The sequence below is a fragment of the Erythrobacter westpacificensis genome (genome assembly GCF_039542285.1).
Taxonomy (GTDB): Bacteria; Pseudomonadota; Alphaproteobacteria; order Sphingomonadales; family Sphingomonadaceae; genus Alteraurantiacibacter; species Alteraurantiacibacter westpacificensis.
Genome location: NZ_BAABHV010000022.1, coordinates 56673 through 239949 on the forward strand (window position 1 = coordinate 56673; position 183277 = coordinate 239949).

Genomic DNA, 183277 nt, shown 5'->3' on the forward strand with positions numbered 1-183277 from the left:
CTTCTCGCATAGCGTCGTTGACGAAGGCCGACATGAACAGCATCGAACGCGCGCCTGTCATCTTCCAAGACGAGATTCATAAGCAATTCGATGTTCGCGCGATAGTTGTTGACGATCAGGTCTTTGCAACCGCCATCGAGTCACAGGTGCACCGGGACACCAGCGTAGATTGGCGCAAGGGTGTTCGAACTGACCTCGTGCATCGCTCAATCGAATTGCCAAATGACATAGAGAGAGCATGCATCACCGTAACCAGGGCCCTTGGCCTTCGGTATTCGGCAATCGATCTCATTGAGGATACGGAAGGTCAGCATTGGTTCCTTGAAGCTAATCCCAACGGACAGTGGGCATGGATCGAACAGCGAACGGGCGCGCCAATCAGTTCTGCCATTGTTGAAGGACTATCCGCATGAGGCCGTTGCGGTGGCTGGACATGATCTTTCCTTACATCGAACCTCTCACGGTTGAAGAAATAGATGTGAAGGATGCATGTCTCGACCTAGATGTCGGAGCCATCAAAGAGGCGAAATTCGCAAATGAAGCGGATCGGGCACTCGATGAAGCCCAAAGAGTAGCCGCTGCCGAAACAGAGAGAGTTCGAACCGCAGAAAGTAAGGCGACAACATATCTGGCAGTTCTCGCTGCTCTGGTTCCGCTTGTCATTACTCTTCAGGCCGCCACTTGGGAGGACAAGTCTGGACCTGCTCCCGAAGGGTTAAAACTCGGGATCATGTTCATCGCCACAGTCTACTTGGCTGCGGCGGGATATCATGCCTTTAGGACGCTGCAGGTGTCAGGATTTCAACGCGTTGCCGAAAGCGAGGTAGCCGCTGCTTGGCGGACACCAAGACCCTTGCAGAAGTTGGCACGAAGCACTTTGCTAGCGTCACGCAGATCGAGAGACGCGGTGAACGCCAAAGTGACGAGGATCAAGGTCACACACCAGCATCTCGTAAGAGCCTTTGGGGCCTTCGTGCTGCTTTTGTCGCTTGACCCAATATTTTACGCATTGGATTTCGTTTGGGGCGAGATCGGGTCGCCAGTTCCCATGGAAGTTGAGCAAACAAATGAATTGCCAGAAAGTCGACTCCAAGTTCCAGAGGTCTCGACAACGCCTGGGACAAGTGTGCTAGAACCCGAACCGACATCTATCGCGACAACCCCCGAAGAGCTTTCTCATCGATCTGATAATTCCAGCCCGGAAGAAAAAGGCTCTCTGGCAAGAAACCAGCCATAGCCTCTGCACGTTTAGCCAGCTAGCTAGAGCGACCGTCCGAACCAGATCACCCGCCCGACGATATGAACCTCGGCGCGTTCCATGTCGTTCCATGTCGGATAGGCCGGATTGTCGCTGGCAATCGTGATCTGTCGGCCGCCCGGCTTGATGGCGATCCGCTTGACCACAAGCGCATCATCGGCGCGCAGGACATAGATGCCGTCGCGAAGCCGCGACGCATGATCCGAGGCGTCGACCAGAACTTCGTCGCCATCGCTCAAGGTCGGTTCCATGGAATCGCCGGCTACACGAACGATCGACAGACTGGCGCTCTTGGCTGAGGTCAGGCCCCGTAGCCAACGCTCATCGAAGCCAAAGCGCGTCTGTGCATTCTCGCTGGAGGCGATCGCCCCGAACCCTGCGGAAGCTTCCACATCGAGAACCGGGATCTCGATGAGGCCATCGACTTCGGTATTTGCCGGGCCACCCAGGACCTGCTCATCGACGCCGAGGAAGCTCGCCAGAATGCGGCGATCTTCGGAATCGAGCGTGCGGGGCGAGCCGCGCTTGATGAACTGCTGAATGTAGCTGGGGTTGCGGCCGAGCATCCGCGAAATCGCGGCATAGCCGTAATTCCCCTTGCGGAGCAGCCGGTCGAGCTCCTCGCGGACATGTTCCATTTCTTTCGCGTCCTTCGTCCGGGATCGTAGGATTCTTCCTAGACCTGAGGATGCATTCCTACTAAGAACATAACAAGAACACAAGTGATTCTTGGAAAGCGATGCGAGTTGTCGATGACCCTACTGGAACGGATCGAAATCTATCTGACAGATAATGACATCTCCGCGACCACCTTTGGCCGCGCGGCTGTGGGCGACCCCCGCTTCGTGCTCGATCTCAGGGCAGGGCGGATGCCGCGCAAGCGGACGATCCGGCGGCTGGAAGACTACCTCTCGGAACATGAAGCGGGAAGGAGACCAGACAGCGATGACCGCGTTACTGTTTCAGGTTGCCGCGATCCCCAAGCTGCGAGAAGCGCTCGGCAACCTGGCGCCACAATTGCACGCCGCCATGCTCGCCCGAACTCTCCAAATCAGCAATGCGCTCTGCGATAAATTCCTTGCCCCTGTCGCCGTGATGTTTCTCGACCCACAGCGCCATTCCCCAGAGTTCCTCGTCCCTGGTCAGGGCCACAGCAGGCCGCCGAACGCGGTGAGCATTCCGAAGATAACGAGGCTGCCGACAAAGATTGCCTTTAGCCGGAAGGGCCAACCGACCTTGTTTGTCTCAGCAGACTCGGATGTGCCCCTATCACGCATCAGCACCACGGCTCCCTGCGACCCGTCCATGTGCGCGCCAGCCCTTCGGACACGAGTTGGTCGCCCAGTGAGCGTCCGCCGCGCATAATGACGCGCAGCTTGCGTCCATACTGGTCCTCGTCGCGATTCCCGATTGCCGCGAGCGAGAACTTGCCCTGGTTGAGCAGGACGACGAGCCGATCACGCGCCCGGATCCCAAGCTCATACTCGGCATCGCATTCCGGCTGGGATATCTCGGGCGTGTCGATATCGGCTATGCGGATCTTCACGCCTTCAAGCCAAATCGTGTCGCCATCGACGACGCAGGTGCGGCGAACGAGGCCACAGACCGCGAAGGTGTGGCGCGGAGCTTCCTGTGCGCTAGCCGCGAATGATGACCAGTTAATGCCGACGATGCCGATGGCCGTTCCAAGCAGCATGCCGCCTGCAGCGAGCATGGACACGGTCCACACCCGTTTTCGCTTCTGGCGCCGAATTTCCTCACGAAAATCGAACACCTTCGCACCGTCCGACGTCCCGGGTTGCGCCCTGTCAGAGAAGTTCTCGCTCACCTGCGGCGCCGATAGAATAATCGCCACGTCATGCGGTCCTTCTGCCATCGCTGTGACTTCACGCCAAGCGGATAGCCTCGCAATAACACTGATTTTCGGCTATAAATGCGGTCGGTCCTCTCCAATTGGCGAGAGAAGAGGTGAGATTGTGGCCCGAGTGAAAGGAGACAAGCAATGACCAATCCTGACAACTCCCCACCCCCATCCAAGGACGACTGGCAGGGTTTTCGCGAGCTCGATCGAGCCATCGCTGAAAACCGTCTTACAGAATACACCTTCAAGAAGGCGTGGGCTGACCGGTGGGAGCGATATGCATTGATCGCTACGCTCGCCAAAGGTCAGCATGTCGAGCCCGCCTGGCCGCGCGGCAGTTGGGTTCGCACCGCCGTTGCCCTCGCCGGGCGGTGTCACGCCGGGACCATAAGCGGGTGGCGGCATGGCAGGCGTTGCGGGTGGGGCTTCGCGCGAGCGCTCGAGTTCGGTCCTGAGCGCCGCATTCTCCGCCGAGATCGCATCGATCGCGACCTGCCCGTCGCTCATCATCCGCGCATTCTCGGCGCGCAGGGCTTCCAATTCCTGCTCGATTTCGGGGCGCGGGAGCTGGGTCTCCTGCAAATCCTTGATTGCGCGGCCTTGCGCGTCGAGGCGGTTGCCATAGGTGGCGACGAACTCGCGTTGCGAGAGGTTGCGATTGACGAGCCCGCCGGTGTCGATGCTGGCAACGCTCTCGCTGTCACCCGACGCACTGTCGTCATCGTCGAGGATGAACCATGCCCCGGCCAGCAGCGCCACGCCTCCGATCCCCGCAAGCAACAGTTTCTGGCGCTGTGCGATATTTGCATTGAGGTTGCGCCGTGTGTCCTTGCGTCCTGCATCCTTGCGTTCGGAAGGTTGTGCGTCGCTCTCGTGCTTTGTGTCCTTGGTCTCGGCCATTATTCGAGCCCTCCCGCAGCAAAGACAAGAAAGGCGCTGGTCGCTTCGCCGGGAGCGAGCATCTCGCGGCCATAGGCAAAGGCAAGCGCACCGGCAGGGGCTTCGCGTTCGCTAGCAAGGTCGAGCGGTTCGCCGCCAAGATTGCGGATGAGGAAGCGCTGGCCGGTAAGCTCGGCGCCGTCATATTGCGCGACCTGCTGAACTTCGATGGAACCGGTGCGGCGCGGACGCGACAGTTCTGCACGCGCGGCAAAGCCGGGCAGGACAGCATCGCTCGCCATGGCCTCGATCAGGCGGATGGCATTGTCGGACGGACTTGCGCCTGCCTGCCATTCTTCGGCTCCGCTGCGTGCAAGCGCGGGATTGGTGATGAAGAGCTGGGTTGCTTCATTGCCGCCAAGGCGGCAGGCGAACTTGTAGACATGGCCCGCCTGGCTGGTGGCGAAGAAACTGATCCGGTCCGAAGCATATTGCGGCGGGACCGACACATAGATGTCGCCGCGCACCGGCTCGTGGGTCACCTGGAAATCATTGTAGGGGAAGCCGCTGGCGATCTTCGAGACATTGGCAAAGCCGTCCTCGATAAGCGCGATGCGGGTGAGCTCGCCGCGCGCCAGTTCGCATTCGATCGTCGAGCCATCGCTCGCCTCGATGAACTGGTCGGCAAGCGCCGGTGTCGGCACGAGGGCAAGGCCGAGCGCGGTAAGGCCGGCGAGTTTCAAGGCGACATCGCGGCGCTGCTGTGCGCCCACGCTGAAGAATGCGAGGCCGGTTGCGGCAAGCATAGCGGAGGCGGGATTGCTGAGGAGGTTCATTGGTCCTGGTCCTCTGGAGTTGAATTCTGTTCGAAGCCGGTGAGCGCGAGGCTCAAGCCCCGCCGCGACCAGCGGAATGTGAAGCTGCGCTCCTGGCTCGCGATCACCTGCGCACCGACGAAGGTCTTGAGCGTGCCGCTGACCGTCGAGGTCAGCGCCTTGGTGTCGACCTCCATCGCGCGAATGACGAAGGCCTGGCTGATGTCCGAGCCGCGCTGTTCTTCGACGATGGCGACGAGCTCGGCCTTGAGACGGCCGTGGGCTGCGGGGTCGGCCAATTTCAGGATCTGCTCCATCCAGTAGTCGAGGCTTTCGGGCGCACGGTTGAGGAGCATCAGCGCGGTGTCGCGGGTGACAAGCTCGAGATAATGCGTGTCCACTCCGCCGCTCGAGACGGTGAGCGTCTCGGAGGTGATCGGGACCAGCACGATAGCCTCGTTACGGGTCACAGCGGCACCGATACCGATCAGGCTGGTGACGCCAAGCACGCCCGCAAGCGCGGCGAAGCGGTTGCGCTGTGCCAGGTGGCGTTGGGCCTGTTCGTGCGCGAATTCGGATTGCATGAGTGGTCCTCCCCTCAGCCTGCGAGCAGGCGGCAGTGGGAGGGCGGCGTGGCTTTGAGGCCAAGGAATGACCCCGGCAGGTACCAGTAGGCAGCATGCACCAGCTTCGCGCCCTTGTTGCCTGACTTCGCCTTCCGCAGGCCGAACCAGGCAATGACCGAAAGGCCTGTGCCGATGATGATGTGCTGCGTAAGGATGCCCCAGGCAAACGGGATCAGCATCCCCGCAAACTCGTCCACGGTCCAGAAGCCGATAAGCTCCGGATCGTCGAGCCGCCGTGGAACAATATACCTGTCGGCCATGCCGCCCTCCCTGTCGTGAACCGCGAGGAACGCGTCAGATGACCGCGGTCACGACAGAGGTGACGATCGGCACGCCGGTGCCGACACCGATCCCGACGCCCACGGGAACGGCAACCTGGCCGAGCGCAAAACGTCCCGAGGCAAGCGCAATCAGGCCGCCGGCAAGCGAGAGCACGGTGATGATCTTGCCGCCCGAGCCTTCGAGGAAATCGGTAAACATGGTCAGCGCCGGATCGAAGGTGGTGTCGGCGCCGGCATAGGCGGCGCCCGCGATGGCGAGCGCCAGTGCGGCGGGCACCATGTAGTCGCGCATCCGCGGCGTGGAACGGGTCAGGGTCTTGGTGGTCATGAAGGAAACTCCGGTTGGTTGATCGATAACAGCGAGCATGTCGTTCGCTGTATGTTCTTTCCTTCAACCGGAGCGGCGTTGTAGGAAATGGCGTGGCGTGCAATTGCGATGCCTGACCAAGCAAAAAGCGACAATTCGCGCGGATGGGACGGGATTTTGCGCTCATGGGACGCGATTTCGCGCGCGACTGGCCGGTTTCTGCGCCCAGGCTGCCGGATATTGCGATTTGGCGACCGGATTTCGCGCGAATCGTCGGTGGAAAGCGATTCGGTGCTTCCTCTATGTTCCTTTTATGTTCTTTTCATTTTCCTACACATCTCCTTCGCCCTATTTCTCGATTCGACACGAGGAAGAGTGCGGAAAGGAATGACCAGTGGCTGACGAAGCGGAGTACGCAGAGGAGCGGATAAGAGCCGGACTGGCGCACTTGCTGATCGCAGCTGTGGAAGCAAGCGGGCGCGCCAGGTGCGAAATAGCTACCGACGCGAATATCCATAAGGATGCCTTGCGAAGGATACTGCAGGCTGAGCGATCGGCGACGCTGGGCGAGGCCTTGCGTATCCTTGAGGCAAGCCGCGCGGCTCCGCGTGCACATCTTCTGCTGTTTCTTGTCTGCGGGGATGGTCAGGCAATCGATTGGCTGCAATCCGACCTCGCTAAATTTTTTGAAGAATTCAGCACGGAGTTTCCACGGGCATTATGCAGATCATTGGGGGAGAGTGTTGGCAATGTGAATCCGCGCTGGGCTAAGGGAACGGCCAACCGGGTTGCAAGGATGCTTGCCGATCACATCACTGAGCTTGAACGCAAGGATCAGTTTCTGCGAACCTTCTTCATCGGTGAAGGGGGGCAAGAACATGTATAACCTTAACAATACCGCGCACTGCGAGTCTGACCGCCCGACCCGTCTCATTAGGATTAGGGAGGTGCAACATCGTGTGGGATTAGGACGCTCGACGATCTACCGCTGGATGGCCGAAGGGAGGTTTCCCAAGCCTGTACAACTTGGCGGCCGATCGGTTGGTTGGACCGATGCTCAGATCGAGGCTTGGATCCAGGACAAGCGAAATGCCGGTACCGGCTGAATTCTCGCAACGCACATTGAACTGTGTTCTTCAGACGTTAAAACGCCTCAATGCAATTTGTTGATAAGCAACAAAGGCGCGCAGCGCGCACACCTTTGGTAGTTCTGGTAGTTCTGAATATCATGCTCTTGACAGCCGTAGCTACACTTCTTCTTGCGCAAGCGACGCCAACTGCCGAACCACGCGTCGTCACTCCGCGTGGCGAGCTTGGTGCAGATGAACGTGCCACCATTGAGTTGTTTCGCAATGCGCGCGAGTCGGTCGTCTTTATTTCAACTCGCCAGCACGTCACCAATTTCTGGACGCGCAATGTTTACAGCGTGCCGCGTGGATCGGGTTCCGGTCTGGTATGGGACGCAGCGGGTCACATAGTTACGAATTTCCATGTTATCGAGGGGGCATCGGAAGCGCAGATTCAGCTCGCCGATGGCCGTCAGTTCTCTGCCAGTCTCGTCGGTGCAAGTCCACAACATGACCTTGCAGTCCTGAAAATAGGTGGAGCAGGTTTCGTTGCTCCGGCACGGGTTCCTATCGGCTCCAGCGGGGATCTCCAGGTCGGGCAGAATGTCTTTGCGATCGGCAATCCATTCGGCCTCGACTGGACGTTGACCAAAGGGATTGTTTCGGCTCTCGACCGGTCGTTGCCCAATGAGGACGGGCCTGACATTCGCCATCTCGTACAGACCGATGCCGCCATCAATCCGGGCAACTCGGGAGGCCCGCTGCTCGATTCTGCCGGAAGGCTGATTGGGATCAACACCGCAATCTATAGTCCGTCTGGTGCATCGGCCGGAATCGGGTTCGCGGTGCCCGTCGATACTGTAATGCGCGTTGTGCCGCAGCTTATTGCGGACGGGCGTTACACCCGCCCAACCTTGGGGGTCGAGAGTGATGACGAGATCAATGACAGGCTCAAAAGCGTTTCGGGGATCGAGGGAGTATTTGTGCTGCGTGTCGATCCAGGTTCGGTCGCCGACCGTGCTGGGCTGAGTGCTGCACAACGCACCAGGCGAGGTGTTGTGCCGGGCGACATTATTACCGCATTGAACAGTCGTCCTGTTTCCCGCGTCGGCGACCTACTGGCGCGGCTCGATGATTTTCGCGTGGGACAGACCGTCGAACTGACATTGTTGCGTCGTGGTGAAGAGCGCACGGTCACGCTCGAACTCGAGTCCGGCGTCTAGCAGAGATGCTGGGACCGGCCTCCCACAGGAGGCCGGTCCTCTGCCCTGTCAGCGGGCCTTGATGGGGATTGCCTTGCGCTTCTCTGTCGCTTCGGCGGTACGCGGGACGGTGACAGTCAGCACGCCATTCTTGAACGTGGCTTCGACCTTGTCCTCGTCGATCTGCGACGGCAGGCCGATGCGACGCTCGAAGCGGCCATAACTGCGTTCGGAATAGCCGCGTTCCTCGTCGCTGGTTTCGGACTTCTTTTCACCCCGGATCACCAGCTGGTGATCGTCCAGGCTGATTTCGATGTCCTTTTCGTCCATGCCTGGCAGTTCGGCCGTGACCCGGATTTCCTTGTCGTTCTCCGACAATTCGACACGCGGCCAGCCAAGGCTGCGTCCGATGGACGGCAGCGAGGGCATGGAAAACCCGCGAAACATGTCGTCGAACAAGCGATTGATATCCCGGTGAAGCGACATCACTGGATGATCGACCCGCTCCTCCTGCCGGGGAGCGATATCCTGGCCCTGGCTCTTCCAGGGAATGAGATCACGAATAGCCATCTCGACAGTCCTCCTATTTTCCGACTGGTTGAGGCAAAGCCTCTCCAAGCGGGGCGGGCGCGATCACGCCCACCCCGCCGAGGATTTGCCCGATGAATGAGGCTTAAGCCGCTTTGTCTTCGGTCAGCTGGGGAGTGTCATCGTTGACATGCTCGTGGCTTCCGATGGCGATCTTGCGCGGCTTGAGCGACTCAGGAACGCTCCGCTGGAGCGAAATCGTCAACATGCCGTTTTCGTAGTTCGCATCGCGGACCTCGACATAGTCGGCCAGCTGGAACCGGCGCTCGAACGCGCGCGCAGCGATACCGCGATGCACGTATTCGACACCTTCCTCGTCCTTCTCGGTCTTCTGACCGGAGATGACGAGCTGGCTCTGCTGGGCAGTAATGTCGATTTCGTCCGGACGGAAGCCGGCTACCGCAATATTGATCCGGTAGCTGTCCTCGCCGGTGCGGACGATGTCGAAGGGTGGGTAGCTGTCCTGCGTCTCGGCACGGAAGCTGTTCTCAAGCGCATCGAAGAGCCGATCGAAACCGACCGTCGAGCGGCGATAGGGGGTCAAATCAAATGCAGTTCTCATTTCCAAATCCTCCTTGTTGAGCAATCTGGGCATGAGAGGCGCCGGGAACCAAGAGCCGACGCCCTCTGTCCAACCGGACCCGTTATGGCATCTGACGTGATGGCGTGGACGGCCCCTGCATCAGCTTAGTTGTGCCATGATGCGGCCGTTGTAGGTCCACGTCTAGGAGTCGGCAGATGAAGCAGGAGATTGTTACCGTCGGATTGGATCTGGCGAAGAGTGTTTTCCAAGTGCACGCGATCGGGGGCGACGGAACCGTGCTAGTCCGGCGCAAGCTCCGGCGAGCAGAGGTAATCGGTTTCTTCACTGATCTTCCAAGTTGCCTTGTGGGTATGGAGGCATGCGCATCGGCGCATCATTGGGCTCGCGAGCTGATAAAGCTGGGGCACGACGTTCGACTGATGCCACCCGCCTATGTGAAGCCCTATGTTAAGCGCGGGAAGACCGACGCAGCAGACGCAGAAGCGATCTGCGAGGCGGTGACGCGTCCGACGATGCGGTTCGTCGCGGTAAAGACCGCTGAACAGCAGGCGGTGTTGATGCTTCACAAGAGCCGCGACCTGATGGTGCGCCAGCGGACCATGCTCATCAACGCATTGCGAGGGCACCTGGCTGAGTACGGTATCGTGACCGGCGTAGGTGCCGGCGGTGTGACCGCGATGCTCAAAGCGTTGCATGAGCGGCAGGGAGAGCTGCCTGTTCATGCTCGGTCAGCGCTACACAGCCTGGCTGCCCAACTTAGGGCGCTAGCCAACGAGGTCGACCGGTTAGAGGCGCAGATACTCGCGTGGCACCGCACCGATGAGACGAGCCGGCGGCTCGCCACGATCCCGGGGATCGGTCCGATCACCGCGTCGGCCATATCAGCGGCGGTGCCAGATGCGTCTCTGTTCCGATCAGGGCGTCAGTTCGCGGCATGGCTTGGGCTCACGCCTCGAGCGAACAGCTCCGGCGGCAAGGAACGGCTGGGCGGGATCACCAAGCAGGGCGATGGCTACTTAAGGCGGCTGCTCGTGGTCGGCGCGACGGCAGTGATGCGGATGACGCGCAAGAATGCAGATCGGCAACCGTGGATGGCCCAGCTCCTCGAACGCAAACCTGCGAAGATCGCGACAGTCGCGCTCGCTAACAAAACAGCACGCATTGCTTGGGCGGTGATGTCGCGCAAAGAAGTCTACGTGGCGCCCGCCGCGTGACTGTCGTCCGCACCGCCGGATAACGCCCGGCGGCAGGATGGCGTAGGAGTAGCTGAGTAGTGATGACGAACCGGTCAGACCGGGGGCCAGCAAAACCCAGGGGGTCACAGCGCTTCGAGCGCGATGACGTGATTAGGGAGCCGGCCTGCGGACTTCATCAGGGCCAGCAGCCATAAGGTGCTGCGCGAACAGGCCGAACACATGGATGCACCCGACCGATACTCATCTCTACTAAAAAAGCTCTTGCGCCGCAGGGGTCGTCCACACATGGACCTACAACGGCCGCATCATGGCACAACTAAGCTGATGCAGGGGCCGTCCACGCCATCACGTCATAGGCTCGAAAAACATGCGTGAGAAGCAGCATCCTCGACCGGCAGCTTGCAACCGATCAGGAACTTGAGACGGATGGGCATTCTGACCAATTGCTGGGGTTGGCAGACGCCAAATTTAACATGGGACCTGACGAGTATTTTTCATACTCGTTTCATACAAAGCGCCACGATCTCACGTAAGTTATTGAAATCGTGGTGGGCGCGGCAAGGATTGAACTTGCGACCCCACCCGTGTGAAGGGTGTGCTCTACCACTGAGCTACGCGCCCGCCGATTCACGGCAGGGGCGGGCCTTTGCCATTTTCACGGCGCCAAGACAAGGACTGTTTGTGCGGCCGCGCAATCCAGTGTCAGTCGAGGCCCAGCCGGGCCAGCAGCGATAGCCACGATGACGGCCTTGCAGGAGCAGCAATGCCGCGTGCCGCACCGGGAACGGCAACGCATTCGAGACAGCGGGCCTGCACGCCCTCGACGGCCATGAACCGGTCGAGACCGTCCACCACCTGTCCCAGACGTGCAGCTTCGCGGCGCGCGAAGATCGAGGCGACGTCGCGTGTGCCTGCTTCGTGGGCATCGCTGCCGCCCATCAGCAGCTGTGCCAGCAGCGTGTCGTAGCTGGGGGCGTCCTTGCCAAGGTAGCGCACCTCGTAGGAGCCTTCTTCCAGGTTCGCGCGGCCTGCCGCCCAGGCAATGGCGGTGTCGAGATCGCCGAACTGGTCCACCAGGCCCAGTTGCCGCGCCGTGCCGCCGTCCCATACGCGGCCCTGGCCCAGCTCATCGGCTCGCTGCGGGGTGATATTGCGCGCTTCGGCTACCAGCGAGAGGAAGCGGTTGTAGAAATTCTCGGTCGAGGCTTGCAGCACCGCGTCTGCTTCCGGGGTGAAACCGCTCAGGATGTTGGGCTGGCCGGAGAGGCCCGTCGTGCGCACGCCATCGGTGGTAACGCCGTATTCGGCCAGCAAGTCCTCGAAACTGGGCACCACCAGGAACACGCCGATGGAGCCGGTGAGCGTCTCTGGCTCTGCAAAGATGCGTTCTGCAGGCGTTGCGATCCAGTAGCCACCGCTGGCAGCGTAATTGCCCATGGATACCGCCACGGGTGTGCCCGCTGCACGGTGGCGCATGATGGCGCGACGGATGGTTTCGGAGCCGGTGACGGTCCCGCCGGGCGAATTCACACGAACCACCAGCGCATCGAGATCGTCGTCCAGGGCATCGTCCAGCAGGCCAGCGATACGTTCTGCGCCGGCGGAACCGGGGCCGGCCTTGCCGTCGCTGATCTCGCCATCCACGGTGACGACGGCAATGCGGCCATCGCTGCCGAATTCCAGATTGCGCTGCACCTCGGCCAGCCAGGGGTCGTACTGCGTGTTGGCGAAAGTGCCGGGTTCGTCGGACCAGTCATTCTCGCCTACTTCATTGGCGATACGCTCTCCCCATTCGACGCGCGTGCCGAGCCGGTCGACCAGACCTGCGGCGAGGGATGCCTGCGCGATATCGTTGTTCGAGGCGGCGAGCCATGCGGCAACGTCCTGCGTCACAAGGTCGATATCGGCTTGCGGGCGTGCGGTGGAGACATTGGCGCGCCATTCCTGCCACAGCGTTGCGAGCAATTGCGACAGGTTCTCCCGCGCCTCGGGCGACATGCCGGACTGCGTATAGGGTTCCACCGCGCTCTTGTAGGTGCCCACACGATAGACGTTCGCCGTTACGTTGAAGCGTTCCAGCGCCTGCCCAAAATAGGGGCTTTCGCCGCCCGGCCCCATGATCGCCACGCCGCCCATCGGATCGAGCCAGATCTCGTCGGCGTGGGCGGCCAGCAGCATGGCATCGTCGCCATATGCATAGGCATAGGCATAGATCGGCTTGTCCGCAGCGCTGAAGCGATCGAGGGCCCCGGCAATTTCGCTCATGTGTACGGCCCCTCCACCGAGGAAACCGGTGAGGTCGAGCGCGAGGACTTCGATCCGCTCGTCACCAGCCGCTTCGTCGATGGCGCGGACGAGATCGCGCGCGGCATATTCGCGCACGGGCAGTGTTTGCGAAAGCAGCGCCTGGAAAGGATCGACAGGCGCCACCTCTTCCACGACTGAACCGTTGATATCCAGCAGCAGGGCCCCATCGCGCACCATGCCGGGATTGGGGCGCATGCTGAGAATGGCGAACAGCGACGCGAAGAACAGCAGCAGGAACAACAGCGCCAACGCGTCCTTGATGCCGACCAGCAGCCGCCAGACCTTGCGTGCAAATGCCATGTAATCGCGATCCCTTCAGCGAGTGATTGCATACATCTAGGGGCCATGGGGCGCGAGGGCCAGCGATAAGAGCTTGAGCGGTCGATGCCGCTCGACTAAGGGCCATGCTTTAATGACATCGCCGCAAAACGCCTCCTCCGGCAGCCGCTTTCCCAAGGGCGGAAGAGCCTTCCCGCATCGCGACCTGATCGGCATTTCGTCGCTGGAGCGGCACGAAATCCTCTACCTGCTGGCAGAGGCCGAGCAGTACGTCGCATTCAACCGGCAGGCTGCCAAGCATTCGGAGCAGCTGGCCGGCCTGACGATCATCAACGCCTTCTTCGAAAATTCCACGCGAACGCTGCTGTCCTTCGAGATCGCGGGCAAGCGGTTGGGGGCGGACGTCGTGAACATGTATGCCGCGCAGTCCAGCGTGAAGAAGGGCGAGACGCTGATCGATACTGCGGTGACGCTCAATGCCATGCGCGCCGATGCCATCGTGATCCGCCATGGCAGCAGCGGAGCCGTGGGTCTGATCGCCAACAGTGTCGATTGTCCGGTGCTCAACGCGGGCGACGGGCAGCACGAGCATCCGACCCAGGCGTTGCTGGATGCCCTGGCATTGCGGCACAAGCTGCGCGAACGCGGACACGATGCGGAAGATTTCACCGGCATGACGGTGACGATCTGCGGCGATATCCTGCACAGCCGGGTCGCCCGGTCGAACATCCTGTGCCTGCAGGCGCTGGGCGCCACCGTGCGCCTGTGCGCACCGCCCGCGCTGATGCCTGCAGGGATCGAGCGGATGGGCGCCGTGCCGTTCCACGATTTCGACGCCGCACTGGATGGCAGCGACGTGGTGATGATGTTGCGTTTGCAGAACGAGCGGATGGACGGGCAGTTCATTCCCAGCCCGCGCGAATACCGCCACCTCTACGGCCTCACACCCGAACGGCTGGCGCTGGCAAGGGACGATGCCATCGTGATGCACCCCGGCCCGATGAACCGCGGCGTGGAAATTGACAGCACGGTTGCCGACCTGAAGGATCGATCAATCATCACCAGCCAGGTGGAAATGGGCGTTGCCATCCGCATGGCCTGCCTCGACGTGCTGACACGCAAGGCGCGCGGTGTGCCCGGTTGGGGTGAGGGGGAATGGGTATGAAGCAGATGCGGCCCCTTTCCATTACCGGCGGCACCATCGTCACGCCCGGCGGCCTGCGAGATGCGGCGCTGCGCTGTGCAGACGGCGCAATTGTCGAAGGCGATGCGCAGGACGGCGACGATCTGATTGACGCCAAGGGCAAGCTCGTGGTGCCGGGCGTCGTCGATCTCGGCGTGTTCGCGATCGACAAGCCGGCCTTTCACTTCGGCGGCATCACCCGCGCGGCGCTGATGCCAGACCAGTCCCCGCCGCTGGATCACCCGGCGCGGGTTCGCTTCATGGCGCAAAGCGGAAAGCCGGACCTGTGGGTGCATCCACTCGCCGCGGCGACGCAAGGATTGGATGGCGCGCAACTCGCCGAGATCGCGCTGATGCGGGAGGCCGGGGCCAGGGCGATTGCAACGGGGCGCAAGTGGATTGCCGATAGCGGCGCGATGCTGCGCTTGCTGCAATATGCGGCGATGCTGGACATGGTCGTCGTCACTCACGCCGAAGACGGCGGGATTGCCGGAAAGGCTGCAGCCACGGCGGGAGAGATGGCCACGCGGCTCGGCCTGCCAAGCGCGCCGAAACAGGCGGAAACGCTGGCGCTGGCGCGGGACATGGCGCTGGCGGAAATGAGCGGCGCGCGCGTCCACGCGCGGCAGGTAACCACCCGCGCAGGTTGTGAACTGGTGCGACAGGCAAAGGCGCGCGGCGTGAACATCACCGCCGGCGTTACGCCCGCGCATTTCATGCTCAGCGACATTGCCATGGGCGATTACCGCACCTTCACCCGGCTTTCCCCGCCCTTGCGCGAGGAGGACGACCGCCATGCCGTGATCGAGGCCATCGGCGATGGCACGATCGATGTGATCGCCAGCGGCCACGATCCGCGCGGACCGGAGGACAAGAACCTACCCTTCGCCGATGCGGCACCCGGGATGGCAGGGGCGGAAACTTTGCTGGCGATGACGCTGACGCTGGTGCGCGACGGCGTGATAGACATGGTTCGCGCTTTCGACCTGCTGGCGCGCAATCCGGCCCGGTTGCTGGGCGTTCCTGCCGGTTCGCTGGAAGTCGGGCTCGAGGCGGACATCGCGCTGCTCGATCCCGAAGCGCCGTGGGTGGTGGATTCGCGGGAGATGGCGGCAGCGGCTGGCAACACACCGTTCGACCGCCAGCCGGTGCAGGGCAGGGTGACGGCTCTCTGGAAAGGCGGAGTGGCAATCGATGTTTGATTTTTCGGGCAAGCGCGTTCTGGTGACGGGCGCGGCTTCGGGCATCGGAGAGGCAGCAGCGAGGGCGCTGGCCGAAGCTGGGGCAGCACACCTGGTGCTGGTCGATCTCGACGAAAGCCGACTGGCCGCGATGGACCTGCCATGCGAGACGTCCCGCCATGCAGGTGACGTTGCAGATGAGGCGCTGTGGAACGCGATCGAAGAGGAGTGCGGCGCGCTGGACGCGGCCTTCCTGAACGCGGGGATTGCCGGAAGCCCGGCGCCTTTCGCCAAGATGTCGCTGGGGGATTGGCGCGCGGTGATGTCGGTCAACCTCGATGGCCTTTTCCTGTCGCTGCGCACGGCCATGAGGCTGGCGAATGACGGGGCTACGATGGTAGTCACCGCTTCTGTCGCAGGGGTGAAGGCGGAGCCCACGACCGGGCCATACGGTGCATCCAAAGCGGGCGCGATTCACATGGCGAAGATTGCCGCCAAGGAAGGCTTTGCGCGCGGTATCCGTGTCAATGCCATTGCACCGGGCGGCGTCGATACGGCGATCTGGGACGGCGTGCCCTTTTTCGATGACCTCGTTGCCAAGCACCAGGGCGACCGTGCGGGCGCCCTTGCCGAGATGGCGCGGGGCATGACGCCCATGGGCCGTTTTGCAACTGCAGAGGAAATAGCCGGACAGGTCATGTTCCTGCTTTCCGAAGCTTCTGGCACCATTACGGGCAGCACGCTCGTAACCGACGGCGGCTATTCGCTCTAGGCAATGAAAAGCCCCTCGTTCGCGACATGCGAAGAGGGGCGAATCAAATCAGCTAGGATTTCCGCTATCAGCGGCGTGCCAGCATCACGCCGCCACGGTCCACTGCGCCGGGCAGCGGGCTGTTGGCGGCCCAGGTGATGCAACCTTCCCCGGACGAGGAACTGTTCACGCTGGAGCACATCGAGCGGCTTGACGCGACGTTGAAGCCACCTGCCGACACGCGCCAGTAGCGCTTGCCGCGCACCACGGCCTCGGTGATGACCATCTCGTGATCGGCCAGCTCCGGATGGCGGCTGACGTAGATGCCCCAGGCGCGGCGCGCACCCTGCTCGCTGGAGAAGCTGCCGAGCTGCACGAGGTGCGTCGGATCCGCGACCGGACCGGCCGAAGCCACGCTGGCGCGAGCCGTTGCGGGCGCGGGTGCAGGAGCCGTTTCGGACGAGCGTGCCACGGCCTGACGAGAGGCCGGACGCGGTGCCGGGTTGGACGATGCTTCGCGCACCGGAGCAGCCGCGCGCTGACGGGCAGGCACTTCCTGCACCAGCGGGGCGCGGGTGAATGACATCGAGTCCGTCGTCACCGGAGCCAGCGCAGCGACCTCGGGAGAGGGCGCGGCGAACGATTCGGCGAAATTGACCGGCGGCTGCGTTTCAGTCTTGTTTGTGTCGAGACCAATTTCCGGCTCGCGGCTAGCGGCCGCAATGGCAGAAAGCGCGACAGGCGCGGAAGCATCGAGCGCGGCCAGTTCGCCGCCAGTTGCGGGAGCCTCCACGCTGCTCTGCGCAGCAAGCTGTTCCATGCTATCATTGAGATTGAGCGCGAGGTGAACCGGCTGGCCCATGTCGCGAACGCCTGCGGGCACGCCGAGCAGTCCCGCCACGCGATGCTGGTAAGCCTCGCTATGGGTCATCTGCGCCCATTCCTGCATCCGAGCGCCGACCTGGTCGGCAGGCACGTCCTGCTCCACCATCAGGCGGGCGTCGCGCCAGCGACCGGCCACGGCATAGGCATAGGCGAGATTCTGGCGCACCTTGACCGTGTTCTGGCCCTGGCGAATGGCATTGGAAAGGATGTGGATACCGCGTTCCGGCTCTCCGGCAAGCGCGAAGGCGAGGCCGAGATCGGGCGCTGCGATTTCGCCTTCCCAGTCACGCAGCAGAGCGCTTGCTTCGGTGAAGCGGCCTTCGCCGGTGAGGGCGAGGGCAAGGCTGAGAGCGGCGCGCGGGCTGTTGTCGCCCAGCGCCATGGCATCCTGGAAACTCGTGGAAGCGGAGGCGAAGCGGCCTTCCTGCAGGTAGGCATTGCCCAGGGTCAGGCGATACTGCGCATTGTGCGGCTCTGCCGTCACTGCCAGTTCGGCGTGCTGGATGGCTTCGCTGGTGCGGCCATGCTGCATGGCGTGCTGCGCATCGGAAGCGGCAACTTCGGCGCGCGGCGTGCTGTTGGCCGTGCAGCCGGTCAGAAGGACAGCGGCCATGGCAGTGCTGACGCCAAGGCCGATCATCGGATTGCGGTTGTCTTTACCGTTCATCGGATAGGTCCCCCTCAGGACTTGCTCTTGTTGCCCGCGACGTGCGCGGCGATGGAATCGAGTTCGGGAATGTCGGACAGGAAACGGTCCAGCGCCTCGGTCACCAGTTCCTGCGCGCTGCAATCCTGCATGGTGCTGGCAAGGCGCAGCTTGAGATGCCGTTCGACATCCAGGCGCAGCGTGAAAGCCGCGCGGCGGCCCTGCTCTGTAGCCTTCTGCCGGCGCTTGCCAGGCTTGGCGACGGGCGATCCGGCGCTATCGTTGGCGATACGCAGGGGAACGACAGAATCGTCTCCGCCCATGTCGTTCCAGCCAAGCGCCGACTGGCTTTCGGCCAGGTCGTCGAAATCGTCTCCCAGCGTCGCCGTGCGATCGTTTTGCGTGAGTTGGGTCCGCATGGCGGGCTTTGCCGTACCCTTGCGGGCAAGGAGCATGGGGCCAAGCGAGGCGAACGAATTGCTCTCTGTCATGGCGCGCCCCATTACTGTGCTACGCGGCGGCCGAAGCCTCCGCCCTGCGCGCGGGCTGCGCCGTTCGCCTGTGCGGCCTTGCTGCCGGGGGCGGCAAAGACGGTGCGGCGGAAGTTCTTTTCCAGCCGATCGGCGATGTAGTGCCACAGCGCCGTCACTTCCTGCGCGCTGCGACCTTCGGGATCGACTTCCATCACCGTGCGGCCGTCGATCATCGAGGCCGCGAAATCGGTGCGGTGGTGAATGGTGATCGGGGCAACCGTGCCATGCTGCGACAGCGCGACGGCGGCTTCCGAAGTGATCTTTGCCTTGGGCGTCGCCGCGTTGACCACGAAGATCAGCGGCTTGCCGGCGCGTTCACACAGGTCCACCGTGGCGCCGACAGCGCGCAGGTCGTGCGGGCTAGGACGGGTTGGCACGACCATCAGTTCCGCCACCGATATCACCGACTGGATAGCCATGGTGATGGCAGGCGGCGTGTCGATCACGGCCAGCTTGAAACCCTGCTGGCGCAGGATCGCAAGGTCGTTCGCCAATCGTGCGACGGTGGTCTGGGCGAAGGCGGGATACTCCGCCTCACGCTCGTTCCACCAGTCGGCAAGCGACCCCTGCGGATCGATGTCGATAAGCACTACCGGGCCAGCGCCAGCGCGCTGCGCCTGGACAGCGAGGTGTCCGGATAGGGTGGTCTTGCCAGAGCCGCCCTTCTGCGATGCCAATGCCAAAACGCGCAACGCGATTCCCCCTTGGAACAAACGACCCGACCAAGTCTCAATGCGGGCCTTCGCCTAAGGGCTTCGCAGACTACCCTTTATTTTGAGTTAATTTGCCTGAGCGGGCAGCGCGCTTTTTTCGGTTCGACTGCGGCCGTGCCGAGTGGCAACCCGCTTTGTCGGCGATCGGATAACCGCGGACAATAAACGCTTTGCTAACGCCTTGTTTACTATGGCACCGTGCGCACCGCCTGGACTGGGGGACAGATTTATCATGGCTGACCGCAACGTTTCTGTTTTCGCCAAAGTCGCCAGTACGCTGGCCTTGTTCGCACTCGCCGCGCCCTTGGGGGCAACGGTGCGCGACGGCGTGGATGCATGGTCGCGCGGGGATTATGCCGCCGCAGTTGCCGAATGGCAGGGCCCTGCCGAGGCAGGCGATCCCGACGCGATGTTCAACATGGGCCAGGCTTACCGCCTGGGCCGCGGTGTGCCGACCGACATGGCGCGCGCGGAGGAGCTCTATCGCAGCGCGGCGCGCGCCGGTCACGTGCAGGCGGCAGATACATACGGCCTGATGCTGTTCCAGGACGGCCGCCGGGAAGAGGCGCTACCCTATGTGCAGGCAGCAGCAATGCGCGGCGATCCGCGAGCGCAGTACTTGATTGGGATTGCGCATTTCAACGGCGACCTCGTGGAACGCGACTGGGAGCGCGCCTATGCGCTGCTGACGCTCGCCAATGGTGCAGGGCTACCGCAGGCCGGCCCGGCGATCGAGGAAATGGATGGTTTCATCCCCCTGGAGCAGCGGCAAAGCGCTGCGGGCCTCGCCCGGCAGATCGAACTGGAGGCAGAGCAGGTGCGGTCAGCGCAGCTTGCAGCAGCCGACCTTTCAGGGCCGACGACGGCCACCGAGACAGTTGCACCGACCCCGCGGCCTTCGGTCGCGCAGTCCCCCTCCATTGCCGCGGCACGCAATGCGGTGGAGCAGGCGCGCGAGGCGACCGGCATGGAAGATCCGGCAGTGGCAGGGGCCAGCTTTGCCCGGCCCGAAACGCCGCCGGCGCCGGCGCCGGTGCCTCCGCCTCCCGCTCCGCGTCCTGCGGCGGCTAACGGCCCCTGGCGGGTGCAACTTGGCGCTTTCGGCGTGCCCGGAAATGGCGAACGTCTGTGGAGCAGGGTGTCGAGCCGCCCCGAGATCGCCGGGCGCGAACGCCTGTTCCTTTCGCGCGGCCGCGTAACGGTGGTGCAGGCGGGCGGCTACGCCTCGCAGGCCGATGCGCAATCGGCCTGTACTGCGCTGAAGCGTGGCGGATTCGATTGTCTGGTGACGCGGGACTGAAGGCCGGATCGCGGCGCTTCCCAAATCCCCTTGCTGCCTGCATAACGCCGCCGGGACGCACACAGGGGAAGCGGCATGGACGAGAACACGGCAACGCCCGATGGCGAGGCGCAGGCGATTGCTCCTGCCACTAGAGGCGAACGCATCGCCAGCCTGGACTTCATTCGCGGCGTGGCAGTGCTGGGCATCCTCGCTGCCAACATCGTTGCCTTCGGCCAGCCGTGGAGCGCCTATGCCTGGCCCGACGCTTTCCTGAGCGGGCACGATGCGACGGCGGATTGGCTCTGGGTGGCCCAGTTCGTCCTGATCGACGGCAAGATGCGCGGGCTGTTCACCCTCCTGTTCGGCGCGGGAATGGCGTTGTTCATGGAAAAGGCATGGGAACGCGGCGCGTCGCAGGCGCTGCTGGTGCGTCGACTGGTTTTTCTGCTGCTGTTCGGCCTCGTCCATTATTTCTTGATCTGGCGCGGCGATATCCTCGTACTCTATTCGGTGGCCGGTTTTGCCGCGATGCTGTTCCTGCGATGGTCGGGGCGGAGGCTCCTGACGCTCGGCCTGCTCGGCTATCTGGTCGGTGCTCTCGTATACGCTCTTGCCATCGGATCGGCCTATGTCATCGCCGATACCGCGTTCGGACAGGCCGAGGGTATGGAAGAGGCGCGTGGATCGATCGCGGAAGGCAAGCAGACCGCGATTGCCGACGACCAAGCCGAGATCCCCATCATGACGGAAGGCAGTTATGCCGATTTCGTGGGCCATAACTTCGCTGAACACGCGGGCGATCCGCTGAATGCGATCTTCTTGATGATTTTCGAAACAGTGCCCCTGATGCTGATCGGAATGGCATTTTACCGCCTCGGCTGGTTCGGGACATGCGGCAATCGTCGCAGCCGCATGGCGTGGGGCTGGGGCCTGTTTCTCACAGGTGCGGGCCTCAGCCTGTGGATGGCGCTTTGGGTGAAAGCGGAGGGCTTCACCTACTGGGCAACGCTCTCGGCGATGATGGCGTTCTCCATGCTGCCGCGCCTGCCGATGATCCTGGGGCTGGCCCTGCTGCTGGCGCTGTACGGAAATTCGGCCAGCGGCTGGCTTGCCGAGAGGCTTTCGGCGGCGGGCCGGGCTGCTTTCACCAATTACATCGGCACGTCCATCCTGATGATGCTCATTTTCCATTCATGGGCAGGGGGATTGTGGGGCGAACTTACACGGCCCGAACTGTACCTCGTGGTCTTGCTGGGCTGGGCGGTCATGCTGACCTGGTCCCGGATCTGGCTGGCGAAGTATCGCTACGGCCCGCTCGAATGGCTGTGGCGATGCCTCACCTATGGGCGGGCCTTTACCATCCGGCGATGACCGTGCGAGATTCTTGAGAATTATTCTCAAATAGCTTGCTAATGCAATTTATTCGCATTAATTTGGTCTCAGTTCAGTAGCCGAGAAGCAAGAGATTCGCGCACCACATGTATACCTGCATCTGCAACGCTATCCGGGAAGATGAACTGCGCAAGGCTGCGCGGCAGCACCGCGGCGGAGCGGAATCGGTTTACGCCAAGCTGGGCAAGCGTCCCAACTGTGGTCACTGCCTCGAAGAAGCGGAATATGTGATCGCCGAAGAGCGAGAGGCGCTTCCCTGTCCGCTCGCCGCTGCCTGAACATTCCTGATTTGCATTCGCAATAGCGCGGTTTTCCGCCGTTTTTTGGCAATCGCCCGGTCGGTTTCGCTTGCAAACGGTTGGCGATCCTGACCAACTGCGCGCACGAAAACTACACGCAGGAGACAGGCCATGAAGGGCGACGCCAAGGTCATTGAATATCTCAACAAGGCCCTCACCAACGAACTGACGGCGATCAACCAGTACTGGCTGCACTACCGCGTGCTGAACGACTGGGGCGTCTACAAGCTGGCTGAATACGAGCGCCACGAATCGATCGACGAGATGAAGCACGCCGACTGGCTGGCCGACCGCATCCTGTTCCTCGACGGGCTTCCCAATTTTCAGGCCCTGCACAAGTTGAAGGTTGGCGAGACCGTGGAGGAGATCCTCAAGGCCGACCTCGCGCTTGAGAACGAGGCGATCCCGCTGCTGAAGGAAGCGGCCGAGTATTGCCAGGAAGTGAAGGATTTCACCTCCGGCCAACTGTTCGAGAACATCCTTGCCAGCGAGGAGGAGCACGTCGACTTCCTCGAAACCCAGTTCGACATGATCGAGCGGATGGGTATCCAGAACTACGTGCAGCTCAATTCCAAGGCCGCCGGTGAAGGCGAGAACGACGCGGGCGCCGCCTGATATCCGGTCAGCCCACACGCCAGTAGGAGGAGCCGCCCACGTGGCGCTTCTCCAGCCGGGCGACCAGCTTTTCTCCGTCGCGAATGCTAGCCTTGCCATCGGCAAGGTTGATGTCCGCGACGACAAGTGCCGTCGCGATGTCGGGAACATCGAAGCTTTGCCGCGCCCCGTCGGAACCGGCCTGAAAATCAAGCTGCAAGCGCTGCATTGTTGTAAATCTCCTAACGGGCACTCAAGAGGCCCATTTATTACAACAACATAACAGCGTGACGGGGGTGTGGCAGATTGCTCGGGCTGCCCTGAAATTCGCTCACCCTGTCGCAGGGCGTGCAGCAGACGGGTTTATTCCATTTCCTTTTCGCGCTTGCGCGCCAGAATTTCACGGCTTCGTTGGCGCCGCTCGCGCGCCGTAGCGCGGGCGAGGTTCGTCTCACGGAAGAAAAGCAGCAATGCGGCGGAAAGCTGAACCATGGTGGCCACCCACAGGACCGCCACCAGCGTGCCGATGCGCGGTTCGATGAATGCGCTGATGAACAGTACGGCCACCACGACGCAGATCGTCAAAGCCGCCGATGTCGACAGGTTCACGGCCATTTGCGCGTAGCTCTGTCGCTGGATAAGTCCTGGCAGCTCCTCCACCTCGCGACCGGCTTCGCCCATCTCGTCCTGCCGCTCGATGAATTCGATCCTGTCGAAAAGCCAACTGAGCCGCTGGTTCATCACGTTCAGCATCGCGCCAATCGCGGCCAGCAGGAAGACGGGCGCAAGGCTGAGCTGCACGATCTCCTGCACGCGCACCGTGCTCGACGTGCGCTCGATCAGTTCGCCGGTGATGGAAAGTGTCTCGAACATTGTCGTCTCGGGCTCGGGCGCTAATCGCGGCCCTGACCACCGCTGAACTTGCCCCCGCCGCCGCGGTTGGAATCGTAAGGGTTCTTCGGCGATTTGAGCGTCAGCCGCACCGGCACTGCGCCGAAGCCCAGCTTGCGGCGTATGTCGTTGAGCAGGTAGCGCTCGTAGCTAGCGGGCAGGTCATCCAGGCGGGAGCCGAAGATGACGAACCGCGGCGGGCGTGTGCCCACCTGCGTGATATAGCGCAGCTTGATCCGGCGTCCGCCGGGTGCGGGCGGCGGATTGGCGGCCAGCGCGTCGTCGAACCAGCGATTGAGCGCCGAGGTCGGCACGCGGCGGCTCCACGCATCGCGCAGTTCGAAGGCCGCGCCCAGCATCGTGTCGAGCCCCTTGCCGGTCATTGCGGACACTGCGAACAGCGGCACGCCCTTCAGCTGTGACAAGCCTTCTTCCAGTGCGCTGCGAATGCCGTTGAACAGGGCGCTGGGATCTTCGGCGATATCCCACTTGTTGATCGCCACCATCAGCGCGCGGCCTTCGTCGATCACCTGGCTGGCGATCTTCAGGTCCTGCACTTCCAGGCCGCGCGTCGCATCGAGAAGCAGCACCACGACTTCGGCATAGTCGACCGCGCGCAGGCCATCCTGCACCGAGAGACGCTCCAGCTTGTCGACCACCTTGGCGCGCTTGCGCATCCCGGCGGTGTCGATCAGCTTGATGACGCGGTCCTCGCCGGTCTTTGGATCGGTCCATTCCCAGTCGATCGCGATGGAATCGCGTGTGATGCCCGCTTCCGGCCCGGTCAGCAGCCGGTCCTCGTCCAGCAGGCGGTTCACCAGCGTGGACTTGCCCGCATTGGGGCGCCCCACGATAGCGAGGCTGAGCGGGGCGGACGGATCGACCTCCTCCAGTTCCTCGCCCGCTTCGGCAGCGGCCCTGGCCTTGTCGGCGGCGATGGCCGCTTCGGCCTCGTCCTCCAGTTGCATCTGCTCGGCCTTGTCGCCGATCAGCGGGATCAGTGCACTGTAAAGGTCGGCGACGCCCTCGCCATGTTCCGCGCTCACCGGCACGGGTTCGCCAAGGCCCAGCGAGTAGGCCTCCAGAATGCCGCTTTCGCCTGCATTGCCTTCGGACTTATTGGCGATCAGCACGACAGGCACTTCCTGCTGCCGCAGCCAGCGGCCGATTTCTTCGTCGAGCGGAGTAAGCCCGGCGCGCGCGTCGATCACGAACAGCGCGGCATCAGCGCCTTTCAGCGAGACCTGCGTCTGCGCCAGCATCCGGCCGGGAAGGGACTTGTCGTCCTCGTCCTCCCACCCGGCGGTGTCGACAGCTTCGAACTCCAGCCCCGAAAGGCCAGCGAGGCCCATGCGCCGATCACGCGTAACGCCGGGCTGGTCGTCGACCAGCGCCAGACGCTTGCCGACCAGCCTGTTGAACAGGGTCGACTTGCCGACATTGGGGCGGCCGATGATGACCACCTGGGGGAGCCTGCGCTTTCTCATGGGCCGCAGGTGGCGCTAGGAGAGCAGAATAGCAAGGGTTATGACCTTGCCACCCGCTTACCAGCTGCCGGTGTTTTCCATGCTCGCCCACGGTTCCTGCGGTTCGAGATGGCCGTCCTGCAGCAATTCCACGCTGATGCCATCGGGAGAGCGGACGAAGGCCATGTGCCCGTCGCGGGGCGGGCGATTGATCGTCACGCCGGCATCCATCAACTTCTGGCACGTCTCGTAGATATTATCGACGCGGTAGGCGACGTGGCCGAAATTGCGACCGCCGTCATACTGTTCCGGCTCACTACCGTCTTCGGGCGGCCAGTTGTAGGTCAGCTCCAGTTCGGCCGTGCCTTCCTGCCCCGGTGCGGCCATGAAGATAAGGGTGAAGCGACCCTGCGGCACGTCCTTGCGGCGCACTTCCTCCAGGCCGAGCAGGTTGAAAAACTTTATCGTTTCGTCCGCATCGGTGACGCGGATCATCGTGTGAAGGTAGTGAACCATGGGCGGGACTCCGTTTGTCGCTGTTCAGTCGTGGCTCTTCGCAGGGGCAAGAGCGAACTCGCGCCGTGATATAGCGATGACACCGGCTCTTCCCAAGCCGCTCTCGCATTGTTTCTCGCAGCAAACGAAGAGAAGGCCCGCACCGTTGCCGGTACGAGCCTTCCCGTTCCTCGCTTTACGCGATTTGAGTGTTAGATGCTGGCCGACACGGTGAAGACCACCGCATCGTCGGTGAAGACGCCGCCCGGATCGACCAGGGCATCGCCTTCGACGCCGATGTAGGCGACGCCGAGCTCCAGCGGGGTGCCAGGCACTGCGACGGACGCGCCCAGCGACCAGTCGATGGCTTCGGCATCGGTCGTGAAGGTCAGGAAGCCGTCGGTATAACCAACGTGACCCGAGAGGCTGACGGGCGTACCCGGGATACCCACGCCGGCATCGGCATAGATGTAGAAGTTGTCGGTGCCGCCAAGCGAATCCTGGTCGGGCGCATAGGCAATGCCGACGGTCACGTCAGCCGGGCCCAGGCCCGCGCCGACCGAGCCGTAGAACTCGATGTAGTCGAAGTCGCCGGCACCGGCATCGGGATAGATGTACATGATCACACCGACATCGGTGGTGATGTTGCCGAATTCGCCGGCCCAGCCGCCATAGATGTCAAGCTCGGTGCTGCCGTAGCCGACAGTCTGCTCATCAAGCGACGAGGCCCAGGTGCCGACATAGAAGCCAGCGGGCAGGCCGACATCGACACCGCCCTGAATGGCGAATTCGCCACCCGACAGGTCGACACCGCGGAAGCGGTATTCGCTGACCATCGCGACATTGGCCGATACCTCGACGCCAATATCTCCATCCTGCGCCATGGCAGGAGCTGCAAAGGCAGCGGAAAGTGCAAAAACAGAAGCAGCCGTAAGACTGCGGACGGACGTAAGCATGGGCAATTTCCTCAATTGCTTGTGGTGAACTAATGCTTCGTCCCACCTGCGCCGTTCGCGTGTTGGCATCTATTAGTGCGCCAATTCGCCGCGAAAGCACTGCTATCTTGCATAGCCATTGTGCATTGCACAAGGAAAATTGCACAGCGTGTCATTTGCGCTTCTCGACTGTGTGATTTTGGCATCACATTCAGCGCCGCGACAGCTTCGGCATAGGATGTGCACGATGCATACCTACCGATTGCGTGACTGTGCGTTATCACTATGTGAGCAAGACAAGTTGAGCATGTTTCAATTCTTTCGATCCAGGAAAGCGGAGCCCCGGCTGCCGCAAATCGAGGCCAGCGTGCCCGAGGGGCAGCGCGTGTATGCCGTGGGCGACATTCATGGTCGCAGCGACCTGCTGATTGCGCTGATCGAAGCCATCGAGATCGACAACCGCGAGAGCGGGGTTGCGGAAACCACCGTCGTCCTGCTTGGCGACCTCGTCGATCGCGGCCCGGACAGCATGAACGTGCTGGCGCTGGCCAGGGAATGGCAGAAGTTCCGCACTGTCCGCATCCTTGCCGGCAATCACGAGGAAATGTTCCTGCGCAGCTTCGACAGCGTCGACATGATGCGCCATTTCCTGCGCCATGGCGGAAAGGAAACCCTGCTCAGCTACGGTCTCGACAAGCGCGAATATTCACGTTCCGATCTTGAGGAATTGCAGGAGTCGATGATCAGTCTGGTGCCCCAGGCGGATATCGATTTCATCGCCGGCTTCGAGAACGTGGTGACGATCGGCGATTACGTCTTCGTCCACGCCGGGGTCGAGCCGGGGCGCCCGCTGGATGAACAGGATGTTTCCAAACTGCGCTGGATTCGCGAGCCTTTTCTCAGCCACCGGGAACCGCACGATGCGGTGGTTGTCCACGGCCATACGATCACGCAGGCTCCCGAGGATCAGGGCAACCGTATCGGCATCGATACCGGCGCCTATTGCCACGGGCGGCTGACGGCCCTGGTGCTGGAGGGCAGCGATCGCCGATACATCAATGCTGTCGATGATGGGGAAGGCAACATCTCCATCACGAAGGAATTGCAGACCCAATAAAATTGCCGGGGAGCCTGTAAGCCGGGTTCTGTCCCGCGACCGGTATCGTTTCCGACAAGCGTGCGCGGCGGCAGCCATTCATCTTACGCGGCGGATTGCTCCGACCGCTCCAGCGACCAACCCGGATCTCATGGGAGCGAAACGCTCCTGCCTCCGGAGAGGCGCGAGACCCCTATGCGGTCTTGCTCCGGGTGGGGTTTGCCATGACGGGAACCGTTACCGGTCCCCCGGTGCGCCCTTACCGCACCCTTTCACCCTTGCCTGTGCTGCAAGGCAGCCATCGGCGGTTTGCTCTCTGTGGCACTTTCCCTGCGGTTGCCCGCGGCGGGCGTTACCCGCCACCCTTGTTTCGTGGAGCCCGGACTTTCCTCGAGACCCGAAGGCCACGCGGCTGCCCGGCTCCCCGGCGATCAGCGATATAGGCGTGCGTAACGCGGTAGGGAAGTCCGTGATTCAGCGGGTGTGGCCGCGATCGCGATCCAGCAGGAGCTGGAACAGGATCGCGCGCACCTCGCCGTCGATCACACCGTCGATCCGTTCCGGCCGCCAGCGGCGCTGGAAGGCTTCCGCCGCCTTGCGCCCGTCGGTGATGTCGTAACCAAATCGCTCCAGCGCGAGGTAGAACGCGGCGTCGTTATCGAACACGGGGTCGGGCGACAGCTTGTCCGGGCGCGGCAGGCACAGTCCGTATTCGGCCAGCCTTTCCCAGGGGAACAGTTCGCCTGGATCCAGCTTGCGTAGCGGCGAGACGTCGGAATGGCCCACCACGTTGGCCCGCGGAATGTCGTAGGCCTTCACGATCCGGTGCAGCAGCGGCACCAGCGCCTCGATCTGCGCATCGGCAAAGCCGCGATAGCCCAACGCGTGGCCGGGGTGGTCCAGTTCGATCCCGATGCTGGCGGAGTTCACGTCCTTGTGGCCGCGCCAGTAGGAAACCCCGGCGTGCCAGGCGCGCTTGTCTTCCGGAACGAGGCGGATGACCTCGCCTTCCTCGGTGATGCAGTAGTGCGCCGAGACCTCGGCCTCCGGGTCGCACATCTTTTCCAGCGCGGCCTCGACCGGCTTCATGTCGGTGTAGTGCAGCACGACCATCGAGATCGGCAGCTGTCGCTCGTTGAAATTGGGCGAGGGCTGTTCCCGGTGGACAAGCGGGTCGGTCAACCGATCATGTCCTCCGGGTCGGGCAGCATGGCGCCCAGCACCAGCGCTTCCTTGCCATGGTGATACTGCACCGCGCCGCCGTCACGCTCGACGATCAGGCGGATGAGATGGGCAGGAGCGGTGCGGCCCGAAAGCTCGTCCGCCGCGAGCGAACCGTCCAGTGCCTTGCCGATGTTCTCGTCGAAAGCGACGCGCGGGCCGCTGGCGCGGATGGCGATCTCGGTCTGGCCGCCACTGCGTTCCGCACCCACGGCCAGCGTTCCGCCCCGAACCAGCGAATCGAGGCCCATGGCGGCAAGGTTCAGCAGCACCTTGATCGCGGGCTTGGACAGTGTCTGCTCGCTCACCGCCCAGTCGAGTGTCAGTCGCTCGTCCGCCGAGGTCAGCGAGGTGAGCAGTTCGTGCGGTTCCTCAACCGGCACCTGCTCTCCGAAACCTCCTGCCGCGCCGTAGGCCAGGCGGAAGAACTTGAGCTTGTTGGCGGAGATGCGCGCGCTCTGTTCCAGCAGGTCGAGGCAGCGCTGGCGCATCGCCGGGTCCTTCTCGTCCGCGAGCAGTTCCAGCCCGTTGTTCAGCGCGCCGACGGGGCTGAGCATATCGTGACATAGGCGGGAGCAGAGCAGGGAAGCGAGATCGAGGGAGGAGGTCATTTGATCAGTTCGTGGCCTTGGTCTGGCGTTAATGTGGAACACCTGGAACACAGTCCTAGGGCAAAATTTCTACGCTGCCACCCGCACTTGTCAAAAAGTGCGACAATGCGGCTGAGTGGGCGAGGCATGGGCGCGTATCTAGGCGCGCAGAGCCGGGTAGGGAAGCTCCGTAAAACCGTCTGGCGCATCGCGCCACCAGCCAATCGCATCTTCGCACACGATGGCCCACACCTTGCCGTCATGCGCGGCCTCGGCGCGGTCGGTAGACGAGGGATATGGCGGTCCTGCGGGGTGCGAGTGGTAGTAGCCCAGCACCTGGGGACCGGCTGATCGCGCTGCGCGATGCGCATCGACCAGCGCCTGCGGATCGATCTCGAAATGCGTTCGCGGGGAGGGATGCACGTTGCGGGCGGGCAGTGCATTAGTGATGCCTGCATCATCGCCCAGCAGGATGCCGCAGCATTCATTTGGATAGGCGCGCTTTGCCTCTCCGCGAAGCAATGCGATTACCGCTCTTGTCACCACGAGTTCCATTGCCCATTGCCCTAGCATGTCCAAGCCGCGAACAGACACGGAAACACTCACCGGGACTATCCACAGCGCCACCCGGCTGGACAAGGCGCTGGCGGAAGTGGCCGATCTGTCGCGAGAACGGATCAAGTCCCTGATTGCAGAGGGAAAGGTGGAGGTGGACGGCAAGCCCGTCACCAGCGCCAGCACCAAAGTTCAAGCGGGCTCGAGCTTTTCTATCCACTTGCCGCCCCCAAGTAATCCACAGGCTGTTCCACAGGATATCCCCATCGAGGTGGTGTACGAGGACGAGCACCTGATCGTGGTCGACAAGCCTGCCGGGATGGTCGTCCATCCCGCAGCGGGCAATCCCGACGGTACGCTGGTAAACGCTTTGCTCCACCACTGCCGGGGCCAGCTTTCCGGCATCGGCGGCGTAGTGCGGCCCGGCATCGTTCACCGGATCGACAAGGATACCTCCGGCCTGCTGGTGGTCGCCAAAAGCGACGCGGCCCACGAGGGGCTGGCGAAGCAGTTTGCCGATCACTCGCTGGAACGGGCCTACCTCGCCGTGTGCGGCGGGCATCCCAACCCGTCTTCCGGCACGCTGAACGCGCGACTCGGGCGCAGCGACCGGGATCGCAAGAAAATGGCCGTTCTGCCCGACGATTCGAAGCGCGGGAAACACGCTGTCACCCACTATCGTACGCTGGAGCGCCTGGATCATTGTTCGCTTATCGAATGCCGCCTCGAAACCGGGCGAACCCACCAGGTCAGGGTTCACCTTGCGTCAATCGGTCATGCGTTAATAGGAGATCCTGTGTACGGACGCACTCCAGCCGCTTTACGGCCTGTTATCAAGGCCCTGGGTTTCGAGCGCCAGGCTCTTCACGCCGCGCGACTCGGTTTCATCCATCCCGTCACCGTTAACGCCCTGTCGTTTTCCAGCGAATTACCGGCCGATATGCGGGAACTGATCGACCAAACAGGTCATTCCAATCGATGAAATGCACCCTATATCGGCCCGTGGTGCGCTATAAGAGAGTTGCACCCAATGTGACCGCTAAGACCGGGTGCCCAGAAGGGGCCCGATACGAGTGGTCGACAAAGAAGAAAGGTTTGGGACATAGTGAGTAACAATCGACCCACGGTGCCGGCACTCGGCGGTGAGCAGGGACTCAACCGCTACCTGTCGGAAATCAAGAAATTCCCCGTGCTGACGCCCGAGCAGGAATACATGCTCGCCAAGCGTTATGAAGAGCACGAAGACCCCGATGCAGCAGCCCAGCTCGTGCAGAGCCACCTGCGGCTCGTGGCGAAGATTGCCATGGGTTATCGCGGCTATGGCCTGCCCGTTTCGGATCTCATTTCCGAAGGCAACGTCGGCCTGATGCAGGGCGTGAAGAAGTTCGAGCCTGATCGCGGTTTCCGCCTGGCGACCTATGCCATGTGGTGGATCAAGGCCAGCATCCAGGAATTCATCCTGCGTAGCTGGAGCCTCGTGAAGATGGGCACCACGGCCGCGCAGAAGAAGCTGTTTTTCAACCTTCGCCGCATGAAAAAGCAGCTGGAGGCTTATGAAGACTCCGACCTGTCGCCGGAAGACGTCACCAAGATCGCTACCGATCTGGGCGTGCCGGAGCAGGAAGTGGTCAACATGAACCGCCGGATGATGATGGGCGGCGACGGCTCGCTCAACACGCCGATGCGCAATGGCGAGGAAGGCAGCGGCGAATGGATGGACTGGCTGACGGACGACCGTCCGCTGCAGGACACCATCGTGGCCGATGCTGAGGAAGCCGACGTGCGCCGCGAAATGCTGGTGGAAGCGATGGGCGCGCTCAACGAGCGTGAGCAGCACATCCTGACCGAGCGCCGCCTGACCGAGAACCCGCAGACGCTGGAAGAGCTGTCTCAGGTCTACGACGTCAGCCGCGAACGCATTCGCCAGATCGAAGTGCGCGCGTTCGAGAAGCTGCAGAAGGCCATGCAGCGCATCGCCAGCGAACGGCTGATGCCGCAAGCCGCGTAAACATACCGTCGTAACCAGTGCGACACCGAAAGGGGCCGGGCCATGCAGCCTGGCCCTTTTTCTTTGTTCCGAGTTCTGGCAAGCCGCAGGTCTGGAAGGGATATTGGAAATGAGCAAAATGCTGCGGTTCGTGCTTGTCTTTCTCGCATCGTGTTGCGGCGTCGTAGCGACGGCGGCGATGGCGCAGGGCGAGATCGCGAATGCGCCCGATCCCTTCGTTCATTCGCGCGCAGGCGTGGAATTCCCGCTCGCGCTGGATGGCTTCACACGGCAACGCGTCTATCAGTTCGACGATCGCGGCGAAGATATCAGCATTGGTTACCGGGAAAGCGGTTTTCCTACTCCAATAACCGTTACGATCTACGTCTATCCGCGCTCCGGCAGTTGTTCCGATAGCTTCGCGTCCACGGTCGAGCCGATCATGGAATACAAGGGTGCAAAAGACCTTGGCGCGGATATCGATACACAATGGAGCAAGGCGTTCGCCGGGCAGGAGCAGTACTTCGCACGGTTCCTCGTTCCGGCCGGTTCCTATGGTCATGACCATCCTGATCTCACTTCGGTAGCGTGGGTCGCCTGTCCGCGAAATACCAGCTGGGTCGTGAAATTGCGTGCGAGTTACGAGAACGAGGCTGCCGAGCCGATCCTGCGACCCCTTGTCGATCAGATCGACTGGTCGATGTTGCTCGGACGGCAATGATCCGCCGCGCCCTGCTCTGGACTGCAAAGTTCGTCCTGTGGTTCGTTATCATCAGCGTCGCGCTGGTGATCCTGCTGCGCTTCGTGCCCGTCACCTACACCGCGACCATGCTGATGGACGAACGCAGCGTGACGCGCGACTGGGAGCCGCTTTCGCGCATCGACCGCAACATGGTGAGCGCGGTGATCGCGGCGGAGGACGGCAAGTTCTGCACTCACAACGGCTTCGATACAGAAGCCATCGAGCAGGCATTGGAGGAACGCGCGCGGGGCGAACGCCAGCGGGGTGCCTCCACGATCAGCCAGCAGACCGCCAAGAACGTGTTCCTGTGGCAGGGGGGCGGCTGGTTCCGCAAAGGGCTGGAGGCGTACTTCACAGTGCTGATCGAGAACCTGTGGGACAAGCGGCGGATCATGGAGGTCTATCTCAACGTCGCGGAAACGGGGCTTGGCACCTACGGCGTGGAAAGCGGGGCGCAGCGGTATTTCGGCCATTCCGCCGCGCGTCTGTCGCCGGACGAAGCCAGTCGCATCGCTGCGGTCCTTCCCAGTCCGAAAACGCGCGAGGCGGTGAATCCGCGCGGCTTTACAGCGCGCTACGGGAATACCATCGAAGCACGAATTGGCGTGGTAAGGCGTGACGGCCTCGATTCCTGCGTCTACGAGTAGGCCGATGGGGTCAGGACATTCTCACGCGCATTCGCATTCGCACGGGCACGATCACGGCCATGGGCATGGCCACGGGCACTCCCATGCGCCCGCCGACTTCGGACGCGCCTTTGCCGTGGGCATCGTGCTCAACACCGCTTTCGTCGTTGTCGAGGCAACCTTCGGCTTCCTCTCCGGCTCGATGGCGCTGGTGGCCGATGCCGGGCACAACCTGTCGGACGTGCTGGGGCTGCTGATCGCCTGGGGCGCCAGCGTGGCGGCGAAGAAGCCGCCTTCGGATAGGTTCACCTATGGCCTGAAAAGCTCCACGATCCTCGCCGCTTTCGCCAATGCCATGCTGCTGCTGGTGGCCATAGGCGCGATCCTGATCGAGACCATCGACCGGTTGATCGATCCCGTCGAGCCGGAAGGCTGGACGATGATCTGGGTGGCGGGCGTGGGCATCGTCATCAACACGGCAACCGCGCTGATGTTCATGCGTGGGCGAAAGCACGACCTGAACATCCGCGGCGCTTTCCTGCACATGGCCGCCGATGCATTGGTATCGGTAGGCGTGGTGATCGCGGGCGTTGCGATCCTGATGACAGGTTACGTGGTGATCGACCCCATCGTCAGCCTCGTGATCGTGGCGGTGATCGCCTGGGGCACCTGGGGCTTGCTGAAAGACAGCGTGAAGATGGGCCTGCTCGCCGTGCCCGACACAATCGACGACTGCAAGGTGCGCGCCTACCTGCGTGGCCTTCCGGGGGTGGAGGCGGTGCACGACGTGCACATCTGGCCGATGAGCACCACCGAGACGGCGCTGACCGCGCACCTCGTCATGCCGGGCGGTCATCCCGGCGATGCTTTCCTGCGCGATGCCTCGCACGCACTGGAGCATCACCACGCCATTGGCCACGTCACGTTGCAGGTCGAAACCACGTTCGAGGATTGCAAGGAAGATTGCGGGTGAGCGGTGGCACGGTGCGCGAAGGCGGCTGCGCCTGCGGCAAGACCCGCTATCGCATCGCGGGCGAGCCGATCATGGTGCACCACTGCCTGTGTCGCCAGTGCCAGCAGCAGACCGGCTCCACCGGCGTCGTGAACGGCTTCTGGGAAAGCGACCGCGTCGAGCTGCTATCGGGCAATCTGGCGGAGTTTTCCGTGCCCGGCGGCAGCGGGGAGCCGCACACCATTGTCCGCTGCAAGGACTGCGGCAGTGCCGTGTTCAGCCATTACGGACGGCTGGGGCGGCTGATGACAGGCGTTCGTGCAGGGTCTCTGGACGAGCCGGGCAGCATCACGCCCGATGTGACCATCTTCACGGCGGAGGCGATGCCGTGGGTGCGCTTCGATACCGACAATCCGCAGTTCGAAGGATACTACGACCCGCGAGAGGTGCTGCCGGAGGAAAGCCTCGACCGGCTTCGCGCGCTGGGAAAGCGGCGCAGGGCCGACGAAGGCTGAAACAAAAAGGGCGGCCCTCAAGGCCGCCCTTCGTGGCAGGTCAACCGCCCTGCTGCTGTTCGCCCTCGGTGGGCTCCTGCGTCGGCACTTCGCCGGTGGGATCGCTTTCGACCAGCTGGGCCACCTGTTCGTAAACGGCGGCGTTCTGGTTCATCTGATCGGCCACGGGCGGGTTCTGTTCGCCTACCTGGCGGAAGAACATCGAGGCATCACGCAGCATCTTGGCGGCGAGTTCGTTGTTGGTCGGCATAGTTTAACTCCTTGTGGGGGTTGCCCCTGCGCCGTGCAGGGGAGGTCAGGCGCGCCGGGTCGTCAGGCACGCGGAAGGGCGGCCCGAAAGGACCGCCCGTGATTTTCCGGAAAAGTGGTAGAACCGGGTGGGAGGCTGGTTGCGGCAGGCGATTACGCTGCCGCTTCCTTCTTGCCCTTGCCGTTGTCGTTGGCGAGCACGCGGACGGGTTCCTTGCGGCCCTCCACCACGTCGGCATCCACCACGACTTCGGTCACGTTGTCCATGCTCGGAAGGTCGAACATGGTATCGAGCAGCAGGCCCTCGACGATGGAACGCAGGCCACGCGCGCCGGTCTTGCGCTTAATCGCCTTCTTGGCGATGGCTTCCAGCGCCTCGTCGGTGAAGGTGAGTTCCACGTCTTCCAGCTCGAACAGCTTGGCGTACTGCTTCACGAGCGCGTTCTTCGGTTCCTTCAGGATCGTCACCAGCGCATCGGTATCGAGATCGTGCAGCGTGGCGATCACCGGCAGACGACCGACGAATTCGGGGATCAGGCCGAACTTCAGCAGGTCTTCCGGTTCGCACTTCTCCAGCATTTCGCCGATCTTGGCCTTGCTGGGGTCTTCCACGTTCGCACCGAAGCCGATGGAACGCTTCTGCAGGCGATCACCGATGATCTTTTCCAGGCCGGCGAAGGCACCGCCCACGATGAACAGGATGTTGGTGGTGTCCACCTGCAGGAATTCCTGCTGCGGATGCTTGCGCCCGCCCTGCGGCGGCACCGAGGCGGTGGTGCCTTCCATCAGCTTCAGCAGCGCCTGCTGGACGCCTTCGCCCGACACGTCGCGGGTGATGGAGGGGTTTTCCGCCTTGCGCGTGATCTTGTCGATCTCGTCGATGTAGACGATGCCCTGCTGCGCCTTCTCGACATTGTAGTCGGAGCTTTGCAGCAGCTTGAGGATGATGTTCTCCACGTCCTCGCCCACGTAGCCCGCTTCGGTCAGCGTGGTGGCGTCAGCCATGGTGAAGGGCACGTCGAACGTGCGCGCCAGCGTCTGCGCCAGCAGGGTCTTGCCGCTGCCGGTGGGGCCGACGAGCAGGATGTTGGACTTTGCCAGTTCGACGTCGTTGCCCTTGCCGGAGTGCTTGAGGCGCTTGTAGTGGTTGTGCACGGCGACCGAGAGCACGCGCTTGGCGCGATCCTGCCCGATCACGTAATCGTTCAGCGTTTCGCAGATATCGATGGGGGCAGGTACGCCGCCATCCTTGCGTCCGCCAAGGCCGCTCTTGGCCTCTTCACGAATGATGTCGTTGCACAGCTCCACGCATTCGTCGCAAATGAAGACCGTGGGGCCTGCGATAAGCTTGCGAACCTCGTGCTGGCTCTTGCCGCAGAAGCTGCAGTAGAGGGTGCTTTTGCTGTCGGTTCCGCTCAATTTCGTCATTACTTTCGTCCTGTGCGCCCGAACTGTGGCCTTTTTACAGGCGTGAGCGCGGGATTCGGCCTGCCAATCTAGGGCAGGCACGATGAATATCAAACAAATGAAACCCTATCATCCCCGGCTTGCGCCAGCCTGAAGCTTCAGGGTTGCCAAAATGCTACAACTCCCATGCGGGCTATCAACGCGCATGAGAGCCGCCCACCTATTCGCTGTCCGGCGTGGGAGCGCCGCCGCTACCGTCGCGGTCGTGCTCGCCATCGTCCTTCGGGCGATGGGCGAAAACGGCATCCACGATGCCGAACTTCTTGGCTTCCTCGGCTTCGAGGAAAGTGTCGCGATCCATCGCCTTCTCGATATCGGAAAGGCTCTGGCCCGTGTACTGCACGTAGAGATCGTTCATCCGCTGGCGGATGCGCAGGATCTCGCGTGCCTGGATCTCAATGTCGCTCGCCATGCCGCGCGCGCCGCCGCTCGGCTGGTGCACCATGACGCGGGCGTTGGGCAGGGCCACGCGCATGCCGGGCTCACCCGCGGCCAGCAGGAACGAGCCCATCGAAGCCGCCTGGCCCACCACCACGGTGCGCACCTTCGGCTTGATGTACTGCATGGTATCGTGGATCGCCATGCCGGCCGTCACCACGCCGCCGGGCGAGTTGATGTACATGGAGATATCCTGCGAATTCTCGGATTCGAGGAACAGCAACTGGGCCACGATCAGCGAGGCCATGTTGTCTTCCACCTGGCCGGTGACGAACACGATGCGCTCGCGCAGCAGGCGGCTGAAGATGTCGAAGCTGCGTTCGCCGCGGCTGGTCGATTCGACGACGACGGGCACCAGGGCGCCGGTGACGGGATCGGTGGTGAAACGGTCTTTGTTGTCGCCGAACAGGTCGAACATGCGTGGTCCTCTTATCTCGAGTTCTGTCTCGTGTTTCAGGGCCTATGTCGCCTCTAGACCCCGCGTGTTCAAGGGGCATGGCGCAGCAACCTTCAGATTCCGTTGATCGATCCCCGATCGCCGCTGATCTATCGACCGGGCCTGCACCGATTTGCGCCCGAACGGTGACTTTCGGGATTGGCCTGTCCTTTGCTCCGCCAGGCGAGGCGGGGTATTGCAGAGCGATGGAATGCAGCGCAAAAGGTTGCGCATGAAAACAACGCTTGGGCTGCTCGCCGCCACCGCACTCCTCTCCGCCACAGCCTCCGCGCAAGATATTGCCCCCCGTGCCGAGGCCACGACAGGCGCTCTGCGCGAGCCGGTGGTGGTCGACCCGTGGACCGGCCGCTCGGAAGGCGACATTCGCCATCTCGACCAGCGCCTCAATTCCATCATCGTCGCCGATTTCTCGGCGCTCGAAGCGCCGCAGGTGCCCGATACGCTGCTGGAAGGCCGCACGGTCCTGTTGAAGGACAATATCGAGGCGCGCGAATGGCCGACGACGGCAGGCTCGCTGGCGCTGGCAGACAACGCAACGGGCCGTGACGCGCCGCTGGTGGCCAACTTGCGCCGCAACGGCGGCGTCGTTCTGGGCAAGACCAACCTTTCCGAATGGGCCAATTTCCGTAGCACGAATTCCACCAGCGGGTGGAGCGGCGTGGGCGGTCAGACGCGCAATCCCCATGCCACCGATCGCAACGCCTGCGGCTCGTCCAGCGGCAGCGGCGCCGCGGTGGCGGCGGGCTTTGCCTGGGCGGCCATCGGCACGGAGACGGACGGTTCCATCACCTGCCCCGCCAGCGTGAATGGCGTGGTCGGCTTCAAACCCACTGTCGGCATGGTCAGCCGCGCCCGCGTGGTGCCGCTCAGTGAAAGCCAGGACACCGCCGGCCCGATGACGCGCAGCGTGCCCGATGCGGCCCTGCTGCTGACGGCTATCGCGGGCAGCGATCCGCTCGACCCTGCAACCGCGCAGGCAGACCAGTACTACGGCGATTTCACGGTCGGGCTGGCCGATGCATCCCTCGACGGCGTGCGCGTGGGCGTGGTGCGCAATCGCTACGGCGGGTTCGAACCGCTGCGCCTGGTCTGGGAGCAAGCGCTGGAAGACCTGCGCGCGGCCGGGGCCGAACTGGTGGACGTGGAATTCACGCCCAACGGCGAAATGGGGGAGGCCGAATACACGGTGCTGCTGCATGAATTCCAGCGCGATATCGACGCCTACCTGAAGGACAGCCCGGCGGACATTCCGGTGCGCGCCCTCGAAGACCTGATCGCGTTCAACGAAGCCAATGCCGAGCGCGAAATGCGCTGGTTCGGGCAGGAGATTTTCGAAGCCGCGCTCGAAACAACCGACACCGAGGCCTATGAAGAGGCACTCGCCACGTCGCGGCGGCTGGCGCGCGAGGAAGGCATCGACGCGATGCTGGCCGCAAACGACGTCGCCTTGCTGGTGGTGCCGACGCGCGGACCTGCGTGGAACGTGGACCTGATCCTTGGCGACCAGTTCAACGGTGGCATCGGCATCGGCAGCCTCGCCGCCGTGGCGGGCTATCCGCATCTCACCGTGCCGATGGGCCACATCGAGGGCTTGCCCGTCGGCCTGTCCTTCATCGGTCGCCAGTGGGACGATCACGCCATCCTGAAAGCGGGCGCAGCTTACGAACGTGCACGCACGGCAGAGATCCCCGAACCGCGTTTCGCGCCCTGGGAACCGTGGTCTCCCACGCCCGGACAATAGCCCTTCTCGATTGACCGTCCCGCTTTACCTCGAGGGCATTTCGGTCTAGCTCGCCGGACAAAATCAATCTGGGAGGGTTTTCGCGTGTCTATCCGTTGTCCACGGGCCGCCTTGCAGGCGCTGGCCGTGGCGCTTCTGTTTCCGTCGGCCCCGGCCTTGGCCGACGATGCAGAAACCGCCGCCGCGCCGCCGCAACAGGCAGCGCGCGAGGGGCGCGGCGCGACAGCGCGTGAAGTCTATTTTCCCGCCGATTTCGAACGCTTCGCCCCGCGCAGCGCCGCTGACCTGGTGGAAGAGATCCCCGGCTTCGATATCGACGATAGTGGCGACGGCAGCCGAGGCTTCGGACAGGCGCAGGGCAACCTGCTGATCAACGGCGAACGGATATCCAGCAAATCCACCAGCACCTCCGAGGCCCTGGCCCGCATTCCTGTCGGCAACGTGGTGCGCATCGAGGTGGTCGACGGCGCGACGCTGGACATTCCGGGGCTGTCGGGCCGGGTGGCGAACATCATCGTCCAGCAGGGTGGCCTGACCGGACAGTTCGAGTGGCGACCGGAGGTCTACTCCGGCATCGCCAATCCCAACCTGTTCGACGGCGAGGTCTCGATTTCGGGCAGCACGGGCCCGATCGACTTCACCGTGGCGCTGGAAAACAGCCCCTTCTATCGCGGTTCGCAGGGCCCGGCGATCTTCACCGACGCGCTGGGCGTGGTGGACGAACGCAACAATGCCTCGTGGGGGGATTCCAATCGCCCGACTCTCAGCGGCAGTCTCCAGTTCGCCGTCTCACCGGAAGTGACCGCGAACCTCAATCTGAGCGGCGGCCACGGAATTTTCCGCAGCGAGGAAACCGAGCGCAGGGTGGAGGGCAATCCACTGGCCCCCTTCCTCGAACGGTTTCGCGCCACCAACGATGAATGGTTCTACGAAATCGGGGCGGACATCGAGTTTCCTTTCGGGCCCGGACGCCTGAAGCTGATCGCGCTGGAGGCATTCGAGGACGGCGATTTTCTCACTCGCTCCCTGCTGGACATCGGCACTTTGCCGACCAGTGGCACCCAGTACACCAGGGACAGGCAGACGGGCGAACGCATTGGCCGCGCAGAGTACACCTGGGGCATGTGGGGCGCGGACTGGCAGCTTTCCGGCGAGGCGGCCTTCAACCGGCTGGACCAGGTGGGGCGGCTGTTCGCTTACGATCCGGTGGCCCGGCAATATGCCGAGCTGGATTTTCCGCAAGGCGTCGGCGGCGTGCGCGAGGATCGCTACGAAGGCCTGCTGAGCGTCGGCTTCCCGATCACCGGCAACCTGTCCGTGCAGCTGGTGGGCGGGGGCGAATACTCGGAGATATCGCAAACCGGCAGCAACGCCCTGTCGCGCACGTTCCAGCGGCCCAAGGGCTCGCTGGCGCTGGCCTGGGCACCTGCCGAGGGTCTGGACGTCAACCTGGAGATCGCGCGCCGTGTGGGGCAGCTGGACTTCGGCGATTTCCTGGCCAGCGTGAACCTGACCGAAGACCAGCAGAACGCGGGCAACAATTCCCTGCGCCCGCAGCAGAACTGGGACTTCGCGGTGGAAGTGGCGAAGAACTTCGGCGCGTGGGGCTCGGCCACGCTGACCGTGTTCGACGAGCGGATCGAGGACCTGGTGCTGATCGTTCCGGTGGCAGGCGGCGGAGAGGCGCGCGGCAATATCGCCGATGCCCGCCGCACGGGCGCCAGCCTGACGGGCCGGCTTGAACTGGAGCCGCTGGGTTGGCGTGGTGCGCAACTGGACATCCAGATGGATATCGAGGACTCACGGCTGGAAGACCCGGTGGAAGGCTTCAGCCGCCGCTTCGACGGCAATAACCCATTCGAGATCCTGCTCGATTTCCGCCATGACATTCCCGAAACCGACTATGCCTGGGGCTTCAGTTTCCGCGATACCGAGCGGGCCTTGTTCTACCGTGTGGAGGAAGTCTTCTTCGATCACGCGCCCAGTACTTTCGGGGCGGTATTCATCGAGCACAAGGACGTGCTCGGCGCGACGGTGCGTTTTCGCGTCGGCAACGTTTTCGACGCGAACACGACACTGATCCGGACAGTCTATGACGGGCCGCGTGGCGAAGCACCGGTGCTGTTCACGGAAGATCGCCGCCGGGATATCGGGCAGACGTTTCGCCTGAGCATAGCAGGCAACTTCTAGAAGGAAGGCGATCCTCCCCGTACCGCGGGCACGGGGAGGGAATCAGGCCAGATCTCAGCTGTCCTTCTTGGCGGCAGCCTTCTTGGCCGGAGCCTTCTTTGCAGCGGGCTTCTTGGCCGGTGCCTTCTTGGCAGGAGCCTTCTTCGCTGCAGGCTTGGCGTCGGCATCGTCCGCCTTCTTGGCCGCGGCCTTCTTTGCCGGTGCCTTTTTCGCCGGGGCTTTCTTGGCGGCGGGCTTGTCGTCGGCGTCCTTCTTGCCGTCCGACTTCTTGGCCGCAGCCTTCTTGGCCGGGGCCTTCTTCTTGGCGGCGGGCTTCTTCGCCTTTTCGGCTTCGGCCTCTTCCTCTGCCTCGATCGCGGCTTCCAGTTCCTCGCGCGTCACTTCGCGTTCGGTCACTTCGGCCTTGTCGAACAGAAAGTCGACGACCTTGTCTTCATACAGCGGGGCGCGGAGCTGGGCCTGGGCCATCGGCTCGCTGCGCACGTATTCCATGAACCGCTCGCGGTCTTCCGGGCGATACTGCTGGGCGGCCTGCTGGATCAGCATCTGCATTTCCTGCTGGCTGATTTCCACGCCGTTGGCCTGGCCGATTTCCGACAGTAGCAGGCCCAGGCGCACGCGGCGCTCGGCAATACGCTTGTAATCGTCCTTTTCGGCTTCGATTTCCTTCAGAGCGGCTTCGGGATCTTCTTCCTTGGCAGCTTCGGCCTGCAACTGGTTCCAGATCTGTTCGAACTCGGCTTCCACCATGGTCGGCGGCACGTCGAAATCGTGGTCTGCAGCCAGCTTGTCGAGCAGCTGGCGCTTCATCTGCGTGCGGGTGAGACCGGCGCTTTCCTGCTCGATCTGGCCCTTGATGAGTTCCTTCAGCTTGTCGAGGCTTTCGAGGCCGAGGCCCTTGGCGAACTCGTCGTCGATCTTGCTCTCGGTCTCGACCTTCACCTGCTTCACAGTGACGGCGAACTGCGCGTCCTTGCCCGCCAGGTGCTCTGCCGGATAGTCTTCCGGGAAAGTGACGGTGATGGTCTTCTCGTCACCGGTCTTCACACCGGTCAGCTGTTCCTCGAAACCGGGGATGAACTGGCCCGAGCCGATCACCAGCGGAGCGTCTTCCGCCTTGCCGCCTTCGAATTCCTCGCCGTCGATGCTGCCGACGAAATCGATGATCAGCTGGTCGCCGTCAGCGGCCTTCTTGGTCTTGGCGGCGTCCTTGTAGCTCTTCTGGCCCGATGCGATGCGCTCCAGCGCCTCGTTCATCTGCTCGTCGGAAACCGGCACGGTCAGCTTTTCCAGCTTCAGGCCATCGACGGAGGGTGCCTCGATCTCGGGCAGCACTTCCACTTCGACGGTCAGCTCGGCATCCTTGCCCTGCTCGTAACCGTCGGCCATTTCCACCTTGGGCTGAAGCGCGGGACGCAGCTTCTTGTCCTTGATCAGGCCGTCTACCGATTCGCGCACCGTGGTGTTCAGCACGTCGGCGTGCAGGGCATCGCCGTGCATCTTGCGCACGAGGTTGGCCGGCACCTTGCCCGGGCGGAAACCCGGCATGCGCACCTGCGGGGCGACCTTCTTCACCTCGGCATCGATCTTGGCATCGATATCCTTGGCCGTGATGGTGAGGGTGTAGGCGCGCTTGAGGCCTTCGTTGGTGGTTTCGACAATCTGCATGATCAGCCTTTACTCAATACTCTCCAAAGGTCCGGGTAGGGCCATGTGAACCAGCCTTGTGGAACTGGTGCGGGCGAAGGGACTCGAACCCCCACATCTTGCGATACTGGTACCTAAAACCAGCGCGTCTACCAATTCCGCCACGCCCGCGGCCCGACGAACCTTGCAGGCGGGGAGCCTGCGAAACGAAGCGGTGCCCATAGGGCCGCCGGGCGAAAAGGGCAAGGATCACGATAGGCGGAATGTGCAGGAGGAACGCGGAACCGCCTTCGCCCGTTGACAGATCACCCGGAACAGGAGGCTCGCGCCATGACGTCCAAGACCAACAAGACTTCCGATCCGTCCGGACCGGCGAACACTATCGTCCCGGAAAACCGCCCCTTGCGTGCCGGTGAACTGGCCGGCGACAAAGGTGCCGACCAGCGCTCGGGCGACGAGGTAAATCCGAAGCGTCCGGATGAGATCGAGATCGAACGCGGAGACACCGATGAGCCCGGCAAGGGCGGCGACTTCGACGATCCGGACCGCGGCGGCGATATCGACCGTCCCGGCGAATCGCCCGACGAGATGCCGCCCGACATCATCAAGCTGCCGCCCGATTGATTTTTGCGCCGATGCGGCTAGTGGCATTGGCCCATGAGCGAAGAAAACACTCCCGCCGCCTCCGGCGACACCCCGCCCGATCACCTGTCGATAGACCCGCGCAGCGAGCATTTCGACGCCGACAAGCTGCAGCGCGGCGTCGGCATCAAGTTCAAGGACCGGGTACGCACCGATATCGAGGAATACTGCATTTCCGAAGGCTGGGTGCGCGTGCAGGCGGGCAAGACGGTGGACCGCAAGGGCCGCCCGCTGACGATCAAGCTGAAAGGCCCGGTCGAGGCATGGTACGAAGACCTGGGCGATAATCCGCCGGTGGCGAAGGCAGGCTAAACCCGGAGATCAATCTCGGCAATTACGAAAAAGGCCCCCGCGTCCGGCTGGACGCGGGGGCCTTTTTCGTCCTGGCCTCGATCAAACGACCGGGCTGGTGGGATCGTCCGCCGCCTCTTCCGGGTGCGTCGTCGTCAGGCGCAGGACGGTGTAGCCGAGCACGGCCGAGATCAGGGAACCCGTGAGGATGCCGATCTTGGCCTCGTCGCGCAGCAGGCGGGCGGCTTCGTTCGTGCCTTCGAAGGCGAGTTCGCCGATGAACAGGCTCATGGTGAAGCCGATGCCGCACAGGATCGACACGCCCCAAACTTCCGCCCAGGAACAGGCCGGCGGCATCTTCACGATGCCCAGCTTCACAGAGGCCCAGACCGTGGTGAAAATGCCCAGCTGCTTGCCGATCACCAGGCCTGCGCCCACGGCCAGCGGCAGCGGATCGAGCAGCGCTTCCAGCCCGAGGCCCGAAAGGCTGACGCCGGCATTGGCGAAACCGAAGATGGGCACCACCAGGTAGGCACTCCACGGCACCAGCGTGTGCTCGACATCGTCGAGCATCGAATAACCGTCCTTCGTCTGCATCGGGATGGTGAAGGCGGCCAGCACGCCCGCGATGGTGGCGTGGACGCCGGAATTGAGTACGCAATACCACAGGGCGATCGTGGCGATCACGAACAGCGAGACGTGGCGCACCTTGTAGCGGTTCATCGCCAGCATGACGATGAAGACGCCCAGCGAGATGAGCAGCCACATGATCTTCGGCTCGGAATAGAAGATGGCGATGATGGCCACCGCGCCGATATCGTCGACGATGGCGACGGTCAGCAGGAACAGGCGCAGCGACTTGGGCACGCGGGTGCCCAGCAGGCCGATCACGCCCATGGCAAAGGCGATGTCGGTCGCCGCAGGGATCGCCATGCCCGCGCGGTATTCCGGCGCGCCGCCCGTTACTGCCAGGAACACGCCGATGGGCACGGCCATGCCCGCAGCCGCGGCAAGGATCGGCAGGGTGCGCTGTTTCGGATCGGCAAGGTTGCCGCTGATCAGCTCGCGCTTCACTTCCAGCCCGACGACGAAGAAGAAGATCACCATCAAACCGTCGTTGATCCAAAGGTGCAGGGTGTTCAGGTAGAACGCGTCCTTGGACCACAGGTAGCCGTTGAACAGTTCGAAATAGGGGCCCGCAATGCCCGAATTGGCCACCACCATCGCGACGACGGCGACGGCGATCAGGAGTATCCCTTCGAATGCGTCGGCCTTGAACAGGGCCTTGAAGTTGCGGACTGCGGAGCGGACGATACTGGGTTCTGCCATGCTGAAGGCCCTTCACCAAAATCGGCGGCAGATGCAAGCCCGCAAAACGGCCATGCGATTTTGAACGCCGGATTAACGCGCCGATGTTGCCTTTTGCGTCACGAAGTTTATCCCCACGTGCAATTACTTAGGGGCAAGGGTAAACCATGGGTGATACTGCGGCGACCGCGCTATATTGGCTGGCGCTGGTCGAGCACGAACTACTGCTGTTTGCAGGCGTTTTTTTCCTGATTGGCGCGATCGACGAATTCGCCATGGACATCGCCTGGTTCTGGCTGCGCCTGACGGGCCGGGCCGACACACCCGTGCTCAACCGCCGCGAAGTGCGCTACCGCCAGCTTTCGGGCCGGGCCGCGGTTCTGATACCGGCGTGGCAGGAGGCCGGCGTGATCGGCGACACGCTGACCCACGCGCTTTCCGTATGGCCGCAGGAAGACCTCAGGATCTACGTCGGCGTCTATCGCAACGATCCCGCCACGCTGGAAGCCGCCGCGCTTGGTGCGCGTGACGACGGGAGAGTGCGGATTGTCGTGCACGATAGAGAAGGCCCGTCCACCAAGGCCGATTGCCTGAACAGGCTGTATCACGCATTGCAGCAGGACGAATTGCGCGAAGGGCGCGAGGCGCGCATGGTGATCCTGCACGATGCGGAGGACATGGTCGATGCCGCGGCGCTGTCCTTGCTCGACCGTGCAATCGGCACCGCGCAATTCGTCCAGCTTCCCGTCCTGCCGATGCCGCAGCGCAGTGCGCGCTGGGTGGGTAGCCACTATTGCGAGGAATTTGCCGAGGCGCATGGCAAGGCCATGGTGGTCCGCAACGCACTGGGTGCCAGCCTGCCCGCCGCCGGCGTGGGCTGCGCGTTCGGGCGCCGCATGCTGGCGCAGATCGCTTTCAGGGCAGGCCGCGATGCCCCTTTCGACGAGGATTCGCTGACCGAGGATTACGAGCTGGGCGTGAAAGTGGCCGCGTTGGGCGGGCGCTCGCGCTTCCTGCGGGTGCGCGGAGAGGACGGACAGCTCATCGCCACGCGCGCCTACTTCCCCGGTCAGCTCGGTCCCGCCGTGCGGCAGAAGGCGCGCTGGATGCACGGCATCGCCCTTCAGGGATGGGACCGGCTGGGCTGGACCGGCGGTCCCGGCGAATGGTGGATGCGCCTGCGCGATCGGCGCGGACCGCTCTCCGCATTGGTGCTGCTGACAGGTTACACTTGATGGTGCTGGCGCTGGTTCTGGCTGGCCTCGATGCCGCCGGATTTGCTCCGCCCTGGAAGCCGAGCAGACTGGTGCTGGTGCTGCTGGGCCTCAACCTCGCCAGCTTTGCCTGGCGCGCTGTCATGCGGTTCAGCTTCACCTGCGCCGAATTCGGGTGGCGAGAAGGTCTGCGCGCGGTGCTGCGCATCCCGGTGGCGAATGTCATCTCGATCATGGCCGGATACCGGGCGCTGTTCGCCTACTCCAAGACGCTGCGCGGCGCGGTGCCCGAGTGGGACAAGACCGCGCATGACACGCACCCCGCGCGGGCGGTGGCGCTGGAAGGTGCCCGGTGAGCGCTGGAGGTACGGCAAGACGCGGTTGGCCGCTGCTCTCGCTCGGCATGGTGCTGGGCAGCTGGGTGATCGTGCGCGTTGCCTTGTGGGAAGCGCCTTTTCCCGCCGTCCTGCCGCCAAGCGAGCCTGCGCCCGCAACCGCCGATGCCGCGGATCTACCGGCTGTATCGCAATCGCAGCCGATACCTGAAAGCCCGGCGATGCCACAGTGGCTGGACGAGGGCACGACGCCCTACGCGCCGCCCAAAAAGCCGTTGCCGGAAATTATCGAGCGGCCCGATTTCGCGCCGCCAGAGATGCCTGGCGCCGCGCGCGCCCCGCAGCGTTCTGCCGTGAGCAAGGCAGGCCTGCGCGGTGTCGATCGCATCATCGCCCATTCGATGCTGCTGGCTGCCGGATATTCCGCCGGTCGGCAGGATGGCGAAAAGCAGCCTTACCAAAGCGGGGTCGGCCCCGTCGCGCCGGGCGTCATCTATGCGCCCGAAGCCGCGCAGGACTTCGCCCATGGCTCTTCCCGCCGACGCTGGTCGATGGACCTTTGGGCGCTGTGGCGCGAGGATACAACTACGCCGATTACGTCCGGCAGGCCCAGCTATGGCCGCAGCCAGGCGGGCGCCGTGATGCGTTACCGGCTCGATCCCGCCAGCCGTCACGCCCCGCAATTGCACCTGCGGGCCACGCGGGCGCTGGATGGCGAGCGGGAAACCGACGTCGCGCTGGGCGCTTCGGCGAGACTGCTGCCTTCCGTGCCCGTTCGCCTCGCCGCCGAAGCCCGGGTGAGCGAGACCGACGCCGGCACCGAGCTGCGCGGTGCCGCCTACGCCGTAACCGAATTGCCGCCGGTCAGCCTGCCTGCCGGCCTGACGGGCGAGGCCTATGTCCAGGGCGGCTACGTCACCGGCGAATTCGCCACACCGTTTGTCGATGGTCAGGCGCGCATCACGCGTGAACTGGCGTCAGCCGGGGATTTCCGACTGACGGCTGGCGGCGGCATGTGGGGCGGAGCGCAGGAAGATGCGGAGCGGCTGGACGTAGGGCCCAGCGCGGGGCTCAGCTTCCGCATCGGTGCGGCGCGCGGGCGGGTTTCTGCCGACTATCGCTTCCGCGTAGCGGGCGATGCGGAGCCATCTAGTGGCCCTGCGCTCACACTCACGGCAGGTTTTTAGTCGCGTCGCACCATTCACCTTCAATCAACCGTGCCTTTGCATTAGGCGCAAGGTCATGGATGTCTATCTCCCCATTGCCAACCTTGCTGTCGACGGTCTCGTTATCGTCGCGCTCGGCGTGGCGACGGGCATCCTTTCGGGCGTGTTCGGGGTGGGCGGCGGCTTCCTCACCACACCGCTGCTGATTTTCTACGGCATCCCGCCGACAGTGGCCGCCGCCTCTGCCGCGACGCAGGTAACGGGCGCCAGCGTGTCCGGAGTCTTCGCGCACAGCCGCAAGGACGGTGTGGACTACCAGATGGGCGGCGTCACCGTTGCGGGCGGCATGGTGGGCGCGCTTCTGGGCGCGCTGATCTTCAACCTGCTGCGCTCGGCCGGTCAGATCGATGTCGTCATCAACGTGCTTTACGTGCTGATGCTTGGCACGATCGGGGGACTGATGGCGCGCGAGAGCCTCGAATCGCTGCGCAGCACGAAGGATGGCAGCACGAGCAAGCGCGCCGCCAAGCGCCGCCATCACCCGATGATCGCCAGTCTCCCCTACCGATGGCGCTTCTACAAGTCGGGCCTCTACATCTCGCCGCTGGGGCCGCTGATCCTGGGCGTGGTGGTGGGCATACTGACCATGTTGATGGGCGTGGGCGGCGGCTTCTTCATGGTGCCCGCCATGCTTTACATTCTGGGCATGAGCGCGAAGGTCGTGGTTGGTACCAGCCTGTTCAACATCCTGTTCATCACCATGCTGGTGACGATGGTGCACGCTTTCACCACCCGCGCGGTGGACATCGTGCTGGCGGGCCTGCTGCTGATCGGTTCGGTGACAGGTGCCCAGCTTGGCACCAAGATCGCCAACTTCGCCAAGCCGGAGCACCTGCGCCTGGTGCTGGCGATGATCGTGCTCGGCATTGCCCTTCGCATGGCGTTCGGCCTCGGTGTGCGGCCGGACGAGGTCTATACGGTGGTGCCGCTATGACCCGCCTCATCGCCTTTCTGCTGTCCCTCGTGCTGGCCACGCCCGCCTTCGCGCAAAGCGAGGATCCCATACTCGTGCCCGATATCTCGCAGCACGAGATCGTCCTCCAGCAAGGCTTCACCGGCGCGACGCTGCTGCTCTACGGCGCCGTGCTCGACCCGGCAGACAGCGATGCGCAGTACGATGTGGTGGTCGTGCTCAAGGGCCCGAGCGAGCCGATCCTGCTGCGCGAGAAGGAGCGGATTTTCGGTATCTGGGTCAATTCGCAGGAGTCCGCCTACCGCTCCGTGCCCTCGTTTTATGCCATGGCCAGTTCCCGCCCGGTGCTGGACATCGTGGATGAACGCACGGCGGCGATCTACGAACTGGGGCTCGACTACCTCCAGCTTTCGCCGTCAGGCTCCATCGACCCGGCGGAGCAGCAACGCTTTTCCGAAGGACTGGTAGACCTGCGCCAGAGGCAGGGCCTCTATGCGCAATACGACGAGGGCGTGGAGATATCGCAGGGCGTTCTCTACCGCGCCGACATTCCGATCCCTTCCAACGTGGTTGCGGGCCGCTATGTCGCGGAAACCTTTGCCATTTACGACGGCCGGGTGATTTCTTCCGCGACCTCCGAAGTGCAGGTGTTCAAGGAAGGCTTCGAACTGGGGGTGGAGGAAGCAGCGAACGACTATTCGTTCTTTTACGGGCTATTCGCCGTGGGCCTCTCGGTCTTCATGGGCTGGGCCGCAGGGCGACTGTTTGCGCTGGTCTGACCGCGCGCCTTTCCGCCACAAGCGCCTGTGATTTAGGCGATCTTAACTCCGATCGAGCTATCGCCTGCGGGTATTCACCACGGGCGAGAGCTATATCCATGACTGAAATGCCGGGTCACATGTCGAGTTTCAATTCGGTGCCTGCCGCAAATGGCGGTGCACGGACGGGCGCGGAGCCGGCTCCGGCTCCGGCCCCTTCTCCAGCCCCTGCGGCTCCCCGGTCCGAAGCCCCCGTCGCCGACGAATCCTCCCTGGAAAGCGCGCGCCAGCCCATCGGCGTCGTGCTGGACGTTGCCGGTTCGGGTTCGCAGATCGCGCTCGACCTGGAGCGCCTGAACGAGTGCATGGACCACGACGACCCCTCGGTCGCGCTGGCCGGGCAAGTCGGCAGCCAGATCAAGATCCGCACCCGCGACGGGTGGCTGCTCGCTTCCGTGCGCGACCAGAAGCAGGATCGTCGCAGTGGCGGCAATTCGGTGATCGCCAATATCGATTTCATGGGTGAGGGGCTGGAAGAGCGCCTGACCGGCAAGATCCACAGCTTCCGCCGCGGTGTGACCCGCTATCCTGTCCCCGGCGCGCTGGTATTCCCGGCAACGACCGAAGACCTTCGCCAGATCTATTCCAGCGACGGGCGCAGCGCGATCCAGATCGGCACTGTCTATCCCACCTCCGACATTCGCGCCGGCATGTACATCGATGCCATGCTGGGCAAGCACTTCGCGCTTCTGGGCTCCACCGGTACGGGTAAGTCCACCAGTGCCGCGCTTATCCTTCACCGCATCTGCGAGGCGGCACCGCAGGGCCACGTGCTGATGATCGACCCGCACGGCGAATATTCCGCCGCGTTCAAGAATTACGGGATGATCTTCGACGTCTCCAACCTGCAGATGCCGTACTGGCTGATGAATTTCGAGGAGCACTGCGAAGTGCTGCTGAAATCGAGCGGCAACGACCTGCAGAACGACAAGGACATTCTCGCCAAGTGTCTGCTGGCCGCGCGCAGCAAGAACCGCCTGGCGCAGTCGATGGGCAAGATCACGGTGGATTCGCCCATCCCGTACCTGCTTTCCGATCTCACCAGCCTGATCCAGGACGAGATGGGCAAGCTGGACAAGGCGACCAACACCGCCCCCTACATGCGCATCAAGACCAAGATCGAGGAACTGAAAGCCGACCCGCGCTACCAGTTCATGTTCTCCGGCATGCTGGTGGGCGACACCATGGGCGAGTTCATCTCCAAGATCTTCCGCATGCCCGGCGACGGCAAGCCGATCTCCATCGTGGACGTGTCGGGTGTGCCTTCCGACATCACCAGCACCGTGGTGGCCGTGCTCAGCCGCCTGGTGTTCGACTTCGCCATCTGGGGGCGCAACGAGAAGACTGCGCCCATTCTGCTCGTATGCGAGGAAGCACACCGCTACGTGCCGAGCGAGAAGAACGCCGACGGCAACTCGGTGGGCCGCGTCCTTTCGCGTATCGCCAAGGAAGGCCGTAAGTACGGCATTTCGCTGGGCCTCATCACGCAGCGACCGTCCGACCTTGCCGAAGGCGTGCTGTCGCAGTGCGGCACGATCATCTCGATGCGTCTCAACAACGATCGTGACCAGGCGTTTGTGAAGGCCGCCATGCCTGAAGGTGCCCGCGGCTTCCTCGATTCCATCCCGGCGCTGCGCAACCGCGAATGCATCATCTGCGGCGAGGGCGTGTCGATCCCGATCCGCGTGTCGTTCGACAACCTCGAGGAAAGCAAGCGTCCGGCTTCCGAAGACCCGAGCTTCGTGGACCTGTGGAACCATGGCGGCGGCGAAGAAGACGCGGTCTATCGCACCGTCCAGCGCTGGCGCGCGCAGGGGACCTGATTTGTTTTTCGCTCCGGCCTCCGCCGGATCGTATTCAATTTGTTCGTTGGTCCCTCAAGCGCCGGGCGGACGCCGTCCGGCGTCCTTGGCTTCCTCGCATTGGCTCGGGCGCGCATTCGCGCTTGCGGTCGCTTGCGCGACCGTGTCCTGCGCAACTCTTCAGATTTTGACCTCGTCCGGTCCGCGACCAGCGGATCGCAAGGCCGAACGGCCGCCCGCAGCGGGCGCGTAGCGCCTTTAGCGAGGACGATCCGACGGAGGTCGGATCGAAAGCAAACCCTATAAATCCGGCGTCATCCGGCCGGCGGGCAGTCCGTCCGCATGGCTGCCTTCTTCCGCTTCCTTCGGACCTATCGGCAATTCACGGCGCCAGTCCCAGTAGTGATAGAACCACCAGCCCATCGCGAGGCCGCTGGCGGCGGATACGGGGTAGGACAACCATAGGGCATCCGCGCCCAGCCAGTCGTAGGTCGCGTAGTAGAACCCCAGCCGCACGGGGAACAGCGCGATGCCGACCACCGCCAGCGGCACCCACACCGCGCCTGCGGCGCGCATCGTCGCAGTGTAGATCTGCGTGACGCCGAAGATTACGAAGTTCCAGCTCGCGAGCAACTGGATGTGCCGGGCAATGTCGACAGCGGGGCTGTCCGGCCCCAGGAACAGTACCAGCACCGGCCTGTCGAAGAGGAGCAGCAGCACGGTGAAAGAGCCGGTGAAGACGAGGTTCATCACCAGGCCAGCCCTGGTGACGGCGTGCAGGTCATCCCACTTTCGTGCGCCGATGTACTGCGCTGCCATCGCGCTCACCGCGCCGCCGATGGCCATGGCGGGCATCTGGATATAGGTGAACAGCTGCATGGTCGCGCCGTAGGCCGCGGTCGTCATCAGCCCTTCGCGGTTGACGAGGCCGACCAGCACGATCCCCGCCGCCGCCATCACCGCCATCTGCGCACCCATCGGCAGACCCTTGGTGACGATGTACCGCAATTCCTCGCGCGCGGGCTTCAGGTAGTGCAGTTCCGCCCCGCGCAGCCGCAGCGGCAGGTCCTTGCGATAGACGTAGATCACCATGCCGATGAAGGAGAGCATCGAGGCAGCGATGGTCGCCGTGGCGGACCCGGCGATGCCCATCGCGGGCAGCGGGCCGAGCCCTGCAATGAACACAGGGTTCAGCACCGCGTCGATCAGCACGGTCACGCCCATGAAGATGAGCGGGGTGCGCGCATCGCCGGTGCCGCGCAGGCCCATCGACAGGATGATCGAGACCATGCCGAACGGCATCGAGAGGAAGATCAGCCGCAGGTAGATGAGCGCCAGCGGATAGGCTCCCTCCGGCGTCGCCAGCAGGCGCAACAGGCCCGGCGCAAGCAAAAAGCCCAGGCCCGCGATCACCACCATCAGGAGGGCGCAGAAGCCTACTGCGCTGCCGAAAGTGCGCCGTGCCCCGTCCAAGTTGCGCGCGCCCCAGCGCTGCCCGATCATCACCGTGCCCGCCATGCCGAAGCCGAAGGAGAGGCTGGCAACGAGGAACATCACGATATTGGCATTGGCCGTGGCGGCGAGCGCCTCTTCCCCAATCAGCCGCCCGACCCAGATAGAGTTGATGGTGCCCGACAGCGATTGCAGCACGTTCGTCAGCAGCGCAGGCACGGCGAAAACCAGCAGGGTGCGCGGGATCGGTCCCTGTGTCAGGTCTCCGCGCATCGCGGCGGGCGGTTTTGCCGAATCGGCCTCGCTCATGTCCCGCGGGTATCGCCGAACAGGTGGATGTGCAGCCGATCGCTCATGCGAAAGCCATGCTCGAGGCAGAGCGGCACAAGCCATTCCTCGCGCTGGCGCAGGGTCCGGCTGTCGGTGCCCTCGGGCATCAGGAAGACGCGGCGTGTAGGGATCATGTGCGTTTTCACGAGGGCGAGAACCTCGTCCACATCACCCGGCTGCGCGATCACGAACTTGAAGAACGCGCGCTCGTCCGTCGCCCAGCGGTCCAGCATCTCGGGCTTCAGCGCCAGCTCCGCCGGATTGCCGCTGTGCGAAAGCTTGGGGCTGACATTGTACTGGTCGACGCGGAAATCGAGCCGCGCTGGCGGATCGACGGTGCCGTTGGTCTCGATCTCCACCTGCATGTCGGGCAGGTGCTCCAGCATCGCCGCCAGCTTGCCCGCCTGCATCGTCGGCTCCCCGCCGGTAATGACGAGGCGCTTCTGCCCCAGCGCGGCGATACGGGCGGCGACGTCGGCCTCGTCAAGCTCGACCTGGTTGGCCTTGCGGTCGTAATGCTCGCCGGAGCGGTGCGGACGCTCGTCACCCTCGAAGTGCCAGGTGTAGGCGGTGTCACACCACACGCAGGCGAGGTTGCAGCGCGAGAGGCGCAGGAACGCGACGGGCGTGCCCGCGCTCGGTCCTTCGCCTTGCACGGAGGCAAAGATCTCGGGCTCTCCCGGAGCCTGCGTGGCGAGAACGAGCGCCAAGTTACCCCAGCCGTTCCAGCGCCGCTTCCAACCTTGCGATCTCATCGAGATGGAAGGTGTGGTCGGCCTTGGCCTTCTCTACTGCTTCGGGCTTGGCGCGTTCGACGAAGTTGGCGTTGCCGAGTCGCCCTTCCAGCGATTTCGCTTCCTTCTGCGAGGCGGCCAGCGCTTTTTCGAGGCGGGCGCGCTCCGCGTCGACATCGATTACGCCTTCCAGCGGCACGATGAACACGTCGCTGCCCGAACTCACCTGCATTGCCGCGCCTGCGGGCGCTTCGCCTACGGTGATCGGGGTGAGGCGGGCAAGGCGTTCGATAGCGGCGCTGCTACGGTCGATCACGCCCTGCGCCAGCGGCGAGGGGTTCTCGATGAAGGCAGGCAGCTTCTCGCCGGGCGAAATGCCCAGTTCGTTGCGTGCACCGCGCGTGGCGGTGGTGAGGGCGATGACCCAGTCGATCGCGTCGGTCGCGTCCTTGCTCACTGCGGCGCGCGGCTCCGGCCACTTGGCGTGGATCAGGTCGTATTTCCGGTCGCCTTGCGCGTGCCAGAGTTCCTCCGTCACGAACGGCATGAAGGGATGCAGCATGACGAGGATCTGGTCGAGCGCCCATCCGGCGACGGCCTTCGTCTCCTGCTGGATCGGGCCGTCTTCGTCGGACTGGAGGACGGGCTTGATAAGCTCCAGATACCAGTCGCAGAACCTGTCCCAGGTGAAGTGGTAGACGGTGTTCGCGGCGGCATCGAAGCGCAGTTCGGCCATCGCCTTGTCCAGCGCTTCCACGGTCTGCTGCACTTCGCCGATGATCCACTGGTTCGCGGCGAGGCGGGCGGGCGGCGCCTTGATCGTGTCCGACGCACCGATGCCGTAGCCTTGGCAGAAGCGCGTGGCGTTCCACAGCTTCGTGGCGAAGTTGCGATACCCCTCCACGCGCTTTTCATCCATCTTGATGTCGCGGCCCTGGCTTTCCATCGCCGCCATGAAAAAGCGCAGCGCATCGGCGCCGTACTGGTCGATCAGGCCGAGCGGATCGACCACGTTGCCCTTGGACTTCGACATCTTGGAGCCGTCGGCCGCGCGCACGAGGCCGTGGAGGTACAGCTTCTCCCACGGGCGCTCGCCCATGTTGTAGTAGCCCATCATCATCATGCGGGCGTCCCAGAAGAACAGGATGTCGAAGCCGCTGATGAGCAGGCTGTTGGGGTAGTGCTTTTCCACCCGCGCCTCGGCATCGGGCCAGCCGAGCGTGGCAAAGGGCCAGAGCGCGGAGGAGAACCACGTGTCGAGCACGTCCTCGTCGCGGGTGAGCGCGACGCCTTCACCGGCCTTGGCCTGCGCTTCTTCCTCGGTTTCGGCGACGAACACGTTGCCGTCAGCATCGTACCAGGCCGGAATCCTGTGCCCCCACCAAAGCTGGCGAGACACGCACCACGGCTGGATGTTCTCCATCCAGTTGAAGAAGGTCTTTTCCCACGTGGCGGGCACGATCTCGATCTCGCCCGACTTCACCGCATCGATGGGCTTGGCCGCCAGCTTTTCCGCATCGACATACCACTGGTCGGTCAGCCACGGCTCGATCACCACGCCGCCGCGGTCACCGAAAGGCGTCGCGATGGTGCGCGGTTCGGCGTCGAGTTCGACCTCTTCGCCCTTCTTGGTCTTGCTCTTGTGCGTGACGAGGTGGCCGCTGTCCTTCAGCATCTCCACCACGCGCTTGCGAGCCTCGAAACGCTCGAGGCCGAGCAGTTCCTCGGGGATCAGCCCGTCGGCGGTCTGGCACACGTTCGCATCGGCATCGAGCATGTTGAGCATGTCGGCAGGAGCAATCCCGGCGCGCTTGCCCACCTCGAAGTCGTTGAAGTCGTGCCCCGGCGTGATCTTCACCGCGCCGCTGCCCAGTTCGGGATCGGCGTGCTCGTCCGCCACGATGGGAATCTCGCGGCCCGTGATCGGCAGCTTCACCTTGGCCCCGCGCGCCACGAGGTCCTTGTAACGCTCGTCCTCGGGGTGAACCGCCACGGCCATGTCGGCCAGCATCGTTTCGGGGCGGGTGGTGGAAACGCGAATGTCGCCGCTGCCGTCGGCCAGCGGGTAGATGAAGGTCCAGAAGGAACCCTGCACGTCGCGCGTCTCCACCTCCAGGTCGGAGATCGCGGTGCGCAGCTTCAGGTCCCAGTTCACCAGCCGCTTGTCGCGGTAGATCAGGCCGTCGTTGTAGAGGTCGACGAACACTTTCAGCACCGCCTTGGTGAAGTGGTCGTCCATCGTGAACTGCTCGCGGCTCCAGTCCATCGAACAGCCCAGGCGGCGCAGCTGGCGGGTAATGGTGCCGCCGCTCTCTTCCTTCCACTCCCAGACCTTGTCGACGAATTCCTCGCGGCTGTAATTGGTGCGCTTGTCCTGCCGCTCTTCCAGCTGGCGCTCCACCACCATCTGCGTGGCGATACCCGCGTGGTCGGTGCCCACCACCCACAGCGCGTCCTTGCCGCGCAGGCGTTCGTAACGGATCACGATATCCTGCAGCGTGTTGTCGAGCGCGTGACCGATGTGCAGGCTGCCCGTCACGTTGGGCGGCGGGTTGACGATGGTGAAGGGCTCCGCATCCGGGCGATCCGGGCGGAACGCGCCGGTCTCTTCCCAGTGGGAATACCATTTCGCCTCGATGGCGGCGGGATCGAAAGTCTTGCTCAGTTCACTCGTCATGGCAAAGGCCACTGCCACCTGATTCCCCCAAGGGCAACACGCTAAAACCTTGCTGACAGCCTGAATAATGCCCATAGCTGCCCGCAATGCGCGAATGGGCCGAATACTCTATCGAGGAAGCTGGGGGGCGGGCGACCGTCACCATCACCGGGCCCATGGTGGTTTCCGGTGTCGGCGAGATCGATCCGCAGCTGCGCGACATCACCGATTCGATCCAGACCATCGATATTTCCGGCGTCTCCCGCATCGACACGGTCGGCGCGTGGATCATCTTCCGCTTTGCCCAGCGCACCGGGGCCGACGTGGTGGGTGCCAGCGAACAGGCGGAAGTACTGCTGGATGCGGTGGAGGAGTGCGAGAGCGAGGCCGCCATCGCCCCGCCGCGCCGGCGCAATGCGAAACAGATTACAGAGCACGTCGGCATCGCCGTGATCGACTTCTTCAAGGGCATGCTGGCTTCGATCGCCTTCCTGGGCTCGGTCATCGCGGCGTTCTTCAGCCTGGTGATCCACCCGCGCCGTTTCCGGCTCAAAGCGCTGGTGCGGCAGATGGAACTTGTAGGCGTCACCAGCCTGCCGATCATCGGCCTGATGAGCTTCCTCATCGGTATCGTCATCGCGCAGCAGGGCGCGGTGCAATTGCAGCAGTTCGGCGCGGAAACGCTGACGGTGAACCTCGTCGGGCGCATTACCCTGCGCGAACTGGGCGTGCTGATGACGGCGATCATGGTGGCGGGCCGCAGCGGTTCTGCCTTTGCCGCCCAGATCGGCACGATGAAGCTGACCGAGGAAATCGACGCGATGCGCACCATCGGCGTCTCGCCGATGGAAGCGCTGGTCATCCCGCGCATCCTTGCCGCCGTGCTGATGATGCCGCTGCTGGGCTTCTTCGCCTCGGTCGTCGCCATCATCGGCGGCGCGGTGATCGGCGATGTGATGCTGGGCATTCCCTTCCTCACCTTCCTTGCGCGTGTGCAGGAAGTGGTGCCGCTCACCGATTTCTGGGTGGGCATGGTGAAAGCGCCGGTGTTCGGCCTAATCGTGGCCATGGCGGGCTGTTATCAGGGCATGCAGGTAAAGGGTAACGCCGAGGAAGTGGGCCTGCGCACCACCGCCGCCGTGGTGCAGGCCATCTTCATGGTGATCGTGCTCGATGCCTTCTTCGCCGTCTTCTTCGAGAGGATCGGCTGGATATGAGCGAGCACATCGACAACGAGACCGCCCACGAAGCCGCGCCGGGCGGGGAAGACTATCCCATCCGCATCCGCGGGCTGACCAACGCCTTTGGCGATTTCGTGGTGCACGAGGACCTCGACCTCGACGTGCGCCGCGGTGAAATCCTTGGCGTGGTGGGCGGATCGGGCACCGGCAAGAGCGTGCTGATGCGCTCCATCATCGGCTTGCAGTTCCCGCAAGCTGGCGAGATCGAGGTGTTCGGCCACAACATCACCGAGGCAGAGCCGGACGAGGATATCGGCGTGCGCAACCGTTGGGGCGTCCTGTTCCAGGGCGGGGCGCTGTTCTCCACCCTGACGGTGGCGGAAAACGTGCAGGTGCCGCTGAAACAGTTCTACCCCGAGCTGACGCAGAAGCTGCTGAACGAGATCTCGCGTTACAAGACCGTCCTGACCGGGCTGCCGGCCGATGCCGCCAGCAAGTTCCCGTCGGAGCTTTCGGGCGGCATGAGAAAGCGCGCCGGCCTTGCCCGCGCGCTCGCCCTCGATCCCGAACTGTTGTTCCTCGACGAACCGACGGCCGGCCTCGATCCCATCGGCGGCGCCAAGTTCGACGAGTTGTTGCGCGAACTGACCGACACGCTGGGCCTCACCGTGTTCCTGATCACCCACGACCTCGATACGCTCTACGCCATTTGCGACCGCGTGGCCGTGCTGGCCGACAAGAAGGTGATCGCGGTGGGGACCATCGAGGAACTGCTCGAAAACGAACACCCGTGGATACAGGAATACTTCAACGGCCCGCGCGCACGGGCGGCCACAGCAACCCACGAGCGGGGGAAAGCGTTGGACAAGCAAGGCAGCGAGAAGGCATAGACGAAACGGATGGAAACACGGGCAAACCATATCTGGGTCGGCGCTGTCACGCTGCTGCTGCTGGCAGCGGCTGCGGTGTTCTTCGTCTGGCTAGCGCGGCTGGGCGAGCGTAACAACAAGGAATACGACATTTTCTACGAGCAGTCCGTCGGCGGGGTGGCCGAGGGTTCTGTCGTGACCTACTCGGGCGTTCCAGTGGGGCAGGTGGCCGACATCTCCATCTGGGAGCGTGACCCGGAATTCGTGAAGGTGCGCATCAGGGTGAACGGCGACACGCCCATCCTCGTCGGCACCACCGCCAGTATTTCGGCCAGCTTCACCGGCGTTTCGAATATCAGCCTGTCGGGTGGTCGTTCCAACCAGCCGCCGATCACGTGCGACACCACCGATTGCCCCGAAGGCGTGCCGGTCATCCCCCCGGCGCAGGGCGCCGTGGGTGAGATCCTCGCCAGCGCCCCGCTGCTGCTGGAACGCCTCGCCACGCTTACCGATCGCCTGACGCGCGTGCTGGACGACGAGAACCAGGATTCGATTTCGGGCATTCTCGCCAACACCAATACCATCAGCCGCGAACTGGCCAATTCCTCGCCGGAAGTGCAGCGCACCCTGCAGGAACTTCAGGCCACGCTGGCGCAATCGACCGAAACCCTGGCCGCGTTCGAGGACACGCTGGAAACCACCGACCAGCTGCTGGAAGGCGAAGGCCCGGCGCTGGCCTCCGACTTGCGCGCGACGCTGGCATCGGCCCGGCAGGCGGCCAACTCGCTGGAGGGCTCGCTTGCCAACGTAGAGCCGCTGACGCGGCAGCTGAACGAAGACACGCTGCCCGCGGCGACCGCAACGCTGCGCGACCTGCGGCAGACCAGCGAGAACCTTCGCAACATGACGGAGCGGCTCGAGAATGAAGGCGCCGGTTCGTTGCTGGGCTCGCAGCCATTGCCCGATTACGAGCCTTGAGGGCGGAAACGATGACCATGATGAAGAGCAAATTCCTCGCCGCCGCAGCGTCGCTCGCCGCGCTTTCGGGCTGCATCAGCCTCGGCGGGGGCGATCCGCCCGACCAGTTGCTGACGCTGACTCCGTCCGCCTCCATCCCCGCCGGCGCGGCGGCCGAGGGAGAGGCCTCGGCGGCCCTTGCCGTGCAGGTACCGAGCGTCACGCAGCGCCTGAATGTCACGCGCGTGCCCGTCACCACCAGCGACAGCTCGCTCGCCTACCTGCAGGACGCTTTCTGGGTCGAGAAACCCGCGCAACTGTTCCGCAACGTGCTGGCCGAGACGATCCGCGCCAAGGGCAACCGCCTTGTCGTGGGCGGCGGGGAACTGGAATATGTCGCGCGCACACAGCTTTCGGGCCAACTGGTCGACATGGGCTACGATGCCGGCAGCGGCAGCGCGATCGTGCGCTACGACGCCATGCTGGAAATGCCCGACGGCACGATCCGCACGCGCCGTTTCGAGCACAGCGAGCCCGCGCTTCCCGAAGCGAACGATGTCGGCTCGGCGCTGAACCGCGCGGCCAATGTCGTCGCGGACGAGGTTGCGGAGTGGGTGGGCTGAGCTAGCCCCGCGCCGCTTTTGCGAACTCCGCCGCGCGGCGGAACGCCTCCAGCTTGGCCTTGCGCGCTACCTCGGCCTCGTGATCCTGGCCCCATAGCTCGGCCTGCCAGTCTTCTTCCAGATTGGTGGCGGCAAACAAGGCGTCCACGTCGGCCTCGTCTTCCAGCACTGCGAGAGCGGCCGTCAGCGAGGCGCCCAGCGATGCCAGGGTCACCAGCGCCGCGAGAGTGAAATCATCTTCTCTGTGCAGACGCGCGCGCAAGGCAGCCAGCGCATCGTCGGATTGCTTGCGATGGATGATCCCGCTCGCGCGCTCCAGCCGGATGCCGTGCGCAGCCTCGCAGGCGGCAACGATGGGCTCCCATACCTCCTGCTGGCGGCGATAGAGCGGCTCGTCGGGGTCGGCGCGGTAGCACAGGGTGTCGGTTTCGGCGTAGGCGAGAAGCTTGGCGACGTGCGCGGCGCGGTCCTCGCGCACCATGTCGATGGCGAAATCGGCCATGTCGCGGAAGATGAAGGACTTCGGGTCCACCTTCTCTCCCTGGTCGGCGAATTCCTTTGCCAGCGCGTCGGCAAGTCCACGCGTGGGCAGCACTTGCGGCTTGCCGGCCTGCGTGCGGATGGGGCGCCCGTCCAGCGTCACCTGCCAGCCGCCGTCATGTTCCTCGACGGCCACCTCTTTCCAGAACCGTTTCATCGCTTGTCGTTCGTGCTCCACATGCGGGACAGCAGGGTGGGGGTGACGAATGTCTCGAACATGCCCAGCACCAGCAGCAGGTAGCCCGCCCAGTCGGGCAGGGGCAGAGCCTCGTTGAATACGGCGATTGCGGCCAGGATCATCACCACGCCCGCGATCCGCATGGCGTTGATGAGCATGAAACGGCCCTTCGCGCGGGCTTCTGCGTCCTCGCGGCTATCCATCGATCAGTTTCTCCAGTTCGGCCATCGTATCGGCCACGGCAACGGCCCCTGCGGCGAGCAGTTCGTCCGGTTCGTGATAGCCCCACGACACGCCGATGGGGCGCACGTTGGCGGCCACAGCCATCTCGATATCGAACACGGTATCGCCGATCATGCAAGTCACGTACGGCTCGGCCATCGCATCCTCCATGGCGGCATGCAGCATGGCGGGGTGGGGCTTGGAAGGATGGCGGTCCGCCGTGTGGGTCGTGGCGAAGAATCGCGTCAGGCCATGCACGGCCAGCGTGCTGGCAAGACCGCGGTCGGACTTTCCGGTAGCCACCCCGAGCGTCCAACCCCGCCCGTGCAGGCGCTGCAGCATGTCGGCCATGCCCTCGAACAGGGGCTCGCGCAGGGTGCCGTTTTCCCGCGCGCTGCGGAAGGCGGTCTTGTAGGCCTGCACAATGGCGTAGTGCTGGTCGTCCGACAGGTCCGGCGACAGGCGGCGGATCGCCTGCGGCAGGCTGAGGCCCACGATCCGACGAACCTGTGAGTGGTGCGGAGCGGGCGCGCCGACTTCGGCGAAGGCGGCGTTCATTGCATTGACCACACCTGCCTGTCCGTCGCTCAGGGTGCCGTCGCAGTCGAAGACGGCTAGGCGTACACTCACTTCCTGCCCCGCTTCTTGCCGCCCGGCTCGGCGCGACGCTTGCGCTCTCCGCGTCGGGCCTTGCGATATTGCTTGGCATGCTGCTTGGCGGCCTGCTTCTCTTCCGCCTTGGTCCGCTTGGGTTTCGGCGTGGCGACCGGTTTCGCATCGCTGAGGGCAGGGTCGAAGCCGAGTTGTTCCATCGACTGTGCGAAATGCTCTGGCAGGTCTGCGCTCACGTCCAGCTTCTGCCCGCCGGGCGCCTCGATAATCAGCCGCCGCGCGTGAAGGTGCATCTTGCGGCTGATGCTGCCTGTCAGGAAGGCATCCTGCCCGCCGTACTTGCCGTCGCCCACAATGGGGTGGCCCATCGCCGCCATGTGGACGCGCAACTGGTGGGTGCGTCCCGTCAGCGGTTGCAGCTCCACCCAGGCCGCCGCATTCCCGGCCCGCTCCACCACGCGGTAGAGCGTCTTGGCGGGCTGGCCGTTCTCGGTGTCGACATGCATCTTTTCGCCGCCGGTGCCCGGCTGCTTGGCCAGTGGTGCCTCGATCTCGCCTTCGTAAATATCGGGCACGCCGACCACCAGCGCCCAGTAGATCTTCTTCGCGCTGCGGCCCGAAAATCGTTTGGAAAAGAACGCGGCGCTGCCCGGTGTGCGAGCGACCAGCAGAATGCCGCTGGTGTCCTTGTCCAGCCGGTGGACAAGGCGCGGGCGTGGCTCGTCATCGCCGGCATAGGCATCCAGCAGCGCGTCAACGTGGCGGGTCGTCTTGGTGCCGCCTTGCGTGGCGAGGCCCGGCGGCTTGTTCAGCACAAGCGCGGATTTCGTGCGGGTGATGAGGATGTCATCGGCCAGCGATTCCTCTTCCGGCGTCAGTTCGCGGCGCGTCCTTTGCGTGCGCGCCTTGTCCTCGCCGCCCGGCGGCACGCGCAGCACTTGGCCGGCAGTCAGGCGATCATCCACCTTCACGCGCTTGCCGTCCACCCGCAGCTGGCCGGTGCGTGCCCAGCGGCTGACCGTGCCGAAGCCGACCTGCGGCAGGTGACGCTTGAACCAGCGGTCCAGCCGCACGCCATCGTCGTCCTCGCCAACGGTGAACTGGCGGACTTCATTTGCCGCGTTGCTCATGAGAACAACCGCGTCACGGTGATGCCGAAGAAGAAGCCCGATACGCCAAGGCCGATCGAGAGCATGAGGTAGATCGCCGCAAGGCCCAGTTGGCCGCGCTGCATCATGTAGGCCATCTCAAGGCTGAAGGCACTGAAGGTGGTGAACCCGCCCAGCAGGCCCACGCCCAGCAGCAGGCGGAGCTGGTCCGCGCCTTCGGGACTGCCACGCACCAGCCATCCGGCCAGAAGACCCATCAGCAGGCTGCCGATGGTGTTCACGGCCAAGGTGGCGAAGGGAAAGGCGCTGACGGCGGGCGCTCCGAGCCAGCCGGTCATGAACCGGCCCATCTGGTAGCGGGCAAGCGCGCCAATTCCCCCTCCCAGCGCAACGGAGAGGGAGGCATAGAGTTGCGGTGTTGCATTGGACATGGCCGTTCCCTTAGCGTTGCAGGCGGCCATGCGGAACCCAAAACGCTCTGCGCCTTGCATTTCGCCCGCGATTCGCTTATCTGCGCCCTCGTGAAGCCGACCCCGTGAGGGATTCGGCGCAATTTTCGTTTTGTTTATCCGGTGCATCCCGCGCCTGACTGCAGCGGGCTCTCGCCGTTTCTGAAATTAGAAGGTGGCTTAGATTTATGCAGATCATCGTTCGCGATAACAATGTCGAGCAGGCTCTCCGTGCGCTCAAGAAGAAGCTGCAGCGTGAGGGTGTGTATCGCGAAATGAAGCTGCGCCGCCACTACGAAAAGCCCAGCGAAAAGCGCGCTCGCGAAAAGGCTGCTGCCGTGCGCCGCGCCCGCAAGCTGGAGCGCAAGCGCGCCGAGCGTGACGGCGGCCGGTAATTCAGGTCGGCAATAGCGCCGGATTTCGGGCTCTCGAAGCTTGAAAGCACATCGCAGCTAAGCCAAAGGGGCGTGGAAAGTTATTCCGCGCCCTTTTCGTTTGGCGCGCCAATATTCACGGGATCAGATTACCATGGCCGAAGTCACCCGCGTTCCGCTGCAGCCGATTGCCAAGGGCTCGCTCACCAAGCTGTGGATCGGCGTCATCATTGCCGTACTGGTGGCCGTGGGCATCGCCTGGGCCGCCACGCCCCAGGGCCTCTCGGTGGATACCGTCCGCGCGGGCGAGGGCCCCAGCCCGACCGAAGAGGACGTGGTGTTCGTCAACTACACCGGCAAGCTGGCCGACGGCACGGTGTTCGACCAGTCGCAGTCCATGCCGCTGCCGATCCCCGGCATCTTCCCCGATGGCACGCCGCTGCCGCTGGGCGACATGATCCCCGGTTTCCGCGATGCCCTGCTGCAGACGCAGAGGGGCGGGCAGTACGAGATCTTCATTCCGTCCGACCAGGCCTATGGCGCGGACGTGCCCGAGGGTGGTCCGATCCCGCCGAACAGCGATCTCTATTTCGACATCGAAGTAATCGACTTCATGAGCCGCGAGGAGTTCCAGGCGCGCGTCCAGTCCTTCCAGCAGCAGATGATGCAGCAGCAGATGGAAGCGCAGGGCGCAGGGGACGGAACGGAAGGCGCCCCGGCGCAATAGGCAGATGGCCGGGGAGGGAGGCATCGCGAAGAGCGCTCTCGCCCATGACGGCGATCTCGTGGAAGACTATCCCGCGCGGCCGTGGCTGCTCGCAGGGCTGGGCGGTGTCGCCGGCCTGATCGTCCACCTTTTGCTGGATGTCGATGGCGAAGAGGCTTGGCGCTACGCCCTGGCGTCTTTCACCTTTTTCGGATTTGCAGCGTCCAGCTTCGTTCTCGGTTCGCGCAGGTGGATAGAGGTCACGGTGTTCGCGCTGGGCCTTGGCGCGGTGATGGGTGGTCTTGCCTACCTCGCTGTCGATGCTGGTGACCGCGTGGCAGGCGAGGAATTCGCCTTTGCCGCGGGCGTGTTCTTCTCTCTGCTGGCCGTTCCGCTGTTCCAGGCCGATTTTCATCGCAGGCGCTGGGCTACCCCATACGAGGAAACACACTTCCACGTCTGGACCGATGCCCTGACCGCCGGCGGAGCGCTGCTGTTCGTCGCGCTGTCCTGGCTCCTGTTATGGTTGCTGCACGCGTTGTTCAGTCTTATCGGCATCGAGATTATCGAGGGCATGATCGAGACCACCGGCTTCGTCGGGCTGTTCATGGGGGCGACCTATGGCGCGGCGATGGGGGTTCTGCGCAACCAGCTCGGGATCATCGGCACGCTGCAAGGCGTGGCGATGCTGGTCTTCTCGTTGCTGGCGGTGCCGTTCGCCCTTGCCATCCTGATCTTCCTTTTCGCACTGCTCGCCTCTGGCGGTAGCGCGCTGTGGGAGGCAACCGACGATGCCACCCCGGTGCTGCTGTCCTGCGCCCTGGGATGCTTCGTGCTCGCCAACGCCGTGGTGCGCGACAGCGACGAAGCGCGCAGCAGCAACGTGGCCATGCAGGTGGCGGCGATCTGGCTGTCCGCTGCGATCTTCCCGCTCACGGTGTTCGCGGCGATCTCCATGGGCATCCGCATCGACCAGTATGGATTTTCACCCGAGCGGCTGTGGGCGCTGGTCGCCACGGGTATCGCCACCGCCTATGGCCTTGCCTACTGGGCGGGCCTGGCGCGTGGACGTCTGGCGGGGTGGAGCCACTACCTGCGCCGCGCCAACCTGCACCTGGCCGTGGCGTCTTGCGTGATCGCGTTGCTGCTGGCCCTGCCGCTGGTGGATTTCGGCGGCATTTCGGCTCGCCAGCAGGTTGCAAGGCTGGATGCGGGTGAGGTGTCGGCGGAAGAATTCGATTACGCTGCCCTGCGCTGGGATTTTGGCGATGCGGGGCGGGAGGTTCTGCGGCGTTTGGCGCGACGTGAGGGCCAAGTCGGCGAGAAGGCGCAAGCCGCACTGGATGAGCAGACGCCCGCCGATCGTTACCGCGAGCTCGGCTCCGAAGAACATCGCCGCGCAAACATGCAGGTAGAGGCCCGCGATGCTTATTGGGAAGGGCGCATACGAGAGCATTTTGCTCGCCTCGGCTGGCATTGCGACGAGCCGTGTTTTGCCATCGATCTGGGCTTTGATCAGGACGGGGAGCGAAGGATCAAGCTGATCCAGGGCGCGCAGGTAACGGACTGGTTCCTCGAACGCGAGAATGACACGGAGCCATTCGAGCCAGATATCGTCCTTCCGCGGCGAACCGCAGGTCCGCTGCGGGAGGACTCGACTGTCGAAGTGCGCGAATGGCAAGGTCGGCAGATCTACGTCGACGGACAGCCGATGGGCGACCCGTTTCCTGCTGAGGAATAACTTCCTAATCGCTTGAAGCGCGCCCGCGGCACGGCTAACGGAAGCGCCATGTCAGTCACCCGAGAAGAAGTCGCCAAGATTGCCAGTCTGGCGCGCATCAGCATGGACGAGGCCGCCCTCGACCACATGGTGCCCGAACTCAACAATATCCTCGCCTTCGTGGAACAGCTGGGCGAGGTTGACACCAGCAATGTCGAGCCGATGGCCGCGGTCATTCCGCAAGACCAGCGCCTGCGCGACGACGTGATCGACGCCGATCCGTTGACGGGCGGTGGCCGCCGCGAAGACGTGCTGGCCAATGCGCCCGTGGCAGAACACGGCTTCTACGGCGTTCCGAAGGTGATCGAATAGTGACCGATTTCACGCAAATGGGCCTCAAGGCCATCCGCGACGGCGTGGCCGCCGGCGATTTCACCGCGCGCGAAGTGGCAGAGGTGCACAACGACGCCGTGGCCGCTGCTGCCGAACTGAACGCCTTCATCGTCAACACGCCCGACCATGCACTGGCCGCTGCCGACAAGGTGGATGCGGACCGCGCGGCGGGCAAGGAACTTGGCCCGATGGCCGGTGTGCCCATCGGCATGAAGGACCTGTTCGCCACCAAGGGCGTGCAGTCGGCCGCTGCCAGTCACATCCTCGAAGGGTTCAAGCCGCCATACGAATCCACGGTTTCGCAGAAGCTGTGGGATGCGGGCGCGGGGATGCTGGGCAAGCTGAACATGGACCAGTTCGCCATGGGTTCCTCCAACGAGACAAGCTATTTCGGCAATGTCGCCAGCCCGTGGAAAAGGCAGGGCAGCAATGCCACGCTGACGCCGGGCGGCTCTTCGGGCGGTTCGTCCGCCGCTGTTGCCGCACGCCTTTGCCCGGCAGCGACCGGCACCGACACGGGGGGCTCGATCCGCCAGCCTGCCGCGATCACCGGCATCACCGGTATCAAGCCGACCTATGGCCGTTGCAGCCGGTGGGGCATCGTGGCCTTTGCCAGCTCGCTCGACCAGGCGGGGCCGATGGCGCGATCGGTGGAAGACTGTGCGATCATGCTGGGCGCGATGGCCGGTTTCGATCCCAAGGATTCGACCAGCATCGACGCGCCCGTTCCCGACTGGGCCGGGCTGCTGGACGCCGATCTTGCGGGCAAGACCGTGGGCATCCCGCGCGAATACCGCGTGGACGGGATGGATGCCGAGATCGAGGCGAGCTGGGAAGAGGGCAAGCAGTGGCTGCGCGATGCGGGTGCCAAGGTGGTCGACGTGTCGCTGCCGCACACCAAGTACGCACTGCCCGCCTACTATATCATTGCCCCTGCGGAGGCATCGTCCAACCTCGCCCGCTACGACGGCGTGCGCTATGGCCTGCGCGACCTGCCCGAGGGCGCGGGTTTGCAGGACATGTATGCTGCCACCCGCTCCGCCGGATTCGGCGACGAGGTGAAGCGCCGCATCCTGATCGGCACCTATGTGCTCAGCGCAGGCTTCTACGATGCCTATTACACGCAGGCGCAGAAGGTGCGCACGTTGGTGCAGAAGGACTTCATGGATGCCTTCGAGCAGTGCGACGTGATCCTGGCACCCACCACGCCGACCGCGGCCTTCGCGCTGGGCGAGAAGACCGACGATCCGCTGTCGATGTATCTGAACGACGTTTTCTCGGTGCCTGCATCGCTGGCCGGTCTTCCTGCCATGAGCGTGCCTGCAACGCTCAATTCCGACGGCCTGCCGCTGGGCCTCCAGCTCGTCGGCAAGCCGATGGACGAGCAGGGCGTGCTGAACGCCGGCCTCGCCATCGAACAGCGCGCCGGGTTTACCGCCCAGCCGGAGAAATGGTGGTGAGCTTCTTCGAAGTCCTCGTCATCGTGCTGCTGGTGGGCGGGCTGATCCTGCCGATCTGGTGGCTGGTGGGCACCGTGCACTTCGCCAACCGCAAGCAGCGCCAGCAGCTGCAATCGGCGCAGCGGTGCATGGCCTTTACCGCGGTGATGGACCGGCTGATGAACGAAATGCGCGCAGACCGGAAGCGCGCGCCCATCGTGGTCGCCTGCATCCGCGAACTGCAGACCTTTCCCGAATACCGCGACATCTCGGTGACGATGATCAACGACATCAACGTGAGCGGCAGCACGCCCTACGACCAGATGTTGAAGAACGAACTGAAGAAGACCGAGGCATTCCTTCTCGAGGCGAACTCATGAGCAATTACCGTGTCCAGGGCGCAACCGGCGAGTGGGAGGTCGTGATCGGCCTCGAAGTCCATGCGCAGGTTACCAGCAAGGCCAAGCTTTTCTCCGGCGCTTCAACGGCGTTCGGCGCGGAGCCGAACACGCAGGTCAGCCTTATCGATGCCGCCATGCCCGGTATGTTGCCCGTGCCCAACCGCGAGTGCATCCGCCAGGCGGTGCGTACCGGCATGGCGATCGAGGCGCAGATCAACGCGTGGAGCCGGTTCGACCGCAAGAACTACTTCTACGCCGACTTGCCGCAGGGCTACCAGATCAGTCAGCTCTACCACCCGCTGGTGGGCGAGGGACAGCTGGTGATCGAGGCGGACGAGAAAGCCGGTATCCCCGAGGACAAGGTCATCCGCATCGAACGTATCCATGTGGAGCAGGACGCGGGCAAGCTGATGCACGACCAGCACCCCACCATGTCCTACGTCGATCTCAACCGCACCGGAGTGGCACTGATGGAAATCGTCAGCCGCCCAGACATGACGTCGCCCGCCGAAGCCGGGGCCTATATCCGCAAACTGCGTTCGATCCTGCGCTATGTCGGATCGTGCGACGGCAACATGGAGGAAGGCTCCATGCGCGCCGACGTGAACGTGTCGGTGCGCAAGGTCGGCGATACCGAATTGGGCACCCGGACGGAAACGAAGAACGTCAATTCCGTACGGTTCGTCATGCAGGCGATCGAGCACGAAGTGCAGCGCCAGATCGACGTGCTGGAGGACGGCGGCCAGATCGTGCAGGAAACCCGCCTGTTCGATCCGAACACCGGCACCACCCGCTCGATGCGTTCGAAAGAGGACGCGCACGACTATCGTTACTTCCCTGATCCCGACCTCCTGCCGCTGGTGCTGGAGCAGGACTTCCTCGACGAATGCCGAGCCTCGCTGCCGGAACTGCCGGATGCCAAGCGTGCGCGCTACGAAAACGAACTGGGCCTGACGCCTTACAACGCACGCGAACTGACGGCCGAGGTGGAGACCTTCGCCCGGTTCGAGACGCTGCTGGCCGTCGCCGCCAAGGCTATCGGCAAGCCCGAGGCCAAGGTCGCAACGCAGGTGGCCAACTGGTCCCTTTCCGTGGCGCCCGGCGTGGTGAAATCGCTGGGTGACGAGGCGGACATGGCCAACGCTACTGCCGAACGCCAGGCTGCGATCCTCGCCATGCAGGACGAGGGCGAAATTTCCGGCGGACAGGCCAAGGAAATCTACGAGATCGTCCTCAAGGAAGGCCGTGAGCCTGGCGAGATCGCCGATACCGAGGGCCTGAAGCAGGTCAGCGACACCGGCGCGATCGAGGCAGCGATCGACGAGATCATCGCGAACAACGCCGACAAGGTCGAGGAGTATCGCGGCGGCAAGGACAAGTTGTTCGGCTTCTTCGTCGGCCAGACGATGAAGGCGATGCAGGGCAAGGCCAATCCGGCGGTGGTGAATCAGATACTGAAGGACAAGCTGGGCTAGGGCAGGCCGCATGGCTGCCCGCCCGATCATCGTCCTCGTCCATCCGGAAATCCCGCACAACACCGGGGCTGTCGGGCGCACCTGCGTGGCGCTGGACATGGAGCTGGTGCTGATCCGGCCCTACGGCTTCACCCTCAGCGACCGGCATCTCAAGCGTTCCGGGCTCGATTACTGGCAGCACGTGCGGCTCAGCGAATATGCCGACTGGGGCGCGTTTCTGGAGGAGCGCAGACCGCGCGCAGGGCAGATGTTCCTGTTCGAGGACGATGCGCCGCGCAGCTTTTACGAACCCGACTACGCGGACGATGCCATCCTCGTCTTCGGCAGCGAGACGAAGGGCCTCCCCTCGGCGATTCGCGACCGGCACCGGACGTGCGAGGTCAGCCTGCCGATGCGGTCCGACCACATCCGCTCGCTCAACCTCGCCAATACGGTGACGGCCGCGGCCTATCAGGCGCTGCGCGGGAAGTTCTGACGCGCCTCAGCCCTGCCGTTGGGCGGTGAAGGGCATGGTGCCCATGATGCCTGCCTTGATGGAGCCGGTCACGGCATCGCCATCAACGGTGGCTTCGCAATCCAGCGTCATCGGCATGGGCATGCCCATCTTCATCTTCCAGTTGAGCGTATTGCCGCTGATCGTACCGTCCTGCACGTCCATCGTGCCCATGCCGCCCGAAAGCTGGCCGGTGAAGGTCTCTCCATCGGGGCCGGGCACCACGGTGAAAGTGCCGGTCTGCTCGCCCATCGGGGACTGCGCGACGAAATCGTAGGTTCCACCCACTTCGGACATTGATAATTCTCCTCTGGGCAGACCTAAAGGCTGTCCGCCTCGACATAAGTCACATCGATATCGAGGTTTTCCAGCTGCGGTTCAACCGTTTCCCTGTCGCCGACCACCACGATGGTGATGTTTTCCGGCTGCAGGTAATCGCGCGCGGCGGCGTTGATGTCTTCCGCGTCGATTGCGCTGTAGAGCTGCGGCAGCAGCGTCTGGTAGCGGTCGTCGCGTCCGGCGTTCTGGTTCGAAAGCAGTGCGCCAAGCACCTGGCCGTTGGTTTCGAAACGGTTCGGCAGGTTGCGCACGTTGCCATCGGTAACGCGCTGCAGTTCGACCGCGTCGACAGGGCGGCTGGCGGGGAAGGCTTCGAGCTGGTCGAGGATGACCTCGATCGAATCCGCCGTCCGGTCTGCCTGCACCTGCGTGGCGATGCGGAAGGTGCGCGGTCCCTGGGCGTTCGGCAGGCTCGATCCGATGCCGTAGGTCCAGCCTTTGGTTTCGCGCAGGTCGTTGTTCAGGCGCGAGAGGAAACCGCTGCCAATCACCTCGTTGGCAAGGTCCAGCGCCTCCATGCCGGGCTGCCAGCCTGCGATGCGCGCCGGGCGACCGAGGACGAGGTAGCTGGAAGGCGAGTTGGGTCGATTGACCACGACGACGCGCGGCGCATTGGCGAGCGGGAGTGTTTGATCGACGTCCTTTGCGGGAACGGGCGTTGCCGGATCCTGCCAGTCGCCCAGGGTCGCTTCCAGCGCGGCGACCAGTTCATCGATGGTAACGTCGCCGACGGCCGTGATCGTGGCCGTGGCGGGGCGTATCCACTCGGCGTGCTCCGCGACCATATCTTCGCGGGTCAGCGCGCCGATCACTTCCGCATCGCCCGCGGTGGAGGCGTAGGCGTAGGGGTGCGTTTCGCCATAGACCAGCGCATAGAAGGCGCGGTTCGCCAGGCCTGCGGGCGAGGAAAGCTCCTGCGCGACGCCAGCCGTGCGCTGGCTCTTGACCCGCTCCATTGCATCGGGCGCGAAGGCCGGGTTGCGGACCACGTCAGCCAGCAGTTCCAGCGAAGGCTGGAGGTTGGGGCTGAGCGCCGAAAGGAAGGCCGCAGTCGTTTCCGACCCGGCATCGAAGCTGAGCGATGCGCCCAGCGTTTCCTGCTTCACCGCGATATCCAGCGCGCTGCGCGTGGTGGTGCCTTCGGAGAGCAGGTCGACCATCGTGGCGTGGGTGCCGTACTGCCCGGCAGGGTCGACCACGGAGCCTGCATCGAAGGTGAGGGCCAGGGAGACTTTTGGGACCGACGCCCGGCGTGCCAGCACCACCTCGATACCGTTCGAAAGCGTTGCGCGCTCCACCTGCGGGAAGGTGAGTTCGCCAACGGGTTCTGGCGTGGGCAAGGGGATTTCCGGGCCGGTGCGCGTCACTTCGATGTCGACGCCGGTGTCCGGCTCGGGCGCGGGGGTCAGGTGTTCGTCTCCCCAGCCGCCCATGGCGCCGCCGTCCAGCGTGCGCTCTCCCGGCACCACGGCGAGGTTGTAGGCCGGGCGCGAGAGCCAGCGTTCCATGGCGGCGCGCACATCTTCGGGCAAGAGCTGCGCCATGCGCTCAAGTTCCGTGCGGTAGAAATCGGCGTTGCCGGTGTAGAGCAGGCCTTCTGCGAGGATAGAGCCCTTGCCGCCGAAGCCGCCGATCCGCTCCAGCGAACCCACGAGGCTGGAGGCGATCTGAGTGGTCGCACGGTCAAGCTCGTCCTGCGTCGGCCCCTCAGCAATCAAGCGGGCGATTTCAGTTTCGAGCAGCGCCTGGGCTTCGTCCTGCGACTTGTCGGGGCGCACCTGGACGTATGTCTGCGCATAGCCGATCTGTTCGTATGCCTGGTAGGCGGCGGAAACGCTGGTCGCCAGTTCGGCACCGCGCACCATCGCATTGTCGAGGCGGGAGGAGGCGAGACCGCCGAGGATGTACATGCCCACCTGCAACGGCACGGCATCGGGATGCTGCATGTCCGGCCCCGTCCACGCGCGCACCAGCAGCACCTGCGGCACCTGGTCGGTCATGGTGTCGGAGCGCGGCTCTGCCAGCGTGACCGGCCCTGCGTCGAACTGCTCGACCTCCGGCCCGCGCGGAATCGCGCCGAACCAGCGTTCCACCATCGGGCGCGCGGTTTCCGCGTCGATATCTCCGGTGAGGGAGAGGACCACGTTGTTCGGCCCGTAATTGTCGGTGAACCATTCGCGCACGTCCAGCAGGCTGGCGGCGGAAAGGTCTGCCATCGAACCGATGACTGAGTGGCGATAGGGATGGCCTACCGGCAGCAGCCCTTCGGACAACTGATAGTTGATGAGACCATAGGGTTGGTTGTCGCCCTGCCGCTTCTCGTTCTGCACAACGGCCCGCTGGTTATCGAGCCGCTCCTGCGTGACAGCGCCCAGCAGGTATCCCATGCGGTCCGCTTCCATCATCAGCGCAAGGTCCAGCGCGCCGGTGGGGACCGTCTCGACATAATTGGTGCGGTCGTAGCTGGTGGACCCGTTCGTGCCGGTGGAGCCTGCGGCTTCCAGCGGAATGTCGAAGTTGTCCACGTTCTCGCTGCCGGTGAACATGATGTGCTCGAACAGGTGCGCAAAACCGGTGCGGCCGCGCGGCTCGTGCTTCGATCCCACGCGGTAGTAGACCGTCACGCCCACCAGCGGCGACTTGCGATCGGTGTGGACGATGGTGGTGAGGCCATTGTCGAGCGTGAACGTCTCGTAGGGGATGTCCACCGCAGCGATGATGTCGTCGAGCGAGGCTATCTGCGGCTCGGCCTCGAGCGTCTGCGCCGCTGCCGTCTCGGCAGGCGTGGCGGCGGTGGTGGAGCAGCCTGCCAGCACGAGGGCGGCGGCAAGGGGGGCTAGCGTGCGAAGCGCGAGGGACCTTTTCATGTGAAACGGGATAGCACGGCGCGCCTCGAACGAAAGGCGTTTCATCGCAAAGCTATGCAGTTCGTCGATACCTGTCGGCGGTCTGCCAATCCGGGGAGGGCGCTGGCGTGTTGTCCTCGATCAATGACGCGGGATGCCGATGGGCTAGCTCTATTGAAACTTAACAACCATGGTCGCATCTCAAAGAGACCTATGATCCAGAGCGCAGAAAGAAAATTGCGGCCACGCAACACTTGTGTTGTATAAAAGCAACACTATCTTGTGAGGGAACCTGAAATGAGGGGCAAGGAATGAACCTGGAAAAATTTACCGACCGCGCCAAGGGTTTCCTGCAGAGCGCGCAAACCGTCGCCATTCGTAACAGCCACCAGCGCATCAGCCCGGAGCATATCCTGAAGGCCTTGCTGGAGGACGAAGAAGGCATGGCATCCGGCCTGATCCAGCGCGCCGGTGGCGATCCTTTGAAAGCCGTGCAGCAGGTCGATGCCCTGCTGGCCAAGATTCCCGCAGTCAGCGGCGGCGGGGCGCAGCAGACACCGGGGCTGGATAACGACGCAGTGCGCGTTCTCGACCAGGCCGAGCAGGTCGCCGAGAAGGCGGGCGACAGTTACGTGACCGTGGAGCGCCTGTTGCTGGCGCTCACGCTGGCGCGGCAGACCAAGGCGAGCCAGGCGCTGGCCGATGCGGGGCTGACCGCAGAGGCGCTCAACAGCGCGATCAACGAACTGCGCAAGGGCAAGACGGCGGACACCGCCAATGCCGAGGCCGCCTATGACGCGATGAAGAAATACGCGCAGGACCTGACGCAGAAGGCGCGCGAGGGGAAGCTGGACCCGGTGATCGGCCGCGACGAGGAAATTCGCCGCACCGTGCAGATCCTCGCCCGACGGACGAAGAACAACCCCGTCCTGATCGGCGAGCCCGGCACCGGCAAGACCGCGATTGCGGAAGGCCTCGCGCTCCGCATCGCCAATGGCGACGTGCCCGACAGCCTGAAGGACCGGCAATTGATGGCGCTCGACATGGGCAGCCTGATCGCCGGCGCGAAATATCGCGGCGAGTTCGAGGAACGGCTGAAGGCCGTGCTCGACGAGGTGAAGGGCGCAGAAGGCGAGATCATCCTGTTCATCGACGAGATGCACACCCTGATCGGTGCCGGTGCCAGCGAAGGCAGCATGGACGCCAGCAACCTGTTGAAGCCGGCGCTCGCTCGCGGCGAACTGCACTGCATCGGCGCGACGACGCTGGATGAATACCAGAAGTACGTGGAGAAGGACGCGGCCTTGCAGCGCCGTTTCCAGCCCGTGTTCGTGGACGAGCCGAGCGTGGAGGACACCATCTCCATCCTGCGCGGCATCAAGGAAAAGTACGAATTGCACCACGGCGTGCGCATCACCGATGCCGCGATCGTGGCTGCTGCCCAGCTTTCCGAGCGCTACATTTCCGACCGTTTCCTGCCGGACAAGGCCATCGACCTGATGGACGAGGCCGCCAGCCGCATCCGCATGGAAGTGGAATCGAAGCCCGAGGAAATCGAGGCGCTCGACCGGCGCATCATCCAGCTGAAGATCGAGGAATCGGCGCTGGCCAAGGAAAGCGACGATGCATCGAAGGATCGCCTCGCCAACTTGCGCGAGGAACTGGCGAATCTCGAACAGCAATCCAGCGAACTTACGACCCGCTGGCAGAACGAGCGCGACAAGATCCATGCGGAGGCGCGGATCAAGGAAGAGCTGGATCAGGCGAAGATCGAACTGGAACAGGCCCAGCGTGCAGGCGACCTCGCGAAGGCGGGTGAGCTTTCCTACGGGCGCATCCCACAGCTCGAAAAGCAACTCGCCGAAGCCGAAGGGCAGACCGAGAACGCGCTGCTGAAGGAAGAAGTGACCGAGGATGACATCGCCTCCGTCGTCAGCCGCTGGACGGGCGTTGCCATCGAGAAGATGCTCGAGGGCGAACGCGAGAAGCTGCTCAAGATGGAGGAGGTTCTCGGCAAGCGGGTGATCGGCCAGGAAAAGGCCGTGGAGGCCGTGTCCAAGGCCGTGCGCCGTGCGCGTGCGGGGCTACAGGATCCGGGCCGTCCGCTCGGCAGCTTCCTGTTCCTCGGCCCCACCGGCGTCGGCAAGACCGAACTGACCAAGGCGCTGGCGGCCTTCCTTTTCGACGACGACCAGGCAATGGTGCGCATCGACATGAGCGAGTTCATGGAGAAGCACGCGGTCGCCCGTCTGATCGGCGCGCCTCCGGGTTATGTCGGTTACGACGAGGGCGGCGTGCTGACCGAAGCCGTGCGGCGCAGGCCTTATCAGGTCGTGCTGTTCGACGAGGTCGAGAAGGCGCACCAGGACGTGTTCAACGTGCTGCTGCAGGTGCTCGACGACGGTCGCCTGACGGACGGTCAGGGCCGGGTCGTGGACTTCTCGAACACGCTCATCATCCTCACCAGCAACCTTGGCAGCCAGTTCCTCTCGAACCTCGGCGAGGACCAGAAGGTGGAGGATGTCGAGGACCAGGTGATGGATGTGGTGCGCGGACATTTCCGGCCCGAGTTCCTCAACCGGCTCGACGAGATCGTCCTGTTCCACCGCCTCGGCATGGAGCACATGGCGCCGATCGTGGAAATCCAGGTGGCGCGGGTGCAGAAGCTGCTGAAGGATCGCAAGATCGTGCTCGACCTGACCGACGGCGCGCGAGCCTGGCTGGGCCGGGTCGGCTACGACCCCGTCTATGGCGCAAGGCCGCTGAAGCGCGCGGTGCAGCGCTACGTGCAGGACCCGCTGGCGGAAATGCTGCTGGAGGGCAAGGTGCCCGATGGCAGCACCGTCCACATCGACGAGGGCGACGGTCAGCTGGAAATGAGGGTCGGCTAGGAGTGAGGCTCGGCTGCGTTCAGGCGTAGCCGAGCAGGCTCCTGAGGCCCGGAGCTGCAAATTCCACCAGCGCCTTTTGCGAATCGGTGAGTTCCTTCGGGATCTCGATACCCGTGCCGGGGGACAGGTTCTCCCGCGCCGTGCCGCTCTGCTTGCGGTCCGATCCGATCTTCACCCGCTCGCGCCAGTCGTCGGGAATGCTGGCGAGGCCCGCCGCCTCGAAAACAGTTTCGAAGTAGGCATCCGATTCCGCGGAGCCGAGCGTTCTCACCGCCTCCAGCAGGTCTTCGTAGCGCAAGGTGGTGCAATCGCTGCCCTGCCAGGCGACGGCGTTGTAGGTGAACAGCTCGCGCATGCCCATGGCCTTGCCGTGAATGCCGAAGATCATCAGGTTGATGAGGGAATCGACGGTCAGCTCGCCGTTCTTTACCAGCACCGAGTTGTCGCCGAATTCGTCCGACAGGAAGAAGCGGGCGCGGGCCAGCACCCAGCTATGCGGATCGCGCACGAGGATGATCTTGCGCGCCGGGCCTGCCTCGACGGCGGAAGCATCGGAAAACAGCAGGTGGCCCCAGCTCAGCATTTTCGCCTCGGCGCGGAAGGCGTGCTTGTACTGCTGCAGGTTGCCCCACTGGATGAACTGTTCCTTGAAGTGATCCTCCACCGGCACGAACATGCGCATGATGTTCTTCAGCAGGTGGCTGCCCGACTTGGGCACCGAATTCAGGAACAGCGGGCGAGGCAGCCGCTGATGGCTGAACTTCGCGTTTTCCTCGTCCAGCGTGTCGGGCTTCAGGCGGATATGGACCATGCGGGTTTTCCTGCGGGGAGAGTGGATTTCCAGATAGCCGATAAACGAAGGGCGGCGGGTTTGTCACCCGCCGCCCCTGTTTGGCTCAAGATCGTGAAAGCGATCAGTAGCGAACGTTGATGTTCACGAACGCACGACGACCGAACAGGTCGTACTGCGAGTAGAGAACACCGTCGCCCAGCTGGTTGATGCCGTCGCCACCCACGTTGGACGTGCGGGGCGGACGGGTGTCGAAGATGTTCGACATACCGGCCGTCAGCGTGAAGCGATCGCTGAACTCGTAGGTGAGCGATGCGCTGTGGTAGAACGTCGCCGGCACATCCAGGTCGAAGCAGATTTCGTCCGGGTAGGTGGTGAACGTTCCGCACAGTGCGGTGTCCTGGTCGGCCTGCGTCTGATCGGCTTCCTCGATACCCAGTTCGGATTCGGTGAAGTCCGCAACGTCGCTGGCGGAGCCGACAACGTCGAGGCCGTAGAACAGCGACCACGGACCGGCGTCGAGCTGGGCGTAGAAATCGCCAACCCACTTCGGCTCGCCGAGTTCGCCGTTCACGCTTTCCGGGAAACCGTCGAACACCGAGATCTCGTCCGTGGTCTGCCACGTCATCTGGCCCTGGACCGTCAGCGTGATGTCGCCGGCGAAGTCGTGAATGACCCGCGCGGTGACGTCGACGCCAGCGTTCTTCTGGCTGTTGATGTTGATGAAGCTGTCACGAACGAAAGCGATGTTGTTGGAATCGCCGGCATTCCAGAACGGATCGCTCGGATCGAGGTCGTCGATACGGGCGAACTGGCCGCAGAGCGGATCGTTCGGGAAGTCATCGGAAGCGTAGCAGCTTGCGATCACGTTGCCTGCGCCGAAGCGGGCGATTTCGCCGGTCACTTCGATGTCGAAGTAGTCGACGGCCAGGCTCATCCGGGTGTTCGGCAGGAAGCCGAAGTCCGGGGTGAGGACGACCGACGCGGTCCATGCGGTGGACTCTTCGGGATCGAGCACGCCAAGGCCGCCACCGGTGATGGTGGAGCCGTTGATGCCGGCACCGCTGTGGTTTTCCGGAACGCCGTCGGCAGCACAGTTGTCCGCGAAGGACTGGCTGATTTCGTTACGCTCCAGCTTCAGGCCCCACTGGATACACGGGTCCAGCGAACGCTGCGGCAGCGAGCCGACCTGGTCGAACAGGAACTGTTCGAACAGGGCAGGCGCACGGAAGGAGGTGCCGTAGGTTGCGCGGAAACGCAGCCAGTCGGTCACTTCCCAGTCTGCACCCAGCTTGTAGGTCCAGTTGCCGTTGTCCTCGGCGCTCACGCCGTCGGAACGCGTGGCCTTCACGTTGGTGATACGTGCGGCAGCGGTGACGTTGAACGACTGGATCAGCGGCAAGTCAGCCAGCAGCGGGATGTTGACTTCGCCGAAGCCTTCCAGCGTGTCGCTGCGACCAGCCGTCACACCGGCGGGACCGCCGAGCCAGACGTTGCCGGCTTGCGAGATCGGGCCGGGAACGTCCTCGATCTCGTCGCGGCGGAACTGGCCACCAAGGGCGACGCCGATCGGGCTGTCGCCCCACAGGCTGAACAGGTCGCCGCTGACGACGCCTTCCACGTACCACTGGGTGTATTCGGTTTCGCCGACTTCGGTATCGCCGAGGAAGTTCAGTTCTTCCTCGGTGAAGTCGCCGAACATCACGCGCGGCGTGTACCAGTCCACGTCGACGCAGTTCTTGCCGCCGACGGGCGTGACCGTGCCAACGCACGAGCTGGTGCGGAAGTCCTGGGTCGCCATGGAGTCGGCCAGGATACGCTCGTTGGTGTAGGTTGCGTCGGACAGCGAGTACTGGCCGTACAGGTCGTACGACCAGTTCGACGAGATGTCGCCGCGGAAACCGAGCACGCCGCGGTAGTAGTCGACTTCCTGCGAGCTATCGTACCAGTCGATGAAGGCCGTCGGGCTGAACAGCGCCGGGCCGCCGAAACCGTTCGCGAACGGATCGCCAACGCCGGGAGGTAGGCCGAACAGGCCATCGTCGGTTTCGCCGAAGCCGAACTGGTAGACCTGGCCCGAGGAGTCGAACTCGGTCTTGCGCTTGTTGTAGAGCAGTTCGGTGTAGGCTTCGATGCCCTGCGTCAGTTCGTAGGCCGCATCGACATAGAGGGTGTAACGATCGGTCGTCGGGATGATCGTGTCTTCGTTCATCAGCGGGTGGTAGTTGTTGTAGACCGCGCGCGAAGCGGGGTCGTAGCCAACGTTGTACCAGCCTTCGGGAACGTCGATTTCGCCGAACGCGCCGCTGCGGCCGATTTCCGGCAGGTACTGGCCCAGGTTGTCGCCGGGGTAGCTGTATTGCAGCAGCTGTGCAGGACCGTCGCCGTCGCTGCCCGGGATGTTCGATTCGCCATCCGCGGTCAGGTAGGAGCTGTAGTCATAGGTCCAGATGTGGCCCCAGGTGACGTTGCTTTCTGCACCGTTGCAGCTGAAATCGCCGGTGCGCGGGTCGATCAGGTCGGCGCGTGTGCTGTAGCTGAGGTCGGTGAAGACGTTCGCTTCCGAGCACTGCAGGTAGCTGCGATCGCCACGCGCCAGCTCGTTCTGGCGGTAGTAGTTCGCCGAAACCATCACGTGGCCGCGGTCGAAGGTCTTGCCCCAGGTGGCTGCTGCCGACCAGGTTTCACCGCCCGAGGTGAAGGGGACCGAGCCGAACAGGTCGAGCTCGATGCCGTCGGTGTCGGTCTTGGTGATCAGGTTGACCACGCCGGCCACGGCGTCCGAACCGTAGATGGAGGAGGCGCCGTCCTTCAGGATGTCGACGCGTTCCACGATCGACTGCGGAAGTACGTTGAGGTCGAATGCGGAAACGGCACCGCGCGTACCGGCGGGACCGGCACGGCGACCGTTGAGCAGCACCAGCGTGCGGTTGGCACCCAGGCCACGCAGCGAGATGGTCTGCACGCCCTGGCCACCATCGACGAGGAACTGGCTGGAGAGAGCCGCGGTCACCTGCGACGAACCGGCCGCGATCGGCGAGCCCTGGATCATCGAGCCGGTGTCCATCAGGCCCTGGCGAACGGCGATTTCCGGATCGACGAGGGTGATGGGCGAGGCGGACGAGAATTCGTCGCGGCGGATGCGCGAACCGGTAACGAAGATGGCACCCTGCGTAACGGAGTCGCCGGTGGCGCCAACAGGTTCTTCATCTTCGCCGGGCGTTTCGGCGCGGATTTCCTCGGAGGTTTCGTCGCCCTCGTCCTGTGCCAGCGCCGGATTGGCGATCAGCGCAACGGAGAGTGCGATCGGGGCGCTAGCGCCCTTCAGAGCAGTTCGAAGCTTCACAGATATTTCCCCACTATACGACCGGTCCCCCGGCCAGGTGATACGGAGTAGTCCCTCCCGGTCGTGATAGAGACCCCGTACGACCGGAACGGCAGGTCTTGCCTGCTATTGACCTGCTTGAAGGTAGGAGAGGTTGCAATTGTAATTGCCGGTGTTCCACAGAATGTTTCACCCGTGTTGCAGTTGCACAACAATGATGTTGCACCACGGCAGTGACTCCGCTTGACCCTCGGTGGCGGGCGGGTAGGACGTTTGGGTAACATTCGGTCCGCGAAGCTGGATTTGAGAGAGGTAGAATTATGAAGATCGACAATTCTGTTGCGGCAGTGGTGACAGGCGGCGCCTCCGGGCTTGGGGAGGCCACCGCGCGGGCGCTGGCCGCCAAAGGCGCGAAAGTCGCGCTGTTCGATCTCAACGACGAGCGCGGGGAAGCCGTGGCAAGCGAGATCGGCGGGATTTTCTGCCGTGTCGACGTATCGGACGAGTCGTCCATCGAGGCAGGATTCGCCAAGGCCCGCGAGGCGCACGGGCAGGAGCGGGTACTGGTCAACTGCGCCGGCATCGGCACCATCGGCAAGCTGACCCGGCGGGACCGCGAGACGGGCGAGATCAGCCACCTCGATTTCGGCCTTTTCGAAAAGACCATCAAGGTGAACCTGATGGGCACCTTCGCCTGCATGGCCAAGGCCGCAGCGGGCATGATGACGCTGGATCCCGTCAACGAACACGGCGAACGCGGGGTGATGATCTCCACCGCGTCGGTCGCCGCCGAGGATGGCCAGATCGGCCAGGTCGCCTACGCCGCGTCCAAGGCGGGTGTGAAGGGCATGACGCTCCCGGTGGCGCGCGACCTGATGAACGAGGGTATCCGCGTGAACACGATTCTGCCGGGCATCTTCATGACGCCCATGATGGCAGGGCTGCCGGAAAAGGCGCAGGAATCGCTGGCGGCATCGGTGCCGTTCCCCAAGCGCCTGGGCCGCCCCGAGGAATATGCCGACCTCGCGTGCTTCATGGTGCAGTCCGAATACATGAACGCGGAATGCGTGCGCCTCGACGGCGCCATCCGCATGCCGCCCAAGTAGGACGCCGCGCGATGAGCGACTGGCACATCGGGGTTATCGGCGGTTCGGGCCTGTACGAGCCCGGCGCGCTGGAAGACGCGCAGGAAATTCCCATCGAGAGCCCATTCGGGGAGCCGTCCGGCCCGGTAACGACCGGCACGATCAGCGGGGTGAAGTTTACCTTCATCGCCCGGCACGGGGCAGGGCATATGCTCTCGCCCGGCCATGTGAACTACCGCGCCAACATCGACGTGCTGAAACGGGCAGGGGTGACTGACGTTGTGGCGATCTCCGCTATCGGCAGCCTCAAGGAAGAGCTGGAACCGGGGCATTTCGTGGCCGTGGACCAGCTGATCGACAGGACTGCCGGGCGCGAGCGCAGCTTCTTCGGCGAAGGCATCGTGGCGCATGTGCCGCTGGCCGATCCTGTCTGTGCGCGCCTTTCCGGCCTTGCCGAAACCGCAGCCAGGAAAGCGGGAGCGACCATCCACAAGGGCGGCACTTATGTCGCCATCGAGGGACCGCAGTTCTCCACGCGGGCCGAAAGCCATCTCTATCGCCAGTGGGGAGCCGACGTGATCGGGATGACCGCCATGCCCGAAGCACGCCTTGCCCGGGAGGCGGAGCTTCCCTACGCGCTTGTCGGCATGGTCACCGATTACGATTGCTGGCGCGATCCGGAAGGCGACGTGGATGTGACGGACATCCTGAAGGTGATGGGTGCAAACGCCGACAAGGCGCGCGCCATGCTTGCACAATTGGCGGCTGCACTGCCGAAAAAGCGCAAGGCGAGCCCGATCGATACGATCCTGGACACATCCATCATCACGCCGCGCGACAAGTGGAGCACTGCGGCGACCCTGCGGCTGGACGCCGTTGCGCGCCGATTGGTAAACCTGTTTCCGGATGCGAAAGAGTAATGCTCGAAACTTGCAAAGCCGCGCAAAGTTTCGCAAGGTAGTTGCTTATGCAACCGACAACATCCTTATCGCACTTCCTGCCCTACCAGCTCTCGCTTGCATCCAATGCGGTCAGCGGGCGTATCGCCGTGGAATACCGGCAGCGCTGGGGCCTCTCCATCCCCGAATGGCGCGTCATGGCGGTACTGGGTGATGTCGGGGCGCTGACCCAGCGCGATCTCACCCGTCGCACGCTGATGGACAAGGTTGCCGTCAACCGGGCGTGCAAGGGCCTGGAAGAGCGGGCGCTGGCGCAGCGCACCCCCAACGAGTCCGACGGTCGATCCCACCTGCTCGACCTGACCGACGAGGGGCGGGCGATGCATTCGGAAATCATGCCGCTGGCCCGCGAGATGGAAAAACGCCTGTTCACGGGCTTCTCGGCCGAAGAACTGGACCTTTTCCGCACTCTCCTGGACCGGGCCCGCAAGCAGGCAGAAGACCTCGACGCAGAAGAGCTTGATGGCGGTTTCGGGGTAGGCTGAACAACTCGCCCGCTTTCGCCGCCAAAGCGCGCAAGCACGAAAATGGCCCCGCCGGTTCGATCCGGCGGGGCCTTTTCTTTTTGGCTATGCCATGTTTCCGAGATCAGTCGGAGAAGGCGTCCGAGATGGAACAGGCGGCCGGACCAAGGATCACGATGAACAGCACCGGCAGGATGAACAGGATCAGCGGCACGGTCATGATGGCCGGCAGGCGCGCGGCCTTTTCCTCGGCGCGCATCATGCGCTCGTTGCGGAATTCGGCAGACAGCACCCGCAGGGCGGAAGCCAGCGGCGTACCGTAACGTTCGGTCTGCACCATCGTGGTCACAACGCCGCGCACGGCTTCCAGGTTCACACGGTAGGCAAGGTTTTCGAACGCCTGGCGGCGCTCGGTCAGGAAAGACAGCTCGATCGCGGTCAGGGCGAATTCCTCGCCCAGTTCCGGATAGGCGCGGCCCAGTTCCTTGGCCACGCGGTTGAACGCTGCGTCCACCGTCAGGCCGGCCTCGGCGCAGATCACCAGCAGATCCAGTGCGTCCGGCAGGCCTTTCTGGATTGCGAGCGTGCGCTTGGAGGACACGTTGGCAAGGTAGATTTCCGGCCCCTTGTAGCCGACGATCACGAGACCGGCGAAGCCCATGAAGCGCTTCAAGCTGCTCCAGTCGGGGAACATGTCGGTCCAGTAGAAGATCACCACGCCGATCAGGCCGAGCACCACAGGCAGGACCATGCGAGCAAAGATGATCAGGATCGCCAGTTCCTTGTTGCGGTAACCCGCCTGCGCCAGCTTCTGCTGGATCATCTTGACCTGGCTTTCCTGCAGCACCTTCATGCCCTGCAGGGTGTCCTTCATCTTGTCGGTCGTGTCGGACCGGCGCGTCAGGCTCTGGCGCTTCTTGGTGCTCTGCGTGAGCATCCCGGTCTTCAGTTCGGCGCGGCGGTCGTTCAGCGTCTTCACGCGCTTGGCCATCGGATCCTTCACGGTCACCGCGGCATAGATGGCGAACATCATGGCAGCAGCGGCGATACCGGCCAGGATCGTGCCGACGAGGATGACGTCGACGCCGAGCAGCGAGGGGCCGGATGCGGGAGCGAGTGTCAACATTGGTTCTTATCCCTCCCGATCAGATTTCGAAGCTGACCATCTTGGCCATGATGAAGGCACCGATGCTCATCCACACCAGGCCGCCGAGGCCGGTTACGATCAGGCGATCGTCGGTGAAGAAGCCGCCGATGTAGTTGGGGTTGATCCAGTAGATCATGCCGAACACGATGAAGGGCAGGGCACCCACGATGTAGGCGGAAGCTTTCGATTCAGAGCTCATCGCCTTGATCTTCAGCTTCATCTGCGCGCGCTTGCGCAGCACGTCACCCAGGTTCGACAGGGTCTCTGCCAGGTTGCCGCCGGTCTCGCGCTGGATGGCCAGCGTGATGACGAAGAACTGGAATTCGGCAGTGCCCAGCTTATCGGCGGTCTCCTGGAGCGATTCCTCCATGGTCCGACCGATCTTGATGCGTTCCACCACCGCGCGGAATTCGCTGCCCACGGGGCCGGGAACTTCGCTGGCGACCACGCCGAGGGTCTCCGTTACCGGCAGGCCGGAGCGCAGACCGCGAACGAGCAGGTCGATGCCGTCGGGGAACTTGGCGTTGAACTGGTTGGTCCGACGCTTGATGAAATGCCCCACCGCCATGTGCGGCAGGCCGGCACCGGCGAGAAGGCCGATCCCCAGCGAGAGCATGGCCGCGTCGGTCTTCAGGTACAGGAGGGCCGTCAGGACTACCGCGATGCCGAGCGACGCATAAAAATACTGCGCCAGCGACCATCCCATGCCGGTACGATCAAGCCTGAGTTGCAGGGCCGCCAGCCGGGAATCGGCCCCGGCACGCGTGAACTGCTTTGGCTTGCGCGCGGCGATAGCCTTCTTGAGCTGGCTTTCCACCTTGTCGGTGGTGCTTTCGGAGTGCCGGTAACGCACCGCCTGAAGGCGACGCTGGCTCTCCTTGGCAGGAGACGAGCCGGTCATCAGGACGTAGCCCATGACCATCAGGGCCAGGAGCCCACCGGCTATAGGCAGAAGCTGGACGATGCTCATGAAACCCTCTTTCAAATCCGTGTCGTTCTGGTTCGGGCGGCGGGTGGCCTTGCCGGCAACCCGCCGATCTCACTGGCCTATTCGGCAGGCTCTGCCGGGGCCTTGTCCTTCTTGGGCGTGGAGCCAAGCAGCGACTTCAGGTCGAACTTGCCGAGCATCGATCCCTTCTGTCCCGCTTCCTCGATGCTTGCGCCGTCGTCTTCGGCGACGCCCACAATCATCTTGGCAATTTCGCGGATCGGAGCGACGGTCTTGGAACCCTTGTTCGCTTCGATGAAGGTCTGGCCCAGCTTGGCGGCATTGGCCGCCGCCTTCTGGTCGAACGGGATCTGGAAATTGATCTTGCGCTCGATCGAGGCTTCGAAGTCCGCCTTGCTGATTTCCGCGGAACCGGACTGCATCCGGTTGCACACGATCAGCGGGTGACAGGCAGGAGCGTTCTGCTTCAGCCATGAAAGGATGCGGATCGTATCGCGCGCCGATGCCAGAGTGAGCTCGGTGACAAGCGTCACGACGTTCACGTCCGTCAGCAGGTGCGGGAAATTAATCAGCATGTTGCGCGGCAGGTCCACCACCGTCATGTCGAAAGCCTGGCGGAACTCCTCCTGCAGTTGCAGGAAAGCGGTGCCGTCGGTCATCAGCGGCGAATTGATCGGCGCTTCTGCAGACATGATGGCGAGGTTGTCGTTGGCACGGATCATGGCGCGTTCGATGAACAGGCCGTCGATGCGGCTGGGGTTCTCGATCGCGTCGGTCAGGCCGCGGCCCGGCTCCAGGTCCAGCGCCAGTGCGCCGGTGCCGAAGTGCACGTCGAGGTCCAGCAGCGCCGTCGAACGGTGATGTTCGCTGGCGAACAGCCAGGCGAGGGAGGTGGCGAGGGTGGATGCACCCACGCCGCCGCGCGTGCCGACGACCGCCGTTGCCACGTGTTCCTGGTCGCTGTCGCCGTCCGCGTTGCGCGGCGAGGCGAAAACGGCCTGGGCCTGGGTCAGGGCATCGCGCAGCTGGCCGGCGGAAAGCGGCTTCAGCAGGTAATCGTGGATGCCGCTGGCGAGCAGGTCGCGGTAGAGGCGAACGTCGTTCACCTGGCCCACCGCAATCACCACCGTGCCCGGTTCGCAAACCTCGGCCAGGGCGTTGATGTCGTTCAGCGGGTCTCCGCTTTCGGACAGGTCGACCATCAGGATGGCCGGGCTGGCGGCGATGGAGAGCGACTGGATGGCGTTACGCAGGCCACCCTTGTTGCACTTCTCGGGCTGCCAGCCCATTTCGATGACCACCGGACGCAGGACGTCGAGCGCGCTCTCGTCGCAGATGAAGGCGGAAAAGGGCTCGCGGTTACCCATCGAACCGGTTTTGAATGGCGAGTTCATGGATTATTCCCCCGATGACGAGACTTGCGGAAGACCAGCCGCGCCGGTCGGCTGCTGGTCGCGGAAGGTTTCGATGGCCCGGTTGGAACTCATCACAACGGTTTCGCCGGTGCCCTCGGCTCCTTCGAGCAGGTGCTCGGGGTTGGCGACCATCGCGGCGATGTTGCTGTTGACCGCACAGCCAAAGCCGGCCGACGTGTGGTTGCCGCGGTCGAAGCCGTAGCTACCCGACCAGTCCGGGCAGCCCGGAACGGAAGCGGTTGAGCGGGTCACGACGACGCGGACACTGCCGGGATCGACATAGCCCTGCGTCACAGGTGCGCCGTCCGCCACGAGGATGCCGTAACGACCGGCGATTGCGGCGACGTCTTCCATGACGGCGGGGTTGGTGACGGCGGTGTCGATGGCAACGCGGTCGCCATAGCCGAGGTCGAGCATGTCGAACCAGTCGTTCAGGCGGCTTTCTTCCATCGCGTCCAGACCGGCAGGGCTGGTGCGAAGGTCGAGCACGTAGTTGCTGCGTTCGACAACCGGCTGGTGCACCGAGTTGAGCGAATAGTTGTTGCCCTGGATGCCGCCTTCACAGGCTGCAAGTCCGAAGGCGAGCGAGATCGCCAGTGCCGAACTGGCTGCACGTTTGAAGCTGATGGTCATGACGATCACTCTCCGTTTGCAATGCTGAAGCCGGGCGTGGCGCGCGCGGCAGTGCGGGTGGCGGCACCTTCGGGGCTTCCGCCGCCGGCAAGCGCTGCTGCGTTCTGGTCGGTCACGCTGACTTCGGGACCGGCAGGCGCCGGGTTGGCGGCGCTTGGCATCGGCCGCTGGCCACCCGTCTCGCCGTCGGATTCCTGTCCGAACAGGAATTGCGAAGCAGCGTTAGGCAGGGCGAACCCGTCGGTCGGAAGGCTGATCTCGCGGTCATCGACCGGCTCCACCAGGTAGGGCGTGATCACGATCACCAGTTCGGTTTCGCCGCGGCGGAAGTCCGTCGAGCGGAACAGGTTGCCAAGGATGGGAATGTCACCCACGCCCGGCGCCTGATCGATGGTGTTCTGCGCGTTGTTGGACAGCAGGCCCGCGATCATGATGCTCTCGCCCGAACCCAGCTCCACCGAGGTTTCCGCACGGCGGATGGTGAGGGCGGGGATCTGGAAGCCGTTCAGCGTGACGGCACCCTGGCTCGAAAGCTCGGAGACTTCCGGGCGCACGCGCAGGGCGATGCGACCATTGGCAAGCACCGTGGGCGTATAGGCCAGGCTGACGCCGAAGCGCTTGTATTCCACCGTGGTGGTGCCAAGGCCCTGCGACAGCGGGATGGGGAACTCGCCACCCGCAAGGAACTCTGCCGTTTCGCCGGAGAGCGCGGTAAGGTTGGGCTGCGAAAGCGTGGTAACGAGGCCGCGCTGTTCACCAAGGTCCAGCGCACCGGCAATATCCAGGCCGAGGAACTCACCGATACCGCCCAGGGTCGTGCCGGGCGAGTTGGGAATGATGTTCGAGCCTTCGATCACCGTTCCGTCCGGCAGGGTGACAGTCGTTTCCGTGCCCATGCCGAGCGCACCCGAACCGGGGTTGAACGTACCCACGGCGGGACGGCCGCGGTTCAGGCCGAACAGGAAGCCGCCGGTGCCATCGATCGTGGTCAGGTTGGCGCCGATGTTGCGGGTCAGCGAACGGCTGACTTCGGCAAAGCGGACGCGCAGGTTGACCTGCAGCGGCGTGGCCATTTTCAGGCGCGAGATGACGTTGGCACCGTCGCCCACGAAGGCACTTACCAGGCGCTCTGCCTCGGCCGCGTCTTCCGGGGCGGCAACGGTACCGGTCAGCAGCACGGTGTTGGTGCCCATGGTGGCGATGCGGATATCCGCTTCGGGCATGGCCAGGCTCAGCATCTGGTCGACACTATCCAGGTTCGATCCGACGCGGATGTTGGCGGACCAGATGATGTCGCCGGCAGAATTGCTGGCGTAGATCGTGGTCTCGCCGCCCGACAGGCCGAAGACGTACAGCTGGCGCTGCGACTTCACCTGCACATCGGCCACGGCGTCGTTCGACACGAAGATGTCGGCCATGTTGCCGGGAACCGTGATCAGTTGGCCGCGTCCGATGGACAGGACGATATCCTGTGCCGGGCTGACGGCGGTCTGCGCGGTGGCGGTGCCTGCCGGCACTGCGGCCAGCGGTGCAAGGGCGCATGCGGCGCTCAGCACGGTCTTGAAAAGGCGGCTCTTCATCGTCTTGCCTTTCGGTGCGTTTCCAGTGGAAATCGTGAATTTGTTGCGGATCATTTTCATGGCGATCACCGCAGGGTCGACATGCCGACCGGGGCCACGCGGGCGCCTTCGCCCATTGCGCTGGCCTGACGGTCGAGCAGGGCACCCGCGCCGCGATCGACGGGAGTGACGGTGGTGGCCTTGCCGCGGGTCACGCGGACCGAAGGACCGGACGGCGTGGCGTTGGCCGAGATACCCGGCGCAACCTCGACGGGAGCCTGGGCAACGGCGGGTGCGCCGCGACGGTTGTCTCCGCCCTGTGCAGGCACGGTGCTGCGCTGGAAGCGGGAGACGTCGCCGCCGGTCTGGTAGGTCGTCGGCCCTTCGCTGGGGCGCGACATGGCGGCGCGCAGGATACGCTCTTCCTCTTCCGGCGTCGCGTCATCGGGCACGGCGATGTCACCCGATGCCAGCGCACGTTCCAGTTCGGCCTGGTTGTCGGCGATGGAGCGCAGCGAGAGGCTGAGCGTGCCGATCGTCTGGGCGACGGCAATCTTCTCGGCAAGGCGCGGCGTCACCTCCAGCGTCACCGTGCGGAAGGCGCGGACAATCGTGCGGCCGTCTTCGGTGGTGGTCGATTCGGTCGACTGGTCGGTGGCCAGCACGCGCAGGTTGGTGAGGATCGTCTCCGAAGCCTGCAGCGCATCGCCGCCGTCACCCGTCACGCGCTGCGTCAGCACCATGTCCACGCGGTCTCCCGGGAACACGAAGCCTGCAACGCCGGTGCGGGCAGAGACAGGCACGGTCACGGCGCGCATGCCCGGACCAAGCGCCGCGGCCAGGAAGCCACGGTCGCCCGGCGCGACGAGCGAGCCCTGGGTCACGGGTTCACCCGCGGTGATGGGGTGGCGGACCACGGTGCCGAGCAGCGCATTCATGTCGGCTTCGCCGTCGATGAAGTAGGCGTCCTGCACCAGTTCCTGCGGCCACAGCTGGTATGCCACGGCATCGGCAGTCACGATCGTGCCCACTGGCAGGCCGCGCTTGGCAACCAGCACTTTCGGGCCGGTCGGTTCAACCTCGGCAGCAGCCTCGGCTTCGGGTGCCGCAGCACCGGCGAACATGCTGCGGGCGAGCAGCGCCGTACCGATCGCAACGATCAGCGCCCCTACCAGCAGAATAACTTTCTTCTTGTCCATGGTGCGTCAAGCCCCCTCAGATGGTCCTTGCATTAAGGTTTCCGCCGAATACGGCAGGAGTGGTTAAAATCAGGTTCACTGGGCCACGGCAGCGGCGGCCGCGGCATTCATTGTCAGGTTGCTGATGGTCCAGAGACCGGCGGCGGAAATGGCCACGCCATAGGGCACGGCCCAGCGCGTCTTTTCTTTCTTGCGCCGGATCATCACGTTGCGGATGCCGACGACCAGGGTCAGCACGCCGCCCAGCAGCGCCATGATGATCACGAGCTTCAGCAGCACCAGCGGCGTCATCCAGAGCGCCAGCGCAGTCAGCAGCTTCACATCGCCGCCGCCCATCTGGCGCATGGCGAACAGGATGCTGCCGACAGCGAAAACGAGAAGGCCGAGTCCGATCTGGATGGCCACGTCCGGCCACAGCGAGAGGCCGCTGGCATACCAGTAGACAGGCGCACCGATTGCGATTGCGCCATTCAGCCAGTTCGCGATGCGGCGGCTCTTGATGTCGGTGAAAGCGGCCCACACCAGCGCGATTGCCAAGGCAGCGAGCAGTGCGTACGTGATCGGATCGTCTAGCATCGAGGCCCCCATTAGTCCTTCGAGCCTTGTGCTAGCGTGCATGGCTTACCAAAAAGTAACCAAAGGCAGGAGGACGGAATTAGCCAAGCAGACACCCTCGTTCCCGCGACTTTCGATCGCAGGGCCATTCCGGCGGACGCGCATGAGACGATGTGGATGGCCGAGGACGGCCACGAAATCCGCTTCATCGACTGGAGCGAGCCGCCTGCGGGCGTGACGGTGCGCGGTTCCATCCTGTTCATGGCCGGGCGCGGCGATGCCTACGAGAAGTATCTGGAAACGTTCGAACACTGGCGCTGCAAGGGCTGGCGCGTCAGCGCCGCGGACTGGCGCGGGCAGGGGGGATCGGGCCGCCTGGGCAACGATGATGCGACCGGACACATAGACGATTTCGCACTGTGGATCGCAGACCTGGCGCAGCTGTGGAAGCACTGGTCCGAAAGCCGCGAGGGTCCGCTGGTGCTCGCGGGCCATTCCATGGGCGGCCACCTGACACTGCGCGCGGTGCAGGAAAAGGCGCTGAACCCTCGCCCCGATGCAATGGTGCTTTCCGCTCCCATGCTGGACGTGTTTCCCGAATTCGTCCCCTTGCCGGTCAAGCGCTGGCTCTCCAGCGCGATGTCCAGCATCGGCGATGCCAAGCGTCCGGCATGGAAGATCAGCGAGAAACCGGGAAGCTCCATCGCCAACCGCCAGAAGCTGCTGACCCATGACGCGCAACGCTACGAGGACGAACGCTGGTGGCGCGAGCAGCGGCCCGAACTGCGCCTGGGCCCGGGTAGCTGGGCGTGGGTGCGCGCTTCGGCTTTCAGCTCGACTGCGATGTTCCGCCCTGGCGCGCTGGAATCGGTCTCCATCCCCGTCTTCATTGTCGCCACCGATGCGGACCGGCTGGTGAGCCCGGCGGCAATTCGCGCCGCCATTGCCCGTCTGCCCGATGCCGAGGCGCTTATCTTCGGGGAGGAGGCCCGCCACGAGATCCTGCGCGAGGAAGACGCGGTGCGCCTGAAAGCACTCGCCGCCATCGACGATTTCCTTGATCGCCGTGTAGCAAGCTGAGCCGTCGCATGACCGAAACCTTCGATATCGCCGTGATCGGCGCAGGCATGGCAGGCGCCAGCATCGCTGCCGAGCTTGCTCCTCACGCCAGCGTGGTGCTGTGCGAGGCCGAGGACCAGCCCGGCTACCACACCACGGGTCGCTCCGCTGCCTTTCGGGAGGAATGTTATGGCGGACCGGACGTGGTGCCGTTGACCCTCGCCTCGGGCGATTACCTGAAGGATGGCGGTTTCCTGAGACTGCGCGGGGGCCTTTATCTCGCGCGGGATGGGGAGGATGCGAAAGTCGAAGCATTCCGCAAGCGGTTTGCCGATTCGGGTGTAACGCTTCACCCTCTCGACCGCGTAGAACTCGAAAGTCGTCTGCCGGGCGTACGCGAGGAATGGACGCGAGCGCTGAGCCAGCCGAATTGTGCCGATATCGACGTTGCTGGCCTTCACCAGCACTACCTGACGCGCGCGAAGGCAGCAGGGGCGCAGCTTCGTGCGCGTCACCGGCTGCGAGGCGCGCAGCGCGACGGCGAGCAATGGCGGCTCGATTTCGGCGCGGCGGGAGAGCTTCGCGCGGGCGTGGTGGTGAATGCGGCAGGTGCCTGGGCCGATCATGTCGCTGGCCTGCTGGGCGCGCGCGCCCTCGGCATCCAGCCATTTCGCCGAACCGTGGTGCAATTGCGCGTCGATCCGGCACCCCAGCCGGACCTTCCGCTGACGCTGGATATTGCAGGGGATTTCTACTTTCGTCCGGACAACGGTCGCCTGTGGCTCAGCCCGCACGACGAGACGCCAAGCGAAGCGTGCGATGCTGCGCCTGAGGAATACGACGTGGCTCTTGCCATCGACCGGTTCCAGCAAGTCGTCGACTGGGAAATCGAGACGGTGGAACGCAAGTGGGCGGGACTGCGCAGCTTCTCTCCCGACCGGCTCCCGGTCTATGGCTACGATCCCGAAATCGACGGCGTGTTCTGGTTCGCGGGACAAGGCGGTTACGGCATCCAGACCGCGCCTGCCGCGGCCCGCCTCGGCGCGCAATTGCTGCTGCGACACCCGCGTGACGCGATGACCCACGAGCTTGATGAACAACTCTATTCGCCCGCGCGTCTGCGCGCGTAGAGCAGCTCGGAAAGCGGCCTAGCCAAGCCGTTCATCTTTGTTATGGTGGCCCGCGACCAACCAACGGGAGACCAGACGAATGGCACACCATTTCCAGATCTATAAGGACAAGGCCGGCGAGTTCCGCGTGCGGTTCAAGTACAACGACGAGATCATGTTCTCGACCGAAGGCTACGCCTCGAAAGCGAGTGCGAAGAACGCCATCGAATCGATCCAGAAGAACGGCCCGGGCGCGGAAATCGTCGACGAAAGCTGATTATCAGCGGGCGCTGTCGGCCGCATCGCTGGCGATGCGGTCGACGCGTTCGTTTTCCGGGTGGCCGTTGTGGCCTTTCACCCATTCCCACGTGATCCTGTGCGGCGCGGCCGCCTCGATCAGGTCATGCCACAGGTCGGCATTGCGCACCGGCTTCTTGCTGGCATTCACCCAGCCGCGCTTCTTCCACCCGTCGATCCACTTCGTCATGCCGTCAATCAGGTAACGACTGTCGGTATGCAGCGTTACCTCGCAGGGTTCTATCAGGGCATTGAGCGCGCGGATCGCCGCCGTCATTTCCATGCGGTTGTTGGTGGTTTCGGGATCGGAGCCGGATAGCTCCTTTTCGTGCCGTCCCATGCGCAGCAGGGCGCCCCAGCCGCCGGGGCCGGGATTACCCTTGCAGGCCCCGTCCGTGAAGATCTCGACGTGCTTCATGCCGCAAAGACCTCGGTTCCATTCGTGCGATAGAATTCCAGGCGGCGAACGAAGTCCATCGGGTCCTTCTTCGTCACCAGGGCATCGGCGGGTGTGTCTATCCAGTCCTGTGCACGGCTGGAGATGAAGCGGAGCGCCGCACCTTGCGCCAGCAAGGGCAGGGCCTCGCGCTCCTCAGGCGACAAGGCGCGCACGCTTTCGTAGCCTTCCACCAGCGCCTGCCCCACCTCGGCGCGGTAGCCATGGCCGTCGCCGCTGAAACTCCAGGCGGCGTGGGTGACGGCAAGGTCGTAGGCCATGGCATCGTTGCAGGCGAAGTAGAAGTCGATCAGCGCGCTGACTGTGTCGCCCAGCATCAGGACGTTGTCCGGAAACAGGTCCGAATGGATAACCGACTGGGGCAGGCCCTGCGGCCAGCCATCGGCGATCTTTTCCGCGACGGGGATGACATCCGGCAAGGCGGCATCGATCTTCGCCAGCGCGTCTTGTCCGCAGTCCGCCAGCACCCGCGCCGAAGCGTGGGGATCGAGATCGTTCGCGCGCGTGCCCGGAAAATCCTGTGCCGTCTCATGCATTTCCGCCAGCACCCGGCCCACGCTGCGCGCTTGTGCGGGCGTGGGATGATCGACGGATACGCCGGGCAGGAATTCGATCAGCGCCACCGCCTTTCCATGCAGCATACGGGACGATGCGCCGGACCTGTCGTGGATGGTGCGCGGCACCGGGCACCCGTTCGCCGCCAGGTGATCGAGCAGTCCGAGGAAGAACGGCAATTCCGCGATATCGATGCGGCGCTCGTACATCGTGAGGATGAAGCGCTTGCCGTTGGTCTCGCTGCCGGTGGTTTCCACCAGCCAGTTGGAATTGGAAACCCCTTCGGCAATACCCTTCGCGGACACGAGTTCGCCCACGTCGTATTCGGCGACGAGATCGGCCAGGACTTCTGCGGAAAGCTGCGTGTAAACGGCCATGTCAGCCGAGCCTATTCGGTGAGCTGGCGGGGCAGCTTGAAGACCATTTTCTCTTCCGCCGTCGTTATCTTTTCCTCGCTCACGGTGCGCCATTCGCCCAGCTTCGCCACCACTTCGCGCACCAGCACCTCGGGCGCGCTGGCCCCGGCGGTAATGCCGATGGTCTCCACGCCCTCGAGCCAGGCGGGATCGATCTCGGTCGCGCGCTGGATCAGGTGAGATGTCGTGCCGAGGCGCTCGGCCACTTCGACAAGGCGCAGGGAATTCGAGGAGTTGGGCGCGCCGATCACCAGCACGAGGTCGCAAGCGGGCGCCATGGCCTTGACCGCTTCCTGCCGGTTCGACGTGGCATAGCAGATATCCTCCGCCTTGGGCGCGACGATGTGGGGATAGCGCTCCTGCAGGGCGTTCACGATTTCGGCAGTGTCATCCACCGAAAGCGTGGTCTGCGTGAGGAAAGAGAGCTTGTCCTCTGCCGTGAAGGGCAGCTTCGCCACGTCCTCCACCGTTTCCACCAGCGTCATCTGCCCGGCCGGGACTTGGCCCATGGTGCCGATCACCTCCGGATGGCCCTCGTGGCCGATAAAGATGATGTGCTTGCCCTTTTCGATCAGGCGCTCGGCCTGCCGGTGGACTTTCGACACCAGCGGACACGTGGCGTCGACATAGATCATTTCGCGTCGCTGCGCCTCTGCCGGAACCGACTTGGGCACGCCGTGGGCGCTGAACACCACCGGCATGTCGTCCGGAACCTCGTCGAGTTCCTCGACGAAGATGGCGCCTTTATCCTTGAGGCCGTCCACCACGTAGCGGTTGTGCACGATTTCGTGCCGGACATAGACCGGGGCACCGAATTTATCGATCGCGCGCTCGACGATCTCGATAGCGCGATCGACACCGGCGCAGAAGCCGCGCGGCGCTGCGATCAGCACCTTCAGCGGCGATTTGTCGCCCGTGGGGCGATTTTCCTGAAAGGGGGCGTTCATGACCACGTCTCTAGCTGTTGTCGCCTACCCGCGAAAGGGCTAGGGCCTCGCGAACTGAAATTACTGCCTGCATTGAACAAGGAATGGGAATGAACGCTCGGATCGCAATACTTGCCGCTGTTGCCGGCCTCACGGTGCTGGGCGGTTGCCGGAGTGAAGGCGATATTGTGGTGGAGCAGGGCGTGGGCATCACCGCGCTGCGCTCGGTCTGCCCGGCAGTGGGCGTTCCCGACTATACCGGCGATGTGACCCTGTTCTCGCCCGCCGATGCCCGCACCGCCGACGCCATCGACGTGAGTGCCGCGATCACCAATGTCCGCTCCACCTGCGACGATACGGGCGAGCAGGTCTATTCCAGTGCCACGTTCGACGTGATCGCGACCCGCCGCGACACCACCGCGCCGCGCACCGTTTCGCTTCCCTACTATTCCACCGTCATGCGCGGCGGGACTTCGGTGGTGGCCAAGCGCATCGGCACGGTCGAGTTGAACTTTGCCGCAGGCGAAGCACGGGCGCAGGGCAGCGGCACTGCGGGCGCCGTGGTCAACCGCGCCGAGGCGACGCTGCCTGCCGATATCCGCGAACGCATCACGCGCCGTCGCCGCGCCGGAGACCAGTCCGCCGCCATCGATCCGCTGACCGAGCCCGATGTGCGCGCCGCCGTCGCCCGCGCCACCTTCGAACTGCTGGTGGGCTTCCAGCTGACCGAAGAACAGCTAGCCTACAACGCAACGCGTTAATCCGGCACTTTGCGCGGCCAGCCAAACAGGCTAACGGCTCGCCCATGTCCGAGAACAAGACCCTTTACGCCGCCTATGCGGAGAAGATCGATGCCGTGCTTTCCGCGCTGGAAGCGGAAGGCTCGCTGCCGCCTGAAACCAATCGCGCCAACGTGAGCGTGGAGACGCCGCGCGATCCCTCGCACGGCGACCTTGCCACCAATGCCGCAATGGTGCTGGCGAAGCAGGCAAAGACGAATCCGCGCGCGCTGGCAGAGAAGATCGTCGAGCACTTGGCGCGCGACCCCTCCATCACCAGCGCCGAGATCGCGGGCCCCGGTTTCATCAACCTGCGCCTGTCGCCTTCCGTCTGGCTGGACGAGGTCTCCGCTATCGCCGCAGCCGGCGACGATTACGGCAAGTCCTCCATTGGCGCAGGCACGCGGGTGAACATCGAATATGTCTCCGCCAACCCGACCGGCCCGATGCACATGGGCCATTGCCGCGGCGCGGTGGTGGGCGATGCGCTGGCCAGCCTGCTGGAGGCCGCCGGGCACGAGGTCATCCGCGAATACTACGTCAACGATGCAGGCGGCCAGGTCGATACGCTCGCCCGCAGCGCGCACCTGCGGTACCGCGAGGCACTGGGCGAGGATATCGGCGACATTCCCGAGGGGATGTATCCCGGCGAATACCTGATCCCGGTGGGCGAGGCGGCGGCCTCCGAATTCGGTCAGCGCTTCGTCAACGAGCCCGAGCACGAGTGGCTGCCGATCTTCCGCGCCTACGCGGTGGAGCGGATGATGGACGTGATCAAGTCCGACCTCGCCCTGCTGGGCATCGAGCATGACATCTTCTCGTCCGAGGCCGCCCTGCAGGCCGCGCAGAAGCCCGAAGCTGCCGAAGCGTGGATGCGCGAACACGATCTCGTCTACGATGGCGTGCTGGAAAAGCCCAAGGGCAAGACGATTGACGACTGGGAGCCTGTCGAGCTGCCGCTATTCCGCTCGACGAAGTTCGGCGACGACCAGGATCGCCCGATCCGCAAGAGCGACGGCAAGTGGACCTATTTCGGCGCCGACCTCGCCTACCACATGCAGAAGGCCGAGAAGGCTGATGCCCTGATCGACATCTGGGGCGCGGACCATGCCGGCACGGTGAAGCGTATCAAGGCTGCCGTTGCCGCGCTTTCGGAAGGGCAGGGCAAACCCATCCCCTTCGACGTGAAGCTGGTGCAGATGGTGCAACTGCTGCGCGGCGGAGAGCCGGTGAAGATGTCCAAGCGTTCGGGCAACTTCGTCACCATCGCCGACATGGTCGAGGAAGTCGGCAAGGACGTGGTGCGTTTCACCATGCTGACCCGCAAGCCCGAAGCCCAGATGGACTTCGACTTTGCCAAGGTGGTGGAAGCCAGCAAGGACAACCCGGTCTTCTACGTGCAGTATGCCCATGCCCGCATCTGCTCGATCCTGCGCAAGGCAAAGGAAGAGGGGATCGCGCCATCGGGTGCCGACCTCTCGGTGCTGGGGGAGGACGAGCTGGTGCTGATCCGGCAAGCCGCGCAGTTTCCGCGCGAAGTGGAAGCGGCGGCTCGTGCGCGCGAGCCGCACCGCATCGCCTTCTATCTCTATGATCTTGCAGCGGCTTTCCATGCTTTCTGGAACCTCGGCAACGACGATGCGAGAAAGCGCATCATCGTGGCACAGGAACCGGGCCTTTCGGCTGCAAGGCTTTTCCTCAGCCAGCAAATCGGGCAAGTCATCCGCAATGGTCTGGGCATTCTGGGTGTCGAGGCAGTTGAGGAGCTTTAGGCAATGAGTCTTCCGGCAGGGGGAAGGGGCACGAGGGGTATCGAGGATGCCCAGTTCGAAGATGCCTACGAGGCTGAGGAACAGCTGCCGCTGCAGGACGACGACGATGCCCTGCCCTGGCTGGAAGACGACGGTGACTACGAGGACGAAGGTGGCTTCGACGCACGCCTGATCTGGTTTGCACTGATCGGGCTGCTGGTTATCGCCGCGATCCTGTTCGGCGCCTGGTGGCTGCTGCGCGATCGGCCGGACGCCGAACTGATTGCCGATGGCACCACCATCGAAGCACCCGACGGTCCTTACAAGGAACGCCCCGAAGATCCCGGTGGCCGCGAGGTCGCTGGCACCGGCGATACCGCCTACGAAGTGGCGGAAGGGCAATCGACGCGTGGCATGCTGGCCGAAGACACTCCCGCGCCCGAACCCGACGCCGATGATGCGCAAGACGATGAGCAGGCTGAAGAGGTCGCGCCTCCCGGCGCCGCCTACGTGCAGATCGGTGCCTTCACCAGCCGCGCCGACGCAAGCGAGGCCTGGGTCAGCGCGCGTGGCCGCTATTCCGTGCTTTCGGGCATGCGCAACCGCATTGTCGAAGCGGAAGTGAACGGCGCGACCGTCTATCGCCTGCAAGCCATCGCGCCCAGTCGCGAAGCTGGCGATGCCACCTGCCGCGCCATCCGCAATGCGGGCGGCGACTGTTATATTCGCTGATCTGCTTCTTCCGAGCCTGTTTTCCCCGGCTGCTGTCCGGCAAATGCTTGCACCCTGGTAACGATTTGGGCCTAATTGCAGCCCTATGACGCCTGCGATTTTCAGTCTGTCCGGCCCCAAGCTGACCGAGGAGGAGCGCGCCTTCTTCGCTGAAGCGCAGCCAGCTGGATACATCCTGTTCGGTCGGAACGTGGAAAACCGCGAGCAGTTGCGGGCGCTGACCGATAGCCTGCGCGCGCTGCATGGGCGGGAAGACCTGCTGATCTCGATCGACCAGGAGGGCGGGCGCGTGTCGCGCATGAAGCCGCCCGAGTGGGACGCCTATCCTGCGCCCGGCGTCTTCGCGCAGCTTTACGATATCGCGCCCGCCAGCGCGATCCAGGCGATCCGCGCCAATGCGCAATTGCTGGCGCTGGACCTTGCCGAAGTCGGCATCACGGTGGACTATCACCCGGTGCTCGATATCCCGGCAGAGGGCGCGCACGACGTGATCGGGGACCGGGCGCTAGGCCGTGATCCGATGCAGGTGGCGGCGCTGGGCCGTGCCACGCTTGATGGGCTGAAGCGCGGCGGCGTGATCGGCTGCATCAAGCACATGCCCGGCCACGGCCGCGCCACTGTCGACAGCCACAAGGATCTGCCGGTCGTCGAGGCGAGCGAGGAGGAACTGGCGACGGATATCGCGCCGTTCGCCAAGCTGTCCGACGCGCCCATCGCCATGACTGCGCATATCCGGTTCACCGCGTGGGACGCCGCCAACCCGGCAACGCAGAGCGAATTCGTGATTTCGGAGATCATCCGCAAGCGCATAGGCTTCGATGGCCTGTTGCTGTCCGACGATATCGACATGCAGGCGCTCGAGGGTACCATTCCCGAACGTTCCGCCCGCGCGGTAGCAGCAGGTTGTGACCTCGTTCTCAATTGCTGGGGCAAGATGGACGACATGGTCGGCTCTGCCGAAGTGCTGCCCGCCATGTCCGATACCACGCGCGCGCGGCTGGACCGGGCGATGACGGGCGCGGGCCAGATCGCCGACGAAACCCCGCGCGAGGAACTGCTTGCGGCGCGCGATGCCTTTCTCGCGCTGGCGGGAGAGCGGGCATGACCGCGATGGACGAAGGCAACCTGATCGAGGCCGCCGACGCCGTAGATGGCGCAGCCGATGAATGGCAGGGCATTGCCGCACCCGGCAGGTCCGATTCCAGCGCGCTCTATATCGAACTCGAGAACTGGGAGGGGCCGCTGGACCTCCTGCTGGACCTTGCCCGGCGGCAGAAGGTCGATCTGAAATCGATCTCCATCCTCGCGCTGGTGGACCAGTATATCGATTATATCGAGCGGGCCGAGGCGCTGAAGCTGGAGATTGCCGCCGATTACCTGGTGATGGCGGCCTGGCTGGCTTACCTCAAGTCCGCGCTGCTGCTGCCCAAGGAAGAGCAGGAAGACCCGTCGCCCGAAGAGCTGGCGCTGAAGCTGCAACTGCGCATCGCCCGGCTGGGTGCCATGCGCGAGGCAGGCGCGCGGCTGATGGCGCGCGACCGGCTGGGGCGTGACGTGTTCGCGCGCGGTGCGCCCGAGGGGCTGAAGACGCTGCGCAACAACGTGTGGCAGTGCAACTGGTACCAGCTCGTGCATGCCTACGGGCAGGTAAAGCTGCGCACGGAGCCGGTCGTGCACATGGTGGCCAACCGTCCGGTCATGACTCTCGATTCCGCGCTGGACCGGGTCTCCGCCATGCTCGGCGTCTCGCTCGACTGGATGGAACTGCGCTCTTTCCTTCCCGCCAATGCAGAGCCGCGGCTGAAGAAGTCCGCGCTGGCCAGCAGCTTCCTCGCGGCGCTGGAACTGGCGAAGCAGGGCAAGGCGGAAATCAGGCAGGAGGAGATATTCGGGCCGCTGCACCTGCGCCGGGTGAAGGCCGATGCCTGATACGCTCGACAACCCGGACGACCTTGTCCGCGCTGTCGAGGCGTGCCTTTTCGCTGCGGAAGAGCCGCTGACACGGGAGCAGATCTCCGCCCACCTTGGCGATGCCGAGGTGAAGGACGCGCTTGCCGCCTTGCAGGAGCAATATGCGAAGCGCGGCATCAACCTGGTGGAGCGGGGCAAGCGCTGGGCTTTCCAGACCGCGCCCGACCTTGCCCACATCCTGCGGCGCGAGAAGGACCAGCTACGTCGCCTAAGCCGCGCTGCCACCGAAGTGCTGGCGATCATCGCCTATCACGAGCCCGTCAGCCGCGCCGAGATCGAGGCCATTCGCGGGGTGCAGACCAGTGGCGGCACGCTGGACGTGCTGATGGAAGCGGGCTGGGTGCGCGTGGCCGGACGCCGCGAAGTGCCGGGCCGACCGGTGATCTACGCCACGACAGCCGAATTCCTCGCCCATTTCGGGCTGGAAAGTCGCAAGGACCTGCCCGGTCTCGTCGAGCTTAAGGCATCGGGCCTGCTGGACCCGGTGGACGACGCCTACGAGGATCTGATGGAGCAAAGGTCCGCCGAAAACGCCGAGCCCGAGCTTGAGCCCGAGGAGGCGCAACCAGACGAGGCGGAAGCCCTCGCCGACGAATTCGATGCGGAGATGCTGGAAAAACCCGACGAAAGCGCCTAGACTCCGTTCCTGATGAATTTGGAGAATATTCGTGGGTAGCATTGGACCATTCCAGATCCTGATCATTGCGCTGGTGATCCTGGTCCTGTTCGGCCGTGGCCGCATCAGCGAGATGATGGGCGATTTCGGCAAGGGCGTGAAGAGCTTCCGCAAGGGCCTGAACGACGACGATTCGAGCGCGTCGGACGACAAGAAATCCTCGGCGCAGATCGAAGGCCCCTCGCACGAGGCAAAGCCTGCTGGCGAGACAGCCGAAACCGCATCGGCTTCAACCGGCGACAAGACCGCCTCCTAACCTCCTGCCAAGCGAGCGCCGCTGAGCCATGTTCGATATCGGCGCAACCGAACTGTTGCTGATCATTGTGGTGGCGATCCTCGTGATCGGTCCCAAGGACATGCCGCTCGCCATGCGCACGGCGGGCCGCTGGATCGGCAAGTTTCGCAAGCTTTCCGGCCATTTCCGCACCGGGCTCGACGCCATGGTGCGCGAGGCCGAGCTGGAGGACATGGAGAAGAAGTGGAAAGCGCAGAACGAGAAGATCATGCGCGAGCACCCGGAGGGCGTGCCGGGCCAGATGGAGCCGACAGGCGCCTATCCTCCTGAAAAAGCTGCCGAGTTGAAGCGCCTGGCGCAGGAGAAGTCCGCCGCCAACGAAAAGTCCGGCGAAACGGTTTCTGGCGCAGAAGCCAAGGCGGCGACGGCCAAGCCCGGGACAACGGCCGCCAGCGATGAAAAGTCCGCACAGTCGGCTGCCACGCCATCGAAGGACGAGGGCTGATGGCGTTCAAGATTTCCGACCTCGACGATACCCAGGCCCCCCTCATGGAGCACCTGATCGAGCTGCGCGGGCGACTGGTGAAGGCGGTCCTCGCACTCGGAATCGCCTTTGCCGTGTGCCTCTATTTCGCCGATGACATCTTCGGCATCCTCGTGCGCCCGTTGACCGAGAGTTTCGGCGAGGGCAACGGGCGGCTGGTCTACACCCAGCTTTACGGAGCTTTCTTCGTCGAGATCAAAGTGGCGCTGTTCGCCGCGTTCTTCGTCAGTTTTCCGATTATCGCCAACCAGTTGTGGGCCTTCGTTGCACCGGGTCTCTATGCGCGCGAGAAGCGGGCCTTCTTGCCGTTCCTGATCGCGACGCCGGTGCTGTTCACCATGGGCGCCTGCCTTGCCTATTTCGTGGTGATGCCGCTGGCCTTCCCGTGGTTCCTGGGGTTTCAGGGCAACGTTGGCGGGATCGATGCCGAAGCGCTGCCCGAAATGGGCCAGTACCTCGACCTGGTCATGCGCTTCATCCTCGCATTCGGGATAAGCTTCCTGCTTCCCGTCCTGCTGATGCTGCTCAATCGCGCTGGCCTCGTCTCGCGCGACCAGCTGGTTTCGGCGCGCAAGTACGTGATCGTGCTGGTGGTGGCGCTGGCGGCCATCGTCACCCCGCCGGACGTGATTTCGCAACTGGTGTTGGCCGTGCCCCTGCTGATGCTTTTCGAAGGATCGCTGATCCTGATGAAGATCACCGAACGCCGCGATGCGGAACGCAAGAAGGAAGAAGCGGCAGAAGCGGTGGCCGAGGCTGGCGACGACAAGACCGACTGACGCGTGTCTCGCATCTGCGAAGCTTATCGATAGCACAAACAAGAACGGGGCCGCAGGGCCCCGTTATCGTATCAGGTATCGTGCGCCAGCTTAGGGGCTGGTGGGCAGCTGTTCATCATCGTCGCTGAGGGCAACCACCACGCCAGCCACGATTAGGCCCGCCGCGGCCAGGGCCAGGAAGATGCCACCGTTGCCGTCTTCGCCAAGTTCCTCGGCGTTCTGGATTTCGGCGGCGGCGCGTTGCGCCATGTCGCTTTGTGCAAGAACAGGCGTGGCGACCAGGGCCACACCGGCGGCGATGGTGGTGAAAAGCTTTTTGCTCATGGTCTCTGGTACCCCCAAAATTTCGAATCTCGGCCTTCTAATGCCGATAAAGTGAAGCAATTGCAAAGGGAGAGGTGACGAGGCAGCCAATTAGGCGCACACCTGTTGTCCCGGCGACACGCTACTCCAATTCGTGATCGTAGACCCGCTGGCCCGCAATCCATGTTTCCAGCACCTCGATATCGCGTATCTGGTCGGCATTGGCCATCAGCGGATCGGCGCTGAGCATCACGAAATCGGCTCGCTCCCCTTCGGCCAGACGGCCGAAGCGGCCCTCGGCAAAGCCCGCGTAGGCAGCGCCTGCAGTGTAGGCGGCAAGGGCCTGTTCCCGGCTGATCGTTTCCTCTGGGCGCCAGCCGCCGAAAGGCTCTCCCTCCGCGTTCGTTCGGCTGATCGCCACGGCAAGCCCTGCGAGAGGATCGACCGGCTCCACCGGCGCATCGGTGCCGAATGCCAGGTGTCCGCCCGCCTCGAGGATCGAGCGCCAGGCATAAGCGCCGCCGAGCCGGTCTTCGCCCAGCCGCGCCTCGGCCATCATCATGTCGCTGGTCTGGTGGACGGGCTGCATCGAAGCGATGATGCCGTGCTGGCCGAAGCGTACGAGGTCCGCCGGATCGACGATCTGCGCGTGTTCGATGCGCCAGCGGCGGTCTCCGGAATAATCCTCCGAAAGCTCCTCTATGGCATAGAGCGCCTCGCGGTTGGCGGCATCGCCGATGGCGTGCACGGCGACCTGGAAACGGTCCAGCGCCGCGCGGCTCATCAGGTTGCGCAGCTGCGTACCGGAAAGCAGGGGCAGGCCGCGGTTGCCGTGGTCGTCCTCGTAATCGGCGTTCAGCAATGCCCCGCGAGAGCCGAGCGCGCCGTCGAGGTAGAGCTTCACGCCGTTGAGGCGGAGGCGATCGTCGTAGAGCCACTGCGTGGGGGCAGGTCCGCCGATCAGCAGCATGGTATCCACGCTGTCGGCATAGGACATGACGCGAACCCGCAAACGCCCGGCATCGCCGGCGCGGCGGATGGTCATCCAGTCCTCCACGCTCGTGCCCATGTCGGCAACAGCGGTGATGCCGTTGCGCAGCAGCAGGTTCTGCGCGTTGTGCAAGGCCAGGTCGCGGTCCTCGGGCAGAGGCGGGGGCACGACATCGTCGATCAGCGGCATGGCCGCGTCCACCAGTACGCCGGACGGATTGCGGCTGCCGGGCAGGCGTTCGATACGGCCGCCTTCCGGATCGGTTGTGGAGGCGGTTACTCCGCCTGCTTCCAGCGCGCGCGTGTTGGCCCAGCCTGCGTGCCCGTCGACGCGTTGCAGCCAGACCGGACGGTCGGAGACGACTTCGTCGAGTTCGGCGGCGGTGGGGAAGCGGCCGAGACCCCAGCGCTCCTGGTTCCAGCCACGCCCGATGATCCACGGACGATCCGGGTAAGCGGCGGCATAGGCGGCGATGCGGGAAAGCGCCTCGTCAAGCGAATTGGTTTCCGACAGGTCCAGCACCAGCGTGCCGAGGCCCAGTTCCATCAGGTGCAGGTGCCCGTCGACGAAACCGGGCACTACCGTGCGTCCCTCACCATCGATCCGATAGTCGATTTCGCGGGTGGGACGGTCTCCGAAGTCGAGCAGTTCGGAAATGCGTCCGTCCTCGTCCACCACCATGCCTGCGAAACGGTCTATCGTCCCGTCGCGCATCACGGACACGCCTTCGATGTTGTCGATGTGGGTATCGGCGAGAGAGGGGGTCGCCATCAGCAGGCCGGCCGCGAGCGCGGCGTGACGCAGGTTCATCGCGAAACCTCCGGAAGGTGGCGGATCAGTGCGCTGGTATCCTGCCGCGCGCCGCCCTGCGCCTGCACCTGCGCGTAGAACTGATCGACCAGCGCGGTGACGGGCAGCGAAATGCCAACCTCCTTGCCCTCGGCCATGGCTATGGCCAGGTCCTTGCGCATCCAGTCTATCGCGAAGCCGAAATCGAATTCGCCCTTCACCATGGTTGGCCAGCGGTTCTCCATCTGCCAGCTTTGCGCCGCGCCGCCGCTGATCGCTTCCAGCACCTTGTCGGTATCGACGCCGGTGGCCTGCGCCAGCCGCACGCCTTCCGAAAGGCCCGCCAGCACGCCAGCGATGCACACCTGGTTTACCGCCTTGCACGCCTGGCCAGCGCCTGCATCGCCTACGTGGACGATACGCGCCGCATAGGCTTCCATCACCGGAGTTGCCGCGGCCATGGCATCGTCGGAGCCGCCGCACATGATCGCCAGCTTGCCGTTCTGTGCGCCCGCCTGTCCGCCGGATACCGGCGCATCGACGAACATCACCCCGTGCGCGCTTGCTGCCTCGGCCAGTTCGCGGGCCAGAGCGGGGGAAACGGTGGTATGATCGACCAGTGTGGCCCCGCGCTTCATCGCTTCCAGCGCGCCCGCCTCGCCCAGCAACACGCTGCGCACGTCGTCGTCATTCCCAAGACAGGCGAGCACCACGTCGCAGTCCGCAACGGCTTCCACCGGGGTGGCGGCGGTAGAGACATCGACCCCGCGCTGCGCCAGGTTCTCCCGCCATTTCGCGGACTTGGCAGCCGTGCGATTGTATCCGATGACCTTGTGCCCGGCGCTGGCGAGATGACCGGCCATAGGCCCGCCCATGACGCCAAGGCCGAGGAATGCGACTTTGCGTGGTTCAATATCCATGGCGCGCAGCGATGCCCAATCTCTTGGGCCAAGGCAATCTTTGTCAGCGAAATGCGAGCGGCCTATTTCCCTATGCGCCCCCTTGGGCTAGGCGCACGGGCCATGACGGGATCAGAACAAAGCCTAGCCCCAAGCCTGACGCTGGATGACGTGCGCGCCGCTGCCAAGCGCATCAAGGGCGCCGTGGTGCGCACCGCCACCATGCACTCGCAGACGCTTTCCAAAATCCTTGGCGCGGATATCTGGCTGAAGTTCGAAAACCACCAGTTCACCGCCGCCTACAAGGAGCGCGGCGCGCTCAACGCCCTGCTGCTGCTGAGCGACGAACAGCGCCGGCGCGGCGTGATCGCGGCATCGGCGGGCAACCATTCCCAGGGCTTGTCCTACCACGGCACCCGGCTCGGCGTGCCGGTCACCATCGTGATGCCGCGCACCACGCCCACCGTGAAGGTGATGCAGACCGAGAGCGTCGGCGGCAACGTGGTGCTGGAGGGCGAGACCTTCGACGAGGCTTATGCCCATGCGCGCAAGCTGGAGCAGGAACTGGGCCTCACCTTCGTCCACCCGTTCGACGATCCCAATGTCGCCGCTGGGCAGGGCACCGTGGCGCTGGAAATGTTCGAGGATGCACCCGAGATCGAGACCATCGTGGTTCCCATCGGCGGCGGTGGCCTCATCAGCGGCATGGGCACGGTGGCAAAGGCGCAGGATCATCCGGTCGAGGTAATCGGGGCCGAAGCCCGGCTTTATCCCAGCAGCTACAACGCCTGGGCGGGCGCGGACCTGCCTTCGGGCGGCGATACGCTGGCAGAAGGCATCGCCGTGAAGGAACCGGGCAAGTTTACCCAGAAGGTGATCGAGAAGGTTGTCGACGACATCCTGCTGGTGGAAGAGCGCCACTTGGAGGAAGCCGTCTCCCTGCTCTTGCAGATCGAGAAGACCGTGGTGGAAGGCGCCGGCGCTGCCGGGCTGGCCGCCGTGCTGGCGCACCGAGAGCGGTTTGCGGGCAAGAAGATCGGCCTGGTGCTGTGCGGCGGGAATATCGACACGCGCCTGCTGGCCAACGTGCTGCTGCGCGACCTTGCCCGCTCCGGCCGCCTCGCGCGGCTACAGATCACCCTGCAGGATCGCCCCGGCGCGCTGTTCAAGGTGATGCGCGAATTCGACCGGCATAACGTCAACATCCTTGAAATCTATCACCAGCGCATTTTCACCAACTTGCCCGCGAAAGGTTTGGTGACGGACATCGAATGCGAGGCGCGCGACCGCGAGCAGCTCGATGCGCTGGTCGCATCTCTGGTGGAAAAGGGCTACTCGGTCAGCCAGGTCGAGCTGAATTAACCATCGCGCGGCCGCACAATGTGACCCGCAATGGGGCGTTCGCAGTGCGCAAAAAGCTATTTGTGGAAATTAATCCTGCGAATGGCAGTTTATATGGTTAACATGGTTCAACACGCGATTCCCGCCAGTCATAAAGGTGGAAACCGCGTGGCTTGAACCGCGTTGCAACTGAAAGTCAGAAAGAGGATCGCTAGCCCAAGTGTCGGCACCCGTTCGCTTCCCCCGCTTTTTCGTGACCAGCCCTGCGCCGTGTCCGTACCTGCCGGGGCGGACGGAGCGGAAGGTGTTTACCGAGTTGAAGGGGCCGCACGCGGAACAACTGAACGACGCGCTGGGCCGTATCGGTTTCCGTCGTAGCCAGACCGTGGCCTATCGCCCCAGTTGCGAGGGCTGCAAGGCCTGCATTTCCGTTCGCGTCGCGGCGAAGGAATTCAAACCTTCAAACTCGCAGAAGCGCACGGTGAAGGCCAACAGCGACCTCGTCGTAACCGAATGCCGCCCGTGGGCAACCGAAGAACAATTCGCCCTGCTGCAACGCTATCTGGAACATCGCCATCCCGGCGGCGGCATGGCCGCGATGGACGAGGTGGACTACGCCGACATGGTGGAGCACACCAGCGTATCCAGCTTTGTCATTGAATACAGGGAACCTTCTGCCGACGGCTCCGTTGGCCGATTGGTCGCAGCTTGCCTGACTGACAGGCAGGCCGATGGGTTGTCGATGATCTACAGCTTCTACGACCCCGAACTGGAGCATCGTAGCGGGCTTGGGAACTACGTCATTCTCGAACACATCAGGCGGGCGGCGGAAGCTGACCTGCCTTACGTGTATCTCGGCTACTGGGTCGAAGGGTCGGAGCGGATGCAGTACAAGGTGCGCTTCCGTCCGCTCGAAGCCCTTGGCCCCGATGGCTGGCGTCGCATGTCCGAAGACGAACAGCGCGGCCTTATCGAAAGCGTGGCCAAGGGCTCTTGCGGACGCGCTCCTGCGACCGATGGCGGATCGAAAGACAACACGCCGGGCCTGCAGGAGGAATACAAGCTCACTTGAGCTGGCCTGCATGATTTCCCGTAATTTCAGACAGACAGGTACGGCGCTGGCCGCGACGCTTGCCTTGCTCGCCGGCCCTTTCGCGCAGCCGGTCGCCGCGCAGCAGCGCCAGGATACGCCCAGCCTGGAAGACCTTATCCCGGATTCCGCTGTCGAGAACCCCGAGGAATGGGCTTCGCAAGGCGTGCCTGCGGCTGACGAGGCCGATGCCGAGGAGCAGGTTCCACTAGCGGCCGATGCACCGCTGGCCGAAATGCCCATGATCACGGTGCCGTGGCCCGAAGAGATCGCCCTGCCGCAACTCGCGCCGCTGGAGACCGAAGAGGACATCGAATTCGTCCAGTTCGAAGACGAGATTCCCCGGGTGCGCACCGGCAGCGAGGAGCGCATTTCCGAAGAGCTGGTGCTGGTGTTCCCCAACGACCGATCGCTCTTCCCCCAGCGGGACGAGTTTCTGGAGCGGTTCGAATCTCTCTCCACGGTCGAGGAATACGATGACGAGGGCAATATCGCCCGTCTCGCCGTGCAGGCGCGCGAAGACGAGGCGCTGCTGGCCGAGCTTCTGCGCGTTTACGGCTATTTCGATGCGCAATTGATACGCTCGGTCGGCGATATCGAGCAGACGGTGGAGACCGATCTCGATCCGCCCGCCGTGCGCTTCGATATCATACCGGGCAACCGCTACACCGTGGGCGCAATCGACCTGGGTAACCTGCAAGCTGCCGGGGACCAGTACGAGTCGCTGCGCCGCGCGTATGATATCCAGGTGGGCGATCCCATCTCGCTCGACGAGATAGAGGCCGAGCAATTCGACCTCGACCGGGCGCTGGGCGAAAGCGGCTTTCCGTTCGCCACCATCGACGCGCCGTCCCTGCTGGTGGATCACGACCGTGACGAGGGCGATATCACCATGCCGGTGGAGCCGGGTGGCCGCTATCGTCTTGGCGAAGTCATCAGTTCCGATCCCGAATTCCTTTCCAGCCGCCATCTCACCCGCATTGCCCGGTGGGACGAAGGCGACATCTACCGCCGCAGCGACGAGCTGGATCTGCGCCGGGCAATGCTGGCCACTGGCCTTCTGGGATCTGTCGAACTGACGCCGATCGTGGTGCAGGAACCGACCGAGACCGAGCCCGGCGTGGTCGATATCCAGGCGGATCTGACAAAGGCCCCGCTGCGCACGCTGGCTGGCAGCATCGGCTACGGCACGGAGGAAGGCATCCGGCTGGAGGGCAGCTGGGAGCACCGCAACCTGTTCCCGCCCGAAGGGATGCTGCGAGTGCGCGGCATTGCGGGCACGCAGGAGCAATTGCTGGGAGTGACCTTCCAGAAGAACAACTTCTACGGTCGAGACCGGATTTTCGCGGTCGATGCCTTTGCGACCACCATCGATACCGACGCCTACGATGCCGAGACCGTGTCCCTTGTGGCGCGCTACGAACGGCTCAGCACGCTGCTTTTCCAGAAACCGTTTTCCTGGGGCACGGGTTTCGAGCTTGTCTACACGAACGAGGCGGAAGCGAAGGTAAAGGGGCAGAAATCTTCCAGTATCGAATATCTCATCGGAGCCTTGCCCTCGTTCGTCCAGTTCGACACGTCCGACAGCCTGCTCGATCCGACCGAAGGCTTCCGCATTCGCGCCAGTGTGTCCCCCGAAATCTCGCGCGTGTTCGAAAGCAATTCGACCTATCTGAAAACGCAATTCGACCTCGCCACCTATCAGGAGGTTTCCGATGGCGTGGTGCTGGCTGCGCGGGCGCGCCTCGGCTCGATCATCGGTGCCGATCTTGCTGCGATCGCACCCTCTCGCAGGCTCTACGCCGGCGGCGGGGGATCGGTGCGGGGCTATGGCTACCAGTCGATCGGCCCGACCAATGCGCTGGGCACTCCCAACGGCGGGCGCTCGCTCGTGGAAGCTTCGGTAGAAGCGCGGATCGACACCGGCTTCATGGACGGGGCAGTCTCCGTCGTTCCCTTCGTGGATGCCGGAACGGTATCGCGCAGCACGACGCCGACCTTCGACGATATCCGCTTCGGAGCGGGCGTTGGCGTGCGGTATGAGACCGGTTTCGGGCCCTTGCGGGTCGATGTCGCGGTGCCGTTGAACAAGCGCGAAGAGGATAGCTGGGTCGCCGTTTACGTTGGGCTGGGTCAGGCGTTCTGATGGCTGACGACGTGATCATGGACGAGGGGCCGGAAGAGGACGGCAAGGTGCAGGGCGAGGGCGGCAAGCGCCGTATCCCGATCCGCATCCTGAAAGGCATCGGCTGGGTGCTGGCCGCGCTGGTGGGCCTGGTGCTGCTGGCCGTGGCTTTCCTGCACACGCCGCCCGGACGCCAGTTCATCGTCGACCAGATCAGCAAGGTGGCCCCTGCCTCGGGCCTGAAAGTCGAGGTGGGCGAGATCGATGGTTCAATCCTGTGGAGCAGCACCTTCAAGGATGTGAAGTTCTACGATGCCAACGACACGCTGTTCCTGGAGGTGCCGACCATCGACCTCAACTGGCGGCCCCATCGCTGGTTCACCAGCGGTCTGGACGTGCGCCACCTCGTGCTGAACGACGGGACGCTTTACGCCGCGCCGGAGCTCAATCCCGGCGATCCCGACGCGCCGGTCCTCCCCGATTTCGACATTCGCGTCGATCGCTTCGTGATCGACGACCTGACCGTTGCCGAAGGGCTGCTGGGCGAGCAGCGTACCATCGACTTTGCGGCGGAGGCGGATATCCGCGACGGGCTCGTCTACCTTGATGCAGATGGCGCATTCGGCGGCGGTGACGAATTTGCCGCGCTGGTCCATGCCGAGCCCGACGGCGACCGTTTCGACCTCGACCTGAACTGGCAGGCACCTGCAGGCGGCTTTCTTGCCGCTATGGTGGGGGCGGAGGAAGACCTCGCGATCACGCTGGAAGGTGATGGTACCTGGACGTCATGGCAGGGCGACCTTCTGGCCACGCAGGGCGGCGGCGAACTGCTCGACTTCGATATCTACAACGAAAGTGGCCAGTATCGTTTAGTGGGACAGGCGCGGCCGGGTGCCTACGTCGAGGGCCTTCCCGCCCGTGCGCTGGGCGACCTTGTTACTCTCTCTGCGTCGGGCACGCTGGTGGACTCGGTGCTGGAAGGCGATTTCGTGATGCGCGCGCGCGGCGTGAACGCCGATGGCGACGGCGCGATTGACCTTGCCGACAATGCCTTCCGTGATTTCGACATCGGCGTACAACTGCTGGACGCGACCTTGTTCTCGCCCGACGTGGCGCTGAACGGGCTGGACCTGCAGGGCACGCTCAACGGCCCGTTCCGCGAGCTGGCCATGCCGCACACGCTGACGGTGGACGAGATCGATGCAGGCGGGATCGTCGTCTCCAACGTTGCGCAGCAAGGCACGCTGACCTTCGACGGCACCCGCGTGACGGTGCCGGCCGATGCTGCCATCGGGCGCATCGTCAGCGGCAACGAACTGTTCGATCCGCGCCTCGTCGACGGCAGCCTCGACGGCACCATCGTCTATGCCGGGAACGAGATCCTGTCGGACGACCTCGCCGTGCAATTCCGCGGCCTTCGCGCACGGCTCGGCCTCAACAGCAATCTCGATACCGGCCTCACGCGCGTGAATGGCCCCGTCAATATTGCCGACCTCGCATTCGAAGGCGTGGGTACGGTGGATGCAGGCGCGCAGATCCGTTTCCGCATCGGTGGCGATGCCCCCTGGATGCTGCGCGCAGAGCTTCAGGGCCGTGTCGACCAGGTGACGAACGAGACGATCACCACGATTGCCGGCGAGGACATCAGGTTCGACGGCGGCATCGCCCTGGGCGGCGAAATGCCGCTGTCTTTCAATGCCATGTCCATCAACGCCACCAAGCTTACCGCCACGCTCGACGGGCGGGTGGATGACGCGGGCACCAGCGTTGTCGGCAGTGGGCGGCACACCGAATATGGCCCGTTCACCGTGGAGGCAACGCTGGCGGAGGATGGCCCATACGTCGAGCTGGTGCTGGCAGACCCGCTTCCCGCCGCAGGTCTTGCCGATGTGCGCGTGAGCATTGCCCCCTCCGACGATGGTTTCGCCATCGAGACCGAGGGCATGTCCACGCTGGGCGAATTCAGCGGTGAGCTCGGCTTTATCTCCCGTGAGGATGGCACTTCGGCCATTCGCATCGACCGGCTCGACGTGGCCGAGACACGCGTCAGCGGCACGCTCGACCTCGTCGATGGCGGCGTGGCCGGGACGCTGGACGTCGGCCGCGGCGGACTGGACGGTACGATCGACCTTGCCGTGCGCGATGGCGGGCAGGGCTTCGATATAGACCTGGTGGCGGACGGCGCACGCTTTGGCGGGGTAACGCCGATCATGATCGCGGGCGGCACCGTGGAAGCCAGCGGCCTGATCGCCGAAGGCAACACCACGATCACCGGCAACGCGAACCTGCAGGGTCTTTCCTACGGCAACATCTTCATCGGTCGCCTTGCCGCGCAGGCAGAAGTGGTGAACGGCACCGGCAGTTTCGATGCCGCACTCACCGGATCGCGCGGCAGCCGGTTCGAGCTGCTGGTGAACGGCCAGGTCTCGTCCGAGAGGATCGCCGTTGCCGTGGACGGCTCCTACGGCGGACGCGACATTTCCATGCCACGCCGAGCCGTGTTGCTGGCGCAGGAAGGCGGCGGCTGGGAACTGCAACGCTCGCAGCTTTCCTATGGCGACGGCTTCATCATCGCCAGCGGCACTTTCGGCGGCGAGGCCGCGCCGCAGGGCCGCGTCGCACTCAGCGACATGCCGCTGGGCCTTGTCGGCGCGCTTTCGGGTGATCTCGGGCTCGGCGGCGAGATTTCCGGCGTGATCGAACTTTCGGCAGCACCAAGCGGCCTGCCGGTAGGCGAGGCACGGCTGATGGTGGACGACCTGACGCGCTCCAGCCTGCTGCTCACTTCCGAACCCATGGATATCGCGCTGGTGGCCCGGCTTTCGGAAACCGACCTGCAGGCCCGCGCGGTGATGGAAGACAATGGCAGCGCCGATGGCCGACTGCAGGCCCGCATTTCCAACCTTGCGCAAAGCGGCGGCCTGGTGGAACGGCTCTACAATGGCGACCTCAACGGGCAGTTCCGTTTCAACGGTTCTGCGGCAACGCTGTGGCGCCTTGCAGCGATAGACCTGCTGGACATGACCGGCGACATTTCCGTGGCCGCCAACGTACGCGGCACCCTGGGCAACCCGCAGGTTCGCGGTTCGATGTCGGGCGACGACCTGCGCATCCGCAGCGGGCTCACCGGCACCGACATAACCGGCGTGGAGGCGCGCGGCACTTTCACCGGATCCCGCCTGGCAATCACCCGCTTTGCCGGCAACGCGCCGAACGGCGGGCGCGTGTCGGGCAGTGGGTTCGTCGACCTGTCCGATATCTCGGCAGAGCGCGGCCCGCAGATCGACCTGCGCATAGCCGCGCGCAATGCCGAGATCCTCGACCTTGAGAACATGGGCGCGACCGTAACCGGCCCGATGCGCATCGTTTCCAACGGCGTGGGCGGCACGATTGCCGGGCAGCTCGAAGCGAGAAGCGCGCGCTGGTCGCTCGGCAGTTCCGAAGTCCTTGCCGAACTGCCGAACGTCGCGATACGCGAGGTCAACCGCCCTGCCGATATCGCGCCCGCCGCCACCGCGACGCAGCCGTGGCGCTTCCTGATCGACGTGCGCGCGCCCGGCGGCATCCGGGTCGAAGGCATGGGGCTGGACAGCGAATGGCGCACCGAGAACCTGTTGCTGCGCGGCACGACCGACGATCCGCGCGTGGGTGGCTCCGTCTCCATCGTGCCGCGGCAGGGCTTCTATTCCTTCGCGGGCACCCGTTTCGAGATTACGCGCGGCGAGATCGACTTCGACCAGAGCGTGCCCATCGATCCGCGCATCGACCTGACGGCGGCGACCGACGTAAACGGCATCAGCGTCGAGGTCGACGTGACCGGCAATGCCAGCCAGCCGCAGATCACCTTCTCCTCCACCCCGGCCCTGCCGGAAGAGGAGCTGCTGGCGCGGCTGTTGTTCGGTGGCTCGATCACCGATCTTTCCGCCACCGATGCGCTGCAACTGGGCGCGGCCGTCGCATCCTTGCGCGGCGGCGGGGGTGTTGGCCCGATCAACCAGTTGCGCAATGCCGTGGGCCTCGATCGCCTGCGCATCATCGGGGCGGACCCGGCGCTGGATCGCGGCACGGCCGTGGCGCTGGGCAAGAACTTCGGCCGCCGCTTCTATGTCGAGATCATCACCGATGGCGCGGGCTACAACGCCAGCGAGCTGGAGTTCCGGGTGACGAGCTGGCTGAACCTGCTGGCCACGGTCAGCACCATCGGACGCCACCAGGCCGCAGCGGAATACCGGCGGGACTACTGAGGCAGCAGTCCGGTGGACGTGGCGCACGAAAAAGGGGGCGGCCTGTAACGGGCCGCCCCCTTTTCTATCGTAAGGCTCGAAAGTATCAGCCGGGTTCGTCGGTAGACTTCAGCACGCCGTCGATCGGGAAGACAGAACCGTTGGCGCCGCTCATCACAGCGCCGGCAACGCGGGCCTCGGTCCCGTCTGACGAGGCCACGAGCAGTGTGCCGCCATCCTCGCTGAACGTCAGGGTGTTGGAGCCCATGGTCTGCATCTCCACCGATCCGCCGCCGCTCTCGATTGCGCCCACGATATCGTCGCGGGTGAGGAAGCCGGGGACGATGTGTTCGCGCAGGATGGCAACGCGGGCGGCCTGCGCTTCCTCGCCGTCCAGCGGAATGTCGAGTGCATCGAAAGCGTCGTCGGTCGGCGCAAAGATCGTGTAGGGCGCATTGCCGTCGAACACGTTCTGGAGGCCGGTGTCGCCGAGAATCTCTGCCGTCGTCGATAATTGCTCATGCTCCTCGACCAGCGCCGCCAGGGTTTCACTGCCGACTTCGCCGCTGGCTTCCGCGTCTTCGGCACTGTCGGAGCCGCAGGCCGTCAGGGCGAGCATGCCGCCCGCCGCGAGGGCGGTGAGGATTGTTCTCTTCGTCATTCGCGGGGTTCCTCTCAGATCAGCAGTTCGATGGCCGCGGCGACAAGCCGGGTTTCGGGGTCGATCTCGTAGACGTAGCCATCGTTGTAGCGGTACATCGCGCCGGGCCGGTCGTAGTAGCGGTCCCGGTAGCTGTAAGGCACGTTGTAGACATCGTACCCGCGCGGCATGGGCTGGCCGACGGTGAACTGGTCGCCCGTCAGCAGCGCCGCGATGGAGGTGATGGCGGCGGTCTCCGGGTCCATCCGATAGACCACGTTATCGGCATAGCGATAGCGATCATAGCCGCCGAGACCGTAGTAGTTTTCGTAGTAGGTCGGCATGCGCGAATAGCGATAGTCGTCCGGCCACGGGTTGCCGATGGACAGCGCGTCGCCCAGCAAGGGAATGTAGCCCGAGATACCGCCGCCGCTGCCGAGCCGAAGCAGGAAGCCGTCGTCGTAATAGTAGTTGCCCCGCCTGTCGCCGAAGAGGCCGCCGAGGCCCCACCAGTCGGGCGAATAGCGGCTGTAGCGATAGCGGTCCTGCTGGCGGGCAAGGCCCGGCGGGCGACAACCGTTGTATTTCTTCGCAAGGCCCGGGGGACATCCTTCGGCGATGCGGGAAGACACGCGGCGGAAATCGAAATCCGGCCCGTCGTCGTAGCGGACACCGATGTTGGCGTTGCCGCGATTGCCACTGTTGCCGTTCCCGCGAGCGACCGGCGGTCCTCCTCCGTTGCCATTGCCACGCGCGACGGGCGGTCCACCGCCGTTGCCATTACCGCGTGCGACAGGCGGACCACCGCCATTGCCGTTTCCACGCGCCACCGGCGGTCCGCCGCCGTTGCCGTTGCCATTCCCGCGCGCCTGTGGGGGAGGGCCGCCACCACGCTCACCGCGCGCTTCCATCTGGCCACCGCCACGGTTGCCGCGGTTGGCGTTTCCGTTTCCGCCTCCGGGATTGGACGGGCCTGCCTGCGCAGGCGGTCCGCCCCGATTGCCGTTGTTTCCGTTGCCACCGCCGTTACCGTTGCCATTCCCTTGGGCAAGGGCAGGGGCAGCAGCCAGGGCGATAGCCGAGATCGATGCGAACAATAGTTTCATCTCTAAGGCTCCTCTTGAAACGGGGAAACGGCGGGCCCTGGCAGGTGGTTCCGCCCGCTAGTGCATTCCGCGCCGGTATAGCGCCGCCTCGGCCGCACGGCGGCGGGCAAGCCCGCGCATCACCCGGCCCCCGGCATAGCACCAGCGCGCGAACTCTTCTGCCGCGCTCTCGAAGTCGCCCGCACTGTGCTTGCGCGTGAGAGTGGCGTTGGAAATGGCACCGGTGTTGTAGTGGAAGCTGACCAGCGCATCGAACTGAAGCTGGCTGGTGGGGGCATCGCCCAGCGCGGCGGAGACCTGCCGGGCGTAGCGTTCGAGGTCGGCTTCCAGCCGCGCGTCGCAGGCATCTTGCGTCCACACGGTGCCTTTCTCGATCCCCGGCCCGGTAGCACCCCAGCCGATGGTCCACGGCGCGCCGCCCGTGCCGGGGTCGGGGTAGGCTTCCACCCGGCCATCGCTCCGCACCTTTGCGCAGCCCTCGAACCGCTTGATCAGCGCCACGCCTTCCCGCCCGATGGCCGTGGGCGCGGGAGAACCTGGAACACCTGGAACACAGTCCTGGGGCAAAAGATCGGCGGCCTCGTCGATCTGCGCGACCTCGCTGCGCGAGAGCGGACGGCCCAGGATGCGTCGAACGGTATCGAAAAGCGGTTTTCGCGTCATGGCGTTGGTTTCCTGCAGTTGATCGGGCGGCGGCGCTAGGCCCGGCGGGCGGCTGTAGGAAAGGGCTGTAAAGAGTTCTTGACTGACAAGAATTCTTTACAGTAAAGAGCTCTTTACAGGCAGACGGGATGATTCGGTGAAGAACCGCGTGAAGGAACACCGCGAAGGGCAGGGCTGGAGCCAGGGCGAACTCGCCCGGCGGCTGGGCGTTTCGCGGCAGACGATCAACGCGGTGGAGACCGACAAGTACGATCCCAGCCTGCCGCTGGCGCTGCGCATGGCGAAGCTGTTCGCCGTGAGCGTGCCGGAGATATTCATCGACGACTGGGAACCGGAGGCGGAGTAAATGGACATGGCAATCGAAGACAAATCCAAGAGCAAGACGGGCAAGATGATCCTCGCGCTCGGCCTCGGCGGCGTGGCCGGCTTCTTCGCGGCCATGGGCTTCATGCAACTGGTGAAGACCGGCGCACTGGGCGAATTCACCACCTCGCAGGAGATCGCCGGGCTGGTGGGTATCATCTACATCCTCACCGCGCTGGCCGTGAGCGTTGGGCTCGTTAGCCCCTCCGTCGGCGCGCGGTTCCTGAACGTCGAGGATGCCGATGAACTGCGCGAACAGTACCGTATGCTGACTTGGAGCGCGGTCGGCATGATCGCCCTGGGCGTGGCGCTGCTGCTGGCGGCGATCGGGGTGCCCGGCGGCCCGCTCGCCCCCGGCGTGGTGCTGGTCGCCGTCGTGGCACTGGTGGGCCTCGCCTGGTTCGCCGGATCGCGGCAGCGCCGCCACGTGGACGAACTGATGGCCAGCGTCTCGACCGAGGCGACTTCGGCTGCGTTCTATCTCGCCTTCCTGATCGGCGGCGGCTGGTCGCTGCTGGCGCACCTCGAATACGTCACCGGCCCGGCACCGCTCGACTGGCTGACCCTGTTCGCGGGGCTGCTGATGGTGTCGTGCTTCATCGTCGCGGGCAAGCGCGGGTTGCTGGTGCAGCGGTAAGCTCTCGCTCACACGGGAAAGAAAGAGGGCCGCCCGGTTTCCCGAGCGGCCCTTTTGTTTGGCTTTGAGCCGGTAGCTCTTACGAGCTGTAGTACATGTCGAACTCAACCGGCGACGGCGTGGTTTCGAAGCGCAGCACGTCTTCCCACTTGAGGTCGCAGTAGGCGTCGATCTGGTCCTTGGTGAACACATCGCCCTTCAGCAGGAACTCGTGATCGTCGCGCAGGGCCAGCAGAGCTTCGCGCAGCGAACCGCAGACGGTCGGCACGTCGGCCAGTTCGGCCGGCGGCAGGTCGTAGAGGTTCTTGTCCATGGCGTCGCCCGGGTGGATCTTGTTCTCGATCCCGTCGAGGCCCGCCATCAGCAGGGCCGAGAAGGCGAGGTAGGGGTTCGCCAGCGGATCGGGGAAGCGGAATTCCACGCGCTTGGCCTTTTCGCCCGAGCCGTAGGGAATACGGCACGATGCGGAACGGTTGCGGGCGGAGTAGGCCAGCAGCACGGGAGCCTCGAAGCCCGGTACCAGACGCTTGTAGCTGTTGGTGGTCGGGTTGGTGAAGGCGTTCAGCGCCTTGGCGTGCTTGATGACGCCGCCGATGTAGTAGAGGCAGTTTTCCGACAGGCCGGCATATTCGTTGCCTGCGAACGTCGGCTTGCCGTCCTTCCAGATCGACATGTGGGTGTGCATGCCGGAGCCGTTATCGTCCTTGATCGGCTTGGGCATGAAGGTTGCCGTCTTGCCGTAGGCATGGGCGACCTGGTGCACCACGTACTTGTAGATCTGCACGCGGTCGGCGGTTTCCACCAGCGTGCCGAAAGTGATGCCGAGCTCGTGCTGGGCCGAGGCCACTTCGTGGTGATGCTTGTCCATGGGCAGGCCCATTTCCATCATCGTGGAGACCATTTCGGCGCGGATATCCATGGCGGAATCGACCGGCGCGACGGGGAAGTAGCCGCCCTTGGCGCGCGGGCGGTGGCCCATGTTGCCCATTTCCATCTCGACACCCGAGTTGGTCGGCAGTTCGACATCGTCGATCTGGAAGCCCGAGCCGGCATAGCCGTCTTCGAAGCGTACGTCGTCGAACATGAAGAATTCGGGTTCCGGACCGACGTAGACGGTATCGCCGATGCCGGTGCTCTTCAGGTAGGCTTCGGCGCGCTTGGCGGTGGAACGCGGATCACGGCTGTAGAGTTCGCCGTTCGACGGTTCCACGATGTCGCAGTTGATGACCATCATCGGCGTCGCGCTGAACGGGTCGATATAGACCGAGTCCAGGTCCGGACGCAGGATCATGTCGCTCTCGTTGATCGTCTTCCAGCCCTCGATCGAGGAGCCGTCGAACATCATGCCTTCTTCGAGCATGTCCTCGTCGACAACGCTGGCGCACATCGAGAGGTGCTGCCACTTGCCCTTGGGATCGGTGAAGCGGACATCGACCCATTCGATCTCCTCATCCTTGATTCGCTTGGTGATATCCTTAGCACTGGCCATGATAATCCTTCCTTGGAATTGAACGTAGTGTTGTCTGTTCTGGCGGGTTTCGCCGGTGGAGATCGTGCTGCCCGTTAAAGAGCAGCGTCGTCCTGTTCTCCGGTACGGATACGGATTGCCGTCGCGATGTCGGAGACGAAGATCTTGCCGTCGCCGATGCGGCCCGTCCTGGCGGCATTGGCGATGGCTTCGGTCACCTGATCCGCAAGCGAATCCGGCACGATGATCTCGAGCTTAACCTTGGGCAGGAAATCCACGACGTATTCGGCACCGCGATACAGCTCTGTATGGCCTTTCTGGCGCCCGAAGCCCTTCGCCTCCGTCACGGTGATGCCGGACACGCCCACTTCGTGCAGCGCGTCCTTCACTTCGTCGAGCTTGAAGGGTTTGATGATGGCTTCGATTTTCTTCACTGAATTCCCTGTCGTTACCCGAACCTGGCCGGGCCTTTCTCCCTTGGGCGATACCCGGTCGAATGATGTTCAAGAATCATGCCAGACACCAATGGCCTGTTGCTAGACAATCGCGGGCACGAGCGAAAGGGCGGATTCGCAACATTACGGCGAATTCGCGGGCGCCCCCGGCAATCAAATTGCGTGGCTGACGCCGCCGCTTTTGACCTTTTTGCAGGCAGTGCTGCCCGAATTTTGGGCACGCTATCCGGCAGGGTATCGTGCGCGTGCGGATCAGGCCCGCAGTCCGGCCAGCGGATCGCAGCCCGCCATCAGGTTGAGCGACTGCACCGCGGCCCCGCTGGCGCCCTTGCCAAGGTTGTCGAGCACGGCGATCAGGCGGGCGGTGTGTCCCTCCTTGTCGGCGAAGACATAGAGGTCGAGACCGTCCCAGGGTTCGGCGTTCTTGTGCAGCAGCAACTCGCTCACGTCCTCTTCCGGCTGATGCACGGTGACGAGGGGCGCGTTCTCGTAATAGCGGGCCAGTTCCTCGCGCAGTTCCTCCGGCCTGGCAGAGTTGCGCATGGCCTCGATCGGCAGGGGCACTTCCACCACCATCCCGCGGAAGCCGGCAATGACGGAGGGCGCGAAGACCGGCGCGTGCTTGAGACCGGCCTTGCTCTTCATTTCGTCCAGATGCTTGTGATCCAGTCCCAGGCCGTAAGCGCGAAAGGCGATGTCGCTGCCTTCACCCTCGAACCGCTGGATCAGGCCCTTGCCGCCGCCGGAATAGCCCGACACGGCATTGACGCTGTAGGGCCAGTCGTTCGGCAGGAGCTTGGCGCGCACCAGGGGAGCGACCAGGGCCAGGAAGCCGGTAGGATAGCAGCCGGGATTGGACACCCTGTCCGCGCCCGAGACCACGTTGGGGCCGACCAGTTCGGGGAAACCGTAGATCCAGCCCTTCGCCGTGCGGTGGGCGGTGCTGGCGTCGATTACGCGGGTGCCGGAATCCTTGTCGATCAAGGCCACGGCTTCGCGTGCTGCGTCATCTGGCAGGCACAGGATGGCGAAATCGGCGAAATTCAGGGCGGAGCGGCGGCAGTCCTCGTCCTTGCGTTCGGCGTCGTTGAGGCGAACCAGCTCGAATTCCTCGCGGCCCTCCAGCCGGTCGGCGATTTCCAGGCCGGTGGTGCCCGCGCCGCCATCGATGAAGACGGTGTGCGCCATGCTTCAGCCTCCCGGTGTTTCCAGCCGGTCGAGCCGGATGTAGCCGACCGGTCCATGCAGCGAGAGGCAGCCCCAGGCCCACTCGCGGGTTACGTCGAGCACTTCGAAGCTGTCGCCTTCCAGCAGGACGCACAGCTCGTGCGAGGTGTCGTCCGGATCGGCATAGAGCGGCGCGCCGCCCGGCAGCACGCTGCGCGGCTGGGGCACCGCGTAGTGCGGCACGAAGTGCTTTCCGGCGAGGCCGATGTGCGCCAGATCGCCGCGCAGGGGGACCTGCCGCGGCTCCGGCTTTTCAACCGGACCCGTAAGAGCAAACGGACCCTGCGGTGCGTGGCCTGTCATCGTGTTGTCGTCCTGGCTCAAGCGCCGCTCACCTGTTTCCAATAACGCGGGGCCTGGGTGCCCCGGTGCAGACTGCCGCGCTTAGCCGCGCGGGACCGCTGCTGCAACCTTGCGCCCTAACCATATCGACCGCGCAGCGCGTGGAAGGCCGCTCGCAGGCCCAGTGCAGCACCGCCCTTCGACCGTCCCGGCTTTGCAGAGGGACGCCAGGCAAAGGTATCGAAGTGCGCCCAGTCGATGCCTTCGCCCACGAACTTGTCGAGGAACAGCCCAGCGACGCTCGCCCCGGCAAAGCCATTCGTATGGGTGTTGTTGGTGTCGGCGATGTCGCTTTTCAGCCACTCGGCGTAGGCGGCTGGCAGCGGCAGGCGCCAAGGCTCGTCGTCGTGCGCCTTCCCGGCGGAGATAAGCTGCTCGGCCGTCTGGTCGCGCCGGGTCATCAGCGCAGGCAGGTCCGGCCCCAGCGCCACGCGCGCGGCGCCTGTCAGGGTGGCGAAATCGAGGATGAATTCCGGCTCCCGCTCGCTGGCGAGGGTGAGGGCGTCGCCAAGGATCAGGCGTCCCTCGGCATCGGTGTTGCCGATTTCCACTGTCAGGCCCTTGCGGCTTTGCAGCACGTCGCCGGGGCGGAAGGAATTGCCCGCAATGGCGTTCTCCACGGCGGGCACGACGGTGTGCAGGCGAACCTTCAGGCCGGCCTTCATGATGAGTTCCGACAGGGCGAGCGCGTGCGCCGCGCCGCCCATGTCCTTCTTCATCAGCAGCATCCCGCGCGAAGGCTTGATGTCGAGACCGCCCGAATCGAAGCACACGCCCTTGCCGACGATGGCGATCTTCGGATGGCTTTCGTCGCCCCATTCCAGCTCGATCAGGCGCGGGGCGTGCTTGCGTTCGGCGGCCCGGCCTACGGCGTGGACCATGGGAAAGCCCTTCTCAAGCGCATCACCGCGCGTCACGGTGATGCTGGCGTCCTGTTCCTTCGCTATCCGCTCCGCCTCTGCCTCCAGCGCGGCGGGGCCCATGTCTTCGGCGGGCGTATTCACCAGGTCGCGTACGAGGCTGGTCGCGTGCGCCTCTGCCGTTACCAGGTCGATCTTCGCCACGTCCTTCGTCAGCAGCACTCGCGGCCCTTCGGCATCCTTGTCGTCAAGGTAGCGGGTGAAGCGGTACTGCGCCGTCATCCAGCCGAACATGGCAGCGCCGGCGGAGAAATCGTCCGCCAGGCGGTAGGTGCCTTCGGGCAGCTTCTCCGCCAGTTTCGCTAGGCACCAGCTGGAAAGGTCTGAAGGGTCGGACACGCCGCCCACGGCGAACCAGCCTTCTCCATCCGGAACGATTCCCACCTGGTAACCGGCGCCTGTGAATTTCTGCCCGGAAAGCGCCGCGCGTTGCGGACCGCTCAAGCCCTTGGCAAAGCTTTCGAATGTGTCCTTGTTGACGAGATGGATCGTAGTGGCATCCTGCTCGCGATCCGGCTGGATGAGGTCTGGTGCAATAGTCATGGAATTCCGCTTGCCGTTTTCGTCGCCGTTTGGGAAGGCTTGGCGTAGATGGACTCTACGATGATCCGACGATTCACCTTGCTTGCGGTTCCGACTGCGCTGATCGCCTGCAATCCGGGCGAGCAGGCCGCAGACCCGCAACCGACTACCGCGCCCGAAACACCGCAGCCTCCTGCCACGCCGGAGGGGACGCCCGCTCCGCTGGGCGGCGCGCGCACCGTGTCGGAGCGGACCGACACCTACCTGTTCGAATACAGCTATCCGCAGGCCGCGGGCGATACAGAGGGGCTGGCAGGCTGGCTCGATTCGCGGCTGGAGCAGGAGCGGCAGGAACTCGCCGGCCGTGCTGCGCAGGGGCGGGAGGAAGCGCGCGACAACGGCTTTCCCTTCAACACCTATTCCAGCGAGACCGCGTGGGAAGTGGTGGCGGACCTGCCCGGCTGGCTCAGCCTGTCTGCCGACCAGTCCTTCTATTACGGCGGGGCGCATCCGAACTACAGTTTCGATACGATCGTGTGGGACAAGGAAGAGGGCAGGTCGGTGGAGCCGATCGCCTTCTTCACTTCCGCCGCCGCGCTGGACGAGGTGCTGGGACCGCAGCTGTGCGAAGCCCTGAATGCAGAGCGCGAGAAGCGGCGCGGCGAACCGGTGGACGCAGATTCCGACGACAGTTTCGATGCCTGCGTGAAACCCGACGAGGGCAATCTGCTGCTCGGCTCCACCAACGGGCAGGGGTTCAACCGCATCGGCATCCAGATCGCGCCCTACCTGGCGGGCCCCTATGCGGAAGGCAGCTACGAGTTCACTTTCCCGGTAACGGCAGAATTGCTGGAGGTCGTGCGGGAGGAATATCGCGGCGCCTTCACCGCCCCCTAAAGCCGGTCTCGCAATTCGCGGGCAAAGTGCCTAGATGGAGCGCATGACCGAATACCAGCACGTAACCGCCGACACGTCCGTCTACCGCGACGGCACCATCAAGCTGCACGGCCCGGAAGGGTTCGAGGGTATGCGCAAGGCAGGCCGCCTGGCCGCCGAAATCCTCGACGAGCTGACCACCCGCGTCGAGCCGGGTGTGACCACGGGCGAACTGGACAAGGTGGTGCGCGAGATGACGCTGGATGGCGGCGCGGTGCCCGCGACCATGGGCTATCGCGGCTTCACCCATTCGTGCTGCACCTCCATCAATCACGTGGTCTGCCACGGCATTCCGGGCGACAAGCGGCTGAAGGAAGGCGACATCGTCAACATCGACGTCACCCCGCTGCTGGACGGCTGGCACGGCGATTCCAGTCGCATGTATTTCGCCGGAGAACCCTCCATCAAGGCAAAGAAGCTGGTGGAAGTGACGCACGAGTGCCTGATGATCGGCATTGCCGAAGTGCGCCCCGGCGCGCGGCTGGGCGATATCGGTGCGGCGATCCAGGAATATGCGGAGCGTCACCGTTACGGCGTGGTGCGTGAATTCTGCGGCCACGGCCTTGGCCGCCTGTTCCACGACGCGCCCGAAGTTGTGCACGCAGGAAGGCGCGGCACGGGTCCGGAGCTGAAGGCGGGCATGTTCATGACCATCGAGCCGATGATCAACCTTGGCCGTCCGCACGTGAAGATGCTGAACGACGGGTGGACCGCGGTAACGCGCGACAAGAGCCTGTCGGCCCAGTTCGAACATTCCATCGGCATCACCGAGGACGGCTGCGAGATCTTCACCAAGAGCCCCAAGGGTCTGGACAAGCCGCCTTACTGATCCGGCCTATTGATTTGGCGCAACGACCTTTTTCCCTGTAGGGCTATGTTCGCCCGATAGATGAATGGAAGAGGCCGCATGAAATCGTCGATCGCATCAGTAATCCTCCTCGCCGCGCTGGCTGCATGTCAGACCGTGGAGCCGGAGCCTGTCGCCGCTGCCGATCCGGAAGACCGCGCGCTGGCCCAGGCCGCCTGCGGTTCGTGCCATTCGGTTGAGCCTTATGGCCTCTCGCCCAACCCCGATGCGCCGGAATGGCCAGCAATCGCCAATCGCCGCGGGCTGACGCGCGAGACGCTGACGACCTGGCTGGTCAGTGCACACAACTATCCCAGCGAAATGGATTTCTACCTCGAGGACGACGAGGTGGAGCAACTGGTCGACTACATGCTGACCCTGCGCCGCGAGGACTATCACCCGCCCTACTAGGCCGCATCGGCACAGGCGCCGGCGTCGAGCGTTCATGCCAGACGTAGCCGGAAACCTGCCCAGATGTTCGAATTCGATTCCTTCCACGTGCTTTTCGCCGCCGCCGGTGCGGCGATCATCGCCAGTTACTGGCTGCCGCGCTTTTTCTCTGGCCGGGAGCCTGCCGCGGCACCTGTCCTGATCGCGCTGGGGCTGGTTGCTTTCGCCTGGCTGCCGGGAATGCCCGAGGCTGTCGATCCGCTGGAAAATCCCCGTATCTGGGAAGTCACCGCAGAACTCGCCGTGATCATCGGACTGTTCGGCGTGGGCCTCAGGATCGACACGCTGTTCGGGCATGGCCTTTGGAAGCCAACGCTGCGGCTGCTGCTGATCGGTATGCCCGTCACCATCATCGCGCTGTCGCTGTTCGGCTGGTGGGCTGCCGGGATGACGCTGGCAGGCAGCCTGCTGCTGGGGGCCGTTCTTTCCCCAACGGACCCTGTGCTGGCAGGTGACGTGCAGGTAGGCCCGCCGCTGGAGGGCGGGGAACACCCGGTGCGCTATGCGCTCACCACCGAGGCAGGACTGAACGACGGGCTGGCCTTTCCCTTTGTACACCTGGGCGTGCTCGTGGCGACGGCAGGCGCACTGAGCACGGGCCTCGCCACCGAGTGGGTGCTGCGCGACCTGTTGTACCGCGTGGTGGTCGGCGGTGTCGCAGGGGCAGGGGCGGGCTGGCTGCTGGGCCAGATCATGTTCGACTGGCCGCGCGGCAACACGCTGTCGAAAACGCAGTCGGGCGTGGTCGCCTTTGCCGGTGTGATCTTCACCTACGGCATCACCGAATTGCTGGAAGGCTATGGCTTCATCGCCGCGTTCGTTGCCGGACTGGCGCTGCGGCGCGAGGAGTCCCAGGACCATTTCCACGAACGGCTGCACAGTTTCTCCGAAGCGCTGGAGCACACCCTTACCGCCGTGCTGCTGGTGGCGCTTGGTGCGGCAATTCCCGGCCTGCTGCCCTACCTCGATTGGCCTCATGCCATGATCGGCCTCGCGCTCATCTTCCTGATCCGGCCGATTGCGGGGTGGTTTTCGCTTGTCGGGGCAGGGTTGAAGACACGGGAGCGGGCGACCGTGGCCTTCTTCGGCATACGCGGCATCGGCTCGATCTATTACCTCGCCTATGCCTCGCACCATGTCGAACTGGTGGACGAGGGCGCGCTGTGGGCAACGGTGGCGTTCACCATCGTCGTCTCTGCCATCGTTCATGGCTTGAGCGCAGGGGTGGCTGTCAGCCGGGCGACGGGCGAGGAAGAGGCGCCGCGCTAGCCTTCGCGCGCCGCGCGGATCGCTGCACCGCCCGCGAACGGCGCGATGGCGACGAGCAACAGGCTGATCGCGGCGGTGAGCGCAATGCCGCCGTCACCGCCTGTCGATAACGAACCCGCGCCGAAGATCAGCAGCGGCACGGCAAGGGGGATGACCAGCAGGCCGGACAATGCCGCGCCTCCGCCGCGCAGGCCCACCGTGACAGCGGCGATGATGATGCCGATGGCGGCAAGGCCCGGTGTCCCTGCCAGCAGGCCCAGCTCGACCGTGCGCAGCGTCTCACCGTCGATCCCCAGCAGCGCGCTGGCGGGAAGGGCAGCCAGCATCAGGAACGGGCCGAAGCTGATCCAGTGCGCCAGCAACCGCACGGCGACCACGACTTCCTCGGCAATGCCGCGCAGCGCCCACTGGTCGAAGAAACCGTTTTCGAGGTCTGGTGCCAGCAGCCGGTCCAGCGGCAGGATCGCGGCGAGCAGCGCGGCAACCCAGATCACGCCGCCGCCGGTCGCGGCCAGTACGTTGGGGTTCGGTCCCACGGCAAACGGATAGAGCATGGCGACCGCGAGGAAGAACAGCAGAGGCAGCAGCGTATTGCCCTTGCGCGCGCCCGGCAGAAGCTGCGCCAGGTCGCGCATCAGCAAGGTGCCGAAGCCCCTCACGCCGCCAGCCCCCGCGCATAGTCGGGCAAGTCGAGAACGGCCATTCCGGGCACGGCGATCGGCTGGTGGCTGGCGACAAGCGCAAGGCCGCCGCCTGCGATGTGTTCTGCAATCAGCGCCTCCACCAATGCAACGGCATCGCGGTCCAGTCCGTTCAGTGGCTCGTCCAGCAGCCAGACCTGCGCGTTCTGCCCCAGCAGGCGGGCGAGGGCGGCGCGCTTTCGCTGGCCGGTGGAAAGGTAGCGCACCGGCACGTCCAGCAGGTCGGCAAGGCCGAGGCGGATCAGCACGCTGTCCGCTATCGCGCCGTCCAGCCCGGCCCAGAACGCGAGCGCGCGGCCCAGCGGCAGGTGTTCGTCCAGCGCCATCGTCTGGTCCAGCAGGCCCGTGCTGCCCTGCCGCTCGACTTCGCCCGCGTAAGGTCGCAGCAGTCCGGCGAGGATGCGGATGAGGCTGGACTTGCCCGTGCCGTTCGATCCGGTCACATGCAGCGCCTGTCCGCCGACGATATCCAGCGACAGGCCGCGGAACAGCAGGCGCTCTCCGCGCCGGCAGGCCAGGTCACTCGCAGCTAGTCGGCACGGTTCCATTGCCTCGTGCGTTAGTGCACAGGACCATCAATACGCAAGCAAGGGAGTGACACATGGCCGTAGAGAAACTGGGCAGGAGCGAAGCGGAAAGCGCGCTTGCAGAGCTGGACGGCTGGGAATTCGACCGCGACGGCGATGCCATGCGCAAGGTCTTCAAGTTCTCCGATTTCAGCGAGGCGTGGGGTTTCATGAACCGCGTCGCCCTGATCGCGGAAAAGAGCGACCACCATCCCGAATGGTTCAACGTCTACAACAAGGTGGACATTACCCTCACCACGCACGATGCGGGCGGACTGTCCCAGCGCGACGTGAAAATGGCCAAGGCGATCGAGGCGCTCTAGCGGTTCAGTCCAGCGCCGCGCGCCCCTCGCTGCGTTCGTGCGCTTCGGCGAGGGTGCGAGCACGCTGGCGCAGCTTGCCGGGGAACCACTTGGCAACGCGCGCCATCTTGCGCGCTGTCTTGCCCACCAGGCGGTGCACCTTGTTGCCGTGGACGGCTTTCCACGCTTCTTCCGCCACCTCTTCGACGGGCGTGAATTCAAGTCCTGCTTTTACCACGGCATCGCGGATGGGCGTGTTGCGACTGCGGTTGGGGGGCATTTTCAGCAGCGGCGTATCGATGAAGCTGGGCATCAGCGAGCGGACCCTGATCCCGGCGGTGGACCACTCTGCATCCAGGCTCTCGGTCATGCTCTTCACGCCGGCCTTGGTCGCGCCGTAGACGCTCTGGTTGGCCATGCCGTATATCGCGGCTGCGCTGGCGGTGTTGAGCAGGCAGGCGTGGGGCGCGGCGGCTTTCAGATACTCGTATCCGGCCTTCGCCCCGTAGAAAACGGCGCGCAGGTTTACATCCAGCAGCAGGTCCAGTTCCTCGTGCGTCACCTCCGACAAGGGGCCGCCGGAGGGTAGCCCTGCGTTGTTGGCGATCACGTTGATCGCGCCGCCGCTGTGCTCGGCAAAATCCGATAAAGCCACGTCCCACCCGGCGCGGTTCGTCACGTCGAAGGTGTAGGTGTAGCACTGCCCTTCCGGCAGCAGGGCCTTCGTTTCCTCCAGCCCCGCAGTGTTGCGGTCCGCGATGCCGACCAACCAGCCCCTGTCCGCGAAATGCTGCGCGATGGCGCGGCCGATACCCGATCCGCCGCCGGTGATGAAAATGCTTTTCTGCCCCATGTCTCTCAGTGCCTCTCAGTCGCCAGAGAGACCCTTAACATGTTCGCGCCCGTTGCGAATGTCCGCAGTGGACGCACCCAGCGTTTCGCCCACAGGTTCGGCCCGCCCGCCAATGCATTCGGCAAGGAAATTCTCGGCAATGGCGTTGAAGGCAATGTTGTTTTCCGGGCGGTGGAAGCCGTGCCCCTCGTCGGGGAAAAGCACGTAGGTCACGGGCACGCCGTCGCGCTCCATCGCCTCCACGATCTGGTCGCTTTCCGCCTGCTTCACGCGCGGATCGTTCGCGCCCTGGCCGATCAGCAGGGGCTTGGTAATGTCCTTCGCCTTGTAGAGCGGGCTGATCGACTGGAGGAACTTCTTGCCTTCCTCCGTCGTGGGATCGCCCATGCGTTCGTGGAACTGCTTCACCAGCGGCTCCCAGTAGGGCGGGATGGTTTCCAGCAGCGTTTTCAGGTTCGAGGGGCCGACGATATCGACGCCGCAGGCAAAGGTTTCCGGCGTGAAGGTGAGGCCCACCAGCGTGGCGTAGCCGCCGTAGGAGCCGCCCATGATGGCGACCTTGTCCTTCTCGGCAATGCCCTGATCCACGGCCCAGTCGACGGCATCGAGCAGATCGTCGTGCATCTTGCCCGACCATTCGCGGTTGCCCGCGTTGATGAAATCCTTGCCGAAGCCGGTCGAGCCGCGGAAGTTCACGCTCAGCACTGCATAACCGCGGTTGGCGAGCCACTGGTGCGTGCGGTTGTAGCCAAAGGCATCGCGCGCCCACGGTCCGCCGTGGACCACCAGAACCATCGGCACCGGCGCATCGGGCACGCCGTCGCCATCGGGATCGCTCTGCGGGGGGAGGGTGAGGTAGCTGGGCAGCACCAGCCCGTCGCGCGAGGTGATCTCGCGGGCGTGCATCGGCTGCAGCGGGGCGCCCTCCAGCTCGGGATAGGTGGTGTAGAACTTCGTCAGCGTCATCGCGTCGCGATCGAACAGGTAGCTGGCGACGGGCGCGTTCAGCGGATCGTTCGCCACCAGCCAGCGGCGATCGTCATCGGTGCGCGACTGCACGCCGAAATCGCCGTCCAGTTGCTCGCACAGCCAGTCCAGTGCCTTGCCTATCTCGGGGTCGATGGCGTGGTGTTCGGTGCGCAGGTAAGTGACGGTGTAGGCCTGCACTTCGCCCGTCTGCTTGTGGCGCAAGGTGCCGCCGATATCGGCCTTGTCGTGCTCTGCCACCAGCACGCGCTCTCCGGTCTCGGTGTTCTCGGCGAACAAGGCGGCGGTGTTACGACCGCGGCTGTCCAGCCAGTAGAGCGTCTTGCCGTCGGTGGTGTAGCCCGCCATGCCGGTGGTGAGGGAATCGTCCAGCCCGGTGCGTTCACGCGGGGTTTCTTCCACCTTGCCGTCCACGACCTCGTGCATGTCGGTGCCGCCCTCGGCGTTCTGCCGCACGGCCCAGCGCAGGGTAAGGCTGTCGTCCGCCTCGAAACCCGCCCACTCGTTGTTCTCGAACACCAGCTCCAGCTCGCCAGTATTGAGGTCGAGCAGGTGGACATCGTGGAAGCGCGCATCGCGGTTGTTCAGGCCGACGAGGATCTTGTCCTTGATGGTGTCCGAACCGCCGACGATCTGCACCCGCGTCTCCTCGAACGGAGTGAGGCACTTCTCCTTCGCCTCGCCTTCCACCGGCACGCTGTAGAGCAGGTAGTTCTCGTCGCCTTCCTTGTCGCGGATGTAGAGCAGGCTGCGGCTGTCGGGCGCCCAGAAATACTGCGGGATCGGACGATCCTTGGCGCTCGTCATGCGGCGCGCACTGTCGGGATCGTCGGCCGGAGCCATGAACACGTTCATCACGCCTTCCCACGGCGCCATCCAGCTGACCCACTTGCCGTCCGGGCTGATCTTCCCTTGCGCGCGGGTGGGATTGCCGAACAGGTGATCGCGCGGGATCAGCGGGGTGTCGGATACGCGGGTGGCGGCGGTCTGGTCGGTCATGGGGTCTCCCTTGGTGTGGCTTGGGAGGTAGGAACCGTCAGGCGTGTTGCCAAGCTAAAGCGCCGGATTGTCGTAGCAGTGCCAGGTGAAGATCGCGGTGGCGCCGCGATGCGGCCGCCATGGCTCGGCGAGGGCGCGGGTGGCTTTCTCGTCTGGGCGTTCCTCCAGGCCCAGGATCTTGCCGATACCGGCCATCACCGCCAGGTCCCCGGCGGGCCAGATGTCGGGGCGACCCTCCGCGAAAAGCAGGTAAATTTCCGCCGACCAGCGGCCAATGCCCTTTACCTTGGTGAGTTCGGCGATCGCTTCCTCGTCGTCTGCGGGCAGGTTCTCCAGATCGACTTCGCCTGCCGCAACCAGTTCGCAAAGGCTGCGGGCATATCCCTGCTTCTGCCGGGAAAGGCCGCAGGCGCGCAGCGTGTTGAAATCGCGTTCGAGCAGGCAGGTGGGGGTGAAATCCGAGCCAAGTTCGGCTTCCAGCTTGTTCCACATGCTGCTGGCGGCGGCGACCGAGACCTGCTGCCCCACGATGGTGCGCAGCATTGTCTTGTAGCCGGTCTCGCGGATGCGCGGTTCGGGGTAGCCCGCGATCTCCAGCGCACGGGCGATGGCGGGTTCGCGGGCGGCCACTTCATCGAGGCTGCTGCGTATCTGGTCAGCGGTAAGGCCCATGCTTGTCCTTCTTGCAAAGAGAGGCGCGCTTGCCTAGCAGCCGCGGCAAAGCAAACGCGAGGATTACGAGTATGCCCACTCTCAACGTCACCAATCGTTCCGGCGAGGAAACCACCGTCGAGGTCGGCAGCGGCCTGACCGTGATGGAAGCGATCCGCGACAACGGCTTCGACGAATTGCTGGCGCTGTGCGGTGGCTGCTGCTCCTGCGCGACCTGCCATGTGCATGTCGATCCGGCCTTCAAGGACAAGCTGCCCGCCATGAGCGAGGACGAGGACGACCTGCTCGATTCCAGCGACCACCGCACCGAAAATTCGCGCCTGTCGTGCCAGATTCCCTTCACCGACGACCTTGATGGCCTGAAAGTTACCATCGCCGACGAAGATTGAGCCTATTGTTTTTCGATCACGCCTCCGCGTGATCGTCCTCGGTGCTGTTCGCTGCGTCCTGCGGACTGCGCGGCACCTGCGGGCTGCGCGTTCGCGCGCTGTCGGTCGCTGGTCGCGACCGATACAAGGGCGAATGAGACTTTTTACTACCCGACCCCTTCTCGCGTTGCGCTGAGCGCATCTGCGTCCTAACTCCGTCGTCATGACGAACCTGCCTGTCCAGACGAAGACGCTCGACCTTATCGGCAACACCCCGCTTGTCCTGCTGGATGGCCCCAGCAAGGCGGCCGGCTGCGAGATCTGGGGCAAGTGCGAATTTGCCAACCCCGGTGCCTCGGTCAAGGACCGGGCGGCGCTGTGGATCATTCGCGATGCGGAGAAGCGCGGCGAACTGAAGCCGGGCGGCACAGTCGTGGAAGGCACGGCGGGCAATACCGGCATCGGCATTGCGCTGGTCGCCAATGCGCTGGGCTACAAGTCCGTCATCGTGATGCCGGACAACCAGTCCAAGGAAAAGATGGACACGCTGCGGGCGCTGGGTGCCCAGCTCGTCACGGTGCCGCCCACCAAGTTCGCCGATCCCAACCACTTCGTCCACACCAGCCGCCGCATCGCGGAAGAGACCGAGAACGCGGTCTGGGCCAACCAGTTCGACAACATCGCCAACCGCCGCGCCCACATCGAAGGCACCGCGCCCGAAATCTGGGAACAGATGGAAGGCCGCGTCGATGGCTTCACCTGCGCCGTCGGCACCGGGGGCACGCTGGCAGGCGTGGGCATGGGGCTGAAGGAAAAGGACGAGAAGGTCCGCATAGCGCTCACCGATCCGCACGGCGCGGCGCTCTACAACTACTACAAGAACGGCGAGCTTTCGTCCGAAGGCTCCTCCGTGGCCGAGGGCATCGGGCAGGGGCGCATCACCGCCAACCTGGAGGGCGCGCCGGTAGATACGCAGTTCCGCATTTCCGACGAGGAAGGCATGGAATGGGTCGCCCGCCTGCTGCGCGAGGAAGGGCTGTGCCTCGGCCTCTCCAGCGGCATCAATGTGGCAGGCGCGGTGGCGCTGGGCCGGCAGTTGCTGGCGGACGGCATCGAGAACCCGCGCGTCGCCACGATCCTGTGCGATACGGGCTTCCGCTATCTCTCCACGCTCTACAATGCTGAATGGCTGCGCGCGAAAGACCTCCCCGTGTTCGACTGGTTAGGTTCAGCTTCGGAGGAGTAGGAACCGGCGCATGGCACTCGACCCCAGAGACCTCCTAAGGCCACTGAAGCCGCAAAGCGAGCCTGCTCCACTGGGCGGAACGCGTGCGGAGCGTATCCAGCGCGTGCAGATCGGGCTGATCGGTATCGGAGCCATGGTCCTGCTGCTGGGGCTGGCGGATATCGTCACCGAGCGGGCGCAGCAAACGCAGGCCGATGCCGTGCCGGAAGCCGCGCCGACGACCGAGCCGACGCAAGCACCCAAACCGCGCGATCCGCTGGCCGATGCGGGCGTGGTACCTGAACTTTCCGGCGATCCGACACCTTCGCCGTCGTCTTCCGCCACGCAGGCGACGCAGGACGTGCCCTTGCCGAATACCGATGTCCCGCTGGAATAGGCTGCTTGTCGCCGCAATGCTGGGCGCTGCTCTCGCCTTCCCGGTGCGGGCGGAGGATGGACAGCGCCCGCCGCTGGCCCTGATGGGCACCGTGCCGATCTACTGGGGCGAAGCGGCCGGGCTGGACGAGATGCTGAACGGCCATGCGCCGCGCCACTGGGTGCGCGCCGTGCTGGAAGAAGGCTTTACGCTTGCCCCGCTGGATTACCTTTCCGCCGAAGCGCTGGCGGGGCACCGTTCGCTGCTGATGGCGCAGCCGCGCGGCCTCTCGGCGGAGGAGAACGTGGCGCTGGACGCCTGGGTGCGCGAGGGCGGTACCCTGCTGCTGTTTGCCGATCCGATGATGACCGGCGAATCGCGTTTCCACCTGGGAGACAGGCGCCGCCCGCAGGACGTGGCGCTGCTGTCTCCGATTCTTGCGCATTGGGGTCTGGCGCTGGAGTTCGACCCCGCGCAGCCCACAGGGCCGCAGATGGTCGACCACTTCGGCGATTCGCTGCCCGTGAACCAGCGGGGAAGGCTGAGCCACGTGGGCGATGCCGACTATTGCAACATACCCGGCGAGGCGTTGCTGGCGCATTGCGTGATCGGGCAGGGGCAGGCGATGATCGTTGCCGACGCCGCCATGCTCGATATCGCAGGCCCGTACACCGATGCCGAGGCGGCGCTCCGCTGGCTGCTTGGCCATGTTTTCGAAAATTTTGGGGACAGCGCGGGAAATGTCCCCCTGGGTGAGCTGCCAGCCAGCGAAAATGGCACAAATCCGCCAGAAATTGGCCGGTTAGATCATCACCGGCACCACCAAGGGAGCGGGAATTCGGACTAGGAAAAACAATCGGTTACGGCGTTCTCCCACAATTTCCCGCAATTTCCCCTTCCATCCCGCGCCTTCGCGCGTTATTCCTCGAATCCATCGGACACATAGCCCGTGCTGCGCTTCGGGATGGAGCGACCGGGCCGCGTTGATGCGCGGCCAGGAACGGAGGGGGTTTGTCCGGTGAAGGGCACTTTATCGAGGGACAGGCCAAGTGGCGCAGCGGCCGGCAGGATACAGGGGGCAAGGCTTTTCGCTTCGCGGCGAGAAGGATCGCTTCGTGCTGCCCCCGCTTTTCCGCAAGGTCTTTGCCGAACTGGGTGACGAGGGCGTGCTGTGCGTCGCCAAGCACCACAAGTATCCCTGCCTGAACGCCTTCGGCCCCAGCCGCACCGACAACTTCGAGGACATTCTCGACCAGGAGCTGGAGAACGCGGTCCGCCGGAACCAGGATTTCGACCGCGACCTGCGCGCCACGCAGATGTGGACCTTCACCGAAGTCCCCTTCGACAAGAGCGGTCGTTTCATCCTGCCCCAGCGATTCTGCAAGGTGGGCGGCATCGGCGACAACATCTGCTTCCTTGGCGGCGGCCAGTTCATCACGATGTGGGATCTGGATCGACTTGGGCAGGAGCCCGGCTGGGAAGACCAGTACGAACTGTGCCTTGCCGAAGCCGAGGATGCCCGTGCTAAGGCGGAGGGTCGCAAGAAGTGACCGCGCCGGCTCCCCACATTCCCGTCCTGCTCGATGAAGTGATCGAGGCGCTGGACCCGCGGCCCGGAGACGTCATCATCGACGCGACATTCGGTGCCGGTGGCTACACCCGCGCCATCCTGGATCGCGGGGCGACGGTGCACGCGTTCGACCGCGATCCCGACGCCATCGAAGCTGGCAGCAGGTGGGAAGAAACTCGCGAGGAGCCACCGCGCCTCGTGCTGCACCAGCGCCGCTTTTCCGAGATGGTCGATGCGATGGCCGAAGTCGGCATCGAGCGCGTCGATGGCATCGCGATGGATATCGGCGTCTCCTCCATGCAGCTCGACCAGGCCGAGCGCGGCTTCGCATTTTCCAGCAACGGCCCGCTCGACATGACGATGAGCCAGACGCGCCCGAACGCCGCCGACTTCGTGAACGAGGCGGACGAGAAGGACATTGCCGACGTGCTCTACCAGTACGGTGAAGAGCGCCAGTCGCGCCGCGTGGCCCGCGCCATCGTCGCCGCCCGTCCGCTCACCACCACCGGCGAACTGGCCACGGTTGTGCGCAAGGCGCTGGGCCATCGCCCCGGCGACAAGAAGGACCCGGCCACCCGCACGTTCCAGGCCATCCGCATCCACGTGAACGGGGAACTGGACGAACTGGAGCAGGGCCTTGCCGCTGCCGAGCAATTGCTGGGCGAGGGCGGGCGGCTGGCCGTCGTCAGCTTCCACAGCCTCGAAGACCGGATCGTGAAGAAGTTCCTGCGTGACGCTGCGAATGCGAACCCCCGCGGCTCACGCTACCTGCCCGAAGCGCACACCCCCGAACCCGCGCGCTTCGGGCAATTGTCGAAGGCGATCCGCCCCTCGCAGGCAGAGATCGACCGCAACCCGCGCGCGCGGTCTTCCACGTTGCGCGCCGCAATCCGTACCCAGGCACCTGCCCGAAAGGACGTCGCATGACTCCCCACCGCCGCATCCGCCGTATTGGCTGGCTCGCCGCGCTCGGCACCTGCATCGCGCTCTATGCGCTGCTGCATGTGAAGGTGAACGCCGTTCACGCCGAAGTGGTGCGTGCCGAACGCCAGATCGTTCGCCTCGAAGAACAGAACATGCTGCTGGAAACCGAATTCCTCACCCGCTCCAGCCAGGTGCAACTGGCCGCCTGGAACCGGGTGGACTTCGGCTTCGAAGCGCCCAAGGCGGAGCAGTTCATCGAAAGCCCCATGCAGCTGGCCAGCTTCGGTAGCCCGCGCACCGCCGATGCGCCCGCGCCCATCCGGCTGGCGGGCATGACCACTGGCGAAGACATCGCCGAGTTTCCCAAGCTGGTCTCTCCCCTCACCGGAAAGCCGGTGGACGAGCGCGTGCTGGCAGGTGGCGAGCCGGGCGAGGGGCACCTCGCCGTGGCTCTCGCACCCGGACCGCTTCGCGTGCCGCTGTCGGCACCGGCACAGGCCGCGGGCTTCACCCGCGTTGCCATCGCGGGGAATGCCGCCCGGTGACCGCCTACGCCGCCCCGCACACGATCATCACAGGCCAGGCGGGGCGCGTCGATCATCGTCGCCGCGCCTTGCTGGTTGCACGCCTGCGCCTGATGCTGATCGCGCTGGTCTTCGTGCTGGTGGCGGCTGCCGCGCTGGTGCGCATTACCTGGATCGGTACGGTGGAGCCTGCGCCTACCCACCGTTCCATGGCCGATGCCCTGCTGCCCCCACGCGGCGAGATTACCGATCGCAACGGCGTTCCGCTGGCCCGCGCCTTCCCGGCCTATGCGCTCTGGTTCAATCCCGCGGCGATGGCAGAGGGCGGCGACGGCGGTCCGCCGCTCGTGAAGTCGCCCGTTGAAGTGGCGCGCGAACTCAAGGCGATCTTCCCCGATCTCGACCTGCACGAAGTGACCGAACAGCTGCGTTCGGGCCGCGCGGGATACCTGCGCCGCCGGGTACTTCCCGAAGATGCCAACCGGGTGATCGCCATCGGCGAACTGGCGCTGGAATTGCCTCGCGAGACGGATCGTCACTACCCGCAAGGCTCGCTTGCCGCACACGTCCTGGGTTACGTCGCTGCCGATGGCCATGGCCGCGTGGGCATGGAATCGGTGCTGGACGAGCAATTGCTGGACCCCGTGCGCCGGGCAGAGCCGATAGCCCTCTCCATCGACACCCGCGTGCAGGGCGCGCTGGAGGACGAACTGCGCAGCGGAATGCTGGCGGTGGACGCCGTGGGCGCGGCGGGCATCGTGCTCGATGTGGACACGGGCGAGGTGCTGGCGCTGGCCTCCTTGCCGGAATTCGATCCCAACGACGTGAAGTCGTCCGACGTGAAGGTGACGCAGGAGCAGTACGACCGCGGCATTACCGCGCCTGCCTTCAATCGTGTGACCAACCAGGTCTACGAGCTGGGCAGCACGTTCAAGCCGCTGACCGTGGCGGCTGCCATCGACAGCGGCTCGATCACGGACCTGTCCCGCCGTTACGGCGCGACGCCCTACGAGGTGCAGCGCCGCATGATCCGCGACTCGCACCCACTGGGGGCGACGCTGAACACGCCGGAAATGCTGATCCATTCTTCCAACATCGTCACCGGCCATATCGTCGACGAAATGGGCGCGGCCACGCTGCGGCAGTACATGGTGGACCTGGGTTTCAACGAGCGGCCCTATATCGAATTGCCCGCACGCGGCTTCCCGATCTGGCAGTCGGGCGAGTGGTCGCGCATCCGCGGCGTCACGGTGGGTTACGGCCACGGTATCGCGGTGACGCCGCTGCACCTTGCCTCGGCCTATGCCGCGATGGTGAACGGCGGCATCTGGCGTCCGGCCACGCTGCACAAGGTCGAGCCGGGCCAGGCACCGCGCGGGCGCCGCGTGTTCAAGGCCAGCACCAGCGCGCGCATGAACCAGCTCCTGCGCATGATCGCCGTCTACGGCACGGGCCGCAACGCCGATGCGCCGGGCTTCCGCGTCGGCGGCAAGACAGGCAGCGCGGAAAAGCCGGGTGCGGGCGGCTATCGCGCCACCTCGCTGGTTTCCACTTTCGCCGCCGCCTTCCCGATGGACAACCCGCGTTACGTGGTGATCGCCATGCTGGACGAGCCCAAGGGCACCGTCGCAAGCTCCTACCAGCGCACGGCGGCATGGAACGCGGCGCCTATCGTGGGCCGACTGGTGCCGCGCATCGGCCCGCAACTGGGCGTGTTGCCCGATGCCGACCGCGATATCGATCTTACCGACCTTCGCCCGCTTGTAGGGGATGTTGACTGATGCGCCTTTCCGAGATCGCCAGCCAGCTTGGCACAGACGCGGGCGAGGCGGGTGAGACCAACGTCACCGGCTTCGCCATAGACCACCGCAAGGTTGCCCCCGGCAACGTATTCGGCGCGTTCCGGGGCACTGCCGTCAATGGCGAGGACTTCATTCCCGCTGCCGTGGCCAGCGGCGCCGTGGCTGTCGTCGCGCGGCCCGAAGCCAAGGTGGAGGCCGCGCTGCACCTAGCGGCTGAGGAGCCGCGCCAGGCCTTCGCCCGCGCGGCCTCGGCCTTCTTCCGCCCGACGCCTTCCACGGTGGTGGCGGTGACGGGGACGAACGGCAAGACGAGCTGCGTCGAAATGACCCGCCAGATCTGGCGCATGTGCGGAGAGCGCGCGGCCAGCATCGGCACGCTGGGCGTCACCACGCCAGACGAGAGCGTCTCCACCGGCCTCACCACGCCCGATATCGTCACCTTCCTTTCGAACATGACGGGCCTTGCGCGCGAAGGCGTGACGCACGTTGCCTACGAAGCGTCGAGCCACGGCCTCTCGCAGTATCGCAACGAAGGACTGCCGGTGCACGCCGGGGCCTTTACCAATCTCAGCCGCGACCACCTCGATTACCACAAGGACATGGAGGATTACTTCGCGGCCAAGATGCGCCTCTTCACCGAAGTCGTCGACGATGGCGGCACTGCCGTTATCTGGGCGGACGACGAATGGTCGAAGCGGGTTATGGAAGTGGCGAAGCAGCGCGGGCTGCGAGTCTTTACGGTTGGTGAAAATGGTAAAGATATCAATCTTATCGCCCGCACGCCCAGCCCGCTGGGGCAGGAGCTGAAATTCGTTCACGCGGGCCGCGCCCATGCGATCCGGTTGCCGCTGATCGGCGCTTACCAGGTGGCGAACGCGCTGGTTTCCGCCGGTCTTGCCCTGGCGACCGGGACCGATGCCTCGCAGGTGTTCGATGCCGTCTCCCGCCTGCAACCCGTTCGCGGGCGGCTGGAGCGCGCGGTAATTTCTTCGCGCGGTGCGCCCGTTTATGTGGATTACGCCCATACCCCGGATGCCCTTGCCGCCGCGATTGCTGCATTGCGCCCGCACGTGAACGGTCGTCTCATCACAGTATTCGGCGCGGGCGGGGACCGCGACACCGGCAAGCGCGCGCCGATGGGCGAGGCGGCTGCGGCAGGCAGCGAGCTGGTGATTGTCACCGACGACAATCCGCGCGGCGAGGATGCCGCCAGTATTCGCGAACAGGTGATGCAGGGTGCAGGTTCGGCGGCGCGCAACATCGGCGGGCGGCGCGATGCAATCGCCGCGGCCATCGCGGAGGCCGGCAAGGACGACATCGTGCTGGTGGCCGGCAAGGGACACGAACAGGGACAGATCGTGGGATCGGGAGAAAACATGCGGGTACTGCCTTTCGACGACGTGACGGTTGCACGCGAATGCGCCGCCGAACTGACCAAGGGCAGCGGACAGTGAGCGCCGTACTCGCCCCCCTGCGCTGGCCGCGCGCCAAGGCGGATACCGCTCGTCTTGCGCTGTGGACGGCAGACGAGATCGCCGCCGCGACTGGCGGGACCGCTTATGGTGAATTTCAGGTTAGCGGCGTGGAAATGGACAGCCGTGACGTGCGCGGCGGAGACCTGTTCGTCGCGCTGAAAGGCGAAGCGATGGACGGCCACCGCTTCCTCGACGCAGCCTTCGCGAACGGTGCCGCTGCCGCCCTGGTCGACCGCGAAGTCGACTACCCCCACGTCCGCGTTGCCGATACCACCATTGCGTTGGAAGCACTGGCCGAGGCCGCGCGTAATCGCGCAGCCGCGAAGATCGTCGGCGTGACTGGCTCTGTCGGCAAGACCGGTGTGAAGGAAGCGATCTTTACCGCGCTGGAACGCACCAGCCGCGGCGCTGCCCACCGCAGCGTGCGCAGCTACAACAACCACGTCGGCGTGCCGCTCAGCCTGTCGCGGATGCCGCCGCGAAGCCGCTTCGGCGTGTTCGAAATGGGCATGAACCACGCGGGCGAAATTTCCGGGCTGACCGCACAGGTTCGCCCGCACGTTGCCGTCATTACGACCATCGCGCCCGCGCATATCGAGAACCTGGGCTCGATGGAGGGGATCGCCGCTGCCAAGGCGGAAATATTCGAAGGGCTGCATAAGGGTGGCACGGCGGTGATCCCCGCCGACGTGGAACAGTTCGAACAGCTTCGCGATGCGGCGAAGGCGAAGGGCGTGAAGATCATCGCTTTCGGGCGCGGCGAGAACGCCGACCTGCGTCTGCTCGATGCCGTTCCCGATGGTTCGGGCGGTTCGCTGGTGACGGCGGCGATGGGCGACATGCGCCTGTGCTTCACCGTGGCGGAGCCGGGCGAACACTGGATCGACAACGCACTGTGCGTGATGGCGGCGGTCCATGCTGCAGGCGGCGATTTAGGCTCGGCGGGCCTTGCGCTGGCGGAGATGGGCGGCCTTAAAGGACGCGGCGCACGCGTGCGGGCCAAGGTGCCGGGCGGCCACGCTCTGCTGATCGACGAGAGTTACAACGCCAATCCCGCTTCGATGCGGGCCACTTTGGCGCAGCTGGGGCAGACGCCCGCCACGCGCCGTATCGCCGTGCTTGGCAGCATGAAGGCACTCGGCGACTTCGCCCCCGCTTTCCACGCCCAACTGCTCGAACCGATACTTGCCGCCAATATCGATCATGCGGTGCTGGTGGGCGACGAGATGCGCGCGCTGGCGCGTGAAATGGGGAAAGACGCTGCTACTGCGCTTGGCAAGGGCGTAACCTTTGCCCATTGCGATAACGCGGGTGAGGCGATTGCTGCCTTGCAGGAATTCGGACTGGCCGGCGGGGACGCCGTGCTGGTCAAGGGCTCCAACTCGGTAGGGCTGGCCCGCGTCGTGGACCATTTCACAGCCAGGGAAGGCTGACGCGCGCACCCATGTTCTATCTACTTGCCGAGATGCTGGATTTCGAGGGGATCTTCAACCTCGTCCGCTATCAGACCTTCCGCGCAGGCGCCGCCATGATGACGGCCCTGTTCATCGGCCTGATCATCGGCCCGAAGTTCATCAACATGCTGCGCGTGCGCCAGGGCAAGGGCCAGCCGATCCGTGCGGACGGCCCCGAATCGCACCAGAAGAAGGTCGGCACCCCCACCATGGGCGGGCTGATGATCCTCACGGCGCTCTCCATCTCGATGATCTTGTGGATGGACCTGTCGAATCCGTTCCTGTGGGCCTGCCTGGCGGTGACTCTGGGCTTCGGCGTGATCGGCTTTCTCGACGATTACGACAAGGTTTCAAAGAGCAGCCACAAGGGCGTTCCCGGCAAGGTTCGCCTGCTGGGCGAATTCGTGGTTGCGGGCATCGCGACGTACATCATCGTGCAGGAAGTCGGCTCCACTGCGCTTTACCTGCCGTTCCTGTCGGACACGGGTCTTGAACTGGGCTGGTTCTTCTACCCCTTTGCCGCCACGGTGATCGTGGGCGCGGGCAATGCGGTGAACCTGACGGACGGGCTGGACGGGCTTGCCACCATGCCGGTGGTGATCGCGGCGGGCGCCTTCGCGCTGATCTGCTACCTCGTGGGGCGCGCCGACTTCTCCACCTATCTCGGCATTCCGCACGTGCTTTCGGCGGGCGAGCTGGCGATCATGTGCACCGCCATCATGGGCGCGGGGCTAGCCTTCCTGTGGTACAATGCTCCGCCTGCCGCCGTGTTCATGGGCGACACCGGATCGCTGGCGCTTGGCGGCGCGCTTGGCGCGATCGCCGTTGCCAGCCACCACGAGATCGTGCTCGCCATCATCGGCGGGCTCTTCGTGCTCGAGGCGGTCAGCGTCATCGTTCAGGTCTTCTGGTTCAAGCGTACTGGCCGGCGGGTTTTCCGCATGGCCCCCATCCACCACCATTTCGAACAGCTCGGCTGGAGCGAGAGCAAGGTGGTGATCCGCTTCTGGATCATCGCCATCGTGCTCGCTGTCATCGGGCTCGCCACGTTGAAGCTCAGGTGATCACGGCCAAGGTCTTCTCCGGCAAGAACTACTGCGTGCTCGGGCTCGCGAGGTCCGGAATGGCCACGGTGGAAACGCTGCTGGCCAGCGGCGCCCGCGTGACTGCGTGGGACCGGCGCGAGGAGCCGCGCGAGGCTCTGGCCGGCCGCTGCGAGATCGGCGATCCGCTGGAGATCGACCTGACCGGCTTCGACGGCATCGTGGTTTCGCCGGGCGTGCCGCTGAATACGCATCCGATTGCGGAGCGTGCCCGTGCGGCGGGCGTGCCGATCATCGGCGATATCGAATTGTTCGCACTCGCCCGCGCGGAACTGCCCGCGCACAGCGTCGTCGGCATCACCGGCACCAACGGCAAGTCCACCACCACCGCTCTCGTGCATCACATGCTGGCGGAGGCGGGCGTGCCGACGCGTATGGGCGGCAATATCGGCCTGCCGGTGCTCAGCCGCGATCCCCTGCCGGAGGGCGGGGTCTACGTGTTCGAACTGTCGAGCTACCAGATCGACCTGACACGTTCGCTGGCTTGCGAGGCGGCGGCGCTGATCAACATCACGCCCGACCACCTCGACCGCTACGACGATTTCGCAGCCTATGCCTTTGCCAAGGGGCGGCTGTTCACCATGCAGGGCGCAGGGCAATTCGCCGTGTTCGGCTGTGCTGATGCGCCCACCAGTGCCATCCAGCAGGCCGAGGCCGCGCGCCGTCCCGATGGCCGCGCCGTCTGTGTCGACGCCTGGGCCTGGGAGCCCTTGCAGAAGGACTGGCCAAGCCTGCAGGGGCCGCACAACCTGCAGAACGCCGCCATCGCTGCCGCGCTGACCCAGCAGCTCGGCCTGACGCGCGAGCAGGTGCTGGTGGGCCTTGCCAGCTTTGCCGGACTGCCGCACCGGATGGAGCGGATGGGCAGCGCGAACGGCGTGCTGTTCGTTAACGATTCCAAGGCGACCAATCCCGCGTCCACCGCGCCAGCCCTCGCAGCTTATCCGCCAGTGGAAGGCAAGCCGCGCCTGCACTGGATCTGCGGCGGACTTGCCAAGGAAGACAACCTCGACGATTGCGCCCCGCATTTCGGCAATGTCGCTGCCGCCTACACCATCGGAGAGGCCGGCCCGATGTTTGCCGACCTGCTTGAACCGCACATGCACGTCGAGCGGTGCGAGCTGCTGGCCGAGGCGGTTTCCCGCAGCATCGCCGCCGCGAAGGAGGGTGACGTGATCCTGTTCAGCCCGGCCTGCGCCAGTTTCGACCAGTTTCGCGATTACGAGGCGCGCGGCGATACCTTCCGCGAACTTGCCGCCAATATCGGCTGCGATGCAACGCCTGCCGAATGCGGATTTGATTCGAGGTCTGCGGCATGAGCACGCGGCCCATCTATATCCCCCGCAGCGGCGGCCAGGGCGAGAGGCGCACACCGCGCCTGCCCAGGGATCGCAAGCGCGAGCTGCGCATCTGGTGGCGCGAGATCGACCGCTGGCTGCTGGCTTTCGTACTGCTCCTGATGGCGATCGGCACGCTGGCGGTGGCCGCGGCATCTCCCGCCAGCGCGCACCGCCTCTCCACATCGGAAGTCGACCTGCCGGACCTGTATTTCTTCTGGGCGCACGTCCGCTGGCAGGTGCTGGGCCTCGCGGTCCTCGTCACGACGTCCCTTTTGCCGCGCGAACTGCTTCGCCGGGGAACGATTTTGATGGCCGGAGCCATGCTGTTCCTGCTCTTGCTCGTGCCGTTCATCGGTTACGAGGTGAACGGCGCGAAGCGCTGGATCCGCTTCGGTATCGGCGTGCAGCCCAGCGAATTCCTCAAGCCTGCATTCGCCATGACGTTCGCGTGGATCCTTTCCTGGAAGCTGCGCGACGCGAAGCTGCCTGTCATCGGCATAACCGGGGCGCTGGTCGGCGTGGTGGTGATATTGCTGATGGCGCAGCCGAACCTGGGCGCGGCGATCCTGTTCACCGGCGCGTGGCTCGTCATGGTCATGCTGGCAGGGCTGCCGCTGCAACGTATCGGGATGCTGATGGGCGCAGGCATTGCCGCGCTGCTGCTGGCCTACCTCACCTATGACAACGCGCGCCACCGCATCGATTCCTTCTTCGGCGGGCCCACCGCCTATGACCATGTCGATCTTGCCAACCGCACGCTGACCGGCGGCGGATGGACGGGCAGCGGGTTCTGGCTGGGCGAGAACAAGATGCGCCTGCCCGAAGCGCACACCGACTACATCTTCTCCGTGATCGGGGAGGAAATGGGGCTGATCGTGTGCGCCATTGTCTTGCTGCTCTACCTCGCCATCATCCTGCGCGTGCTGATCCGCCTGGTGGACGAGGATCGGCTGTTCATCATCCTGGCCGCCAGCGGCCTGATCGCGCTGTTCGGCGGGCAGGCCTTCATCAACATTCTCGTCAACCTGCAGCTTTTCCCCAGCAAGGGCATGACCCTGCCCTTGGTGAGTTACGGCGGATCGTCGACAATAGCCCAGTGTTTCACCATGGGGCTGTTGCTGGCGGTGACGCGGCGCAATCCCTTCCTCGTGCGGGAACCTTTCGACATGCGTGACGCATTGGAGAAGGAGGACGACAGATGACCACTTCTTCACGCCATTTCGTGCTGGCCGCAGGCGGCACTGGCGGCCACCTGACACCCGCGTTTGCGCTTGCGCATGAGCTGGAGCGGCGCGGCCACCATGTCGCCCTGATCACGGACGAGCGGGGCAAGGCCATTCCCGGCAAGCCCGATTTCCTGACGGCGCACGTGCTGCCCGCCGGCCGCTTCGGCAAGAACCCGCTGCGCTGGCCCGCCGCGATCAAGGCGGTGCTGGAAGGCCGCGCCATGTCGCAGCGGCTGTACGAGACGTTCCAGCCCACCGCCGTCATCGGCTTCGGCGGCTATCCGGCGCTGCCCGCGCTGCTGGGCGCGCAAGGGGCGAACATTCCGACGGTGATCCACGAACAAAATGCCGTGCTGGGCCGGGTGAACCGACTGCTTGCCGGCCGCGTCGATGCCATCGCGCTGGCCTATCCCGACGTGGACCGCCTCAAGGCCAAGTACGAGGGCAAGACGCACCTTGTCGGGAACCCGGTGCGTCCCAAAGTCCTGTCCTTGCGCGACGAGGAATATCCGGCCTTCACCGAGGACGGCCTTTTTCGCGTGCTGGTGACAGGTGGCAGCCAGGGCGCGCGTGTGCTCTCCGAGGTCGTGCCGGACGGGCTTTCGATGTTGCCGCCTGCGCTTCGCAATCGCCTGCAGGTAACGCAGCAGTGCCGCCCGGAAGATATCGAGGCGGTGCGCGAACGCTATGCCACCCACGAAATCCCTGCGGAACTCGGTACCTATTTCGAGGATATGTCCGCCCGCCTTGCCGACGCGCACCTGTTCATCGGCCGCGCGGGGGCTTCCACGATTGCAGAGCTGACCGCCGTCGGCCGCCCGGCCATCCTGGTGCCGCTGCCCATCGCGACGGACGACCATCAGGCCGCGAATACCCGCGAGATGGTGAAGGCGGGCGGAGCGCGTTCGATCCGGCAGGCGGGCTTCACCGCAAAGGAACTGGCCAAGCAGATCAACGCCATGGCGCACCGTCCCGAAACGCTGGCCAATGCCGCCCATGCCGCGTGGAACTGCGGCAGGCCCGATGCCGCCAGCGACCTTGCCGACCTTGTCGAAAGTTTCGGCGGGGCGGACATGATGGACGTCATCCGCGTGGGTGAGAACAACGCGCGCGGCGCCTCGCAGGAAGCCGTCGCCCCGAACGGTGCAGCACGGGACGCGGCCAAATGAAGGGCGTCGGCACCGATATCGGCACGATCCACTTCGTCGGCATCGGCGGGATCGGCATGTCCGGCATTGCCGAGGTGATGGCGAACCTCGGCTACACCGTGCAGGGTTCCGACATCGCCGAGAGCGCGCGGGTGCAGGCATTGCGCGAAGGCGGCATCAAGGTCGCCATCGGCCACGATGCCGCAAACATCGGCGATGCTGCCGTGGTGGTCACCTCTACCGCGGTAAAGCGCACGAACCCCGAAGTTGTCGCCGCGCTGGAAAAGCGCATTCCCGTGGTGCGCCGCGCGGAAATGCTGGCGGAGCTCATGCGGCTGAAGAAGACCGTGGCTGTCGCCGGAACGCACGGCAAGACGACCACCACCAGCATGGTCGCCACTTTGCTGGATGCGGGCGGGGTCGATCCCACGGTGATCAATGGCGGTATCATCGAAAGCTACGGCTCCAACGCGCGGCTGGGCGACAGCGAGTGGATGGTGGTGGAAGCCGACGAGAGCGACGGCAGCTTCCTGCGCCTCGACGGGACGATCGCGGTCGTCACCAATATCGATCCGGAGCACCTCGACCATTACGGCAGCTTCGACGCGGTGAAGGATGCCTTCGTACAGTTCATCGAGAACGTGCCTTTCTACGGCGCGGCGGTGCTGTGCCTGGATCATGACGAGGTGCGCAACGTGATCGCCAAGGTGCGTGACCGGCGTGTGATCACTTACGGCTTTTCGCCCCATGCGGACGTGCGGGCGGAGAATGTGCAGCCGGTGGGCGGGTCCACCCGTTTCGATGCCGTGCAGACGGACCGCGACGGTAACGAGACGCGGATCGATGGGATCGAATTGCCGATGCCGGGCCGTCACAACGTCCAGAACGCCTGCGCGGCGATTGCCGTTGCGCTGGAAATGGGCTGCTCGGCTGATGCCATCCGCGAAGGCTTTTCCCGCTTCGGCGGCGTGCGGCGGCGGTTCAGCCATGTCGGGACGATTGCGCCCGATGTGCGGGTCATCGACGACTATGCTCACCATCCCGTTGAAATTCGCGCCGTATTGTCCGCTGCGCGCGACGCGGCGAGCGGGCGGGTGGTCGCGGTGATGCAGCCGCATCGCTATACCCGGCTGCGCGACTTGCTGGAGGATTTCCAGGGCGCGTTCGGCGATGCCGACCTCGTCTATGCCGCGCCCGTCTATGCCGCCGGGGAAGACCCGATCGCCGGAGTGGACGAGCACACGCTGGTCGAAGGGCTGAAGGCGCGCGGCCATCGTCACGCAACGGCGGTGGAGGGCTACGATGACCTGACGCGCCGACTGGCAGCCGATCTGCAAGAAGGCGACCTGCTTGTGTGCCTCGGCGCTGGCGACATCACCAAGTGGGCCGCCGCGCTGGAAGGCGACGTAACACGAATTCGCGCCGCGGAGGGCGCATGACGAACATGATTCAACCCGGCGAACAGATGCGCTGTGCCGAAGCCCCCGGCGCCGACGACGCGCCCGGCCCGAACGGCGTGGTGCCCACCCGCGTGAAAGGCGAGCTGAAGCGCAGTGCGCCGCTGGCCAAGCTGGTGTGGTTCAAGAGCGGCGGCACGGCGGACTGGCTGTTCGAACCTGCCGACCTCGACGACCTGGTGAATTTCCTTGGCCAGCTGGAGCCGGCGACGCCGGTGATGGCGCTCGGCCTCGGCTCCAATCTCATCATCCGCGACGGCGGTGTGCCGGGCGTGGTGGTGCGGCTGGGCAAGCCGTTTGCCAGCGTCGAGGTAAAGCGCGACTGCGTGGTGGAATGCGGCGGCGGTGCTCCCGGTATCCTCGTCGCATCCTCGGCGCGCGATGCCGGTATTGCGGGCCTCGAATTCCTGCGCGGTATTCCCGGCACGGTGGGCGGCTTCGTGCGCATGAACGGCGGGGCCTACGGGCGTGAGGTGGCCGATATCCTCGTCGATTGCGACGTGGTGCTGCCGGGCGGCGAACTCGTCACCCTGCCTGTTGCAGACCTTGAATATTCCTACCGCCACTCGCGCCTTCCTGACGGGGCCATCGTGGTTGCCGCGCGGTTCAGGGGCGAGCCGGGTGATCCCGAAAAGATCGGCGCAGAGATGGACCGGATCGCCGAGGAGCGCGAGAATTCGCAGCCGCTGCGCACCAAGACGGGCGGCTCCACCTTCAAGAACCCTGTGGGCACCAGCGCCTGGAAACTTGTGGACGAGGCGGGTTGCCGCGGCCTCACCATGGGCGGCGCGCAGGTGAGCGAGAAGCACACCAACTTCCTGATCAACACCGGCGATGCCACCAGCACCGATATCGAGGGGCTGGGCGAGGAAGTGCGCCGCCGCGTGGCGGAGAAGACCGGCGTAACGCTGGAATGGGAAATCAAGCGGGTGGGGCGGCCCTGAGAACATGACCAAGCTACCCTCAGACCTCCACATCCTCGTCCTGATGGGCGGCTGGGCCAACGAGCGCGAGGTTTCGCTCTCGTCCGGCAAGGGCGTGGCCGATGCGCTGGAAGGCAAGGGCTACCGTGTCACCCGGCTGGACATGGATCGAGACGTTGCCGCGAGGATTGCCGAGGCCGCGCCGGACGTGGTGTTCAACGCGTTGCACGGCGCGCCGGGAGAGGACGGCACGGTGCAGGGCATGCTGGACCTGATGGGCATTCCCTATACCCATGCTGGCCTCGCAACGTCCGTCATCGCCATCGACAAGGAACTGACCAAGCACGCGCTGGTGCCGCACGGCATTCCCATGCCGGGCGGCCGCGTGGTTCGTTCGGAAGAGCTCTACGAAGGCGACCCGATCGCGCGGCCCTATGTACTGAAACCCGTCAACGAAGGTTCGTCCGTCGGCGTTGCCATCGTCACCGATGATAGCGATTGCGGCAATCCCATCAGCCGCGATGCCAAGGGGCCGTGGCAGGATTTCGCCACCCTCCTGGCAGAGCCGTTCATTCGTGGCCGCGAACTCACCACCGCCGTGATCGATACGCCCGCCGGCACCCGCGCGCTGGGCGTTACCGAGCTGATCGTGGCGAGTGGGTTCTACGATTACGAGAACAAGTACACCGAGGGGCGGACGGAGCACATCTTCCCGGCCGACCTGCCGCCGGAAATAGAGCGGCTCTGCCTCGAATACGCGATGCAGGCCCATCTCCGCCTCGGCTGCGAGGGCGTGTCCCGCTCCGATTTCCGCTGGGACGACGAGCGCGGCGAGGAAGGGTTGTTCCTGCTGGAAACCAACACCCAACCGGGCATGACGCCGCTGAGCCTGGTGCCCGAGCAGGCGAAATACTGCGGCATCGAATACCCCGACCTGTGCGAGATGATCGTGGAGGACGCGCTGCGCCGATCAGGAAAACTGGGCCATGGCGCGGACTAATTCTCGCAACACCAAGGGCGTGCGCCGCCAGGCCCGCGCGCAAGGCACCAGCCGCAAGGTGAGTTCTGCCCGGCGCAAGGGACAGTCGATCCTCGGGCGGATGCTGGGAATGCTGCCTTTCACAGAGGAGCAGTTGCAGAAGACGTTCACGGTGCTGATCCTTGGCGTGGCCCTGCTGGGTCTTGGTTGGCTGGCGCAAGTGTCTGGTGCGACGACTGTGGCTGCGGATCGTTTCGCACAGGTCGCCAGCAACGCCGGTTTCAAGCTGCGTTCCGTCAATGTGCAGGGAACCCGGCGGATGAACGAAATGCTGGTGCACGAACGTGCCTTCGGCCAACGCGACCTTGCCATGACGCGGGTCGATATGGACGGCCTGCGCGAGGACCTGCTGCAATTGCCGTGGGTGGAAGATGCGCGCGTCTCGCGCCAGCTTCCCGATGTGCTGAAAGTGGATATCGTAGAACGCCAGCCACACGCGGTGCTGCGCAAGGCGGACCGGCTGATGCTGATCGATCCGACGGGCGTCGAGCTGGAGCCGATTTCGCGCAGCGATGCGGCGGAATACCTGCTTATCGAGGGGCCGGCAGCGCAAAGCCAGGTCGAGGCGCTGGACGCGCTGCTTGATGCAGCACCGGCGCTCAAGGGCAAGGTGACGGGAGCCGAATGGGTGGGTAACCGCCGCTGGAACCTCACCTTCGATACCGGCCAGCGGCTGGCTCTGCCACAAGGCGAGGATCGTTCCGCCGCAGCCCTGATCAGCTTTGCCCAGGCCGACGGCGTGCACCGTCTGATCGGCGGCGAAGTCGCGAGTTTCGACATGCGCAACCCGCCGCGCATGTACATGCATGTGCCGGGCCGTTCGGAGGCGCAGGAATTGTCCATGCAGGCGCAGCAGCAGGCCGAGGAACGGGGGGAGGAAACCTGATGTCGTCCAGCCAGCGAATTGCCCGCGTCTTCGGCGCGGTGAATGTGGGGTCCTTCAGCGTCTCGGCCATGATCGCCGCGCTGACGGAAGACGGAGAGATGCAGGTGCTGGGCAGCGGCCACCGCGCCAGCCAGGGCATCAAGCGCGGCTACGTGGTGGATATGGCCGCCGCGACCTACGCCGTGCGCGATGCGCTGGAGAGGGCCGAAAAGCTCGCTGGGACGAGCGTCGATTCGGTGTGGATCGGATGCTCCGGCGCGGGCCTTGCCAGCGAAATCCGCCCGATAGAGATCGGCATCGGCGGCAGGCGCGTCGAGGAAGAGGATATCGAGGCGCTGCTGGTCGCCGCGCGCGAGGCCTTGCAACCCGATGGCCGGACCGTGCTGCACGCGCAGCCCGCCTGCTATTTCCTCGACGGGGCGCATGGCGTCTCCAATCCCAAGGGCCTTCATGCTGAACGGCTGGGCGTGGACGTGCACGTGATGCTGGCCGATGGGGCGCCGGTGCGCAACGTGACAGAAGCGGTGCAGAACGCGCACCTCGACGTGGAAGGCGTGGTCGCATCGCCGCTGGCGACGGGATACGCCTGCCTCACCGCCGAAGAGCGCGACCTTGGTGTGGCCATGGTGGAACTGGGCGGCGAAGTTACCAATGTCTCGGTCTACGCGGGCGGGATGCTGGTGGGCCTGACTGCCATTCCGCGCGGTTCCAACGACATTACAGATGCCATCGCTTCCGCTTTCTCGATCCGCCGCTTCCAGGCGGAGCGGCTGAAGTGCGTCAGCGGCTCGGCCATCGCCAGCCCGACGGACCACCGCGAGATGATCGCCGTGGCCACCCCCACCGAAGACGGCTCGCGACCTGTCGCGCGCGGGGGCGATTCAGCGGGGCAGGTGCCGAGGTCGGACCTGATCGGCGTCATCACTGGCGAGCTCGACATGCTGATGAGCGATGTTGGCAAGGCGCTCGATTCCATGGGCTTCACCGGCAGCGCGCCGGGTTCCAGTGCGCGGCAGGTGGTCATCACCGGTGGCGGCGCGGAACTGGCGGGCCTTGCCGACTACGCCCAGGGTGTGCTGGGCGTGCCGGTGCGGATCGGCAGGCCGGTGGCCTTGAAAGGACTGCCCGAAGCGCATAGTGCGCCCGGCTTCGCGACGCTGGTGGGGCTGGTGCTCTACGCTGCCGAGGACCCGGTGGACATCCGCGCCATCGGATCACGGTTTACCACGACAGGCAGCTATGGCCCGCTCACCACGCTGATGCGCGCCTGGAGCGCAATGCGAGAGTATTTCTGAACGACGTTTCAAACTGTGGATAGTGCTGGCGACAGCATCCTTTAGAATTAACCTTTATGGCAAGGATACGGATGGCAGAAATCCGAGACCTGCCCAGGAGACGAAATAATGAGCATCAATATTGGCCCGCCTTCAGTTGACGAACTGCGCCCCCGTATCACGGTGATCGGCGTTGGCGGTGCAGGTGGCAATGCCATCGCCAACATGATCGAGGCCGAGATCGAAGGTGTGGACTTCATCGTCTCCAACACCGATGCGCAGGCGCTCAACAGCTCTTCGGCCGAGCACCGCATCCAGCTCGGCCCGGAAATCACGCAGGGTCTGGGTGCCGGTTCGCGTCCCGAAGTCGGCCGCGCGGCGGCAGAGGAAACGGTCGAGGAAATCGAGCGCGCGCTGGAAGGCGTGAACATGGTGTTCATCGCCGCCGGCATGGGCGGCGGCACCGGCACCGGTGCGGCCCCCGTCATCGCCCAAATCGCGCGCGACAAGGGTATCCTGACGGTCGGCGTCGTCACCAAGCCGTTCCTGTTCGAAGGCACGCGCCGGATGCGGGCCGCCGAAAGCGGGATCGAGGAACTGCAGAAGCACGTCGACACGCTGATCGTCATTCCCAACCAGAACCTGTTCCTGGTGGCCAAGGCCGAAACGACCTTCAAGGAAGCTTTCCAGCTTGCCGACGAGGTGCTGCAGCAGGGCGTTCGCTCCATCACCGACCTGATGGTGATGCCGGGCCTCATCAACCTCGACTTTGCCGACGTGCGCTCCGTCATGGGCGAAATGGGCAAGGCCATGATGGGCACGGGCGAGGGCGAAGGCGAAAACCGCGCGCTGGAAGCCGCCGAACATGCCATCGCCAACCCGCTGCTGGACGGCGTTTCCATGCAGGGCGCCAAGGGCGTGATCATCTCGATCATCGGCGGCGAGGACATGAAGCTGCTGGAAGTGGACGAGGCTGCGAACCACATTCGCGAACTGGTGGACCCGGAAGCGAACATCATCTGGGGTTCGGCCTTCAATCCCGAACTCGACGGCAAGATCCGCGTTTCCGTTGTGGCCACGGGTATCGAGCAGACCGGCGAAGTGCGGCGCGATACGGCGCGCCCGCTGGATCTGTCTTCCGCTCGCGGTCCGCGCAAGCCCGGCCTGGCGATCCCGGCCGACAATGCCGCCGAGGAAACGGGTAACGATTTCTCGGAAGATAGCGGCGATGACGACACGCTTGATCTTGCGATGATCGAAGAAACCGAAAATGACGGCGGTGACGCGTCTTCCGCGGTTTCCGGAGCTTACGGTTCGGACGAAAGCGAGGGCGAGGGCGAAGGTCTGCCCAAGCCTGCAGAAGACACCGGCTATGGCATCGCCGAGGAAGAGGGTTTCGGCAAGACCCATGACGAACCCGCGGCTACCGCTGAGGACGAGGATGCACTCGACCTGACCGACGAAACCGACGACAGCGACACCGGGCAGGACGAACTGCTGCTCGATGCCAGCCGTCTTGCGGAAGCGGACGATCCGGTAGCCTCGCAAGACGGCGGTCGGCGCGCCCGGATGCTTGTTGGTTCAGCGGAGACCGACAAGAGCGATGCGGACGCGCCCTCGCCGTCCCCGGCATCTTCGGGCAGGGATGCAGCTCCGGCGGCCGGTGGCAGCACGCTGTTCGAACGCATGGCGAATCTCTCGCGCCAGGCGCCCGATTCCGAGGACGATGAGGACGACGATGACGACGATCGCGGCGGTGCGATGCGCATTCCGCGCTTCCTCGGACGGCAGAACAACCAGTAAGCCGCGCTCGAAATCGGTCGAACCGTTCTCGCACCATTAAGCGAGGGCTGTATAATGGGCGGCGAATGAAACGCGTGCCTTTCCGAAATCCCGTCCTTTGTGCAGCCAGCGTCGCTGCTGCTGCTGTCACCGGTATCGCCTCGGCGCCACCGGTGCAGGCGCAGGCCATCGTCCAGGCCCTGCCCGATCCTGCGGCGGAGGACCTGAACGACGCGCTGCGGCGGCTTTCGCGCAATCCGGAAAGCGTGCCCGCGCTGGTGGCGGCGGGACGCGCCTCGTTGCAACTGGATGACGTCGACGCGGCGCTGGGGTTCTTCGCGCGGGCGCAGGCTGTCGCGCCGGAGGACGGGCGCGTGCTCGTCGGCCTTGCGCTAGTTGCCGTGCGACGCGGCGAAGCGGTGACGGCGCTGCAATTGTTCCGCAATGCCGAAGCTGCCGGAGAGCCGATGTCTCCGCATGCAGCGGAGCGCGGCCTGGCCTACGATCTCGTCGGCAGAAACGATCGCGCGCAGCGGCTATATCGCCTTGCGCTGTCTCAGGAAGAGAACGGGGAGGTCCTGCGGCGACTGGCTCTCAGCTACGCCGTTGCGGGCAACGCAGAAGCGTCGGAGGCGACGCTGTTGCCGTTGCTGCAGCGGCAGGACCGCGCAGCTTACCGCGCCCGCGCCTTTGCCCTTGCGATCAGGGGCCGGGACGAGGAGGCTATCGCGATTGCCGAAACCATGCTGCCGCCGCGTATTTCGCAGCGGCTCGCGCCCTACCTTCGTTACATGCCGCGGCTGACTCGCGCGCAGCAGGCGGCCGCCGCGAATCTCGGTCGTTTTCCCGCAGAGAACGAAGTCGGCCGCGATAGCGCCGAGATCGCCGCTTACGCCCAGCAGGGCGATGACGCCGCTCCGGTTACGCAATCTCGCAGGCGCCCCAGCGATCGCCTGGCCCCTAGCGGAGAACCGCTTGGCCCGTCGACGCAAAGCCCCGCAGCGCAAGCCCCCGCAGCGCAAGCCCCCGCAGCGCAAAGCACGGCCCCGGCAGCATCTCCTGCTTCCGGGGAACTTCCCGCGCTGGCCGACAATGCGCCGCCTGCCGCCTCCAATCCTGTTGCCACCGCTGCCGAACCGCAAGTGGTCGCTACACTGGAGCAGGAACCGGAGTCCGCTACCGCAAGCGAAGCGCAACCCTCTTTCTCGCTGACTGAAACTGCAAGCCCCCGCTCCGCACTCGCCGAACAAGTGGCCCGGCAGTCGCAGCCAGAACCTCCAGCGGAGGCGGTCGACCTGGCAGAAGCCTTTGCAGATTTCACTCTCGAAGACGCCCCTCTCCCATCGCGGGCGGGCGCCGTCGATATCACCACGATCGAGCCTCCGCGCGAACGTCCGGCGCCTGCCGAACCGCCACCGCCCGCACATCCGGCGCGGCACTGGGTGCAGGTTGCTACCGGGCAGGATACCTCCGCCTTCCGCTTCGACTGGCGGCGCATCGTGCGCAATTCCGGCGGCCTGCTGGACGATGCCGAACCCTTCACCGCGTCGTGGGGGCAGACGAACCGCCTGCTCACCGGGCCATACCCCAGTGCGCGCGCGGCGCAGGAGATGGTGAGCGCGCTCGCCGCCGAAGGGGTCGACAGCTTCCGTTTCAGTAGTGAAGAAGGCGAGGAAATTCAGTCGATTGACTGATTGATCGCGGGACTTGTGCCCAAGTTGTCCAGAGCCTTGTTCACATCTTGCCAACAGGCGAGATGGGTTTTGCCCGATGATTTTCGGACCCCGGATTGCGCCGAGGTTGGTTGCCGCTGCATTAAGCAACTCATGACGTTTCGGCAGGCCCCATCGCAATGACGACCACCCGCGAAATGATAGAGGAGACTCACGACGCCGCCCCGGTAGAGATGCTCGCCGCGCTGTTCGAGGCGCACGGGTGGACCACCGAGCAGGTCAGCGATGAAGAGGTGACGGGGGAAGTCCCCGGAGCCTGGACCAGCTACCAGGTGCGCGGCATCTGGCGGACGGAAGACAAGGTTCTGCAAATCATCTGCCTGCCCGAGATCCGGGTGCCCGATGGCAAGAAGCGCGAGGCATACGAACTCCTTTCGCGCATCAACGAGCAGCTCTGGCTCGGCCATTTCGACCTGTGGTCGCAAGGCGGGATGATCATCTACCGTCACGGCCTGATGCTGGGCATCGACGGGATGCTCAGCATCGACATGGCGCAGATGGCGGTGGAATCCGCGATTTCGGAGTGCGACCGCTTCTACCCCGCCTTCCAATTCGTGCTGTGGGGGGACAAGAGCCCGCGCGATGCGCTGGACGCAGCTTTGGTGGATGCCGCCGGGGAAGCTTGATTTCGCAGGCAGGCATGCCAAGTGATTGCACCATGACTTACGAATCGATTTTGATGGTAGGCTGCGGCAACATGGCCGGGGCAATGCTCGAAGGCTGGTTGAAGGGCGGGGTTCCCGCGAAGACCTTCACCGTGATGGACCCGATGCGCGAGGAACTGCCCGGCGGCATTCCGGTACAGCGCGAATTGCCGGAGGAGGGCCAGTTCGATGCCATCCTCCTCGGCGTCAAACCGCAGATGCTCGCCGATGTCGCGCCGCAACTGCAAAAGCTCGTCGGGCCGCAAACCACGATCCTTTCCATCCTCGCCGGTGTCCAGCTCGATACGCTGGCCAAGAACTTCCCGGATGCAGGCTCCGTCGTGCGGGTCATGCCCAATCTCGCGGTGTCCCTTGGCAAGGCTCCCGTCGCGCTGGCCGAACATGGTCTCGACGACGCAGGCCGCGACACGCTGCACCGGTTCATGGCGCACCTCGGCACGCCAAGCTGGGTTGGCGAGGACAAGTTCGATCTCGTCACGGCGCTGGCCGGTAGCGGACCGGGCTTCGTCTATCGCTTCATCGACGCGCTGAAGGTCGCCGCTGTGCGCCTCGGGCTGGACGAGAAGCAGGCGACGGACCTTTCCATCGCCATGACCGAAGGCGCCTCCGCCCTCGCATCGCAGTCCGAGCACGATCCGGGCAAGCTGGCCGACATGGTCGCCAGCCCCGGCGGCGTGACACGCAAGGGGCTGGATGTGCTGGACGAGGACCAGGCGATGATCCAGCTCATGACCAAGTGCCTGCGCGCAGCCCGCGACCGCAGCGTGGAAATGTCGCGCGAAGCCCGCGATTGAGCCACTTTCACGGTTAACGGGAGGTGACCGGATCGGCGTCCGGTTTTCCTTGAAAATCGCTCGCATTATGCCGATATTATGCTCAATCCGGTCCGCTTTGTGAGGCCGGGCCAAAGGAGTTTTGGAAAACATGGCAAATTGGAACGACAACCGTACGACCCGCCAGGGTTTCGGTGCGTCGCCGAGCCAGACGGGTGATGTCGCTGGCCGTACGACCTTCGACGCAGGCCTGCGCAAGCACATGCTCTCGATCTACAACTACATGGCATCGGGCGTGCTGCTGACCGGCATCGTCGCCCTGCTGACCGCGCAGAGCGGCCTCGCGGTGCAGTTCGCGCAGGGGCCGCTGATGTGGCTGGTTGCGCTGTCGCCGCTGGCGATCGTCTTTGCGATGAGCTTCGGCCGTGACAAGTTCTCCACCGGCACGCTTCAGGCGATGTTCTGGGGCTTCGCGGTGCTGATGGGTCTGTCGCTGTCGACGATCTTCCTTGTCTACACCGGTGCCTCGATCGCGCTGACGTTCTTTGCAACGGCAGGTGCCTTCGCTGGTCTCAGCCTGTTCGGCTACACCACGCAGAAGGATATTTCGGGCTGGGGATCTTTCCTCATCATGGGCGTGATCGGCCTGATCATCGCTTCGCTGCTGAACGCGTTCCTGATCGGCTCGCCCGGTCTTGAATTGGCGATCTCGGCGCTCGGCGTGCTGATTTTCGCTGGCCTCACCGCCTACGATACGCAGCGCCTCAAGCATGAATACATCGCCATTTCGCAGCTCAAGATGACCAACCCTTCTGCCGCTGCGGCCTATCCGCTGGGCAAAATGGTGATCCTGGGCGCGCTGAGCCTGTATCTCGACTTCATCAACATGTTCCTCTTCCTGCTGCGCTTCATGGGTGCCGCACGCGAATAGGACTGCAAGTTTCAAGCCTGTTGCGGCAGGCTGAATCGGAAACGGGATGCCCGGAGTGCAATAGTGCGCTCCGGGCATTTTCTTTGCCTTCCTGCCTCGCTAAAGTGGTCCGCAATTAACCATGCCTGCGGTGGAACAACCGTGGCGCGAGAGGGATTTAGCCTAATATCATGACAAGAGCCCCATTGACGATCCGCGCGATTGCAGCTGCAACCGGCATTGCGCTCCTGGCCGCTTGCGCAACACCTCCGCCGCCTCCGCCGCCGCCCCCTCCGCCCCCTCCGCCGCCGCCGGTCGTGGAAGCCATTCCCTATCGCCCCGTGCCCCCGCCCCAGGCGGCTTACCGGATGGAAATTCCGGAGAAGGATGCGTTCGGCACGCGCCAGACGATCAACACCGGGCTGGAGACGAACGAGGCCATCTGGCACTTCCGTTCCGGCTGGAACGTGGCCGCGCTAAATTGCATGAGAGACGCCCATGCCCCGATCCTCGAGGCTTATGGTCAAATGCTGCGGGCAGAAGATACCGCGCTGGATTCGGCGAATGCCGCGCTGGAAACACGGTTTCAGGACATTGCGCGAGACACTCTTGCCAACCAGGGTGAATCGACGGCGCGCAGCAACGTCCGGCGCGCGGCGATCCGGCTGCGGGAAACGCATTCCACCAGCCTCTACAACTATTTCGCGTCCCCGCCTGCACGGTCGCATTTCTGTACTACGGCGCTGGCCGTGGCGAACGATTACCTGGCCAGTCGGCCTGCCGACTTTGCAACGTTCGCGATCAGTGGCCTGCAGCGCTATGAAATGGCGTTCGAGCAGTTCTATTCGGCTTACGAGGCCTACGAGATGGCATCGAATGAGTGGGACCAGCGCTACGGCCAGCGCTACGGTGCCTCGCAGCCGGGATGGGTGGCACTGTATGGAACCCCCTCGCAGCAGCGCGCCGCCGGCGTGGCCGTGCAGGGCTACGTTCCGGAAGACACTGTGGCCGTGCCCGATAGCGAGACAGGCGCCCTTATCCCGGTGATCAATGTCGACGATACGGCAGCCAGTACGCCTGTCGTGCAGCCGATACCGAGCGACGCCGACCAGTAACGTGGTCAGGGGGAAGAAATTCCCCCTTCCATGGCCGCCTGCGAGCCGCTAAATGCGCTTCCGCTTCAGCACGGGGGAAGCCCGGCTGGCGAGGCGAGACTGGAACGGGGCCGTAGCTCAGTTGGGAGAGCGCGTCGTTCGCAATGACGAGGTCAGCGGTTCGATCCCGCTCGGCTCCACCAGTACCCTCTGCTGAGCGATGACCGTTTAGCGGGTGGTGAAATCGCCCAAAAGCGCATAAAGGCGCGCCATGCATTTTCTCGACCAGGCCAAGATCTATCTCAAATCCGGCGCGGGCGGCCCCGGTGCCGTCAGCTTCCGGCGCGAGAAGTATATCGAGTTCGGCGGCCCCGACGGCGGCAACGGCGGCAAGGGCGGGGACGTCGTGCTCGAAGCCGTGCCGGGCCTCAACACCCTTATCGATTTCCGTTACAACCAGCACTTCAAGGCGAAGCGCGGTGGCCACGGCATGGGCAAGGACCGGACGGGCGCGGGCGCGGAAGACCTCGTGATCGAGGTTCCGGTCGGCACCCAAGTGCTGAGCGAGGACAAGGAAGAGGTGCTCGCCGACTTCACTGAGGAAGGCCAGCGCGTCGTGCTGCTGGAAGGCGGCATGGGCGGTCGCGGCAATGCCAGTTACAAGACCAGCACCAATCGCGCCCCGCGCCAGCACCAGCCCGGTATCCCGGGACAGGAAATGTGGGTTTGGCTGCGGCTGAAACTGCTGGCGGACGTGGGCCTTGTCGGCCTGCCCAATGCGGGCAAGAGCACTTTCATCAACGCGGTGTCCAATGCACGGGCCAAGGTGGGCGACTATGCTTTCACCACGCTGATCCCGAAGCTGGGCGTGGTCCGCCACAAGGGCCGCGAATTCGTGTTGGCCGACATTCCCGGCCTGATCGAGGGCGCGGCCGAGGGCGCTGGAATCGGTGACAGGTTCCTCGGCCATATCGAGCGGTGCCGGGTGCTGATCCACCTGATCGACATCAGTCATGAAGACCCGGCCACGGCCATGCGCATCGTCGAGAACGAGCTGGAAGCCTATGGCGCGGGCCTTGATGACAAGCCGCGGATCGTCGCGCTGAACAAGATCGACCTGGCCGATGCCGAACTGGCCAAGGGCTTTGCCGCAGAACTGATCGAAGCGGGCGCGGACGAGGTTTTCCCGGTCTCAGGCGCAACTGGCGACGGCATCAACGAGCTGCTCGATGCGGTGCTGGGCTACCTTCCCTCTCGTACCTCTACCGAACAGCCAGGAACCGTCGAAGCGGAAGGCGAACAGCCAGAGGAAGAGAAACCCTGGTCGCCCATCTAGGGACCAATTTCGAAACTTTGCTGGAAATAAGGCAGGCCAGCCCCTATTTCCCCGCGCATGCCTATCGAAACACTCGACGACTTTCGCGATCCTGAAAAATGCCGCCGACTTGTGATCAAGATCGGCAGCGCCCTGCTGGTGGACGGCGCCGGGCAAGTGCGCGTGGAATGGCTGCGCACCGTCGTCAATGAAATCGTGACCGCGCAGGAGCGTGGTCAGGAAGTGGTGGTGGTCAGTTCCGGCGCGATTGCCATCGGTGCCAAGCAGCTGGGCTTCACCCACGGCGGCAGGCGCACGCTGGCCGAAGCACAGGCTTCCGCTTCCGTGGGCCAGATTTCGCTCGCGTCCACATGGTCCAGCCTGCTGACCGAACGGCGCATGGTCGCCGCGCAGCTGCTGCTGACGCTGGATGATTTCGAGCATCGTCGCCGCTATCTCAACATCTCCGCCACGCTGCGCCGCCTGCTGAAATCGGGCGTGGTGCCGGTCGTGAACGAGAACGACACGATCTCCACCGGCGAAATCCGCTTTGGCGACAACGATCGCCTCGCCGCCCGCGTGGCGCAGGCCTGCGACGCCGACGGCGTGATCCTGCTGACAGACGTTGATGGCCTTTATGATCGCCACCCCGACGATCCCGAAGCCAACCGGCTGGAGGAAGTGCGCGGCGTGACCGACGAGATTCATGCCATGGCCGATGGCGGCTCCGGTTCCGGCCTGGGATCGGGCGGCATGACAGCAAAGCTGCTGGCCGCCGAAATCGCGGAGCGCGCCGGCATTGCGCTCGCCATCATGGACGGGCAGCACGAAATGCCGATGGGCCGCGCGCTGGCCGGGCAGACGGGCACCCTGTTCCTGCCCAAGCGCGAGGACACCGGCCGCCGTGCGTGGATCGGCGGACGGATGCGTTTCAACGGCGCGCTCACCGTGGACGATGGTTGCGTCGAAGCACTCAGCAATGGCAAGAGCGTTCTTGCCGCAGGTATCCTGAAAGTCGAAGGCGAGTTCGAACGCGGCGACATCCTGCCTGTCTATGACGAGAACCGCCGCATGATTGCGAAGGGCGTGGTGGAATACGACTGGTCCGATGTCGTGGCGATCCGCGGCCATTCCAGCGAGGAGCACGAGGATATCCTCGGCCATACGCCGCGCTCGGCTGTGATCCACCGGGATCACCTCGTCCTGTTGTGACCATCGCGATCACCGGCGGCACGGGCTTTGTCGGCCAGGCCGTTCTGGATGAGGCAACCGGGCGAGGCGTTCCCATAAAGGCACTCACGCGCCGCGACCAAGCGGAACGGGCAGGTGTAACCTGGATCAAGGGCGATTTGTCGAACGCCGATGCGCTGGCGAGCATCGTCCGCGATGTCGACGCCGTCATCCATATCGCAGGTGTCGTGAATGCGCCCGACGCCGCCGGTTTTGTCGAAGGCAACGTGACCGGCACCGGCAATGTCGTGGCCGCGATGCAGGCGCAGGGCGTGCGCCGCTTGGTTCACGTTTCCTCCCTTGCCGCGCGGGAGCCTGGCCTTTCGCTGTATGGCAAGTCGAAGCACGGGGCCGAACAAGTGGTGGAGGGCAGCGGCCTCGACTGGACGATAGTGCGTCCTCCCGCCGTCTACGGTCCGAGGGACACCGAAATCCTCGATGTCTTCAGGGCCGCGAAGTGGGGCGTGGTGCCGATGCCGCCGCAGGGGCGTGCGTCCATGATACACGTCAGCGACCTTGCCCGCCTGCTGCTGATCCTCGCTGCCAACACCGCTGATGGTCAGCCGCGCGTGATGGAACCCGACGACGGAAGACAGGGTGGCTGGAGCCATACCGAAATGGCGAAGGCAATCGGTGTGGCGATGGGCAGGCGCGTATGGGCACCGAATGTCCCACGCTCCGTGCTGATGGGCGCTGCGAAGGTGGACCGGTTGTTGCGAGGGGCAAAGGCCAAGCTTACGCCCGACCGGGCCCGCTACATGGCCCATCCCGACTGGACCAGCAGCGCGGACAAGGCCGTGCCCGCCAATTTGTGGACACCGCAGGTCGATACTCGGCAGGGACTTGCCGAAACGGCGCGCTGGTATCGCCAGAACGGCTGGATATGAAATTGTCTGTAAGGTCCGACCGGGCACTTGCGAATATTTACATGCCGGTTACTCTCACGCGGTAGTACAAGTCGGGATTGTGCCCGTTTCGGGGAAATGTGGGGGAAATCATATGGCAAGAAGGGTGAAACCCGTGTCACGCCGTTCTTTCGTGGCATTGGTGAGCGGCGGCGTCGCCGCCACCATGATCAGTTCGCCTGCAGCGGCGCAGCGCACAGGCCGGACGGACAGCGATCCCAGCGACGATGTGAATTACGGCAGTACCGGCTATACGGACAGCGATCCGAACGATCAGGCTGGCCATGGCCGCACCGGATTGACCGACGGCGATTCCGGATCGAGTGCTGATCCGGCCCAGTACGGGCGCGGCAGCAACAAGAGCGGCCTGACCGATTCCGATCCCAGCGATTCCGTGGGCAACGGGCGGGGCAGCGGTGTGACCGATTCCGATCCGAGCGACTCTGTCGGGAACGGCCGCGGAAGCCGCAGCGGGGTCACCGATTCCGATGTCGGCGCCAACCGCGATCCCGTGGGCAACGGGCGCGGCCGGGCGAATACCGGCATCACGGATTCCGACACCGGTGCGAACGCGGATGCCATCGGTAGCGGTCGAGGCCGCGAGAGCGGTTTCACCGATTCCGACCCGAACGATCCCGTAGGCAACGGGCGCGGATATTAGGCAGGCAGGACCGGATCTGACGGGAGTTCATGACCACGGGGCCGGTTATTCCTGGCCCCGTTGTCGTATCGACAGGCGATGAAAAACGAATTGACCAGCCGCTCTTCCAGCGAAGCCCTGCGGATGCTGACGGCACCGCTCTCGCCGGAGCAGTTCTTCCGCGACCACTACGAAAAGCGCTATTTCCATAGCCAGCGGGTCAAGCCGGAGATCTGCGACTTGCTGAGCATCGACCGCATCGACGAGATCATCGCCGACAGCGAATTGCCCGCAAAAGCCATCAACATGGCGAAATCGGGCAGGGGTATACCGCATTCCGAATTCACCTTTGCCAATGGCGCGGTCGATCGGGGCGCAGTGCTGGACGGTTTCCGCGACGGGGCGACGATCATCCTGCCGCAGCTCCATTTCGCCGACGGAAAGCTCTACGACTTCTGCCTGTCGCTCCAGCGCGTGTTCGGTGCGCGCACGCAGACCAATATCTACATGACGCCGCCGGGCGAACACGGCTTCGGCATCCACTATGACGATCACGACGTCTTCGTCCTGCAGGTCGCGGGCGCGAAGGACTGGGAGATCTACGGCGACCGGGAAACGCTGCCCTACCGTGGCGAAGGCTTCCGCAGCGGCCACGACGATCCGGGCGAACTGAAGGATCGGTTCGTGCTGGAAACCGGGCAATGCCTATACGTGCCGCGCGGCACTGCGCACCGGGCGCTGACCCACGGCGACAGACCCAGCCTGCACATCACCGTGGGCATCCTGGTACAGACCTGGGCCGATTTCATGCTGGAAGCGGTGGCAGAGGCGAGCCTGCGCATACCGGAGATGCGAAGCTCCCTGCCGCGCGATCTCTACTTCGACGAAGGCAACCGTGCGGACCACGCTGCGACATTCAAACGGCTGGCGCAGGCGATTGCCGATACCGCCAGCTTCGATGCGACACTTTCGGCTTTCTCCGGCAACTTCGTCCGTTCGCAGGGTGGGCGGGTGCGGGGCGGGTTGAACGCGCTGTGCGAACCCATCGGCGCGGACGACAGGTTTACCGTGCGCGAACACATCCTCTATTCGTTCGAGGAATCAGGCGATGATGGCGGCGAGGGCAGGCAGATCGTTCTGCCGGGGGCCAGCCTTCCGCTATCGGACGCACTGGCGACGCAATTGCAGGAACGGATTGCGGCCGGGTCGGTCGCGAAGTCCGATTTCACCGTCGAAGACAGCGAGGAACTGGACGATGTGATCGGTTCGCTCGTCGCCTACGGCCTGCTGCGCCGCGCCTAAAGGAAGGGCTCGTAACCTGGCGGGAGGTCGCCGTCGTCGCTCTTGGGCACCTTCGTCGAGTGAATACCGCACTCGGTCTTGTCCCAGCCGCGCCAGCGACCGGCACGCGGGTCCTCGCCCGGAGCGACGGTGCTGGTACAGGGCGAGCAGCCGACCGACAGATAGCCCAGCGCCTCCAGCGGGTGGCGCGGCAGGTCGTGCTCCTCGAAATAGGCGTCGAGATCTTCCTTCGTCCATTCGCCGAGAGGGTTCACTTTCATGCGCCCGTCTTCCACTTCGAACAGCGGCAGGTTCTGGCGTGTCTGCGACTGGAAGGCCTTGCGCCCTGAAATCCACGCATCGAGGCTGGCCTTGGCACGCGCCATCGGCTCAACCTTGCGGATCTCGCAGCAGCCGTCGGGATCGTAGGACCAACGCATGCCGGTCTCGTCCTTTTCCAGCAGCTTGGCCGGATCGGGCTTCACGACGCTGGCGTTGGTGAAGCCGAGCAGGTCAATCACCTGCTCGCGGTAGGCCAGTGTCTCGTCGAACATCTTGAGCGTGTCGACGAAGATGATCGGCACGTCCTTGTTCGCTTGCGCGACCAGGTGCAGCAGGACAATGGCCTCCGTGCCGAAGCTGGAGACTACACCCACGCGGCCGAGCGTATCCTCTGCCAGCAGCGTGCGCAGCATTTCCGGCGTCGGCACGTCTGCGAAGCGGGCATTCAACGCATCGGCATCCGCCTGCGTGAAGGCAGGCGCGGTGTCGATCCGGTCAATCTGGCGGGCGGGTTCACCCATGCCGCAGGCTCCAGATCGGCACGGCTTCGTCTGCCGCGGCCTGGTATACGTGATCGTATCGGGCGAGTGCGGCCTTGGCGTCTTCCTCGTCAAGCCACTGATCCGGCGCGAAAGCATCGAAACCGCAGCGGCGCAGGTAGCGCAGCTGGTCCACCAGCACGTCACCCACGGCGCGCAGTTCGCCGGTATAGCCGTGTTCGCGAAGCAGGCGCGCGGCGGAACAGCCGCGGCCATCCGTGTGGCTGGGGAAGTTCACTTCCACCAGGCGTAGGCGAGAGAGGTGCGGCAAGAGGTCGCGCGCGTCGTCGCCCGGCTCGATGCGTACGGCATCGGCATCGGACTGATCGAGGAACGAATCCACCGTCACGGCAGCGATATCGGCCTGCTCGTCCTCGCGGAAACGCAGTTGCACGTCGTCGCGGCCCGTTCCGAGGTCTACATCAGCCATAAAGCGCCTCCTTGAATGCATCCATGCCGAGGCGGCGATAGGTATCGAGGAAGCGTTCCCCGTCCTGCCGCTTCTCGAGGTAGAGATCGGCCACGGTTTCCACGGCGTCGACAATGCCCGCCTCGTTGAAGCCGGGGCCGGTGATCTTGGCGAGAGAGACGTCCTCCGCCTCGCTACCGCCAAGCAGCAACTGGTAATTCTCGGTGCCCTTCCGGTCGACGCCGAGGATGCCGATGTGGCCTGCGTGGTGGTGTCCGCAAGCGTTGATGCAGCCCGAGATCTTCAGCTTCAGCTCGCCCAGCAGTTCGCCCTTGCCGTTCTGCGCGAAGCGTTCGGAAATCTTCTGCGAGACGGGGATGGAGCGAGCGTTGGCCAGGCTGCAATAGTCGAGGCCGGGGCAGGCGATGATGTCGCCCACCTGGTCGAGATTGGCGGTGCCGAGGCCCGCCTCGTCCAGCTTCTGCCAGAGTTCGTGCAGGCGCCCGATCTCGACATGCGGCAGGATGATGTTCTGTGCGTGCGTCACGCGGCACTCGTCGAAGCTGTATTCCTTCGCCAGCTCCGCCATCAGGTGCATCTGCTCTGCCGTGGCATCGCCGGGAATGCCGCCCACTGGCTTCAGGCTGATCGCGGCGGAGACATAGCCCGGCACCTTGTGGGGCGAACAGTTGCGATCGATCCAGAGGGCGAAATCGGGGTCCGAACGGTCCGCCTTTTCCGGCAGGCCAACGGCGAATTCGGGCGGCTGGAAGAAGCTGCGGATGCGTTCGAGTTCTGCGAACGGCGGTTCGATGCCCTGTTCCAGCAGGTGGACGAATTCATCTTCCACCTGGCGGGCATATTCCTCGGCGCCCATTTCGTGGACGAGGATCTTGATGCGCGCCTTGTACTTGTTGTCGCGGCGACCGTGGCGGTTGTAGACGCGCAGGCACGCCTCCGAATAGGTCACCATCTGCTCCAGCGGCACGAAGTCGCGGATGCATGGCGCGATCATCGGCGTGCGGCCCATGCCGCCACCGACGTAGAACGCAGCGCCCAGCGTACCCTTGTCATTCTTGACGATATTGATGCCGATATCGTGCAGGCGCATGGCCGCACGGTCCTTTTCGGACGCGATCACGCAGATCTTGAACTTGCGGGGAAGGGCAGCGAATTCGGGGTGGAAGCTGGACCACTGGCGCAGCAGTTCGGCGTAGGGGCGCGGGTCCACCACCTCGTCTGCGGCAGCACCGGCGTACTGGTCGGAACTGATGTTGCGGATGCAATTGCCGCTCGTCTGGATGGCGTGCATTTCCACCTTGGCGAGATCGGCCAGGATATCGGCCGCGTCTTCCAGCTTGATCCAGTTGTACTGGATGTTCTGCCGGGTGGTGAAGTGGCCATAGCCGCGGTCATACTTGTCCGCGATGTCGGCCAGCGCATGCATCTGCCGGCTGTTCAGCGTGCCATAGGGCACGGCGACGCGCAGCATGTAGGCGTGCAATTGCAGGTAGAGACCGTTCTGCAGCCGCAGCGGCTTGAACTGGTCTTCGGTCAGCTTGCCTTCGAGGCGGCGACGGGCCTGATCGCGGAATTCTTCCACTCGGGCATCGACCATCGCCTGGTCGTACTTGTCATACTGGTACATGTCAGATCACCCAGTCCCAGCCCACGCGCTCTACCGCTGGCACGGCGAGATCGGGGCGAACGGTCGGGCCGAGTGCGCGCACCCGGTCCTTGATATGCGCCGGGCGCGGACCGTCTTCGGTCTGCTCGGCATCGATGGCGTAGGCGGCGTTCACGCGGCGCGCGGCGCTTTCAGTGGCGATGATGCTCTCGGCATTCTCGCCCGCGTCGACGGCCTCGGTAATGTGGATCGACCATCCCTGGCCATCCCACCACACGACAGCGCCGGTTTTCAGGTCGTTTCCTGTCAGGATTTTCACGATGCAGCTTCCTCTGCGAATTGAACAAGCGCGGCATCGGCGCGCGCGGTGACATGGCCGATCACGATGAGGGCAGGACTCTGCACGGCTTCTCGCGTCACGAGGTCGGGCAATCCTGCCAGCGGCCCACGCAGCACGCGCATGTCGGCACGGCAGGCCTTTTCGATCACGGCGACGGGCATGTCGGGCGCGAGGCCGTCCTCCATCAGCTTCTCGGCAATCTGCGGCGCGGTTTTTACGCCCATGTAAATCACCAGCGTGCGGCCCTTGCCGGCAAGTCCGGCCCAGTCCTGCTCGGAAAGCCCCTTGCACTGGCCGGCGACGAAACTGACGATGCTCGCATCCTCTCGGTGGGTGAGGGCGATGCCGCTGGCCGCTGCCGCGCCGTTCGCGGCGGAAATGCCGGGCACGACCTCGACGACAACGCCCGCCGCCTGTGCGGCTTCCATTTCCTCTCCGCCGCGCCCGAACACGAAGGGATCGCCGCCTTTCAGGCGCACCACATCGCGTCCGGCCAGCGCCTCGCGCACCAGCAGCGCGTTGATCTCTTCCTGCGGGAGTGTGTGTTTCGATCGCTGCTTGGCGACGGAAACCAGCCGCGCGTCGGCGTGGGCCATGGCAAGGATGGCGCGGTCCACCAGCCCGTCGTGGACGATCAGCGAGGCATTCTCGATCAGGCGCGCGGCGCGCAGCGTCAGAAGTTCCGGGTCGCCCGGGCCTGCGCCGACGAGAAAGATTTTCCCTTTTTCCATGCGGGCCTAACTGCGCCCGCTGCTGCCAGACTGCCAGTGAGAAAGGTTTGGCAGGGCTGTAGGTCAGCTTTAGGGAAGGGAGAACAACAGCAGGTTCAAGCCTGCCAGGACCGGCCAGAACCACACGATGTTGCGGGTAGCGAGAATGGCCGAGAGCAGGCCCGTAACCAGCGCGACATGAGCAATAAGTACACCGAGCCAGGCGGCGGAGAAACCTTCTGCCAGAAGCGAGGGAACCTGCGTAAGCGCGATGGCCACGGCCCCGATCAAGAGGACTGCGCGCATGGACCATGCGGCCGAGAAAACCGCGAGGAACATGCCGACAACGAGGCAGCGCAGGGTGGAACGCAAGGCAATCGCCGCCGCATTCCCGCTCAGCAGAGCGTCGCCCAGCAGTGGCACGTGCTTCCATCCATCGGTGGATGAGTAATACGCGGCAAGCGCGAGAACGGTAATGCCGATCCCGATGGCGACGGACCGCAGCGTGTTGCGTTGCGGGACGAGCAGGGCGGCGCGCGTGTGCAAAAATCCGGCCAGGGCGATGAAAGGCGTATAGATGGCGACCTGCGCCAGGGTCAGCGAGATCGGATCGTCACCGGCAAGCGGCCCGCCCGCGCCGACCGTCATGGCGATGCCAAAGGCCAGGGCTGCCGCGACGATGAACAGGATAGCGGGGCGCACGCGATTTTCCCCGGCAAGGGGCGCGGCAGAGGGTATCAGGCGAGGGTATAAGAGCACGGCCAGCCAAGCCAGCACTGCAACGGCCCCGAAGGCGGTAATGATACCCAGTGTCTGTGTCATGGCCCTTTGTTCTGGCGTGGGCATTACCACGGTGTGTCAGGGGCTTGAAACAGCCTCGTCGGCTCAGGTCAGCTTTTCGTGGAATTGTTTTCGAGGCGCTGGCCGATCGCTGCCACGAGCTGATTGAATTCCTCGTTGCCGCGCAAGTTAAGATCGCGCTGGGGAAACGGAATTTCCACGTCGTTTTCATGGAAAAGCTGCCAGATTCGCTGGTAAACGTCCGAACGGATGTTCGCTAGGCCGCCTTCGGGATCGGTGATCCAGAAGCGCACTTCGAAATCCACCGAACTGTTGCCGAAAGCCATGATGTTCACCCGTGGCTTCGGTGTCTTGAGGATACGAGGTGTTTCCTCGACAGCCTTGTAGAGCAGCTCCATCACCAGGTCGATGTCGCTGCTGTAGGATACCCCCACAGCGGCTTTCACCCGCACTTCACGCGAACTGTAGGACCAGTTGACCACCTGGTTGATCATCAGGTTCTCGTTCGGGATCAGGTATTCAGTCTGGTCCCGCGTTACGACGGAGATCGCCCGAATACCGATCTTGCGGATCTGGCCGAACCCCTCGTTCCCCGCGGTGTCCGCGACCGAGATCACGTCCCCGGGCTTGATCGACTTGTCCATCAGCAGGATGATGCCGGCGATCAGGTTACCGAAGGTTTTCTGCAGGCCGAAACCGATAGCCAGGCCGAAAGCGCCGGAGAACACGGCGAGCGCGGTAAGGTCGATACCGAGCATGTCGATGCCGATCAGGAACGCCACGGCCCAGACCAGGATGGTGGAAATCTTCTCCGCCAGCAGGCGCTGCGACCCGTCCAGGCGGGTGATGCGCTTCAGGGCAAAGCGGATCAGCCGCGTGACGCCCCAGGCGAGCAGGATTACCAGCAGGATCACCAGAACCGCCAACAGCGCGTCCAGCATGGAAAAGCGGATCGATCCGATTTGCAGGGCCGCGGAGTCGAGACCGTCGAGAATGCCGCCGACGGTTTCGCTGCGCTCGCTCACCGCGTCGCGCACTTCTTCCGTCGTCCCGATCGCGGTGACGGCTTCCGGCGTGGGTTCGGGCGTCGGCACCGCCTCGGGAATGGCCAGCAGGGGTTCGCCCGTGTCCGGGTCCAACATCGGCTCGCCGGTTTCGGGGTCAAGGACCGGCACTGCTTCACCGGGATTGGGAATGCCCATCAGCGGTTCTCCGGTCTCGGGATCGAGCAGCGGTTCGCCCGTTTCCGGATCGCGCAGGGGCACGGCTTCGCCCGAGCGTGACGATATCGCATTTTCAACGGCCGTGGCCGAATCCGGCAGGGTTGCAGGTCCGGTCATTTCGCTCCCATCGCATCAAGGCCGCCAGCAAGATCGGCAATCAGGTCTTCTGCGTCTTCTAGCCCGATGGAGAGGCGCACGCCAAGTCCGCTGCCGGTATCGATCCCCGGAGGCCAAGGGCGCAGCGTATGAACGGGCGCGGGATCGAAGGGTATGGCAAGGCTCTCGAAACCGCCCCAGCTGAAGCCGATGCCGAACAGATCCAGCGCATCGATCAGCCGTGCGCGGGCATCAACATCGAGGCCATCGGAAAGAACGAAGCTAAAAAGGCCGCAGCCGCCGGAAAAATCGCGCTGCCACAGATCATGCCCCGGTGCGCCCGGCAGCATCGGACACAGGACGGCCGACACTTCGGGGCGTTCGTCCAGCCACCGCGCCACGTCCAGCGCGGTCTGTGTCGATCGTTCGAGCCGGACCTGCATAGAACGCAGGCCGCGCAGCGCGAGGGAGGCATCGTCGGGAGAGACGACCTGCCCCATGAACTGGGCCTGGCGCCGGATGCGATTGATCACTGGCTTCGCCGCACTGGCGCTGCCCATCATCACGTCCGAATGGCCGCCCACGTGCTTGGTAAGGCTCATCACCGATACATCGCAGCCGTGTGTCAGGGCCGGGAAGCCCAGCGGCGTCGCCCATGTGTTGTCGATGATGGAGAGAATGCCGCGCTCGCGGGCGAGGCTCGCGAGCGCCGGAATATCGCAGACTTCCAGGGTCAGGCTGCCGGGACTCTCCAGCATTACCGCCTTGGTTGCATCGGTGATGGCATTGGCAAGGCCATCGGGAGCGAGGGGGTCGAAGGGCCTCGCCGTTATGCCGAATTGCCTGAGCATGGAGAGCGCGATGTTGCGCGTCGGCTCGTAGGCATTGTCGGTTACCAGCAGTTCGTCGCCGGGACGCAGAACGGCCAGCAAGGTGCAGGCAATGGCCGCAACCCCGCTGGGAAACAGCTCTGTGCCGTCCGCGCCCGGCTCAAGCGACGTGAGCGCGTCTGCCAGCGCCCATTGGGTCGGTCCGCCGCGCCGGCCGTAATAGAAATGACCGTCCTCGTTCGGGCGGCCCCCGGCAAGATCGGCGATGTCTTCGTAGAGATGCGTGCTGGCCCGCCAGACCGGCGGATTGACCACGGCGCCCTTGCCGCCGGGAACGCTGGTCCACTCGCGCTTGCGCCCGGCTTCGACAACGCGGGTGGCGGGTTTGGTGGGCTTGTCTGTCATGCCGCGGGGCCGGTTTCCTTGGGCGTGGCGGGGTCTGCGCCCCACTCGCTCCAGCTTCCATCGTACAGTGCGCCGTGCTCGTGCCCGATCAGGTAATGCGCAAGCAGCACCACCGAGGCCGTTACGCCGCCGCCGCAACTGGCGACCAGGGGCTTGTCCGGATCGAGCCCGGCCTTGTGGAAGCCCTCGGCGAGTTGTTCGGGCGGCAGGAAAGTCCCGTCTTCGGCCAGCAGGTCTGCGAAGAAGAGATTGCGCGCGCCGGGGATGTGGCCGCCGGGCAGGTTGTGCACGCTGTCGGGCACTTCGCCGGTAAAGCGCCCCGCGTCGCGGGCATCGACCACCTGTTCGCCGCCGGCGTCGCAATTGCCGAGCATGTCCGCCTTGGTGCGGATTTCCCCTTCGCCGCCTGACGAGGTGAAGCCGCTTTTCTCGATTGGCACGGTTCCTGTCTCTGTCGGTCGCCCTTCCGCAATCCACTTCGGCAAGCCACCATCCAGTATCGCCGTCTTCACACCGTAGAGGCGGAACAGGAACCACGCCCGCGCCGATGTGCGCATCGCGCTGTTGTCGTAAAGGACGATCGTATCCGCCCCTTGCACGCCCAGTTCCCGCATCCGCGCATCGAATTGCGATCGGGTGGGGTAGGCCGAAGGCACCTCGCTTTCCGGATTTACCAGCGTCTTCAGGTCCAGAAAGCGCGCGCCGGGAATATGCGCATCGGCATATTCCGCCTGCGCATCGCGCCCGGCTCCCGGCAGATGGGACGAGGCGTCGAGCACCACGAGATCGTCATCCCCGAGCCGCTGCGCCAGCCAATGGGTGGTTTGAAGCGTGTCCATGAAATGGGGCGTAACCGTTGCTATCGGCTTCGTAAATGCCGCAGGCGCTTGCGCCGCGCGCCAAGCCGCGCCATCAGGTGCGCCCATGAGCGATACCGACAAGCCAGCAGAACCCAGATACCTGGGGCAGACAAGCGCCTTGCCCGCCTCCCCAGAGGAAGCGGTTCTCGATTACGTGCCAAATCCGCGCAAGGGACAGCTTTACCTGGTGCGGTTCGCCGCGCCGGAATTCACCTCGTTATGCCCGGTCACCAGCGCGCCCGATTTCGCGCACCTGGTGATCGACTATGCCCCCGGCGATACGATTGTGGAGAGCAAGAGCCTGAAGCTGTTCCTGGGCTCTTTCCGCAACCACAACGGCTTCCATGAGGACGTAACCGTGGGTATCGGGCAGCGCCTGTTCGAGGAAATGCAGCCGCGCTGGTTGCGTATCGGCGGTTACTGGTATCCGCGCGGGGGCATCCCCATCGACGTGTTCTGGCAAAGCGGGGCCCCTCCGGAAGGGCTGTGGCTGCCCGACCAGGGTGTCGCCTCCTATCGCGGACGTGGCTAGCACCTCGTTCGCCAAACTTGATCAAAGTGCGCGACGAGCCCGAAGGGGCCGCGCCACTATCTGAAGGATTATTCCAATGCGTATCGTGATGATCGGAACCGGCTATGTGGGCCTTGTCTCCGGCGCCTGTTTTGCGGATTTCGGTCACGAGGTCGTCTGCGTCGACAAGGACCAGTCCAAGATCGACGCGCTTCTGGCGGGCGAGATCCCGATTTTCGAGCCCGGGCTGGACGAACTGGTGGCGAAGAACGTGGAAGCCGGGCGGCTGGCGTTCACGCTGGACCTGGCCGAGGCGCTGCCGGGGACGGACGCGGTGTTCATCGCCGTGGGCACGCCCAGCCGCCGCGGCGATGGCCATGCGGACCTGTCCTATGTCTATGCCGCGGCAGAGGAGATGGCGCCGCTGCTGCCCGAAGGGGTTGTGGTGGTCGACAAGTCGACTGTGCCTGTGGGCACGGGTGACGAGGTGGAGCGCATCATCCGCGAGACCGCGCCCGACTTGGAGTTCTCTGTCGCCTCCAACCCCGAGTTCCTGCGCGAGGGCGCGGCGATCGACGACTTCAAGCGGCCTGACCGCGTGGTGATCGGCGTGAACGACGAACACGCCGAGAGGGTGCTGGCAGAGATCTACCGCCCGCTCACCCGCAACGAGAGCCCGCTGGTGGTTATGAGCCGGCGCGGCGCGGAGCTGACGAAGTATGCCGCCAACGCCTTCCTCGCCACCAAGATCGGCTTCATCAACGAGATCGCCGACCTGTGCGAGAAGGTGGGCGCGGACGTGCGCGATGTTGCCAAGGGCATTGGCCTCGACAGCCGCATCGGCAATCGCTTCCTGATGCCGGGGCCGGGCTACGGCGGTTCGTGCTTCCCCAAGGATACGCTGGCGCTGCTCAAGACCGGGCAGGATTACGAGAGCCCGCTGCGGATCATCGAAAGTGTGGTTGCGAGCAACGACCAACGCAAGCGTTCGATGGGGCGCAAGGTCATCAACGCGCTGGGCGGCGGCGATCAGCACGGCAAGACCGTCGCGGTCCTGGGCCTCACATTCAAGGCGAACACCGACGACATGCGCGACAGCCCCGCGATCAGCGTGGTGCAGGCGCTGCAGGATGGGGGGATCCATGTGAAGGCCTACGATCCCGAAGGCATGGAACAGGCGAAGAAGGTGATCGACAAGGTCACCTACTGCGAGGGTCCCTACGAGGCGATGGAGGGCGCCGATGCCGCCGTGATCGTGACCGAGTGGGACGCCTTCCGCGCACTGGACCTCGACCGTATGAAGGACCTGCTGAAGACGCCCCTGCTGGTGGACCTCAGGAACCTCTACAGCCGCACCGACGTCGAACGCCACGGGTTCGAATATGTCGCCGTGGGACGGTGAGCCGAATCGGTCGCTGCACACGCTGTCGGTAAGCGATTGAAGCAATTTGCCAGGAGGGCAGGGCGCTGGAATCCAGGTCATCCAACCGCATCAGATCCGCGCCCTGCCATGTCTGCAGGAGGGCAAGCACTCGTAAACTGGTAAGCAAAGCACGTTCTGTGTGATTTTCTGCCTAGTTGGCAGGTAAATTGGTTGACAGCCGCTGGCGAGGGTCGCTATCGGCCCGCTCCTACCTTGCGGTGACAGCGACAGGCGCATCACCGCTCCGGTGCCCAGATGGCGGAATTGGTAGACGCACCGTCTTCAGGTGGCGGCGCTCGCAAGGGCGTGGAGGTTCGAGTCCTCTTCTGGGCACCATTTGTTCTTCTCACGTTCTCCCAAATAATCTATAAAACCCGCAGAAATCCTAGGGATTTGGCCCTTGGATCGTTCCGGATCGTCCCGCCTGTTCTCGGGGGTTCCAGACACTTTTGTGGGCCTTTTGAGGCCGTTTCGCAAAGGCCCAGATGAAAAGGCCCCCACATGCCGCTGACAGATACTCGCCTCCGCGCACTCAAGCCCAAGGATAAGCCGTACAAGGTAACCGATGAGCGCGGCCTATATGTTGAGGTCACGCCGACCGGCAGCAAGCTTTGGCGATTTCGATACCGGATCGGCGGTGCGCAAAAGAAGCTCTGCATCGGCAGCTATCCTGAAATCAGCCTCAAGCAAGCGCGAGACGCGGCCTACGAGGCACGACGAGCAGTTGCTTCAGGGGGTGACCCGGCCTTTGAAAAGCGGAAGCGGAAAATCCGTGCAGAGTTCCTTTCTGCACAGACGTTCGAGGCAGTCGCACGTGAGTATATTGAACAGATGATGGTCCAGAATGGCCGCGCCGATGGCACGATCGTCAAGGCCAATTATTTCCTCGACAAGCTTGCGCCTGCCATCGGGAACCGACCCATCAACGAGATCCAGCCGTTCGAAGTCCTGGCTCCTCTCAAACGACTGGAAGCCATCGGTAAGCACGAGACTGCGAAGAAATGCCGGTCGTTCGCAGGCCGCGTGTTTCGCTACGGTGTCGCTACCACCCGCTGCAAATCCGATCCGACCAGTATGCTGAAGGGTGCTCTCGTAACGCCGAGAGCCACGCATTATGCAGCAATCCTCGAGCCCAATGAGCTAGGCGGGCTACTGCGCGCAATCGACGACTTCACTGGTTACATGGTGACGAAGTTAGCTTTGCAGATAGCGCCGCATGTGTTCGTACGCCCCGGCGAACTCCGGCATGCCGAATGGCACGAGATCGACCTCGTCGATGGGGTCTGGAAGATCCCTGCCGGTAAAATGAAAGCGCGCCGAGCGCATGCCGTCCCGCTTTCCAAGCAGGTTAGAGGCTATCTCTCTGATCTGGGCGAGATGCTCGGCCGCGAAGGATATGTTTTCCCATCTGCGCGCAGCTCCAAGCGTCCCATGAGTGAAAACACGCTCAATGCCGCATTCCGTCGCATGGGATACTCGAAGGAAGAGGTCACCGCGCACGGACTCCGGGCGACAGCATCAACATTCCTGAACGAGTCGGGACTTTGGAATCCGGATGCAATCGAGCGTGCCCTGGCACATGGCGACAGCAATGTTGTGCGTGGCATCTACCATCGCGGCAAACATTGGGACGAGCGTGTGCGGATGGCTCAATGGTGGAGCGACTACCTCGATGAGCTCCGGACAGGAGGAAAGGTCATCCAGGGCAAGTTTGCGAAGGGTTGATCGAGAGAACGAATTTCTTCTCACCCAATGCAGGATTGGAGGCTTAGGATCAGCCCCGCCAGGGACACAGACGCCAACAAGGCGAACTCAATTCTGATGCCCCAGATTCGAAGCCAATTCCGCATTGTGCCGAGCCTCAGTTCGTAGAGCTTTGGCAGCCAAGCTGATCGAAGCGCTCAGCAACAGTATTCCAAGTTGCTATGCCTGCCTCGTCCCCTTCGTTGGATAGCCGCTGGATTTGCTGCGCGATATACGCGGTTCCCTCTTCGCCATGGTTCTTTTCGACCCAGAGCGCGACGGCCCACAATTCCTGGTCGCGGTTCAACACCATGGTTCGCGTCTCCCGGTCCAGGTCCGCGCCAGCCCTTCGCTGACCAGCTGATCGCCGAGCGAGCGGCCGCCGCGCGTTACGACCCGCAGTTTACGGCCGTACTGATCCTCATCTCTGCTACCGATGGTTCTGAGTTCAAAGGGTCCGCCATTGAGCAGTTCGACAAGGCGATGCGTCGCGCGCATGCCGAGTTGGTATTCATAGTCGCAACGTGGCTCGCTGATCTCGGGAGTGTCGATGTCGGCAATGCGGATCTTCACGCCATCGAGCCAGAAAGTATCTCCATCCACGACGCATGTGCGCCGGATGGATCCGCAGATGTCGAATTGTGGGGTGCTCGCTTGCTGGAATAATGCCTGAGGCTGCTGATCGTCGTTAGCAAGGCTGGCAACATGGACTGGCCAGTTGAGTGCCAGCATCCCTCCAGCAAATACGATCGCGAATGCTCCCAAACCCAACGCGATCTCCTTTCTCAGCTTCCGGCGCTTCTGTGCCTTCAACGCCTTGCGAAAGTCGAACGGTTCACCGGGCGTCTCATTCACTAGCGTTGTCCGTCTTCATTCCGGCACATGATCTCAGACAATAGCCAGAAATCAGGCAGTTTCGTCAATTGTACGTACCAATTGCTTGCCAACGTCCCAACACAGACCGGACATATTGCGGCGTTTCACCATTCTTCGGAATGCCGCGTGATCGGGAGACGGCACCTGGGCCCGCATTATAAGCAGCCAAGGCCAGGTGGACAGCGTCGAACCGGTCCAACATATCGCGAAGATACCGGGCGCCACCGTCGATCGATGCAAGAGGGTCATGACGGTTACGGACGCCCAGTTCTCGCGCCGTGGCCGGCATAAGCTGAGCCAGCCCGGCAGCACCGGCTGGACTCACAGCCATCGGATTGAAGCGGGATTCAGCCCAGATGAGAGCCCGAAGCAGGTTGGTCGGAAGCCCGTACCGGCGCTCGGCCTCGGCTATTGCCGCCATATACAGACCCTCCCGGTAGGACACGTTTGCTGGCCCGGCTTGGTAGATTGCAGGAAGATATTGCCTTGCCGGCTGCTGGTCCGTCTTCGGTGGAACGATCGCGTGCTCGAACAAGGTGAAATCCTGGGCGCGGACTTGCTGAGAGGAGGTCGCGATCATTCCCAAACAGGCGACCGCTATCGCGGTCTGACGATTGAGGCAGGTCATCTCGAGTGGTGCTCCATTGATTCGAATCGTAATGGAACATAAATAGAACATAAGCCTGTAGGAAAGCTGCGAATGCCTGCCTTCGGGAGAGGAGAGGAACGCTGATGAGGGGGCCACTTTGCATGCTGAGGAGCTCGCATGTCCCTGTCTGTCCAAACTCATCCCAACCGGTCGCTTGTCGAGACTGCCCGTCGCATTTGCGAATCGCGAGGGGGCAAATGGTCCGGCACAAAGGGCATGGCTTGTTGCCCCGCGCATGATGACCGCACGCCGTCCCTCGGTGTGACGCTCGGCCAAAAGGCCACCTTGTCCGAAAGCCATGAAGTTACCTGCCTCGTCATCGAAGGCGAGGAAAGCGAGGTGCGCGAAGCCAGCCTTGCCGAGAACTTCCAGCGTCTCGCGATGAATCCGGCTGACGAGGCGCAGGCCTTCGCTTCCATCATCGAGGCAGGGGCTACCACCGAAGACGTGGCGCGCCGCTTCGGCCTCACCGTCCGTTTCGTCGAAGGACGTCTGCGCCTGGCAAGTCTCGCGCCCTGCGTCTTCGAAGCGCTCGCCGAAGGCACGATCACGCTCGACATGGCCAAGGCCTACGGCGCGATCTCAGATGTCGAGCGCCAGGCGCATGTCTATGCCGAACTGCAGGACGCCTGGTACCAGATCACGCCCGACACGATCCGCCGCATGGTGCTCGATGCCACGGTGCGCGGCTCCGATCCGCGAGCTGTTCTGGTCGGACGCGATGCCTATCTCGCCGCAGGCGGCCGGATCGAGCGCGAACTGTTCGACGATGATGCCAGCGAGAGCTGGATCGATGTCGCGCTGCTCGAAGACCTCGCGCACAAGGCCATGGAAGAAGCCGCAGAAAAGGCCGCCCTCGAATATGGCCTTGCCTGGGTTCGGCCGACGCTTGGCACCTATGTCAGCCATGACCTTGTCGACGGCCTCAATCGCTTGCCCTGCGAGCCTGCGCCGATGACCGAACAGGAAGCGCGGGAGCTCGGCGAACTTGAGGCCGACTACGACCGAGTGGCCGCCGTGCTCGAAGACGAAGACAGCGACGAGGACGAGGTTGCCAAGGCCGAACAGGAACTCGTGGTGATCGACCGCGCCATGCGCGCGCTCAATGACCGGCCGCCGGTACTCGCCGACGAACTGAAATGCGAGGCTGGTGACCGAGCGGGCCGGACCGGTGATCCGGAGCACCACGGGAAGTGGATCGCTCTGGCTGGCAACGCCGGTCGAGGCATCGACCCCGACGATGACCGTTGCCGGTGCGTAGCTGTTGGGCGGAAGGTAATCGCGGCTCGCTTCGAGCAGTAGCGCAGGCGCAGTCTCGGCCGCGCGCGGTTTGCCATCCTTGCCCGGCTCAGCGCTGAAACTCATCAGGCTGAGCTGTCCGCCCTGCGCTTCCGGCGCTTCTTGCGGTGGCTGGACAGCCCCACCCGTTCCCACGCCGGGACCATAGGCCGGTGGTGGTGGCAGCGGCGGCGCGGTTGCAGGCACCTTCGCGGCTTCGCGGAGCTGTGAACGCAGATTGGCATTCTCGGTCGAGATCGCGTCGATCGCCGCCTGGCCGTCGGAGCGCATCTGCGCGTTCTCGCTGCGCAGCGCTTCGAGCTCCTGTTCGATCTCGGGTCGCGGTAGCTGCGATTGCTGCAGATCCTTGATCGCGCGTCCCTGTGCATCGAGCCGGTTGCCGTAGCTCGCGACGAACTCGCGCTGTGAGAGGTTGCGATTGACGAGGCCGCCGGTGTCGATCGTCGCCGCACCATTGGCATCACTGCCGCCCTCGTCGCCATCGCCGCCGAAGATGAACATCCCGCCGCCGATGAGCGCGATGGCCCCGATCCCGGCGAGCAGCATCTTCTGGCGCTGCGCGATCTGCGAATTGAGGTTGCGTCGTCCGCTTTCTCGAGCTTCCGGTGAGCCCGGCAGAGGCCTTTTTTCGGCGTCCTTCTGTGTTGCCTCGGCCATCAGTCGAGCCCTCCCTTGGCAAAGACAAGGAAGGCACTGGTCGCTTCACCGGGAGCGAGTGCATCGCGGCCGTAGGCGAAGGCGAGCGTGCCTGCGGGACCTTCGCGCTCGGAGCCAAGCGCAAGACTTTCCTGGCCGAGGTTGCGCACGAGGAAGCGCTGTCCGGTCAGTTCATCGCCCTGGTATTCGGCGACCAGCTGGACCTCGATCCCGCCGGTACGGCGCGGCGCGGACAGTTCGGCGCGGGCGGTGAACCCGGGCAGGACGGCATCGCTCGCCATCGCCTCGATCAGGCGGATCGCGGCGTCCTCAGGCCCGGTCTCGGTCTCCCACTCGGTAGCCGCGGCTTTAGCGAGCGCGGGATTGGTGATGAAAAGCTGGGTCGCTTCCTCGCCGCCAAGACGGCAGGCGAACTTGTAGACGTAGCCCGCCTTGCTGGTCGCAAAGAAGCTGACCCGGGCAGCGGCAAATTGCGGGGGCACGGAGATATAGATGTCTCCGCGCACCGGCTCGTGCGTCACCTGGAAGTCGTTGTAGGGAAAGCCGTTCGCGATCTTCGAGACATTGGCAAAGCCATCATCGATGAGCGCGATCCGGGTGAGTTCGCCGCGAGCGAGATCGCAGTCGATGGTCGCGTTGTCGGCCGCTTCGATGAACTGGTCGGCATGCGCCGGGACCGGGGCGAGCGCGAAGGCGAGTGCGGCGAGGCCGGTCAGCTTGAGCCCGGGGTCGGGGCGCCTTGTCGCGCCGATCGCGAAACAGGCAAGGCCGGTTCCGGCAAGCGCAGCAGCGAGGGGAGATGGGATAAGGCTCATTGGCCGGGTTCCTCCTTGTCGGTGGGAAGTTGCTCGAAGCCGGCGAGCGCGAGGCTGAGGCCACGCTTCGACCAGCGGAAACGGAAGGAGCGGCGCTGGCTCGCGATCACCTGCGTGCCGACGAAGGTCTTGAGCGTGCCGGTTACGGTCGAGGTCAGGGCCTTGGGATCGACATGCATTTCCGCGATCACGAAGGCCTGGCTGATGTCCGAGCCGCGCTGTTCCTCGACGATTCTGACGAGCTCGGCCTTGAGGCGGCCGTGCGCGGCGGGATCGGCGAGCATCAGGATGTTCGCCATCCAGTAGTCGAGGCTTTCGGGGGCCCGGTTGAGGAGCATCAGTGCCGTGTCGCGGGTGACGAGTTCGAGATAGGGCGCGTCGATCCCGCCGCTCGAGACGGTGATCCGCTCGGCGGTAATCGGCACCAGCACAACCTGCTCGTCGCGGGTCACCGCGGCGCCGAGGCTGATCAGCGTGGTCAGGCCCAGGACACCTGCCAGCACGGCAAAGCGGTTGCGTTGCCGCAGATAGGTCTGCGCCTGTTCGTGCGCGAATTCTGCTCGCATGGGTCGCCTCCCTCAGCCCGCCAACAGGCGGCAGTGGGAGGGCGGCGTGGCTTTCAGCCCGAGAAAGCTCCCGGGCAGGCACCAGTACGCAGCATGCACCAGTGCCGAACCGGCGCCGCGTGCCTTTGCCTTCCGCAAGGCAAGCCAGGCCCCGGCGGCCAGGCCGATACCGATGAAGATATGCTGCGAGAGAATGCCCCAGGCGAAGGGAAGGAGAATCCCTGCAAACTCGTCGATGGTCCAGAAGCCGATGAGCTCCGGGTCGTCGAGCCGCCGTGGAACGAGGTACCTGTCGGCCATGCTGCCCTCCTGTCGTGACCGGATCCGCTGATCAGATGACCGCGGTCACGACCGAGGTGACGATCGGCACGCCGGTGCCGACACCGATCCCGACGCCGACCGGGACTGCGACCTGGCCGAGCGAAAAGCGCCCGGAGGCGAGACCGATCAGACCGCCCGCGAGGCTGAGTACGGTGATGATCTTGCCGCCCGAGCCTTCGAGAAAGTCGGTGAACTTGGTCAGCGCGGGGTCGAAGGTGGTGTCGGCACCGGCAAAGGCGGCACCTGCGCAGGCCAGCGCCACGCAGGCGGGAAGAATGTAGTCGCGGCCACGAGCCCGGTTGGGCGTGCGCTGCTGGACCGAAAGGGCAGTCTTGGTGGTCATGGATGAAAACTCCGAGGGATTGAACATCAGCAGCGATGCGTTCGCTGTATGTTCTTTCCTCTCCCCGGAGCCGGGCTGTAGGAAATCGGGAACTGGAAATTGGGGCCGTCGACCAAGCAAAAAGCGACATCGGAAGGTGCGATGGACGGGATTCGCGCGGGCTGATCGCGCAGCAGCGCTGACTGTGCCAGCTTCTGAGCGAAGAGAGCCGCGATACGCGCGAACGCGGCCGAAATTCGCGCGAATCATGGAAGGAAGCCGATTCGCTCTTTCCTCTATGTTCTCTTATTGTTCTTTTCGTTTTCCTACAGTCTTCCTTTGAGGTTAGCCGGGGAGTCGATAACTTCTAGAGATAAGGATTCGTCGATGACCAACATGGCTCTCTTTGCCGAACAACAGGTTCGCGCCGACCTCGCCCGGCTGCTTTTGGCGGCCGTCGAAGCCAGCGGTCGTGCCCGCTGCGACATCGCGCGCGATGCGCAGATCCATAAGGATGCCCTGCGCCGCGTCCTTGCCGGCGAACGCTCGGCCAGCCTCGGTGAAGCCTTGCGTATTCTTGCCGCGAGCGGCGTCGCGCCGCACGCACACCTGCTTTTGTTCCTCGTCAGCAGCGGCGATCACGCGATCGAATGGCTGCAATCGGACCTCGCGCAATTCTTCGAGGACTTTTCCGGCGAACTGCCTTCGGCGCTCGAGCGTGTCCTCGGCAACCAGGTTCACGCTGTGAAGCCGCGCTGGGCCAAGGGCACGGCACATCGTGTCGCCCGCCTGCTCTCCGACCATATCGATGAGCTCGAACGCAAGGACGCCTTGCTTGGCGACATCTTTACCGGGTCCGAGGGAGACCATCGTGGGTGAGGAGGTAGACAAAGGAGCGACCGAGACCCGCCGGGTGACGCGGCTCATTCGCCTGCCGGAAGTGCAACACCGTGTCGGCCTAGGCCGTTCGACGATCTATCGCTGGATGAGCGAGGGTAAGTTTCCGAAACCGGTGCAGCTGGGGGGGTACTCGGTCGCTTGGGCCGAAGACGAGGTCGAAGAGTGGATATCAGGCAGGCTCGGTGAGCCTCAACAGGCCTGAATTCAATCGAAGGTAAGCTCTTGCCTCGCCTTGATGAGGCAGCGACCGTTGTAGGAGACGAAGGAGTCATAGAACGGGTAATCCTTCACACCCTCGGTCTCCTGTTGCTCAACCCCTTCCCAAAATTCATCTTCGTCGTCTACGCCTACATCGTCGATGTGCGATTCCACCTCTGTGTTGATGCTACCGACCCTGCGGATCGAGTTTGGAAGGTGCACAACCGAGTCGAGATAGAGCCTTATGCTTTCGACCGTTTCGACGCCTTCCGGAAGTTCGACGTATCCGTCGTAGGAGGCATCCAAGGTTCCGACCGTTCGTAAGCTGGCGGGCAATTTCACGACAGGATGATCGGAGACATCGATTTCGCCGATCTCTGTAACTCCATCCGAAATCTCGATCCCGGCGTTGCATTCCAGATGAAGTCTGCCGATCTTCCTGAGCCCGGTCGGATAGGCAGCGATGGTCGGCCACTGCATGTAATACTCCTGAACGAATTCAGCTTCGCAAATTGATTGCGGGTCAATCCCTCGTTGTAACATCGGGTGACTGGCGAGACACGGTTGGACTTGTACTATAGCTTCTCGCGTAGAGCTTCGTGAGGCGTTTTGCCGTTGAAGGCGCCATGCGTTCTGTGGAAGTTGTAGAAGCGCTCCCATTCGTCGAGGCGTTCTTCGAGATCGACATCACCCTTGTAGGTGAGCAGCTGATAAAACTCCTGACTGTCTGAGCGATGCGATCTTTCGACCTTGCCATTCAGCTGAGGCGAGCTTGGTTTGATGTAGGCGTGGCGGATCCCGAGGTCCTCGACATGCCAATGGAACTTCGCCTGGAACTCATGCCCATAGCACATTGGGAAGCTGCCTCTTGAAGGCAGCGCTCGCCTTGATGGAGACAAGGGCGCGTAGCGCCC

At 64.2% G+C, this 183277-nt stretch carries 188 protein-coding genes, 4 tRNA genes, 1 other RNA gene and 1 pseudogene (1 of these 194 running past the window's edge); 107 read left to right on the forward strand and 87 right to left on the reverse strand.

Features of this window, described 5'->3' with window-relative positions:
- Positions 1 to 413 carry the 3' portion of an MvdC/MvdD family ATP grasp protein gene (locus tag ABFX23_RS15395; protein WP_428831673.1) on the forward strand. The gene continues 346 nt to the left of window position 1, outside the view, so the window shows 413 of its 759 coding nt (coding positions 347–759); its start codon lies beyond the left edge, outside the window; the stop codon is at positions 411 to 413.
- 20 nt (positions 414 to 433) lie between these two features.
- A complete protein-coding gene (locus tag ABFX23_RS15400; protein ID WP_346033875.1) occupies positions 434 to 1237 on the forward strand; it encodes a hypothetical protein in 804 nt (267 codons plus the stop codon).
- A gap of 23 nt (positions 1238 to 1260) precedes the next feature.
- Here the strand turns inward: ABFX23_RS15400 and ABFX23_RS15405 are convergent, their stop codons facing one another.
- The 8 genes from ABFX23_RS15405 to ABFX23_RS15440 all read right to left on the reverse strand — a co-directional run bounded on the left by ABFX23_RS15405 (position 1261) and on the right by ABFX23_RS15440 (position 6048).
- Positions 1261 to 1896 carry a S24 family peptidase gene (locus ABFX23_RS15405; protein WP_346033876.1) on the reverse strand — a complete coding sequence of 212 codons (636 nt, stop codon included), beginning with the start codon at positions 1894 to 1896 and terminating at the stop codon, positions 1261 to 1263.
- A gap of 316 nt (positions 1897 to 2212) precedes the next feature.
- Complete coding sequence (locus tag ABFX23_RS15410; RefSeq protein ID WP_428831674.1) at positions 2213 to 2410, reverse strand: DUF6961 family protein; 198 nt, start codon at positions 2408 to 2410, stop codon at positions 2213 to 2215.
- Positions 2411 to 2534: 124 nt separating this feature from the next.
- Complete coding sequence (locus ABFX23_RS15415; protein WP_346033878.1) at positions 2535 to 3134, reverse strand: thermonuclease family protein; 600 nt, start codon at positions 3132 to 3134, stop codon at positions 2535 to 2537.
- Positions 3135 to 3185: 51 nt separating this feature from the next.
- Positions 3186 to 4019: a hypothetical protein gene (locus ABFX23_RS15420; RefSeq protein WP_346034044.1), complete on the reverse strand. Its 834-nt coding sequence runs from the start codon at positions 4017 to 4019 to the stop codon at positions 3186 to 3188.
- Complete coding sequence (locus tag ABFX23_RS15425) at positions 4019 to 4834, reverse strand: type-F conjugative transfer system secretin TraK (protein WP_346033879.1); 816 nt, start codon at positions 4832 to 4834, stop codon at positions 4019 to 4021. Before ABFX23_RS15425 ends, ABFX23_RS15420 begins: the two co-directional genes overlap by 1 nt.
- The gene (locus ABFX23_RS15430; RefSeq protein ID WP_346033880.1) at positions 4831 to 5397 is read right to left on the reverse strand and encodes a type IV conjugative transfer system protein TraE; all 567 of its coding nucleotides are present in this window, start codon (positions 5395 to 5397) and stop codon (positions 4831 to 4833) included. Before ABFX23_RS15430 ends, ABFX23_RS15425 begins: the two co-directional genes overlap by 4 nt.
- 14 nt (positions 5398 to 5411) lie before the next feature.
- Entirely contained in the window at positions 5412 to 5699 is a 288-nt protein-coding gene (traL, locus tag ABFX23_RS15435) for a type IV conjugative transfer system protein TraL (protein ID WP_119585960.1), read from the reverse strand.
- A 34-nt stretch (positions 5700 to 5733) separates the two neighbouring features.
- Positions 5734 to 6048, reverse strand: coding sequence for a hypothetical protein (locus ABFX23_RS15440; protein WP_159797553.1), 315 nt, complete (start codon positions 6046 to 6048; stop codon positions 5734 to 5736).
- Between the two features lie 373 nt (positions 6049 to 6421).
- Here ABFX23_RS15440 and ABFX23_RS15445 point away from each other — a divergent pair, with 373 nt between their 5' ends.
- From ABFX23_RS15445 to ABFX23_RS15455, 3 genes are read left to right on the forward strand one after another with little or no spacing between them, the layout of a single operon-like run.
- On the forward strand, positions 6422 to 6913 hold the full coding sequence (locus tag ABFX23_RS15445) for a hypothetical protein (protein ID WP_346033881.1): 492 nt from the start codon (positions 6422 to 6424) through the stop codon (positions 6911 to 6913).
- A complete protein-coding gene (locus ABFX23_RS15450; protein WP_082385242.1) occupies positions 6906 to 7133 on the forward strand; it encodes a helix-turn-helix transcriptional regulator in 228 nt (75 codons plus the stop codon). The genes ABFX23_RS15445 and ABFX23_RS15450 overlap by 8 nt, the downstream gene beginning before the upstream one ends.
- Before the next feature lie 50 nt (positions 7134 to 7183).
- A complete protein-coding gene (locus ABFX23_RS15455) occupies positions 7184 to 8317 on the forward strand; it encodes a S1C family serine protease (protein ID WP_082385243.1) in 1134 nt (377 codons plus the stop codon).
- Positions 8318 to 8365: 48 nt separating this feature from the next.
- Here the strand turns inward: ABFX23_RS15455 and ABFX23_RS15460 are convergent, their stop codons facing one another.
- Both ABFX23_RS15460 and ABFX23_RS15465 read right to left on the reverse strand, forming a co-directional pair.
- The gene (locus ABFX23_RS15460; protein WP_346033882.1) at positions 8366 to 8866 is read right to left on the reverse strand and encodes an Hsp20/alpha crystallin family protein; all 501 of its coding nucleotides are present in this window, start codon (positions 8864 to 8866) and stop codon (positions 8366 to 8368) included.
- Positions 8867 to 8969: 103 nt separating this feature from the next.
- Positions 8970 to 9479, reverse strand: coding sequence for an Hsp20 family protein (locus tag ABFX23_RS15465; RefSeq protein ID WP_346033883.1), 510 nt, complete (start codon positions 9477 to 9479; stop codon positions 8970 to 8972).
- A gap of 143 nt (positions 9480 to 9622) precedes the next feature.
- Here ABFX23_RS15465 and ABFX23_RS15470 point away from each other — a divergent pair, with 143 nt between their 5' ends.
- Positions 9623 to 10642: an IS110 family RNA-guided transposase gene (locus ABFX23_RS15470; protein WP_225081822.1), complete on the forward strand. Its 1020-nt coding sequence runs from the start codon at positions 9623 to 9625 to the stop codon at positions 10640 to 10642.
- Between the two features lie 528 nt (positions 10643 to 11170).
- Here ABFX23_RS15470 and ABFX23_RS15475 read toward each other — a convergent pair.
- Together ABFX23_RS15475 and sppA are read right to left on the reverse strand one after the other, a co-directional pair.
- A tRNA-Val gene (locus ABFX23_RS15475) sits at positions 11171 to 11245 on the reverse strand.
- Positions 11246 to 11326: 81 nt separating this feature from the next.
- The gene (gene sppA / locus ABFX23_RS15480) at positions 11327 to 13231 is read right to left on the reverse strand and encodes a signal peptide peptidase SppA (protein ID WP_346033884.1); all 1905 of its coding nucleotides are present in this window, start codon (positions 13229 to 13231) and stop codon (positions 11327 to 11329) included.
- 112 nt (positions 13232 to 13343) lie between these two features.
- On the opposite strand from sppA, the gene ABFX23_RS15485 reads away from it, so the two are divergent.
- From ABFX23_RS15485 to ABFX23_RS15495, 3 genes are read left to right on the forward strand one after another with little or no spacing between them, the layout of a single operon-like run.
- Entirely contained in the window at positions 13344 to 14375 is a 1032-nt protein-coding gene (locus ABFX23_RS15485; protein ID WP_346033885.1) for an aspartate carbamoyltransferase catalytic subunit, read from the forward strand.
- Positions 14372 to 15595 carry a dihydroorotase gene (locus ABFX23_RS15490; protein WP_346033886.1) on the forward strand — a complete coding sequence of 408 codons (1224 nt, stop codon included), beginning with the start codon at positions 14372 to 14374 and terminating at the stop codon, positions 15593 to 15595. The genes ABFX23_RS15485 and ABFX23_RS15490 overlap by 4 nt, the downstream gene beginning before the upstream one ends.
- Positions 15588 to 16346, forward strand: coding sequence for an SDR family NAD(P)-dependent oxidoreductase (locus tag ABFX23_RS15495; RefSeq protein WP_346033887.1), 759 nt, complete (start codon positions 15588 to 15590; stop codon positions 16344 to 16346). The genes ABFX23_RS15490 and ABFX23_RS15495 overlap by 8 nt, the downstream gene beginning before the upstream one ends.
- Positions 16347 to 16413: 67 nt before the next feature.
- On the opposite strand, the gene ABFX23_RS15500 is transcribed toward ABFX23_RS15495, so the two are convergent.
- The 3 genes from ABFX23_RS15500 to ABFX23_RS15510 are packed head-to-tail and all read right to left on the reverse strand — an operon-like array spanning position 16414 to position 19081.
- Complete coding sequence (locus ABFX23_RS15500) at positions 16414 to 17877, reverse strand: tetratricopeptide repeat protein (protein WP_346033888.1); 1464 nt, start codon at positions 17875 to 17877, stop codon at positions 16414 to 16416.
- Positions 17878 to 17891: 14 nt separating this feature from the next.
- Entirely contained in the window at positions 17892 to 18347 is a 456-nt protein-coding gene (locus ABFX23_RS15505) for a hypothetical protein (protein ID WP_346033889.1), read from the reverse strand.
- Positions 18348 to 18358: 11 nt separating this feature from the next.
- On the reverse strand, positions 18359 to 19081 hold the full coding sequence (locus ABFX23_RS15510; protein WP_346033890.1) for an AAA family ATPase: 723 nt from the start codon (positions 19079 to 19081) through the stop codon (positions 18359 to 18361).
- A 253-nt stretch (positions 19082 to 19334) separates the two neighbouring features.
- On the opposite strand from ABFX23_RS15510, the gene ABFX23_RS15515 reads away from it, so the two are divergent.
- The 4 genes from ABFX23_RS15515 (at position 19335) to bfr (ending at position 22690) form a co-directional block, all read left to right on the forward strand.
- On the forward strand, positions 19335 to 20402 hold the full coding sequence (locus ABFX23_RS15515) for an SPOR domain-containing protein (protein WP_346033891.1): 1068 nt from the start codon (positions 19335 to 19337) through the stop codon (positions 20400 to 20402).
- A 75-nt stretch (positions 20403 to 20477) separates the two neighbouring features.
- Positions 20478 to 21755, forward strand: coding sequence for a DUF418 domain-containing protein (locus tag ABFX23_RS15520; RefSeq protein ID WP_346033892.1), 1278 nt, complete (start codon positions 20478 to 20480; stop codon positions 21753 to 21755).
- Between the two features lie 107 nt (positions 21756 to 21862).
- The gene (locus ABFX23_RS15525) at positions 21863 to 22054 is read left to right on the forward strand and encodes a (2Fe-2S)-binding protein (RefSeq protein WP_346033893.1); all 192 of its coding nucleotides are present in this window, start codon (positions 21863 to 21865) and stop codon (positions 22052 to 22054) included.
- Positions 22055 to 22186: 132 nt separating this feature from the next.
- A complete protein-coding gene (gene bfr / locus ABFX23_RS15530) occupies positions 22187 to 22690 on the forward strand; it encodes a bacterioferritin (RefSeq protein ID WP_346033894.1) in 504 nt (167 codons plus the stop codon).
- A gap of 7 nt (positions 22691 to 22697) precedes the next feature.
- Here bfr and ABFX23_RS15535 read toward each other — a convergent pair whose 3' ends face one another.
- The 5 genes from ABFX23_RS15535 to ABFX23_RS15555 all read right to left on the reverse strand — a co-directional run bounded on the left by ABFX23_RS15535 (position 22698) and on the right by ABFX23_RS15555 (position 26477).
- Entirely contained in the window at positions 22698 to 22898 is a 201-nt protein-coding gene (locus tag ABFX23_RS15535) for a hypothetical protein (RefSeq protein WP_346033895.1), read from the reverse strand.
- Between the two features lie 134 nt (positions 22899 to 23032).
- Positions 23033 to 23542, reverse strand: coding sequence for a DUF2721 domain-containing protein (locus ABFX23_RS15540; RefSeq protein WP_346033896.1), 510 nt, complete (start codon positions 23540 to 23542; stop codon positions 23033 to 23035).
- 20 nt (positions 23543 to 23562) lie between these two features.
- The gene (gene der / locus ABFX23_RS15545; protein WP_346033897.1) at positions 23563 to 25047 is read right to left on the reverse strand and encodes a ribosome biogenesis GTPase Der; all 1485 of its coding nucleotides are present in this window, start codon (positions 25045 to 25047) and stop codon (positions 23563 to 23565) included.
- A gap of 57 nt (positions 25048 to 25104) precedes the next feature.
- Positions 25105 to 25542 (reverse strand): VOC family protein, encoded by a 438-nt coding sequence (locus tag ABFX23_RS15550; RefSeq protein ID WP_346033898.1) that lies wholly within the window; start codon positions 25540 to 25542, stop codon positions 25105 to 25107.
- Positions 25543 to 25733: 191 nt separating this feature from the next.
- Entirely contained in the window at positions 25734 to 26477 is a 744-nt protein-coding gene (locus ABFX23_RS15555) for a TorF family putative porin (RefSeq protein WP_346033899.1), read from the reverse strand.
- Between the two features lie 286 nt (positions 26478 to 26763).
- Between ABFX23_RS15555 and ABFX23_RS15560 the strand changes: the two genes are divergently transcribed.
- Positions 26764 to 27573, forward strand: coding sequence for a metallophosphoesterase family protein (locus tag ABFX23_RS15560; protein WP_346034037.1), 810 nt, complete (start codon positions 26764 to 26766; stop codon positions 27571 to 27573).
- Between the two features lies 1 nt (position 27574).
- On the opposite strand, the gene rnpB is transcribed toward ABFX23_RS15560, so the two are convergent.
- The 4 genes from rnpB to ABFX23_RS15580 form a co-directional block, all read right to left on the reverse strand.
- Positions 27575 to 27980: RNase P RNA component class A (gene rnpB / locus ABFX23_RS15565), an RNA gene on the reverse strand.
- Positions 27981 to 28026: 46 nt separating this feature from the next.
- Positions 28027 to 28734: an N-acetylmuramoyl-L-alanine amidase gene (locus tag ABFX23_RS15570; RefSeq protein ID WP_346033900.1), complete on the reverse strand. Its 708-nt coding sequence runs from the start codon at positions 28732 to 28734 to the stop codon at positions 28027 to 28029.
- Positions 28731 to 29384: a histidine phosphotransferase family protein gene (locus ABFX23_RS15575; RefSeq protein WP_346033901.1), complete on the reverse strand. Its 654-nt coding sequence runs from the start codon at positions 29382 to 29384 to the stop codon at positions 28731 to 28733. The genes ABFX23_RS15570 and ABFX23_RS15575 overlap by 4 nt, the downstream gene beginning before the upstream one ends.
- A 138-nt stretch (positions 29385 to 29522) precedes the next feature.
- Positions 29523 to 29918: a M67 family metallopeptidase gene (locus ABFX23_RS15580; protein WP_346033902.1), complete on the reverse strand. Its 396-nt coding sequence runs from the start codon at positions 29916 to 29918 to the stop codon at positions 29523 to 29525.
- A gap of 16 nt (positions 29919 to 29934) precedes the next feature.
- Here ABFX23_RS15580 and ABFX23_RS15585 point away from each other — a divergent pair, with 16 nt between their 5' ends.
- The 6 genes from ABFX23_RS15585 (at position 29935) to ABFX23_RS15610 (ending at position 34740) form a co-directional block, all read left to right on the forward strand.
- The gene (locus ABFX23_RS15585) at positions 29935 to 30900 is read left to right on the forward strand and encodes an RluA family pseudouridine synthase (RefSeq protein WP_346033903.1); all 966 of its coding nucleotides are present in this window, start codon (positions 29935 to 29937) and stop codon (positions 30898 to 30900) included.
- Between the two features lie 123 nt (positions 30901 to 31023).
- Positions 31024 to 31926, forward strand: coding sequence for an RNA polymerase sigma factor RpoH (gene rpoH / locus ABFX23_RS15590; RefSeq protein ID WP_205689452.1), 903 nt, complete (start codon positions 31024 to 31026; stop codon positions 31924 to 31926).
- Between the two features lie 109 nt (positions 31927 to 32035).
- On the forward strand, positions 32036 to 32626 hold the full coding sequence (locus ABFX23_RS15595; RefSeq protein WP_346033904.1) for a hypothetical protein: 591 nt from the start codon (positions 32036 to 32038) through the stop codon (positions 32624 to 32626).
- The gene (gene mtgA, locus ABFX23_RS15600; protein ID WP_346033905.1) at positions 32623 to 33294 is read left to right on the forward strand and encodes a monofunctional biosynthetic peptidoglycan transglycosylase; all 672 of its coding nucleotides are present in this window, start codon (positions 32623 to 32625) and stop codon (positions 33292 to 33294) included. Before ABFX23_RS15595 ends, mtgA begins: the two co-directional genes overlap by 4 nt.
- A gap of 4 nt (positions 33295 to 33298) precedes the next feature.
- Complete coding sequence (locus ABFX23_RS15605; protein WP_346033906.1) at positions 33299 to 34246, forward strand: cation diffusion facilitator family transporter; 948 nt, start codon at positions 33299 to 33301, stop codon at positions 34244 to 34246.
- Positions 34243 to 34740 carry a GFA family protein gene (locus tag ABFX23_RS15610; protein WP_346033907.1) on the forward strand — a complete coding sequence of 166 codons (498 nt, stop codon included), beginning with the start codon at positions 34243 to 34245 and terminating at the stop codon, positions 34738 to 34740. The genes ABFX23_RS15605 and ABFX23_RS15610 overlap by 4 nt, the downstream gene beginning before the upstream one ends.
- Before the next feature lie 40 nt (positions 34741 to 34780).
- On the opposite strand, the gene ABFX23_RS15615 is transcribed toward ABFX23_RS15610, so the two are convergent.
- From ABFX23_RS15615 to ABFX23_RS15625, 3 genes are all read right to left on the reverse strand, one after another.
- Positions 34781 to 34990 (reverse strand): hypothetical protein, encoded by a 210-nt coding sequence (locus ABFX23_RS15615; protein ID WP_346033908.1) that lies wholly within the window; start codon positions 34988 to 34990, stop codon positions 34781 to 34783.
- A 152-nt stretch (positions 34991 to 35142) separates the two neighbouring features.
- Positions 35143 to 36417, reverse strand: coding sequence for an ATP-dependent Clp protease ATP-binding subunit ClpX (clpX, locus tag ABFX23_RS15620; protein ID WP_120076921.1), 1275 nt, complete (start codon positions 36415 to 36417; stop codon positions 35143 to 35145).
- Between the two features lie 199 nt (positions 36418 to 36616).
- Positions 36617 to 37312: an ATP-dependent Clp protease proteolytic subunit gene (locus ABFX23_RS15625; RefSeq protein ID WP_346033909.1), complete on the reverse strand. Its 696-nt coding sequence runs from the start codon at positions 37310 to 37312 to the stop codon at positions 36617 to 36619.
- A 250-nt stretch (positions 37313 to 37562) separates the two neighbouring features.
- Here ABFX23_RS15625 and ABFX23_RS15630 point away from each other — a divergent pair, with 250 nt between their 5' ends.
- Positions 37563 to 39092 carry an amidase gene (locus ABFX23_RS15630; RefSeq protein ID WP_346033910.1) on the forward strand — a complete coding sequence of 510 codons (1530 nt, stop codon included), beginning with the start codon at positions 37563 to 37565 and terminating at the stop codon, positions 39090 to 39092.
- A gap of 156 nt (positions 39093 to 39248) precedes the next feature.
- A complete protein-coding gene (locus ABFX23_RS15635; protein WP_346033911.1) occupies positions 39249 to 41282 on the forward strand; it encodes a TonB-dependent receptor plug domain-containing protein in 2034 nt (677 codons plus the stop codon).
- A gap of 54 nt (positions 41283 to 41336) precedes the next feature.
- On the opposite strand, the gene tig is transcribed toward ABFX23_RS15635, so the two are convergent.
- Positions 41337 to 42950, reverse strand: coding sequence for a trigger factor (gene tig, locus ABFX23_RS15640; protein WP_346033912.1), 1614 nt, complete (start codon positions 42948 to 42950; stop codon positions 41337 to 41339).
- A 65-nt stretch (positions 42951 to 43015) separates the two neighbouring features.
- Positions 43016 to 43100: transfer RNA gene (locus ABFX23_RS15645), tRNA-Leu, on the reverse strand.
- A gap of 159 nt (positions 43101 to 43259) precedes the next feature.
- On the opposite strand from ABFX23_RS15645, the gene ABFX23_RS15650 reads away from it, so the two are divergent.
- Both ABFX23_RS15650 and ABFX23_RS15655 read left to right on the forward strand, forming a co-directional pair.
- A complete protein-coding gene (locus ABFX23_RS15650) occupies positions 43260 to 43553 on the forward strand; it encodes a hypothetical protein (protein WP_346033913.1) in 294 nt (97 codons plus the stop codon).
- A gap of 33 nt (positions 43554 to 43586) precedes the next feature.
- Complete coding sequence (locus ABFX23_RS15655; protein WP_346033914.1) at positions 43587 to 43883, forward strand: DUF3297 family protein; 297 nt, start codon at positions 43587 to 43589, stop codon at positions 43881 to 43883.
- 81 nt (positions 43884 to 43964) lie between these two features.
- On the opposite strand, the gene nhaA is transcribed toward ABFX23_RS15655, so the two are convergent.
- Positions 43965 to 45191, reverse strand: a complete 1227-nt coding sequence (nhaA, locus tag ABFX23_RS15660) for a Na+/H+ antiporter NhaA (RefSeq protein WP_346033915.1) — start codon at positions 45189 to 45191, stop codon at positions 43965 to 43967.
- A gap of 146 nt (positions 45192 to 45337) precedes the next feature.
- On the opposite strand from nhaA, the gene ABFX23_RS15665 reads away from it, so the two are divergent.
- The 6 genes from ABFX23_RS15665 (at position 45338) to ABFX23_RS15690 (ending at position 51499) form a co-directional block, all read left to right on the forward strand.
- Complete coding sequence (locus tag ABFX23_RS15665; protein WP_346033916.1) at positions 45338 to 46405, forward strand: glycosyl transferase family protein; 1068 nt, start codon at positions 45338 to 45340, stop codon at positions 46403 to 46405.
- Positions 46405 to 46740 carry a glycosyltransferase family protein gene (locus ABFX23_RS15670; protein WP_346033917.1) on the forward strand — a complete coding sequence of 112 codons (336 nt, stop codon included), beginning with the start codon at positions 46405 to 46407 and terminating at the stop codon, positions 46738 to 46740. Before ABFX23_RS15665 ends, ABFX23_RS15670 begins: the two co-directional genes overlap by 1 nt.
- Positions 46737 to 47906 carry a hypothetical protein gene (locus ABFX23_RS15675; protein WP_346033918.1) on the forward strand — a complete coding sequence of 390 codons (1170 nt, stop codon included), beginning with the start codon at positions 46737 to 46739 and terminating at the stop codon, positions 47904 to 47906. Before ABFX23_RS15670 ends, ABFX23_RS15675 begins: the two co-directional genes overlap by 4 nt.
- 55 nt (positions 47907 to 47961) lie before the next feature.
- Positions 47962 to 48879, forward strand: a complete 918-nt coding sequence (locus tag ABFX23_RS15680; protein ID WP_346033919.1) for a sulfite exporter TauE/SafE family protein — start codon at positions 47962 to 47964, stop codon at positions 48877 to 48879.
- Positions 48876 to 49637 carry a TIGR02186 family protein gene (locus ABFX23_RS15685; protein WP_346033920.1) on the forward strand — a complete coding sequence of 254 codons (762 nt, stop codon included), beginning with the start codon at positions 48876 to 48878 and terminating at the stop codon, positions 49635 to 49637. The genes ABFX23_RS15680 and ABFX23_RS15685 overlap by 4 nt, the downstream gene beginning before the upstream one ends.
- Positions 49638 to 49735: 98 nt before the next feature.
- Entirely contained in the window at positions 49736 to 51499 is a 1764-nt protein-coding gene (locus tag ABFX23_RS15690) for an ATP-binding protein (protein ID WP_346033921.1), read from the forward strand.
- Positions 51500 to 51778: 279 nt separating this feature from the next.
- Here the strand turns inward: ABFX23_RS15690 and ABFX23_RS15695 are convergent, their stop codons facing one another.
- The 3 genes from ABFX23_RS15695 to ABFX23_RS15705 are packed head-to-tail and all read right to left on the reverse strand — an operon-like array spanning position 51779 to position 56671.
- On the reverse strand, positions 51779 to 53239 hold the full coding sequence (locus tag ABFX23_RS15695; protein WP_346033922.1) for an MATE family efflux transporter: 1461 nt from the start codon (positions 53237 to 53239) through the stop codon (positions 51779 to 51781).
- Complete coding sequence (locus tag ABFX23_RS15700; RefSeq protein ID WP_346034038.1) at positions 53236 to 53970, reverse strand: 7-carboxy-7-deazaguanine synthase QueE; 735 nt, start codon at positions 53968 to 53970, stop codon at positions 53236 to 53238. The genes ABFX23_RS15695 and ABFX23_RS15700 overlap by 4 nt, the downstream gene beginning before the upstream one ends.
- 1 nt (position 53971) lies before the next feature.
- Positions 53972 to 56671 carry a valine--tRNA ligase gene (locus ABFX23_RS15705; protein WP_346033923.1) on the reverse strand — a complete coding sequence of 900 codons (2700 nt, stop codon included), beginning with the start codon at positions 56669 to 56671 and terminating at the stop codon, positions 53972 to 53974.
- 86 nt (positions 56672 to 56757) lie between these two features.
- Here ABFX23_RS15705 and ABFX23_RS15710 point away from each other — a divergent pair, with 86 nt between their 5' ends.
- Genes ABFX23_RS15710 through ABFX23_RS15725 form a run of 4 tightly spaced genes read left to right on the forward strand, consistent with a single transcriptional unit; the run spans position 56758 to position 60280 of the window.
- Positions 56758 to 57867, forward strand: a complete 1110-nt coding sequence (locus ABFX23_RS15710) for an ABC transporter permease (RefSeq protein ID WP_346033924.1) — start codon at positions 56758 to 56760, stop codon at positions 57865 to 57867.
- Positions 57864 to 58721, forward strand: a complete 858-nt coding sequence (locus ABFX23_RS15715; protein WP_346033925.1) for an ABC transporter ATP-binding protein — start codon at positions 57864 to 57866, stop codon at positions 58719 to 58721. Before ABFX23_RS15710 ends, ABFX23_RS15715 begins: the two co-directional genes overlap by 4 nt.
- A 9-nt stretch (positions 58722 to 58730) precedes the next feature.
- Positions 58731 to 59678, forward strand: coding sequence for an MlaD family protein (locus ABFX23_RS15720; protein WP_346033926.1), 948 nt, complete (start codon positions 58731 to 58733; stop codon positions 59676 to 59678).
- Positions 59679 to 59695: 17 nt separating this feature from the next.
- A complete protein-coding gene (locus ABFX23_RS15725; protein ID WP_346033927.1) occupies positions 59696 to 60280 on the forward strand; it encodes an ABC-type transport auxiliary lipoprotein family protein in 585 nt (194 codons plus the stop codon).
- Position 60281: 1 nt separating this feature from the next.
- Here ABFX23_RS15725 and ABFX23_RS15730 read toward each other — a convergent pair whose 3' ends face one another.
- From ABFX23_RS15730 to crcB, 5 genes are read right to left on the reverse strand one after another with little or no spacing between them, the layout of a single operon-like run.
- Positions 60282 to 60977 (reverse strand): ATP12 family chaperone protein, encoded by a 696-nt coding sequence (locus ABFX23_RS15730; protein WP_346033928.1) that lies wholly within the window; start codon positions 60975 to 60977, stop codon positions 60282 to 60284.
- Positions 60974 to 61201: a hypothetical protein gene (locus tag ABFX23_RS15735; protein ID WP_346033929.1), complete on the reverse strand. Its 228-nt coding sequence runs from the start codon at positions 61199 to 61201 to the stop codon at positions 60974 to 60976. The genes ABFX23_RS15730 and ABFX23_RS15735 overlap by 4 nt, the downstream gene beginning before the upstream one ends.
- Entirely contained in the window at positions 61194 to 61850 is a 657-nt protein-coding gene (locus ABFX23_RS15740) for an HAD-IA family hydrolase (protein ID WP_346033930.1), read from the reverse strand. Before ABFX23_RS15740 ends, ABFX23_RS15735 begins: the two co-directional genes overlap by 8 nt.
- Positions 61847 to 62962 carry an RluA family pseudouridine synthase gene (locus tag ABFX23_RS15745; protein WP_346033931.1) on the reverse strand — a complete coding sequence of 372 codons (1116 nt, stop codon included), beginning with the start codon at positions 62960 to 62962 and terminating at the stop codon, positions 61847 to 61849. The genes ABFX23_RS15740 and ABFX23_RS15745 overlap by 4 nt, the downstream gene beginning before the upstream one ends.
- Entirely contained in the window at positions 62959 to 63372 is a 414-nt protein-coding gene (gene crcB, locus ABFX23_RS15750; RefSeq protein WP_346033932.1) for a fluoride efflux transporter CrcB, read from the reverse strand. Before crcB ends, ABFX23_RS15745 begins: the two co-directional genes overlap by 4 nt.
- 206 nt (positions 63373 to 63578) lie before the next feature.
- On the opposite strand from crcB, the gene rpsU reads away from it, so the two are divergent.
- The 8 genes from rpsU to ABFX23_RS15790 all read left to right on the forward strand — a co-directional run bounded on the left by rpsU (position 63579) and on the right by ABFX23_RS15790 (position 70373).
- Positions 63579 to 63785: a 30S ribosomal protein S21 gene (gene rpsU, locus ABFX23_RS15755; RefSeq protein ID WP_346033933.1), complete on the forward strand. Its 207-nt coding sequence runs from the start codon at positions 63579 to 63581 to the stop codon at positions 63783 to 63785.
- 133 nt (positions 63786 to 63918) lie between these two features.
- Entirely contained in the window at positions 63919 to 64491 is a 573-nt protein-coding gene (locus tag ABFX23_RS15760; RefSeq protein WP_346033934.1) for an FKBP-type peptidyl-prolyl cis-trans isomerase, read from the forward strand.
- A gap of 4 nt (positions 64492 to 64495) precedes the next feature.
- Entirely contained in the window at positions 64496 to 66211 is a 1716-nt protein-coding gene (locus tag ABFX23_RS15765; protein WP_346033935.1) for a DUF4153 domain-containing protein, read from the forward strand.
- 48 nt (positions 66212 to 66259) lie between these two features.
- Positions 66260 to 66562 (forward strand): Asp-tRNA(Asn)/Glu-tRNA(Gln) amidotransferase subunit GatC, encoded by a 303-nt coding sequence (gatC, locus tag ABFX23_RS15770; protein WP_346033936.1) that lies wholly within the window; start codon positions 66260 to 66262, stop codon positions 66560 to 66562.
- A 17-nt stretch (positions 66563 to 66579) separates the two neighbouring features.
- The gene (gene gatA, locus ABFX23_RS15775) at positions 66580 to 68043 is read left to right on the forward strand and encodes an Asp-tRNA(Asn)/Glu-tRNA(Gln) amidotransferase subunit GatA (protein ID WP_428831678.1); all 1464 of its coding nucleotides are present in this window, start codon (positions 66580 to 66582) and stop codon (positions 68041 to 68043) included.
- Positions 68040 to 68402, forward strand: a complete 363-nt coding sequence (locus tag ABFX23_RS15780) for a hypothetical protein (RefSeq protein WP_162925175.1) — start codon at positions 68040 to 68042, stop codon at positions 68400 to 68402. The genes gatA and ABFX23_RS15780 overlap by 4 nt, the downstream gene beginning before the upstream one ends.
- Positions 68399 to 69898 (forward strand): Asp-tRNA(Asn)/Glu-tRNA(Gln) amidotransferase subunit GatB, encoded by a 1500-nt coding sequence (gene gatB / locus ABFX23_RS15785; protein WP_346033938.1) that lies wholly within the window; start codon positions 68399 to 68401, stop codon positions 69896 to 69898. The genes ABFX23_RS15780 and gatB overlap by 4 nt, the downstream gene beginning before the upstream one ends.
- A gap of 10 nt (positions 69899 to 69908) precedes the next feature.
- Entirely contained in the window at positions 69909 to 70373 is a 465-nt protein-coding gene (locus ABFX23_RS15790) for a tRNA (cytidine(34)-2'-O)-methyltransferase (RefSeq protein WP_346033939.1), read from the forward strand.
- Positions 70374 to 70379: 6 nt separating this feature from the next.
- On the opposite strand, the gene ABFX23_RS15795 is transcribed toward ABFX23_RS15790, so the two are convergent.
- The gene (locus ABFX23_RS15795) at positions 70380 to 70688 is read right to left on the reverse strand and encodes a hypothetical protein (protein ID WP_346033940.1); all 309 of its coding nucleotides are present in this window, start codon (positions 70686 to 70688) and stop codon (positions 70380 to 70382) included.
- Positions 70689 to 70711: 23 nt separating this feature from the next.
- The gene (locus ABFX23_RS15800) at positions 70712 to 73597 is read right to left on the reverse strand and encodes a M16 family metallopeptidase (RefSeq protein ID WP_346033941.1); all 2886 of its coding nucleotides are present in this window, start codon (positions 73595 to 73597) and stop codon (positions 70712 to 70714) included.
- 290 nt (positions 73598 to 73887) lie between these two features.
- Between ABFX23_RS15800 and clpB the strand changes: the two genes are divergently transcribed.
- Entirely contained in the window at positions 73888 to 76467 is a 2580-nt protein-coding gene (gene clpB, locus ABFX23_RS15805) for an ATP-dependent chaperone ClpB (protein ID WP_346033942.1), read from the forward strand.
- A 19-nt stretch (positions 76468 to 76486) separates the two neighbouring features.
- Here the strand turns inward: clpB and ABFX23_RS15810 are convergent, their stop codons facing one another.
- The gene (locus tag ABFX23_RS15810; protein WP_346033943.1) at positions 76487 to 77278 is read right to left on the reverse strand and encodes a hypothetical protein; all 792 of its coding nucleotides are present in this window, start codon (positions 77276 to 77278) and stop codon (positions 76487 to 76489) included.
- A gap of 103 nt (positions 77279 to 77381) precedes the next feature.
- Positions 77382 to 80603 carry a TonB-dependent receptor domain-containing protein gene (locus ABFX23_RS15815; protein ID WP_346033944.1) on the reverse strand — a complete coding sequence of 1074 codons (3222 nt, stop codon included), beginning with the start codon at positions 80601 to 80603 and terminating at the stop codon, positions 77382 to 77384.
- A 299-nt stretch (positions 80604 to 80902) separates the two neighbouring features.
- Here ABFX23_RS15815 and ABFX23_RS15820 point away from each other — a divergent pair, with 299 nt between their 5' ends.
- The 3 genes from ABFX23_RS15820 to ABFX23_RS15830 are packed head-to-tail and all read left to right on the forward strand — an operon-like array spanning position 80903 to position 83111.
- Positions 80903 to 81688, forward strand: coding sequence for an SDR family NAD(P)-dependent oxidoreductase (locus ABFX23_RS15820; RefSeq protein WP_346033945.1), 786 nt, complete (start codon positions 80903 to 80905; stop codon positions 81686 to 81688).
- Between the two features lie 11 nt (positions 81689 to 81699).
- Positions 81700 to 82587, forward strand: coding sequence for an S-methyl-5'-thioadenosine phosphorylase (gene mtnP, locus ABFX23_RS15825; RefSeq protein WP_346033946.1), 888 nt, complete (start codon positions 81700 to 81702; stop codon positions 82585 to 82587).
- Between the two features lie 47 nt (positions 82588 to 82634).
- Positions 82635 to 83111 carry a MarR family winged helix-turn-helix transcriptional regulator gene (locus tag ABFX23_RS15830; RefSeq protein ID WP_346033947.1) on the forward strand — a complete coding sequence of 159 codons (477 nt, stop codon included), beginning with the start codon at positions 82635 to 82637 and terminating at the stop codon, positions 83109 to 83111.
- A 103-nt stretch (positions 83112 to 83214) separates the two neighbouring features.
- Here ABFX23_RS15830 and ABFX23_RS15835 read toward each other — a convergent pair whose 3' ends face one another.
- The 7 genes from ABFX23_RS15835 to ABFX23_RS15865 all read right to left on the reverse strand — a co-directional run bounded on the left by ABFX23_RS15835 (position 83215) and on the right by ABFX23_RS15865 (position 90568).
- On the reverse strand, positions 83215 to 84216 hold the full coding sequence (locus ABFX23_RS15835; RefSeq protein WP_346033948.1) for a type II secretion system F family protein: 1002 nt from the start codon (positions 84214 to 84216) through the stop codon (positions 83215 to 83217).
- Between the two features lie 19 nt (positions 84217 to 84235).
- A complete protein-coding gene (locus ABFX23_RS15840; protein WP_346033949.1) occupies positions 84236 to 85207 on the reverse strand; it encodes a type II secretion system F family protein in 972 nt (323 codons plus the stop codon).
- 77 nt (positions 85208 to 85284) lie between these two features.
- Positions 85285 to 86580 carry a pilus assembly protein CpaE gene (locus ABFX23_RS15845; RefSeq protein ID WP_346033950.1) on the reverse strand — a complete coding sequence of 432 codons (1296 nt, stop codon included), beginning with the start codon at positions 86578 to 86580 and terminating at the stop codon, positions 85285 to 85287.
- 3 nt (positions 86581 to 86583) lie between these two features.
- On the reverse strand, positions 86584 to 87234 hold the full coding sequence (locus ABFX23_RS15850; RefSeq protein WP_346033951.1) for a CpaD family pilus assembly protein: 651 nt from the start codon (positions 87232 to 87234) through the stop codon (positions 86584 to 86586).
- A gap of 5 nt (positions 87235 to 87239) precedes the next feature.
- On the reverse strand, positions 87240 to 88868 hold the full coding sequence (locus tag ABFX23_RS15855; protein WP_346033952.1) for a type II and III secretion system protein family protein: 1629 nt from the start codon (positions 88866 to 88868) through the stop codon (positions 87240 to 87242).
- 11 nt (positions 88869 to 88879) lie between these two features.
- Positions 88880 to 89992 carry a Flp pilus assembly protein CpaB gene (gene cpaB / locus ABFX23_RS15860; RefSeq protein WP_346033953.1) on the reverse strand — a complete coding sequence of 371 codons (1113 nt, stop codon included), beginning with the start codon at positions 89990 to 89992 and terminating at the stop codon, positions 88880 to 88882.
- A gap of 75 nt (positions 89993 to 90067) precedes the next feature.
- Positions 90068 to 90568, reverse strand: a complete 501-nt coding sequence (locus tag ABFX23_RS15865) for an A24 family peptidase (protein ID WP_346033954.1) — start codon at positions 90566 to 90568, stop codon at positions 90068 to 90070.
- A 156-nt stretch (positions 90569 to 90724) separates the two neighbouring features.
- Here ABFX23_RS15865 and ABFX23_RS15870 point away from each other — a divergent pair, with 156 nt between their 5' ends.
- From ABFX23_RS15870 to ABFX23_RS15880, 3 genes are all read left to right on the forward strand, one after another.
- Positions 90725 to 91627 carry an alpha/beta fold hydrolase gene (locus ABFX23_RS15870; protein WP_346033955.1) on the forward strand — a complete coding sequence of 301 codons (903 nt, stop codon included), beginning with the start codon at positions 90725 to 90727 and terminating at the stop codon, positions 91625 to 91627.
- Between the two features lie 8 nt (positions 91628 to 91635).
- Positions 91636 to 92736: an NAD(P)/FAD-dependent oxidoreductase gene (locus ABFX23_RS15875; protein WP_346033956.1), complete on the forward strand. Its 1101-nt coding sequence runs from the start codon at positions 91636 to 91638 to the stop codon at positions 92734 to 92736.
- 79 nt (positions 92737 to 92815) lie between these two features.
- Entirely contained in the window at positions 92816 to 92992 is a 177-nt protein-coding gene (locus ABFX23_RS15880; protein WP_120076878.1) for a YegP family protein, read from the forward strand.
- A gap of 3 nt (positions 92993 to 92995) precedes the next feature.
- Here ABFX23_RS15880 and rnhA read toward each other — a convergent pair whose 3' ends face one another.
- The 3 genes from rnhA to ispH are packed head-to-tail and all read right to left on the reverse strand — an operon-like array spanning position 92996 to position 95387.
- A complete protein-coding gene (gene rnhA, locus ABFX23_RS15885; RefSeq protein WP_346033957.1) occupies positions 92996 to 93430 on the reverse strand; it encodes a ribonuclease HI in 435 nt (144 codons plus the stop codon).
- Positions 93427 to 94401, reverse strand: a complete 975-nt coding sequence (gene thrB, locus ABFX23_RS15890; protein WP_346033958.1) for a homoserine kinase — start codon at positions 94399 to 94401, stop codon at positions 93427 to 93429. Before thrB ends, rnhA begins: the two co-directional genes overlap by 4 nt.
- Positions 94402 to 94412: 11 nt before the next feature.
- Positions 94413 to 95387 (reverse strand): 4-hydroxy-3-methylbut-2-enyl diphosphate reductase, encoded by a 975-nt coding sequence (ispH, locus tag ABFX23_RS15895; RefSeq protein WP_346033959.1) that lies wholly within the window; start codon positions 95385 to 95387, stop codon positions 94413 to 94415.
- 89 nt (positions 95388 to 95476) lie between these two features.
- Between ispH and ABFX23_RS15900 the strand changes: the two genes are divergently transcribed.
- The 9 genes from ABFX23_RS15900 to tatC all read left to right on the forward strand — a co-directional run bounded on the left by ABFX23_RS15900 (position 95477) and on the right by tatC (position 102833).
- Positions 95477 to 96127, forward strand: a complete 651-nt coding sequence (locus ABFX23_RS15900) for a hypothetical protein (RefSeq protein WP_346033960.1) — start codon at positions 95477 to 95479, stop codon at positions 96125 to 96127.
- Between the two features lie 44 nt (positions 96128 to 96171).
- Positions 96172 to 97917, forward strand: coding sequence for an arginine--tRNA ligase (gene argS / locus ABFX23_RS15905; RefSeq protein ID WP_346033961.1), 1746 nt, complete (start codon positions 96172 to 96174; stop codon positions 97915 to 97917).
- Between the two features lie 3 nt (positions 97918 to 97920).
- Positions 97921 to 98628 carry an SPOR domain-containing protein gene (locus ABFX23_RS15910; protein WP_346033962.1) on the forward strand — a complete coding sequence of 236 codons (708 nt, stop codon included), beginning with the start codon at positions 97921 to 97923 and terminating at the stop codon, positions 98626 to 98628.
- 85 nt (positions 98629 to 98713) lie between these two features.
- The gene (gene nagZ / locus ABFX23_RS15915; protein WP_346033963.1) at positions 98714 to 99733 is read left to right on the forward strand and encodes a beta-N-acetylhexosaminidase; all 1020 of its coding nucleotides are present in this window, start codon (positions 98714 to 98716) and stop codon (positions 99731 to 99733) included.
- Between the two features lie 5 nt (positions 99734 to 99738).
- Entirely contained in the window at positions 99739 to 100557 is an 819-nt protein-coding gene (locus ABFX23_RS15920) for a segregation and condensation protein A (RefSeq protein ID WP_346034039.1), read from the forward strand.
- Positions 100550 to 101236 (forward strand): SMC-Scp complex subunit ScpB, encoded by a 687-nt coding sequence (gene scpB / locus ABFX23_RS15925; RefSeq protein ID WP_346033964.1) that lies wholly within the window; start codon positions 100550 to 100552, stop codon positions 101234 to 101236. The genes ABFX23_RS15920 and scpB overlap by 8 nt, the downstream gene beginning before the upstream one ends.
- A 31-nt stretch (positions 101237 to 101267) precedes the next feature.
- A complete protein-coding gene (gene tatA / locus ABFX23_RS15930; RefSeq protein ID WP_346033965.1) occupies positions 101268 to 101531 on the forward strand; it encodes a twin-arginine translocase TatA/TatE family subunit in 264 nt (87 codons plus the stop codon).
- Positions 101532 to 101559: 28 nt separating this feature from the next.
- Positions 101560 to 102015, forward strand: a complete 456-nt coding sequence (tatB, locus tag ABFX23_RS15935; protein WP_346033966.1) for a Sec-independent protein translocase protein TatB — start codon at positions 101560 to 101562, stop codon at positions 102013 to 102015.
- A complete protein-coding gene (gene tatC, locus ABFX23_RS15940; RefSeq protein ID WP_346033967.1) occupies positions 102015 to 102833 on the forward strand; it encodes a twin-arginine translocase subunit TatC in 819 nt (272 codons plus the stop codon). Before tatB ends, tatC begins: the two co-directional genes overlap by 1 nt.
- 90 nt (positions 102834 to 102923) lie before the next feature.
- On the opposite strand, the gene ABFX23_RS15945 is transcribed toward tatC, so the two are convergent.
- The 3 genes from ABFX23_RS15945 to ABFX23_RS15955 all read right to left on the reverse strand — a co-directional run bounded on the left by ABFX23_RS15945 (position 102924) and on the right by ABFX23_RS15955 (position 105836).
- Entirely contained in the window at positions 102924 to 103157 is a 234-nt protein-coding gene (locus tag ABFX23_RS15945) for a hypothetical protein (RefSeq protein ID WP_346033968.1), read from the reverse strand.
- A gap of 121 nt (positions 103158 to 103278) precedes the next feature.
- Positions 103279 to 104937, reverse strand: a complete 1659-nt coding sequence (locus ABFX23_RS15950; RefSeq protein WP_346033969.1) for an amidohydrolase — start codon at positions 104935 to 104937, stop codon at positions 103279 to 103281.
- Positions 104934 to 105836 (reverse strand): NAD(P)-dependent oxidoreductase, encoded by a 903-nt coding sequence (locus tag ABFX23_RS15955; RefSeq protein WP_428831675.1) that lies wholly within the window; start codon positions 105834 to 105836, stop codon positions 104934 to 104936. The genes ABFX23_RS15950 and ABFX23_RS15955 overlap by 4 nt, the downstream gene beginning before the upstream one ends.
- A 102-nt stretch (positions 105837 to 105938) precedes the next feature.
- Here ABFX23_RS15955 and ABFX23_RS15960 point away from each other — a divergent pair, with 102 nt between their 5' ends.
- The 4 genes from ABFX23_RS15960 to ABFX23_RS15975 all read left to right on the forward strand — a co-directional run bounded on the left by ABFX23_RS15960 (position 105939) and on the right by ABFX23_RS15975 (position 114615).
- Complete coding sequence (locus tag ABFX23_RS15960; protein ID WP_346033970.1) at positions 105939 to 107177, forward strand: threonine ammonia-lyase; 1239 nt, start codon at positions 105939 to 105941, stop codon at positions 107175 to 107177.
- A gap of 199 nt (positions 107178 to 107376) precedes the next feature.
- The gene (locus ABFX23_RS15965) at positions 107377 to 108228 is read left to right on the forward strand and encodes an arginyltransferase (protein ID WP_346033971.1); all 852 of its coding nucleotides are present in this window, start codon (positions 107377 to 107379) and stop codon (positions 108226 to 108228) included.
- 10 nt (positions 108229 to 108238) lie between these two features.
- Positions 108239 to 110392 carry an autotransporter assembly complex protein TamA gene (locus ABFX23_RS15970; RefSeq protein ID WP_346033972.1) on the forward strand — a complete coding sequence of 718 codons (2154 nt, stop codon included), beginning with the start codon at positions 108239 to 108241 and terminating at the stop codon, positions 110390 to 110392.
- Entirely contained in the window at positions 110392 to 114615 is a 4224-nt protein-coding gene (locus tag ABFX23_RS15975) for a translocation/assembly module TamB domain-containing protein (protein ID WP_346033973.1), read from the forward strand. The genes ABFX23_RS15970 and ABFX23_RS15975 overlap by 1 nt, the downstream gene beginning before the upstream one ends.
- Positions 114616 to 114700: 85 nt before the next feature.
- On the opposite strand, the gene ABFX23_RS15980 is transcribed toward ABFX23_RS15975, so the two are convergent.
- The 3 genes from ABFX23_RS15980 to ABFX23_RS15990 are packed head-to-tail and all read right to left on the reverse strand — an operon-like array spanning position 114701 to position 117003.
- Complete coding sequence (locus tag ABFX23_RS15980; protein ID WP_346033974.1) at positions 114701 to 115255, reverse strand: fasciclin domain-containing protein; 555 nt, start codon at positions 115253 to 115255, stop codon at positions 114701 to 114703.
- Between the two features lie 14 nt (positions 115256 to 115269).
- Positions 115270 to 116340 carry a hypothetical protein gene (locus ABFX23_RS15985; RefSeq protein ID WP_346033975.1) on the reverse strand — a complete coding sequence of 357 codons (1071 nt, stop codon included), beginning with the start codon at positions 116338 to 116340 and terminating at the stop codon, positions 115270 to 115272.
- 57 nt (positions 116341 to 116397) lie between these two features.
- The gene (locus tag ABFX23_RS15990; RefSeq protein ID WP_346033976.1) at positions 116398 to 117003 is read right to left on the reverse strand and encodes a lysozyme; all 606 of its coding nucleotides are present in this window, start codon (positions 117001 to 117003) and stop codon (positions 116398 to 116400) included.
- 136 nt (positions 117004 to 117139) lie between these two features.
- On the opposite strand from ABFX23_RS15990, the gene ABFX23_RS15995 reads away from it, so the two are divergent.
- Together ABFX23_RS15995 and ABFX23_RS16000 are read left to right on the forward strand one after the other, a co-directional pair.
- Complete coding sequence (locus ABFX23_RS15995; protein WP_120076858.1) at positions 117140 to 117349, forward strand: helix-turn-helix transcriptional regulator; 210 nt, start codon at positions 117140 to 117142, stop codon at positions 117347 to 117349.
- A gap of 6 nt (positions 117350 to 117355) precedes the next feature.
- Positions 117356 to 118003: a hypothetical protein gene (locus tag ABFX23_RS16000; protein WP_346033977.1), complete on the forward strand. Its 648-nt coding sequence runs from the start codon at positions 117356 to 117358 to the stop codon at positions 118001 to 118003.
- A gap of 79 nt (positions 118004 to 118082) precedes the next feature.
- On the opposite strand, the gene glnA is transcribed toward ABFX23_RS16000, so the two are convergent.
- The 5 genes from glnA to ABFX23_RS16025 form a co-directional block, all read right to left on the reverse strand.
- The gene (glnA, locus tag ABFX23_RS16005; protein WP_120076856.1) at positions 118083 to 119492 is read right to left on the reverse strand and encodes a type I glutamate--ammonia ligase; all 1410 of its coding nucleotides are present in this window, start codon (positions 119490 to 119492) and stop codon (positions 118083 to 118085) included.
- Positions 119493 to 119566: 74 nt separating this feature from the next.
- Positions 119567 to 119905, reverse strand: coding sequence for a P-II family nitrogen regulator (locus tag ABFX23_RS16010; RefSeq protein WP_346033978.1), 339 nt, complete (start codon positions 119903 to 119905; stop codon positions 119567 to 119569).
- A 273-nt stretch (positions 119906 to 120178) separates the two neighbouring features.
- Complete coding sequence (gene argC, locus ABFX23_RS16015; protein WP_346033979.1) at positions 120179 to 121114, reverse strand: N-acetyl-gamma-glutamyl-phosphate reductase; 936 nt, start codon at positions 121112 to 121114, stop codon at positions 120179 to 120181.
- A 3-nt stretch (positions 121115 to 121117) separates the two neighbouring features.
- Positions 121118 to 121477 carry a hypothetical protein gene (locus ABFX23_RS16020; protein ID WP_346033980.1) on the reverse strand — a complete coding sequence of 120 codons (360 nt, stop codon included), beginning with the start codon at positions 121475 to 121477 and terminating at the stop codon, positions 121118 to 121120.
- Positions 121478 to 121572: 95 nt separating this feature from the next.
- Positions 121573 to 122958: a leucyl aminopeptidase family protein gene (locus ABFX23_RS16025; protein ID WP_346033981.1), complete on the reverse strand. Its 1386-nt coding sequence runs from the start codon at positions 122956 to 122958 to the stop codon at positions 121573 to 121575.
- 60 nt (positions 122959 to 123018) lie between these two features.
- Between ABFX23_RS16025 and ABFX23_RS16030 the strand changes: the two genes are divergently transcribed.
- From ABFX23_RS16030 to ABFX23_RS16045, 4 genes are all read left to right on the forward strand, one after another.
- Complete coding sequence (locus ABFX23_RS16030; RefSeq protein WP_346033982.1) at positions 123019 to 123834, forward strand: DUF4163 domain-containing protein; 816 nt, start codon at positions 123019 to 123021, stop codon at positions 123832 to 123834.
- Positions 123835 to 123877: 43 nt separating this feature from the next.
- Positions 123878 to 124702 (forward strand): type I methionyl aminopeptidase, encoded by an 825-nt coding sequence (gene map, locus ABFX23_RS16035; RefSeq protein ID WP_346033983.1) that lies wholly within the window; start codon positions 123878 to 123880, stop codon positions 124700 to 124702.
- A 78-nt stretch (positions 124703 to 124780) separates the two neighbouring features.
- A complete protein-coding gene (locus tag ABFX23_RS16040; protein ID WP_346033984.1) occupies positions 124781 to 125131 on the forward strand; it encodes a c-type cytochrome in 351 nt (116 codons plus the stop codon).
- Positions 125132 to 125194: 63 nt separating this feature from the next.
- The gene (locus ABFX23_RS16045; RefSeq protein ID WP_346033985.1) at positions 125195 to 126439 is read left to right on the forward strand and encodes a cation:proton antiporter; all 1245 of its coding nucleotides are present in this window, start codon (positions 125195 to 125197) and stop codon (positions 126437 to 126439) included.
- On the opposite strand, the gene ABFX23_RS16050 is transcribed toward ABFX23_RS16045, so the two are convergent.
- Positions 126436 to 127074 (reverse strand): heme exporter protein CcmB, encoded by a 639-nt coding sequence (locus ABFX23_RS16050; RefSeq protein ID WP_346034041.1) that lies wholly within the window; start codon positions 127072 to 127074, stop codon positions 126436 to 126438. The genes ABFX23_RS16045 and ABFX23_RS16050 overlap by 4 nt on opposite strands.
- A 20-nt stretch (positions 127075 to 127094) precedes the next feature.
- Positions 127095 to 127688 carry a heme ABC exporter ATP-binding protein CcmA gene (gene ccmA / locus ABFX23_RS16055; protein ID WP_346033986.1) on the reverse strand — a complete coding sequence of 198 codons (594 nt, stop codon included), beginning with the start codon at positions 127686 to 127688 and terminating at the stop codon, positions 127095 to 127097.
- Between the two features lie 53 nt (positions 127689 to 127741).
- Here ccmA and ABFX23_RS16060 point away from each other — a divergent pair, with 53 nt between their 5' ends.
- Positions 127742 to 128029 (forward strand): 4a-hydroxytetrahydrobiopterin dehydratase, encoded by a 288-nt coding sequence (locus ABFX23_RS16060; RefSeq protein ID WP_346033987.1) that lies wholly within the window; start codon positions 127742 to 127744, stop codon positions 128027 to 128029.
- Between the two features lie 4 nt (positions 128030 to 128033).
- On the opposite strand, the gene ABFX23_RS16065 is transcribed toward ABFX23_RS16060, so the two are convergent.
- From ABFX23_RS16065 to ABFX23_RS16075, 3 genes are read right to left on the reverse strand one after another with little or no spacing between them, the layout of a single operon-like run.
- Positions 128034 to 128861, reverse strand: coding sequence for an SDR family oxidoreductase (locus ABFX23_RS16065; RefSeq protein ID WP_346033988.1), 828 nt, complete (start codon positions 128859 to 128861; stop codon positions 128034 to 128036).
- A 15-nt stretch (positions 128862 to 128876) separates the two neighbouring features.
- Positions 128877 to 130847 carry a S9 family peptidase gene (locus tag ABFX23_RS16070; protein WP_346033989.1) on the reverse strand — a complete coding sequence of 657 codons (1971 nt, stop codon included), beginning with the start codon at positions 130845 to 130847 and terminating at the stop codon, positions 128877 to 128879.
- A gap of 54 nt (positions 130848 to 130901) precedes the next feature.
- Positions 130902 to 131519, reverse strand: a complete 618-nt coding sequence (locus ABFX23_RS16075; RefSeq protein ID WP_346033990.1) for a DNA-3-methyladenine glycosylase family protein — start codon at positions 131517 to 131519, stop codon at positions 130902 to 130904.
- A gap of 71 nt (positions 131520 to 131590) precedes the next feature.
- Here ABFX23_RS16075 and ABFX23_RS16080 point away from each other — a divergent pair, with 71 nt between their 5' ends.
- From ABFX23_RS16080 to ABFX23_RS16230, 31 genes are all read left to right on the forward strand, one after another.
- Positions 131591 to 131908 carry a 2Fe-2S iron-sulfur cluster-binding protein gene (locus ABFX23_RS16080; RefSeq protein WP_346033991.1) on the forward strand — a complete coding sequence of 106 codons (318 nt, stop codon included), beginning with the start codon at positions 131591 to 131593 and terminating at the stop codon, positions 131906 to 131908.
- Between the two features lie 202 nt (positions 131909 to 132110).
- Positions 132111 to 133133: a cysteine synthase A gene (locus ABFX23_RS16085; protein WP_346033992.1), complete on the forward strand. Its 1023-nt coding sequence runs from the start codon at positions 132111 to 132113 to the stop codon at positions 133131 to 133133.
- Positions 133134 to 133143: 10 nt separating this feature from the next.
- Positions 133144 to 133509 (forward strand): hypothetical protein, encoded by a 366-nt coding sequence (locus ABFX23_RS16090; RefSeq protein WP_346033993.1) that lies wholly within the window; start codon positions 133144 to 133146, stop codon positions 133507 to 133509.
- On the forward strand, positions 133493 to 134335 hold the full coding sequence (locus tag ABFX23_RS16095) for a motility-associated ABC transporter substrate-binding family protein (protein ID WP_346033994.1): 843 nt from the start codon (positions 133493 to 133495) through the stop codon (positions 134333 to 134335). The genes ABFX23_RS16090 and ABFX23_RS16095 overlap by 17 nt, the downstream gene beginning before the upstream one ends.
- 202 nt (positions 134336 to 134537) lie before the next feature.
- The gene (locus ABFX23_RS16100) at positions 134538 to 135038 is read left to right on the forward strand and encodes a division/cell wall cluster transcriptional repressor MraZ (RefSeq protein WP_346033995.1); all 501 of its coding nucleotides are present in this window, start codon (positions 134538 to 134540) and stop codon (positions 135036 to 135038) included.
- Positions 135035 to 135985, forward strand: a complete 951-nt coding sequence (gene rsmH / locus ABFX23_RS16105) for a 16S rRNA (cytosine(1402)-N(4))-methyltransferase RsmH (protein WP_346033996.1) — start codon at positions 135035 to 135037, stop codon at positions 135983 to 135985. The genes ABFX23_RS16100 and rsmH overlap by 4 nt, the downstream gene beginning before the upstream one ends.
- The gene (locus ABFX23_RS16110; RefSeq protein ID WP_346033997.1) at positions 135982 to 136527 is read left to right on the forward strand and encodes a hypothetical protein; all 546 of its coding nucleotides are present in this window, start codon (positions 135982 to 135984) and stop codon (positions 136525 to 136527) included. The genes rsmH and ABFX23_RS16110 overlap by 4 nt, the downstream gene beginning before the upstream one ends.
- Positions 136524 to 138287, forward strand: coding sequence for a peptidoglycan D,D-transpeptidase FtsI family protein (locus ABFX23_RS16115; protein WP_428831676.1), 1764 nt, complete (start codon positions 136524 to 136526; stop codon positions 138285 to 138287). The genes ABFX23_RS16110 and ABFX23_RS16115 overlap by 4 nt, the downstream gene beginning before the upstream one ends.
- Entirely contained in the window at positions 138287 to 139762 is a 1476-nt protein-coding gene (locus tag ABFX23_RS16120) for a UDP-N-acetylmuramoyl-L-alanyl-D-glutamate--2,6-diaminopimelate ligase (protein ID WP_346033998.1), read from the forward strand. Before ABFX23_RS16115 ends, ABFX23_RS16120 begins: the two co-directional genes overlap by 1 nt.
- Positions 139759 to 141216 carry a UDP-N-acetylmuramoyl-tripeptide--D-alanyl-D-alanine ligase gene (locus ABFX23_RS16125; protein ID WP_346033999.1) on the forward strand — a complete coding sequence of 486 codons (1458 nt, stop codon included), beginning with the start codon at positions 139759 to 139761 and terminating at the stop codon, positions 141214 to 141216. Before ABFX23_RS16120 ends, ABFX23_RS16125 begins: the two co-directional genes overlap by 4 nt.
- Positions 141217 to 141227: 11 nt before the next feature.
- Entirely contained in the window at positions 141228 to 142301 is a 1074-nt protein-coding gene (gene mraY / locus ABFX23_RS16130; protein ID WP_346034000.1) for a phospho-N-acetylmuramoyl-pentapeptide-transferase, read from the forward strand.
- Positions 142298 to 143659, forward strand: coding sequence for a UDP-N-acetylmuramoyl-L-alanine--D-glutamate ligase (gene murD / locus ABFX23_RS16135; protein ID WP_346034001.1), 1362 nt, complete (start codon positions 142298 to 142300; stop codon positions 143657 to 143659). The genes mraY and murD overlap by 4 nt, the downstream gene beginning before the upstream one ends.
- Complete coding sequence (locus ABFX23_RS16140; protein ID WP_346034002.1) at positions 143656 to 144882, forward strand: FtsW/RodA/SpoVE family cell cycle protein; 1227 nt, start codon at positions 143656 to 143658, stop codon at positions 144880 to 144882. The genes murD and ABFX23_RS16140 overlap by 4 nt, the downstream gene beginning before the upstream one ends.
- Positions 144879 to 146075: an undecaprenyldiphospho-muramoylpentapeptide beta-N-acetylglucosaminyltransferase gene (gene murG, locus ABFX23_RS16145; RefSeq protein WP_346034003.1), complete on the forward strand. Its 1197-nt coding sequence runs from the start codon at positions 144879 to 144881 to the stop codon at positions 146073 to 146075. The genes ABFX23_RS16140 and murG overlap by 4 nt, the downstream gene beginning before the upstream one ends.
- Entirely contained in the window at positions 146072 to 147493 is a 1422-nt protein-coding gene (murC, locus tag ABFX23_RS16150; protein ID WP_346034004.1) for a UDP-N-acetylmuramate--L-alanine ligase, read from the forward strand. The genes murG and murC overlap by 4 nt, the downstream gene beginning before the upstream one ends.
- The gene (gene murB, locus ABFX23_RS16155; protein WP_428831677.1) at positions 147490 to 148455 is read left to right on the forward strand and encodes a UDP-N-acetylmuramate dehydrogenase; all 966 of its coding nucleotides are present in this window, start codon (positions 147490 to 147492) and stop codon (positions 148453 to 148455) included. Before murC ends, murB begins: the two co-directional genes overlap by 4 nt.
- Before the next feature lie 4 nt (positions 148456 to 148459).
- A complete protein-coding gene (locus ABFX23_RS16160; RefSeq protein ID WP_346034005.1) occupies positions 148460 to 149434 on the forward strand; it encodes a D-alanine--D-alanine ligase in 975 nt (324 codons plus the stop codon).
- A complete protein-coding gene (locus ABFX23_RS16165; protein ID WP_346034006.1) occupies positions 149421 to 150359 on the forward strand; it encodes a cell division protein FtsQ/DivIB in 939 nt (312 codons plus the stop codon). Before ABFX23_RS16160 ends, ABFX23_RS16165 begins: the two co-directional genes overlap by 14 nt.
- Positions 150359 to 151654 carry a cell division protein FtsA gene (ftsA, locus tag ABFX23_RS16170; RefSeq protein WP_346034007.1) on the forward strand — a complete coding sequence of 432 codons (1296 nt, stop codon included), beginning with the start codon at positions 150359 to 150361 and terminating at the stop codon, positions 151652 to 151654. The genes ABFX23_RS16165 and ftsA overlap by 1 nt, the downstream gene beginning before the upstream one ends.
- 108 nt (positions 151655 to 151762) lie before the next feature.
- The gene (gene ftsZ / locus ABFX23_RS16175; protein ID WP_346034008.1) at positions 151763 to 153436 is read left to right on the forward strand and encodes a cell division protein FtsZ; all 1674 of its coding nucleotides are present in this window, start codon (positions 151763 to 151765) and stop codon (positions 153434 to 153436) included.
- Positions 153437 to 153501: 65 nt separating this feature from the next.
- A complete protein-coding gene (locus tag ABFX23_RS16180) occupies positions 153502 to 155109 on the forward strand; it encodes a tetratricopeptide repeat protein (protein WP_346034009.1) in 1608 nt (535 codons plus the stop codon).
- Between the two features lie 158 nt (positions 155110 to 155267).
- A complete protein-coding gene (locus ABFX23_RS16185) occupies positions 155268 to 155774 on the forward strand; it encodes a type III secretion system chaperone family protein (RefSeq protein ID WP_346034010.1) in 507 nt (168 codons plus the stop codon).
- A 32-nt stretch (positions 155775 to 155806) separates the two neighbouring features.
- Positions 155807 to 156607, forward strand: coding sequence for a pyrroline-5-carboxylate reductase family protein (locus tag ABFX23_RS16190; RefSeq protein ID WP_346034011.1), 801 nt, complete (start codon positions 155807 to 155809; stop codon positions 156605 to 156607).
- A 130-nt stretch (positions 156608 to 156737) separates the two neighbouring features.
- On the forward strand, positions 156738 to 157517 hold the full coding sequence (locus tag ABFX23_RS16195; protein ID WP_346034012.1) for a Bax inhibitor-1/YccA family protein: 780 nt from the start codon (positions 156738 to 156740) through the stop codon (positions 157515 to 157517).
- A gap of 170 nt (positions 157518 to 157687) precedes the next feature.
- Positions 157688 to 158611: a hypothetical protein gene (locus ABFX23_RS16200; protein WP_346034013.1), complete on the forward strand. Its 924-nt coding sequence runs from the start codon at positions 157688 to 157690 to the stop codon at positions 158609 to 158611.
- Between the two features lie 106 nt (positions 158612 to 158717).
- A tRNA-Ala gene (locus tag ABFX23_RS16205) sits at positions 158718 to 158793 on the forward strand.
- Between the two features lie 68 nt (positions 158794 to 158861).
- Positions 158862 to 159926, forward strand: a complete 1065-nt coding sequence (obgE, locus tag ABFX23_RS16210; protein WP_346034014.1) for a GTPase ObgE — start codon at positions 158862 to 158864, stop codon at positions 159924 to 159926.
- Positions 159927 to 159983: 57 nt separating this feature from the next.
- Positions 159984 to 161117, forward strand: a complete 1134-nt coding sequence (gene proB / locus ABFX23_RS16215) for a glutamate 5-kinase (RefSeq protein ID WP_346034015.1) — start codon at positions 159984 to 159986, stop codon at positions 161115 to 161117.
- Positions 161114 to 162022 carry an NAD-dependent epimerase/dehydratase family protein gene (locus ABFX23_RS16220; RefSeq protein ID WP_346034016.1) on the forward strand — a complete coding sequence of 303 codons (909 nt, stop codon included), beginning with the start codon at positions 161114 to 161116 and terminating at the stop codon, positions 162020 to 162022. The genes proB and ABFX23_RS16220 overlap by 4 nt, the downstream gene beginning before the upstream one ends.
- Positions 162023 to 162155: 133 nt before the next feature.
- A complete protein-coding gene (locus tag ABFX23_RS16225) occupies positions 162156 to 162701 on the forward strand; it encodes a hypothetical protein (RefSeq protein ID WP_346034017.1) in 546 nt (181 codons plus the stop codon).
- A gap of 78 nt (positions 162702 to 162779) precedes the next feature.
- Positions 162780 to 163982: a cupin domain-containing protein gene (locus ABFX23_RS16230; RefSeq protein ID WP_346034018.1), complete on the forward strand. Its 1203-nt coding sequence runs from the start codon at positions 162780 to 162782 to the stop codon at positions 163980 to 163982.
- On the opposite strand, the gene ABFX23_RS16235 is transcribed toward ABFX23_RS16230, so the two are convergent.
- From ABFX23_RS16235 to ABFX23_RS16275, 9 genes are all read right to left on the reverse strand, one after another.
- Positions 163979 to 164764 carry a phosphoadenylyl-sulfate reductase gene (locus ABFX23_RS16235; protein WP_346034019.1) on the reverse strand — a complete coding sequence of 262 codons (786 nt, stop codon included), beginning with the start codon at positions 164762 to 164764 and terminating at the stop codon, positions 163979 to 163981. The two genes, ABFX23_RS16230 and ABFX23_RS16235, sit on opposite strands and share 4 nt — an antisense overlap.
- Positions 164757 to 165212 (reverse strand): DUF934 domain-containing protein, encoded by a 456-nt coding sequence (locus tag ABFX23_RS16240; protein ID WP_346034020.1) that lies wholly within the window; start codon positions 165210 to 165212, stop codon positions 164757 to 164759. The genes ABFX23_RS16235 and ABFX23_RS16240 overlap by 8 nt, the downstream gene beginning before the upstream one ends.
- Positions 165205 to 166839, reverse strand: a complete 1635-nt coding sequence (locus ABFX23_RS16245) for a nitrite/sulfite reductase (RefSeq protein WP_346034021.1) — start codon at positions 166837 to 166839, stop codon at positions 165205 to 165207. The genes ABFX23_RS16240 and ABFX23_RS16245 overlap by 8 nt, the downstream gene beginning before the upstream one ends.
- 1 nt (position 166840) lies before the next feature.
- Positions 166841 to 167137 carry a DUF2849 domain-containing protein gene (locus ABFX23_RS16250; protein WP_346034022.1) on the reverse strand — a complete coding sequence of 99 codons (297 nt, stop codon included), beginning with the start codon at positions 167135 to 167137 and terminating at the stop codon, positions 166841 to 166843.
- Positions 167134 to 167889, reverse strand: coding sequence for a uroporphyrinogen-III C-methyltransferase (gene cobA / locus ABFX23_RS16255; protein WP_346034023.1), 756 nt, complete (start codon positions 167887 to 167889; stop codon positions 167134 to 167136). Before cobA ends, ABFX23_RS16250 begins: the two co-directional genes overlap by 4 nt.
- Before the next feature lie 69 nt (positions 167890 to 167958).
- Positions 167959 to 168690 carry a hypothetical protein gene (locus tag ABFX23_RS16260; RefSeq protein ID WP_346034024.1) on the reverse strand — a complete coding sequence of 244 codons (732 nt, stop codon included), beginning with the start codon at positions 168688 to 168690 and terminating at the stop codon, positions 167959 to 167961.
- Positions 168691 to 168758: 68 nt separating this feature from the next.
- Positions 168759 to 170009: a mechanosensitive ion channel family protein gene (locus tag ABFX23_RS16265; RefSeq protein ID WP_346034025.1), complete on the reverse strand. Its 1251-nt coding sequence runs from the start codon at positions 170007 to 170009 to the stop codon at positions 168759 to 168761.
- Positions 170006 to 171223 (reverse strand): cystathionine beta-lyase, encoded by a 1218-nt coding sequence (gene metC, locus ABFX23_RS16270; protein ID WP_346034026.1) that lies wholly within the window; start codon positions 171221 to 171223, stop codon positions 170006 to 170008. Before metC ends, ABFX23_RS16265 begins: the two co-directional genes overlap by 4 nt.
- Positions 171220 to 172062, reverse strand: coding sequence for a sulfurtransferase (locus ABFX23_RS16275; RefSeq protein ID WP_346034027.1), 843 nt, complete (start codon positions 172060 to 172062; stop codon positions 171220 to 171222). The genes metC and ABFX23_RS16275 overlap by 4 nt, the downstream gene beginning before the upstream one ends.
- Positions 172063 to 172147: 85 nt before the next feature.
- On the opposite strand from ABFX23_RS16275, the gene queF reads away from it, so the two are divergent.
- From queF to ABFX23_RS16295, 4 genes are all read left to right on the forward strand, one after another.
- Positions 172148 to 172615 (forward strand): preQ(1) synthase, encoded by a 468-nt coding sequence (gene queF, locus ABFX23_RS16280; protein ID WP_346034028.1) that lies wholly within the window; start codon positions 172148 to 172150, stop codon positions 172613 to 172615.
- A 76-nt stretch (positions 172616 to 172691) separates the two neighbouring features.
- Entirely contained in the window at positions 172692 to 173996 is a 1305-nt protein-coding gene (locus ABFX23_RS16285; RefSeq protein WP_346034029.1) for a UDP-glucose dehydrogenase family protein, read from the forward strand.
- 270 nt (positions 173997 to 174266) lie between these two features.
- A tRNA-Leu gene (locus ABFX23_RS16290) sits at positions 174267 to 174353 on the forward strand.
- Positions 174354 to 174518: 165 nt separating this feature from the next.
- Positions 174519 to 175742 carry a tyrosine-type recombinase/integrase gene (locus tag ABFX23_RS16295; RefSeq protein ID WP_346034030.1) on the forward strand — a complete coding sequence of 408 codons (1224 nt, stop codon included), beginning with the start codon at positions 174519 to 174521 and terminating at the stop codon, positions 175740 to 175742.
- A gap of 136 nt (positions 175743 to 175878) precedes the next feature.
- Here the strand turns inward: ABFX23_RS16295 and ABFX23_RS16300 are convergent, their stop codons facing one another.
- From ABFX23_RS16300 to ABFX23_RS16310, 3 genes are all read right to left on the reverse strand, one after another.
- The gene (locus ABFX23_RS16300; RefSeq protein WP_346034031.1) at positions 175879 to 176073 is read right to left on the reverse strand and encodes a DUF6961 family protein; all 195 of its coding nucleotides are present in this window, start codon (positions 176071 to 176073) and stop codon (positions 175879 to 175881) included.
- Positions 176064 to 176615: a thermonuclease family protein gene (locus tag ABFX23_RS16305; RefSeq protein WP_251104298.1), complete on the reverse strand. Its 552-nt coding sequence runs from the start codon at positions 176613 to 176615 to the stop codon at positions 176064 to 176066. Before ABFX23_RS16305 ends, ABFX23_RS16300 begins: the two co-directional genes overlap by 10 nt.
- Positions 176616 to 176679: 64 nt before the next feature.
- Positions 176680 to 177264, reverse strand: a complete 585-nt coding sequence (locus ABFX23_RS16310; protein WP_346034032.1) for a lytic transglycosylase domain-containing protein — start codon at positions 177262 to 177264, stop codon at positions 176680 to 176682.
- A 402-nt stretch (positions 177265 to 177666) separates the two neighbouring features.
- On the opposite strand from ABFX23_RS16310, the pseudogene ABFX23_RS17845 reads away from it, so the two are divergent.
- Positions 177667 to 177846, forward strand: a pseudogene (locus ABFX23_RS17845) (hypothetical protein); the annotation flags it as partial.
- Positions 177847 to 177867: 21 nt separating this feature from the next.
- On the opposite strand, the gene ABFX23_RS16315 reads toward ABFX23_RS17845, so the two are convergent.
- From ABFX23_RS16315 to ABFX23_RS16335, 5 genes are read right to left on the reverse strand one after another with little or no spacing between them, the layout of a single operon-like run.
- Positions 177868 to 179241 (reverse strand): hypothetical protein, encoded by a 1374-nt coding sequence (locus ABFX23_RS16315; protein ID WP_346034033.1) that lies wholly within the window; start codon positions 179239 to 179241, stop codon positions 177868 to 177870.
- Complete coding sequence (locus ABFX23_RS16320; RefSeq protein ID WP_119586680.1) at positions 179241 to 180056, reverse strand: type-F conjugative transfer system secretin TraK; 816 nt, start codon at positions 180054 to 180056, stop codon at positions 179241 to 179243. The genes ABFX23_RS16315 and ABFX23_RS16320 overlap by 1 nt, the downstream gene beginning before the upstream one ends.
- Positions 180053 to 180622, reverse strand: a complete 570-nt coding sequence (locus ABFX23_RS16325) for a type IV conjugative transfer system protein TraE (RefSeq protein ID WP_346034034.1) — start codon at positions 180620 to 180622, stop codon at positions 180053 to 180055. The genes ABFX23_RS16320 and ABFX23_RS16325 overlap by 4 nt, the downstream gene beginning before the upstream one ends.
- A 12-nt stretch (positions 180623 to 180634) precedes the next feature.
- Positions 180635 to 180922: a type IV conjugative transfer system protein TraL gene (traL, locus tag ABFX23_RS16330; RefSeq protein WP_119586682.1), complete on the reverse strand. Its 288-nt coding sequence runs from the start codon at positions 180920 to 180922 to the stop codon at positions 180635 to 180637.
- A gap of 31 nt (positions 180923 to 180953) precedes the next feature.
- A complete protein-coding gene (locus ABFX23_RS16335; protein WP_119586683.1) occupies positions 180954 to 181286 on the reverse strand; it encodes a hypothetical protein in 333 nt (110 codons plus the stop codon).
- Between the two features lie 366 nt (positions 181287 to 181652).
- Here ABFX23_RS16335 and ABFX23_RS16340 point away from each other — a divergent pair, with 366 nt between their 5' ends.
- Both ABFX23_RS16340 and ABFX23_RS16345 read left to right on the forward strand, forming a co-directional pair.
- Positions 181653 to 182144, forward strand: a complete 492-nt coding sequence (locus ABFX23_RS16340; RefSeq protein ID WP_119586684.1) for a hypothetical protein — start codon at positions 181653 to 181655, stop codon at positions 182142 to 182144.
- Complete coding sequence (locus ABFX23_RS16345) at positions 182137 to 182367, forward strand: helix-turn-helix transcriptional regulator (RefSeq protein ID WP_119586685.1); 231 nt, start codon at positions 182137 to 182139, stop codon at positions 182365 to 182367. Before ABFX23_RS16340 ends, ABFX23_RS16345 begins: the two co-directional genes overlap by 8 nt.
- A gap of 2 nt (positions 182368 to 182369) precedes the next feature.
- On the opposite strand, the gene ABFX23_RS16350 is transcribed toward ABFX23_RS16345, so the two are convergent.
- Positions 182370 to 182843, reverse strand: coding sequence for a hypothetical protein (locus ABFX23_RS16350; RefSeq protein ID WP_119586686.1), 474 nt, complete (start codon positions 182841 to 182843; stop codon positions 182370 to 182372).
- Positions 182844 to 182938: 95 nt separating this feature from the next.
- Positions 182939 to 183277 (reverse strand): integrase core domain-containing protein (locus ABFX23_RS16355; RefSeq protein WP_346034035.1); only part of this gene is annotated, 339 nt, incomplete at its 5' end.

Coding starts and splice junctions, on each gene's coding strand:
- ABFX23_RS15830 (WP_346033947.1), top strand. CDS start 82,635: ATGCAACCGACAACATCCTTATCGCACTTCCTGCCCTACCAGCTCTCG.
- ABFX23_RS15765 (WP_346033935.1), top strand. CDS start 64,496: ATGGCCGGGGAGGGAGGCATCGCGAAGAGCGCTCTCGCCCATGACGGC.
- ABFX23_RS15845 (WP_346033950.1), bottom strand. CDS start 86,580: ATGAACTCGCCATTCAAAACCGGTTCGATGGGTAACCGCGAGCCCTTT.
- ABFX23_RS15715 (WP_346033925.1), top strand. CDS start 57,864: ATGAGCGAGCACATCGACAACGAGACCGCCCACGAAGCCGCGCCGGGC.
- ABFX23_RS16300 (WP_346034031.1), bottom strand. CDS start 176,073: ATGGTGTTGAACCGCGACCAGGAATTGTGGGCCGTCGCGCTCTGGGTC.
- mtgA (WP_346033905.1), top strand. CDS start 32,623: ATGATCCGCCGCGCCCTGCTCTGGACTGCAAAGTTCGTCCTGTGGTTC.
- ABFX23_RS16050 (WP_346034041.1), bottom strand. CDS start 127,074: ATGCGCGACCTGGCGCAGCTTCTGCCGGGCGCGCGCAAGGGCAATACG.
- ABFX23_RS15630 (WP_346033910.1), top strand. CDS start 37,563: ATGAAAACAACGCTTGGGCTGCTCGCCGCCACCGCACTCCTCTCCGCC.
- tatB (WP_346033966.1), top strand. CDS start 101,560: ATGTTCGATATCGGCGCAACCGAACTGTTGCTGATCATTGTGGTGGCG.
- ABFX23_RS15855 (WP_346033952.1), bottom strand. CDS start 88,868: ATGATCCGCAACAAATTCACGATTTCCACTGGAAACGCACCGAAAGGC.
- ABFX23_RS16030 (WP_346033982.1), top strand. CDS start 123,019: ATGATCCGACGATTCACCTTGCTTGCGGTTCCGACTGCGCTGATCGCC.
- ABFX23_RS15515 (WP_346033891.1), top strand. CDS start 19,335: ATGGCTGACCGCAACGTTTCTGTTTTCGCCAAAGTCGCCAGTACGCTG.
- ABFX23_RS15400 (WP_346033875.1), top strand. CDS start 434: ATGATCTTTCCTTACATCGAACCTCTCACGGTTGAAGAAATAGATGTG.
- ABFX23_RS16000 (WP_346033977.1), top strand. CDS start 117,356: ATGGCAATCGAAGACAAATCCAAGAGCAAGACGGGCAAGATGATCCTC.
- ABFX23_RS15950 (WP_346033969.1), bottom strand. CDS start 104,937: ATGAACCTGCGTCACGCCGCGCTCGCGGCCGGCCTGCTGATGGCGACC.
- ABFX23_RS15655 (WP_346033914.1), top strand. CDS start 43,587: ATGAGCGAAGAAAACACTCCCGCCGCCTCCGGCGACACCCCGCCCGAT.
- ABFX23_RS15615 (WP_346033908.1), bottom strand. CDS start 34,990: ATGCCGACCAACAACGAACTCGCCGCCAAGATGCTGCGTGATGCCTCG.
- ABFX23_RS15980 (WP_346033974.1), bottom strand. CDS start 115,255: ATGACGAAGAGAACAATCCTCACCGCCCTCGCGGCGGGCGGCATGCTC.
- ABFX23_RS15470 (WP_225081822.1), top strand. CDS start 9,623: ATGAAGCAGGAGATTGTTACCGTCGGATTGGATCTGGCGAAGAGTGTT.
- argS (WP_346033961.1), top strand. CDS start 96,172: ATGTCCGAGAACAAGACCCTTTACGCCGCCTATGCGGAGAAGATCGAT.
- ABFX23_RS16245 (WP_346034021.1), bottom strand. CDS start 166,839: ATGTACCAGTATGACAAGTACGACCAGGCGATGGTCGATGCCCGAGTG.
- ABFX23_RS15485 (WP_346033885.1), top strand. CDS start 13,344: ATGACATCGCCGCAAAACGCCTCCTCCGGCAGCCGCTTTCCCAAGGGC.
- ABFX23_RS15705 (WP_346033923.1), bottom strand. CDS start 56,671: ATGACGAGTGAACTGAGCAAGACTTTCGATCCCGCCGCCATCGAGGCG.
- ABFX23_RS16110 (WP_346033997.1), top strand. CDS start 135,982: ATGACTCCCCACCGCCGCATCCGCCGTATTGGCTGGCTCGCCGCGCTC.
- ABFX23_RS15625 (WP_346033909.1), bottom strand. CDS start 37,312: ATGTTCGACCTGTTCGGCGACAACAAAGACCGTTTCACCACCGATCCC.
- ABFX23_RS16260 (WP_346034024.1), bottom strand. CDS start 168,690: ATGACACAGACACTGGGTATCATTACCGCCTTCGGGGCCGTTGCAGTG.
- ABFX23_RS16195 (WP_346034012.1), top strand. CDS start 156,738: ATGGCAAATTGGAACGACAACCGTACGACCCGCCAGGGTTTCGGTGCG.
- ABFX23_RS16315 (WP_346034033.1), bottom strand. CDS start 179,241: ATGGCCGAGGCAACACAGAAGGACGCCGAAAAAAGGCCTCTGCCGGGC.
- ABFX23_RS15875 (WP_346033956.1), top strand. CDS start 91,636: ATGACCGAAACCTTCGATATCGCCGTGATCGGCGCAGGCATGGCAGGC.
- ABFX23_RS15720 (WP_346033926.1), top strand. CDS start 58,731: ATGGAAACACGGGCAAACCATATCTGGGTCGGCGCTGTCACGCTGCTG.
- murC (WP_346034004.1), top strand. CDS start 146,072: ATGAAGGGCGTCGGCACCGATATCGGCACGATCCACTTCGTCGGCATC.
- nagZ (WP_346033963.1), top strand. CDS start 98,714: ATGACGCCTGCGATTTTCAGTCTGTCCGGCCCCAAGCTGACCGAGGAG.
- mraY (WP_346034000.1), top strand. CDS start 141,228: ATGTTCTATCTACTTGCCGAGATGCTGGATTTCGAGGGGATCTTCAAC.
- scpB (WP_346033964.1), top strand. CDS start 100,550: ATGCCTGATACGCTCGACAACCCGGACGACCTTGTCCGCGCTGTCGAG.
- ABFX23_RS15790 (WP_346033939.1), top strand. CDS start 69,909: ATGGCTGCCCGCCCGATCATCGTCCTCGTCCATCCGGAAATCCCGCAC.
- traL (WP_119585960.1), bottom strand. CDS start 5,699: ATGGCCGACAGGTATATTGTTCCACGGCGGCTCGACGATCCGGAGCTT.
- ABFX23_RS16310 (WP_346034032.1), bottom strand. CDS start 177,264: ATGACCTGCCTCAATCGTCAGACCGCGATAGCGGTCGCCTGTTTGGGA.
- ABFX23_RS16025 (WP_346033981.1), bottom strand. CDS start 122,958: ATGACTATTGCACCAGACCTCATCCAGCCGGATCGCGAGCAGGATGCC.
- bfr (WP_346033894.1), top strand. CDS start 22,187: ATGAAGGGCGACGCCAAGGTCATTGAATATCTCAACAAGGCCCTCACC.
- ABFX23_RS15440 (WP_159797553.1), bottom strand. CDS start 6,048: ATGACCACCAAGACCCTGACCCGTTCCACGCCGCGGATGCGCGACTAC.
- tig (WP_346033912.1), bottom strand. CDS start 42,950: ATGCAGATTGTCGAAACCACCAACGAAGGCCTCAAGCGCGCCTACACC.
- ftsA (WP_346034007.1), top strand. CDS start 150,359: ATGTCGTCCAGCCAGCGAATTGCCCGCGTCTTCGGCGCGGTGAATGTG.
- ABFX23_RS15800 (WP_346033941.1), bottom strand. CDS start 73,597: ATGAAAAGGTCCCTCGCGCTTCGCACGCTAGCCCCCCTTGCCGCCGCC.
- ABFX23_RS16060 (WP_346033987.1), top strand. CDS start 127,742: ATGGCCGTAGAGAAACTGGGCAGGAGCGAAGCGGAAAGCGCGCTTGCA.
- ABFX23_RS15650 (WP_346033913.1), top strand. CDS start 43,260: ATGACGTCCAAGACCAACAAGACTTCCGATCCGTCCGGACCGGCGAAC.
- cpaB (WP_346033953.1), bottom strand. CDS start 89,992: ATGGACAAGAAGAAAGTTATTCTGCTGGTAGGGGCGCTGATCGTTGCG.
- mtnP (WP_346033946.1), top strand. CDS start 81,700: ATGAGCGACTGGCACATCGGGGTTATCGGCGGTTCGGGCCTGTACGAG.
- ABFX23_RS15990 (WP_346033976.1), bottom strand. CDS start 117,003: ATGACGCGAAAACCGCTTTTCGATACCGTTCGACGCATCCTGGGCCGT.
- ABFX23_RS16335 (WP_119586683.1), bottom strand. CDS start 181,286: ATGACCACCAAGACTGCCCTTTCGGTCCAGCAGCGCACGCCCAACCGG.
- ABFX23_RS16340 (WP_119586684.1), top strand. CDS start 181,653: ATGACCAACATGGCTCTCTTTGCCGAACAACAGGTTCGCGCCGACCTC.
- ABFX23_RS15560 (WP_346034037.1), top strand. CDS start 26,764: ATGTTTCAATTCTTTCGATCCAGGAAAGCGGAGCCCCGGCTGCCGCAA.
- ABFX23_RS15520 (WP_346033892.1), top strand. CDS start 20,478: ATGGACGAGAACACGGCAACGCCCGATGGCGAGGCGCAGGCGATTGCT.
- ABFX23_RS15420 (WP_346034044.1), bottom strand. CDS start 4,019: ATGGCCGAGACCAAGGACACAAAGCACGAGAGCGACGCACAACCTTCC.
- ABFX23_RS15580 (WP_346033902.1), bottom strand. CDS start 29,918: ATGGAACTCGTGGTGACAAGAGCGGTAATCGCATTGCTTCGCGGAGAG.
- clpX (WP_120076921.1), bottom strand. CDS start 36,417: ATGACGAAATTGAGCGGAACCGACAGCAAAAGCACCCTCTACTGCAGC.
- ABFX23_RS15745 (WP_346033931.1), bottom strand. CDS start 62,962: ATGAGCAACGCGGCAAATGAAGTCCGCCAGTTCACCGTTGGCGAGGAC.
- ABFX23_RS16190 (WP_346034011.1), top strand. CDS start 155,807: ATGACTTACGAATCGATTTTGATGGTAGGCTGCGGCAACATGGCCGGG.
- ABFX23_RS15680 (WP_346033919.1), top strand. CDS start 47,962: ATGGATGTCTATCTCCCCATTGCCAACCTTGCTGTCGACGGTCTCGTT.
- ABFX23_RS15920 (WP_346034039.1), top strand. CDS start 99,739: ATGGACGAAGGCAACCTGATCGAGGCCGCCGACGCCGTAGATGGCGCA.
- ABFX23_RS15465 (WP_346033883.1), bottom strand. CDS start 9,479: ATGCCCAGATTGCTCAACAAGGAGGATTTGGAAATGAGAACTGCATTT.
- ABFX23_RS16320 (WP_119586680.1), bottom strand. CDS start 180,056: ATGAGCCTTATCCCATCTCCCCTCGCTGCTGCGCTTGCCGGAACCGGC.
- ABFX23_RS15865 (WP_346033954.1), bottom strand. CDS start 90,568: ATGCTAGACGATCCGATCACGTACGCACTGCTCGCTGCCTTGGCAATC.
- ABFX23_RS16085 (WP_346033992.1), top strand. CDS start 132,111: ATGACGAACCTGCCTGTCCAGACGAAGACGCTCGACCTTATCGGCAAC.
- traL (WP_119586682.1), bottom strand. CDS start 180,922: ATGGCCGACAGGTACCTCGTTCCACGGCGGCTCGACGACCCGGAGCTC.
- ABFX23_RS16165 (WP_346034006.1), top strand. CDS start 149,421: ATGGCGCGGACTAATTCTCGCAACACCAAGGGCGTGCGCCGCCAGGCC.
- ABFX23_RS15585 (WP_346033903.1), top strand. CDS start 29,935: ATGTCCAAGCCGCGAACAGACACGGAAACACTCACCGGGACTATCCAC.
- ABFX23_RS15870 (WP_346033955.1), top strand. CDS start 90,725: ATGGCCGAGGACGGCCACGAAATCCGCTTCATCGACTGGAGCGAGCCG.
- ABFX23_RS16095 (WP_346033994.1), top strand. CDS start 133,493: ATGTCCCGCTGGAATAGGCTGCTTGTCGCCGCAATGCTGGGCGCTGCT.
- ABFX23_RS16235 (WP_346034019.1), bottom strand. CDS start 164,764: ATGGGTGAACCCGCCCGCCAGATTGACCGGATCGACACCGCGCCTGCC.
- ABFX23_RS15665 (WP_346033916.1), top strand. CDS start 45,338: ATGGGTGATACTGCGGCGACCGCGCTATATTGGCTGGCGCTGGTCGAG.
- rpsU (WP_346033933.1), top strand. CDS start 63,579: ATGCAGATCATCGTTCGCGATAACAATGTCGAGCAGGCTCTCCGTGCG.
- ABFX23_RS15695 (WP_346033922.1), bottom strand. CDS start 53,239: ATGAGCGAGGCCGATTCGGCAAAACCGCCCGCCGCGATGCGCGGAGAC.
- ABFX23_RS15955 (WP_428831675.1), bottom strand. CDS start 105,836: ATGGATATTGAACCACGCAAAGTCGCATTCCTCGGCCTTGGCGTCATG.
- ABFX23_RS15425 (WP_346033879.1), bottom strand. CDS start 4,834: ATGAACCTCCTCAGCAATCCCGCCTCCGCTATGCTTGCCGCAACCGGC.
- obgE (WP_346034014.1), top strand. CDS start 158,862: ATGCATTTTCTCGACCAGGCCAAGATCTATCTCAAATCCGGCGCGGGC.
- ABFX23_RS15490 (WP_346033886.1), top strand. CDS start 14,372: ATGAAGCAGATGCGGCCCCTTTCCATTACCGGCGGCACCATCGTCACG.
- ABFX23_RS15910 (WP_346033962.1), top strand. CDS start 97,921: ATGAGTCTTCCGGCAGGGGGAAGGGGCACGAGGGGTATCGAGGATGCC.
- ABFX23_RS16200 (WP_346034013.1), top strand. CDS start 157,688: ATGACAAGAGCCCCATTGACGATCCGCGCGATTGCAGCTGCAACCGGC.
- proB (WP_346034015.1), top strand. CDS start 159,984: ATGCCTATCGAAACACTCGACGACTTTCGCGATCCTGAAAAATGCCGC.
- ABFX23_RS16240 (WP_346034020.1), bottom strand. CDS start 165,212: ATGGCTGATGTAGACCTCGGAACGGGCCGCGACGACGTGCAACTGCGT.
- ABFX23_RS15730 (WP_346033928.1), bottom strand. CDS start 60,977: ATGAAACGGTTCTGGAAAGAGGTGGCCGTCGAGGAACATGACGGCGGC.
- ABFX23_RS16075 (WP_346033990.1), bottom strand. CDS start 131,519: ATGGGCCTTACCGCTGACCAGATACGCAGCAGCCTCGATGAAGTGGCC.
- nhaA (WP_346033915.1), bottom strand. CDS start 45,191: ATGGCAGAACCCAGTATCGTCCGCTCCGCAGTCCGCAACTTCAAGGCC.
- ABFX23_RS16080 (WP_346033991.1), top strand. CDS start 131,591: ATGCCCACTCTCAACGTCACCAATCGTTCCGGCGAGGAAACCACCGTC.
- ABFX23_RS15450 (WP_082385242.1), top strand. CDS start 6,906: ATGTATAACCTTAACAATACCGCGCACTGCGAGTCTGACCGCCCGACC.
- ABFX23_RS16040 (WP_346033984.1), top strand. CDS start 124,781: ATGAAATCGTCGATCGCATCAGTAATCCTCCTCGCCGCGCTGGCTGCA.
- ABFX23_RS16160 (WP_346034005.1), top strand. CDS start 148,460: ATGACCAAGCTACCCTCAGACCTCCACATCCTCGTCCTGATGGGCGGC.
- crcB (WP_346033932.1), bottom strand. CDS start 63,372: ATGTCCAATGCAACACCGCAACTCTATGCCTCCCTCTCCGTTGCGCTG.
- ABFX23_RS15725 (WP_346033927.1), top strand. CDS start 59,696: ATGATGAAGAGCAAATTCCTCGCCGCCGCAGCGTCGCTCGCCGCGCTT.
- map (WP_346033983.1), top strand. CDS start 123,878: ATGACCGAATACCAGCACGTAACCGCCGACACGTCCGTCTACCGCGAC.
- ABFX23_RS15595 (WP_346033904.1), top strand. CDS start 32,036: ATGAGCAAAATGCTGCGGTTCGTGCTTGTCTTTCTCGCATCGTGTTGC.
- sppA (WP_346033884.1), bottom strand. CDS start 13,231: ATGGCATTTGCACGCAAGGTCTGGCGGCTGCTGGTCGGCATCAAGGAC.
- murB (WP_428831677.1), top strand. CDS start 147,490: ATGACGAACATGATTCAACCCGGCGAACAGATGCGCTGTGCCGAAGCC.
- queF (WP_346034028.1), top strand. CDS start 172,148: ATGAGCGATACCGACAAGCCAGCAGAACCCAGATACCTGGGGCAGACA.
- ABFX23_RS15505 (WP_346033889.1), bottom strand. CDS start 18,347: ATGACAGAGAGCAATTCGTTCGCCTCGCTTGGCCCCATGCTCCTTGCC.
- ABFX23_RS15460 (WP_346033882.1), bottom strand. CDS start 8,866: ATGGCTATTCGTGATCTCATTCCCTGGAAGAGCCAGGGCCAGGATATC.
- ccmA (WP_346033986.1), bottom strand. CDS start 127,688: ATGGAACCGTGCCGACTAGCTGCGAGTGACCTGGCCTGCCGGCGCGGA.
- ABFX23_RS15430 (WP_346033880.1), bottom strand. CDS start 5,397: ATGCAATCCGAATTCGCGCACGAACAGGCCCAACGCCACCTGGCACAG.
- ABFX23_RS15900 (WP_346033960.1), top strand. CDS start 95,477: ATGAACGCTCGGATCGCAATACTTGCCGCTGTTGCCGGCCTCACGGTG.
- ABFX23_RS16285 (WP_346034029.1), top strand. CDS start 172,692: ATGCGTATCGTGATGATCGGAACCGGCTATGTGGGCCTTGTCTCCGGC.
- ABFX23_RS15820 (WP_346033945.1), top strand. CDS start 80,903: ATGAAGATCGACAATTCTGTTGCGGCAGTGGTGACAGGCGGCGCCTCC.
- ABFX23_RS15685 (WP_346033920.1), top strand. CDS start 48,876: ATGACCCGCCTCATCGCCTTTCTGCTGTCCCTCGTGCTGGCCACGCCC.
- gatB (WP_346033938.1), top strand. CDS start 68,399: ATGAGCAATTACCGTGTCCAGGGCGCAACCGGCGAGTGGGAGGTCGTG.
- ABFX23_RS16120 (WP_346033998.1), top strand. CDS start 138,287: ATGCGCCTTTCCGAGATCGCCAGCCAGCTTGGCACAGACGCGGGCGAG.
- ABFX23_RS16185 (WP_346034010.1), top strand. CDS start 155,268: ATGACGACCACCCGCGAAATGATAGAGGAGACTCACGACGCCGCCCCG.
- ABFX23_RS15455 (WP_082385243.1), top strand. CDS start 7,184: ATGCAATTTGTTGATAAGCAACAAAGGCGCGCAGCGCGCACACCTTTG.
- ABFX23_RS15735 (WP_346033929.1), bottom strand. CDS start 61,201: ATGGATAGCCGCGAGGACGCAGAAGCCCGCGCGAAGGGCCGTTTCATG.
- gatA (WP_428831678.1), top strand. CDS start 66,580: ATGGGCCTCAAGGCCATCCGCGACGGCGTGGCCGCCGGCGATTTCACC.
- der (WP_346033897.1), bottom strand. CDS start 25,047: ATGAGAAAGCGCAGGCTCCCCCAGGTGGTCATCATCGGCCGCCCCAAT.
- ABFX23_RS15405 (WP_346033876.1), bottom strand. CDS start 1,896: ATGGAACATGTCCGCGAGGAGCTCGACCGGCTGCTCCGCAAGGGGAAT.
- ABFX23_RS15670 (WP_346033917.1), top strand. CDS start 46,405: ATGGTGCTGGCGCTGGTTCTGGCTGGCCTCGATGCCGCCGGATTTGCT.
- ABFX23_RS15555 (WP_346033899.1), bottom strand. CDS start 26,477: ATGCTTACGTCCGTCCGCAGTCTTACGGCTGCTTCTGTTTTTGCACTT.
- glnA (WP_120076856.1), bottom strand. CDS start 119,492: ATGGCCAGTGCTAAGGATATCACCAAGCGAATCAAGGATGAGGAGATC.
- ABFX23_RS15415 (WP_346033878.1), bottom strand. CDS start 3,134: ATGGCAGAAGGACCGCATGACGTGGCGATTATTCTATCGGCGCCGCAG.
- tatC (WP_346033967.1), top strand. CDS start 102,015: ATGGCGTTCAAGATTTCCGACCTCGACGATACCCAGGCCCCCCTCATG.
- ABFX23_RS15850 (WP_346033951.1), bottom strand. CDS start 87,234: ATGACCATCAGCTTCAAACGTGCAGCCAGTTCGGCACTGGCGATCTCG.
- ABFX23_RS16065 (WP_346033988.1), bottom strand. CDS start 128,861: ATGGGGCAGAAAAGCATTTTCATCACCGGCGGCGGATCGGGTATCGGC.
- ABFX23_RS15605 (WP_346033906.1), top strand. CDS start 33,299: ATGGGGTCAGGACATTCTCACGCGCATTCGCATTCGCACGGGCACGAT.
- ABFX23_RS15525 (WP_346033893.1), top strand. CDS start 21,863: ATGTATACCTGCATCTGCAACGCTATCCGGGAAGATGAACTGCGCAAG.
- gatC (WP_346033936.1), top strand. CDS start 66,260: ATGTCAGTCACCCGAGAAGAAGTCGCCAAGATTGCCAGTCTGGCGCGC.
- ABFX23_RS15945 (WP_346033968.1), bottom strand. CDS start 103,157: ATGAGCAAAAAGCTTTTCACCACCATCGCCGCCGGTGTGGCCCTGGTC.
- ABFX23_RS15960 (WP_346033970.1), top strand. CDS start 105,939: ATGACGGGATCAGAACAAAGCCTAGCCCCAAGCCTGACGCTGGATGAC.
- ABFX23_RS15500 (WP_346033888.1), bottom strand. CDS start 17,877: ATGAACGGTAAAGACAACCGCAATCCGATGATCGGCCTTGGCGTCAGC.
- ABFX23_RS16070 (WP_346033989.1), bottom strand. CDS start 130,847: ATGACCGACCAGACCGCCGCCACCCGCGTATCCGACACCCCGCTGATC.
- ABFX23_RS15840 (WP_346033949.1), bottom strand. CDS start 85,207: ATGAGCATCGTCCAGCTTCTGCCTATAGCCGGTGGGCTCCTGGCCCTG.
- ABFX23_RS16325 (WP_346034034.1), bottom strand. CDS start 180,622: ATGCGAGCAGAATTCGCGCACGAACAGGCGCAGACCTATCTGCGGCAA.
- ispH (WP_346033959.1), bottom strand. CDS start 95,387: ATGAACGCCCCCTTTCAGGAAAATCGCCCCACGGGCGACAAATCGCCG.
- ABFX23_RS15535 (WP_346033895.1), bottom strand. CDS start 22,898: ATGCAGCGCTTGCAGCTTGATTTTCAGGCCGGTTCCGACGGGGCGCGG.
- ABFX23_RS15540 (WP_346033896.1), bottom strand. CDS start 23,542: ATGTTCGAGACACTTTCCATCACCGGCGAACTGATCGAGCGCACGTCG.
- ABFX23_RS15970 (WP_346033972.1), top strand. CDS start 108,239: ATGATTTCCCGTAATTTCAGACAGACAGGTACGGCGCTGGCCGCGACG.
- ABFX23_RS15985 (WP_346033975.1), bottom strand. CDS start 116,340: ATGAAACTATTGTTCGCATCGATCTCGGCTATCGCCCTGGCTGCTGCC.
- murG (WP_346034003.1), top strand. CDS start 144,879: ATGACCACTTCTTCACGCCATTTCGTGCTGGCCGCAGGCGGCACTGGC.
- ABFX23_RS15810 (WP_346033943.1), bottom strand. CDS start 77,278: ATGGTCCATATCCGCCTGAAGCCCGACACGCTGGACGAGGAAAACGCG.
- cobA (WP_346034023.1), bottom strand. CDS start 167,889: ATGGAAAAAGGGAAAATCTTTCTCGTCGGCGCAGGCCCGGGCGACCCG.
- ABFX23_RS15690 (WP_346033921.1), top strand. CDS start 49,736: ATGACTGAAATGCCGGGTCACATGTCGAGTTTCAATTCGGTGCCTGCC.
- thrB (WP_346033958.1), bottom strand. CDS start 94,401: ATGGCCGTTTACACGCAGCTTTCCGCAGAAGTCCTGGCCGATCTCGTC.
- ABFX23_RS16350 (WP_119586686.1), bottom strand. CDS start 182,843: ATGCAGTGGCCGACCATCGCTGCCTATCCGACCGGGCTCAGGAAGATC.
- ABFX23_RS15710 (WP_346033924.1), top strand. CDS start 56,758: ATGCGCGAATGGGCCGAATACTCTATCGAGGAAGCTGGGGGGCGGGCG.
- ABFX23_RS15575 (WP_346033901.1), bottom strand. CDS start 29,384: ATGACCTCCTCCCTCGATCTCGCTTCCCTGCTCTGCTCCCGCCTATGT.
- ABFX23_RS15835 (WP_346033948.1), bottom strand. CDS start 84,216: ATGTTGACACTCGCTCCCGCATCCGGCCCCTCGCTGCTCGGCGTCGAC.
- ABFX23_RS15795 (WP_346033940.1), bottom strand. CDS start 70,688: ATGTCCGAAGTGGGTGGAACCTACGATTTCGTCGCGCAGTCCCCGATG.
- ABFX23_RS15880 (WP_120076878.1), top strand. CDS start 92,816: ATGGCACACCATTTCCAGATCTATAAGGACAAGGCCGGCGAGTTCCGC.
- metC (WP_346034026.1), bottom strand. CDS start 171,223: ATGACAGACAAGCCCACCAAACCCGCCACCCGCGTTGTCGAAGCCGGG.
- clpB (WP_346033942.1), top strand. CDS start 73,888: ATGAACCTGGAAAAATTTACCGACCGCGCCAAGGGTTTCCTGCAGAGC.
- ABFX23_RS15550 (WP_346033898.1), bottom strand. CDS start 25,542: ATGGTTCACTACCTTCACACGATGATCCGCGTCACCGATGCGGACGAA.
- rnhA (WP_346033957.1), bottom strand. CDS start 93,430: ATGAAGCACGTCGAGATCTTCACGGACGGGGCCTGCAAGGGTAATCCC.
- ABFX23_RS15975 (WP_346033973.1), top strand. CDS start 110,392: ATGGCTGACGACGTGATCATGGACGAGGGGCCGGAAGAGGACGGCAAG.
- ABFX23_RS16265 (WP_346034025.1), bottom strand. CDS start 170,009: ATGACCGGACCTGCAACCCTGCCGGATTCGGCCACGGCCGTTGAAAAT.
- ABFX23_RS16140 (WP_346034002.1), top strand. CDS start 143,656: ATGAGCACGCGGCCCATCTATATCCCCCGCAGCGGCGGCCAGGGCGAG.
- ABFX23_RS16045 (WP_346033985.1), top strand. CDS start 125,195: ATGTTCGAATTCGATTCCTTCCACGTGCTTTTCGCCGCCGCCGGTGCG.
- argC (WP_346033979.1), bottom strand. CDS start 121,114: ATGGCGCACACCGTCTTCATCGATGGCGGCGCGGGCACCACCGGCCTG.
- ABFX23_RS16180 (WP_346034009.1), top strand. CDS start 153,502: ATGAAACGCGTGCCTTTCCGAAATCCCGTCCTTTGTGCAGCCAGCGTC.
- ABFX23_RS16230 (WP_346034018.1), top strand. CDS start 162,780: ATGAAAAACGAATTGACCAGCCGCTCTTCCAGCGAAGCCCTGCGGATG.
- ABFX23_RS16090 (WP_346033993.1), top strand. CDS start 133,144: ATGGCACTCGACCCCAGAGACCTCCTAAGGCCACTGAAGCCGCAAAGC.
- ftsZ (WP_346034008.1), top strand. CDS start 151,763: ATGAGCATCAATATTGGCCCGCCTTCAGTTGACGAACTGCGCCCCCGT.
- ABFX23_RS15760 (WP_346033934.1), top strand. CDS start 63,919: ATGGCCGAAGTCACCCGCGTTCCGCTGCAGCCGATTGCCAAGGGCTCG.
- ABFX23_RS15495 (WP_346033887.1), top strand. CDS start 15,588: ATGTTTGATTTTTCGGGCAAGCGCGTTCTGGTGACGGGCGCGGCTTCG.
- ABFX23_RS16295 (WP_346034030.1), top strand. CDS start 174,519: ATGCCGCTGACAGATACTCGCCTCCGCGCACTCAAGCCCAAGGATAAG.
- ABFX23_RS16275 (WP_346034027.1), bottom strand. CDS start 172,062: ATGGACACGCTTCAAACCACCCATTGGCTGGCGCAGCGGCTCGGGGAT.